The sequence below is a fragment of the Acinetobacter soli genome (assembly GCF_018139125.1).
Lineage (GTDB): Bacteria > Pseudomonadota > Gammaproteobacteria > Pseudomonadales > Moraxellaceae > Acinetobacter > Acinetobacter soli.
The window spans coordinates 692,058-922,743 of record NZ_CP073241.1; the positions used below are offsets into that span (position 1 = coordinate 692,058).

Genomic DNA, 230,686 nt, shown 5'->3' on the forward strand with positions numbered 1-230,686 from the left:
CTGAATCATCAATTCAATGACGACTGGAACCTGACCACCGCGCTAAGTCATGAGCAGGGTGAGCGCGAAGGAACTTCAACTGAAATTTCATCGATTGCAGCCGATGGACAAACTGCAAATCGCTTTCGTCGCTATCGATGGTTTAATACCGAAACCACGCAATTTCAGGCAATTTTACGTGGGAAATTGAATACAGGAACCATTAAGCACGAGCTGGTGGCTAATGTTGAAGCAGGGCATTACACCATCGACCAGCTTCAGCGCAGAAGTGCAGTGGGTGCTTTAAGTACGATCAATATTTACCAGCCTGTATATGGTGTAAATGTATTGCCACTCACGCGAGTAACCAAAAACAGTAAAGAAACTCAGGATATGCTGGGATTCAATCTGCAAGATCAGATTTTCCTGAATGATCAGTGGAATATATTGCTGGGTGGACGCTTTAACCGACTAGAGCAGCAAATTGCAGATTATCGTAGCAATACACAAAGCAAGCAGGCCTTCTCGCCGTTTACGCCGCGTGCTGGTATTAACTTCAAGCCCACCGATCATTTATCTTTTTATAGCAACTGGGGGAAATCATTTGAGCTAAATACGGGATTAAATAAAAATAATCAACTGTATGATCCTGAAAAAACCACCAGTTGGGAAGTCGGTACTAAATATGAATATCTGCCACAAAGCTGGCTGGGATTCACGTATTTTGATCTCGATAAACGCCATTTACTTACCGAAGGGATTACAGACACTTATGTGGACAGTGGCCGCGTGCAAAGCCATGGTCTTGAGTTTGAGCTACAGCATCAGGTCTCTGAGCATTTACGCCTTAATGCCAACTACACCTATACCGATGCCTCGGTGGTCGAAAGTGAAGTCGAAGCCAAAGGTGCACGCCTAAAAAATATTCCTAAGCATACGGCAAATTTAAGTGCGGATTATCAATTTAGTGCGTGGGGGAAAGATGCTGGTGTTACGGGCAATATCAATTATTATGGCAAACGAAGCGCCAATTACATCGACAATGGCACCAGTTTACCTAAATTTACGACCGTAAATGTCGGGGCATATATCAAGCTCCGTCCAGATTTACGTGCCCAGCTCAATATCGACAACCTGTTTGATAAAGACTATTACGTTTCAAGTTATACCAATTACTGGGTACAACCTGGTGAACCACTCAAAGCAACATTGTCATTGAGCTGGAATTTCTAAGAAAGATCGGTCAGCGTTGTATGCTCAGGCATGCAGCGCTGTAAAATAATCATAATGAAATCAACTATTCGCTATCGTGATCAGATATAGATATGCACCCGCCTGAAATAGACATGCTCATTTTAAAAGCATGATACGCATTTTTTGCTCATTTAGGTGCGCCGAGCAGACTCATAATATGTTGAATTCAGCTTATATTTGATTCATATATTCATTATTTGAGAATTCAAATATCAAGAATTAATACGAAAAAATGGGCTTCGAGCACACCCAAATCTGTAAAAGCTCAAGATATGTGATCAGATGCGTTGCAATGGTGCGTGTATGAATGAATGACTGCACCATGTTTGAAATCGTTGAACAGCGTTATGTTAAATAGAATGACTCGAAAAATACACACCGGCACGTTGCGCAGCACCCACAATATGTAAGCGCATGGCTTTTTCAGCGGCAGCGGCATTGCGTTGACTGAGTGCCTGTAAAATCTGTTCGTGTTCTTGAACAGTTTTATAGGCCAGATTGGGTTGTACAAACGGCAGGATCTGGCTTTGTTTCATCCAGTCAGTTTGATTTTTTAAGCTTTGAATAATGGATTGATTATTGCTCAACCCAATGATGAGCTGATGAAATAAAAAGTCATGCTCGGCAGCTTCAGTCCAGTGATGTGCTTCAATTGCAGCTTTAAGTTGCTGAAAATGCTGGTTGAGGGTTTTGATATCATGATCAGAGATATATTCACAGGCCAGAAGTGCGCTAAAGCCTTCTAAAATATAACGAAGCTGATAAAAATCTTTAAGTGAAATTTTAAACTGGATATTCCATTGCTCGACTGGCTGGCTTTCAAGCGCAGTCACATATGCACCTTTACCCGCCATAATGTTGAGCAAACCTAAGGCAGCCAAACGCGTGAGTGCTTCTCTGAGCGACGCACGGCTAATGCCAAGTTCCGACGACAATTCGCGTTGCGAGGGCAAAGCCGACCCCACTGGATAGATTCCGTTTTGAATCCGCTCATGAATAATTTCAACCGCTTGATCGGTCACTTGAGAACTAGAGCGTTTAACGAGTGCAGTCGATTTCATAGAGCTTTGAGATTCAAGAAAATAATTGAACGAAAGATTCATTGGTATTATGCCATTTTTTGAGTTTTACTCGTTTTCCTTCAAAACATCTAGCCCAAATACTCATCAAGACAGTTAGATGCATTCATATGCTGCTTTTGTGCGCAAGTTTAGGGCAGATGTTTCATGTGCTCCTATTTCGCATACAAATTTTGAGCCAGTTTTAGAGCCGATATGGTGCTCTTTTTGTTGGCATAGCTCTTGCTTAATCAGAACCTGAGTATAAGCGGTTAGTGCGATCATTCGCATGGGACATTGCTCTACAGCGCAGGCTGTTCCTCTTAGGGGGACAAGACAGATTTTTATGCTGTCTTGAGAGTATGAATGATCACACAGGTATACTCCATTCTCCCTTTGTATGAATAGCTGTTATGGCTTTCACCTATTCATCAGGGAGTTCATCATGAACAAATATCATGGTTTAGGCAAATCGCGTTTGGCTGTCGTTGCCGCATCACTTCTATTTCTTACATCTGCTCAAGCCAACGATAAACTCGTCTTACAAACCACATGGTACGCACAGGCCGAACAGGGTGGTTATTATCAGGCTTTGGCTGAAGGCATTTATAAAAAGTATGGCTTAGATGTCACCATCAAAGTAGGTGGCCCGCAAATCAATAACATGACACTGCTTTTGGCCAAGCGTGCCGATGTAATTATTAACTATGATTTACAGGTGCTCAAAGGCATTGAAAGTGGTTTCCCCATCAAAGCGATTGCTGCGCCATTTCAAGTCGATCCACAAGGACTGATTACCCATGCCGATGTAAAATCACTGTCCGATCTTAAAGGCAAAACCATTTTAGTCTCAACCAGTGGGCAAGCCAGCTGGTGGCCATGGTTACGTGGCAAATATAATCTCAACAATGCTCAAGCCCGCCCATACACTTTTAATATGCAGCCATTTTTAGCCGATAAAAATGTTGCACAACAAGCATATGCCACCTCTGAGGTGCTACAAGCCAAAAAAGCAGAACCATCGAGTAAATTTTTCTTGTTTGCCAAAGACGGCTATCCAGCTTATGGCGGTATTTTGGTCACCCGAAATGATCTGGTTCAAACCAAGCCAGAGGTTTTACAACGCTTTGTCAAAGCCTCAATGGAAGGTTGGAAAAGCTATCTGAAAAATCCTGCACCAGGCAATGCCCTCATTAAAAAAGAAAATCGGAATATGGATGATGCATTGCTGGCATTTGGTGTCGCGCAAATGAAAAGTTTGGGTTTAATTGAGGGTGGAGATGCTAAAACCATGGGGATAGGCGTCATGACCGATGTCCGCTGGAGTAAAACACGAGATTTCATGGTGCAGTCCAAGTTACTTAAGCCTCAGACTCAGTGGAAATCGGCATATACCTTACAGTTTGTACAGCCGAAATCCAATAAAAACTAAATATCTCATTGAGGTAGAAACATAAGCAAAACAATAATAGGGGGAACCTAACATGAATTCAGCCGTCTTCGCCTCTCCAAATCCAGAGCCACAAAATACTGTAGCACCAATGCTGATGGCGCGTGGTGTAGAAAAAGTTTATCCAAACGGCACACATGCGCTTCAACGCCTCGATGTCGATATTCAGCGTGGTGAAATCGTATCGCTTTTAGGACCCTCGGGCTGTGGTAAAAGTACACTTTTAAAGATGTTTGCAGATCTTGAACAACCCAGCGCAGGGCAAGTACGCTGGCATGGTAAAACTGATCTACAGTCTCAGTGCAAAATGGCCATGGTGTTCCAAGAGGCCACTCTCATGCCGTGGGCCAATATTGCAGAGAATGTTCGGCTTCCACTCGATCTACGTCATGTACCTAAAAAAATCAGTCAGCCTAAAGTACAAGCAGCTTTAACTTCGGTTGGATTAGGTAATTTTGCTGCATCTTATCCAAAAGAGCTTTCTGGAGGGATGCAGATGCGTGCTTCTTTGGCCAGAGCTTTGGTGACAGAACCTGATTTATTACTCATGGATGAACCCTTTGGTGCCTTAGATGAATTTACGCGGCACCGCCTAGATCAAGATATCCGTACATTATGGGCAGAGCGAGATCTGACGGTCGTGTTTGTCACACACAGCATTTATGAAGCTGTATTTTTATCTTCCCGAGTAATTGTGATGGGAGCTCGTCCAGGGCGTATTGTGGCGGATATTGCGATTGAAGGGCCGGCACAGCGTGATGACCACTTTAGAGCTTCAGAACGATTTATGACGCAGTGTGCAGAACTATCCAATATTTTGGAACAAGCAAGTGGAGGGCATCACCATGGTTAAGCCATTAATCGAACATCCACAAGTACGTCAGCTCTTGGCGCCGTTAACACTGGGGTTGCTGCTGCTGCTGGTGTGGCAAATTGCGCTTCAGCAAATGAACGTTCCGATTTATCTTATTCCCAAACCATCCGATATTGCTCATGCTTTGGTTGTACAAGCAGATTTACTGTTCGGTAGTTTATGGATCACCTTAAAAATTACATTGCTGGCGTTTGTCTGCGCCGTGCTAATTGGGACTTTGATTGCATTTTTGTTTGTACAAAGCCGGGTGATTGAGGCGTGCTTTATGCCGTATGCCATTTTATTTCAAGTTACGCCAATTGTAGCCATTGCACCTTTGGTAATTATTTGGATTCATAATACTACATTGGCTTTAGTCGTTTGTGCCATGCTGGTCGCGATTTTCCCGATTTTAACCAATACCACGTTGGGGCTACGTAGTGTCAATGCTGGGCTGTTACATCTGTTTCAAATCAATAAAGCTTCACGTTGGCAGGTACTGCTCAAGCTGCGTGTACCCAATGCATTACCCTATTTTTTTGGTGGGCTCCGTATCTCAAGTGGCTTGGCGCTGATCGGTGCGGTAGTTTCTGAATTTGTTGCGGGTACAGGGGGCAGCAGTGCCGGATTGGCCTATCAGATTTTACAAGCCGGATTCCAGCTCGATTTGCCATTGATGTTTGCCGCATTATTTTTAATTACCTGTACGGGACTGATTCTATTTATGCTGATGTCACTGCTCAGCCGTATCTTCTTGAACAAATGGCATGAAAGCGAGCAAGTCTAATGAATTATCTGATTAAAAATATACATGCCATCATGACCGGACAAGCCAATCAACAAGCACGATCTTCTGCAACTTCAATCCGCATTTCAAACGGCGTGATTACCGAGATAGGACATTTAAGGGCCCATTCAGATGAAACTGTTTTAGATGCGCAAGATGGTGTGGTGTATCCAGCGTGGGTGAATACTCATCACCATTTATTTCAGTCTTTGCTTAAAGGTGAACCGCAAGGATTAAATCAAAATCTGACGCCTTGGCTAGCGGCAACACCTTATCGTTTTCGTGGTGCATTTGATGAAGATACCTTTCGACTCGCAAGCCGAATTGGCTTAATTGAATTGCTCCAGTCAGGTTGTGGCACAGTGGCCGATCATCATTATCTATACTGGCCAGACATGCCCTTTGATGGCGCCGAAATTTTATTTGACGAAGCGGATCGGCTAGGCATGCGATTTGTACTTTGTCGAGGCGGTGGCACACTCACCAGAGGGCTTGAAGCTGAGTTGCCACAGGCGCTTCGACCTGAAAAATTTGAACACATGATGTACGATGTTGAGCGCTTGGTACAGCGCTATCATCAAGCCCAGCCCGATGCATATAGACAAATTGTGATGGCGCCCACCACGGCACTCCACTCAACTACACCGCAGCAACTTCGAGAAAGTGCAAAACTCGCTCGCCATTTGGGCATTCGTTTACATTCACATCTCTCTGAAACCGTTGATTATCTGGATGCGGCAAAAGCCAAATTTAATTCAACACCAGTGCAGTTTTGTGCCGAGCATGACTGGGTAGGTGAGGATGTCTGGTTTGCACATTTAGTCAAGCTCTTACCCGAAGAAATCAAGATTTTGGGGCAAAGTAAAACCGGAATAGCACATTGCCCACAAAGTAATGCCCGACTGGGTAGTGGTATCGCCGATCTGGTCACGCTTGAAGCCGCAGGGATGGCCATTTCAATCGGCGTAGATGGTGCAGCATCCAATGAGGCTGCCGATATGTTGTCTGAAACACATGCAGCATGGATGCTACAGCGTGCCCGAAAAGGAATGCTGGCACAACCTAAATATGCAAGAGGTACTTTTGAAGGCGGTGCAGACGCTGCAACCATCGAAGATGTGATCCGCTGGGGTACGCAAGGCGGCGCACAGGTACTCGGGCTTCCCAACATTGGAACACTTGAGATTGGTCAACAGGCCGATCTGGTCATTTATAATCTCAATGATCCGCGATACATGGGATTACACGATCTTGCCATTGGCCCGGTAGCAAGTGCCGGACAAGCCAATATTCGGTATATGCTGATTGGCGGTAAAATCGTAATGCAAAATAATCTGATTCCAGATCTAGATTTGCATGAGTTAGCCTTTGAGGCACGTCAAGCCGTCAAAAAATTACAGGTTCGTGCAGAGCAAATGGCGCTCGCATCCTAATAAGTGCTGTAAAAAACAACAGCTCTCTACGGAGGGCTTTTTTATTTGATGCGGATATGTAGTTGATGCTTGAATCCAGTTGGTCAGCCGAGCTAGTCTTATTGGTATAGCGATAAATATATGGAAATCTTTATGATATTAAACAGCCACATTGTTGAATCAGATCATGCCACAACCAATGCACCTCTTGTGTTGTTGCACGGTTTATTTGGTAGTTTGTCAAATTTAGGGGTGATTGCGCGGGCATTAAATACCAATCATAAAATTATCCAGCTCGATTTACGCAACCATGGGGCTTCTCCACACAGTGCCGAAATAAACTATGAAATTATGGCGCAGGACGTGATCGATACACTGGATGAACTGGGTATTGCCGAGTTTTCCGTGATTGGTCATTCAATGGGCGGAAAAGTCGCCATGAAAATTGCTGGATTATATCCAGAACGTATTGCGCATCTGATTGTACTTGATGTGAGTCCTGTGGCTTATGAAGGGCATCGTCATCAGGCTATTTTAAATGCACTGAACGCTGTTCGTGCTGAACCGCACGAGCTGAGCCGTAAACAAGCTACCGAAATCATGAAGCAATATATTCATGAAGATGGCGTGATTATGTTTTTGCTGAAATCGTTTAATCAAGGCCACTGGCTTTTTAATGTCGATGCGATCGAACAGCAATATTCTCATATTGCAGGTTGGCATCCGATTCAGCCATGGAATAAACCGATGTTGTTGATTCGTGGTGGATTATCAGAATACGTCCTGCCCGAGTATCACGATCCAATTACAGCACAGTTCCCGCAAGCAGATATCCAAAGTATTGATGATGTAGGCCACTGGCTGCATGCAGAAAAACCCGATGTTGTAATTGAGATGATTCAGGATTTTTTACATCAGCAAGGTGAGTCACGAACGCACTGAGTTGGGTGACGTCATGACTGCTGTAAACAAAAAGACTCGAGCTTCATTGCATCGAGTCTTTTTGTTTTACCCAATTTGTTAAAGTATTATTCAGGATCAGTCGCAGAATAAAATTTAACACCGAGTTTAATCCGATCACGTCCCTGACTCATTCTCCAGCGATTGGTATCGCGTAATGAATACACACAACCGCAGTATTCCTGCTGGTAAAATTCTTCGCGTTTGCTAATCTCTAACATTCGCGTTGCACCGCCATTTTTACGCCAGTTGTAATCCCAATAAGTAATTTCAGGATAATGTGAGGCAGCGCGAACACCACAGTCATTAATCTGATTCATGTCTTTCCAGCGGGAAATACCGAGCGAGCTGCTAATCACTTTAAATCCATTTTCATGCGCATACAGGGCGGTACGTTCAAAACGCATATCGAAGCACATGGTGCAGCGTATCCCTTTTTCAGGTTCATTTTCCATGCCTTTGGCACGTGCAAACCAGTTGTCGGTGTCATAGTCGCAGTCGATAAAGGGAATATTGTGTTTCTCGGCAAATCGAATATTTTCCTCTTTGCGAATCAGATATTCCTTAACAGGATGAATGTTAGGATTATAAAAAAAGATCGAATAATCGATACCCGATTCAAGTAGCGTTTCCATCACTTCGCCTGAACACGGTGCGCAGCAGGAATGCAGAAGCAATTTATCTGCATTGTTAGGAAGTTCAAGTTTAATTCTAGGTTTAGTCATCAAGTCGTAAAAAGTTATCGCTTTAAAGCCATATAATTTACTCGATTTTACCTTTAATGGCATGAATTAAGTGTGATAGCGTTTTAAATTGGATGGTTTTTATGCAAATGACAGATCATATTAAACGAACAATTAAGCTCTCGATGAAGAATAATTCATCTCTACCGACACATGAATATTGGCAATCTGATACTGATTACGACCCTTACTTTTTGCCGTGTACAGTGCATGATCTGCGCGAGATACAAATGATGAAATACTGTCATCAACTTGCGGAATCATGGTCGCGACCCCAACGCTTAAAGTCACCTGCGACGAAATATCGCTTGAGGGATGTTGAATATCGATCTTACGAATTACATTCATGAGGCGTTTAACCTGAATGAGTGCTTCAGATTCATTGGTCATTGGAAACAATAATAAAAATTCTTCACCGCCATAACGTGCAGCTAAATCGCCACTTCGTGAAGTGAGTGACGTTAAGGCCTTGGCAATTTCACGTAAACATTCGTCGCCTTTGATATGCCCCAACGAATCATTATACGATTTAAAAAAATCCAGATCGATCATCATGATGGTGATGGGCATACTGTGTCGAACCGCACGGCGCCATTCTTTTTCAAGCACTTCATCTAAATAGCGTCTGTTGGCTAAGCCAGTGAGTGAATCTTGCTGTGAAAGTGTTTCCAGTAATTCGGCCTGTTTAACCAGTTTGAGCCGATTGAGTTCAATAACGCAGTCACTTAAAAAATTTTCACGATGCTGACGATCGGTAAAGTAGGCCAGCGCCATACCTAAGAAGCTGCTAAAGGTATACGTGCGATTTAAGTAAGTCCAATCAATCGAGATGTTTGAATTAATACTAATCGTAAAACCAATTAACCCACCGACCCAACCTGCAAACAGGGCAGTATAAAAACGAAGACCAACAAAGCCGTAAATAATAATCACGGCATACATCATTGATGCATGCAGTAAGGCATTGTTTTGACCGCCTTCTAGAATATTAATGAGCGTAAATGTGATGGCAACAGCGGCAGTCGAACCGAGGCAAACATAGTAATCGAACCATTTATCAAACGATTTAAAAAAAGAGAGCAGCCAAGCACTGGTAATAATTACACCAACCCAAGCATAATTAATCAGCCAGAGTTTAATTTCAGATTGTGGAAGAACCTGAAAAATACCAAAGCTGAGTAAACTATATAAAATGAGAATAATCGGTGCACGAAAACGAAACTCATGGGCAGCCGCTTGTCGATATTGAGTGCGATAAACTTGTTCAAGTGTTTTAGGAAACCAGACAAAATTTAAGCCACGCGATAAAAGTAAGTCTATCTGCTCCTGACTTAAAATATTTGAGCCTTGTAACTTCATCGGCAGATCTCACTGTCTTAACGCAATCTCAAAATATTTTTTAAAAGTGATTTAGATTTAAATATTGTATTCAAGTCATAATTATCATACGTTGAAATTTTAAGGATGAAAAGTAATATCTATTTTTTATATAAAACTTTATAAAACAATACTTTATTAAAATAATTATTTATTTGTAAAAATGTGAAATATAAATGTGAATGATTTAAAAATGATAATTGGTCATCATTTTTAAATAATATTAATTCATTATAATTTGATAAATTGTGTATTAAATCACATTATTATAAAAATTGATCTTTATTTAAATATCGCTTAAGAATTATAAAAAATAGTCAATTAAAATGAGATTTAATTCACACAAATGATTTGAAGACGTCTAGAAAAGTGATAAAAAATACAGTATTTTTCTAAATTGTATATTGTATTATCAATGCAGCATAAATGAGTTCACTGGACGAAACAGTAACAGGATTTTAAGAATGAGTGCTTATACAAAAGGAACAGCTTTAGAAATAACGTCGCATAGTCCATGGGCTCAGCAATTTTGGGACGAACTCATTCCGTATAAAGATCGCGTAAGCCAGCATCCTTTATTTCAAAACATGGCCAGCGGACAATTGAGTCTGGACTGCTTTCGTTCGGCCTTGCTTAATTTTTATCCTTTGGTCGCGCATTTTCCTTCTTACATGGCGCTGGGGTTGTCTAAAGCGATTGATTTTTCTGCTCAGGGTGTGACTGAAACCCGCAATTGGCTGATTCAAAACATTAAAGTGGAAGAACGACACCTAAATTGGTATCAAGACTGGGCAGGAGGCTTTGGTTTGAGCATTGATCAACTCAATCAAGTTCGTCCCCCAGTCGCCATGAATGCAGTCAATCACTTTTTATGGCATACCAATACCACGGGTTCTTTAGCTGAGTGCCTTGCAGCAACCAATCTGGCGATTGAATGGGCGACAGGTGATTGGTCAGTTCAGGTCTATAAAGGTATACATGCATATATTGATCACCCAGAAGTGAATATCAATAAGCGTTCTCTGGCATGGCTACGTGCGCATGCGCATTACGATGATTTACATCCCTATGAAGCCATGGAACTCATCAAACGATTGTGTGCAGATCAACCAGAATTACAGCAAAAAGCTTTTCTTGCTGCAAAAGACGGACTTGAATACTATGCATTGGCACTTGATGAGTGCTACAAACTGTAATCTAAAACTGCGTAATTACTTGATTTGATGCTGCTGAAGGTGCAAGCGCAGAATCCGACGTAACTCAAGCAAAGCTTCTGGTGTTTCCTGAATTGAATGCCCGCCCTTAATAATTTTTTCAGATACAGCGCCGTCAAGATGGGCGCTGCTATACGGAACGATACCATCTGTAATTTGATCAGGTTCCTGACTTTTAGTGATGTTGCCCATAATTGAATGAAACACGTAGCCTTTTGGTGGCACAACATCTTTAGTTAGTGCAATAAATTTAGATTTGTGGCTTAAATCACTTGGACCATTTTGAATGAGTCCACCGTTGATGCCATTGGTTAGGTCCTTGGCCTGATCGGTCGCATCGTTGGTGAGGGTGTCGGTCAGTGCGCCTAAAAAAGAGCTGGGCAGGCGAATAATTTTACGTGCTGCTAAAGTAAACCATCGGTCTGCATAATCTGTACCCCGGTGAGGTGCAGACATAAAAATTGCGCGGTCAAAATTTTCAATGGGTTGAATTTTAAAGCGGTTCAAAACATTTTGATCTCGCTTAAACCGTTGACGTTGGTTGGTATTCAGTATCTTAAAGGCTTTATCTGATAAATCAGCCTTACTCACCAGTAATCGGCTAATAATGCCTCCCATACTATGACCAATCAGTACCGCATTGTGGTCTGCTGCATCTTGAGGGTCAAGTCCATCAAATGCCTGCTGTAACAACGCATAAATTTGATAACGACTTTCCAAAATTGGCATATTGGTTGAGTAAAAAATTTGCCAGACTTGATAATGCTCGCGTAGTACACGATCACCCATAATATCGTTGGTGAGCCCAATCCATGCCTCAGGGCTACTGGCCAATCCATGTACCAATACAATAATTTTTTTATTGGGATTATACGGTTCGAGCTTATACAGATGCGGCATGCTTAAACGTTGATCGCGATCCAATAAGCTTAAATAAGCCAAAATTCCAAGATTATTTTCCGCCAGCCATAAACCATATGGTGCCGAAAAATTTGCTGCTAAGGGGTAGCTTTTCCCCGCGACCTTAATATTTTCAGTATTGTACGGATCATAAACTTTAATCACAAATTGAGGATTATTTAAAATCTGGTCGACATTCTTGGGCTTGATCTGAGGCTCGACGACAAGTGTAACCGCTAGATAGCGCGCGTCGTGAATATTTGGATTTTGTCCACTCTTAAAGTTGTAATGTAGCGGGTCGACAATATATTTTGAAGATTCTTTACGATTTGATGGCGGGAAAACTGCAACAAACTCTGATCCAAAACCATCTCGGCGATTAATTGTGCGAAGCCCTGAAAAGTTCAGGTTATAACTCGAAATAAACTTCTCAAGAGGTTGCTTTGCAAGTTGTGGAAAATCATCAAAATTAATACGGTAAGTATTGTCACCGAGTTGAATCTGGGTTTGTACTTGTTTTTGTGGATTGCGAAGCGCATACAACGTCACTTGTTTCGCGATGGCTTGATTATAGAAATCTCGAATTTGAACTTGGCGGTTATCGAATATTCGATCTTGCGGTTTTCTTTGTGTCAAAAATAAATAGGCATAACTATAGCGAATGCTTTTATCGAGCATATTCATTTGACGATCTAAACAGTTATTTTCCTGATTCGACAAATTTAGTTTTGTATTTGATTTAGCTGTAGAAGAAGGTGTTTTACAATCCGACGAGCGTTCAAGTTGCATCGATTTTGCCAGATATATTTCGCTTGCGGCAGACAGAAATTGCTCTTCACCAATTTGTGAAATTGTTTTGAGTTCTGTAATACATGCATCGGGGTCGTTTGTACAAACATTTGCTTCTCGGCCCGACATCGACAAGACATTCAGACTGGCCTCACTCAATGCATCTTGCATCAGAATACTATTGCGCTCATTGGCAATAGTAATATTTAACGCTTGCTGCTTTACGCTCACCACTTGGCAACCACTGAGTAAGAGGGTGAGGCTTACACTCAGTAGGCTAAGTCCTTTTAGCAATGATGGATTCGGTCTCATAGCAAATAGTTCTTTTTAGATATGGTGAGTCGGCACATCATAATATGTGCAATCAATTTGGATCAAATTGAAGTACAGGGTTCTAAGAAACAACCATAAAAATAGGCTGTTGGTCAGCCTATTTTTATATACAAGAGTGAAGTGTTACTTCGGTGCAACTGCCGGGTTGGTCATGACTTGCCATACATTCCAGCGACCTTGCTTTTCGATCTCTGTAATTAAACGATCTGCAACCTCAGCTTCGTCTGGATATTTGATTTTGTAATTTTTGAGCGTTTGGACTGCATTTTTCTTTTGCTCCATTGCAATATAGTTATTTGCACTGACCAAATACGCTTCCTGTACGCCGCCTTTCATGGCTTTTTCCAAATATGGCATTGCTTCACGTTGACCACCACCTTCAGATAAACCAAAACCAAACCAGAAATTGGCTTCTGGATCATTTGGATTCATTTTGAGTAAACGTTGAGCATAAGTCAATGATTTGGTGGTATAAGCAGAACCTAAATCGAGGTTACGGCCAAGCACACTGGCTTTAAATGCACGAATCAGAACATCAAATGAAGCATCTGGATTGGCTGCTAAAGTATCAAGTTGCGCTGAAACCTGCTTTAACTTGCTTTCATAACCACGACGCTCCTGACGATCGGTAAAACGTGGTGGATAATGGCGAGCTTTACCTTCAACAAGCTGGATAAAGTCATCAATTTCAGTGACATCCAGTTCATTTTCACCAGCCAATGCTGCATATTTCATGCTACGCGTATTATTTTTAATTGTTGGAACAATCAGTTTATTGATATCGAGCACGATCGTTTGTGTCGGATCATCCGAACGTTTTACCACCATTTTTGTTACAGGTTGAGCTGCTGCTTCTTTAAGTGCAACTTCAAATGCAGGAGGTGCATCGTAGTTAAATGGATTTAATGAATAAAATGGCGGCGAAATATCCGGCTCGGTGAACACGTAAGGTTGTGTGCTTTGCTTATTTTCTTTGACAGGAAGAGGGCTACATGCGGTTAAAACTGAAGCTGCTAACATGGTGTATGCCAAAGGCTTAAACATCATAGAGTCATCCGTAAAATTGTTGTATGAATAAAAGATCGTTGTGCAGCCAGTCTAAGAAAACCTGAGCAAACATGCAATGAGTGCCGTGTTACAGTATTAAACTAAATGGTCAAGCATCGCTCATCTTATGCTGTGCTTCACATTCACGTCGGACTTCTTCAATAATTTTAAGCTCTTCATCGCTAAATGGATGCTGATCATAGTTTTGTTTTTTAAATGTCGGATCAAGTGCAGTCAATCGCTTGCATAAAGTATTCATACGCACTTCATTTTGCTGAATACGGTCAAGCAGTACTTTCATACCTTCGAGTAAAGGATCGGTCTGGTCGCGAGTGGCTGCATAAGGTTCAAATCCAATACTTTGCGCATAGCTTTCACGGCGCATTTCTTCGGCATTTTTATCCAGATCTTTTTGAATAAATCGCGCTGCACTGCCTACAGCAGTCACACCCGCAGGAACAGGCTTGGTCACAACAGCATTTGAACCAATTTTCGCACCTTTACCAATGATCAATGGCCCTAAAATTTTTGCGCCGGCACCGACCACTACACCATCTTCAAGCGTCGGGTGACGCTTGCCTTTATTCCAAGTTGTACCGCCAAGCGTTACGCCATGATAGAGCGTAACATCATCGCCAATTTCGGCAGTTTCACCAATTACGACACCCATGCCATGATCGATAAAAAAGCGACGACCAATTTTGGCGCCAGGATGAATCTCAATTCCTGTCGCAAATCGGCTCAGAGAAGACAGCGCACGTGCAGAGCCTTTCAAGTCTTTTTTCCAGAGCTCATGTGCAACCCGATGCATGATCAGTGCATGAATACCCGGATAAGTCGTCAAAACTTCCAGAGTATTTCGAGCTGCCGGATCACGCGCAAATACGGCTTGAATGTCTTCTTTAAGCTGTTTAAACATGGGGCTGATCCTCATCCTGTTGTGTTTTTTTCCATTTGCCCTGACTGAGTGCTTGCACGCGGCTAAATACACCACGTAACAAATGATACTCCATTCGGTCGAGTTGAATACGCCCAAACAAACGGCGCATACGAAGTGGAAGCAAACGCGGATTTTGTGGATCTAAAAATTCGATGTCGACCAGCATTTTTTCAAAATGAGGATAAAATTCTTCCATTTGCTGATGAGTGACCAGTGGCTCATCCCAGTCCATTGCGACACCTTCTGCAACCTGCATTTGGGCATTTGTCGTTTCAGTAGATGATGTGGTGGTTCGTTCGAGTGCAGCCATTCGCATTTCATAGCACACCACTTGAATGGCTTGCGCTACGTTTAACACGCCATAGTCGATATTGACCGGAATCGTGAGGTGATAATTGGCCAATGCCAGCTCTTCATTGGTCAGACCGCGATCTTCACGACCAAATACAATCGCAACTTGCTGTTGTTTATTCACCACGGCATCTATCGATAATTCAGTAGCCGGGCGTACATCGAGCAGTGGCCAAGGAATGGTTCTGCTACGCGCACTGGTTCCAAATACAATATGACAATCTCGAATGGCATCTTCAAGCGTATCCACAATCTGAATTTGCTCGATCAGATCTTGTGCACCTGCGGCAAGGGCATCGATATCGGGATGTGGATAGGTTTTGGGTGCAACCAATACCAGTTTTGACAGTCCCATGGTTTTCATTGCACGTAACGCACTTCCAATATTGGCTGGAAGCGTGGTATTGACCATCACAATTCGTACATGCGCCAATGATTGATTCACCAACGCATTGTCAGCATTATTCATAAAGTATCCGATTCAAATTTAAGAGTATTGAGAGACTTCTGCGTGATACAGATCCATTGCTTCATCCATCGACATATCTTGCGGTAGGGCAATATTCGCTTTTACTGGCTCTGCCGCTTTGGCTGCTTTTGACTTCACCTGATATTCAATGTAAATCGCTTCTTTACCAAAATAATCGCGCAGTTTCACCAGTAGTTCGTCTAGTGGCGCAACCTTCCAGTTTTGCCCAAGCTGCACTTCTGCACTTGCGTAAGGCTGATCGATACACATGATGACAGGAATATGCTGGCACATATCAATATTACAATAAGGCAAAAGAATCTGTTGCAGATCGCGCGCTAAAGCAGGGGTCATCAAGTCGTCTGTTGGCTGGATGCGAATATGATTGGCACGTTTTTGACGAATTTCATTCAGACTAAATGCTTTGGTCAAGCGTGCCATCGGGCGGTCGAAGCCTTCGCGTTCGTAAATTTCGCCTTCAATCACCACCACTTGCTCAATTGCGACAATATCTTTAAAGCGCTGAAAACGTTCATGGTTACAACTGACTTCAACACGCGCAGTTCCGTCATCGAGTGTAACAACAATGCGGTTCGGGAAATTGGCAACGTCGAGTACCAGTCCAGCAAAGACCGTAGTGACTCCACGGCGCGTAGGTGTCAGTTCATTTAGTTTAGCTGGAATAAACGATTTCAATTCGGTACGATAAACATCAATCGGGTGGCCGGTCAGATACAAGCCCAAAGTGTCTTTTTCACCTTTTAAGCGAACTTCGTCTGACCACGGCTTAACAGGTTTGGCAGGTTTGCGCTGAACTTCTTCAACTTCACCAAACAAATCCATAATACCAGTTTCACGGTTTTGGCGTGCTTGCTCCGCAGCCTGAACAGCCTCAGGCAACTGTGCCATGAGCGTTGATCGTTCAATTTGTAGACAGTCGAGAGCACCGGCACGAATCAGCGCTTCAAGTGTACGCTTATTAATTTTTTTCAAATCGATGCGGTGGCAAAAATCGAATAAGTCGGTATATGGACCTTGCTTAATACGTGAGTCAATCACCGATTGCATTGCTTGTTCGCCCACACCTTTAATGGCACCTAAACCATACACAATGGTACGTTCATCACTGGCATGAAAATGATACAGCGACATATTTACAGAAGGTGGCATGACTTCAAGTGCGTTATTACGACAGTCATCAATCAAAAATACGATACTGTCAGTATTTTGCATTTCCGACGACAAAACCGCCGCCATAAATTCGGCAGGATAATGCGCTTTTAACCAGGCGGTATGATAGGCCACCAAGGCATAGGCAGCAGCATGCGATTTGTTAAAGCCATAGCCTGCAAACTTTTCCATATAGTCAAAAATATGGTTGGCTGTGGCTTCATCAATATCTTTTTGTGCAGCACCTTCAATGAAGATTTTACGCTGCTTGACCATTTCTTCAGGTTTCTTTTTACCCATGGCGCGGCGGAGCAAATCTGCGCCACCGAGCGTGTATCCCGCACAAAACTGTGCAGCCTGCATTACCTGTTCCTGATATACCATAATGCCATAGGTCGGTTCGAGCACACTTTCAAGTAATGGATGCAAATACTCAAATTCACCGCCGTGCATCCGGTGAATAAAGTCGGGAATCAGATCCATCGGGCCCGGACGGTAAAGCGATACGAAGGCAATAATTTCTTCAAATTTACTCGGTCGCGCTTCCTTCAGCATTTTTTTCATGCCGACGGATTCAAACTGAAACACCGCAGTCGTATTGGCGTTGGCGAACACCAAGTAGGCATCTTTATCGTCTAAAGGCACATTGGCAATTTCAAGCGGTGTCTCAAACTGGATGCGCTTATTGATATTTTGCACCGCATCTTCAATTACGGTCAGGTTTCGCAAGCCCAAAAAGTCAAATTTGACCAGACCGGCTGCCTCAACGTCATCTTTATCGTATTGTGCAACGCGGTTTGTACCATCGGCATCGCATAGGACTGCAGAGTAATCGGTAATTTTTCCGGGTGCAATCACCACACCACCGGCGTGTTTACCTGTATTACGCGTGATACCTTCAAGCTTGAGTGCCATTTCCCAAATTTCACTGGCATCGTCATAATCCGGATTGGACGGGTTGGTGACGATGTCTTTGAGTTGTGGCTCCATGTCGATGGCCGTCGCCAGATCCACCCCGAGCGGTTTGGTAGGCACCATTTTTGAAATACGATCGGCCAAACCGTACGATTTACCCAGTACGCGCGCAACATCCCGGATCGCGCCTTTGGCCGCCATCGTACCGAATGTCGCAATTTGCGATACTGCTTCACGTCCATAGGTACGAGAGACGTAATCAATTACTCGGTCTCGCCCTGCAATGCAAAAGTCGACGTCAAAGTCGGGCATTGAAACTCGTTCTGGGTTCAAGAAACGCTCGAAGAGCAAATCGTAACGAAGTGGATCCAGATCGGTAATTTTTAAACTATACGCCACCAATGAGCCTGCACCAGAACCACGGCCCGGGCCAACCGGAACACCATTACTTTTGGCCCATTGAATAAAGTCCATCACGATAAGGAAGTAACCTGGAAATCCCATTTTAAGGATAATGCCCACTTCATACTCAATACGTTCATCGTAAGGTTTACGAATTTCAGGCCAGTCTTCATCGCGCATCTCTACGGGATACAAATGATTAAGGCGTTCTTCAAGACCTACTTTAGACAAATGCTCAAAATAGGTGTCGATGGTAAAACCATCTGGAATTGGATAATCCGGAAGGAAGTAAGTTCCAAGCTGTAGCGAAACATTACAGCGCTGCGCAATGTAATAAGTATTTTCAAGTGCACTTGGAATATCTGAAAAGAGTTCCACCATGTCGGCGGTGGTTTTAAAATATTGCTCGGGGCTGTAAATTCGGGGTCTGCGGTTATCAGCAAGTACGTAACCATCTGCAATACAGACTCGTGCTTCGTGTGCATCAAAATCATCACGCTCAATAAAGTGAATATCATTATGCGCGACGACACCAACATGATACTTGGCCGCCAATTTAACCGCTTCACCAATATAATCTTCTTCACCCGGACGATCTGTGCGAGTTAAAGCCAGATAAACACGATTGCCAAATTTTTCTTGCCAGGCTTCAAGCAGCGGCTCTGCTTTTTGTGGATTGGACGAACACAACATTTTGCCAACATCGCTGTTTTGTCCGAGCAATACAATAATGTCGTGATGTTGTTCCAAGATCCATTCTTTTTGAACACAAGGAATGCTGAGTTGCTGGCCTTCGATATGACCACGTGACACAATTTCGGTTAAGCCTTTCCAGCCTTCATTGGTCATGGCGAGCAAGGTAACTCGTTGGTCGGGCTCATTGAGCCGAACCACACTACCTAAGATCGGTTTGATGCCTTTACTTAAACACGAGGTGTAAAACTTAACGGCCGCATGTAAGTTAGATAAGTCTGTGAGCGCCAAAGCAGGCATATTGTCTTTGACAGCAGCTTTGATGAGATCAGGTATGCGAACTATCGATTCAGTAATCGAAAATTCTGAATGAATACCAAGATGAACAAACTGCATAGACCTATCCTTAACACGACCGCCAAATATTCTAACACGCTCTGTCTGAGACAGTTGTCTAATATTTTGGCATTAAAACATCTTCGTAAAGACAAATCAGATTATAAAATAAAAAAACCGATGTATAGACATCGGTTTTTTTGAGGCTAATTGCGCTTAGTATTGCCAAAACATACGCTGAATTTCTTTTGCGTCATTGGTTTTGGTCAGTGCAAGTGCAGTTAGCAGACGTGCTTTTTGTGGATTTAAGTCATGTGCAACCACCCAGCCGTATTTGTCGTCTGGTTGTTCAGCATTACGTAGTACAAAGCCTTGCGGTACACGTGATGAACGTACCACTTGAATGCCTTGCTCATCATGCAATTGCTTTAATGTTGGCACAATATAGTTACCTACAGAGCCATTACCTGTACCCGCATTTACAATTCCTTTTACACCAGCCTTGGCATAGGCAAGGTAGGCATCAGGAATCATTGAGTCAGAACCATATACGATTTGAACCAAAGGTAACTGGTCGCCTTTAATATTTTCGATATTAAATTCTGAAGCATTAGTATGGCGCTTAACAGAACTTCTAAACCAGTAAGGCTTACCTTCAACCAGTGTACCCAAAGCACCCCATTGGCTGCCAAAAGCATTGGTATGAATGTTGATTGCTTTGGTTACATCACGTGCAGCAAAGATCGAGTCATTCATCATGACCAAAACGCCTTTGTTTTTTGCTTCATCAGATGAAGCTAGAGCAACTGCGCTATAAAGATTGAGCGGACCATCAGCAGAAAGTGCTGTAGATGGACGCATTGAGCCAACCAGTACAATCGGCTTGTCTGTATGAATGACTAAATTCAAAAAGAATGCAGTTTCTTCTAGCGTGTCCGTACCATGCGTAATGACGATACCGTTTACAGATGGCTTTTTGACAAGATCATTCACTTGGCGAGCAAGGGAGAGTAGTTCTTTGTCGGTAATGCTTTCAGAAGCAATTTGTAGCGCCTGAACACCAGTGACATTTGCTAAATCTTTGATTTGTGGCACTGCATTGATGAGTGCATCGACTGGGACTTTTGCTGCTGTATATGTTGCGCTATTGGTTGAGCTTGCGCCAGCGCCTGCTATCGTTCCACCTGTTGCAACGACCACTACATTATTTTTTGCATATAGTGATACAGATGCTGCAAGAAGCGTTAATCCTAAACCGAATGATTTAATAGCCTTATTAATCATTTATGACAATCCTGTGTTTTGATCTTCCATCGAATAGCAATGTCTATGCCAGACATTTTGGCTATTATTTGAATTTTGATCAATTAAAGCATTGGCATTTTATTTTTTAAATTAAATTAAAAGAATGCATTAATTTTAACGAGAAATACATCAATCTTATCTATGCTATTTCGAGCGTACTGATAAAAATAAAGTGAAAAAACAAAGTATTTAGCCTACAAAAAGTATTTTTGCACCAAATTGGAATGTTGTTGCTTTATCTTGGTGCGTAAACGGCTTTTTTATAAACCGTATAAAAAATAAAAAAGCAATGTCGAACTTCGACATTGCTTTAAATTTTCTTAATTAACGACGATTTGCTAAAAAACGAGATAGACGGGTAATTGCTTCTCTTAACTCATTTTCTGCAGGCAAGAACACCAGACGGAAATGGTCAGGAGTCGGCCAGTTAAAACCAGTACCTTGAACCAGTAGTACTTTCTCTGCACGAAGAAAGTCTAGCATCAGTTGTTCATCGTCTTCTACGGGATACATGTTTGGATCGAGTTTTGGGAAGCAATACATGGCACCTTCCGGTTTTACACAACTCACACCCGGAATTTCATTGAGCATTTCCCACGCAATATTGCGTTGTTCGTATAAACGACCACTCGGGCGAATCAAGTCGTTAATCGATTGATAGCCCCCTAGCGCAGTTTGAATGGCATATTGTGCCTGATGGTTGGCACACAAGCGCATTGAAGCCAGCATGTCTAGCCCTTCAATATAATCTTTCGCGCGTGATTTATCGCCTGTAATAGCCATCCAGCCTGAACGATAGCCCGCAACACGATAAGATTTTGATAAGCCGTTAAATGAAATGCACAACTGGTCGCCAGCAAGTGCAGCAACAGACACATGTTCAATGCCATCGTAAACGATTTTATCGTAGATTTCGTCTGCAAATAAAATCAGGTCATATTTTTTTGCCAATGCGACAATTTGTGCCAAAACATGACGTGGATAAACTGAACCTGTCGGGTTGTTTGGGTTGATAATCACAATACCGCGTGTATTGGGTGTGATTTTACTTTCCATGTCGGCAAGATCAGGATACCAGCTATTTTCTTCATCACATTTATAGTGAATGGCGGTTCCTCCTGAAAGGTTTACCGCAGCGGTCCAAAGTGGATAGTCTGGCATAGGCACGAGCATTTCATCGCCGTCGTCGAGCAAGCCTTGCATAGCCATGACAATCAGTTCTGATACACCATTGCCGACATAGACATCGTTGACATGCATATCACGGATGCCTTTTTGCTGATAATACTGGCAAATGGCTTTGCGTGCAGGGAAGATACCTTTTGAGTCGGTGTAACCAATCGCATTAGGTAAATTTAGTGCGACATCATTAATAATTTCTTGTGGTGCTTCAAATCCAAACGGAGCAGGATTACCAATATTGAGCTTAATAATTTTATGTCCCTGTTCTTCCATTTCATTGGCCGCTCGTAACACAGGACCACGAATGTCGTAGCATACATGCTCGAGCTTAGAAGACTTTTTAATTTCTCGTGGGGTTTGGGTCGTGTTCGTCATTTTGAGGGTCTCAGAAGGAGGAGGGTTCACTTTTGCATAACGATATAAATAGCTTTTAAATGTTTCAGTTGTAACCAAATCAAGATCATGCTGGTCTTTGAGTAAAGTCACAATTTTTTCATGCGTATAACCGAGCTGTTGATATTGTTTAATCACAGGCAGTAGGGTTTTAAAAATAACGCTCTTTTTTTGAGACATTTTTTTATCCTTAGCAAGAATGGACAAAGATTAACATGTATTTTGCTTACAATGAAGCATTGGTTACATAACTACTGCTTACTTAAAAAATAATATTGCTTACTTTTTGCTTTTGATTCAATTATACGTGTTTTGTAAATTGTGCATGAAACACTAGAAATTTTAGATTGAATGACGTAAATATAAGATTATCCTATTTTAAACAGCAAAATAGCTAGGGAAACTATCATGGGAAAACTCAACAAAACAGAACGAGAATGGCAAAGAGAGTTATCACCAGAAGAGTACCGAATCACGCGACAAAAGGGCACTGAGCCTGCTTTTACAGGTCAGTACTGGAATACAAAGCAATCGGGTACTTATGTATGTCGTTGCTGCGGTGCAGAATTATTCTCTTCAATCACTAAATATGATAGTGGCTGTGGCTGGCCAAGTTTTTATAAACCGATTAACACCACCGCAATAGAGGAGCATGACGATTTATCGCATGGAATGGTTCGAACAGAGATTGTTTGTCATCACTGCGACGCTCATTTAGGGCATGTTTTTGAAGATGGACCACAGCCGACAGGATTGCGATATTGCGTAAATTCGGCGTCATTACAATTAAAAACCGACGAGAAGAATGATGAGGAAACTTATCCATGACCAACCTTTATCAATTTGAAGCAGATTTACTTGAGGGAGAGACGAAGTCACTTGCCGATTATCAGGGCAAAGTACTTTTAATCGTAAATACTGCAAGCAAATGTGGTTTTACACCACAATTTGCTGGTTTGGAAAAAATTTATGAAAAATACAAAGAACAGGGTTTTGAAGTTTTAGGTTTTCCATGCAACCAGTTTGGAGGGCAAGATCCAGGTTCAAATCAGGAAATTGGCTCATTTTGTCAACGCAATTATGGCGTAAGCTTCCCGATGTTTGCCAAGGTTGATGTTAAAGGTCCAGAAGCACATGCGATTTTTCGCTATCTTACCCGTGAAGCGAAAGGGATTTTGGGTAGCGAAAATATCAAATGGAACTTTACTAAGTTTCTTGTTAGCCGTGACGGGAAGGTGTTGAATCGTTATGCACCAACCACAAAACCAGAAAGCCTAGAAGAAGATATTGAGAAAGCTTTGGACAATGCATAAGTTTAATGCTTGGCTTTTTTAATGTTGAGTCATTCAGGTAATCTGTTCTGGTCAGATGCTCGCATGCCTTATGTGGAAACGCGTAAGGCATGTACCAGTCGAACTTGCTACAAATCGCATAGTCATGAAACTTTTTCGATTGGTGCTGTTGATGCCGGTTTTAGTTGCTTTAGTAGTGCATTTCACCAATTCGAGCGCTTAACTCCAGGTAGTCTGGTGATTGTGCCAGCATTTACAGAGCACTCGTGTAATCTATTACCCAATCAGGACTGGAGTTATCAAATGATGCACTTAGATGCATCGTGGCTTTCAGCTCTTATTGAAGAGGGTTTATCGAATAGCATCGAACAGAAAATACCTGTTTTAAAACCTGAAATTATTCGAAAATCTGAAGTGTATCAATCGTTCTGCAAAATGAATGAGACACTATTTAATCCAAATTTTACTGTTTTAGAAAAAGAGCAACAATTAATAGACACGCTCATTCAATTTATTTTCCCTTCTATGTCTTGGCGTTTTTTAAACAATAAGCAGTATTTAAGAGCGGCTTTAGATGAATTAATAAATCTTCTTAACCAGCACCAAACCTTTCTTTCGCTTGAAGAACTTGCTCAGTCGAGTGGATTGAGCCGCTTTACAATCATACGATTATTTAAACAAAATTTAGGGTTAACTCCACACGCATTTCAGTTGAATCTTCGTATTCATCAAGCTCGACAACAACTTAAAACAGGAAAGTCAATCACAGCAATTGCTTATGATTTAGGTTTTAGCGACCAGAGCCATTTTCATCGGGTTTTTAAGCAGTTCGCTGGTGCGACGCCTAGACAGTATCAACTATCTATGACGCGCAATTTTATACAAGATAATACACATCTAAATACTTAATCTCGTGTTGATGATTTATAGCGAGATACCTTGTGGAACTGTTTATTGCGATTGCGCTCACTCACTTTATTGCCTTACTTTCTCCAGGACCAGATTTTTTTCTCATTTTAACAACGCTATTGCGCCATAATCGAAATGCAGCCATTTTAGTCTGTTGCGGAGTAGCGTTGGGAAATGCGGTCATTATCGCTTTGGTATTTATTGGATTACAATTACTAATCAATATCGATAAAAGTATTCTCGTAGCCATCAAATGGATCGGTATTTTATATTTATTCTATCTCTCTTATTTATGTATCCGTTATGCCAAATCACCGTTGAATTTGAGACGTGAAAATAATTTACACATCCGTAAGGAAAAAATACATTTCATCAAAGGTGTTCAATCTAGCCTAGTTAATCCAAAAAATATACTTTTTTACAGTAGCTTGAGTATTTTAATAGCTGAGCAGTTTCATTGGTATGAAAAACTTTCAATTTCAATCTGGATGGTAGTGGTCGTTTTGGTTTGGAACCTTTTTTTGGTTCGAATGTTGACATTCGATCAGTCATTAAACTTTTTACAACGGAATTCTTGTAAATTGTATTATCTATCCGCTGGAGCATTTTGCATTTTTTCAATACTTTTGATTGGTTATGTATAGCTCTTTTTTTGAGTTTGGAGATGTGTACTCTAAGAATCACAATCATAAAGGGCATAATTAGAAAATATGAGAATGAGTTTTATTTAATAATAATTCTTTTAATTATTGTTATTCTCATTTAGTATTTGTGTAAATTTTTCTCCCTGAGTCAGCCATGCGAAAAATCAAACCTTTGGTCATGCTTATGGCCTGTGTATCTGGTACGCAAATTATTCATGCTGAAGTACAAGCTTCACTAGATGAATCTCAACAAAAATCCACAACTATAACTGCACTTGAAACCATCCGCGTGGTCGCAAGTGCAGATGCATCGGCAGATGGTCTTATGGAGGCTTATGCTGGAGGTCAGGTTGCATCGGGAGGGCGAATTGGTATTTTTGGAAATCAAAAAAATTTGGATACGCCGTTTAGTCTAAGTGCCTACACCAATCAATACATTCAAGAGCGTCAAGCAAAGAGTGTTGGTGATGTACTTAAAGCCGATCCAAGTGTGCGGGTGGGGCGTGGCTTTGGAAACTTCCAAGAAAACTATTATATTCGCGGTTTTAATCTTGGCTCAGATGATACGGCGTATAACGGCTTGTATTCTATTTTACCACGCCAATATATTCCGACTGAATTGTTCGAACGTGTGGAATTACTAAAAGGCACTTCTTCATTTTTAAATGGGGCGATGCCAAGTAGTGGTGGTATTGGGGGTGCAATAAATCTGTTGCCTAAACGTGCTGGAAATGAGCCTTTAAATCGTGTCACGTTAGGAACCGATTTTAACGGAGGGTATGTTGCTAGCGATGTAGCCCGACGTTTTGGAGAGGATCAACAGTTTGGTGTGCGAGTCAATACGGCTTATCATGGTGGTCATACCGCGGTTGATCATGAAAAAAATACGTTAGGTTTGACTGCGATAGGGCTAGACTATCGAGGTGAGCGTTTGCGTCTATCGGGCGATATGGGATATAGCAATAATAGACTAGAGGCGACTAGACCCAATGTAACATTAGGTGCTGCTGTAACGAGTGTGCCTTCTGCGGTTAAAGCATCAAGTAATTATGCGCAAAAATGGACTTATTCAAATGAAGAAAATTATTTTGGAAGTTACCGTGCAGAATATGATCTGACTGATGCTGTTACTGCCTATGCAGCCTATGGTTTTCGTCATGGTGAAGAGCGTAATAGCTTAGCTAATCTTACACTGAGTAATGCAAGTACGGGTGATAGCACATTTTATCGGTTTGACAATGCTCGGGTAGATATGGTCAATACAGGAGAAATCGGCCTACGTACCAAACTGAATACTGGCGACATATCGCATCAATTCGTACTTGCAGCATCGGCATTTCAATTGAATTCCCGTAATGCCTACATTATGGATTTTGCGAATCAATATACCAACAACTTGTATATACCAGTGCAATACGATCAGCCACTTGCAACATCGCCTGTATATTCTGGAAATGAGTTGAATTCACCCAAACTGACGACACGTACACGGTTAAGAAGTATTGCAATTGGAGACAACCTAAAGGCACTTGATGATCGACTTAATCTAATGTTTGGTGGGCGATATCAAACGATTATGCAAGATAATTATGCGTATAATAATGGGGAAAAAACCGCCTATGATGAAAGCAAATTTACACCAGTATTAGGTGTTTCATACAAGTTAACACCAGAAATTTCGGTGTATGGTAATTACATTGAGTCGTTGGCCAAGGGTTTAAGTAATACCAATAATGGCACCACAACTACATTAAAGCCATTTGTTGCAAAACAAAAAGAAATTGGAACAAAGTATGAAAATGGAACTTTCGGTGCAAGTTTGAGTCTATTTGATATCAACAAACAGCGTGCTGTTATTCAAAATCAGGTATTTAGTGATGCAGGTGAATATGTTCATCGAGGTGTTGAACTTAATACTTATGGCAAACTTACCGATGCAATTACTGTATTAGGCGGTGCAACATGGATGCATGCTAAACAAGAAAATACTGGGTCGATTGCTTATGATTCAAAGGATGAGGTGGGTGTACCTAAGTTTCAGGCTAATATTGGGGCGGACTGGAAACTACCAATTGCAGCAGATATTTCGCTTAATGCCCAACTGGTTTATAACGGATCAAGTTATGCAAGCCTAGACAACACACTTAAGGTGAAAGACTGGACTACGCTCGATTTAGGGGCAATTTACAAAACTCAATTAGGGCAAACGCCAACCACATTTAATTTCAAAATCAATAATGTCTTCGATCAAAACTATTGGGCATCGGTAGGTTTGTACGACAATATCAATAGCACTTCCAATGCCAATAATGGTTATTTGGTTGCCGGATTGCCACGTACATTTATGCTCAGTGCAAGCTTTAATTTCTAAGAAAAAAGCCTCTCAATAGAGAGGCTTTTTTTAAGCTTGATTGATTATAAAATTTTCTTTAATCGTGACACAACTTGTTCACATTGTGCCAGATCTGCGACCAATGCCATACGTACATGATTTTCACCCGGATTACCTGTTGCAGTATCACGCGAAAGATAACGACCTGGCAAAACCTTGATGTGGGCTTTTTCCATCAGCATTTTGGCAAAGGCTTCATCGTTATCGACTTGCAACCAGTAATAAAAACCCGCATCAGGCTTTTGAAGCGGTAGCAAACCGCCTAATTCTGACTGAAACATGTCGAATTTCGCGCGATATTGCTGGCGGTTTTCTTCAACATGTACTTCATCGTTCCATGCGTAAATAGAAGCCAATTGATGTTGAACCGGCATTGCCGCACCATGATAGGTACGGAACTGTAAATAAGGCTTGAGCAATGCTGCATCACCCGCCACAAAACCAGAGCGCATACCCGGTAAATTTGAACGTTTGGATAACGAATGGAAAACGATACAGTTTTTATAGTCATCGCGCCCAATTTCGGCACATACTTCCAATAAGCCGACAGGTGGCTGGTCAAACCAGAGTTCTGAGTAGCATTCATCTGATGCAATCACAAAATTATACTGATCGGACAGTTCAATCAGTTTTTTAAATTTCTCTTTTGAGAGTACTGCACCTGTTGGATTTCCAGGTGTACACACAAACAGCAAAGCTGTTTTTTCCCACACTTCGGCAGGAACGGCATCAAAGTCACCTAAATAGTCATTTTCTGCTGTACAGTTGATGAAATACGGTTTTGCGCCGGCAAGTAATGCTGCACCCTCATAAATTTGATAAAAAGGATTAGGCATAACCACATAAGGTGCTTCGTCACGATTGATCAGCGCCTGTACAAAAGAAAAAATTCCTTCGCGTGTACCTGTGACCGGTAAAATCTGTGAATCTCCATTGATCTGGTTTAGTTTAAAACGACGCTGTAGCCAATTTGCAATACTGTCACGTAGCTCTGGCAAACCTTTACTGTTTGGATAGGTTGAAAGATGATTAAAATGTTCCACGATTGCTTGTTTTACAAAAGCTGGTGCAGGATGTTTTGGCTCCCCAATCGATAATGGAATTAAAGGGAGGTCTGCGGGCGTAATATCCTTAAAAAGGGCATTCAGCTTTTCAAATGGGTAAGGGTGCAGTAAAGACAAGCTAGCGTTCATGAAACAGTTACCAGTAAAAATATTAATGTTGAATCGCGATTTGGCTCGAAGCCTCATCTAGTGCAGATTTTAGTTGCGCTGCAAACAGAGTGGCTTCATCGGTGGTCATCGGTTGGCCATCTTTTTTGGTGACAAAGAAAATATCCTCAGCGCGCTCACCCAGTGTCGCAATCTTTGCTGAATGAATATCTAGTCCTTGCATCATAAACAAGCCACCTACACGAGCCAATAAGCCCGGCTGGTCAAGCGTTGAGATTTCCACCATATTTTGTTGCAGTGCTTCATTGAGTGTGACATCTACTGTATTTTCAATGTCAAAATGGCGCAATTGACGCGGAATACGGCGCTGCATTAGTCCAGGATATTTATCAGATTGACTCAGTGCCTGCACCAAAGCCGATTTTACAGTGTGCTCCCGGTCTGGATCGGTGAGCAGGGTGCCAAAACGATCTAAGACCAAGTAAGTATCTAAACTAAATGCTTTAGTGGCAGTAATAATTCGTGCATCTTGTACATCCAGATTCATACGATCTAACACCGCCACAGTGGTGGCAAAAAGGTTAGGTTTATCTTGTGTATAAATAAAGATTTGTACCGCGTCTTGTGCAGATTGGCGGTGTGCACGAAGCAACACCAGTGGTGCGGAGTTATCGCCGTGAAGCAAAATAGCACGCGTATGCCACGCGATTTCATCTGCTGACTCTTTGAGGAAGTATTCATCACCAAGCTCTTGCCAGACCCGTTCGACTGCATCAAGTGAAAACTCATTGACTAGTATTTCACTCGCAGTAAACTTGGTGTCTTCAATCAGCATTTGATAGTCGACTGGGCGGCCCAAACCTGAACGAATCACATCACGTGAATACGTGTATAACTGACGCATTAATGAGGCGCGCCAAGTATTCCAAAGCTTTGGATTGGTGGCATTAATATCAGCGACGGTAAGTGTATATAAGTAGTCAAGATGTTCCATGTCACCGAGTTTTTCAGCAAACTCTTTGATGACATCTGGATCTGAAATATCTTTTTTCTGTGCAGTGAGCGACATTAACAAGTGGTTTTGAATCAACCATGCGACCAGTTTGCATTCACGTTCGGTGAAACCATGCGCTCGGCAAAATTCGATCGCATCTTCTGCACCCAATTCACTATGATCACCGCCGCGGCCCTTGGCGATATCGTGAAAAATAGCAGCCAGATAGACAATATCACGACGTGCCAAACGCTGGAATACGGAGCTTACCACTGGAAAGTGTTGTGCAAATTCAGTTTCTTTGAATCGATTAAGATTACGAATCAACAATAAAGTATGCGCATCGACCGTATAGATATGAAATAGGTCGTACTGCATGAGGCCCATGATTTGACCAAACGCAGGAATATAATTACCCAAAATTCCATAACGTTTCATATCGACCAGTGTGTCGTATAGGCGGTATGGCGAGCGGATAATGGCCATAAATAGGGCTTGATGCGCTGGATTGTCTCGAAATTCTTGATCAATACGCTTTGCGGCCATAATTAATAAGCGCAAGGTTCGCGCACGAATTCCTTCAATTTCTGGACGATTGGCCAGCAAATAGAAAAGCTCTAAAATAGCACTCGGATTCTCAGAAAAAACTTTATGATGCTGAACGGCAAGTTTTTTGTCTACGAGCTTAAAGTTTTCATTAATTTCTTCGATTTTACGCTCGTAATTGGGAAGTCGAGGCGTAATGACTGATTCATTAAAATAAGCCAATAGCATTTCATTGAGTGTAGAAATTTGCTGAGCAGTGCGGTAATACCGCTTCATAAATTGTTCAACCGCATAGTTGGCTGGCTGACCTTCTAGGCGGGTATACCCAAATTTGGCTGCAATTTCACGTTGATGATCAAACAGTAGCCGGTTTTCATCACGTTTGCTGAGTCGGTGCAAGTGATGACGAATTTCCCATAAAAAGCTTTCTGCTTCCTCAAGAATCTTGAGTTCGTACTCGGTAATAAAGCCCAAATGCACCAAATCATAGATCCGATTCACACGGAAATGGCGTTTTGCGATCCATCCAATTTGATTCATATCGCGAATGCCACCAGGTGCATTTTTAATATCAGGCTCAAGGTTGCTTTCGGTGTTATTGTGCTGGGCATGCCGTTTTGCTTGCTCTGCCATTTTGGCATCGAAGAAGGTTTTGTCGGTCCAAGTTTGTGAAACAATTCGGCGGGGCCATTTAGCTAAATCTGGATTGCCGGTAATAAGTCGCGCTTCAATCAGCGTGGTTGCAACGGTCAGATCATTGGTGGCCTGTTCAACGCAGTTTTGGATAGTACGAACGCTCGTGCCGGGTTTAAAATTTCCTACATCCCAAAGCGATGAAATAAATGTCGAGATCTGTTTTTCTAGCTCTGGATCAATTTCGTCTTCTGCCAAAATCATGATGTCGACATCGGAGTAGGGCAGCATTTCCTTTCGGCCATAGCCACCCACTGCAAAAAGCCCCAAACGTGATTGATCAAGCCCGGCATGTTTCCACAAAAATATCAGGGCTTCATCAATCAGATTAGATCGTGCAATGACGACATCACGAATGGAGTGTCCATTTTCATAATACTCCTGAATCTGCTGTTCGACATCTGCACGCCATTGATTAATTGCCTTGATATCGTGATGACTGGTGACATAATCCAGCAGCGGTGAAGTAATAATCATAAAAATGGACTCATATTAAATTGAATGATTATTCAGGAAGTACAACATGAACCTGATCGGCTGCTTGCTGTGCCAATGTGCGAGCTGCGTCAGTCGTTTCAGCGCGTGCAGTGGCAACACCCATACGACGACGTTTAAAGCCTTCTGGTTTACCAAAGAGGCGCAAATCCGTATCTGGATGCGACAGTGCTGTATTGAGCTGATCAAAACTTAAATTATTTGCATCTGTACCTGCATAAATCACGGCACTGGCCGCTACGCTGTGGCGCGCTGTGTTTACAGGCAGCCCTAAAATGGCACGCGCATGTAATTCAAATTCGCTTTGAAATTGTGAAGCAAGCGTAACCAGCCCAGTATCGTGTGGACGTGGTGATACTTCGCTAAACCAGACATGATCACCTTTGACAAACAGCTCAACACCGAAAATACCGCAACCGCCAAGTGCTGTGGTGACTTTATTTGCAATGCGTTTAGATTCTGCAAGCGCCGCATCTGTCATTGGTTGTGGTTGCCAGCTTTCAACATAATCACCTGCGTCTTGGCGATGCCCAATCGGGTCACAGTAATGTGTTTCGATTTGGCCTGTTTGAGGGTTTTTGGCACGTACGGTGAGAAGGGTAATTTCAAAATCAAAATCAATTTGAGATTCTACAATCACTTTGCCCTGATTTACCCGACCACCGGTTTGTGCATATTCCCATGCAGCATCGACCTCTTCAAAGCTCTTAACTCGTGATTGACCTTTACCGGAGGACGACATGACAGGTTTTACAAAGTTTGGATAACCAATGTCATCGCAGGCTGCCCTGAAGCTTTCTAAAGATTCGGCAAAGCGGTAGGCTGAGGTTGGTAAACCTAATTCTTCAGCAGCCAAGCGTCGAATGCCTTCACGGTTCATGGTCAGGTTGACTGCTTTTGCCGATGGAATAACGGTTGCAGTTTGATTACGCTCAATTTCAAGCAATACTTCAGTGGCAATTGCTTCAATTTCAGGCACGATCAAATGCGGTTTAACGTTTTCGATGAGTTTTTTAAGTTCGACCGGATCGGCCATATTGAGCGTATAAGAATAATGCGCTACTTGCATTGCTGGTGCATGATCATAACGATCTGCCGCATGAACTTCGACACCAAGACGCTGTAATGAAATCACAACCTCTTTACCAAGTTCTCCCGAACCTAACAGTAACACTTTAAATGCAGAAGATTGAAGGGGAGTACCAATTGTGACGCTCATGCGAATCATCCATGCAAGAAGTAGGGCTTTTAAGCATAACAGAACTTTTACTGGATTGACGCCTTGATTCACATAAATTAGTGACTTTTGTTGTCTAATAAATAATCTAATAGATTGAGGTATTTAAGTGCGAAACACTTAGAAAACTAACGTAAGTCTGAACAGTTGTCTGTCATCATTTAAGTCCATCTTAAATGAACGAATTTAGTGCATTGATAAAGTAAATCAATGATTGAGTATTATCGCTGAATTCACTAGCATAGAGCCGAATGTTCAGATGGATAATCGTGGATAATGATCTCAACGCTTAAAACTTCTGGTTTAATTTCATGTGTTTTATTTGGACTGGTTGTGTCTGGTTGTAGCCAAGACCATACATCAGGTTCAAAAGAAAAAGTTGAAATTAAAGCTGCACCAAAATTGACCAATGATGCAACAACCTATGCAAATGAAGCGTGGAAGCTGATCAATCAAATCGATCCTATTGTTTATGATGGCAAAAAAGATGAGATTGAAGAGCAGGTAAGAAAGCCATTGCGTAAGCTTAGTACCGACTGGCGCATTAATGTCAAAATGACTGACTCAGTTACAGAGGGCAAGTATGCTTTATGTCGCAAAGCACTGACTTCACTGGATACATGGTCACGTGAAGTGATCACGGGTAGCTCCACACTTGCGCAGCGACAAGCTGATTACGAGCGAGACAAAGCACAATGTAAAGATGCGATAGCTAATCCTGCATTGGGTAATACAGATCCGAAGCGATAAACGACATAAATAAAAAAGCGAGTTGATCTCGCTTTTTTATATTCAATATGTTGATTAAGATTTGGTTTTTGCTGGTTCAGTTTTAGCAGGCATTGCCGTTGTCATTGGTTTGCTTTTTTCAGCCATCATTTTCTTGTCGGTTTTCGCGGCCATTTTTTTACCGCTAACTGCTACACATTTTCCACCTTTATGGTGTGGGCCAGTTCCGCCTTGTAATTCAGTGCCTTTAGGACAAGCAAAAGCGGTGGCACTTAACATCGCGAAAGAAGCCGCAAGCAGTACCGTTGAAATTTTTTTCATTGTATATCTTCTATTCATGGGGCGTTAGTGCCTGTTTTTGAGCTTAATCTGTTTTATTCATAATTAAATTAAAAATTTGTTGATCAAAAGATAAGTTTTCTTGTTGTTTATTTGTCTTAATTTTGCTTTTAATATGAGGTTAAGCTTCATCACGTTTGATGTGAAGTTGGCTTTCAAATACTTTATATTTGTCTGTCAAAAAGTTCGCTTATACATAAATTAAATACGTTCATGCAGCGAACGTATTCGCTACATGAACGTATTTTACTATCAATGACCATCAGCTTGCTTTGGCAATTTCGATCACTACTTTGCCTTGTGTTTTGCTGTGCTCGGCCTGATGCAAACCATTTTCCAACTCATCCAGTGTGATCACGTTTTGAATCATTGGGTCGAGTTTGCCATTTGCCATAAGGGTAGCTAAGAATTCACCACCAGCAGCAATATCACGTAGATTTTCATCATCGCCGTGTTGATAGGCAAAACCTAAAGCCACTTCATGAATTGAAATCGCTTTGGTAAAAGAGGGAATTGGATTCTGATCAATCCGTCCTGATACCGAAATCAAATGACCGTTATGACGCAGCACTGTTGCAAGTTGTAGAGACGTTTCAGATGAAATCAAATCAATCACCGCATCCACACCGCGACCTTCAGTGAGCGCATGAATGCGTTCAACAATATTGTCTTGTTTGTAATTGATGATGTGGTCGGCACCAAGTGCTTTGATGCGTTCTGGTTCGCTAGAGGCAGTAGCATACACTTCCAGACCCATGAGCTTAGCCAGTTGCACAACAAAACCACCGACACCGCCACCCGCACCATTCACCAAAATTCGCTGACCTGCATGAAGTGGTGCCTTACGATATAACGCTTGCCAAGCGGTAATACCGGCACATGGAATAGTCGCGGCCGCATTAAAATCAAGCTGTTCCGGTATTGCACTGATACTATTTGCATCAACCACGACATATTCTGCAAAACCACCCCAGCGCCATAAATTGGTTAGACTGATGACTCGGTCGCCTTTTTTCCAAGTGGTGACGTCATGCCCTACAGCATCGACAATACCAGCAGCATCAATTCCCAAAATATGGGGTAACTGAAGAGTTGTACCGTTTTTGGCAAACTTGTAGTCGACCGGATTAATACTCGAACTCATCACTTTAATACGAACTTCACCAGCAGCGGGTTCGGGTATCTCGATATCGGTTTCGACATGCAGCGTGTAAGGCGTTCCGACTTGAGTTAAAACTAATGCTTTCATGTGATTTTCCTCGGTCTTAAGTAGTGACTATCATTCATTAAAATTCTCATGGGAGTAGATAGCACTCCATTAGAGTGCTTTTTCAAGAATTTGACGACTGATTGCCAAAGTCACATCACTGTGTTCGCCCAAAGCGGTCATACCATGATGCTCAAGTTGAGCCACAACCTTGTCGATTGCTTCATGACCTAAGTCATAATCGCCAAGTTGAGTTGGAATTCCCATTACTTTAAAAAATGCTTTGGTTTGCTCAATGGCAGCATCAATACGCGCTTGCTCTGATCCTTCACGGATCTGCCATACACGTTCTGCATATTGCAGTAACTTGGCCGCTTTACTTTCGCGTCTTACACTTAGGTTTGCTGGCAACACCACGGCAAGTGTACGTGCATGGTCAATCTCGTACAGTGCGGTGAGTTCATGACCAATCATATGTGTCGACCAGTCTTGTGGGACACCTGCACCGATTAGACCATTCAGTGCAAGGGTTGCTACCCACATTAAATTGGCACGTGCTTCATCGTCTTTTTCAGCGCTTAAAACACGTGGGCCAATTTCAATCAGGGTTTGTAACAATCCTTCGGCCATTCGATCCTGAATATAACCGCCTGCTGGATAAGTCAGATATTGTTCCATGACATGGGTAAAGGCATCGACTACTCCATTGGCCAATTGACGCTCTGGCAAAGTATAGGTTTTAAGCGGATCAAGAATTGAGAACTGCGGAAATACATAGGTACTGTTAAAAAACAGTTTGTCTTGAGTTTCACCACGGGTGATTACAGCGCCCGCATTCATTTCAGAACCAGTAGCCGGTAGCGTCAGTACACAACCAAATGCCAGTGCTTGTTCTACGTCGGCACCCTGATTTTTAAGGATGTTCCATGGTTCGCCTGTGTACAAGGCTGCCGCTGCGATAAATTTGGTGCCATCAATGACAGAACCGCCACCCACAGCAAGCAAATAATCAATATCGTTGCTTTTGATTAGCTCTACTGCGCGCATAAGTGTTTCATAGCGTGGATTTGGTTCTACACCACCAAATTCCTTTACAATACGGTGCCCTAACACATCACGAATTTCTTTGAGTGTTCCTGTTTTTTCCGCACTTTGTCCGCCATAAATCATCATGATGCGCGCGTCGGAAGCAATTAACGTCTCAAGCTGTTCGACAGAATTTTGACCAAATACAATTTTTGTTGGGTTGTAAAATGTGAAATTTTGCATGGAGATTCCTCTAGATTTTAGGTGAATATTGGGATTGAGTAGCAAGTGCTTTAAGTAACGCTTGGGCGAGCGCATGGTCTGAATATGGGTTTTGACCCGTAATCAGTTCACGGTCAATCACAACATGTGGTTGCCATGCCTTGGCAAACTGCATATTGCCGCCTGCTTTTTTCATCGCGTTGGCTGGGTAATAGCGTAATTTGTAGCCGTGAAGTGAGTTTTCAAACACGTGTTCTTCTTCATTCGAGAAAATAGTCATTTGATAACCATGATAGATCCAACCCTCAGCATTCATTTTTTGATTTTGGATCAGTGACTGTTCAAATGCCTTAGGATCTTTTTGCGCAGCTAATAGGGTAATCGGGCCATGACAAATCGCTGCAGTTGGTTTGCCCTTGCGATGAAAGTGTTGCAGGGTGGTACCCACCATCGGATTATTCGCTAGGTCAATGAGTGGTGCATGTCCACCCGGAATGAAAATAGCTGAATAGCGATCAAGCCCTTGTTGCATCACATCTTGTAATGAACGCACGTTCTGCGCTTGAGTCAATTGTTCAGTCAATTTTTTGATCCGCAGCATTTCATTGCGATTTTTCCCAAAATAGAGCGGATCAATCGAGCGTACGTCTGGCTTGGGTACTTTGCCTTTTGGGGTGACAATTGTCAGGGTGTATCCTGCTTTGATGAGGGCATCGGCTGGCACACCAAACTCATTGACATAATAACCCGACGGAAACGATTTCTTTCCTTGTAAAGGAAGCTCGGTTTCACTCGAGAGTAACACCAGGACTTCACCTTTAGATGCGGCATGCGTGAATGATGCCGCACCCATCAGCAACAAGGCAAAAATACGAAATAAACGTGACAGAAACATGTTTTCTCACTAACCAAATACGTTGCAGTTATTTCAGCCTTAAATCAGGCATCTTTTGTAACTGCAACTTTATTAGAGTGATAAATAAAGATAAATTAACCGAATGGTAATTTATTTATTACATCAGAGAATAAATGCGACATTTTGATTCGGTCCAATTGGCCAGTATAGAATTGTTCTGTAAAGCGGCAGAGCTGGGAAGTTTTACTGCTGCGGCAGAAGGTTTGGGCATTACACCGGCTTCGGTCAGCCGTTCTATCGGACGCTTGGAAGCAAGGCTCGGTGTGCGCCTTTTTGCGCGAACTACACGTAGTATTAAGCTAACGTGTGAAGGGGAGCTTTATTATCAACACTGTCAGCAGGCACTGGAGCAAATTTCAGAAGTAGAGCGCATGATTACAGGCGATCAGCACAGTCCAAGTGGTACATTAAGGATTAGTGTTGGAACACCGTATGCTCATTATCGGCTTCTGCCTCTGCTGCCTAAATTTCAGGCAAAATATCCACAAATTGAAATTGAGCTAAATATCTCCAATCGAGTCATCGATTTTGTGGAAGAAGGTTTTGATCTGGCCATTCGTTTGGGTATTCCCAAAGACTCCCGACTCATTGCGCGTACGCTTGAAGATGCAACCTTGGGCGTTTTTGCTGCCCCTGAATATTTACAACAGTATGCTGAACCCAAAACGGTTGCAGCGCTTGATCAGCATCAGTGCATTCAGTTTATTCTGCCCAGTACAGGCCGCGCCATGCCATGGATTTTTAAAGATAGCCACGGCAATGATTTCAATTACGGCTTTAAAAGTCGTCGACGGGTTTATGATGATGTTATGGGGTGTTTGACATGGGCAAAAGCAGGAGGTGGTTTGTTTCAGATTTATCACTTTATCGCACAACCAGCAGTTGAGCGCGGCGAATTGGTTGAGGTACTTACCACTTTAACGCCTAGGACTCGGCGCTTTTCTATTTTGTATCCACAAAATCGGCACATGTCTGCAAAAATCCGTATATTTGTAGATTTTTTAATGCAGGAAATTGCAGCACTCCAGCATCATGTATCATGAAAATTTGCATAGCTAAGCTATTCTATTACGCCTTCTTTTAAATTGAAGCTATAAAAGCTGGACTGCATGATGTTTTATTGCATTTTGAAGCAGCATAAACAAATCGCAATCCAGCACAGAGGATCAATCGCTCACACTAAACGAAGAATTAAAATTACCAGTCCTGTGATTAAAATCAAAATACCAAGCAGCAATCGAAACACATGAAAAAGGGGCATTTCATACAGACCTGTAGTTGTGTACAAATGAGTTAACTCCTTATTTCAATGTATCCTGATAACGACGATTGACTTCATCCCAATCAATCACTTGATAAAATGCCGCGATATATTCAGGGCGACGATTTTGATACTGTAAATAGTAAGCGTGTTCCCAAACATCTAGACCCAAAATAGGCGTGTTGCCATGCATGAGTGGTGAGTCCTGATTGGCGCTGCTTTCAACCACCAGCGTTTTTTGTGGTGTCACACTGAGCCATGCCCAACCACTGCCAAAGCGAGATAACGCGGCTTTGGTAAAAGCCTCTTTAAATGCATCAAAGCCACCTAATTGTTGTCGTATTGCATCGGACACAGGGCCATGGGGTTCACCACCACCTTGAGGGCTCATGATCGTCCAAAACAGACTGTGGTTGGCATGACCGCCAGCATTATTGATCACTGTATGTTTTAAATCGCTTGGCACCTCATGCACCTTTGCAACCAAATCTTCAACTGACAGTTTTTCCCATTCAGTGCCTTCAATCGCAGCGTTGATATTATTGATATAAGTTTGATGATGCTTGGTGTGATGAATCTGCATCGTTTTGGCATCGATATGCGGTTCAAGTGCGTCATAGGCATAATTCAGTGCAGGTAAGCTATAGGCCATGGGGTGTTGTCCTTTGAGATATTTTAAGTCGTTCTTTCCATATGAGTTTAGGCGATGGATTAGAATATGTAAATATATTGATAATGATTATCATTGTAATTATTATTTAATAAGTGTTTGTAAATTTAAAAAAGGCCAGCATGAGCTGGCCTTTTTTGAACGAATATTTTATACGTTAAAACGGAAATGCAGCACATCACCGTCTTGAACAACATAGGTTTTACCTTCAAGACGCCATTTACCCGCTTCTTTGGCACCTGCTTCTCCGTTGTAGTGCACAAAGTCGTTATAGGCAACACATTCTGCACGAATAAAACCTTTTTCGAAGTCGGTATGAATCACACCGGCTGCTTGAGGTGCAGTCGCACCTACTTTTACGGTCCATGCACGTACTTCTTGTACACCGGCAGTGAAGTAGGTTTGTAAACCAAGTAGGGCATAACCTGCACGAATTACAACGTTTAGGCCTGGTTCTTCCATTTCCATAGCTTCTAAAAATTCGGCACGGTCTTCATCTTCTAGCAATGAAATTTCGGCTTCAATCTGGTTGCATAGCGGCACGACAATCGCATTTTCTTCTGCTGCTAATTTTTTAACGGCATCAAGATGCGGGTTATTTTCAAAGCCATCTTCAGCAACGTTCGCAATATACATGGTTGGTTTTAAGGTCATTAAACCAAAGCCACGAATCAGTTTACGCTCATCATCGCTTAAGTCGGCTGCGCGTGCTGGCTTGCCTTCATCTAACAATGGCTGAATTTTTTCTAGCACGGCTTTAGTTGCAAGTGCTTCTTTATCACCACTTTTTGCAACTTTGGTCAAACGAAGCAAAGCTTTTGCTACAGTGTCTAAATCGGCAAGTGCAAGTTCGGTGTTGATAGTGGCAATATCGTCTAGTGGATCGATTTTGCCATTCACATGAATGACGTTTTCATCTTCAAAACAACGTACCACGTGCGCAATTGCATCAGTTTCACGAATATTTGCCAAAAACTGGTTACCCAAGCCTTCACCTTTCGATGCGCCCGCAACCAAACCAGCAATATCCACAAACTCCATTGTAGTTGGAATAATACGTTGTGGTTTTACAATTTCTGCAAGTTTATCTAGGCGTGCATCTGGAACAGGAACAATCCCGGTGTTTGGTTCGATGGTACAGAACGGGAAGTTTTCTGCTGCAATCGCTGCTTTGGTCAATGCATTAAAAAGCGTTGATTTACCGACGTTTGGTAGACCCACAATACCGCAATTAAAACCCATGAAATGACTCACAAAAAGTGTAATGTAAAAATTGAGGCTGATTTTACATGAAAGCCATGACAAAGTCAGGTCATGGCGAAGTGTGAATCATAAAGAAGTTTAGATTTTGCGTTTATCGAGCTGGTTGGAAAGCGCATCACCTGTGGCTTGTATCAGCATCACCAATACAATCAAAACTAAAATAACGGCAAACATAATGGTGAGATCAAAACGCTGATAGCCATAACGATAAGCGATATCGCCTAAACCACCTGCACCAATGGCACCTGCAATTGCCGAAGAATTAATCATGGTAACCACAGTAACGGTAAAACCCGCCACGATGCCAGGCATGGCTTCTGGTAGGAGTACATGCCAGATGATCTGTTTGCGATTACAGCCGATGGCCTGTGCAGCTTCAATCAGGCCCTGATCGACCTCGCGCAAACTAACCTCGGAAATGCGCGCAAAGAAGGGGATTGCAGCCAGTGTAAGTGGAACAACAGCCGCCCACACACCATAACTGGTACCGACAATCCAGCGCGTTACTGGAATGAGCGCCACCATTAAAATTAAAAAGGGAATGGAGCGTGTAATATTAATGACCCAGCCAATGGGCTGATTAATTTTAATAGAAGGATAGATCCCATGTTCAGAGGTCATCACCAGTAAAACGGCGAGCGGTAAACCAATCAAAAATGCCAGTAAAGCGGATACGCCTACCATCAGTAAGGTATCCAGTGTACCTGTAAGCAATAAATCAAGAAGTTGGTTGTGCATAGCCAATCACCTCCACATCAAAAACAAAATGAGACAGTTGTTTTAGTACCTGTGCATCAAAAGCTTGCTCTGGTATGGCTAAAATTAATGTGCCAATTAAGTGATCCTGAACAGTATCGACATGGCTCTGGTACAAAGAAGTATGCGACCCGAGTAATCCCAGTAAATCTGTTAAGTTTGGTGGATGCTTAAGATCGGTTTGATAACGAACTTTAATGATTCGATGCGTTAAGTGATCTTGTGGCGCTTCATAAAGCGTAAAAGGTAAATTGAGTTGTTCAAGATTCAGCAGTTCTTGAGTGATTTTTTGCTTTGGATTTGAAAAAACTGACCAGACCAAACCAGACTCGACAATTTCCCCTTGATCTATAACCACCACTTGATCACAAATTTCACGAATGACCTGCATTTCATGTGTGATCAGCACCACCGTAATGCCTAAATCCCGATTAATCTTTTTTAACAAGGAGAGAACAGTGGCGGTACTTTCAGGATCTAACGCCGATGTGGCTTCATCACAGAGTAAAATTTCAGGATGATGCACCAGCGCTCGGGCAATCCCGACACGCTGCTTTTGCCCACCGGAGAGCTGTGATGGATATTGCCCGGCTTTATGTGCCAGATCGACCAAGCCCAAAACTTCATCGACGCGGCGTTGAATTTCTACTTTATCTAGACCTGCAATTTTAAGCGGTAACGCCACGTTGTCCCACACCGTTTTGGCCGACATCAAATTAAAATGCTGAAAAATCATGCCAATTTTCTGACGCAGATGAATGAGCTGTGCGTGATCAAGTGTGGTTAATTCATCTTGATGAATTTTAATAGAGCCAGAACTCGGTGTTTCTAGTCCATTTAGTGTGCGTAACAAAGATGATTTTCCAGCACCACTTTTTCCAATCACGCCTAAAATTTTGCCTTGTGGAATATCCAGATCAATGGCTTTAAGCGCCTGAACAGTCTGGCCATTCGATGTATAGCTTTTATTAAGCGCACGAATTTGAATATGTGGCGGTGAGAAATCGACCTGCGATCCAAAACTAACCATGATTAACCTCCTAGACCCAACCTGGGAACCAAAGTTTTGGTCCAATGTCTTCATCGATGGCTGCTTTTACCGCCGGTGAATTTTGATAAATCTCAATAAATTTTTTCAGCTTACTGTCTTTATCTTCATAATCATCTCGGACCACAAACAAGATGGCATAACGTTTATTGGTTGTGTCGTCTAAAAGTAGGGCACTATTTGGATCGGCTGTTTTAGCCAAACGCAAATAGTGTGGATAGCCAAATGCCAAGTCGACATCATCAATTGCACGTGCAGTTTGAGGGCCTTCAACTTCAATAAATTTCAGATTTTTTGGATTAACTGTGATATCACTTAGTTTAGACAAGTAATTGTTTGGATCTTTAAGCTGAATCAGTTTGGCTTGCTGCAGTAAGAGCAAAGCACGCCCTTGATTGACTGGATCATTCGGAACCACAACACGTGCATTTTGCGGTAGTTCATCCAGTGACTTATATTTTTTGGAATATAATCCGACGTGAGATGCTGCGCCCACACCAAAAGCTTTGAGTTTATAACCACCTTCTTTAATTGCATTGCTTAGAAAAGGCTGATGTTGAAAGAAATTGGCATCAATGTCGCCATTATTTAAAGTGATGTTTGGCGTATTCCAGTCGGAAAACTCAACCAGCTTGACATGAATCCCTTGTTTTTCAGCTTCTTTGGCTGCCGCTTGCAGCGGGTGAGCAAAAGGAGGGCTAATACCGATCACTAACTCTTGATGCTGACTTTGTCTATTCTGATTCCAGATTACAAGTCCAATAATTAAAACGACAAATAATGCCCCAAGAATAATGAGTTTTTTTGATGAAGATGACTGTGCCATCGAAGACTCCAAGAATTATGCTGTAATTTTTTCGTGTTGATTTAAATTGAATGAACGTGTGGAAGGTGAACATCGATATTGCTCGACGGGATGCGTCGACGGAAGCAAATCGCCGTGTCCTGAAATTTTTTGACGTAACGAGCCTTCGTTATATGCAGTTTTAAAACGGCCTCGTTGTTGCAGCTCAGGAATCACGTATTGAATAAAGTCATGATGTGACTCTGGTGCGACGGTACGCGTTAAATTGAATCCATCTGCGCCGGTTTGATCGACCAGCTCAATCAGTCGTTTTGCCACGTCTTCACCACTGCCAACAATCAGTGGGTAACGCCCACCTAAAACGTGTTGATCTTTTAAATCCTGAATGGTGATTTGTTGGGTTTTAAATTTTTCATTTACCGAAGCGATGCTGTTACTTTTTTGATAGGCAACCACCTCATGATCGGCATATTTCGATAGGTCGATACCGACCGAACTTGCATAATGGGCAAGCCCAGCTTCGGCAGAAGCATAGCGAAGATATTCCGCCAGTTTATCTTGTGCTTCAGCCGTTGTTTCGGCAGTGACCACGGTAATGCCGACAAAAATCTTGATATCGTCTGGATGGCGCCCATGCTGTTTGGCGCGCTCACGAATTTTATCGACATTTTGTTTGATCTTGTCGGGTTGGTCGCCACCAATAAAAATGCATTCGGCATGAGCAGTTGCAAAGGCCATTCCTCTTGAAGAGGCGCCTGCTTGAAACAACACTGGCGTGCGCTGCACCGAAGGTGCAACTTGAAATACACCTTCACTTTGATAAAACCGCCCAGAGTGATGAATCGAATGTACCTTGTGTGGATCTGTAAAAACTCGATGTTGTTTGTCCTTGAGCAATGCATCGGACTCCCAAGAGCCTTCCCAGTATTTGTAGCAGAGTGCTAAAAACTCTTCTGCCTGATCGTAGCGCAGATCGTGATCTTTAAGCGCAGACTGCCCAATTAAGCGTTGCGCACTATCTAGATAGCCTGTAACAATATTCCAGCCAATACGCCCTTGCGTGAGATGGTCGAGTGAAGCAAAGCGCCGTGCAAACTGATAGGGCGTTTCGTAGCTCAAATTCACCGTAACCCCAAAGCCTAAATGTTGTGTGACGGCTGCCATTGCCGAGACCAACGTCGTTGGGTCGTGGCTGGGGAGCTGAATTGATTCTCTTAACGTGAGATCGATATTGTTTTGATAAACATCATACACCCCTGTGATGTCGGCTATAAATAAGCCATCAAATAATCCGCGTTCGAGTGTTTGTGCCAGTTCTGTCCAGTAACTCAGCTCATTAAATCGATGCGACTGATCACGCGGATGAGTCCATAAACCATGATTGATATGGCCGACACTGTTCATGTCAAAAGCATTCAGTAAAATGTGTTTGTGTGTTTTATTTGTCATTACAATGTCCCTCGTCGTGGAGGAAAAATTTGATTCAATGCATAATTGCCAATAAAAAAGTATTTCCAGCGCGCAGCATCATGTAGCGTGTGTACCCGTGCATTACGCCAAAAACGGTCGAGTCCATCTTGACGCTGACTACCACGACTCCCTGCAAGTTCGATCAGTTTCGAACTGGCTTTAAGTGCGGTTTCAGTACTATGCGCTCTGACCTTCGCAACCGCCAATGAAGCTAATGCAACATGCTCTGCTGTGGTGTCTAAACGTGCCGTATCGATTGATTGAGCTGCACGTTTGAGTAAGACTTCACTTGCTCTTACATCAATTGCAATACGTCCAACATCGTAAATGGTGAGTGGGTCCTGAGCCGCGGTATCAACATTTGAATCAATCCAAGGACGGGCTTTATGGACGCGCTTTAGCGTTTCTTCGAACGCGGCACGGGCAATTCCGACTTCAATCGCGGCATGCATGATTTGTGCAAAAGGGCCAACCAGTGTCGGGTGATCAAAGGCTACATCAAAGGGAATAACATCGTCATAAGCAACAAAAACACGATCAAATTTTACCGCACCACTGCCTGTCACACGTTGTCCAAAGCCACTCCAGTTATCAACAACGCTCAATCCCTGACTTTCACGTTTTACAAAAGCCAAGTATTCGCGACCATGCGCATCTATGACCAAAGTTGGAATACGATGTGCAAATAAACTGCCTGTGCAATAGAACTTTTCACCCTGAATCAAATAACCATTCTCGGTGGCTGTAATCGTTGTATGTTTCTGAGCCGCTGTTTTGGGTTTAAATTCTGCAAGTGCATTGCCAAAACGTGCGCCTTGCAATACTTCTTTATAGAGCTTCTGCTTTTGTTGCTCGGTACCAGTATTACGAAGTACCTCAAGGGCATAGAAGTGATTTTGAGGAATCTGTCCAATCGAGCCGTCAACGCCACTAAAAAGTGCAATGATTTTTGCCACTGTCAGGCTAGAAACATCTGCACCGCCAAAGCGTTTTGGTACGGTAATTGCCCAAAGGCCAGACTGACTAAATTGCTCAATTTCCTCAAAAGGCAAAATCCGCTCGGCATCACGTTGCACACTTTTTTCTTTAAAACGCTCACTCAATGTGGTGGCAATTGAAAGTGCCTCTGCATCGTCTCGGATAATATGTGCCTGTGTGGAGTTTGATGAATTAAAAGATGCGATTGCTTGATAAGATGTCATGAAGCTCTCCTTAAATCCATGCATGACGTGCAGGGAAGACGCCATTGAGGTAATAGTTGCCAATCGCATGGATTTTCCAGCGCACAGGATCATGCAGCGTATGTACACGGGCATTGCGCCAGTGCTGATCTAAGTTGTGCTGACTTAAACTGGCACGACTACCGCCAAGTTCGAGTAATTTTTCAGAGATCGTTAGTGCTGCATCATTGGCATAGACTTTGGCTTCTGCCACCAAAATAGAGGCGCGGGCAGCCTGTGCATCCGTCACTTCGAATTGTGAATCCAGTTCATCCAGATACTCGGCAGCATCATCAAGTAATGCTATCGCGGCATCAAGTAAGACTTGAAGCTTGCCTGTTTCCTGAATGGTGAAATGTTCTAAACTGGCTTTTTCAACATTGGCATCAATAACTGGGCGCGCTTTTTTTACCGCTGATATAAGATCAGTAAATGCAGCTTCAGCAATTCCGACATCGATTGCGACTTGCATCAGTTGCGAATAGGCACCTCTATAATTTGGAGCTTGTGTCAATAAACGCTCATCAAAAATAAGTGCAGGATCGATGTGTACTTGATTGAGTTTTATCGTGCCACTTGCGGTAGTACGCTGACCAAATCCATTCCAGTCATCTTCAATTTCGATCCCATTTGTAAAGCGATCAACCAATACCAGAACCACATGACCTTCTGGGTGAAGGGCTTTAATTGCCAGCCAATCTGCAAAAATGCTACCCGTAGAATAAAATTTTTCGCCGTTTAAGACCCAAACTTCTCCATTTTGTATGAGCGTCGTATGAACGGTTTTACTGTCTTTACTCTGGCGCTCAGGCCCGCCGTTGGCGAGGCGTTTACCTGCCAGTATTTCGCCAAATACACGTTTTTTTTGTTCTTCATTTCCCATTAAATCAATTAAATTTAACAGGCTGATTTGATTTTGTGGGATTTGGCCAACATTAGAATCGGCTTTACTTAAAATACGAAACACCTGAGCTAAAGTTTTATTTGATACAAAAGCACCACCATAACGTTTAGGAATTCGAATACCGCCAAGGCCTTTTTGACTCAAGTGTTCAATTGCCTCATACGGCAAAATACGTTGTTGATCTCGTATGTTTCGGTTTACAAGTGCTTCATCAGCAACTTGATAGGCCGCGTTTAATGCTTGTTGGTCGTTTTTAAGAATGTGAACCGAGCGTTTAGATAATGAACTTAACTCAGACATATTGATACCCTTATTTGATATCAATACTTTAGGTAAAATTCTGTGCTTTTTTAAACGATGTATTTGTCAAAACTAATCGATAAAAATGCTAAATTTTATTTCAGCTAAGAAAATCACTTTTTCATATTTAACAAGTTTTTTAAATTCAATTGCTTATATTAATTCATCTATTAAATTACATCTTAAATATCTATTTTTATCGATCCACTTCATATGCTTTGAATAAAAAATCATAGTTTTCATATCGCGGCAATAGGTGATTTAGACAGAGATTTGGCACAAAAAGTACATTGTTTTAAAGCGCGCTTAATTCTAAAGTAACAAGGCAAAACAATGTTTTTTACATTTGGTTGACTAAAAAAATAATTTGGAGTTTTTATGCGGGTTTTATACCAGTTCCCTTTGTCTCATTACTGTGAGAAAGCTCGCTGGTTACTGGATCACAAAGAGCTTGATTATGTTGCTCATAATTTGATTCCTGGTTTTCATCGTGCGTTCGCACAGTTAAAAACAGGTCAAAATAAGCTACCCATTCTAAAAGATGATGCAAGATGGATTGCTCAATCGACTCCGATTGCACTGTATCTTGACGATACTTACCCTGAACATTCCTTGCTGAGAAAAGATCCTGCACAACGACGCGCAGCCTTAGAAATTGATCAACTTGCAGACGAGCTTGGGATTCATGTTCGCCGTTGGTCATTGGCACATGCGTTGTCTTACAGTGATGAACCGATTGAAATCATGATGGGCGAGCAGGGCTACTTGCGTCAATTTGAAAAATTTTCAAAACCAATTCTTAAGACTCTGGTCAAAAAAAGTTACGAACTCGAACAAGATAAAGTTGCCCAGTCTAAGGCGCGTCTAGATGAGCTTGTACTACTACTTAATGATCGTTTAGTCGAAAACTACGGACGCTATATGGTAGGTGATCGTCTTGGATTAGCTGATATAGCGGTATGTGCCATTTTGGCGCCTTTACTGCATCCAAATGGTACACCTTGGGAAGTGGAAAATACTGAATTTCATTCGCCCGAACTCGATACCTATAAAACCTACCTGCTAAGTTTGCCTTTGGGGCAATATGTACAACGAATTTATGAAACCGAACGAAATGCCAGAGTGGATTGGCGTGGTATGTAATGCCAATCCAAGAGGGCACATCAAAAATAACGAATTTTCACTGAGTTAAAGATTTAAACGTTTGAATACAAAATCAATAATATTTTTGTATTCAATCATTTGTACGCAAATGATTTTGCTTTGTGCTGCTTAATAAGCTTAGCTTAACAATGATTGAAATTTATTTTCATTATTTTATTTTGTGATGATGGTTTTTTTGATATTTCGTTCACTTTATATGCAAAAAATGCATAGATTCAAAATGATGCATGCTGAATATAGCCGGCACTAAAAAGATGCAAATAATTTAATTTAATGTGACTTAAATCACATTTTTTTGAAAATAAAACTTTAAAAAAAAGATTTTGGCGTTAAAATAATCTAAAGCAATCAAAGCTAAGACTAAAGTCTAGCGAAAAACTCTATGAAGTGCTTTCAATTAGGATAAGAAAGCATGTAAAAATAGTGGAATCGGTCGATGATAAGCAACAATTAAAAGTTGGCTTGATAATTGCTTTAAATGAAAGGAGAGCTATTTTTTAGGTAGGTTGAATAATATACAACTGTCTTAAAATTTAGCGAAATATAATCAAGGAGTTTTTATGAAACATTCTGCAACCTCACTAATTGTATCGGCATTGATGATTTGTACAGTTGGAGGAGCAACTCAGGTTCAAGCTGCGGATACTTTGGCTAAAATTAAAAGCAGTGGAAAAATTATTATTGGACACCGTGAGTCATCGGATCCTATTTCCTATGTTGTCGCAGGTAAACCAGTGGGTTATGCGGTAGATATTTGTAATGCTTTCGCAAACGACATCAAGAAAGAGCTTAAAATGCCGAATTTGAAAGTCGAATATAAAGCAGTTACATCGTCTACACGTATTCCAGAACTTCTTGCAGGCAATATCGACATGGAATGTGGTACAACCACTAACTCCAAACAACGCCAACAGCAAGTAGGATTCTCTACAAACTACTACGCAACAGAAGTGCGTATGGCAGTGAAAGCAAATTCAGGTATTAAGAGTTTGGCTGATCTGAACGGTAAAGCTGTCGTGACTACTCAAGGCACAACGTCAGACAAATACATCAAAATGAATGAAAAAGGTCAGTCTATCAATGTGCAAAACATTTATGGTAAAGACCACGCAGACTCATTTTCAATGATGGCATCTGGTCGTGCAGCAGCATTTGTGATGGACGACAATATTTTGGCTGGTTTGATTGCAAAATCATCTAACCCGAAAGAATTTGCAATTGTTGGCCCTGTATTATCTTCTGAGCCATATGGCATCATGATTGCAAAAGATGATCCGAAATTCAAAGCGGTTGCGGATCGCACCGTAACTGGTATGTGGAAATCAGGTCAAATGGATAAACTTTATAAAAAATGGTTCCAGTCTCCAATTCCACCTAAAAATACCAATCTAAACATGGCACAAAGTGCTTCTTTCAAGAAATTGAAAGCACATCCGACTGATGAAGGCATTTAAGCCCTAAAACTCTTTTGATTTGCAGCTAACCATTTTGCATACAGTAACTTGTGTACTGTATGCATGCTGTATTTTTAATATTTTAAAAAGGGGCATTTATGTCAGTCGGCTCATTAAACTGGACTGTATTCTGTGCTGAATCGAACGAATTTAGTGTCGAAAAAGCAGCTTGGGCGGAATCGGTCTGTAAAGCGATAGGCAGCTCAAGTTATTCTCAATACGCCGATGCACCAACATGGCTTCAAATGTTAGGTTCAGGTGTTTTAACCATGATATGGACTGCAATTGCTGCATTCTTTATCGCATTCTTTTTGGGTTCTTTACTTGGAATTATACGTACCTTACCTAATAAGCCATTGGCTTTGATTGGTGATACGTACGTTGAGATTTTCCGTAATATCCCACTGATTGTTCAACTTTTCTTTTGGGCTTTCGTTTTTCCTGAACTTTTACCAGCCACACTTAGCTCCGGGAGCGGAGAAGTTGTTGCCGGCGGATGGTGGAAAAACCTGCTGAATGATCATCCTGCGGTTATTGGTGTTTTTGCACTCGGTTTATATACTGCTGCGCGTGTATCAGAGCATATTCGTGCCGGAATCAACACGGTATCACGTGGCCAAAAATTTGCAGCATCTGCAATGGGTTTTACCACAGGCCAAAGTTATCGTTATGTGATTTTACCCGTTGCTTATCGCACGGTATGGCCGACGATTACGTCTGAAGCAATGAACGTGTTTAAAAACTCAGCCGTTCTATATGCGCTAAGTGTACTCAATTTTTTCGCTTATACCAAAACCATGCGCGAAGAAACATCTCAAGATATTATTATTTTGATTCTTTCAACGCCTGTATACCTGATCATCACTTACACCATCAAATTTATTATGGCGTGGATTGAAAAACGTATGGCAGTTCCTGGCCTAGGTTCGGGAGGGAAATAACCATGGATTTCAGTCTTTTACAATCTCCTGATGTTATCAATGCACTTAAAGAAGGTTTTGTTTTTACCTTAACCGTTACAGTGCTTGCAATGCTAGGCGGTATCATCATCGGTACACCTTTGGCCATGATGCGTCTGTCGAATAACGTTGTCGCAAGTAACTTTGCTAAATTCTACGTGGATCTATTTCGTGGTATTCCACTGATTCAGGTTATTTTTATCTTTTACTTTTTACTTCCAAAAGTATTTGAATTCCAGTCTGATACGTATTGGGGGCCACTGTTTTCGAGTGTCATTACGTTTGCAATTTTTGAAGCTGCGTTTTTCTCGGAAATTGTGCGTTCAGGTATTCAATCCGTTTCGCGCGGACAGGTCAATGCAGGTTATGCACTCGGTTTTACTTATGGTCAATCGATGAAATATGTGGTGTTACCACAAGCATTTCGTAATATGTTACCTGTACTGTTGACCCAAACCATTATTCTTTTTCAGGATGTGTCATTGGTCTATGTAATTAGTGCACCAGACTTCTTAGGTCGTGCCGACACGCTTGCCAATACTTATGGTCCTGAAACAAAAGCAACCTTTTATTTAATTGTAGCAGTGGTTTATTTCTGTAGTTCGTTCTTGCTTTCAAGACTTGTAAAACGATTACAGCAAAAAATTGCCATTATTCGCTAATTGGAGATTTTAAATGCCAATGATAGACATCCAACATATCTCTAAATGGTATGGTGATTTCCAAGTACTCACTGACTGTACAACCAGTATTGAAAAAGGCGATGTGGTAGTAGTATGCGGACCATCTGGTTCAGGTAAGTCAACATTAATTAAAACCGTAAATGCATTAGAGCCAATTCAAAAAGGCGACATTTTTGTTGATGGTACTTCTTTACGTGATCCGAAAACCAATCTTGCAAAATTCCGTTCGCGTGTGGGAATGGTGTTTCAGCATTTCGAGTTATTTCCGCATATGACTGTGCTTGAAAATTTGACTGTGGCACAAGTTAAAGTTTTAAAGCGCTCGAAAGAAGAAGCTCGCAAAAAGGGATTGGGATATTTAGACCGAGTAGGGCTTTTGGCACACAAGGACAAATTTCCAGGTCAGCTTTCTGGTGGTCAGCAGCAACGTGTTGCAATTGCACGCGGTCTTTCAATGGACCCAATTTGTATGTTGTTTGATGAGCCAACTTCCGCACTCGATCCAGAGATGGTGGGTGAGGTGTTAGATGTAATGGTTCAACTCGCTAACGAAGGAATGACCATGATGTGTGTGACACACGAAATGGGCTTCGCGAAAAGAGTTTCAAACCGATTAATTTTCATGGATCAAGGCATGATTCTTGAAGATTGCCCAACATCTGAGTTCTTTGGTAATCTTGATGCACGTCATGAACGTGCCAAATTATTCTTAGACAAGATTCAAGCCATGCATTAATCTGCTTAAAGCACAAGCATTAAAAAAGCCCAGTCAAGTGACTGGGTTTTTTATCTATAAAGTAATTGTGCCAACCTTAAAACAGAATTTTGTTCGCAACTTTAATTTGATTGCAGCTTTTGATCGCTTAGCCAAAACATAAATAAAAATATAAGCGTAGTTAAGAGATTTGATTTGAGTATTAAAGCGCCCATAACGTATACATGAGATAGATGGATCAAAAGACAGTTTAGTTGCAATGATACGTCTTATTTTATAAGTAACTTGATTATCTTTATAGTTTCGTTTTAAAGCGTATTAAAAAACCCTGCATATGCAGGGTTTTTTAGATGCTTGTTTAGCTTAAATTAGAAGCTATACTTCGCCATCAAGTTAAGACGCGAGTAATCGCCTTCTTGATCTTGGAAAGTTTTACGTTGGCCATAAGTATATTCAACACCTAAATCCACGTTTTTCGTAGGAGTGTAGAAACTGTTTACAATAACGTTATAAAGCTGTTTGTTTAATGTCGGAGCTCTTTCTGCAAAAGAGTTATCATCTTTGTACCAGATTGCGCCAGCAGCTAATGTTGAACGTACTTTCGGTGACCATTTGTGAGAATAACCAATTAAGCCCGAGTTAAATTCGCTTTCATAAATTGAAAGATCTGTAGCGTTTGCAGCTGCAGTTGCATTATTTTGGTATGCAACATAAGCAGAGTTGCCATATAGCAAGTAACGATTATCGCCTTTTACGTGGTAATAGTTCGCAAATACTGTATCAGCAGGTGTTAAGCTATATTTACCACCAACTCCGATACCCCAACCAAGCTTGGTTTCATCAACATCATCATTCACAGAAATACGGTTTTCATGGACTAAACCATGAACTTGTACTAACCCTTTCTTATCGGCGGTAGTGTAGTCATATCTTGCTGTCAAAGCTGGTAATCTATTACCTCCAGAACTAGTAGTTTGTTGTACTACTGCACCACCACTATTTTTGAAAACTGTAGTAGCCGAAGCGCTATTGATATTATCAACATCACCACCTTCAACTGCTAATAATACTTTTTGGTTGGCATCGATTGGCTGAGTGTAACGTACTTGTACAGTACGTGTAGAGCCATAACCCATAGGGCCGTTAAAGTCGACTGTTTCTGGTGCTGTGTCAGTGTTAACAAAAGGGGATGTGGTTTGACCAACTAACCATTTTCCAAGAGAGAAGTAAGCATGACGAACACGTAGCGAACCATTACCGTTGGTTGTTCTTGAACTACTGTCTGCTGCAATACCGCCTGCAAAGTCAGCTTCAATTTTACCTGTTAACTCACCTAGATCTGTCGGGCGAGAAAAGTCGAAACCAAAACGAGTTGTCGCTGCAGAAACGTTAAGACTGTTTTTGGTAGCATTTGCTGAATTTAACGGAACAGAGTTAGTATTGTTGTTAATGTTTGGTGATGGGTTACCTTCGAAGTCATAAGTTGCATCTCCACGAATGCTACCGTAAAGTTTAACTTGTGTTTGACCATCAGGTAATGTGAACCAGCCTGGTTTTGCATTACTTGGTGCTTTCGGTGCTGGTGCTGCGGCAACCATTGGCGCTGGAGCTGGTGGTGGAGCCATCACGACAGGTGCAGCTTTTTGCTGTGTAGATAATTGTTGAACCAACTGTTTAAGTTCATTGACTTCTTTACGTAAAGCATCCACTTCAGTGTTGCTCGCTGCGTAAGCAGGAATGGCGAGAGAGGATAGCCCGATAGTACCCATGCTAAGGGCTAAAGTTTTAAGTTTATTCACGATAACTCCGTTAATTATTAAAAAAAGTAAAACTTACTTTTGGGATTTACATAACAAAAAGAATGCCAATTCCTTAAAAATTGTTAATAAACGTTCCCTTTTGTCTAAAAAAACTACTTCAATGTAGCTTCGCTTAATAATCCTGTATTTTATTGTTACAAGTCAATATTACTAAGGTCTAAAAAGAAGCAATATTTTGAAATATTTTACTTAAAGCACAAAAAAGATACTTAACTTTACACTTTCAGGTCAAGGATTGTCTTAGATGAACTTTTTACAAGCTCGTTCGATTTTTTTATATGTAGTTTTCACTGTAAAGTGAATGTATTTTTTGAGAATGCTCAAAACTACAATACAATGGCCAGAAGTCATTAAAATCATGAAAGATAAGTGGGGAGCAGTTATGGAGCTTGATCGTTACGACAAACAGATTCTTGAGATATTGACCCATGAAGACCTCAACCTGAATGAGTTGTCAGAACGGATTAACCTCTCGGTCAGTTCAGTGCATCGACGGATCAAGCATTTAATTGAATCCAAAATTATGAGTAATCTCAAGCGTGATATTAATTTTGTTAAGCTTGGATTTTCTTTACATATTTTGCTTCAAGTTTCTTTAAGCAAACACGATACCGAAACTTTTGATAAGTTTTTAACTGAACTTGAGGATATCCCGGAAGTCACCAATGCGTTTTTGGTCACAGGGCAGAGCGCAGATTTTATTTTAGAACTTGTTGCGCGTGATATGGATAATTACAGTGATATTTTGCTACGCCGGATTGGTAAAATTGATAATGTCGTAGCCTTACATTCAAGCTTTGTGATTAAAGAATACAACGTCTTTAATTGTTATAAGCTACTCAATAAAGTTTAAAAAAACGCACCTGTGCGGTGCGTTTCATATTGTTTAGGCATCGAGTTGAGCCAAAACTTCGTCTGAAAATTCAACGTTTGTATAAACGTTTTGAACGTCGTCCAGATCTTCGAGCATATCGATCATTTTTAAGATTTGTTTCGCTTGGTCGATATCGGTAATTTCAGCTTTGGTCGATGGACTCATCACTACTTCTGCATTGTCCGATTTCAAGCCTGCTGCTGCAAGTGCATCCTGAACATCACCAAAGCTCTCTGGTGTTGTGATGACCAAAATGCCATCTTCTTCCACTTCGATATCTTCAGCGCCCGCTTCGAGTGCGATTTCCATGATTTTGTCTTCTAAACTGACATCTTCAAAGCTGATTTCACCACGCTTGGTAAACAGATACGAAACCGAACCGTTAGTCCCCAAATTACCGTTGGTTTTACTGAAGCAGTGACGAACATCTGGTACTGTACGGTTAAGATTGTCTGTCATGGTTTCGACCAGAACTGCAACACCACCGACACCGTACCCCTCGTAGGTTACTTCGTTCAGATCATCATTGTCTTCACCGCCAGCACCACGCTGAATCGCACGGTTGATCGCGTCACGTGTCATATTTACAGATAAAGCTTTTTCAACGACCGCACGTAAACGAGGGTTGCTGGCTGCATCACCACCGCCTAGTTTTGCTGCAGTTACAATTTCACGAATATATTTTGTGAAAACTTTAGCACGGCTTGCATCTTGTTTTGCTTTACGATGCTTGGTGTTTGCCCACTTGGAATGACCTGCCATGTTGAAATATGCTCCTTACAGATTGGTACCATTACCAGATCAAATTTTTGCAATTCTACCATAAGCATATTTTTTGAAGAAAGTGCCTGATGATAGAGAAAATAATCGATTGGTCAGATAAAAACGTAATAAATACAGCTTTGATCGTTAATTTGATTGTTCTGGAATACAGATATCTAAGCCGACTTTTTCTTTATAAAGTGCCTGAATAAGCTTAAGGTCTGCTTCAAGATTTTCTGGATAAATTTTGCCTAAAATGCCGCCTTCTTTAGTAATAGGATTGGCATACATCAACACAATTGGAACATTTGCCGCACGCGCGATGTGCCAGAAACCAGTACGAATCGGTTTGCGTGTAGAGCCATCTTTTGCTCGCGTTGCTTGAGGCGCAATCACCAGATTAAAACGGTCATTTTGCTCAAATAGCTTGACCATTTGCGAGACGATATCTGATTTTGAATGGCGATCAACCGCAATACCGCCGAGTTTTTCTAAAAGTGGTTTGAGTGGTCCCTGAAAGAGCTCTTTTTTAATCAGGGTATGAATTTTAATTTCTAAAATTTCAAACAAAGCAACTGAGAGTACAGCATCAAGATTAGATGTATGTTCAAATCCAATAATGACCTGCTTATTTTCAAGAATCTCTGGCTCAATGTGATAGCTCCAGCCAGACAATTTAAAAATCATTTTTGCAATTTGCTTTTTCATAAAACTCACGCCCAAATCAGTGCGCATAGTTTAATGTCGTTAAGGTGAAAGACAAGAGATTTTATCTTAAAGTTTGAACACCGAGTGTAAACACACCTCAATTATGAATAAGACATGAATAGACTCGGTATTTAATGTTTGTTTATCCAAAATCACTTTGGAGTGATCTACTGACTGAATAATTAATATTTAAATTTGACCGTAAAGTTAATTTGACGTGGATCACCCAAGGTCACCATATTGGCATTGAGTAATCCTGCATAATAGTCTTTATCAAACAAATTTTTAATCGACAATTGCGCGCCCCAGCGTGTTGCTTCGTAACCTGCTTCGGCATCGTAGAGTAAGTAAGATGGTGTGTGTACATCGAGTCCTTTATACGATTTTGAGCTTTCACCTCGAATGCCAGCACCGACGAACCATCCCGATGTTAAATCAGTCAGATAATAACGTGATGAGAGACTATAGCTATTTTGAGGGACATTATCGAGTGCTGCACCTACATTGCTCGCAACCGAATCTTTGGTAATTTTTGAGTCAAACATATGGCTAAAACTGGCTGTTAATCGCATGCGCTCAATGACGGTGGCACTGAGCTCTGCTTCAATACCACGGGTTAATTGCTCGCCATTAAGCACGTAAGCAGAGGTATTATTCGGGTCGCTGACTGCAACGTTTTGACGACGTAAATCGTATAAGGCCAGACTCCCTTGAATCAACTGGTTCGGGCTTTGTAGTTTTACACCAATCTCAGCCTGCTGACCTGTTTCGGGTGCCAGAATGCTGCCATTGACATCGGTACGCGTATTCGGAAGAAAAGACGTTGCATAACTGGCGTAAGGAGCCACGATATCATTAATGCTGTAGAGCAGCCCCACATTTCCGGTAAACTTGTTATATGAGTTTCGGTCGGTCAGTCCTTTGGCTGCAATTCCCGACTTTGAAACATTTTGCGTTGATACCTCGGCCCAGTCTTGACGTCCTGCAAGGCTGAGTACCAGTTGATCTGTTAGGTTAATACGATCACGCACATATAAACCGCTATAGCGTAAACGGTTAATATCTTCGGTACTATTTGTTGCTACATATTTAACTGCTTGCCCATACACAGGGTTGTAAACGTTTAAACTTCCTGTGGTATATCGATCATTGATATAATCGTCTTTTGACTGCATTGCATCGATACCAATGCTGAGATCATGCTGCATACCCAGTAAATTAAACGCGCGCTGGAAGCTGTTATCTAATGAGTAAGTCAGCGTATCATGACTTTGATAACGCCCGTTATTGGTTCGATTGAGTGTGGTATAAGCAGGTGTGGTATTGACCCAGAAGTTTGTACCGGTTTGTGTAAACACAACCCGACCAGTCGATTTCAGTTGCTGAACCGCTGCATTTTGATTAAATGTCCAGCCGTTATCAAACTTGTATTTATAATTCCAGCCAGTGCGGTAAACATCTGCTTCATACCCACCAAAAGTTGGCTCACCTAAATATAAGCTTCGGTCAATCGCGCCATTCGGATTGGATTTTAAGGTGCCAATCACTGGTAAACCTTGTTGACGTAAATATTCTCGATGTTGATAGCTGGCAATTACCGATAGTTCGGCTTTATCGCCCAAATCGAAATTATAAGAAGGCGAGATATAAAAGTTTTTAAAGTACACATAGTCGGTTGGATCGTCTTGATCGGAAACACGACCTGTCAGTCTGAATGCACCTTTTTCAGTTTGCTTTGGCGCATAGTTCAAATCAAATGTGGCTTGTTTGAAGTTGTAGCTTCCGTAGCTCAGATCAGCAGTTGCAAAATTTTCGGCTTGTGGACGTTTCGTCACTAAATTGACCATGCCACCTGGTTGCACCAATCCAAAGTTCACAGACGCTGGCCCTTTAATGACCTGAACTTGATCCATACCAGATAAATCGACTGCAACACCATCTAAGGGTGACTGGCTTTGTCGAAGTCCATCGATATACACTTGATCAGACGAATTTTGACCACGAATAATAAAATCGTCCCATCCTCTACGCCCTAAATAGCCAGCACTGACCCCAGCAACACCATTGATGGCTTGTGAAAGTGTAGTTGCTTGCTTTTGATCGAGTTGTTCTCGCGTAATGACACTAACAGATTGCGGGGTTTTAAATAACGGTGCATCAGATTTCAGTGCTGAACTTGCTTGGGTTGCAGCATATTTTTTCTGATTCGAATCTGCCTGTAATGAAATAGTGGGTAAAATATTTGAAGATGTAGCAACATCTGATTGCGTTATTTCTTCTGCCCAAGCACTTGTAGATAAACCCGTAAAAAGAACGATATAGATTGCATGCGATAAACAATTCAATTTGTGCATGATGATGCTCAGGCAGTCGCTGTTAAAAATGATTCTTATTATCTTTATTTCGATTTGATTAGCAAGCAGAATTTAAGAGTGATCTTATATTTTTAATTTGAAATTAAAATCTTAGAATGAGATAGATTGCTCTACATGAACCACCATCCTAAAAGACCCCCTAAAAAAACTACCAACCATACCGGAAGCCGCCAAACCATCAGTGCAAGGAGCGCAAGAAGTGCCAGACTAAAGTCTTTTGAGGTATAAATACTATTGGTCCAGATCGGTTGATACAAAGCTGCCAACAGCAGGCCTACCACGGCTGCATTAATTCCTTTGAGCGCAGCAATCATCCATGCAAGATCACGAATACTTTGCCAAAAAGGTAAAATGCCGATAAGAAGAAAAAAAGATGGACTAAAAATTGCCACAATACACAAAATACCTCCTAGCCAAGGCGTGATCATGTGAGGCATCGAGGCGCCTAAGAAGCCAGCAAAAGTAAATAATGGGCCGGGCACCGCTTGAGCCAGTGAATAACCGGCTAAAAAGGTATTTTGCTCAATCCATCCAGTTGCGACGACTTGGGTGTTTAATAAAGGTAAAACAACGTGCCCACCACCAAAAACCAATGCCCCAGTACGATAAAAGGCATCAAAAATCGCAAGGGCTGGGTTTGAAAACGTAAAACTCAGCACAGGTAGCGCAATCAGTAATCCAAAAAATAGGATCAATCCAGTGAAACCAATATGACGAGAATTTACTGTCGATACTTGTTGTTTTTCTGTGCTTTGCGATGATCTGAAAATCAATGTACCTAATATTCCCGCCACAATAATCACCACGAGCTGAGTCCAGAGCGAGGGAAGCATTAACATCATGAATGTGCTTAAACTCATGAGGGTGATTCGAGTTGCATCTGGGCATAAAGTTTTTGTCATTCCCCAAAGTGCTTGTATCACCACCGCTACAGCGATAATTTTCAAGCCATGCAAAATACCAGTAAGTTGCATGCTTTGCAGATGATCAAAACCCAGTGCAAATGAAATTAATATCATGGCTGAAGGGAAGGTAAACCCTAGCCAGGCAACTAAAGCACCTTTATAGCCACCGCAATAGTAGCCAATTGCCATACCCACCTGACTACTGGCTGGCCCAGGTAAAAACTGGCACAGTGCAACGGTATCTGCATACTGAGCATCGTTTAACCATTTACGGCGGATGACGAACTCATCACGAAAATAGCCAAGATGCGCAGTTGGACCACCAAAGGAGGTGAGTCCTAAGCGCAAAAATACAAGAAAAATTGTCCAAAGTGACTGGGTGGAGGTCATCATAGGCATCTGTGATACTGATTATTTTGAATCTAAAGTATCAGAAAGCGTATGAAAGCATCATGAATATGCATGATGATTTGTTTTATTTCAAACGAAACCAGTAATCCAGACTGACATAACGCCCACCGCCCAATTTGATTAGTGCAAGTAGCATGATCAGATAAGTGACTGCAAACTCGATTCCATTATTTAAAATCACAAAATTTCCACTTGAGGTCAACCAGTCATAATTGCCATGTTCGGTCAGAATTTGTCGTGCTCGCTCTAACTTTTCAGCAGAAGCAAGTACCTGAGCATTTGCAAAAGGCGCCGAAGGATCGGCAATTGCTTGCCAACCGTTTGGCAAATGAACAGTCAAGATTGCAACCAGCATGGTGATGATCAAGGGAATGCTGATCCAGCGAGTGAATATACCTAAGCTTAGACAAACTGCGCCAGCCAATTCAGTTGAGGTTGCAAGTGCAGTCATGACATAGGGGAAGGGCAAGCTCAATCCCCAGTCAGTATTGCCAAACCACTCTACAATATTGCTAAAGTGCATTAATTTATTTGTCCCTGCCATCCAAAAGATCGGAACTAAATACAATCGCAGTGCCAATGCGGGTAAGCCATCAAACGGTGTGCTCGCTTTTTTTACAATTAAATAGAGCTGATTGATTTTTTTTGTATAAATATTCATCATTTTTTCACATCCGATGCGATTTAATTCACATTAGTCGAAAGGATCTCGATTTTCTTACATAAAAAAAATTTTTTTTAATGTGTAATAAATTCAGATGAACTGCGTCTAACACCAAGTACACCCCGTACACACAATCAAAAAATGTAAAAAGGAATCGATCATGAACAAATTAAACTCTATGACCACCGTGACTGCGCTATTGGCTTTGTCTGTCCTTGGCCCAACTCAGATTGCAACAGCTGCAACCTCATCTTCTACGGAAACCCATGCCAGTAAGGCAGCAGATGGTAAGTGCGGCAGTGCTAAATGTGGTGCGGATCATGCCAAGAAAGGGCATAAGTCGGCAGATGCAAAATGTGGTGCAGATAAAAAAATGGCAGATGCAAAATGTGGTTCTAAATAAACCGATCAGATATGTACAAGATCGGCTCATTCAATGGATGGGCCGATCTTGATTTGGATAAGGAGCTTGCTCATGATTGAAACTTCACACGTTGGGCTCGGTTTAAGACGAGAGTTTATCGATGATTTTTTAAGTGCAGCTTATCCGCCTGATTTTATCGAAATTGCACCTGAAAACTGGATGAACTTTGGCGGTCGACACGCAAAACTTCTTGCGACCTGTATTGAAAAGTCTCCTCTTGTTTGTCATGGTCTTTCTCTTTCAATTGGCGGGCCACATCCGCTCAACCTTGAGTTTATTCATAAAATCAAAGCATTTTTAAATACTTATAATGTCAGTATTTACTCTGAGCATTTAAGTTATTCTCATGATGGCGGATACTTATATGACTTGTTACCCATTCCAATGACTCAAGACGCTGTTCGTTATGTTGCGGAGCGTATTTTACGTGTACAGGATATTTTGGGGCAAAAACTGGTCATTGAAAATGTATCGACTTATTTAATGCCCGGTGCTGAGATGACCGAAGCAGAATTTATTGTAGAAGTAGTCAAGCAGGCGGATTGCGAATTACTTTTAGATGTAAACAACGTATACGTGAACAGCATAAATCACGGCACTGATGCTCAATCGTTTATTTGTGCGATGCCTCAAGACAAAATACGCTATTTGCATATTGCAGGTCATGCGCAAGTAGAAGATCATCTGATCATTGATACACATGGTGATGCGATTACGGATTCTGTATGGCAACTTCTGGCGTTTACTTATCAACAATGTGGAATCAAGCCAACATTACTAGAACGGGATTTCAATATTCCGAGTTGGGAAGAACTCAATAAAGAATTAAAAAAAATTAAGACCATTCAAGCCATGGAGAGTGGATATGAACCAAATTCAGAAATCATTTCAGCACACGCAGCAGCAATTCTGTAATTGGATTCGCCATCCACATTCTGATTTGGCTAGCGTTTACGATCATGAGCGCATGCAAGTGTATCGTGATTTGGTATTTAATAATATTAGCTCGTTTATCAATCTGGTTTATCCGATTACGCGCAGATTATTGCTCGAATGTCAGTGGCAAGCACTATTACAGGATTTTGTCGCAAATTCGAAATGTCAATCTCCGTACTCAAACGAGATAGCGCTAGAGTTTCGTGAGTATTATTCTCATCAAGCTCATCCCATGTTTAGTCAATATCCTTGGCTAGCCGAGCTTCTACAATTTGAGTGGCTTGAATTGTATTTAGACACTTTGGTTATCGATCAACCGGTATGTGTAGAACCTTATCAATGGCAGCTAAAGCAGGCCGTATGGGTTTTGGTTTATCAATATCCTGTATATGAATGGACACTCAATACACAACCGAATGACATTCAGCTTGCACCTGGTGTGATTATGGTGTGGCGTGATGAAATTGATCAAATCAGTTTAGAGCGATTATCGCCGTTATTTGGATTGCTCATCGAACATCTGGTCGAACACGGTGGCGCTATGCAAGATACGCTTCATGATTTAATCGTTTCGATTTTGGGAGATCAACCTAATGACGTGGTTGATAACCAATTAAATGAACTGAAATCGTTACTGCTTAAGTTTGATTTGGTCTCTATTTTTACGTCTAAGTGAGAATTCTTCATGACCATAGCTGCGTCGACTCAAGCGGATCACATTACTGATCAGTTGAATGATCCTATTTTTATTGCCGATCTTAGACATCAAATGATTAAGTTTGCCGTGTTACAGATGTCTTCTATCCAAAGCGCCGAAGATGTCGTGCAGGAAGCGCTCATCAGCGCACTAGAACATGCCGCTTCGTTTTCAGGTCGGTGTGCGTTTAAAACGTGGGTATTTGCAATTTTAAAAAATAAAATCATCGACTTTATCCGTAAGCAATCACGCTTGATCAGCATGACAGATTTATTCGATGATGATTCTGAAAAAAGCATCGATACATTGTTTAATGACAAGAATCACTGGCATGCACATGAAGCACCACAGGCATGGCCAAGTCCAGACCAGATGCTTGAACAAGAAGACTTCTGGGTAATTTTTGATGCCTGCCTCAATCATTTGCCTGCACAGCAGGCACAAGTGTTTATGCTGCGTGAAATGATTGAGCTAAGCTCACAGGAAATTTGCAATAAGCTAGGGTTAACTATTTCAAATTTTAATGTATTGATGTACCGCAGTCGAACACGCCTAAGAGAATGTCTCGAAAATAAATGGCTTTTAAAGGAGGAATGTTCATGCTGACCTGTCGAAAAGCGACTCAACTACTCTCGGAAAAACAAGATCGTTCACTTGCATTAAATGAACTTACACATCTTCAATTACATTTATTGATGTGTATATCCTGTCGCCGCTATGCAAAACAAATTAAAGTAATTTCAATATTATCAAGTAAATTTAAACAATTAAAAGATGATGAATTAAATAATGATTAATTTTAAAAATCGTGAAGATCATTCATGTTTTATGACGCTTTTTTTGTGGCTTTGGTTTAAAGTTTAAAAAATATAAAAATTGAATTAAATTAATGTCATGATAAATATGGGTAAAAAAGAATAGTTTGATTTTTTGTTTTGTAAGTTATTGGTTTTAATATGATTAAATTTAATAATTTAAATTTTTAGAATTTATCTTTATTTATAATATGCAAATGATTTTCATTTAATTAAATATTTTGTATATGAATAATCCAAATTTTACAATAAAAATTATGTGAAATCAGATTGCATAGCAAATAGTTGACTTCATAAAAATATTGATTTCATCCGTTATTTTCAAAATGATCACATAATATTCACATTCTCTCCCATATGTTAGTATGGTCCCTCATAATGATTTAAAACAATGTAGGGATAAAAAATAAAGTAATAACGATGAAATTAAATATTGGTCAAGGAGATAGCCAATGAACAATCGTATCGCACTAGCGATGGCATTAATGGGGTTAAGTGCTTGTGCACTTGCATCCAGTCACCGTGAAGCTCCATCCATTACCAAAACACCTAAAGTAGATGCCACCGATTTTTATATGTTTAAAAGCTATGAAAGTAATCGGGGCGACTATGTCACCATTTTAGCCAATTACCAGCCACTTCAAGATGCTTATGGTGGCCCGAACTACTTTGCTTTAGACCCTAAAGCGCTTTATGAGATTCATATCGATAACAATGGTGATGCGCAAGAAGATATTACTTTTCAATTTAAATTTGATCAGGAGTTAAAAGATCTACAAGTACCTGTAGGTGGCAAAAATATCTCTGTACCATTGTCAAATATTGGAAAAATTACCAATGATGGCAGTTCTGCTCAAAACACGGCTGAAACATATACCGTAACTATGGTCAAAGGTGATCGACGTAAAGGCGATCGTAACGTGTTGGGCTCCTTTAAAAAACCTTTTGATAATGTGGGCGCAAAATCAATTCCCAATTATCAGTCTTATGCCAATAGTTTTGTGCAAAATATCAACTTTGGCAGCTGCGGATCAGGCAAAGTATTTGTCGGCCAGCGCCAAGATCCATTTGCAGTCAATCTTGGCGAAGTCTTTGACCTTGTGAATATCAAGATTCCTGCTACGCAGCTTGCACCATCGGGTGTGAATGCTGAAGATCAGGGACTTAATACAATTGGCAATAAAAACGTGACGACCATTGCACTTGAAGTACCACAATCATGTTTGGTGTCTTCGGGTGAAACAGTAATTGGTGGTTGGACCACAGCCAGTTTGCCTCAAGCGACCTTACTTAACCCGACTCCAGAGAGTAATTTGACCAGTGCATCTAAAGTGGGTGGGGCATGGACACAAGTTTCCCGTTTGGGTATGCCTTTGGTCAATGAGGTGGTGATTGGTTTAAAAGACAAAGACAAATTCAATGCCAGCAAACCAGTCAATGATGGTCAGTTTGCCGATTACGTTACCAATCCAACATTACCAACATTGATTGAAGTGTTATTTAAAGACGCTACAGGCGGTGCCGTGGTTGCGCCAACCAATTTCCCACGTACCGATCTGGTCAATGCATTTTTACTTGGAGTGCCGGGTCTGAATCAGCCTAAAAACGTGAAAGCCTCTGAAATGTTGCGCTTAAATACTGCAATTGCAGCGCAAGCCAAAGACAAGCAAAATCGTTTAGGTGTGATCGGTGGAGACACCAGCGGATTCCCAAATGGTCGCCGTCCGGGAGATGATGTAGTCGATATCGAGCTACGTGTTGCGATGGGTTTACTATGTACCATTGATGGTGTGAACACCGCAGTGGGCTGTAAAGCGTCGGATGCGAAAGCAGGTACGATTGGATTTACCGACGGTGCATTGCAGTCACCTCAGCAGTTTGGTACCACTTTCCCGTATCTTAACACTCCAGTTGCGGGTTCACCGTTCAATACTGCCAGTAAGTAATGAGGAGTCATTACCATGAAAAAAATAACCTTGATGTTCATGGTTGTTTGGGGATTGAGCGGTTGTGGTGGCAGTGGAGATGATCATGCTTCTAATAACACCCAAACGCAAAGCGATCCTGTGTTACGAGAAACTTTGACGTTAACCAACCAATCACAAAGTAGCTTTAGTCAGTCTGAACCCAAATCTCTGAAAGATATTTCAGAAGCTTCGATTGATAACAAAGCAGAGCCGCTTGCAGTTAAATTTTAAGGATTTGCGCCCTAGGTGTTGAGCCTCGGGCGTATTTAAGAGGGATACCCAATGTTGATGCGTAAACTGTCGTTCGCCATAATTTTAATGATTCCTGTAAGTTCGATTTATGCTCATCCAAAGCACCATCATAGCTATAGCGGTAATACTGAAAAAAACCAACATGCCAAAGCCACTTATAGTGACGCAACGCGTAATCAAATTGTGAATGTATTACTTGAAAATGCCTACGCCAAAGGTGACGGTGATTCACTCGAAAAAGCTGAACAATTGATGCAAAAAAGCAATGATCCATCAGATCTTGAAAATCAGTTGCTAAATACCCGCATTGAGCAAGCGAATCATAATTTTTCGGCTGCAGAACAGCGTTTAAAACAGCTTTTAAAAACTCAACCCAACAACAGCGATGCTATTTTACAGCTGGCCAATATTTACCGTTTGCAAGGAAAATACAGTGCGTCTACCCAATTATGCCAAAAGCTGACGCAGCCTGAAGTCATGCTTTATCGTGCAGGATGCGAGTTGCAGGTTGATGCAATGACAAAGTCTTATTCACAGCTTAAACCTCAAATTGATCAGCTTCTTTCGCAAACACCACGTATGAGCCGCGCAGATCAACAATGGTTGGGAAATATCTTTATTGAACTTGCCACACGGTTTAACGATCCGGCACTTGCAGATAAATCTATGTTATTGCTGCAAACCAATAACTTACCCAATACATTAGCAAAAGCGAATTGGTACATCGCACAACATCAGTATCAAACCGCACTGAAGCTTTTAACACCTTACCGCTATCATGACGGTGCGATGTACCGCATTATTTTGTGCAAACAAAAACTGAATGATCCAACTGCCCAGACTGATCTCAATGAGCTAACCCAGCGCGTACAAGATTTACTCGACCATCATGACCATATTCATTTACGTGAGCAGGCACAGTTTCTCTGGATTTCTAAAAAATACAATGAAGGACTCAAAATCGCGGCTAAAAACTGGGATATGCAACGAGAAAATGATGATTTTGAAGTGTATGCAGCACTTGCTATCGCAGCTAAAGATACTGATATTTCTAAAAAATTACTAACTTGGAGTGAAAAAACTGGTTATCAACATCCAGAATATATTCCTCAATTACAACAGATCGTGAATCAGTCATGATGTGAAAATTTAAACTGAACCAGCCTATAAAAACTTAAAAATAACTGACTTTATAAATGAGATAAACATCATGAACAAAACAATGTTAAGCGTATTACTGCTGAGTAGTTCGGGGTTTTATACCAGTCAAACGGTCTGGGCAGGGGGAGAATACATTGCCAATTTAGCTACCATTACCATGCAGGCATCAGGCGATAACACAGATCCTTTAAACGGTGCATTTACTGCATCTCAAGGAACAATTACACAAGAGCAGATCGAAACGCGTCCTTTGTCTCGTCCGGCTGAAGTGCTTGAAACGATTCCTGGCGTCATTGTGACTCAGCACAGTGGTTCCGGAAAAGCGAACCAGTATTTTCTACGCGGTTTTAATCTGGATCATGGTACAGACTTCGCCACATCACTAGACGGTCAACCGCTTAATATGGTGACACATGCGCATGGGCAAGGTTATACCGATCTAAATTTTTTAATCCCAGAACTGATTCACAATATCGATTATCACAAAGGTGCAACTTCTTTAGATGATGGTGATTTTGCCTCTGCTGGAACAGCAAAAATTTATACCCTTCATTCGCTGGAGCGTCCATTTGCACAGGTAACATTGGGTAATAATGATCTACTACGGTTTTTAGGTGTTGGGCATGTAAAAATAAATGACGGTGAGCTAATTGGTGCCTTTGAAAATCAAAGCAGTGACGGGCCTTGGACAAATCCTGAAAATCTGTCTAAACAAAATCTCTTCTTAAAATATTTTAAAGGCGATGAAGATCAAAACACATCATTTGGTCTTCAGCATTATCAAGCAAAATGGGACGCCACAGATCAGATTCCTGAACATCTGGTTCAAAATGGGCAGCTTGATCGTTTCGATAGTCTAGACCCTTCCGATGGTGGAAAATCTAAACGCACAGCATTGTGGTTCAATCGCAATCAGCGTGCAGATCGTGAGTTTTCACAGTTTTCTGCCTACGCGGTCCGTAGTGAACTGAATCTTTTTTCAAATTTTACTTACTTTTTAGATGATCCGCTGCGTGGCGATCAGTTTGAACAAGCTGAAAAGCGCACCTTACTGGGTTTGAAGTTTCAAAAGGGATGGAGTGATCGATGGTACGATAAAGAAATGCTCAATATTGTCGGGTCATCTCTTCGTTATGATGACATTGATGGTCTGGGTTTACATCAAACTCAAAATCGTCAACGATTTAATACAATACGTGAAGATGATGTCAAACAAACCACGCTCGGCGTTTGGGGGCAAAATCAGATTGCATGGCAACCTTGGCTACGCTCAATTATAGGTTTACGTGGTGATCTTTATCATTTTAATGTGAATTCGGATCGAAATGAAAATAGTGGCCGAAAAACAGATCACATTCTGAGTCCGAAATTCAGTTTGATTTTAGGGCCATGGAAAAATGTCGAATATTACATCAATTATGCCTACGGATTTCATAGTAACGATGCAAGGGGCGTTACGACAAAGCTCAATGTAGATCCGCGTGACGCAAATTACTTACAACCACTTGATTCGGTTTCACCACTAGTACGTACAGTGAATAAAGAGCTGGGTTTAAGAGCACATTTGATTGATAACCTCACCACAACACTGGCATTATGGCGCCTGGATTCTGACTCTGAACTACTGTTTATTGGTGATGCGGGCACCACTGAGCCTAGCCGGCCCAGTAAACGCCAAGGGATTGAGCTGAGTAATTTTTATCAACTCAATGATTGGGTGATGATTGATATTGATGCGGCATGGTCAAAAGCGCGCTTTAAAGATAGTAGTGAAGAGGGCGATTTTATTCCTGGAGCCATCGAAAAAACACTTAGTGCGGGTATAAGTTATAAATTAAATGACCAATGGAGTTTTGGCGGTCGTTTACGGTATTTCGGCCCTCGAGCATTGATTGAAGACAACAGTGTTCGCTCGGACTCATCGACAATCGTTAACTTACTAGCCAGCTATCAACTGAATAAAAATATCTTCACACAAATAGAACTACTCAATGTATTGGATAAAAAGGTGAATGATATCGAATACTACTATGCATCGTGTGCTGCACAAGATTTCAATACTGCGGCATGTGCGCCTGGTTCTGCTGAAAGAGAAGGAATTTCAGATAAACATATCCATCCGAGTGAAGGGCGTAACCTAAGATTCACCTTAAGGTATTTATTTTAAATCGCTGGGGAGTCAGCTATGAGACTTCATGACCAATTCAAGATTTCACCTGTTGCTTTATTTTTCACTGCAATATTGCATATTGGATTGGTCGTGTTTGTTATTTCTCGTCCAGTTGAGCAAACGCCAGAAATCAAAAAAGGTATGAGTGTTGTCTTCATGCCAACAAGCGCTGTTGAACAAAATGATTCGTTGAGTTTTAAACCCGCCGTGAAAATGTCACCCATGCCAGAAACATTGATTGAAACGCCTTTTGGTCAGTATGATGCGCAGAGTTTGGAGCAAACAGCCCAGTTAAATCTGCTGGAGTTTAGCCATGAGGCAACAAAGGGAAATCAAGCAATTGATCCTTTACTGGCAGCCCAGCTTAGAGCCAAACAAGCCATTCGTCGTGCTAAAGTCACTTCAGATCAATATCAGTTGAATCCTGAAAAAATCGATCCCGCTTTGCTATCACAATTAAATTTAGAGCCCAAGCATCCCGATACATCACATGTTAAGAATGTTCAAGCGCCTCAAAATAGTGAGCTTGTCCAGATCATCGAAATATATCCCTTTATAAGCGATCAAATAGAAATTGAGCAACTTACTCAAGCATTAATGAATCAGCCCTATACTCAAGAACAGATTTTTCAAGAGAATCAGTTGAAACAGCAAATTTTGAGTAAAACAGAGAAACAAATACTTCAAAGCTTTGCTCAACATATCGATGAACTCGTTTTCCTGATTTTACCTTCACAGTCTCGCGTTATATTGGTTCAATATACTGCCGATTTAATTCCCTCCGACGATGTTCAATCATTTTTAAAAACGCTCGATATTGAGCCACTCATTCAGAATAAAAAAGCTAAACCCTATCTAGTGAAAGTGAATATCAACGAGTTGATGAACATCACAACACAAAACGGTGTTTAGCTTTTTTGTTTATTGCATGACCTGTTGAGAGTACGGCTGCACCTATTTTCCACTCTTTTGAATGATAGGTAACCAAGCCTATTCAAATCATACGATTGAAAAGATCAAATCACCATGCCATTTCATGACCTTGAAAATCAATAAATTTGTGTTGGTTGCTGCCGATAGAAGCCTGTATTATCTTTACCAGTCCTGCAGTACTTTCCTTGACCGTAACAGGCGCTTGGCTTCCGCCCATCTCTGTTTGAACCCAGCCCGGATGTAAATTCAACACACCGATATTCAGCGGAATCGCCTCATTTTGTGCAAAACCACGGCTGATACTGTTTAAAGCGGCCTTGCTGGCACGATACAACTCCATACTGCCATCGTCATTGAGCGCAACACTGCCCATTCTTGAACTCATAAATGCAATAAGGCTGTTTGCTTTCATGAGTGGAAGGAATTTTCTGGCAATGGTCACAGGTGCAATGCTGTTAACCCAAAACAGGTCTACAATTTCATTTGGCTGTGATTGTTCGACGCGCTGATGTTCTGGCCCCGCTATACCAGCAGACACTAAAAGCAGATCTATTGAACCTTCTGAATATTTGCTGGTGATCATATTGGCAGTATCTAAATGACTCAGATCTAGCTCAGCCAATTCCAGTTGGTCTGGATATTCTGCAAGTAATTGTTTGAGGTCATCGGGTACACGAGTTATATCTCGAAGTGTCGCAATAACGCTCCACTGCTGAAGAAGTAATTCCCGAACCATTCCTAAACCAATTCCTCGTGAAGCACCCACGACAATAGCACGCTGATTTTCTTTCATTATGACTTTTCCTGTTCGATTTTGACCGCGGCTTGCCAGCTTGGCAGTAAACTCAAGCCCTCAACATAGCGTTGAATATTTGGATACTTTTTACCTTGTTGCATTTGATGAACTAAAGCATGTAATCCAAAGCCCATCATAAAGTCAGCACCAGTTAAACGCTGATCAACAAAGTACTTTTTATCTGCCAAATAGTCATCTAAGAAACCAAATACTTTTTCAAACTCAACTTGCGTATAGCGTTCTAAAAATACCAATTCTGTACCTCGCTTTGTTTCCATTGCATTAAATGTTTTTAACAAAAATGGCAACATGGCAGAGCTTTCAGAAAAATGAATCCATTGCAGGTAATCTGCATAGAGATCTTCACTTGAATCGGGTGCTAAATGTGGTGCAAGTTTGGCAATTAAAAGCTCAACAATCGCACCAGATTCTGTAATCACTTTACCATCCCATTCTATGACAGGCGATTTCCCTAAAGCATGGATTGATTTTAACGAATCTGGAGCTAAATGCGTATTCAGATCACGATAGTAGCGTTGTAACTGATACGGCTGTTGGATCTCTTCAAGTAACCATAAAATACGAAAAGAACGTGATTGATCTAAATGATGCAGTGTAATCATAAGGCTTCCTTATTAGAGTTTGACAACGACTTTGCCAAAGTTTTCACCCTTTAACATGCCATTGAAAGCGTCAATCACGTTATCTAAACCTTGCACCATATGTTCTTTGTATTTGATTTTACCTTCTTTTAGCCACTCAGACATTTGCTGATTAAATTCAGGGTACTGGCTACCATAATCATCAAAAATAATGAAACCTTGCATGCGAATTCGTTTTTTTAATAGGGTAGAGATAAAACCAGGCAGGCGATCTGGCCCTTGTGCTTGTTCGGTCGCGTTATATTGAGCAACTACGCCACACAAAGGTACACGTGCAGCCGAGTTAAGTAATGGCCATACAGCCTCAAAGACTTTTCCGCCTACATTTTCGTAATAGATATCAATGCCATCAGGAACAGCCTGTTTTAATTTCTCTGCGAAATTTTCATCACGATGATCAATACATGCATCAAAACCGAGTTCTTCGACAGCATAACGGCATTTTTCCGCTCCGCCAGCGACACCGACCACACGACAACCTTTAAGTTTACCAATCTGTCCGACTGTTGCACCTACGGGGCCAGTTGCAGCGGCAACCACTAAGGTTTCACCTGCTTTAGGTTGACCAATGTCTAAAAGCCCCATATAAGCGGTAAAGCCAGGCATTCCTAAAATACCTAATGCCCAAGCGGGATGTTCGGGCTGCATACCCAAACTTTGACACGCCGTGCCATCTGAGATCGCGTAAGCCTGCCAACCATTTCCAGAAAGAATCCATTCACCTTCTTTAAACTTTGAGTTTTTAGTGGCAACAACTTGACTCACTGTTCCACCAACCATTACGCCACCAATTTCGACAGGTGCCGCGTAAGAGGGAGCATCACTCATACGACCACGCATATACGGATCGAGTGATAGATAAACGGTTTTTAACAAGATTTCGCCTTGTTTCAGCTCAGGAACCGGAACTTCCTCAATTTTGAAATCACTATGTTTTGGTTCACCGACTGGTCTTGCAGCTAAAACAATACGCTGATTGGTAATATTATTCATTGATTTAACTCCATATTCTGCATAAGAAACACTTCTATACAGAAATTAGAAATATTGATTGATGACCTTAAAATTGATTGTAGGTAAGTTATGATTAAAATCAAGACGACTGGTCTATTTTTTAACAATAGAGAACATAATTGATATGAATCTGTGAATTTTGATTACGTATGAGACAGACTCTGACATTTCAAAAAGAATTTCTCTAACGAACAACTAATTCATCGTATTTGGTTTTTTCTCACAGTAGTTGATTTATTAGAATTGAAAAATGGAAGTGAAACACTTCCATTATAGTTTTACACAAAAATATTTATGTGAAATTCAAAAAGTCTTTTGTGGCGCATTCAGATTTGTTTTGATGAGCTCAAATCATTTAAATGCCTATTGAAAGAGAAATCGCCATTTCACTATCTTTTAAAAAAATAAACCCACAATTTTTTAAACTTTAACTCACTGACTAACACGCCCAATAAAACTAAAATACCTCCAAAAATCGATAATATTGATAGTCGCTCCCCAGCCAAACGGCCAAAAATTGCAGCCCATACAGGTTCTCCAGAATAGATAATTGCAGCTTTTGATGGATCTACCGTACGTTGTGCCCAATTCATTGCGAATTGAATTAACGCGCTCGCACATCCTAATGCACCGACAATCAGGATAAACTGCCACGAAAGATTAGGAATGTATTCCGATTGGCTAAAAGGAATTGCTACGAAACAGGCAATGGAGGCTACAACAAGCTGAATAAACGTTACCTTGCCTAAATTCACTTTACCCGCAAAGAATCCAATTAAAATAATCTCCATGGCAATTCCGATCGCACTGCATATGGTCATGACCTGTCCGTAACTTAAATCTATTTGAGACATACTATTCCCGGTAAGCAAAAGCAGACCAAAAAATGCCAGTACAACTCCGATCCAGATATTAAACGCAGGTACTTTTTTAAAGAAAAGAAAAAGCAATATCGGCACAAAAGGGACATAAAGCGCCGTGAGGAATGCCGACTCACTACTTGTGATCGTTTGCAGGCCTACCGTTTGAAATACATAAGAAAAGGCGATAACGATACCAATGAAAAAACCGGCAATCACTTCTTGACGGCTGAAATTTTTGAGCTGCTGATAAGACACCAGAAATAGAACAGCTGCCGCGATACCGAAGCGTGTACCTACAAAAAAAATTGGTGAAGTAAAGTTCAGAGCATAATGTACGGCTAAAAAAGTACCACCCCAGAGAATTGTAATGAGGATCAATACAATTTCAGGAAATTTTGAAGACGAAGTGATTGACATAGTGAAAGACCAACAGAATGTGCAATATATTACCCATTATTGCATTAAATTATTTTTTTGTGCAATATACTGCTCAAAACATTCAATAGATAGCATATGACCAACAAGGTATTAGAGTTTGTAGGGCAGAATATTAGGCATTTCAGAGAAAAAGCCAGCTTGAGTCAGATTGAATTGGCAAATTTAGCCGGATTAAGTAGGCGCACAGTGATAGCTCTGGAAAGTAATCAGATGAATATTAGCTTGGCTAAACTCGATGCAATTGCATCTGCTCTTAAAATAGACTTTGTAACGCTTGTAAGTGATCACGCTCATGATCTTCCAAAATTAACGAATGTCTTGGCTTGGAAAGGCAGTCAACCAGAGAGCTATGCAACTTTAGTGGGTGCAATGCCATCAAAACATCAGACAGAAATGTGGGTATGGTGTTTGGGTACAGGGGAAAAGTATGAAGCAGAACCCGATGCCGATGGATGGCATGAAATGATATGGGTGTTGGAAGGCGAGCTTACTCTTCAAATTAACGATACAGCGCATATTTTAAAAGCAAATGAAAGTTTGGTATTTCCAAGCTCTACTCATTACACCTACATCAATTCAGGATTAAATACGGTTAAATTTATCAGGAATGTAGCGCATTAATTTTGTGAATTTTTTGACTGGCAGTATTTGTTTGGCTTTTACGAACAATGCTGATGCATTTATTGTTTATATCTTAAATATCTCTGCCATTTGAGCCTAAAATAGTCAAGATTATCCGAAAATTCAAAATTAAATAAAGATTATAAAAATTATTTAAATGCTTAAATGAGAAGCGTTAGACAGCATCAAAAATAGCGTTGTAGCGTCTAAATTTTTAATGTTTAGTTTCTAAAATTAAAAACGCCCTGTAGTGATGAGCTTAATTTAGGAGTATCTCAGCATCTATTTGATACATTGTGGACCGGCAAGCACAAGCAGTGATTCCACCAAGATAAAATGCGAAGTTATCGAAAGATAAAAAGATGAGCTCGCTAAAACGCAATAAGTCGCTTCAAACAGTTAAGCGTTTAGAAAGAACTATTTGGAAGAAATGGTCAGGCTATCACTGGTGGAGTCTAGTTGAAACCAACATATATTGCATGAAATTGCTAAGGGATAAACTCAGTGCGAGAAATTTTCAAAGCCAAGTCAATAAGATTCATGCACGAGTAGCAGTATTAAATAAATTTACAGACTTAAGTAGACCACATACCCGAGTTGTAACTTAAATTTGAGTAAATATGAGAAATCTTTACTTTTAAATCTGTGTACAGGAAGGCCTTTAAAGAATTTTCATCTGAGTAGAAACTTTACGTATCTCTCCACACAATCTCAACACAATATTGGCAGAAATTTGAAACTAAGTTTTAACAATACCAACTGTCACTAATTTCGTTGTAGTTAAAATGAACAAACACTTTCATCTTAAGCTTTGTGTATTGGGGATGAGTGCAGCCATGCTTATGGGTTGCAAAAAAAATGCTGAAGAAATTCAAACTGAACAGCCACCAGCGGTTGTCAGCGTTTTTACTGCACAGCAGCAACCAATTCACCTTATTGAAAATCTACCTGCACGCGTAGCAGCGTATCGGATTGCCGAAATTCGTCCACAAGTCGGAGGAATTGTGGAAAAGGTATTATTTACACAAGGTTCTGATGTCAAAATAGGTCAGTCTTTATTCAAAATTAATTCCGATATCTTGCAAGCAGATGTAGAGAGTAATCAAGCTACATTACAACGTGCTCAGGCTGAAGTGATACGTTTAAAATCGCTTCTTGGCCGTTATGAACAATTATTGTCAAGCCATGCCATTAGTCAGCAAGAATATAACAATACTGAGACAGCTTATGATCAAGCGAAAGCCGATGTTGCTCAACTAAAAGCAGCATTAACCAGACAGAAATTAAACTTAAAATATTCTACGGTTACAGCACCTATTTCTGGTCGTATCGGTCAGATTTTAGTGACGGAAGGTGCATTGGTTGGTCAAGCAGATACTAAAGCGATGGCTGTCATTCAACAGATCAGTCAAGTTTATGTCGATGTGAAACAATCTATTAATGAATATGAGAAATTACAAGAAGCGTTACAGCAAGGAACAGTATCCGATGTGCAACCTCAAGTCGTTATTTTAAACAGTCAGGGCAAGCCTTATCAGGCAAAGGGAAAATTACTGTTTTCAGATACTAATGTTGATCCTGATACCGGTGATGTCACAATCCGTATTCTCGTCAACAACAGCCAGCAAGAACTTCTACCGGGTATGTATGTGCGGGTCAATATCAATCGTGCTGTAATTGACAACGCGATTTTGATACCGGAACGAGCAATTCAACATGATATCAGTGGAAAGACCAATGTTACGGTTATTAATTCACAGGGACAGGCTGTTATTAAACCTGTTCAGTTAGGGCAGCGTTATCAAAGTAATTATGTAGTAACCAGTGGCTTGAGTGCTGGTGAAAAGGTCGTGGTTGAAGGTGAGGAACGTATACAGCCGGATCAGAAATTAAAAATTAAAATCTGGCAACCATCTGTAGCTACCTCTGAAAAAGGAGCACACTAAGATGTCTCAGTTTTTCATTCGTAGACCAATTTTTGCTTGGGTGATTGCACTATTTATTATTTTATTTGGGGTATTGAGTATTCCTAAATTACCCATTGCCCGTTTTCCAAGTGTAGCACCGCCGCAAATCAGTATTACCGCAACCTATCCTGGGGCGACGCCTAAAACACTCAATGACAGTGTAGTCACATTGATTGAGCGCGAGATGTCAGGGGTTAAAAACTTACTATATTACAGTTCAACATCGGATAATTCAGGAAGTGCAACCATCACGGCCACCTTTAAGCCTGGTACAGATGTTGAACTTGCTCAAGTCGATGTACAAAACAAAATCAAAGCAATTGAATCAAGGCTGCCACAGTCGGTAAGGCAGCAAGGTTTGATGGTTGATGCTGCATCATCTGGTTTTTTGATGATTGTGGGACTTAATTCTTCTGATAATCGTTACTCTGAAGTTGATCTGAGTGATTACATGGCTCGCTTTGTGATTGAGGAGCTTAAACGGGTCAATGGCGTAGGTAAGGTTCAAAATTTTGGTGCAGAAAAGGCGATGCGTATCTGGGTCGACCCTGATCGCTTGGTTGCATATGGACTTAGTATTAAAGATGTCAATACAGCCATTCAAAATCAGAACATTCCGATTTCTCCCGGTCGAATCGGAGATTTGCCTGCATCAAAAGATCAGCAAATTACCATTCCATTAACCGCTTTAGGTCAGCTGGAAAATATCGAACAATTCGAAAATATTAGCCTTAAATCAAATAAAAATGGGGCGAATGTAAAATTATCGGATGTTGCTCGAATTGAAATTGGTGCGCAGTCTTATAATTTTGCCATTCTGGAAAATGGTAAACCTTCTACAGCTATTGCCATTCAAATGAGCCCTGGTGCCAATGCAGTGAAAACCGCTCAAGGGGTTCAAGAAAAACTCGATCAGCTCAGTGCTTCTTTGCCACAAGGTATGAAATTTTCTATTCCATACGATACAGCTCCGTTTGTAAAAGTATCGATTGAAAAAGTAATTACCACTTTGCTAGAAGCAATGGTTCTTGTCTTTATCGTAATGTTTTTATTCCTTCACAATATTCGCTATACCCTCATTCCTGCGATTGTTGCACCAATTGCCTTACTGGGAACCTTTTCAGTTATGCTGATCGCAGGGTTTTCAATTAACGTGTTGACTATGTTTGGCATGGTGCTCGCCATCGGAATTATTGTGGATGACGCGATAGTGGTGATTGAGAATGTTGAACGGATTATGGCAACAGAACACTTGTCTCCTGTAGAAGCGACCTCAAAAGCCATGACCGAAATTACCAATCCCATAATCGGGATTACCTTAGTCTTGGCTGCGGTATTTTTACCGATGGCATTTGCTGCAGGCTCTGTGGGAATTATTTATCGTCAATTTACCATGACTATGTCGGTTTCTATTCTATTTTCAGCATTCCTGGCGCTGACATTAACGCCTGCCTTATGTGCAACGCTATTAAAACCTATTCGTGCACATCAAGAGAAAAAAGGATTTTTTGGCTGGTTTGATCGAAATTTCGAAAAACTGAATAATCAATACGAAAAAGTACTGTTTCGAGTCACCCGGCATGTTTTACCTGCGATGTTCATTTTTGTTGGCATTGTGGCTGTACTGATCTTCAGTTTTAAAATGGTGCCAACGGCATTTATGCCAGAGGAAGATCAAGGCTGGTTTATGACTTCCATTCAGTTGCCGGCAGATGCCACTCAGCAGCGCACTCTTAAAGTGGTTAATGAATTTCAGCAATTTCTCAATCATGAAAAAGGCATTAAAGATAATATGGCGATTTTAGGATTTGGATTTAGCGGTTCAGGTCAAAATACTGCTATGTTTTTTACCAATCTGACTGATTTTAAAGAGCGAACGATCACTGCACAGAAAGTTGTGAATAATGCCAATATGGCCATGACCGATAGCTCAGAAGGGCAAACAATGTCTGTTTTACCCCCTGCGATCGATGAGTTAGGAACATCGTCTGGTTTTACTTTGCGTTTACTAGATAAAGGCAACATTGGTATGGATGCTTTGATCAAAGCACAAAATCAGCTCATTACACTTGCTACGCAAAATAAAAAACTTACTGGCGTATATGCTGAAGGTCTACCGGAGGGGAGTACGGTACAGCTAAAAATTGATCGTGAAAAATTACAGGCATTAGGTGTTAACTTTAGCGATGTCACGGATATTATTTCGACTTCTATGGGGTCTATGTATATCAATGACTTCCCGAATCAGGATCGTATGCAGCAAGTGATTGTACAGCTAGATGCCAAATCTAGAATGAGTATTGAAGATATTGGTAAAATTAAAGTGAATAGCCAGAGTGGTAAACTGGTATCGATGGCTGAAGTGATTACACCAGTTTGGCAGCATGCCCCTCAGCAGTTCAACCGTTACAATGGTCGACCGTCTTTAAGTATTACGGGGAGTCCCGCAACAGGATTTTCTTCTGGGCAAGCGATGCTTGAAATGGAACGTCTCATTACGCAACTGCCTAAAGGTGTCGGTTATGAGTGGACGGGAATTTCTCTCGAAGAAAGACAGTCTGAAGCACAGACCATATTCTTGCTGATCTTATCGATGCTGGTGGTGTTTTTGGTCTTGGCTGCACTGTACGAAAGCTGGTCAATTCCTCTGTCGGTCATGTTGGTGGTTCCTCTTGGCATGGTCGGGGCGTTTATCGCGGTGATGATACGAGGTATGCCCAATGACATTTTCTTCAAAGTGGGTTTGATAACCATTATTGGTCTATCTGCAAAAAATGCGATTTTGATTGTTGAGTTTGCCAAAACATTAAGACAAGAGGGTATGGGCTTGGTTGAGGCAACCGTCGCCGCAGCAAAACTAAGATTACGTCCTATTTTAATGACATCTCTTGCATTTACCTGTGGTGTAATTCCCTTGGTGATCGCAACAGGTGCTAGTTCGGAAACGCAAAAAGCCATTGGTACAGGCGTGTTTGGCGGTATGATCAGCGCCACCATTCTGGCAGTCTTTTTTGTTCCCGTGTTCTTTATTTTCGTGATGAACATTGTAGAAAAATTCTCTCAACGAAAACATTCTCACAAGTAGTTCATGTCCAATATAGTCATGAGATAAGGTGTGTCCGCTTTATCTCATTGGATAATGTTGTTGAGTATTCAAACGAGGTTGATGTAATGCAAGTAAGAATTGAAACATCACGATTGATTTTGTGAGCATTTGAAATTGAAGACGCAAGTGATTTGCTGGCTTATCTTTCTCAGCCGAAAGTCAATTGTTTTATTGATGAACAAATTTTAAAGATTGAACAAGCGATTGAAAAAATAAAAACAAGACGGCAGAGTAAAGATTATCTTGCAGTTCAGTTAAAACAAACCAATCAGGTCATTGGGGAGCTATTTTTTATTCATGAAGAACCAGATACCTACTCTGTAGGATGGAACTTCAATACAGCTTTTCATGGTCAAGGCTTTGCCTATGAGAGTGCTGATGCATTCTTAGATCATCTTTTCAAGCAGCTCAATGCACGAAGAATCTACGCTTATGTCGAGGAAGATAATCATGCTTCACAAAAACTGTGTGAACGGTTAGGTATGCGTAAAGAAGGATGTTTTGTCGAATATATATCTTTTGTTCAGCATGAAGATGGAACGCCAAAATACGAAAATACTCTCCAATACGCCATATTGAAAAAAGAGTGGTTAGATAAAACTAGGATTTGAGAACTTTTTTGGCGCTATGACTTTTTCAAGAGAATGGTAAAACAGCTACCACCCAAATCTGTTGATGTCGTATAGGTGATTTGTCCTTGATGTGCCTCAATAATGGCGTAAATCACTGCAAGCCCCAGACCAGTGCCACCTTCCGAGCGTGATCGAGATTCTTCTAAACGATAGAAGGGTTTGAATAAGTGTTCGAGGTGCTGCTCATCGATACCTGGGCCTTGATCTTCAAGCATCAAAATCCAATGGTCTTGGGTTGTTTTGGTTGTAATGGAAAGTTTGCCAGCGTCCGCATAACGTGAAGCATTAGAAAATAAGGCAATCAACACCTGTTCCATACGTGTTACATCACATCGCGCTGTTTCATGGGTCAAATTAAAAACTACATGCAATCCTTTGTGTTCAAAGCGATCTTGAAACATTTGAAAGCACTTAAAAATACTGTTCTGAAGGTTTGTTTCTTGGATATCTAAACGAAATTGTTGGTTTTCAACCAAAGTCAGCGTACGTAAATCTTCAACCAAGTAAGATAATCCTTCTACTTGACTGAGCAAGCTTTGATGTAACTGCGGATCTGCTTCAAAAACACCATCGACTATTCCTTGTAATCGACCCTGTAAAATAGTGATCGGGGTGCGAAGTTCATGTGCAATTGCCGCATTCCAAAGAGTAGAGTTTTTGACTGAGATCTCGAGCTGATTGGCCATGGCATTAAAATTCTGGATTAATGACATAAGTTCATGTGGAATGTGTGCTTGTTGCTGTTCAATTCTTAATGAAAGATTTCCTTGCTGGATTTGTTTTACGACATTGGCCAGTGCATTGATGGGCTGAGTGTAACGTTTAGCGTATCTGAAAGCTAAAAAAGTGGACAGCAAAAAGCCAGTCAACACGACCAAAAAAGTCCACAGATAGTCTACTGAAGTAAAAGAAAAATTATCAGGGCAAGCGTTCTTGAGATCGAGTAAACCTTTTTCTGTAGCCCAGCCATAAACCAAATAACCTAAACCAAAAGAGAAAATAGTTATTCCCAGATTCAGTACGCTCATCATAATCAGTAGTTGAGCGCTAATACCAATCGAATTTTTATTCAGTTTAGTTCTCATGATTTTGATCTAATCGGTAGCCTACACCACGTAAATTGATGAAATATCCCAAAGCGCGTTTTTGTTCAAGCTTTTTCCGTAAGTTACTGATATGGCTGTCTACGGTACGATCAAGTGTCGTTTTTTCGGGCATGCACTTCTCAATTAATTCAGTCCGGGTAAATACCTTATTCGGACTTTGCAGCATCAACTTTAGAATATTAAATTCAGTCAGCGTGAGATTCAGCATCTGCTTTTGATCATGTTGAAGCACATACGCCAAATGTTGTTCAAGATCAATTTCAATGGATTTATAGTTCAGATATTTCTTTTGTTGCTGCTGTAAGGTACTGCGCCGTAATACGGCTTCTACACGAGCAATCACTTCATTCGGATTAAAGGGTTTCACCACAAAGTCATCGGCACCCATTTTTAATGCCATGATTTTATTATCGAAATCGTCCATAGCGGTGAGCATAATCACAGGAATATTGCTGTACTGTCTTAAAACGGTTAATACTTCCCAACCATTTTTTTTTGGCAGTTTAATATCTAAGATCACGAGATCAATAGCATGGACTTTTAATAATTCTAGTGCCTGTTGACCTTGTATAGCACGGATTACATGCATATTTTCTTTTTTTAAATATCTTTCAAGAATATCACCAATGTCAAAGTCATCTTCGACTACAAGAATGGTTTTATTGGATAAATCACAGGAATGATAGGATGTGTTCAAGGGAATACCGAAGCGTACTAAAATTAAGGTCATGAATGTTTTTTAAAGTATAGTGATTTTATAAAAATGTCTAATCGGATAGCGGATATTTTTATTAGTTTTAATGACCATCTAACAATTTTTAAGCGTTCTTGATGAACGTTAATGAAATAGAAATAAAAGCACTGAATTTGAGATTTAATTGAATCGCTAAGACCCATAACTTGGATATAAGTAAAGAATGATCTATGAAAAACGTCTAATGTATAAGATAGAATTAGATAACTTAGATCAAAAACTTGATCAGATATGCTCTGATCAAGTTCACTTTAACCAATGAACTTCAAGATTAACTGAATGACTGTTGCATTGATAAGGTCCACAAAAAATGCACCGCAGAGTGGAACAATCAAAAAGGCTTTATGTGACGGACCATACATATTGGTAATTGCTTGCATATTAGCAACAGCAGTTGGTGTTGCACCCATCGCAAAACCACAATGACCTGCTGACAGCACCGCAGCATCGTAATTTTTCCCCAAATTCTGACCTTAAAAACGCCTTCTAGTACATTTCTAAGAATCACGCCACCTGCCAATGTCCAGACAAATGTGGGAAGTTCAAACCAAGAACTTTTACTGCCAATCGACTATATGAACGTTCTCGATTTGAGCCATAAAGCAAAAGTATACGTGGTGGATGATCCAATGCTTTGGCTTGTACTTTTTCTAAAGTTGGTTGGTCGAGAAGATTTATATCTATATTTGGGAGAGACATCGAAATTAAACCTCAGTTTTGAAAAACTTCTTTCTAAGCCATAAAGATACGCTGACCAATGCGATCAATACGGGAACTTCAACCAAAGGTCCGATTACTGTCGTGAATGCCACAGGAGAAGCTAAACCAAAAGTTGCGATTGCCACAGCTAGCGCTAATTCAAAATTATTTCCCGCAGCGGTAAATGAAATTGCAGTAGTTTTAGGATAGTCATTTCCCATCCATTTACTCATAAAGAAGCTAATGAAGAACATCACAATAAAATAAATCGTCAATGGAATTGCGATGCGTAATACATCCAGAGGTAAGCTCACCACATCGTTTCCTTTAAGGCTAAACATCGCCACAATCGTAAACAATAAAGCAAGCAAACTGAGCGGGCTGATCTTGGGCAAGAAGACTTGTTGATACCAAACTAAACCTTTGGCTCGAACCAATAAGAATCGGGTGATAAAACCGAGTAAGAACGGAATTCCTAAATAAACCAATACCGCATGAGTAATCGTCCAGAAATTAACATCAATAACTTGACCTGCAACACCAAAATACGGAGGTAAAAAAGTGAGAAACAGCCAAGCATACGTACTAAAAAATAGAATCTGAAAGATACTGTTGAAAGCCACCAATGCGGCAACATATTGATTATCGCCACAGGCCAGACCATTCCAAACCAGAACCATCGCAATACATCTTGCTAAACCAATCAGGATCAAACCCGTCATGTATTCAGGGTAGCTCTGCAAAAAGATAATCGCCAAAGCAAACATCAAAACAGGCGCAATAATCCAATTTTGCACCAACGACAGTGTTAAGGTTTTTTTATCTTTAAATACTTGCGGTAAAGCAGCATAGTCCACTTTGGCAAGCGGTGGATACATCATCAAAATCAGACCCAACGCAATTGGAATATTGACTGAGTTAATGCTCATTTTATCTAAAGAAACAGATACCTGCGGGAAGAAAACGCCAATACCGATTCCTACAGCCATGGCAATAAAAATCCATAGTGTAAGATTACGATCTAGAAAAGACAGTCTTTGTCGAGCCATGATGTTCTCATTCAATATTTGAGATCTGATTAATCGCTGCGATCAATTCAGTACGCGTCATATTTGCGCTATCTAGTGCAAACAAAGCATCCAAACGACGATGAATATGTTTAACCGTCACTTGGAATGCTTGTAGTTTTTCTTCTTTAGGCAAATCTAAATGTGAAGGATCAGCCAAGCCCCAATGTGCTTTAATTGCTGTACCTAAATACAGTGGACAAGGTTCTTGCGCTGCTGAATCACAGACTGTGATCACAACATCTGGCTGGTATTGCTCGCAGTCATCAATGGTTTTACTCCATAATCCATCAGTTGAAAGACCCATATTTTCTAGGGTTTCGATAGTGAGAGGATGGACCTGTCCTGATGGTTGGCTGCCTGCACTATAGGCTGTCCAGCCTGCTGGAGCCCGATGATTGAACAGCACTTCAGAAAGGATACTGCGGCAACTGTTTCCGGTGCATAAAAACAAGAATTTCATTCGTGCTTACTCGCAATGAGTTGGGATGGATGATTGTGCATTGGCTAGATTGATAGAGTGATCAGACAGATTTGACAGGATATTCAGAATATCCTTGGCCCATTCTGGAAGGTTCGGATTTAAGCGGTAATACACCCATTGTCCTTGTCTTTGATCCAGTAAAATGGAAAGGTTGCGAAGCAGGGCTAAATGTCTGGAAATTTTGGGTTGACTGAGTTGTAAATGTTCTGTCAGTTCACACACGCAGACATTGTGCCGAGCCAAAATCAACTTAAGAATATCGAGTCGAGTCGGATCGGAAAGACACTTGAAGAAATCAGATTGATTCATACATTATCGCTTATATATTTGATATTTCGAATATACGCATATTCATATATGGATGCAATATTTTTTAGCATTCTATTGAGTAAAAATTGAATAAACTTGACTATGAATAGTCAATGTGAATAAAACTTAAATAAAGCTAATTTTAAAAAGACTGAACTAATTGCAAAAATATTTTGACTTCAAACTTCGTCAATTTCAGGGAGGATCCGCTAATAGTTTAAACAAGCAAAATTATAATCTCCATATTTATTTCCGAGCAGACTGATACGGCAATCAATGAGTAAGATGGTGAGTACATGTAGCATTCAGATTGTTGCTTTAACGTTATCAAACCGTATCATATGCAAAAAAGTACTTAATTCTCAGATACTATCTTGAAGTCTATAAATATCATTTACAGTTTTTGCATTTTTTAAAAATACGAACTAGGAAAAATACAATGAGCAGAAAATCCAATAAGGACAATGCCAAAATCACACAATTCGAAAATGAAAGTTATGTCGATCCTAAAGGGAAGACACTCACGAGTTCACTGGGTGTTCCTGTATCCGATAATCAAAATAGTTTAAAAATTGGCGATCGTGGACCAACGTTACTGGAAGATTTTCTGCTACGAGATAAATTAATTCATTTTGATCGTGAACGTATACCAGAGCGAGTTGTTCATGCTCGTGGTTTTGGTGCACATGGTTATTTTGAAGCGTATGAGGGAAATGAGAAATGGACGAAGGCTCAATTTCTTACAGATACAACTCACCCGACACCAATCTTTACCCGTATTTCAACGGTACAAGGTGGACGTGGATCAGCAGATGTCGTCCGAGATGTACGTGGATTCTCAATTAAATTTTACACGCAAGAAGGCAATTATGATTTAGTTGGGAATAATATTCCGGTATTTTTCATTCAAGATGCGATCAAATTTCCTGATTTTGTTCATGCTGTTAAACCTGAAGATCCAAACGAAGTTCCTACAGGGCAATCTGCACACGACACATTTTGGGATTTTGTTTCTTTAAATACTGAAACCGCGCATATGACGACTTGGGTCATGTCTGACCGAGCTATTCCTCGTAACTTACGTTCTATCCAAGGCTTTGGTGTACATACATTCAGATTGATTAATGCGCAAGGCAAAGCGCATTTGGTTAAATTTCATTGGACACCAAAACAAGGCGTCGCTCAGGTTGTTTGGGATGAAGCATTGAAGCTAAATGGTAAAGATCCGGATTTTCATCGCCGTGATTTGTGGGATGCAATTGAAAATGGAAATTATCCAGAATGGGAACTAGGAGCCCAAATTTTCACTGAGGAAGAGGCTGCTCAATGGGATTTTGATGTATTAGATCCGACAAAACTTGTGCCTGAAGAGCTAGTACCGGTAACGCCATTAGGTAAATTCGTACTTAACCGTAATACAGATGATTTCTTTGCTGAAACAGAGCAAGTTGCATTTAGTCCTGCAAACATTGTTTCAGGAATCGATTTCAGTAATGATCCTTTACTTCAAGGGCGTTTATTTAGCTATACAGACACGCATCTCCACCGATTAGGCACAGCCAATTTTAATCAGATTCCAATCAATAAACCTGTATGTCCATTTCATACTAACCGACGTGGAGGTTTTGCCAACCATGAAGTTTACAAAGGAAAGGCAAATTATGAGCCAAATTCAGTAGATGAAAATTGGCCACGTGAAGCTGATCAAGACAAAGGTGCGTTTAGCTCTTATCCAGAACCTGTAGAAGCAAGTAAATTGCGTGTGCGTCCTGAAAGCTTTGCTGATCATTTCTCTCAAGCTACGCTTCATTACAGCAGTTTAAAAAAACATGAACAACAGCATATAAAAGATGCTTATGCATTTGAATTATCAAAAGTACAAGATGAAGCGATTCGTCAGCGAGTTATCGATCGAGTTCTAGTGAATATTGATAAAGATCTTGCCACATATGTTGCAAATGAACTCGGCTTAAAGCCATTAATGCAACCTGAAACAGATCAGCTAAGTCAGGTGAAAATTTCTGAAAAACTGAGTATCGATGCTTTTAAAGCACCGGATATTAAACAACGAAAAATCGCAATCTTGGTACATAATGGCGCAAATGCTAGTTCGGTAGATGCAGTCAAAGCATGGGCTGAAGGTGAAAATGCTGTTGCGGAAGTTCTTGCTCCAAGTGCAGCTCCAGTTAAATCTAAAGATGGCAAAGAGATTGCAGTTGATGGTCGCCAAAATGGAGAACCATCTGTCACTTATGATGCTATTGTCGTGATTGATGGAGATAATTTAGATACTTTTAAAGCCGATGGCGTAGCAAAATATTATGTTTTAGAGACTTATAAGCATCTGAAACCCATCTATTTACTTGACGATAAAAAGTCACTTCTCGATTATTTTGGTATCCATCAAGATGATGCTATTTTCACTAGCGAGTCTTTTAAAGATCAACAGGATAAATTTAAATTAGCCATACAGAATCACAGACTTTGGTCTCGAGAAGATGTAATAGCAAGCGTTCCAGTATAAATTTAGGAAAAAGTCTAGAATCAATATTGAGTTCTAGACTTTTTGGTTCTCATCACATTGTAGGTCGTAATGATCTCAATTAACTCAATCTGCTTAAACAAATTTTGAAAAACGATCGTGATAGATACTATCTTTGGGGATCAGTTCAAGCAAACGTTGCACGGCATCGACTCGCTCTGGTAAATAACCGATAATTTTTAGTAGTTGATCTACATCCTGTAGTTGATAAATTAAATAGCTTAAACGAGCATCAAAACTTTCTCTCCATGCACAAAGATAAGGACTTTCAGTTTTAGACAGAAAACTTCCTTTATATAAAGAAAAAGTGCTCGCTAAAAATCCGGCACTTAAAGAATGTTCAGCTTTTAAAAAATCACATTCAACTTCACAAGTTAATTTATATACTCGGGAATCAATGCAGTTAGGCAACAGATTACGTAATTGAGATAATTCTGATTTAAGCGTTTTGACACTAACGTCTCGATCGCCATACAAAGCATAATGTAGCTCATCCAAACTGATACCTTTTGGACGTAGAACCAGAATACATAAAATTTCAATTTGGCGATGAGTTAACACTAGGGGTGTTTGATTAAATATAATTCTTGGTGTTCCTAATGCATGAATATATAAAATATTTTTTTGTTGAGTTAACAGCGATTGACGTACTAAGTCGGCACAACGCTCAACAGCTAAAACCCCCAAAGGCGTGTGTTTTTTATACTTGGTCGATAAATTAATAACACCATGAAAATGATTAGATACTGGATCAATAATAGGGGCTGCATAGCACACCCAGTCTCGTACACTATTCATCTGATTTTCATGAGAATGTACACAACTCGAACGATGGCTATTGAGCGCCATACCGATGGCATTTTTACCCACAGCTTGAGTAGACCAGTGACCACCTTCAATAAAATTGACTTGTTCTGCAGACGATAACATTGTTCGACTACTCCAGGTCCATAGTAATGTACCTTGATGGTCAGTTAAGCCTATTGCCATTTCGGAGTCATAGGCGATTTTTGACAGTTCATCACAGGTTTGGTGTATAGATCGATCAAATATAGAATTATGTTCTTCATCACGCAAAAGAAGAATCGGGGCTGCATTTACATCAATCTGATTAACTAAATGTGTTGTTTGTAAAGCTGAATTTATTTTTTCCAAATGATTCATTCCATATTCCTTTATGGTTGAGCAACGTATTCGCTTGAGTAAAGCTATTTAGTATTCCGACACCGCCTATATCAACACTCTATTGGGTTAATTGATTTGCAGACATTTAATTCCATATGAAAAAACTGTAATAGGAAAGAATTCTTTTTTCTATCGAATTTTAGTAAGTTTTGACCATATAGTTTTTTACTCAAGCTGAATCCAATTTCATCAGTCATTTCGATTAAGTTGGTCAGATAGTTGCTGTCCGTAGTACTGCTTTTCAGCAAAGTAACTCGATCTGACCAATGGCCCACTCCAAATATTTTTAAATTTTAGGCGCTCTCCATGTTTCTGATAATGTTTAAATTCTTCTAAGGTAACAAAGCGGTGAATGGGGGCATGAGATTTCGAAGGCTGTAAGTATTGACCAATAGTGATATAGTCTACTTGGTAATCTTTTAAGTCATTTAACAATACAATTACCTCTGCCTCCACTTCTCCTAAACCCACCATCAATCCGCATTTGGTGGGAATGTCTGGACAATAATGTTTGAATTTATTCAGTAGATCCAATGAATGCTGATAGTCAGCGCCTGGTCGCATAGCTTTATACAGACGCGGAACGGTTTCAATATTGTGGTTAAAAACGTCAGGTGGATTTTGACTCAAGATTTTAAGCGCAATATCAGCACGGCCACGAAAATCAGGAACTAAAATTTCAATCAAAGTATCTGGGCTGGTTTCACGAATTTCTTGAATGCAATCAGAGAAGTGTTGTGCACCGCCATCTTTTAAATCATCTCGATCAACCGAGGTGATCACCACATACTTTAATCCTAAATTCTTAACCGTTTCAGCCAAATTCTTTGGCTCATGAATATCTAAAACTTGAGGACGACCATGAGCCACATCGCAAAATGGACAACGTCGAGTACATATATCTCCCATAATCATAAATGTTGCCGTGCCACTGCCAAAACATTGCGGCAAATTAGGACAAGCTGCTTCTTCACACACCGTGTGAAGCTTTTGTTGTCTTAGTAAATTCTTGATCATTCGAACTTCTTCAGGCTGACTCATTTTAGTTCGAATCCACTCAGGTTTCTTTGGCGTAATTTCTGTTGCAACAATTTTAATTGGAATACGTGCTATTTTTTCAGCGCCTCTTAACTTATTTCCAGTTAATATTGTGTTATTTAAATCCATTTTAAATGCTCCATTATTTAAAAATAATTAATATAAATCCCGATCTTCATTCGCTATTTTTATTGCACCAATAATATAAAACTGGGCAAAAAACATATCATATAAAATAAAGGTTGGTTAAAGGTTTGTTTTAGCATGTATATGAATAATATAAAAAAATTACAAATTTTTTTGATTTTTTAACCTTTTGTTTTTTATGTTGATCTTACTGATTTAAAAATTAATTTTTTTTAGTCTAATATAAAATTAGAGAAAAATATTCTTATATAAATATACGGTTTAAAAATCTGATTATTCAATTTTGGATTTCTTTTTTAGCGTAATCAATAAGGAATAAATATATGCAGTTAACGGAAGAGCAATTGCTAGCAGCATACAAAAGAATGCGTGATATTCGTGAATTTGAGGATCGGCTTCACGATGAAAACAATACAGGTGATATCCCAGGATTCATTCATTTATATAGCGGTGAGGAAGCAGTTGCTGTAGGTATTTGTGAAAACCTAACAGACAAGGACTTTATCACATCAACACATCGTGGTCATGGACACTGTATTGCGAAGGGGTGTGATATCCACGCCATGATGTTAGAGATCTTTGGCAAAGATGAAGGACTGTGCCGTGGTAAAGGCGGCTCAATGCATATTGCAGACTTAGATAAAGGTATGCTTGGTGCAAATGGTATTGTGGGCGGCGGCCCACCTTTAGCAATTGGGGCTGCTTTAAGTGCCAAAACACTTAAAACGGGTGGTATTGGTTTGTCGTTTACAGGCGATGGTGGTTCAAATCAGGGTTTAACTTTCGAAGCTATTAATATGGCGGTGGTGTTAAAGCTTCCTGTCATTTTTGTTTTTGAAAATAACGGGTTTGGTGAAGGCACGGCACATGATTATGCTGTAGGCAGTAAAGATATCGCAGGCCGAGCAGGAGGCTTTGGCTTACCTGCTGAAAAAGTAGATGGAACAGACTTTTTTGCTGTGTATGAAGTTGCACAAAAAGCCATTGAACGTGCCCGCCGTGGTGAAGGCCCGAGTGTGATTGAAACGGTAACCAACCGGTTTTATGGACATTTTGAAGGTGATCCGGGGCTTATCCGTTCTAAAGAAGAGCTGGATTATGTGAAAGAACATAAAGATCCATTGAAAATATTCCGTGAAAAAGTCAAAGACAAAATTGACGAAGCCAAACTCGATGCGATAGATGCTCAGTCTAAAGCCAATGTAGACGATGCCGTTGCAAAGGCACGTGCAGCTAAGTACCCAGAAGTTTCTCAGTTACTTACCGATGTATACGTCTCTTACTAAAGGAATAGTAGAAAAATGCCAAATAAAAGTTATCGAAACGCAATTAAAGAAGCAATCGAATTAGAAATGCGCCGAGATCCAAGTGTTATTGTGGTTGGTGAAGATGTTCGTGGTGGACATGGCGGTAAAAATACCGATGACAATAAGCTGGAAGGTTTTGGCGGAGTACTTGGCGTAACCAAAGGCCTATGGACTGAATTTGGCTCTGAACGAGTCATTGATACGCCAATTACAGAATCTGCGATTATCGGTATGGCGGCAGGTGCTGCTGCTACAGGTTTAAGACCGGTAGCAGATTTAATGTTTATGGATTTTTATGGCGTGTGTTATGACATGCTTTATAACCAAGCGGCGAAATTCCGCTATATGTTTGGAGGGAAAGCCAAAGCACCACTCGTTGTACGCGGCATGATTGGTGCGGGTTTTTCCGCTGCAGCACAGCATTCTCAATCACCATATAACGTGTTTGCGTCGGTACCTGGTTTAAAAGTGGTGGTGCCTTCTAGTGCTTACGATGTCAAAGGATTATTGATTCAAGCCATTCGAGATGATGACCCAGTGGTCTTTTGTGAACACAAAATGTTATACGACATTAAAGGCGAGGTACCCGATGAAGCCTACACCATTCCTTTTGGTGTCGCAAATTACACCCGTGAAGGCACAGATATCACGATTATTGCCTTAGGCCTGATGGTACATCGTGCCAATGACGTTGCCGACAAGCTAGCAAAAGAAGGCATTTCGGTTGAAGTGGTTGATCCTCGTACCATTTCTCCACTAGACGAAGATGGCATTTTAGAGTCCGTAGCTTCAACAGGTCGGGTGGTGATTGTAGATGAATCTGCCGCGCGTTGCGGTTTCGGACACGATGTGGCTGCACTTATTGCCCAGAAAGGCTTTCATTATCTTAAAGCACCAATCGAGTTAGTCACTCCACCACATTCACCCGTACCATTTTCACCTGTATTAGAAAAAGAATGGCTACCAAGTGTAGAACGCATCGAGCAGGCTGTACGCAAGACGTTGGAGGCTTAGGATGAGCGAAATTAAAACCTTAGAAATCCCAAAATGGGGTTTGTCCATGGAAGAGGGCACAATTGCCCAATGGCTGATTCAGGAAGGTACGCAATTTAATAAAGGACAGGAAATTTGTGAAATTGAAACCACAAAAATCGTCAATGTTCTGGAAGCACCTTTCGATGGCTTGCTACGAAAAATTATTGCTAAAGATGGTGACACACTAATTGTAGGTGGAGTCATTGCAATTTGTGCAGACGCTCAAGTTTCCGACGCAGAAGTTGAAGCATTTGCACAGTCATTAGGCGGCACACCTGCGGTAACTGAAAATAAAGCGGTAACAGCAGTTCCTGAAAAAGTAGCTGTAACTCAAGTTGAAACCAAAGTACAAGCTGCTCCTAAACAGAACAGTGTTGGTAATGGATCAAAAGCGGTGACTCAGGGCGGATATTCTATTCCTGCTGCGTTACAAGGCTACCAGCAAAACAATGATATTTTTGCAACGCCGCATGCCTTGAAATTGGCTCAAAAGCACAATGTAGACTTGTCTCAGATTAGGGGTTCTGGGCGTGAAGGTCGTATTAGTGTTCAAGATATTCAGACCGCAGTTCAAGCCGCTGGTGGTTCATGGCCAGATGTACGTCATCAAGCCTGTACGAAAGCTGCGAAATCTAAAGCAGATGATAGTCATGTTTTGGCAACACCTGTTGCCCGCCGTTTGGCCAAACAATGGGACATCAATTTGCATGATTGCCGTGCATCGGGTTCACGTGGACGAGTCTGCAAGGAAGATGTTGAAGCTGTCTATCAACGTGAAAACCCTATAAATGCTCAACATGATCATACGCAACCGACAGAGTCCGCACAATTTACCACTGTAGTGATGAATGGTATGCGTAAAGCAATCGCTTCAAGGTTACAAGCGGCAAAACGCAATGCACCACATTTTCGCTTAACGATAGACCTAAATGTTGAATCGGTTCAGGCTTTGCGTCAGCAAATTAACAATTCGGTGCCGCAAGTCAAGCTGTCTATTAACGATATGCTGATTAAAGCTGCTGCTGCCGCACTGATCAAAGTTCCACAGGTTAACGTTCAGTTTGATGAAGAAAATCAGCAGATTCTACAGTTTGAACAAGCTGATATTTCGGTTGCTGTGGCCATCGAAAATGGACTGATCACACCAATTATTAAAGCAGCGAACCGTAAATCTTTGGCGCAGATTTCCAATGATATGCGTGATCTAGCGACACGTGCCAAAACTGGAAAATTAGCACCTGACGAGTTTCAAGGCGGTAGTTTCAGTATTTCCAATTTGGGGATGCTGGGTATTCAACAGTTTGATGCCATTATTAACCCACCTCAAGGTGCGATTCTGGCCTTAGGTACAGCAGAAAAACGTGCTGTCGTCGAAAACGATGAGATTGTTATTCGTGAAATGGTGACAGCGACTTTATCTTGTGATCATCGTGTCATTGATGGTGCGTTGGGTGCTCAATTCTTATCGGCATTGAAGCAGTTTGTCGAAAATCCTGCATTAATTTTGGTGTAGGAGGAATAGCCATGTCAGATACACAATTTGATCTTGTAGTTATTGGTGCTGGTCCTGGAGGCTATGTCGCTGCGATTCGTGCAGCACAACTGGGATTAAAAACGGCAATCGTTGAAAAACAACACTTAGGCGGAGTCTGTCTGAATTGGGGATGTATTCCAACCAAGGCATTATTGAGCGGGGCTGCGCTTGCGCAGCAGTTCAAACATGCAGGACAGTTTGGTTTTACGCTTAACGCGATTGATTTTGACATTCAAAAACTGGTCCATCATAGCAGACAGGTTTCTGAGCAACTGGTGCAAGGTATCGGTCAATTATTGAAAAAAAATCAAATCACTGTTTTAAATGCAACAGCTCAATTTGTTGCCAAAGAACGATTAGAGCTTACAGATGCGAATGGTCAAAAACAGCAGATTTCTGCACCGCATATTATTGTCGCAACAGGTGCACGTGCAGCCAATTTGCCTCATATTGCTGTAGATGGCCATCAGGTCTGGAGCTATAAAGAGGCTTTGGTTCCAGAACAATTACCAAAGTCTTTACTGGTCATTGGTTCGGGTGCTATAGGCAGTGAGTTTGCAAGCCTATACCAAGACTTAGGCTGCCAAGTCACCTTGGTTGATATTGCCAAGCAGATTCTCCCTAGCGAAGACATTGAAGTTGCGAAGTATGTACAAAAGCAATTTGAACAGCAGGGTATGCAGGTTTTAACCGAAGCAACTGTAAAAAAAATAGAAACTGATCAGGCTCAATTACATTGTCATATTCAAACTGCCACAGGTGTGCAAGTCATTAGCGTTGAAAAGGTACTTTCAGCTATTGGTGTGAAACCAAATACTGAAAATCTGGGACTAGAAGCTTTAGGTGTCGAATTTGAGAATGGTTTTATTAAAGTCGACTCATGGTGCAAAACTAATATTGTGGGCGTATATGCAATTGGCGATGTTGCAGGCGTACCGTGTTTGGCACACAAGGCTAGTCATGAGGCTATTCTTTGTGTAGAGAAAATTGCAGGCCTAGATCATGTACATGCTTTAGATCGTACACAAATTCCGGGCTGTATCTTTACCCATCCGCAAGTGGCCAGTATTGGTCTGACAGAACAGAAAGCGAAAGCTGCGGGCTTGAATATCAATGTGGGTAAGTTTCCTTTGCAAGCCAATGGTAAGGCATTGGCTTTAGGTGATAGCACAGGATTCATTAAAACTATTTTTAGTCAGGAAACAGGTGAATTGTTAGGTGCTCACATGGTTGGGCATGAAGTTACCGAACATATTCAGGGTTTTGCCATCGCAAAATATCTAGAAGCGACGGATGAAAGCTTAGCGCAGGTCATTTTCCCTCATCCTACTTTGTCTGAAGCGATGCATGAGTCGGTTTTATCTGCAATGCAAAGTGCAATTCATATTTAAGGAGTCCGCAATGTGCCTAGAGGTTTAGACAATAAAGTTGCATTAATTACGTTATAGGTCAGTTTATTTTGACAAATGGCGGAATGGTTTAGCGTTAGTATCAACATAAGGAATACATGATGAAAGCAGCTCGTTTTTATGACCGAGGGGATATTCGAATTGAAGATATCCCTGAGCCGAAAGTACTTCCAGGCACCGTTGGAATTCAGGTTGCATGGTGTGGTATTTGCGGTACAGATTTACATGAATTCATGGAAGGCCCAATTTTTATTCCACCATGTGGTCATCCACATCCAATTTCAGGAGAGTCGGCACCTGTAACAATGGGACATGAATTTTCAGGTGTGGTTTATGCAGTTGGTGAAGGCGTAGATGATATCGAAATTGGACAACATGTCGTAGTTGAACCCTATATTATTGCTGACGATGTACCAACTGGCCCACATGATAAGTATCATTTATCAAAAAATATGAATTTTATTGGTTTAGGCGGGCGTGGTGGCGGTCTTTCTGAAAAAATTGCAGTTCAGCGCCGTTGGGTACATCCTATTTCAAATGATATTCCTTTAGACCAAGCAGCGTTGATAGAACCTTTATCTGTTGGTCATCACGCCTATGTCAGAAGTGGTGCAAAAGCAGGTGATGTAGCATTGGTTGGTGGAGCTGGCCCAATAGGCTTACTTTTATCCGCAATTTTAAAGGCCAAAGGTCTTACGGTTATCATCACTGAGCTAAGTGCAAAGCGTAAAGAAAAAGCGATAGAGGCTGGTGTTGCCGATTATGTACTGGATCCATCTCAGGTTGATGTGGTAAATGAAGTAATGAAAATTACCCAAGACCGCGGTGTAGATGTTGCTTTCGAGTGTAGTAGTGTGAATAAAGTTATGGATACACTCGTCGCAGCGATGAAACCAACGGGTGTCGTTGTAATTGTTTCTATTTGGAGCCATCCTGCCACGATTAATGTACATAGCGTAGTAATGAAAGAACTAGATATACGTGGCACGATAGCTTACGTCAATGACCATCAGGAAACTATTCGTTTAGTTGAGCAAGGCAAGATTAATCTAGAACCTTTTATTACCCAACGGATTGCTTTAGATGATCTTGTTTCTAAAGGCTTTGAAACATTGATTCATAATAATGAGTCTGCTGTAAAAATTATTGTTCATCCTTAAATGAATATTGCATATGAAATAAAATTATTTTTTGCTACTACGTTTTATCAATTCATATAGTTTATTGATCTAAATTGATTTTGATTATTCACCCTGCTTAGGCAGGGTATACAAATAAGATCAAGAGTGAATATTAAAATATGAATGTTAGAAGCAGGAATAACCAAGAGAACTAACAGCAGAATTAATTCTTATTATGAATACTAATTGATCTAAAATGAAAAATTAATACGAGAAGTAATTTTTAAAAAATGTAAACTGATCAACCTTATTTTCATACAGATGTTGCATAAGCAACTTATTATTCGTCTTTCCAGCACTCTTTTATTTTTAGCTCATTCAAGAAAAGGATAGTACGAATTTCCTATGCGATATTGCCAAAACTCTTAACATGCATGAAGTCAGACCGTAAAGAATAAAATATGGTGCGATGATCACATGATTTCACTTCAAAACACATCATGACATAGGTAATTATCAGGATTCGCGTATACTTCTCCTATCCAAAACTTGTAAGCATAAGAAAAGCTTATGGCTCTATTCATTTCCCCTTATTTTGCAAGACAATTTCTTATCCACGATTCGAGGTTATATATAAAAATTTCATAAAAGCCATTGATTGAAATTTATACAATTTGAATCAAGTTACTAAGAATTTGGAAAAAATGAACTGATCTGTACTCAATAAAATTGTACAAATATGTCGTATTTTGCAATGGAAATGTATATTGAGTCTCGTTAATTTTTTGTGATTGGTAAAAATTCGCAATTAAAATTATTTATCACTACTAATTTTTTTGATTAATAAATTGATTTTTATAAATTTTTTTAATTTATGGCAATACTTTTTAGAAAAATATCACGAATCTTTTATTTGTTAAAATTTACTTAAAAATACGTTTTTTTTCGAGAAGTCATTACTTGTCAAATCTACTTAGAGTAATCTTTTCGTAATTAAAAGCACAAATCTCCCAAGCAAGCATTTGTATTATTTAATTTCTTTAAAATTATGTTAGATCGAGATAAGTATGAATGATGCAAGAATGCTGTATGTAAGTAAGTTGAAAGAGTGTGATAATCCAATGAATGAATTATTCAACATTTTGACTGAATCAATGAACTATAATGCCCCAAATGCAATTTGTGGTGCACTTTACTACGGAAATGGTTATTTCGTTCAATGTATTGAAGGTGATAAAACCAGAATTAATGAGCTTTTTCATAACAAAATCTTAAATGATCGACGTCATGAAAATTGCGAATTGATGTATTGTGAAGATATTAAAGAAAGACTATTTTCTCAATGGCATATGAAATATGCGATTTTCCACAAAGATATCGTGAATTTTTTCTCTCAAAACAATGTTGATCAGTTTAATCCATATACGCTATCGGTTGATACCATTCCTGAATTTATTAATTTACTTTCTAAACAGAAGGATAGCTACTATATGCTTAAGCCCAACAATACGTAGATCTGATCTTTATAGTATGATGCTGAAAGCCTTGATTGGAGGCTTGTTTATATAAAGCTTACCAAAATTTTATGCTGACTCAAAATGATCTAGCATATGTTTGAGAATCCATCATTGAGCTACTTCCATGAGTAGCTCAGCGTAGTCATTTCGACTCTTAAAGAAATCATAAAGCGAAATATCCATTTTTTCATCTTCTCATGCTAATTTTTTAAGTAAATTATTATCTGAAGTGTGGGTTAATAAAGGTTTTCTAAAAATTTTCAAATCGGAATAAATACACTTATCATACTTCATCGAATAATTTTGTCTGATAATATCCTTTTTCCTAAACTGGTTTATGATCTTATGAAAAAAACCCTAATTGGAACACTAGCCTCATCACTTTTGTTCACTGCATGCACATCTAGTAGTATTAGTAATACTAATAATATTAAATCAATTGGTATGCCCAATCCTGCCAGTGTTCATTGTGAAAAAATAGGTGGAAAATCTTCCACCCAAAAAAATTTAGCTGGTGATGAGTTTGCATTTTGTAAGCTTTCAGATGGTTCAGAAGTAGATGCATGGGAGTTATTTAGATCTGCTCATCAACAAGATCATACTAACTTCATAGTTCATTATGATGCTACCAAGAAGCAAAAAGTTTTGAGTAAAATACAGAATCAAAAATTAGAAACAGTATATGTATTAGATAATTTAAGTATCATTGTAGTCTCTGTTCCTCAATCTAAGGTAAAAGAAATTGTTAATGAAATAGAAAAGACAGATGGTGTATTCGGCGTTCAAGAAGACTCAGTGAATCAACTCTATTAATAAAATTTGATATTATTTCCAGCCAATGGATTTAAATTAATTAGAATTTAAAATTAGCGAGTATAGAAATTTCATGCAATGACTGAGTAAAACTATCTCGCTAATTTTATTTTGATTTAACAAAAGTCTAAAAATAATATTTTAGTCATCTGGCTGACTTGTCATACTATCAATATACAACTAGATGTACGACGTTTTCTTTCATGAACCTAACTTCAATAGCTACTAATTCTTGACTCAAAAATTAGTACTCATTAATAAATAAGTGGCTACGAAAATAAGCGTCTATGATTAATTTTAGTAGGAGACATTGCTCATTGCCTATTGCTCTGTAGCGAGGTAAAAGAAGAGAGCATCATAATCTTTGATGAGCCAGAAAAGATGAACTGGTTACATAGTGCTTGCATGAATTTCAAGCATTAAAAAACCACTTAGGATTAATGCACCTAAGTGGTTGTTTTATATGGTGGGCCCAGACTCCACAAAACTTAATTTTAAGTATATGAATTAAATATGAATTTTTTCAAAATAAAAAGATTGGTACATATTTGGATACAGGATAATTTTATGTATCATTTTGTAATTATAGAGACTACTTCATGAATATGGAAAAATTGAAGAAGTTGATATAAGTATCTGATTTTAAATAAGTTCAACTTATTCATGATAGGTTAAGTTAACCCATCATGATCAAGTTAAAAATCAATAAAAACAATAAATTAAATTCAATTTGTTCAACTTATTCACTTTTCAACTTCCACCCCCAATAGTTTGATAATTTTATCGACTCTATTTTTCCTTCTTTCTTTAATCCATTTCTTGCTCTATTCAGCGTGCTCATAGAAATATTTTTTTCAAAACAATACTGATCAAGTGTTTTAGAAGTAACATTCTCTCCACTTTTCAATCTATCTAAAATAAGTTTTTTAGCCTTATCTAATTCAAATAGACTATAATCCGCAACTTCTTTTTCTTTCTTATTCATAACTGTAGAAAGATCTTTATCCTCATAAGCAAGCCATTCTACAGTGGTCGTTTCTATCTGTTGATTATCAATTAAAACTTTTTTAATGTTATAAGAACATACACCATTAAGGCTTGATATATTACTTTTTGCCTTTGATAGGAAATTGATATCACCTTGATTGATTACAACCCAAAGCATACGTGCAAAAGCAACAAAGGCTTGTGAACCAATAACTTTATCTACAAAGTTATTATTCACACCACCTTTAGAAAAGTGGGTAATACCTAAGATTGAACAATTATACTCTTCTGCCAATTTAACTAATGGAGTTAAAGATTTCCTCACCTCATTAGCCTTATGCATATCTCCATCAATTACACATACTATAGGATCTATGATAATTAATTTAATATCGGAGTTTTCTTTTAATCTTGCTTCAAGAAGCATAAAATCTTTTGTCGGATCAAATAAATCTTTCTTTCCTGAACTTAGCATTGTGTCATCTATATAAAAGATTTTATCAGTATCAGCACCATTAGCCGTCAATCTTGGATTCAATGTTGTACAAACTTCATCTTCTGTTGAGTAAATTAAGACACTGCCTGTACTTTCACATTTTTGTCCATCAGGAAATATACCACCACGAGTAAAAATAGCTGCAATATCCAAACAAGCTGTTGTCTTACCTACACCAGCTTCTCCAGCTATCATTGTCAACTTTTGTAATGCTAACCAGTCTTTCCAAATCCATTCAATCTTTTTATTAACCACATTTTTCATGGACAATAAGTTAACAGTTTTTTTTGCAACCATTATTATTCCTGCCCAGCAAACTTAGAATGGTTTTGTTTATTAAGCCACATCATGATTTCTTCTTTTCTAAAATAGACAGGAGCTTGTCTAGTTTCACCAACTTTCAAAAACTTAGGGAAAGTAGGGTCATTTTTAATTAGGTTATCTAGCCCATTTTTTGATAGGCCCACCATTCTACATACCTCTTTTGTACGAATTAACACTTATACCACCTCTCTTAAACTATCTTGGATCAACTTAGTTAGAGGCAGTATCAAAAAAAAGAGTTCTATCAGCACTGGGAGATTTTGAAAAAAAAATCAAAATCCCCTATTGATGGCTGTTATGACAAAAGAGACTTAACAGTTTTATAATCAACATTAATGTCATCAAATAAAATTTGAGTAATAATTACTATCAGAGGTATATCAAAAGGCATAATCTCTTTCGAGAAACTAAAGTTTTTCTTGTGTTTTAATAAATTAATAGCATCAATTTCCTCTACATTATTCAATTCAAATAATTTTTTAACAAAAAAGCCTCTCATTTTATTTTGATCACGTGGCTTTTTAAGAACTTGCTTTTCATTCACGCTTGAAGCAAGGTGATGATGATAATTATTTATCACAGACTTAAAATTTAAATTTTGTTTGTCGTAATTTATTTTATTAATAATATTAATGATAGCTTCATCTTTACTATGATTGTTCAAAGTGATGATATTGGATTGGACTAAGTATTCGAGTAAATTATGTAATTGTGTAAAACTTAATGCATCTTCAAATGCCTCAATTGGTAAAGGCCCTTTATCTGCATGAGACTCGAACTTTTGATAATTTTTTTCGTATTGTAAACACCAATTTTCCTTTTCCTTTATGGTCATTAAAGCCCACTCAGAAGAATCACTCTCTTGAAAATCTAAAGCTTCGCAATAAATTAAATTAATGATAAATATATCAATAAGATGTAATCTTTCAATAAACTTTACCCGAAAGTTATCTGAATCAAGCAATTCAATTATTTTATTATTACTATTAAAATTTATATCTAATGTTTGAGCTATTTCAGCTAGAAACTCTACTTTACTTTTTTTATCCGTATCATATTGGTTAAGGAATTCGATTATCTCGTTTTTTCGGAAAACTTCAAAATTTCTCATTCGTATAGCTTTGTAACCTGTGACTAAAAAAATTATAGACTAATCTTAAATCATAATTAAAATTCTTTATCATATTCATCTAATTGATAAAACCACTACTAGTATACAAATTTAATAGGGAGTTCTATGTCACAATCATCCGAATTAGCTGGGGGCGATGGCTTCACTTTCGAAGGGCATGTTGCAGCATACTATTTAGCAGCTTTGTTAGCAAAAAGGAAAACAGGTGGTTGTGATGGCGATGTAGTGGAGGTTGCAACACAACAAAGAAATTTTGATAAGCCCTTGGATGATATAATTATTACTTGGAAAGATTATTCAGATCGATCTGGTACTACTAGCCTACAGGTCAAAAGAGAAGTAATTATAAGTAGTGCTAAAAATAACAAGGATTTTAGGGAAGTTATCAGAGATAGTTGGTACACATTTCAAAAAAAAGAATTTAAAAAGGGGGGTGATAAGTATGGGATGGCTATTGGTTATATTGCTCCAAAAAATTTAAGAGCATTGCGGAATCTTTGTGAAGCTGCGAGAGAAAGTAATGATGCTATACATTTCGAAAAAAGATTCTCGGTTGGTAGTATTAATAAAATTCAATTAACAATAAAAAATGATATTGAAAAAATTTTAAGAGAAGAATGTGGTGTAGCTCTAACTATTGAAAATTTAAGATTATTTCTTTCACACTTTATTATTACTCAATTTGACTTTCTTCATGAAGGAGCACTTAGTCCAGCTGAAGCTGAAACATATCTACGTGAGTTCCTTGCACCAGATCAAACACATTTAGCTTCTTTGGTATGGTCACATTTTCATACCATTATTCGCATATCTGGAGCGAAATCGGGTAAATATGATTATGAAAGGTTAGTTAATGATTTAGCTAAAGTAATTCCTGTCGGAGCCAAAAAGCTTCTAGGCACTAAGACTAAATTCCTAGAAGATTCTTCAAATTATATACAAAATAAATTTAGCAAAATTCCTGTTTTAGGAGTTCAAACTCCGATTTCTTTGCAGTCTTGCTGGATACCATTAAAAGCTACAATTGTTGAAAGTAGTGCTTATAATTCAAATAATCTTGAGATTGCTTTAAAAGATTATCATGATTTTCATGAGCTAAAAATAAGGGATCAAATCAAGATAGATGCATCTTCATTTGGTAGATTTGTAAGACAGGCTGTAATTATTGGTGGTCCAGGTATAGGAAAATCAACCTTATTGAAAAAATTAGCTTTGGATTACTCATTAGAAAGAAAATTAGTAATTTTTGTTAAGCTGCCAACTTTATTAACATATTTAGAGGACAAAACATTATCGTTTGAAGAGTGCCTTTTACATTGCGGTTTTGAAAATAGCTTAGACCTCATTACTGATTATTCTATATTTAAGGATTCTATTATTCTTGGTGATGGATTAGACGAATGTGGAAATCGTCAGTCAATAATTACGAATGCCTTTCATCTATTTTCTCAAAAATACAAAACTTCTAGAATCCTACTTAGTTCAAGACCTATAGGGTATGTCTCAGGCCTTCTAGGGGATTGGCGACACTATCAATTGCAGCCTATAGAAGAAAATAATATTTCTGATGCTGTGACTAAAATAATTAAAGCTTTGGAGGCGAAAGATACCAGATCCATAGACAAAAAAGTTGATCTTATACAGCATCAAATAAAATCAAAATTTGTTAAAGGATTGGCATCAAGAAGTCCTTTAATCTTATCTCTCATGTCTGTTTTAGCATTAAAATCGGATGAAATAGCTACAAATCGTGCTTCCTTGTATAGACAGTTTTTCAGCTTAATTCAAAAAAATGCTACCGAAAGACAAATAGATATAACTCCTAATTCAAGTATAAGATTAGAATTTTTATATGCATTAGGTTATGTTCTTTACAGTAAAGATCTTCCACTGTTAGATGAAATTTATGATGAACTAACAAAAATTTTGATAAAGCAATTAGGGGGGAATATATTTGAAATAAAAAGATTTATTGGTGAGTGCATTAGCTATTGGGAGGAAATGGGCATTATTGAACAAGTTCAGACCCTTACAGAATCAACAATAACATTTATCCATAAAACATTTTGTGAATTTACATTCGCTAAGTACATAGAAAACTGTAATTATGAGATGCAGAAAGAAGTTTTCAACCACTTCTATAATGATTCAAACTTCATAGAGGTTATATCTTTTCTTAGTCATTTAGGTTTAAGCAATACCATATTAGAGTTTTTACGAGATTTAAGCATTGAAGATAAGAAATTAAATCTATCAAAATATCTAGAAGTAATAATTGAATCTTCTGTAGACTGGAACAGTAAAAATGTCGAAGAGTTTTTAGAATTATGTTGGCGAGAAACTAATAATATTTTTTCTACTCATAGATACCATGCTGGAGAAGCTCTTTACATTGCATCTTCTCACTGCTGGCAGATGATGATAGGTAAAATCGAAGTATATAAAAACAGCGACGATGAATGGGTTAAAGCGATAGTGAACGCCTGCCTTTTATCAAATGAAGAGTATCCTGTTTCAAATGAATATTTATTGGAATGTTTGGAGTTTTTTAAATCGGGATTTCCGTCAAGAAGCGAGTTGAGTAGTAGTGTTGTAATTAGATTTAATGATCCTTTAGATAAGATGAGAGATGCTTATATTCTTCATCTTACTAAAAGAATAGTATCACAGCATTTACTGCACCCAGAAAGTAAAAATATTTTAGAATCTTATTTATTAAGTATTTTTGGACGGTTAAGTATTAACTTGGGCTATAAGCTGAAAGATATTTTTAAAAAATTTAATTTAGATTTAAAAGTACAGAGAGATTCACTTTTAGCTAATAATCACGAAATTTTTAATAATTTTCAAGCATACAAAGACTGTGATAGAAATTTCTTCTCTATATTTATTTATAACTATGATGAAAAGGACATTGTTTTAAACAGAAACGAAGAAAAGTACTTCGAAATGGGTGCTTTTTATAATTTATTAAATTTGCATCAGACAACATTAGATTGTTTTTCTATATTTTTTCAACCTGTCACTTCAGTGGATGACATTAGAATAATAATATTTGAAAACCTTGCAAAACTTGCAGGACTGAATTATAGCGTACTACAAAGGCAAGCTAAGATAAGATTGCAGATGCTAGATAATGAAGAAATGCTCTATTCTATATTTGGAGATTTGCCAGAAGTTGATATAGCTATCGACTATAAAAATACCAATTTGAGTATAGAGATTTTACCGTATATCAAACATGCAATTCTTTTAGATAACGGCATTTTATCTTATGCTGCTACTCGAATAGCTTTAGCTTTTGTAAATAGCTTGGAATTCGAGAATATGGTATGTGATTTGATTTTCGAAGGGCAAGGTGATGATTTACACTATTCTGCTTATTTAGGGACTTTTATTCCTAATGAAAGATTTCAACAAGTATTATTTGAAAAATTAACTACAAAGAATCTTACGCAAGGATGTCAAAATTTATTTAAATTTCTTGATCCTAACTTTAATCAAAACCTATTTTGGGATGCGATATACAAAGCTCTTTCATCATCTAATCCGTACATAGCATTATCTGCAGTTAAGTCAATACCAAACGATTTACTTGAACCAAAAATCATCGAAAAATTAGCTCAATACTATGAAGATTGGAAGTTAAAAGAGAAGCCTTATCCTGAGAATGGAGGTGCTGTTCCAACAACACCTAGAGAAGAATTAGTCAAGACTCTTTTACCTTTCTATGTGAAAGATGTAAGTTTCTTACAAAAAATGACTTCCGATTGTAGGCCAGAAATTAGGAAGCTTTCAGTTAAACCATTAGTAGATTTAGCAAAGAAAAATCTGACAGTAAAACAATGGATTGTTTCAAAAGTATCTAATGAGAATTTACTCATCGACTGCTTCAAACTAGCTATACAAAATAAAGTTTATCTTGATGATTATGAAATGATCTTACCTTTTTTATCTCATATAAAGCCAAGAGTTCGTTATATTGCTACAACTGTTTTGTATTATGAAACAATTCCACCTGAAATTGTTAATAAGCACGCAGAATTATTGTTAAAAGATCCTGTAATCGAGATTAGAGAAATTGCACATAATATTTTAAAATCTTAACTTACTAAAATTATCTTTAGATCAATTAATTTACAATTGATCTAAAGATACTAGTTTGTATTTAAAAAACTATCAATTTCATTCCAATCACAATTTTGAGCTAGTCTTCTTGGTAGCTCAATATCGTAATTTATGTAGATCTCCCTTCTTAAGCAATACTCTTCATAACTTTCAGCATAAAGCTCTAATCTCGGTAAAAAATATAACTTCAAAGTCGGTAGATTTTGATGATCCCATCTTTGCTTAGATCGACTATATATAAACAATTTTCCCAATGTATACAGTCTTCCTACTTGTTGTCTCATCCCTCTAAAAACAGCATAGGTTTGAAAATATGACTGCCATTTAACAAGATCTTCAATTGGTTTAGCTTTATTAGTCTGTGAGACATAGCGGTTAATAATATTAACTAAATCCATCTTCTTTTTAGCTACAACTTCTTTCTTCCATCTCCAAGTCCAACTAAAGGGTTTACTTGGCGTTTTATAAAATTTATCGGAATTGGATTTATATTTTTTGTGAGTCATCCGAACAAGTTCTGCTGAATATCCTGCAAAATCCATCTCTAAATAAGGTTTAGACATGATGAAATTTAAAACTTCATCATCTTTAAAGTAGTCATGGATTAAGTCAGTTTCAGCAATAATAAGCTCTCTAGAAAAAGATAACTCTTCTATTTCAAAAATTTTATCTTTGCCGATTTGCTTTTGCTGTTCAGTAGAACGAATTGACTGTTTACTGTGTTTATGGCTGTTAGGCGTGGTGATTAATAAAATAAATTGCCATCTATTTTCATACATCACATTTTGAACAATCAGATCTGCAATTGGCTTTCCTGTTTTCAGTCGATAATTTCTTTGCCGACTTGTTAAATTCAGATCATATCTGATCGTGAGTTTCTCAATTAATTTCTTGATATTGGTGGTTGAGCTAATGCCATCATCAATGATGAATGATGAATGATGAATGATGAATGATGAATAAAAGTAAGCTCCACGAGTCACTTTATCCTGAATTTTTTGTGCTGTGTACTTGGTATGAGGGCTGTAATCAATCATCTTTTGTCATCCAACAATACATTTCTGCTGTAAAGCAACAATCCACTTTTTCCCTGTGGAATCCCATCTCTGCGTTTGTGTCAGTCAACAATAGAAATCACCTAAATTAAGGCATTTTTTACTTTTGAGCTTTGTTCAAAACAGCTATGGCAAAGCCATAGCTTTATAAATGATCACCTCACTTTGTAAGGTGGCAATTAAGTAGTTCCTAATGACGACACAAACCTCATCAGTTAAATTTATATTATTTTAAATTTATTATCAATATTATTGATATTTAAAATTAGATGTACTAATATGAAATTATCAATCGAATAGTGGACTGACCATCCATCCTTAATTTTCTTCATTGAAGTTTTGGATGGGTTTAAGACCACCATTCAAAACTTTGATACATATTGCCGTGAGTACCTGAACTAACCATTCTTGTACTGCCGATGTAGCGGACTGCTGGGGAAACCTCGCTCGGTACGTTGCAACGGGGGCTGGAGAGCTGCAATGCTCTTCTTCTATCCGTTCATTCAACTTGGATTTAAGAGTTCCTATATGCTTTGCATATAAAGTTGTTGGGCGACAAGGACACGGGAACTTATAAGGAATTTATTCCGAAATGGTCATCTGGTTAGGAATAGCCAGATTAGATTTAAAACTTTGTTTTGAATTGAAGCCCTGTTCAAAGTGATACAGTCAGGAGCAGCACAGGATGTGCGATAGTCTCCGTTAATAGCTGAGTGTGTATGCTTGATCGAGGCAAGTGAACAACTTGCGAAAAGTATGCTCATTTCCAATCACGATGGCTGCTGAGAGTACCGTAAGGTACTAGGACTTCGAGTCTAACGGTGGAGAAGTTGGCAACATTTAGCGCAAGCTGAATGGGTCGCTGGATAGCTTAAACGTGTAACGGCATTAATCGATAGATGCTGATTGGAGTGTAAGAGTTTTACCCTTTATAAAGTTGTGTATACATCATATCCCGATAAAACTAAGGAACTACGGTTGGGGGAAACAGGAAGTATGTATGCAAGCGAGAGGATAAACGGTCTGCACATTAAGACACTTTGAAATAACTTGGGAAGCACTGTATGAAGGACTTGAATTGGTTAAAAGTCTATCAATTTATACAGTGTGGGAGCGATGGCAAGTAGCGCATATAAAGCAAGTTTTTACTTGTGGAAATTGTGGTACAGATCTTCATACTAAGATTTGTACTAAGTGAGATAGCTAGCTTAAAGCGAATCCTAAAACAGTCTGATTGATCAGATTGCTCACTGCGAAAGCTTGAGTCGGCACATATGAAAGTATGTTCGGCAATATGTAAGAAGAAGGTTAAGGGAATACTTGGTCGTATTCCTGTGTTTGGGCTTGGTCGCTCAAACTAGACCATGATTGATAAAGTATAAGTATTCTGAAGTTTGGTCACTGAAGAAATACTACTTATGCGGAGTTGCTAGGTTCTTTCCAATCTAGTTAATGTTCACACGGACATTAAAAATATAAGTGTCTCGCTCTTCCATCTTAGGCGAGAAAAAGCTAAATCCTAGATTTAGAAATTTGAAGTGGAATATGGCTTAAGCCAGCATGAAAAAACAGAGCAGCCAATAAAGGCGTTAAAATTGAACAAGGAAATGTTCTTAAAACCTTTTTAAGGCTACACCCGTTTAGGATGTAGTCTTTTCTATTAAATTCTATTAAAATCAAAAGATTAATCATTAACACATTTTTTATTATGATAGATATTAGTCAAATTATTAGTTCAGCAAAAAAATACGATTTTAATTCACTAGAAAATCTTCTGAATGATATAGAAACACATAATTTAGAATCCACTCTAGAAAGCATCAATTATCATGTAAATTTGGTAAATCAACGTTCAACACCCAAAAGTGAAAGAGTTATTAGTTTTAGAAATTTATTAGAAAAATATTATCTAGAAAGAAATATTCAAACAAATATTTTTCAGAATATTAAAACTATTGAATTCTTATATAATGAAATTTTAAATAAAAGAAATAAGATTCTTGGAAAATTTAAGAGCCATGAAATATTAAAAACACAATTTTCCCTTGCTCACAGCTTATACAATCGAATCTTAATGCACTCAGACGTTATACATAAATCCATTTCAGAGGGAAAGTATAAGTTTTTTGAAAACTCTATAAATGCAAAGTCTGAATATTTTAGTGGTAAGGATTTATCGAGTCATATTGAAGAGTTATCTAAAGTATTTTATATGAATTTAATTATATCTTCATATGAAAATAATTGGTTTAATAAGAAGTCACTCGAATCTATCGTTCCTTTTGAGCTATTAACTATAGAAGAAAATAAAGCAGAAATTATCGAAAAAGCTGAGATATCACAACATCTTTTTTTAAATTCTGGATTATGGGATATAACTGAAGATTTAGATTTTAGATTACGTTTTTTTAAAAATGAAATAGTAATAGATGAAAAAAATATTATTCATACAAGTCAAATATGGGAAGATCTAGGCAATTATGCATTAATTGCTAAAACTAGACTTGAAAGATTGATTGTTCAACAAACATTTGAAGCTTCTATCGCACTCTATAAAATCGACTTATTAAATGAGGATGATCTAAATTATTTATCTATTGCTGCACTTTTTGAAAACCTCTATTACATTGATATTACAAAAGACAATGAATTATATAAAAACCTCACTATAAATGAATGGGTTAAATCCTTACAAGCACTTAGAGAAATTTCGAAAACAGAAGGGTTTACACTTATCAACTATGATATTTTCTTTAAAGTATTAGAAAAATATGGTATTCCAAAATCTAAAAACAGAATAGTTTTAGAGAATTTCACATTTAGATCCACTAGCAAAGATTTATATAACACACCTATTTTGAGATTTTCAAATAATCACATACTTGTATTTCCTTTAACAATGTTTGCCCCTAATATTTTCACAATAATTAGCTCAATATTTGCTGACAATAAGTTAGCAATAGAAGATAAAGGTTATGATTTTGAGGATTATGTTTTTTCCTTTCTAAAAGAACAAGAAAGTAAAACAGAAAATTTTAATGTTACACAGCCCACATTCAAAAATAATGATGGTGAATTTCAGTATGATGCAATTATTGAATGGGAGAACTACATTTTTATAATTGAATGTAAAAATAGATCTACCCCTGATACAACCGCCATGTCTTTAAAAGATTTTAAAGAAAAATCTGAAAAATATATTAATCAACTTCTACGTTTAAGAAGAGGATTATTAAGTTACCCAAAAGAACATAATATTAATATTAAAGATAAAATTATTGTGCCAATTTTACTAAACTCACTTCCTTTTTCTTTAGATTACACATTATCTGATATCTATTTCTTAGATTTCTCAAGTTTTTCTAAGTTTTTTCAATCCAAAGACCTATATATGAAATCAGCCTTTAAAGGTGAGGTTAAAAATGAAAAAATTATCCATAGCAATTGGTCTTCTGACAAACCATGTATTGAAGATTTTATAAGATTCATAGAAAATCCATTTCATGTAAGTCAATTAAAATCAAATATTAAAGAATTCACTACAACTCATACTATTGGTGACTATGAGATATCTTTAGATAGAAAATATATTGATCTTCAATCTGAAGAATATGAACAACTTCTACAAGTTTAATATAAATAAAATGACAAAATTGACAGAATTTTTATTCTGTCAATTTTAGGCTAGTCCCTTTTAAAATAATAAATAAGCTTATTCTCTAGATTACAAAATTAGCAATAAAAGACAATCTTAAATCAATCTACCACTGCTGCACCACTTACACTATTAGTAAGATAATCAGCCCACCACTGCATTATCATGATTCGGTCTTCCAAGTGTATAGACTTATCATATGTAGCTTTTACACCAGTTTTTTTATGTGCCAAACATTCCTCAACAACTTGTCCGAGGCCTGCAAATTGAGTATTCAATGCTGTAGAAGCAATATGGCGAAATCCATGCGGACTTTGCTTTCCTCTATATCCAATATTTTTTAATGCATTATTTAATGTTGCTTCACTCATTGGTTCAGATAAACTATCTCTACTTGTAAATAAATACTTTGAAACTGGACATAATTCCTTTTGCAATTTTATTAATTTGACCGCTTGCATTGGAAGAGGAACAACGTGTCTAATCCCACACTTCATTGTTTCTGCGGGTTTTATCCAGAGTTTTCTTTGTAAGTCAAAATCTTCCCATTTTGCCAATCTCAATTCTTGAGGTCTAGGGAATAACAATACTAACAACTCTAATGCGATTGAGGTCGATCTATTACTATATCCCTGAATCAATTTTAGTAATTTGGGTAACTCCTCAATTGTTACATGCTTCATATTCCCATTACTGGTTTTATCTAAATATTTATTAATTCCATCTAAAGGGTTTAAAATAACTTGACCTTTAAATTTAGCTAAGTCGTATGCACTTCTTGTATGAGTGACAAGTTTTTTAACACGATTATAAATTTTCTCTTCTCTTTGTAGTTTCAGAAAAAATTCTAACCATTCTTCTGAACTTATCTTTCTAAAATCCCGATTCTCAAATGTAGGGAAAAGCCATTTTTCTATTGAATGTTTTTCCTTTTTAAAAGTTTTAGGAGTCCAATTGGCATATTTATGATCTAGCCACGTATAAAGTAAATCTTTAAAAGTAAGTTTATGATCAATTAAATTTTTCTGTAGTTCAGCTGTTGTACTCAGAATATCCTCATTATTATTTAACTTTACAGATACTTCAGAACACTTAAGTCTTGCTTCTACTAATGAAATTTTTGGATAAGAACCAATACTAAGACACTTCCATTTTCCTTGTGGGTCTTTATATCTAACTTGCCATGTAATTTTTCTAGTTGGAGAAACACGAAAATACAATCCTAAGCCACAAGGAATTCTGAACTCCTTGTCTTCTGCCTCAATATTTTGAATATGTGTATCTTTAATTTCTCTTACTTTCTCTAATGCTTGGCGTTTCATAATAAGCTCGTGTATCCGATTTATTTTGAAGGTTAATAGATACAGAGTTGGATACACAATAGAGCAGGTTAAGTGGGTTTAAGTAAGTTTAAGTAAGTTCAAATAGGCATAAAAAAAACTCATAAACCTTTTAAATTTATGAGTTTTTGGTGTTATTTCTTAAAATATATACTTTATATATTGAAAAAATGGTGGGCCCACCGTGACTCGAACACGGGACCAACGGATTATGAGTCCGCTGCTCTAACCGACTGAGCTATAGGCCCTATATCGCAAGTTATTGTATTTCAAACAATTTGCGTTGAGCGCAATCTTAGCGAATTTCAAAATATATTACAAGTTTTTTATTAAGTAGATACAGCGTAAACTCTCAAAAAAATTGCAAAAAAACGCTATGTTGCAAAACATTCGGATTCTAGCTCATGTCATCTTGTTGAGTAAAGCAATCAAAGACAATTATTGACCAACTCGAATTGTTTTTGACGATTTATTAATAAATTAAACGGGTAAGCTCTATTTTAAGCTTTAATGACTCCGAAAGATGCTTGTTGTAAAGGAAAGATAATACACAGTATGGCACATATACTTTGATTATTTATTCATCAATCACTCTAATAAAGCCCATTGGTGAATGTAAGAGATTTGAAGTAGATAAAGAACATCCATCCAGATCAGAACATCAAAGCATGAGTTAGCAATAAGCGTGGGTACGGTATCAAATTTGCTTAAATGATATCGAGATATGCGTAAATGGAAATTTAGGAAAAGTGATATGAAAAACTTTTTTTGTATGAAATTCAAGCATTTATAGTGGGTATAAATTCAACAGATCTGCTAAGGATAAAATAAAAATATGTATCAATTTGCAATATAATTGTTAAATTTGTCACACTTTTAAGGTGTGGAATAATATTAATTAATCTATGCAAGTTATCAATAAATTTACATTATTAGAATAAGTGTTTGTTTTTAAATGTATTTTTAATATAAAGGCAGATTCTATCAATATTTGTTAAAAGTTGATCAAAAAAGAATATTTTTCATTTTAGTCATTACTTATACAAGAAGTTTAGAGTATTCTTTAAGTGATTAAAAGCACAAATCCCTTCAGCAAGTATTTGTATTATTTTAATTTTTTTAAATTATTATATATCGAGACAAGTATGAGCGATGCAAGAATGCTGTATGTGAGTAAGTTAAAAGAATGTGATAATCCAATGAATGAATTATTTAATATTTTAACTGAAGCATTAAATTTTAATACCCCAAATGCAATTTGTGGTGCACTTTATTATGGAAATGGCTATTTCGTTCAGTGTCTTGAAGGTAACAAAATCAAAATTAATGATCTTTTTCATAACAAAATCTTAAACGATCCTCGTCATGAAAATTGTGAATTAATGTATTGTGAGGATGTAACAGACAGATTATTTTCTAAATGGCATATGAAATATGCTATTTTTCACAAGGAAATTGTTAATTTTTTCTCTGAATATAATATTGATGAATTTAATCCATATACTTTGTCAATTGGTAATATTCCTGAATTTATTAATTTACTTTCTAAGCAGAAAGATAGCTTTTATACACTCAAACCAAACAGTGTTTGATTTTAATTTTTATAAGATAAACTAGATATAGAAATATATTTAGTTGAAAGGTGGGAAACTCGTTTTCCATCTTTGATTTTTACATATAAATTTTAATAAGAGACAAATTAAAGAATACGTATTTATCCAATTAGCATTAAATGCTACACTTTATTTTATGTGGATTAACAATTATGATTATTCTTGAATATTTTTGGATTTGTTAAAGAAACGAAATGTCAAAAGTCGACCATGTAGTAACGCAAGATTTGAGTGAAACCATTATCTGGTTATTTCATCATCCTGATATTTTTGATTCACTACATTATGATACAGCAACAAACCAATTACGGGTATGTCACGCACTAGGTGAAGATCTGATTCGAGAAGGAATGTACTTAACTGCAAAATATGGAAATTTAGTGACATCAATATAAAAAACCCTCAAATGACTTGAGGGTTTCTTTACCAACTGAACTTAAGCTGACATTGCATCGACAGCCATGGCACGTACAGATACTTTTGGTTTTTCTGCAACAAGGCCTAATTTTGCAAACAAGACCTGATCTTTACCTTCACCAGCGTTTGGTGTAGTGAGAAGTTTGTCACCGGAAAATAGGGAGTTTGCACCTGCCATAAATGCCAATGCTTGATCTGAATCACTCAAAGATTCACGGCCTGCCGAGAGACGAATATAACTCTGTGGCATGATAATACGTGCTACAGCAATGGTACGAATCCATTCAGTCACATCTAATTTTTCAACTTCTGCCAATGGTGTACCTTCAATTGGTACCAACATATTAATTGGCACAGATTCAGGATGAATTGGAAGCGTTGCAAGCTCATGTAACAAGCCGATCCGGTCTTGTTTCTGTTCGCCCAAGCCCACAATACCACCACTACACACTTTCATGCCTGCACCACGAACGTGATCAAGCGTATTCAAACGATCATCAAAGGTACGGGTACTGATAATATTGTTATAGTACTCGCGTGATGTATCGAGGTTGTGGTTGTAATAATCTAATCCAGCATCTTTTAAACGCTCAGCTTGCGACTGATTCAGCATACCGAGTGTCATACATGTTTCAAGGCCCAGTGATTTTACTTCGCGAACCATTTCAAGCACATAAGGCATATCGCGTTCATGCGGGTTACGCCATGCAGCACCCATACAAAAACGTGAAGAGCCAGATTCTTTAGCAGCTTTCGCTTCTAAAATAACTTTATCGACGGCAATACGCTTTTCTGCTTCTAATTTAGAATCATAATGTGCAGATTGAGAGCAATATTTACAATCTTCCGGGCATTTACCTGTTTTGATTGAAAGTAACGTACTTACTTGAATCGTGTTGGCAGAAAAATGCTCACGATGCACTTGTTGTGCCTGAAATACCAAATCTAAAAAAGGTTGATCGTAGAGTGCTTGGATTTCGTCACGAGTCCAATCATTACGTAATGTCATTGTCATAGTCCATGATGATTGCATTTACTAGTTCCTAATCATACAGAATTCGTGCCAAAGCCGAAGGGCAAAAAACATCATTTTTTAATGGATCTGGTATTGTTTTTTCAATTGTTGTTCAATTGCCCAATCAATATGAATTTGTACAATTTCATCATGCTGCTCGCGCGCCATTTTTAAGGCCTCGATGACTTCATCTGAGTAGGGTGCATTTCCCAAACCAATCGCAATATTGCGTTTAAATGATTGAAAGCCAGTTCGCCGAATTGGGCTACCTTCAGTATTTGCCAAAAATGTGGCCTCATCCCATGTCCATATTTCAAGTAGTGAAATATTATCTAATCCATGTCGCGGGTTGAAGTCCGGAATTGAAGCTATTTTTGCAAAACTGTTCCACGGGCAAATGAGCTGGCAATCGTCACATCCAAAAATACGATTACCAATACCAGCTCTTAATTCTTCAGCAATGATGCCTTTATATTCAATGGTTAAATAGGCAATACATTTGCGTGCATCCAGCATATACGGTTCGACAATCGCTTGGGTTGGACAAATATCGATACAGGCGGTACATGAGCCACAATGTGCTGTGGCAGGCTGATCAAAGGGCAATTCCAAAGAGGTAAATAGTTCACCTAGCACAAAAAAAGAGCCAGATTTTTTATGAATGAGTAGGGTATGCTTGCCCGTCCAGCCCATTCCGGCACTCTCCGCCAGTGATTTTTCAAAAATTGGCGCAGAATCGGCAAATGGACGTGATTCAAACTCACCAACGCGCGCTTTAATGATTCCAGCCAATGTTTTGAGGCGCCCACGCATGACCTTATGATAATCGCGCCCGCGTGCATAACGCGCAATAATGGCCGAATTGGGTTGATCTGGTACATATCGAGGCTTAGGGCTTTCTACCAGATAATTCATGCGCACACAAATAATGCTTTTGGTACCAGGCAACAGTAGGGTTGGGTCGGCACGCTTATCGAGATTTTCTGCCAGATAATGCATATCGGCATGATAACCACGTTTTAAATACTCTTTAAAACGTGGCATTTGGTCTTGAGCATCTGGTTTAGCGATGACACAATCAGAAAAACCCAGCGCTAAGGCCTGCGATTTAATCCAGCTTTTGAGTTCTTCTGGATCATCTTGCGTGAGGGGAATGCTGCCATGCGGCTGATCAAGTGGCATAAATTAAAAAATAACGGAGAATTCAAAATGCATGCAGCAGTTTATCACAGCCAAGAGATCCGAGCATGGGAACAACGGTGGTTCCAAAAGCAAAATTCATCGCTCGGGCTTATGCAACAGGTTGCATGGTCAATTTGCAATAAATTGGATCATTTCATTCAAAAAAATAGCCTAAGTGTTCGTAAAATCGCGGTTTGGTGTGGAATGGGGAATAACGCAGGTGATGGTTATTTTCTGGCGGCTTATCTTCAGCAAGCGGGTTATCAGGTTACTATTTTTGCTGCCCCGGCAGGTGAATCTCCAGATCTTGCGCAGGCCGTACAAACTGCGCGTAGGCATCAGCTTAATATTCATTCATCTTTCGATGTACCCGATGTATATGATTGTCATGTCGATGCGCTATTTGGTCATGGTTTAAATCGTAACCTCGACTCAGACTGGCAGACGGTGATTAAGCACTTTAATCAGCTTTCGGGGTTTAAAGTGGCGATTGATTTACCTAGTGGCTTAAATGCAAATACGGGGCAGTGCTTACCTATAGCAATTAAAGCCGATATCACCTATACCGTGCTTGCCCACAAAATAGGACTGCATACAGGGCAAGGTTCTGAGTTCTCTGGACAAGTTGAACTGATTGACTTGCTTCCACCTGACATTTCGTTGCGAGCGACCGCACTTTTAAAGCCTGCCAAGATTATATTGCCTAAACGCCAAGCCTTTGGACATAAGGGAACATATGGCCATGTACTGGTTGTTGGTGGCCATCGTGATATGGGCGGCGCGGTGATTATGGCTGCAGAAGCAGCCTTTCATGCTGGCGCCGGAAAAGTGACTGTGGTTTGTGATGCGACTCATCATGCTGCTATTTTGGCACGAGCGCCCAACATCATGATTAAAGACATTCAAGCTTTAACTTCAGATGAAATTCTGACTTTACTTCAGCAAATCGATTCGGTTTGTTTTGGTATGGGGCTTGGCCGTGATGAATGGTCAGAAAAACAGTTTATGAAATGGTGTCCTGTATTACTGAAACGCGCTGAATTACATCTAGTCATCGATGCCGACGCACTCTGGTTTTTAGCCGAACACAGTTTCACATTTTCACAAAACGTATATCTCACCCCTCATGCTGGCGAGGCGGCGAGATTACTAAATACTTCTGCTAAAGAGATCGAACAAGATCGAGTAACTGCCATTGAGCAGCTTTATCAGCGATTTTCCGGACAATGGGTACTTAAAGGTGCTGGTAGTCTTATTTTGGAGCCAGATCAGCTCTGGATCTGTACAACTGGCAATGCCGGCATGGGCACGGCGGGTATGGGGGATGTACTGGCAGGTATGATTGCCAGCCTGAAAGCACAACTCGATACGCATATTTCGTTATCGGATATTGTGACTTTACACGGACAGGCAGGTGATCGACTGGCGCAATCGGGCCAACGAGGGATTCAGGCGCACCAAATGCTTGATGCGATCTATCAGGTCGTTAATCCTTAGATTTCATTTTAACGACGCCGGCTACTGTATCTGCTGCGGCCTCTGGCCATACCGCCAAGTGCATTGAGCACTGCAAATTTACTCATATTGCCCGATGCATGGGCATGGCAAATTGCAGCAGCCAAGGCATCCGCAGCATCTGCCTGTGGTTTGATGGTTAAGCTCAAAATACGCATGACCATCATTTGCACTTGCTCTTTGTCGGCTGCGCCATATCCAACCACCGATTGTTTGATCTGACGTGCGGTATATTCAGCCACGTCTAAATCTAAATTGACCAATGCAGCAATCGCAGCGCCGCGTGCTTGACCGAGTTTTAAAGCAGAATCAGGGTTTTGTGCCATAAATACTTGCTCAACCGCAGCTTCGGTTGGGCCATGAAACTTTACAATGCGTTCAACGCCAGCAAAAATTCGTTTTAATCGCTCTGGCATTCCTTGGGTTTCGGTGCGAATCGTACCGGCATCGATAAAACGTAGGTCATTTCCATTTTTTTCAATGATTCCATAACCGGTTAAACGCGAACCTGGATCAATTCCGATGATTAATGGCATAAAAGACTTTAAAAATAAAATAATGCCCATATTTTTACATAAGCGCATGAAAAAAGCTTGATTCTCTTTGAGTCGGTCTTGATACTGCATAAAACCTTTAATTTTTTGAGATAGACATAGTTTTAAATGAATTTACTTCTTATTGTTGTTCTTGGCGCGATTCTGGAAATTGCTGTATGGATTGGCATTGCTCAATTCATAAGCGGCTGGTACGTGTTTTTCTGGTTTATTATCGCTTTTTTCATTGGTTTGAACATGTTACGTTCAAGTGCATCCACCATCATGCCACAACTACAACAAATGCAGATGTCAGGTCAGCTTGGTAACGATCCAGCGGTCAGCAAGAAACTTGCAACGGCGATGGCTGGCTTTTTACTAATGATACCAGGTGTGATTTCCGATATTTTAGCATTATTGATTTTAATTCCAGGGGTACAAACATTCTTCCGTAATGCCTTAATGAAAACGCTCGCTAAGCGTCAAGAAGCCATGATGAACAAAATGATGGGTGGCATGATGGGAGGTGCTGGCGGAGCAAATGGCCAAAACCCATTTGAAGATCTCATGCGTCAAATGCAAAATATGCAGAATCAGCAGGGTGGTGGATCTCCATTTCAAGATTCAAATGTAATTGATGGTGAAGCGCGCGAAGTGAAGCCAGATCAGAAACAAATCGAGCACAAAGATCAGAAATAAACGATTTTCTGAGTTGAAAAAAAGCTGAATGATATTTTCATTCAGCTTTTTTATTGTCATCAGTTTTATCAGAAGTCTCTTGATCTAATGTGAGACCAGAAGCTTCAGTACCGTGATTGGGTTGATATTTGTTGGGAAGGAGCGCAGTTTGGCGATTTTCAGACTGCTGATATCCACGGCTGCGGTTCGCGCGCTCACGGAAACCACCTTTGTTAATAAGTTGAGCCATATGATGAGGTTAATTGCTGCATGACATTTCACATTTTAACAGTTGAAACTTTTTTTCACTAGCCGTGCCAAAAATGTAACAATTTTGGCACTATTAAGTCATTTGATTGAAATGGTTTGCTGTTGAAATATCGTACACATTGTCATAGTATGCAATTAAAGATCCATATTTGGTTCTTAATTATGCAAACGAAACTAGAAAAATAAATCAGCACTAAGACAGGGGGAAGCCCATGCTGTATCAATATCGTTGTGCGTGTTGTGACAAGGTCGTTGCATCAACAGACAAAGAATGTCCTCACTGTGGTTCGCATCATATCCGTAGTCCTTACGGGTGGTGGGTATTTTGCTTAGTGGGTTGTCTAGCCGTAGTGATGGTGGTTAAAACCTTTCATTTCTATGTCGAGGCGCAAGATGACACACCTAATCAGCATACTTTGCTGGACATTTTTAATCATGATAAACCGACTAAATCGAATCAATAACGCGTAATTAAAACCAAAAAAATGTCCGACTTGTGTCGGACATTTTTTTAATCAATTGCTTAGCAATTAAAGGCCAGATGCATCTTTGAGCACTTGTACTTTATCTGTTTTTTCCCAAGTAAAGGCAGTATCTGATCCTTCGCGACCAAAATGGCCGTATGCAGCAGTTTGCTTATACATCGGTTGAAGCAGGTTAAGCATACGGGTAATACCAAATGGACGAAGGTCGAAGTGTTCGCGGACCAAGGCCACGATCAATTCGTCATCTACTTTTCCAGTATTAAACGTATTGATTGAAATCGAAGTTGGCTCAGCCACACCAATCGCGTAGCTCACCTGAATTTCACATTTGTCTGCCAAGCCAGCTGCAACAATATTTTTTGCCACATAGCGCCCTGCATAAGCAGCAGAACGGTCAACTTTCGATGGATCTTTACCAGAGAATGCACCACCACCGTGACGTGCCATACCGCCGTAAGTATCTACAATGATTTTACGACCTGTTAAGCCACAGTCACCCACTGGGCCACCAATCACAAACAATCCCGTTGGATTAATGTGGAATTTAGTTGCGGCATGGAACATGTCTGCTGGAATAACTGGCTTGATAATTTCTTCAATAATGGCTTCTTTTAGCTGTGCTTGAGAAATTTCAGGATCGTGTTGAGTCGATAAAACGACCGCATCCAAGCGAACAGGTTTGCCATTTTCATAAGCGAATGTGACTTGGCTTTTTGCATCTGGTCGTAACCATGGCAAAACACCAGAGCGACGAAGCTCGGCTTGACGTTCCATTAAGCGGTGCGCATAAGAGATTGGTGCAGGCATAAGCACGTCAGTTTCACGGCTTGCATAACCAAACATCAAACCTTGGTCGCCAGCGCCTTGGTCTTCAGGTTTCTGACGATCTACACCTTGTGCAATTTCAGGTGATTGCTTGCCGATCATGTTAATGACCGCACAGGTTGAACCATCAAATCCGAGATCAGAGTGATGGTAGCCAATACCGTTTACGGTTTGACGAACGATCGCTTCAAAATCAACATTCGCTGTTGTGGTAATTTCACCAGCCAGAACCACAGCACCTGTTTTTACGAGTGTTTCACAAGCAACCCGTGCGTATGGGTCTTCTTTTAAGATCGCATCCAAAATAGCATCACTGATCTGATCTGCCATTTTATCGGGATGACCTTCGCTTACAGATTCCGAAGTAAAAACAGCGTACTCGCGCATGAAAGTCCTATCACAGTTAATTCAAAAGACGGGATATGTTACATCGACTTAGACTTCAGGACTAGCTTAAGCTGACTAAAATCAATGAATTTATTTCAATTCATATAAATTTTAATTTATATCAATAGAACTTATAAAGCATAGTGTTTTGTCTAAGTTTCAGTTATACAATAATCAATCTCAGATGAAATTTATGTGAAATCATCCGATTCTTTTCACCGAAGTGTATTAAATCGAAAACTCTATAACTGATTGAAGCTAACAAAGACGTATATAAAGATGAATCAAATTCACTTTCAACAAGATTGAGTGTTTAAATTTATTGCCTTTAGATTTGTTCATCAGATTTGAGCAATTTAAAAATCATCGAGAATCAGTTAATTTTTAAACATTTTGTGCCTGAATTCAAAAAAACAAACATGAAACGTCACTCTAGGCTTTACCCATTCAGTTTTTTTTAAGACAATACTCACAGTTTGAATTCTGATTCATTTCTTCTTCCTTATCAGCTTTAATTTGGATACTGACCTATGACGACCCCTTTAAACGAACGTCGTATTGCAAACGCAATTCGTGTATTGGCTATGGATGCTGTGCAACAAGCAAACTCAGGGCATCCTGGTGCACCAATGGGGATGGCAGATATTGCTGATGTGGTGTGGCGTGAATTTTTAAACCATAATCCAGCAAACCCGCAATGGGCCAACCGTGACCGTTTTGTACTTTCTAATGGTCATGGATCAATGCTGCATTATGCGTTGTTGCATTTAACTGGTTATGATCTTTCAATTGACGATTTAAAACAGTTCCGTCAGCTTCATTCAAAAACACCGGGTCACCCAGAATATGGTTATGCACCAGGTATCGAAACAACAACAGGTCCTTTAGGTCAGGGCATTGCAAATGCTGTTGGTTTCGCACTGGCTGAAAAAACACTAGCCGCTCAGTTCAATAAAGACGACTTAACAGTCGTTGATCATTTCACTTATTGCTTCTTGGGCGATGGCTGTTTGATGGAAGGCATTTCACATGAAGTGTGTTCATTGGCGGGTACATTAGGTCTGGGCAAACTCATTGCTTACTATGATGATAATGGCATCTCGATTGATGGTGAGGTTGAAGGTTGGTTCAGTGATGATACTGAGCAACGTTTTAAGGCTTACGGTTGGCAAGTTCTTCGTGTAGATGGTCATGATGCCGCTGCAATCCGTCAGGCAACGATTGAAGCAAAAGCAGAAACTACTAAACCAACTTTAATTATCTGTAAGACAATTATTGGTTTAGGTTCTCCAAACAAGCAAGGTAAAGAAGACTGTCACGGTGCGCCATTGGGTGCAGAAGAAATCAAACTTACCCGTGAAGCACTGGGTTGGAGCGATGAAGCATTTGTTATTCCGCAAGATATTTATGCCGCTTGGAATGCCAATGAAAAAGGTCAAACTTCTGAAGCTGCATGGAATGATGTATTTGCCGCGTATCAAGCAAAATATCCAACTGAAGCAGCAGAATTATTGCGCCGTGTAAATGGTGACTTGCCTGCAGATTTTACTGCACAAGCCGATGCATTTATTGCGCAGGTGAATGAGAAAGCAGAAACAATTGCAACCCGTAAAGCGAGCCAGAACACCTTGCAAGCGTTCGGTCCGTTATTGCCAGAAATGCTAGGCGGTTCAGCAGACTTGGCTGGTTCTAACCTGACACTTTGGAAAGGGTGTGAAGGTGTGCAGGACAACCCGGCAGGAAACTACGTGTACTATGGCGTACGTGAATTCGGTATGACAGCCATTGCTAACGGTGTTGCGCTGCACGGTGGTTTTGTTCCTTATGTTGCAACGTTCCTGATGTTTATGGAATACGCGCGTAATGCCGTACGTATGTCTGCATTAATGAAGCAACGCGTGATTCATGTATATACCCACGATTCAATTGGTTTGGGTGAAGATGGTCCAACACATCAGCCAATCGAGCAAATCGCGTCACTTCGTGGTACGCCAAACCTCAATACATGGCGTCCTGCTGATACAGTTGAAACAGCAATTGCATGGAAATCTGCGCTTGAGCGTAAAGATGGTCCAACCGCATTGATCTTGTCTCGTCAAAACTTGCCATTCCAGTCACGTTCTGAAGCACAAATTCAAGATGCCGCGAAAGGTGGTTATGTATTGGCACAAGAAAAAGGCGAATTGAAAGCGATTATTATTGCAACAGGTTCTGAAGTATCTATCGCGATGGATGCCTACGCACAGCTTGAAGGCGTTCGTGTGGTATCTATGCCTTGTGCAGAGTTGTTCATGACTCAAGATGCAGCATATCGTGAAGCGGTATTGCCTGCGAGCATTCGTGCTCGTGTTGCGATTGAAGCGGCGCATGTCGATTACTGGTGGAAGTTCGTAGGTCTAGACGGTAAAGTGATCGGAATGACCACTTATGGTGAATCTGCACCTGCAAAAGATTTGTTCCAGCACTTTGGTATTACTAGCCAAGCTGTAATTGAAGCAGTACAAAGCTACTAAGTTTTAGCGCTTTAAAAGAAAGGCCCTTGTTTGCAAGGGCTTTTTTTTGCCTGTAATTGTGATCGATTGAATCAATAATGTAGCTTTTTGTCTTTTAAAATAAGATAAATTCTTTAGAGCAACTTTTATTGCATCCTCTAAATGTATAATTTAAATAAATAAAATTCAAAATTATTAAGAAAAATTAAATTTAAAGTGTGGTGTTTCATCCATGCAACATATCGTTTTATAAATCAGAATGATTTAAATTGTTGAATGTATAGACTAAATAACATGATTTAAAAGGAAAACATCGAATGAAACTTCAATCATTATCTTTAGGTTTGGCGGTTGCGATCAGCAGTACATTGGCACTTGCAGCGCCAGTAGATTATAAAATTGATCCAACGCATACAGCAACCGTATTTAGCTGGAACCATTTTGGTTTTTCAACACCAAGCGCGAACTTCAGTGACATCCAAGGTGTCATTAAAGTCGATAACGCTAAACCTGCAAACTCATCGGTAGACGTGACGATTCCAGTCAGTAGCGTAAATACCAATGTGCCAGCTCTAGATAAAGAATTCCAGCAAGAAGGCTGGTTTAATGCAGCCAAGTATCCAAACATTACCTTCAAAAGTACTAAAGTTGAAACCAAAGACAAAAAACACTTCAAAATTACAGGCAATTTAACCGTTAAAGGCATTACCAAACCTGTGGTGCTTGATGCTGTACTTAATAAACAAGGTGAGCACCCAATGGCAAAAGTTCCAGCGATTGGCTTTAATGCAACTACTTCGTTTAACCGCTCAGAATTCGGTATCGGTAATTATGTGCCGAATGTGGGAGATAAGATCACAGTCAACATCACCACTGAAGCAACTGCTGCTAAAAAATAAGTAATGACACAATAAATCATTCAAAAAGAGATGCTGCGGCATCTCTTTTTTTATTGTGATTAAATTTGAATTTGTAAAGATCTGATTTTGTTATCAATCTCTATTCTGTAGCAGGCATTAGGTTTTCTGTCCGTGTGCAATTGAAAGTAAGCGAAGATTTGGAAGTTCCGATGAGCAAAGCGCAGAAACTGTGAAAGAATTTTATAAAATGGCAATCCCTGCCTACAGTGTTGCACGTGCAATTGACTATGCAATTGAACAACCTAAAGATGTCGATATCAATGAAATTGTGCTACGTCCAATACAACAAGATTTTTAATGCTATTTAGTTTTACAAAAAATAAAAGCCTACTCATGATGAATGGGCTTTTGAATCTCTAACACAGAATGATTTGAATGACATGATCGCACCTCGTGATCACAGTTCCTTTAAATGCATACCATCTTGATCTTATAAAGCTTGGCAAAACAAGGTATGATAACGCGTTTTGCATAACAACCTTTTGGAGATCCCTGAGTGGAGCGACCGACAATCAGCCCTGAACATTTACAGGAAGCAGCAGAAAGTTTAAGCACAATTCGTGATTTTATTCGTTTTGGTGTGACTGCATTACGTCAATATGATGCTCATTTAGGACAAGGGACAGAAGATTATTTTGCTGAAAGCTCAGCACTGGTATTGCAAACGTTGTCACTTGAATGGGCGGCAGACTCAGAAATTCTAGATGCCAAATTGCTGCCAAGTGAAAAAGCCGAATTTTTGAGTTTACTCGAACGCCGTATCAATGAGCGTACGCCAACGTCATATTTGCTCAATCTTGCTTATTTTGCCAACAAACCGTTTTATGTCGATGAGCGTGTTTTAATTCCTCGCTCACCAGTAGCAGAGCTGATCGAACAACGTTTTGCGCCGTATTGCCTCGATGAAAATGGTCAAATGCGAGAGGCACAAAACAATCTGCCAGAAAATGCTGCGCCAAAAACACCGCACCGAATTCTAGATATGTGTACAGGTTCAGGATGTATCGCAGTTGCATTGGGTTATGCGTATCCAGATGCAGAAGTAGATGCAACAGATATTTCAAAAGAAGCACTTGAAGTGGCTGCGCTGAACGTTGAGCATCACAATAAGCAATATCAAATTGCACTCATGGAGTCAGATCTTTTCGCAAAAATTCCTGCCGAAAATCAGTACGATTTGATTGTCAGCAACCCGCCTTATGTTGACGCTGAAGATATGGCTGACTTGCCAGAAGAGTTTTTACATGAGCCTGAACTGGCTTTGGCAGCAGGTCAGGATGGACTAGATTTGGTGCGTAAAATGCTCGCTCAAGCGGCTGATTACTTAAGCGAAAATGGTCTGATTGTGATTGAGGTGGGTAATTCTGAGTGGGCGATGCGTCAAAACTTTAATACGGTCGATTTTCACTGGTTGACATTCCAAAAAGGTGGTTCGGGAATCTTTGCATTGACTGCTGAACAGTGCCGTCGTCATCAGAAATTATTTCAAGCATCATTAGAGGGATAAGGAAGAAACGTTATGGCAGGGAATAGTATTGGACAGCTGTTTCGAGTCACCACCTGTGGGGAATCGCATGGCGTCGGCTTGATGGCAATTGTAGATGGTGTTCCGCCGGGTCTTGAACTTTCTGAAGCGGATTTACAACAGGATCTTGATCGACGTAAACCGGGTACCTCAAAGTTTGCAACACAGCGCAAAGAGCCCGATCAGGTTAAAATTATTTCGGGTGTGTTTGAAGGTAAAACTACGGGCACATCGATTGGTCTGTACATTGAAAATACGGATCAAAAGTCGAAAGATTACGGCAATATTGCGCAAACTTTCCGTCCTGGACATGCCGATTATACCTATACGCAAAAGTATGGTTTTCGCGATTATCGCGGTGGCGGACGCTCAAGTGCACGTGAAACGGCCATGCGTGTCGCTGCTGGCGCGATTGCGAAAAAGTTTCTTGCAGAGAAGTTTGGTATTGTCATTCGCGGGCACGTAACACAAATCGGAACTGAAGTAACAGAAAAACTCGACTGGAATGAAGTTTCTCAAAATCCATTTTTTTGTGGTGATGTTGATGCCGTTCCACGTTTTGAAGCTTTAGTTACGTCTTTACGTGAACAAGGTACAAGTTGTGGCGCCAAACTCGAAATCGTAGCAGAAAATGTTCCAGTTGGTTGGGGTGAACCTGTATTTGATCGACTTGATGCCGATATTGCACATGCGATGATGAGTATTAATGCAGTAAAAGGCGTCGAAATTGGCGACGGTTTTGCTGTTGCTGGCCAGTTTGGGCATGAAACCCGTGATGAGTTGAGCGCTAATGGATTCTTGGCGAATCATGCAGGGGGTATTTTAGGCGGAATTTCAAGCGGTCAGGATATTCGCGTTGCGATTGCTTTGAAGCCAACTGCGAGTATCACTACGCCGGGTAAAACCATTAATATCGATCGTGAAAATATCGATGTTTTAACCAAAGGTCGCCATGATCCGTGTGTTGGGGTTCGGGCAACGCCAATTGCAGAAGCAATGCTTGCGATTGTGTTGATGGATCATTTTATGCGCCATCGTGCACAAAATGCAGATGTGATTCCGCCTTTTGAGCCAATCGCGCCTTAAGACGCTACTTTAAAAAAACACCTCACACCATCGATGGTGTGAGGTGTTTTTTTATGACTTGTTATACACTTCGATAAAGTTTTTATAGGCGCTTGATTGTTGTCCATCTTTATACATGGCACGTTTGATTGGGCCATGATCGGTATTGATTTGTACTTCAATTGATTTTGCGTTTTTAAATTCAGATAAAAAGCTACTTGGTACCACAATATAGTTACTCGAACGTCTAGGCTCTAAACGATTCACATAACGTAAGACGGTAGGCTGTTTGGGTTTGTAAGATAAATGTTTACCATCAACAATAAAAGTCACCTTTTTGATGTCGTAATACAAATACGAGCTATTGAGGCGAACATCGATTCTTAATTGGCTCTTGTTTTCCGGATTCCAGCGTGCACTCATAATCGGGCACTGTTCGGTCGGTTGACACAAAAGCAGTCCCGCCGTTGCCACATCATCCGGTGGAGCCGTATCTTGAGGAACAGTTGCACAACCATGCAATAAAAAGAGTGCTGTACACCACCCAAAAATTCTTTTCATGTTTTTCCTCGTTCATCCAATTTTGAGAAACTTTCGACTTAATCGTCTTTACCTAAAAAATGAAATGGGGTTGATGCTTTAAACTGACTGGTTGCATCTCCCGCATAGACATTTTCCTGATTTTTTCCTAAATCCAGTTTCTTTGTTATACCATCTTTAAAGTTAATCTTTTTTAAATCTATCCAAAAAATATTGGGTGAAAGAGCCGATTCAAAAAAGTACATTTTATGTTTATGGTCAACCACTGTTCGCCATCGGGTCGATGAAATATTAGGTTCTTCTTCAGTATTTAAGCCATAAGGAACAGATACGTTTCGAATCACGCCAAATACAGAAGCAAGACTGGCTTTTGGATCTTCAGTTTTGGGAATGGCATTGATATAAAACGATGCCCGAGCAAATCGGTCAGCTGCGCGATTGGTTCCCGGTAAAAATGTTGTACCCCCTATTTTTTTCCAATATTCATTTAAGGCAAGCTGCTCTTCAAAAATAGGGGAATTGGTCATCACCTGATAAGTCTTACTGTGATGAATCACTTGCTTGCCATTGATATATTCAACAATAGCGCTGTCGCCCGTGGCATCGGAAAGTGACAAATGTAAGGTAGTTAGTCTTTGTTCTCCGGGAACTGCATCACTGACAATAATAAACGGTTCTTTTTCTAAAGCTGTAACCGCTTCATTTACGGTTGCAAAATTATCGAGCGCATATTGTGCCCACGCGGCAATGGTTAATTTAGGCTTGTTCGAGGTTTTTTCGTCTGGATATTGTGATTCCACCAGCCACAATAGATTGGCGTTGAGTCCTGCTTCGTTGACACCGTCTGTGGTTGCAACATCATAACCAGTAGCAACAACGCTTCCGTATTTAGACGTCCACTGGATGGAGTTTTTACCTGAATTGCCACTGCGTTTGATACCGCTAGGTAGAATCCACAGATTGGTACCTACATCACTTTTCCAATCCATGGATCGGGCAGTGAGAATATTCTGATTGTTACCTTGATATACCACACGAGTACACGCCTGAGCAGTGTAAGATAAAAGAAAGGTCGAAGATGCAATAACAGAACTCAAAAGTATGTGCTTGAACATAATTTTGTCCTTTAATTCAAACTATAATTTTTAGAATGCGTTAATTTTCAATTAAAATTTAATGTACGATCTGCGTTTAATTACGCAGTCTGTTGTCCTGAATGTACTCGATTTAGGCAATAAAAACGAGTTTAATTACAAAAAGTAAGTTTTTAATTCACTTGGGCTGCATGAGTTCAACTTATTGGCTATCGACTATGATATTTGTCACTAAAATTTAGCCTGTATTGGCATGTCGGATAAGCTACACATCTTGCGCATCCTCATTGATTCGATATGATAAGAATTTCGATATGATGAGAATATTGAATAAACCGACATGGAAAAACATACGCTCAAGTCAGCGTTTTAACTAAAATCAAATCAGGCCATTAAATACACCAGAAGATAAAAACTGCTCAGGCTTATACAGATTGTGGCTAGTGTATGTCGAATAACATAGGCAACCAATATGGTAATCAGTGTGGCAATAAAGTAGGGGTTTATAATGTGCTCTCGAAAGACATGATTATCCATCAGAATAATCGGAACGCAAATCGATGAAAGAATGCAAGGTGCAGAATAGCGCAAGGCACGATTAAGCCAGTCGGGAATTTTGATCGGAAAACGAGGTTCTAAAAAAATATAACGATTTAAAAAGACAATTCCCGCCAGTAAAAGCATAAATGTCCATGTCATTCTTTTTTCTCCTTAGATTCAGACCATGCCGCCACGCTCATCCCAATCAGTGCAGCAATTAATCCACCCATCAAGATATTTAAATATAAGCTTAGTGCTGTCAGAACAAGCGTGGTGATCACCCCGATCAGAGCATGTCGGTTTTGAATGAGAGGCACAATAATGGCTATAAACGTTGCAACAATAGAAAAATCCAGATGCATGTGTTCAAGTTGTGAAAATGATGAGGTCAGTAGCACACCAAAAAAACTAAACACAAGCCAGCAGAGATAAAACCAGATTCCTGCACCGAGTAGTACACGATAGTTGTAATGTGGTTGAGTGCTACTGATTGCAAAGAGCTCATCGGTTAAAACAAATCCCAATAATACACGTTTGCCGAAAGATTCATTTTTCACAGATGAACGTAAGTTGAGCGCGTATAGGTAATGTTGTGAGGTGATCAGAAATACAGACAAAACAATACTAATGAGTGGAGCGCCCGCCATGATCATACCAAGTGAAACCAACTGAGCTGCACCAGCAAATACAAAAGCAGACATCCCGATGGCTTGAGCAGGGGAAAGTCCAGCCTGAATCGCCATCGAACCGGCCAGTAATCCCCATGGCAAAACAGCAATGCACAAGGGAGTAATTTTTAAGGCGCCCGTAACTAAATCACGTATATGGGCCAAGTTAAAATAATTCGATATTACATTATTCATCATGATTGGATTTTACATCTCAAAATAACAGTACGATTTTAGCCACCTAAAATTGATCTTAATTGCATAAACTTGCTTATTTTAAACTTCGAATATAACCACCGGGTGTGATGCCGAGTGCATTTTTAAAATGTCGCGTGAAATGACTTTGATCTGAAAAACCGCAACGTTGCGAGACATCTGAAATCGTCAAATCTTCACGTAATAATTTTTGTGCTTTCATAATACGACATTGAACAAGCCACGCATGCGGAGAAAAACCTACATGTTTTTTAAATTGTCTTAAAAAATGCCACTGGCTTAAATGTGCAAAGCCTGCGAGTTCACCCAGTGAAAAATCATGTTCGGGATGTGTTGCGATCATTTCTTTGATTGTAAGTATTTTGCTTTTGGCATCACTTAAGCTCAATAATGACGGCTTTGTTTGACTATAGCGTGTAGTCAACCAAGCCATGGTAGATAGAAAAAGTGTTTCTTTAAGTAAAATATTCTGTGGCTGCTCAAGAAGATCAAATAATAATCTGAGCTGCTGGGCAAGACCTTCATCATGAACCACAGCATGCGTAAACCAAGGAATGAAACGCTGGGTAGAAAACAAATCCTGAGTAAGACGACTCAATAGTTCAGGGGTTGGATAAATTGCTCGATAGCGCCAACCAGTTTCAACAGCCGAAGAACCTGTATGAATTTCATCTGGATTGACTAAAATAATATCGCCTTTGGGCGCAACATGATGAGCACCAGTACGGAAAAAACGCTGCGCACCATCTTCAATTACACCAATACAAAAGCCTTCATGAACATGACGAGAAAATGTTTGCTGATAGTATTGCGCGCTCAGCATTTCTAATCCACCTAACTCCTTAAGATGCAGATAATGAACCTGTTCACGCGGTCTTCGGGACATAATAAACTTACCTGTATCGCATGCTGTAGAGAATGCTAAAACGTGATGGTGGTTTATAGAACAAAATTGCTGCTTTTCAGTTTAAATTTCCAGTAAAAAATGATCATGTAGTCGTTAATTTTTTAAAATTAATCAAAGTGTAAAGAAATCTAAGTACTTTAAATAAGTATCAAGGCTGAAAGAATAGATCTGATGAAAAAAGCAAATGTTGCATATCTTGATCAATTAATTGAAGATTTTAAACATAATGGGGAAAAGCCATCCAAGATTGTGATTGGATATAAAATCTATTCGGAGTTGATGAATGATACAACTTTTTCTAATGAGGTTTTGCACTCAGCACTCGATGCCAGTAAGCGTAAATACAAAAAGCTCAAGATTAAAATTAGCCAAGATGAATTTCAGCTCAAAATTGAATAGCGACGCTGGCTACAATTAAGTTAAGTGTTGAAAGCGCATAAGTGTTTACAAAATCTAAAGCATCACAGTGCAATATTTAGCCATGTGATGTTTTTTTTCGATAGTATAAAAGCCGACTCAAACAAATAAGGAAAATAAGAAATGTTAGGCGCTTGTTTGTGTGGTGCAGTGCAGATTGACGTTGAGGTCAATTCTGAGGAAATTACAGTGTGTCATTGCAGCATGTGTAGAACATGGGGAGGAGGCCCAGCTTTGACAGTTGAATCGACTCAAAAAATCAAGCTTACTGGGCAGCAATTTGTTCGAAAATATGACTCATCGGAATGGGCAGCGCGATATTTTTGCCAGCAGTGCGGCACCAAGTTGTTTTACAAGCTGAACGAACGAGAGTATTACAGCATTAATGCCGAATTATTCGACTTAGCTCCCAATTCCAAAATCCATCTTGAGATTTATGCCGATCACAAGCCAGATTATTATCAGTTTCTAACGAAGTCACCTCAAATGACCGAGCAGCAAGTGATCGATCAATTTTCCAATGACGAATAAAAGATCAGAAATAAAGCTGACTTATACCAAATTGAGCTGCTTGAGATAATCTAAGAGAATTGAACGTGCCACGTGAGATAAACCTTGAGCATAGCGTGCGGTATCGGCGCGAAGCGCTTGAACTGAAAAATTTCCTTGTCGAAGCTCAGCTGTATGCCCGATGAGCCAGCGTTCAAAGTTATCACCACACACTTCCAAATGAAACTGTAAAGCAAGTACATGCGTTCCACATGAAAAGGCTTGATGCGGATAATGTTCTGAACTTGCCAGCAGCGTTGCTGACGTAGGTAAATCAAAGGTATCACCGTGCCAGTGTAAAACCGGTTGATCGATTAGCCCTTGTAATGGATTCTCTGATGTGGCCTTGATGTGTAACGTACTCCATCCAATTTCTTTGTGCTCTCCAGCATAAACTTTGGCACCGAGTGCTTTGGCAATAAGCTGAGCACCTAAGCAAATTCCAATCGTCGGCTTATTCGCCGCTAAGCGCGCTTTAAGAAGTGCCGTTTCTTGTTTTAAAAATGGATAGTCGGCTTCTTCATACACACCGATTGGCCCACCTAAAATGACGGTAAGGCCATCATGCTCAAAGGCAGGCTTGAGGTCATCTACACCTGCTTCAAAATAGCGCACTCTAAAACCGAGCTCATAAAAAAGATCTTCAAGCGAGCCGAGATCTTCAAAGGCCAAATGTTGAACTGCATAAATAGTTTTCATGGCGTAAGTTACACAATATTAAAAAGATCTCATGCGATCATACCTGAAGTATGCATAGAACAAAATGCAAAGCCATACCTCGATATTGCTAAAAAGAAAGGCCCATCGTGGGCCTTTTTTGGAGTAGGTTACAACGTGATTAGAAGAAGCCCATTGGTTTAGTTGAGTAGCTCACCAACAAGTTTTTGGTTTGCTGATAATGATCGAGCATCATTCTGTGGTTTTCCCGTCCAATACCAGACTGCTTATATCCTCCAAATGCGGCATGAGCAGGGTATAAATGGTAACAGTTGGTCCAGACTCGACCAGCCTGAATTGCACGGCCCGCACGATATGAGGTGTGTGCAGAGCGAGACCATACACCAGCACCTAAGCCATACATGGTGTCGTTGGCAATCTTAATGGCCTCGTCAAAATCTTTAAATGTGGTGACCGATAGTACTGGCCCAAAAATTTCCTCTTGGAAAATTTTCATGCTGTTGTCACCTTTAAAAATAGTCGGTTCAATATAAAAACCACCATCAACATCGTGACGTGGATCGCCACCCGTCATCAATTGCGCGCCTTCGTTTCGACCAGTATCGATGCAGCCAATAATCTTATCAAACTGTTGTTTAGATGCTTGAGCACCAATCATAGTGTCGGTATCAAGTGGATGACCGGTTTTGATTTTTTTAACCCGTTCGACTGCCAATTCCAGAAACTGATCGGCAATACTTTCCTGTACCAGCGCGCGTGATGGACATGTACATACTTCACCTTGGTTCAGTGCAAACATAGCAAAGCCTTCAAGTGCTTTTTCAAGATAGTCATCTTGCTGTGCCAGCACATCTTCAAAGAAAATATTAGGCGATTTACCGCCCAGTTCGAGCGTAACCGGAATAATATTTTCAGTTGCGTATTGCATAATCATCTGGCCAACTTTTGTTGAGCCGGTAAATGCAATTTTTGCAATTCTTGGGTTGGTCGCCAGTGGACGACCAACCTCGGCACCATAGCCATTTACAATATTGAGTACACCAGGTGGAACTAGATCTTGAATCAATTCCATTAATACTAAGATACTTGAAGGCGTTTGCTCGGCAGGCTTTAATACAATGCAGTTACCCGCTGCAAGTGCTGGTGCAAGTTTCCATGCTGCCATTAAGATTGGAAAGTTCCACGGAATGATCTGTCCAACCACACCGAGCGGTTCATGAAAATGATAGGCAATGGTATCTTCATCAATTTCAGAAATTCCACCTTCTTGAGCGCGAATACATCCTGCAAAATAGCGGAAATGGTCAATCGCCAGTGGAATATCTGCTGCCAGTGTCTCGCGAATCGGTTTGCCGTTTTCCCATGTTTCTGCTACGGCAAGTAACTCAAGATTTTCTTCTAGACGGTCTGCAATTTTAAGCAGTAAATTTGAACGAACAGTCGGTGATGAGCTGTTCCAGTCGGCTTTCGCTTTATGCGCTGCATCAAGAGCAAGCTCGATATCTTCAATACTAGAGCGTGGAATTTGAGTGAATACCTTGCCATCTACGGGAGAACTATTGCCAAAATACTCGCCTTTAACAGGAGGTACCCACTGACCCCCAATAAAATTTTCATATTGTGCTTTAAATTGAACTTTTGAACCGGGTTGGTTTGGGTCGATGTATCGCATATCAGTATTCCTTTGCTTATTATTCATCTATGATTGAAGCATCTACAGCTTTGGTATAAGGTACTTTTGTACATTATTTAATTAGCATAGAAGAAATAAGGTTGGAGAAAGGTTGGAAATAATGAGAATTTGCAAGGGAACGACAAATGTTTACAAAACAGGATTTACTTCACCAGCGGCATACCATTGATAAACTGAGAAATCAAAGTGTATTGACGCCGCAACATGCTGAAAAAATTGAACAAAGTATTGCGAGCTCTTGGCAGCGATCTGCATCTGCCGATATTCCTAAAGAGCGCTTAGCTGCACCTTTGCTCAAACCTGCCTCAAACAAAAATCCCAGTGTTTTAGATGTGGCAATTCAGGCGTGTCAACATGATCTTAAACACGTCGCGGAGCAATCATCGATGGTGATTGCGGTTGCAGATATAGGCAGCACGATTTTATGGGCAGCGCCAAGTGCGCAAATGCGAAGCGCTGCTGAGAAGGTCCATTTTGTTGCTGGTGGTCAGTGGAAAGAAGAGCTTGTAGGGACGAATGCTTTGGCTTTGTCACTTAAAACCCGGCAGTCGAGTTGTGTTTTTTCCAATGAACATTACATGTCTTCTGTGCATGATTGGGTGTGTTACGCTGCGCCAATTTTAGATCCTTATACACAACAACCCGTGGGTGTTGTCGATTTATCTGCCACTTGGAAAAATCACAATGCTTTAGGCATGTTGGCGGCAGAACGTTGTGCTGCCATTATTCAAAATGCGCTTATCGAGCATCAGCGACAGCACTTATTTATTCGTGCTTTTTCTACGCCGCAGATATTATTTAACGGCAAAGCGCTCGTCTTAACGCCACGACAAGTTGAAATTTTAACTATTTTAACTTTATGTCCACAAGGGCTGAATCTGGAAAAACTGCATCATGCACTTTATGGTGAGCGCAAGGTCAGTGTAGGAACGCTCAAAGCTGAAATGTCTCAGTTGCGTGATATTTTGGGTGGCTTACTCGGATCGAGACCTTATCGCTTACTGGCACATGTAGAGGCAGATTTTTTACAGGCAGAAGATGCGCTCAATGCAGGTTATGTCGCTATGGCCTTACAACTGTATACAGGTGTGCTGTTATCCCGCTCGGAGAGTCCATTTATTTGTACATGGCGTGACTGTCTTGAATCACGTCTGAGTGATGCAATTTACAAAGCAAAAGAGCCTGATATGTTGCTCAAGCATCTAGCACGCTTTCCAGAAGCCATAGATGCTGTACAACGATTAACCGAGCTGCTTCCACTGGATCATCCTGCACACCAATTATTGGTCAAATATTATGAAGGATAAGGTCAGTATGAACTGATTTTGCTATTAAGCCATTGAAATAACTTTTGATAGACAGCTTCGCGTACAGCGGGCGCTGATAAGACCAGATCATGTACACCATTGTGGATGCTCTGGATTGTCACATCGCCCTTGATTTTTTTGGCGTATTTGCGAATGTCTTTTACATTTAAAATCACATCACTTTGTGTGACGCTTTTATGCCAGCGTTTCGGATTTTTAGTTTGATGTGAATGCATCACCAGTACAGGAATATCAATATACACACCTTTGTGAATTTCTTTTTGGGCACTATGTATAGCATGTACAAAACTAAGTAAAACGGTCGGTGCAGATACTGGCTTCCAGTTCAGATCAAAATCCCATTCGCCTTTTAGGCTTTGATGCAAACTGGTAACGTACCATCGGTTGAGTTTGCTCGGAAAAGGTTGACGCGGCAATACTCGACCAACCTGACTCAACAGCGGAATTCCCAGTTTCTTTTCGGCAAGACTCAAATTGAACTCATAAAATGGACTGTTTACCCAGAGTGCTTTGATCAGTGAATTCTGACGATAATGTGCAGCATACAAAGTGGCAATTAGCCCGCCAGTAGAGTGACCTGCAAGCAACACTTGATGATGAGATTCTTGCTCGATTAGCTCAAGTGCCCGACTAATTTCGGCATCGTATTCGCGTAAATCGTGCACATTAAAAAATGTTTGATTGGGGAGTTTAGAGCGGCCATATTTGCGTAAATCAAGGGCGTAAAAATCATAACCATGTAGATTAAATTGCTCGGCCATTTCTTTTTGAAAAAAATAGTCAATATAGCCATGAATATATAGCACAGCCTTATCAGTAGTATGATTGGCTTTTTTTCTTACCAGTGTGGCGATCACTCGACCTTCATAATCGTCAGGAAAATTCAGGATTTGCTGTTCATAGCCTTCACCTAAGAGATCGGCGCTGTAATCTGACATTCTTGTTTTTTCTATTGAATCATGATGTGTTCATCGTTATCTGAAATTTAAACTTTGTCAATTACGACATGTGAATAAAAAAAGGGAATATCCATGATGGAGATATTCCCAAAATCCGAGTAAGTTGGTTGGAGAGAACCTACTCAGAAGAGGATTTTTACTGTTTAAGCCAGTTACAATGCTGCTTTAAACATCTCGACCACTTGTGCATGCGTTGCTTTACGTGGATTTGTAAGCATACAGGCATCATTTTGTGCATTTTCTGCCATAACTGCCAAATCTTCTGGTTTAACGCCCAATTCTGTTAAACCAGATGGTATACCAATTGAAGAAGACAACTCACGTATCGCATTAATCGCTGTATATGCCGCGGCAGTGGTACTCAAGCCTTGAGTACTTACACCCATCAGTTCTGCAATTCGGGCATAACGTTCAGGGCACGCAATTAGGTTGAATTCACAAACATGGGGCAATAAGATGGCGTTACATACGCCGTGCGGCAGATTATAAAAACCACCTAATTGATGTGCCATGGCATGTACATAACCCAATGAGGCGTTGTTAAATGCCATTCCTGCCAGATACTGAGCATAGCTCATGGCATCGCGCGCTTCGATATCTTCACCGTTGGCTACTGCGGGTCTGAGCCATTGACTGATCATGCTAATAGCTTTTTCTGCACAGGCATCGGTAATGGGGTTGGCTGCTGTCGATACATAAGCCTCAACCGCATGTGTCAAGGCATCCATCCCTGTGGCAGCGGTCAAGCCTGTCGGTTTTGCAATCATAAGTTTAGGGTCGTCTATGGCAATCAATGGTGTGCAGCGCCAATCGACAATTGCCATTTTTACGTGCGTATCTGTATTGGTGATGATACAAAAGCGTGTCATTTCAGAAGCGGTACCTGCTGTAGTATTGACTGAAATCAGCGGCGTCATTGGGACTTTGCTTTTATCAATTCCTTCATAGTCACGGATGTGACCACCGCCGGCAGTCACCAGTCCAATGCCTTTGGCACAGTCATGTGATGAGCCGCCTCCTAAAGACACAATAAAATCACAGTCATTGTGAGTATAGGCCTCTACACCACGATGTACATTGATGTCGGTCGGATTAGGTTCTGCACCTGAAAAAATATGACTTTTTACACCGGCGCTATGTAGATATTCTGCAATTGTGTCGGCTACACCAAATTTAAAGAGGCCTTCATCGGTCACAATTAGAGCTTTTTTTGCTCCTAAATCAATTGCTTTATTTCCAATTTCTTTGGCACATCCTGGACCAAAAAGTGAAACGCTCGGGATGAAAAAACCGTTGGTTTGATCTGCAATTTGTTTAAACGCCATTGAGATATTCCTTATTCAATCTGTTTATGTCTTGTTATCTAGGTGTCCTTCACCATGTCACTAGTATTATCTGAGCGTAAAATAATGTGTACCTACCAAACACCTACCAAGAATTTTTGAATTAAGGTTTTGTATTTTAAGTGATATTTTAATCGATTGAGCTTTAGCATTTTACTTTTATGTCAAAGTCGTTAAGCTATGTGCTCGTTGTTAGAAGTCGTTGGATTATGAAGCAAGAAACTGCACTGAAGTTATTAAAAGCCGGAGAAAATGTATTCCTAACGGGCTCGGCCGGTGCAGGTAAAACCTATACACTTAATCAGTACATTCAGTATTTAAAGGCGCGTAAGGTGCCCGTTGCCATTACAGCCTCAACAGGTATCGCGGCGACACATATGAATGGTATGACCATCCATACATGGGCAGGTATTGGTATTAAGGATCATCTATCCGATGATGATCTGAAACGTATGAAAGAGCGCAAGTATTTAAAAGAACACCTTGAAAACGCTCAAGTGCTGATTATTGATGAAATTTCAATGTTACATGCCAAACAGCTTAATCTGGTGAATCAGGTTCTGAAATACTTCAAAGAAAGCGACGAAGCATTTGGCGGTATACAAGTCATTGTGGCCGGTGATTTTTTTCAGTTGCCGCCTGTTGGTAAAAATGATGAACGCAACCGCGATAAATTTTGCTTTATGTCGGATGCGTGGGTTGAGGCAAAATTTCGAGTCTGTTATTTGACAGAACAACACCGTCAGGACGATGAAATTTTAAATCAGATTTTAAATGCCATTCGAGCGCAAAATATACAGCCAAATCATAAGCAAGCCTTATTGGCATCGCGTCAGCATGATATTGGGGATACGTTTACACGGCTTTACACCCACAATATGGATGTAGACGCGATCAATTTTCAGCATTTGAATGAAATTGAAAATGATGGCCATCAGTTCAATGCTACATTAGATGGCAATGAAAAATTACTTGAAACATTAAAATCGTCGGTACGCGCGCCCGAAGAGCTTACGCTTAAAAAACATGCCAAAGTGATGTTTGTAAAAAACAACTTCGATATGGGATATATCAATGGCAGTTTAGGCGAAGTGATCGGATTTGAAGAAGACGACGAATTTGGCTTACTGCCTAAAGTCAAAATGACAGATGGAACCACTTTGCTGGTAGAGCCTGAAACATGGTCGATCGAAAACGAAGCCGGGAAGGTGATTGCAAGTTTCCAGCAAATTCCATTGCGTTTGGCTTGGGCGATTACCATTCATAAAAGCCAAGGTATGACTTTGGAAGCCGCAGAAATTAATCTAACCCATACGTTTGAAAAAGGTCAGGGTTATGTGGCTTTATCTCGACTGAAGTCATTAACGGGTTTGCGTTTACTTGGTTTTAACGAGCAAGCTTTGGAGCTTGATACCCTTGCGCTTAAAGCAGACAAGCGTTTTCAGGAGTTGTCTCAAGAGGCAGAAGATCATTTTGCAGAAATTGATTTAACCGATAAGCACAAAGCGTTTATTCGACATTGTGGTGGTACGCTCAATGAAACCGAAATTGCCCGTAACGAGAAAAAACTCGCCAAAGGTGAAAAGCAAAATTATGGCTCCGCGACCTTAGATGAAACTCGTGAGCTATTTGAGGGCGGGTACGACATTCAAGATATCGCCCAAGAGCGAGGGCTCACACCGGCCACCATTATTAATCATCTGGCGCGTTTACACCGTGAGCAAGGACTGGATATTTCGGTGGCCCACCCAGGTGATGAAGTAGTCGAGCAAGTACGTAAATTGTTTAAACGTGTGCAAAAAAGCAAACGGCCAGAAAATTTTAATGACGATGGTTCAATCAAACTCAAACCGATTGTGGATCTCACTAGCCCGAGAATGGGCTATGATCAGGTACGTCTTGCACTGTTATTTATAGAATAGGAAGTCAAACCGTATGCCCCATATTATTGTGGATTATTCGGCCAATATTGAATATTTCGATCCGAAGCAACTGTTGTCTCAAATCAATATCAGCATCATCGAGACAGGCTATTGCGATGCGATAGATATTAAATCCCGTGCCCGAAAAGATGATATCTTTTTGATTGGAGAGGGAGATCATAATCAGGCCTATGTGCATGTCAAAGTTTATTTGCTCTCTGGGCGTACCGAACAACAAAAGACCGAGATTGGTGAAAAGGTATTACAGGCAGTAACTAGCAATCAGAGTTTGATGAATCAGAAAAAACCGATCCAAAGCTGTGTTGAAATTGTCGAAATGCCTCGTCAGCAGTATTTTAAGACAGTGATCACGAATCAATAAAATAAAGAATTTTTGATATTTGTGATGAGCTATTTATGATTTTATAGAAATAAATAGCTTATTTTTAATAAAATAATCGTACGGATTTAAATTTAGAATAATCATGATACCAATAGGCCCAATCTCACTTTTATTTATCATTTTATTTGTTTTTATACCATTGATTGGTGGTGTATTGACACTAATATTATTTGCAAAAGCAGTGATTTTTTGGCTTAAGCATAAAAAACTTTCTGTTCAATTTTTCTCTAAGAAAATTATCTATCTCTCAGTTATTACACTTATATGTGATATATGTGCAGTCTGCGTATTTTATTTTTTTACATCGATTGAGTATGAATTTGAACTTAAAAGTTATTATAAGGAGCAGCGTAGTCATTTTATTTTATCGCAAGATTATCAATATGGTGAACTTTTAGTACCCAAAGGCAGCTTAATTAGTCGAAATGATGCTTTTGACAACGGTGAGCCGCAATTGCCTGTCAGTTTAAGAGGGCTAAAAGCTATTCGTTTTCCACATCCTGTTAAAGTTGCTGGAGTATGGATCATTGCAATGGAGCCCCCTCGACTTGAATTGGCTCAAGATCAATATGTGATTCCAGTTGGACGCTCTAACACTGGTACAACAATCAATCAACATCATTCAAAGCATCATAAGCAGCAATCATTAGTAACGTGTTCACGTGGTGATTTGGTTGTAGTCGATATTCCATCGATTGAATATGACATTATAAAGGAATTTGGTAAACCTGAGCCTGATGGTCCGAGTGCGCGTTTTCGACCTAGCGAATGGATAATAACAGATTGTGAAAAAGGTCAGGGACCAATTGAAGTAAGCCCTGAATTTAAAGAAAGTATGCCTAAAAAACCTTGGTATTTATTTTAAAAATTTAATCGTTTAGATATCTTAATTGTTAAAGATGGAATTATTTATTTTGTTTTAATTATATCAGCTTAATATAAAGTGTCATGGAGTATTTAAGCGGAAGATCTTGATCGCCGCTTATTTTAATCCTATTGATAACTAGAAAATTATTACAAAGCATGATTCCAGATCATAACGAATGCTTTAAGTAAAAGGTATGAAAACATCAATCATCAGAAATTAATTCAATACGCGCATACTGTTCAATCAAGTTTGCATCGAGCATATGGATATAATCCATAAACATAATATTAAAACTCCCCACCGTTTGTGCTTGATCAAAAGCAAGTTTTCCGGCAATTGCAAAATGCACATGCGCAGTAATTGCCGCCAAATGAACAGGTGCAACAGCACAGTATGCTGCGACTAAAGCACCAAGTGCACAACCTGTTGCAGTGATGCGTGGCTGTAAATGGCTACCACCTTGAATTTTGACAATGCAGGTCATTGCATTTGACAAGATATAATCGGTTTCACCTGAAATCGCCACACAACTGGTTTTAGTTAAAAGGTGCTGGGCGTGATGAAACATCTCATCGCTTTTGAGGGTACTGTCTACACCTTTAGATTGGGTCAGGCGCCCTGCAAGGGCACTAATTTCAGAGGCATTACCGCGAATAACCGAGGGGTGATACTGTAATAGCGCATCGACAGCGTCACTTCGCCATTTGAGAATTGGCCCGTATCCTACAGGATCGAGCACCCAAGGAATGTGATGTTTGTGCGCCGTTTGAGCCGAAATCATCATGGCCTGCATCTGCTCTGTGGTCGGGGTACCAGTATTGATGCTAAGTGCGCCACTAATTTGGGTAAAACTCTCAGCCTCAAATGGATTGTCAATCATTGCAGGTGAGGCACCCGCTGCCAGCAAAACATTTGCCGCATAGTTGGCTGCCACGCTATTGGTAATACATTGTACCAGCGGTGCTTGTGCCTGTAATTTTTCCCAAGTATCAATAACATGTTCAATAATGTTGCATGAGTTATACATGGCTGACCCCTAAAAAGAAAAAGCTTACTTGGTAAAATAATGATCTTGATGTTTGCAGTTTCGGCAAATTAACGACACATAATCTGTCGCATCATAATCGACCTCAAGGTCGTTTGAACCACAATTCATACACCGTTTTAAAGAAAAAAAGTTAAGGCGCGGCTCAATCTTGCGCCATGCTTTCCATATCGGTTGTATAAAGATGCGTTCATCATAAGATAAAAACCGATACAAAAATATCTGACTCATTTTACTTAAGGGTAAATTCATGGGTCGAGGTAAAGTTGAGGTTTCCCATCGTTCTGTAATGGCACGCTCTCGATATTGTTCTAGCGTTTTTTTTAGTAAATTGGTATTGATGAAGCTTTCATTACGTGGCTGAAGCGCTTTTTGGGTATACAGATACTCTAATGCAGTCTGGATCAGATAGTAAATCTGGCCCACTGCCAAACCATCAAGAAGTTTATAACAAAATTGCTGGAAATGACGGTTGCCTGCAATTTGTATATTCCATGTTCGACAGTACATTTGCATAAATTGCACAATTTCTTGATACAACAATTCAAACAACACGTTTTTGACGTCTTTTGTCGTTTTATAAGGAATTCCCATACTTAGATTTTCATAAAACCAATGTCTGAGCTGTTGTACGATACTAAACAAGCTAGGGTCGGAGTAGCCATCGAGTCGAACCCTCAAATAAGCAATCTGTTGTTGTTCATCAAGATGTTCAGGAATAACCAAAATACCTAAATGCAGCAGCTCTTTATACAATGCATTGTTGAAAAGATAATGTGGGCTGATGCTGTGGTACTTAATGGCATGCCAATGTACAAATTCATCGTGCGGAATATTTTCCTGCACATGATCATCTAGTAAAGCCAACAAAAACAGTTTGTGCATCAAGCTCAAGTCTTCAAGATTGAACACTTTGTCATCTTTAATCTGGTTTTTTTTCTGCTCTTGCTGACGAGCTCGTTTAATCATTTTTTTGCGTTGTTCGGTACAGCTTATGCAATGGCACACACGCTTATGATCTTGAAATACACGATGCTGACAATGGCTGCATTCTTGAAATTGAACATCCTGCTCATACTCTTCTGCCTCAACCCAAAACATAGCGGCTTGGCACAGTGGGCACTGACTACTTTCATCAAGTTGTTTTTGCAGAATATTCAAAATAACACTCAGGTAAAGAACGAGAGTTGAATTATATCGTGTCTGTTCAAATTGTGACATCTAGATTTACAGATCAAATGATCAGATCAAAGCTCTCTATAAATAGAACACACAAAAAAGGCTCAAAGTTAAATCTTTGAGCCTTCTACTTTACATAAATTTAAACAGGGCAAGGCAAAGATTCATCGTGTTGGCCACGTTTTTTGGCTGCAATAAGGGCTTTGACCTTGCGCGAAGGTGCTTTTTCTTTGCCCAAAGCATCGTAAGTGTTCACAATGGCTGTGACATCCTGCGCGGTAATTTCAATTCCTTCTGCGGTCATGAACACCGCAATAACATTGGGACAAACGCCAGCACTGTGCAAATCATGAATGGCTTTGATATTTTCAACGCGATGTAAGTGTTGTGTGAGTTCCATATCGATCATCTCTTCGACATTATGTATTTTATATTGGCCAACTTGGTCTTGCTAATACAAGCAAAAAACGTGCACAAAATGTAATCGAAACTTAAAAATGTAAGTCGGCGTTACAATGAAATAGATTGTCTTACTTTCAGCCAAAATTAAACAAAGCAAAAGAAAGAGCTAAAAAACTCAAGCCAAACAAAACGTTTTTTGAGCATTTGTACGTACTTACAATTGAAAAATAATTCGATAAGACGCATCTTAATTTTAAATTGAAACTTCGCAGACACATTGATTAAGTTGGCGTATGATCAAATGCATACACAATAATGACTGATGCCATGCATAAGGGCAAAATAGGAAAATATATGAATATTGCGGCAAACCCTCATATTTCGGCAGATCAAACGGTTTATCTTAAAGATTATCAACAGCCATCTTTCTTGGTCGATTCGATCAACCTTGATATTCAGGTACACGATGATCATACGCACGTGTTTTCTACACTGGTGATGAAAAGAAATAGTGCAGGTGATTTAGTGCTGTTGGGGCGTGATCTTGAACTGGTATCGATTAAATTAAATGGCGAGCTGCTTAACAGTGAAGATTACACGCTTGATGATGAGCAATTGGTGATTACCAATGCACCAGATCAACTCACGGTTGAAACCCAAGTGGTAATTCATCCAGAAAGTAATACCCAGCTAGAAGGTCTGTACAAAGCCGGCGATTTGTTTGTCACGCAAAATGAACCAGAAGGTTTCCGCAAAATTACCTTTTATCCTGACCGTCCAGATGTATTGTCAGTATTCACTACACGTGTTGAAGCCGATAAAAAGTATCCTGTATTACTGGCTAACGGTAACTTGCTTGAAACGGGTACCGTGGGTGAAGACCGTCACTTTGCCATCTGGCAAGATCCAACTAAAAAACCAAGTTATTTATTTGCCTGTGTGATTGGTGATTTGGCTGTACTGAAGGATCGATATACGACTTCCGAAGGCCGCGATGTTGCACTTGAAATATATGCTATCGAAAAGGATATTCCAAAATGCAAAATTGCCATGGAAGCACTTAAGCATTCTATGCGTTGGGATGAAGAGCACTATGGCCGTCCATACGACTTAGACAATTATATGATTGTAGCGGTCAGCCAGTTCAACATGGGGGCTATGGAAAACAAAGGCTTAAATATTTTTAATACCTCTTGTGTGCTGGCCGATGAAGAATACACCACCGATGCCGCGATTATGCGTGTACAGTCCGTGATTGCACACGAATACTTTCATAACTGGACTGGGAACCGTATTACTTGTCGCGACTGGTTCCAGTTGTGCCTTAAAGAAGGTTTAACCGTTTTTAGAGATCAGTCATTTTCTGAAGACCTTCAATCTGCTGCGGTACAACGCATTGACGATGTCGCGGTAATCAAAGCGCATCAATTTCCAGAAGATGCTGGTCCGCTTTCGCATCCACCACGTCCAGATCATTTTGTGGAAATTAATAACTTTTACACCGCTACAGTGTATGAAAAAGGTGCCGAAATTAACCGAATGATGGCGACACTTCTTGGCAAAGAAAAGTTCCGCCAAGGCACCGATGAGTATTTTAAGCGCTTCGATGGTCAAGCAGTTACGGTTGAAGACTGGATTGATGCACTTTCAGCTGGATCGGGTGTCGATTTATCCGCCTTTTTGATCTGGTACAACCAGCCGGGAACACCAAAGCTCGAAGTTGAGAGCGAATATCTCCCTGATCAGCGCATCTATCGTTTGAACTTTAAGCAAAGTCTTAAAGCGCATCCTAAATATCCAAATTTAAAGGCCGTGCCTATTCCTGTTGCTTTGGCGCTGTTTAACCCGCAAACAGGTGAACAATACACCTTAAATAGTCCAGATTTGTTTGAAAATCAGGTGAAAGACGGTGTGTATTTATTTGATCAAGATCACGCAAGTATTGAGTTTTCAGGTGTCGATCAGCCGCCTGTCGTTTCGTTACTACGTAACTTTTCTGCACCGGTGAATCTGGTCTTTAATTATACCGATGAAGAGCTGGCATTTTTAATTCAGCACGAAACCAATGGATTTAATCAGTGGCAGGCGAGTCAAACCTTACTTGAGCGCATTTTATTGCAAGAACACTCGGTTGAGCCTTATATCGACGCCATTCAAAAAACGTTACCTACGCTAGTACGTCAGGATCCATTATTGGCGTCACGACTTTTTGATGTTCCAACAGAGGGTTATTTGGGAAGTCGTATCGATCACAATTATCAGCCTGAGCAAGTGCAGGAAAAGCGTAATTCTGTTTTAGAAACCCTAGCGCGTGCATTAAATGGGTTCTGGAAAGAAACCTATTTAGCGTTGAATCCAGCACTACAACACGATTTCTCTCAAGCAATGGGAGAGCGTGCGCTTAAAAATATCATGCTCAGCATGATGGCGCGCCAAGGTGATGATGAGGTGTTCGAGCTGGCTTATACCCAGTATCAAACAACTGGTAACATGTCAGAGCGTTTAGGTGCGTTACGCGTACTGGTCTGGAATGATGCGCCTCAGGCACAGCAGGCACTTGATGACTTCTACAACCGTTATAAGGATGAGGCGCTATCGCTTGATCAGTGGTTTATGATTCAGGCGGCGAATCCTAATGCTACAGCAGAGACTATTCGTACACTTACTCAGCATCCTGATTATGATTTGGGAACACCAAACCGTGTACGCTCGGTGAGTGGTGGTTTGAGTAATAATCCTGTCAATGCATGGAGTTATGGGGTAGAGCACTATATCGATTTGGCTCAGTATTTTGACGAAAAAAATCCGATTTTAGGCTCACGCCTCTTACAAGTATTATCTCGCTGGTACACCTTGGCCGAGCCGCATAAAACGCGTGTAAAAGAAGCACTTCAAGCACTACAACCTAAAGTTAAATCCAAGAACGTAAAGGAGACACTCAATAGTATTTTGAGTGTCTAATCGTATCAGTTGTCAGTGAAATGATAAACGGGACTTCCATTCTTGTGAGGTCCCGTTGTAATTTGAAAGCTGGATTTTCATAAACAACAACGACTTTTATTCAAAAGGATATTATTCAATGAAAAAGAATATTTTATGGGCTGCTTTACTGCTGCCATTAGCAGCATGTTCGTCTTATCCGCATTCAGGTGAAAAAATGCCAAAAATCGGTATGCCTAATCCGGCCAGCCAGTATTGTGTTGAGCAAAAAGGAAAGCTGGAAATTCGCAATGGACCAGAAGGGCAAACGGGTTATTGCCACTTGCCAAATGGACAAGTCGTTGAGGAGTGGGCATTATTTCGTTCTCAACAAAAAAATTGTATGCCAGATGAAGCCCAAAAGCTTGTTGGACAGTCGGGTTTGACTGATGAACAGATTAAACAGGTATCACGTGCACAAATTGTACGCAATATAGCACCCGGGCAGCCAGTGACCATGGATTATCGTGAAAATCGTGTCACTGTGGTTACCGATCCTTCAACCAAAAAAATTGTAAAGGTAAGTTGTGGTTGATTTGACCTATTTTTAATGTTTTAAAAATAATTAAATAGTCATGCAATCTTTGAAATATAAGATTGCGTGGCCTTTATAATCTATCGACCTGAATTATTCACTCGAATAGTGGATAGAAAGAGATAGATATATTTTACGAAGCTATACTTGGTTTCAGAATAAATGTTTCATTATATTTAATAATTTGACAGTCATTATACAGAGTTGTTTATATTGAATAACCAATTGACTCAACTACTTTCTTGTTTAACTTATAAGCATATGCCATTTTGAAATGAATTTTTCGCCATTAGGCATAGCAACATTGTCAAAGGAATATTCAATTTTAGTGTGACAGATTACATAAGCTAGGACGCAGCGCTGTTATCGATAGGATGCACTTTCAACAATTATCTTAGTGATTAATTTTTTGGAGGTCAGATGAATCATCTACAGTTTTTGCTGTTAAAACTTTCTGAGGAATGTCATCAAATTGGAAAGATTGCATCAGATAGCGCACAATTGGGTTTACTCAACGCCAATCCTGAACAAGGAGAGCGTAATAAAGCATGCTTACACAGCAGGTTGAATCACTTAAATGCCATCCTTTTACTGTTGAATGAATCATACAATCTGGATTATCGCCCAGATGTAATGCAAATGAATAAATCTCAGGTCAAAATCAATAAAGATTTAAATCATGCGATTGGTTCAGGTATGGTCACTTTACACGTGCCATTTCAACAATGGCACGATGCCGAATTAAAACAACAAAAATGAAAAAGCCCTGAATTGATCAGCGCTTTTATAAGTTTGAAAAAAAATTATTTTTTTACGATCATCACAGGGACCACACTTTCACTGGCGACTTTTTGTGCGACACTACCTAAAACAAATTTTTTCAGCCCTGATCGGCCGTGAGAACCCATAATAATCAGATCGGCATTTACTTCATCGGCAATATTCAAAATGCCAGTCGCAGTTGGTTCTTCGCGAATGATTTTAACGTCCGTGTCGATTTGATGTGCGAGAAACTGTTGCTGAATCTGCTCAAGATGCTTTTGAGCATGTGCTTCGGCATCCATAAAGTGATTGGTAATCGCGGGGGCTACCTTATAAAAATCGACACCAACAAATGGATCGACTGCCACAACACTCATGACTGTAACTCGACTGCCAAAAGCTTGAGCAATAAAAAGTGCATGCCGGGTAGCAATTTCTGAAAGTTCCGAATCATCAACGGGAACAAGAATGTGTTGGTAGCTCATGTTATTCTCCTTTATTACTCTTTTTAAAACTTAAATTACATTTTTAGCTTAACATACTGTCTAAAAGATAAAGCCTATTTAGAAGTTTTTTAGAGATAAAATTTCATATAATCAACAAATTAAACACGAATTACCAACACTAAGTTTTGTTATATACATCCAAAAAAAAGCCCGCAAGTAATCCTTAACGGGCATCTTTTACTGCGCAAAACGCAATTAGTTTTTAAGGGCAGGGGTTGCTGCTGCAATCGCATCCGCCACGGCATCATCTTCACTACGGTTTTGTTTGGTGGTTGAACGAGCTGGCTGTTCTTCCGTATTCGCCGTTGAAACTTCCGTTTTCGGTTCGGCTTTTGGTTCTTCTTTCACTGGCGTTTCAACAGGTTTTGCGGCATGGTGCTGCTCACGACGAATCTCTGTTGTGGTATTTGGTGTTTCCATACGCTCAATTACGACCGTCTGTTCTGTGGTCGACTGTTGGTTTTGTGCCTCTTGAAGCGGTTTAAGCTCAGTTGGTTGCTGCTCCTGAGTGCTTGTTTCCATTTGAGACTGATTTTCATCTTTTGGTTGTTCTTTTTTTGAACAAGCCGTTAAAAATAAGCCAGCAGCAATCAATCCACAAATTAAGAATTTTTTATTCATGTGTGTACAAATTAAATCTAGAAATAGGTGCGCCTATTATAACAATAAAAATCGCTATGAAAATCCTCGTTACAAAGTCTAATTTTCCGATAAAAATGCTGCTAGAATAGCCAATTGTTTATTGTTCTAACATTTGATGCTGAATGACTTTGCTTTATAGGTGCAGAGTAAAGTAAAATTGCCCAGCATTGCATGCCGATTTAGGCTCGATTGTACGAGAAACCCAATGACCCATTTTATTTTCGTAACTGGTGGTGTTGTTTCATCACTAGGTAAAGGTATTTCAGCTGCTTCAGTTGCTGCACTTTTAGAAGCCCGTGGTTTAAAAGTAACCATGGTAAAAATGGATCCATATATTAATGTTGATCCGGGGACAATGAGTCCATTCCAACACGGTGAAGTTTTTGTTACTGAAGATGGTGCCGAAACAGATTTAGATTTGGGCTATTACGAACGTTTCTTACGTCGTGCGAAAATGACCAAATTGAACAACTTCACCAGTGGTCGTGTTTATCAAGACGTTTTAAATAAAGAACGTCGTGGCGATTACTTAGGTGGTACGGTTCAAGTTATTCCACATATTACCGATAACATCAAAGAACGTGTTCTTGCAGCCGGTGAAGGCTATGATGTCGCGATTGTCGAAATCGGTGGTACGGTTGGTGATATCGAATCTTTACCATTTATGGAATCTGTACGTCAGTTAATGGTCGAACTTGGCCATAAGCGTACGATGTTGATGCATTTGACACTCCTCCCATATATTCGTTCAGCAGCAGAGTTGAAAACCAAACCAACTCAACATTCTGTGAAAGAATTATTGTCAATTGGTATTCAACCGGATATTTTGATCTGCCGTACAGAGCATGACGTAGATGCCGACACCAAACGTAAAATCGCATTGTTTACCAATGTTGAAGCACGTGCGGTTGTGGTATGTAAAGATGCGAAAACCATCTATCAAATTCCGCGTAACTTCTACGAGCAAAAAGTAGACGACCTCATCTGTGAGCGTTTCGGCTACAACGATTTGCCACAAGCTGATCTTTCAGATTGGGATCAGGTATGTGAAGCGTTATTTAACCCTGAATACATTGTTCGTGTCGCAATGGTGGGTAAATACGTTGAACTTCCAGATGCTTATAAGTCTGTCAATGAAGCTTTACTTCATGCGGGTATTCAAAATCGCGTAAAAGTTCAGATCGACTATGTCGATGCAGAAACGCTTGAAACCCAAGATATCTCTATTTTGTCTACGGCTGACGCTATCCTTGTACCGGGTGGTTTTGGTGAGCGTGGAACAGAAGGCAAGATGTTGGCGATTAAGTATGCGCGTGAGCAAGGTATTCCATTTTTAGGAATCTGCTTGGGCATGCAGCTTGCGGTAATTGAATACGCACGTAATGTTGCAGGTTTGGCAGAAGCTACATCGACTGAATTTAACCGTTCGACCAAGTTCCCAATCATTGGTCTGATCACAGAGTGGTTAGACGAGCGTGGTGAACTTCAACAGCGCAGCGTTGAGTCAGATCTTGGTGGAACCATGCGTTTGGGTGCACAAAAATCTGAACTGGTCGAAGGCACCAAAACACGTCAGGTGTATGGTAAGGCTGAGATTGTAGAGCGTCATCGTCACCGCTATGAAATGAACGACCGCTTTATTGAGCCAATTGAAAAAGCGGGTATGAAAATTTCGGGCTATTCAACTGCGCAACATTTGGTTGAAACAGTCGAAATTCCTGAACATCCTTGGTTTATTGCTGTACAATTCCATCCTGAATTTACAAGTTCGCCACGTGATGGACATCCATTATTTGCTAGCTTTATCGATGCTGCGAAAAAACAGCACCTTAAAACGAAATAATACGACGCATAAACTAGGACTGTTTAAATGTCACAATTAAAACCCCAAGAGATTGTACGTTTAGGCGATATACAAATGGCAAATCATTTGCCATTTGTATTATTTGGCGGAATGAATGTACTTGAGTCGAAAGATCTTGCATTTGAAATTGCAGAAACCTATGTAGATATCTGCAAACGCCTTGAAATCCCTTACGTTTTTAAAGCAAGTTTTGATAAAGCAAACCGTTCAAGCCTACATTCGTTTCGTGGTCCTGGCCTCGAAAAAGGTATTGAATGGCTCGGTGAAATTAAAAAACATTTTAATGTTCCAATTATTACCGATGTGCATGAACCGTATCAGGCTGCTCCTGTTGCAGAGGTTGCCGATATTATTCAATTGCCTGCATTCTTGAGCCGTCAAACGGATCTGGTTGAGGCAATGGCAAAAACCCAAGCCATTATTAATATTAAAAAAGCACAATTCTTGTCGCCGCGTGAAATGAATCATATCTTGAACAAGTGCCTTGAAGCGGGCAATGACAAGCTGATTTTATGTGAGCGTGGAACCTCTTTTGGCTACAATAATCTTGTGGTCGACATGCTTGGTTTCGACACCATGAAAGAGATGAATGTGCCGGTATTCTTTGATGTCACGCATGCACTTCAAACACCTGGTGGTCGAGCTGACTCGGCAGGTGGACGCCGTGCACAAATTACGACATTAGCTCGCGCAGGGATGGCGACTGGATTGGCTGGATTGTTCTTAGAAGCACATCCAGATCCTGAAAAAGCCAAATGTGATGGTCCTTGTGCGTTACGCCTATCACAGCTTGAGCCTTTCTTGGCACAATTAAAAGAATTGGATACTTTAGTTAAAGGATTCAAAAAGTTAAATACTGATTGATGCAAATGATTGCATCTTATTTTTCATTCAATTGAGGAATTGTTCATGAGCCAAATCGTTGACATTCGTGCACGTGAAATTTTGGACTCTCGTGGTAACCCGACCATCGAAGCAGACGTAATCTTAGCATCTGGCGTAGTTGGTCGTGCATGTGCACCATCTGGTGCTTCAACTGGTTCTCGTGAAGCGTTAGAACTTCGTGATGGCGATAAAGCACGCTATTTGGGTAAGGGCGTTAAAACTGCGGTGAATAACGTCAACACCGTTATCCGTGACGCTTTAGTGGGCAAATCAGTATTTGAACAAAAAGACATCGATAACACGATGATCGAGCTTGATGGTACTGAAAATAAAGAAAAATTAGGTGCGAATGCAACTTTGGCGGTATCACTAGCTGCTGCACGCGCTGCTGCCGATGAAAAGAAAATCCCTCTTTTCCAATACATCGCAGACTTACGTGGTCAAACTATCTTAACGATGCCTGTACCTATGATGAACATCATCAATGGTGGTTCGCATGCAGACAACAACGTTGATATACAAGAGTTTATGATTGAGCCTGTTGGCTTCACTTCATTCTCTGAAGCATTGCGTGCAGGTGCTGAAATCTTCCATTCTCTAAAATCAGTTTTAAACAAAAAAGGTTTAAACACTGCTGTGGGTGATGAAGGTGGTTTTGCGCCAAACTTGCGTTCTAATGAAGAGGCAATCACTGTTATTCTTGAAGCGATTGGTCAAACTGGCTACAAAGCGGGTTCTGACATCATGCTTGCACTTGACTGTGCATCTTCAGAATTTTATAAAAATGGTCAGTACATCTTGGCTGGTGAAGGCAATAAAGCATTCACAAGCAACCAGTTCTCTGACTATTTAGCAGGTCTTGTAAACCAGTATCCAATTATCTCAATTGAAGATGGTTTAGATGAGTCTGATTGGGAAGGTTGGTCTTACTTGACATCGATTCTGGGTGACAAAATCCAGTTGGTGGGTGATGACCTGTTTGTAACCAATCCAAAAATCCTTCAACGTGGTATCAATGAGAAAGTAGGTAACTCTATCTTAATCAAGTACAACCAAATTGGTACGTTGACTGAAACGCTAGATGCAATCTATTTAGCGAAAGACAATGGTTATTCTACAGTGATTTCACACCGTTCAGGTGAAACTGAAGATTCAACTATTGCAGATCTTGCAGTAGGTACTGCTGCGGGTCAAATCAAAACAGGTTCATTGTGCCGTTCTGATCGTGTATCAAAATACAACCAGTTGCTTCGTATTGAAGAGTTAACTAAAGCGGCTTACCGTGGTAAGGCGGAATTCAAAGGTTTAAATTAATCTTTGAATGTAATTGCAAATCATCGTCAGTCTTGAATTGAAGAGATTTGCAGGCAATAAAAGGTGCTATGTTTAATAGCACCTTTTTTATTTTAGAGTGATATTTTCACATTTAGTGATTCATACTACACTGCACAACAGTTTTTGAAATGAGTTGCTAATTTAAAGAGTGCGGAAACTGACTATATTTCTCTATTGAGCAATGAAAAGTGGCTGAATTACATTTAAAGCATCCAGAAGAATTGTAAAAAATAGCATAAAATTAATAGCAGAAAGTTGCCTTAGTTTTGAGTAGATTACTCAAATCATACCCGATAGACCCTTTTCAATTGAGATGAACTTTGACAAAATGAGACGCGTCAAAAAGGTCAATAACGTTATGATTGGCTTTTAATTTTTTATTTAGATTTGGCCGCAATTGTGCATGCCAAGTTTCAAATTGTTATATCATACAAAACATTAAAGGATGTTTTAATTGAAGTGCTCAAGACTATGTTAGAAGTTTTTAAGTCTACTTCGAGCAAACTTATATTGGGGCTTGTCATCATTTTGGTTGCAGGTCTTCAGTACAGTTTCTGGTGGGGTGAGGGTGGTTATTTTCCGCATCAAGCCTTAACACAGCAAATTGCTCAACAAGCTGAAATCAATCAAGAATTAAAAGAGCGAAATCGAATTCTTGCTGCTGAAGTCTATGATCTGAAAAATGGCACAGAGGCGATTGAAGAACATGCACGTCTCGATTTGGGTTTAATTAAGCCTCATGAAACCTTTGTTCAAATGAGTACGATTAGTACCCAGTACAAGCCGATTTATATCGATCCAAATGCTAAAGTAGATATGCAAACCAATGAAACCCCACCAACACCCGACATTCCAGACTAAGTTATGGGCAATTATTCCTGCTGCTGGAAGCGGGTCGCGTTTTTCTAAAACCGAGTTAAAACAATACCAGTTGATTGATGATAAAACTGTTTTAGAACACACAGTTGATCGATTAAATGGCTTACCCCTCGATGGTTATGTTTTGGCCATTGGTCAAGATGATAATATTGCCCAGACACTTCCTTTAAAGAATCGCCATAAAGCACATTTTTGTTTGGGCGGGAAAGAACGAGCCGACTCAGTATTAAATGCGCTGAATCATCTTTTGCGCTTTGCTTCAGAAGATGACTATGTTTTGGTGCATGATGCTGCTCGTCCATGTGTGAGCTTGCCCAACCTAGAGGCATTGATGACACATTGTACAGCGCATGGTGTACATGCCATTTTGGCAACACCTGTCAGAGATACGCTTAAACGAGTACAACAACAGCCTAAAATTGAGAAAACTGTTGATCGGAGTTTCCTCTGGCAGGCACAAACACCACAAATGGCAAAGCTGGGTATTTTAAAGCGTTGTATTGAGTATGCTTTAACGAATCAAATTCCGATCACAGATGAAGCAAGCGCATTAGAATATATGGGTGAAACTGTAGATGTGGTTCAAGGGCGTTCTGATAACATTAAAATTACTTATTCAGAGGATTTACAACTTGCTCGCCTGATTCTAAATGCACAGCGGCAGAGTTGATTTGAGTCTATATTTTTTAAAGCGCTTGTATTTGAAAAGATACAGGCGCTTTTTTTTATACACTACAATTCATTAACGATAATAAGTTGATTTTATACTGAATTGGCATATACATTGCTTTTATAAACATAACGATTATTGCAGGAGAGATGTCCTTTTAGGATACGCCGAAGGAGCAACGACCCCGGAAACTCTCAGGCAAAAGGACTGTAGTGATCGATAAGTAATCTGGAGAGAAGTATCTTAGTATACTCACCGAAGGGGATGGTCGACAGATTTATGGTAAATCTCGTCGCATCGAAGCTCTCAGGTACCATGACAGATGGGGCAACTTCTGAAATGTTGTAACATTTCAAAGGAGCAATTATGTCTCATATTATTGTGATTGGTGCGGGTATTACAGGTGTTACATCGGCCTATGAGCTGGCGAAATTGGGGTATCAGGTCACGGTGATTGACCGACATTTGTTTCCAGCCATGGAAACATCATTTGCCAATGGTGGACAACTTTCAGCCTGTAATGCAGAAGTCTGGAATCAAAAATCTACAGTGGCCAAGGGCATCAAATGGATGTCTCACAAAGATGCACCGTTATTGTTAAATCCTTCATTTAATTTGCATAAATATAGTTGGCTATTTGAGTTTTTATCACAAATCAAAAATTATGAAAAAAATACCATCGATACGGTACGATTGGCACTTTTAGCCCGCCAACGCCTGTTTGAAATTGCTAAAGATGAAAATATTGATTTTAATCTGGAAAAGCGCGGTATTTTGCACATTTATCACAATGAATCGGACTATATCGTTGCCAAAAATGTGAATGATCTGTTGGTTAAAGGTCAGCTTGAGCGCTTTGGTGTCACGCCTGAACAAATGAAGCAGATTGAGCCGACTTTGGCAGGTGAATATTTTGGTGGATATTACACGCCTGGAGATGCAACAGGCGACATTCATAAATTTAGTGTGGGGTTGGCCGAGCGCTCAAAAACGTATGGCGTGAATTACCAGTTTGGTTGGGATGTCAAAGATGTTCAGTTAAATGAGCATATGGTTCGTGTAACATGTTTGCCAAGTGATGAAAACATGTCGCAATTATCAAAAGAAGAGCTTTGTATTGAGGCCGACGGTATTATTGTCTGTGGTGGTGTGGGAAGTTATCAGCTTGCACATATGCTGGGCGATCGAGTAAATGTATATCCGGTCAAAGGATATTCGATTACGGTGCATTTGAAAGATACGAAAAGCATTGCCAACGCGCCTTGGGTGAGTTTACTCGATGAGCGTGCCAAGATCGTGACATCACGCTTAGGAGAAGATCGCTTACGTGTAGCCGGGACTGCCGAATTTAATGGCTATAACCGAGATATTCGGGCAGATCGTATTCAACCTTTAATTAACTGGGTGAATGAAAACTTTGATCTTTCCACCGAACATGTAGTGCCTTGGGCAGGCTTAAGACCTATGATGCCCAACATGATGCCGGTTGTAAAACAGGGCAGACATCCACGTGTATTTTACAACACTGGACATGGCCATTTAGGATGGACACTTTCGGCCGCAACTGCTTCCATGATTAGTCAAGAAATTGCGATGAAAGTTCCTGCCTAAACATATACACACGGCATGCATTCAGGTGTATGCCGATTTAATCGTAAAGCCGATAAATACCTGTAAAACGCTCACAGCCTTTTTGCTCGGTTTTAACAACTAAAAGGCTTTTTTGAAAATTAAATGTATACGCACAGTCGTGCTCGTTATCGACAATCTGATTTTTCTTCTCAGGTGAGGTATAAGCTAAAAATGGCACAGTTTGGGTTTCAGATCGATTGTTCGGATTTCGATATGCAATTCCTTCAATCTTGATTTTATCTTTGCTTAATTGATGAACTTGTAAATGAACTGGCGATGTGGCTAATGTTCCATTGTCATATTTGAGAAAATGCTGTGTAAGCGTTTGATTTAAAGATGTATAAGTATTGAGTTCATCGGAGCGAACGTCAAATTGTTGCTTGATACATTGAGAGGTTTTGCAAAGTTTAGTTTGATTCAGCCACAAGGTGTGAGTGTCTTTGAGCAACTGAACTGGTGCATCTGAAACCAGATAAGCGGTTAAAAATTTACTGTCGAGTGCTTGGCGTGAGCTTTTAAACGTACCTGAGCAGATCTTTCCCTCAAGCGGTGTATCAGATTTTGCATCACAATTGCTCAATGGAAAAGCTTGGGCAAATGTACACCATCCACCAATCATTAGAACATAAGCTACGTTTTTTAAAGGAAATCTATCTGTATTAAACGGCATGATCGCTTATACTTTCATTTGACTTTGCTTCACGTACTATAGCGAAACCGCAAGCCAGAATACAAGATGAGTTGTTTATTTATAGAAGGAATGAATAGTGGTTGTACAAGTTCGAATTGGCCAGGGATTAGATGTGCATGCCTTTGAAGAGGGCGATCATGTCACACTGGCTGGAGTCAAGATTCCGCATTCACATGGCTTAAAAGCGCATTCAGATGGTGATGTCGTGTTACATGCATTGTCCGATGCACTTTTAGGAGCATTGGCATTAGGCGATATTGGTCAGCACTTTCCAGATACAGATCCAGCATTTAAAGGTGTGGATAGCCGAGTATTGCTTAAACATATTTATCAGCTTATTTTGGATCGTGGCTATGTACTCAATAATGCGGATATCACGGTTGCCTGTGAGCGACCTAAGCTAGCCAAGCATAATCTTGACATGCGTCAGAGTATTGCTGATGTTTTGGAGGTTGATGTGACGCAGATCAGTATCAAGGCCACTACAACCGAACAGCTAGGTTTTACGGGGCGTCAGGAAGGTATTCTGGCTACAGCAACCGTATTGATCTCGCATCAGGTAAAATGATCGGATTGATTCATGGTATTTTGAATATCGCGTGTTGCTTTACGGCCTTGAAGCTGTAAAGCAATACTATGAATAATACCCGTCCAAGTTTCGTTGGGTTGCCACACTTCTTCAAGTTGTGTTTGGGCCTCTGAAATATCAATATCCATATAATATTGACGATATAGGTACATCAAACAACTGACCCGATAATTTTTAGCACAATGAATCCAGACCATTTCATTACCGACAAGATGATCAATCAGGTCTAAAATTAACAAACCTTGTTCAGCATTTGGCATGTCCCATAACATAGGCAAATGGATATAATTGAGCCCAAGTTCGAGACAGATTCGATCTTCATGATCTAAGTGTGGATCAGCATCATTTAAGGCCAGATTAATGACGGTACTAAAGCCATATTCTTTAATACACTTAAGCTGTTCTGCGCTTGGTTGACCAGAACTAAAAAGATGTGCATGGATAGGTGCGAAGGCTGGAATTTCAGCAAGAGATTGTTCTAAAGATGTCATAAGCGTTTTGCTGAGTATTCATATTAAAGCTTAAAAATCACTTATAACCAATTCTTTATGACAAATCCAGACAATTTCGCTTATTCGTGACGAATCAAAAAATCAGGACATAAAAAAAGAGAGGATAACCTCTCTTTTTTTATAACACCTATAACTTAAGCTTTCTGTGCAACCAAAGGTGCTGTTTCACGGCGCTTGATTAAAGCGTAGCTCAGACCTGTTACTAAGCTGCCCGCAGCAATCGCAATGAGATACAGCCACGCGTGGTTGATTGCATTTGGAATCAGCAATACAAATACGCCACCATGCGGTGTAACCAGCTCGCAATGAAATAGTGCAACAAGCGCACCTGTGACTGCACCACCAGCGATACAGGTTGGAATTACTCGCATTGGATCTTTTGCTGCAAATGGAATTGCACCTTCAGAAATAAAACACAAGCCCAAAACAAATGCAGCCTTACCTGCATCGCGTTCGCCCGTATTAAATTTATTTTTCGCAAAGAATGTAGCCAGCGCCATTCCGAGTGCAGGTACCATACCGCCCGCCATTGTGGCAGCCATTGGCATATACGTATTGGTGGTTAAAAGGCCTACAGTAAAAGCATAAGCTGCTTTGTTGATTGGCCCACCCAAATCGATACACATCATCGATGCCAAAACAATTCCCATCAACACAGCGTTGGTTGTACCCATGTTGTTCAGGAAGTCTTTCATCATTTCAAAGATTTGAGCAACCGGACTACCCACAACATAGTACATGATCAAACCAACCGACAATGTTCCCAATAATGGAACAATGAGGATTGGTTTTAATGACTCAAGGCTGGTTGGCAACTTGATTTTTTTGGCCAAAAACAACGCGATATAACCAGCAAGGAAACCTGAAACAATCCCGCCCAAAAAGCCTGCTTGTAACTGGGTCGCCAATAAGCCACCAATCAGTCCTGGTGTTAAGCCTGGGCGGTCGGCAATTGAATAGGCAATATAGCCAGACAACATCGGCACCATGAGTGTAAAAGCTGTTACACCAATTTGCTTCAAAACATAAGCTAAACTTCCGCTTTGTTCAGCAGCATTTAAACCAAAACATAGCGATAGTGCGATAAGCAAGCCACCCGCAACCACCATAGGTAGCATGAAAGAAACACCTGTCAGTAGGTGTTTGTACACGCCAGTCTTTTCTTTTGTCGCTGAGCCAGACGCTGCGGTTGCAGCTTGCTTGGACGATTCAAGAACCTTCGCTTCGCTAATCGCTTGTTGAAACGCCTTGTCAGTTTGTTTTAAGGCAAAGCCTGTGCTGCAACGATAAACGCGTTTACCCACAAAGCGGTCGGTATTCACTTCAATATCTGTTGCCAAAATGACAATGTCGGCCGCTTCAATCGCTTCTGCTGTCAGAATATTTTTTGCGCCAACAGAGCCTTGGGTTTCAACATCAATGATATAGTCGTGCTTGGTCGCACCTTGTTGTAAAGCCTCAGCAGCCATAAAGGTGTGCGCTACACCCGTTGGGCAAGCTGTGATTGCAACAAAGCGTTTTGCCTGATTGCCAGTTGAAGCTGTGAGTGAGGCAGACTCACTTGCAGCTTGAGCATTGTTTAAGGCATGACTGAGTAATTCATCTGTATTCTTTGTGGCATCATCCAAACGAATTTGTGCGACCAAGTTTGCAGGGTACGCAGCAACATTACTCGGTAGATCACCCAGAAACACTACAACATCGACATTATGCTGTGGAATGTCATCTTTTGATACAATAGTCGTGCTGGTATAGCCCAATTTGTTTGCAGATTGAGTCAACTTTTTTGCCAAAATCGAAGCATTGACGTACTGCTGCGTACTATTGATCACAAATAAGAGGGATTGAACTGTCTGCATCAGATTAACTCAATGATTTGATAGTGGTTTGTTGTTTAAGATTCAACAGCTTTTCTTCTGTTGGTACGCGAAAGCCAATTTGGCTCACAGCATTACTTGCAATTGCAGTTGCCGTTTGAAGTGTTTCTTCGGCAGAGAGCTTGCTGACCAAACCATGTATCATTCCTGCCAACAATGAATCACCTGCACCTACTGTACTTTTCACTTCTACTTTAGGCGGCAACGATTTTAATGCTTGAGCAGGGTTGAGCCAGTGCACGCCGTCTTCACCCATCGAAATCACAACATGCTCAATACGGCTATCGAGCGCTTTAAACAATTCGATTTGTTCAGACAGTTCGGTGAGCTTCTTACCATAACTTTCTTCAAGTTCATCGGTATTGGGTTTGATCATCCAAGGATGCATTGAAATTGCGGCGACAAGTGCTTCACCACTGGTATCAATTGCGACCAGTTTATTGGCTTTTTGCAACATATCCATCAATGCTTTTAAATCGTCTACTGAAAATCCTTGTGGCAAACTTCCACCAATGACAACGCATTCGACTTCTTTAGCAGCCTGATGAATCTGAAGCATCAAGCGTTGCTTGTCACTTTCGGAAACCAGAAAACCTTTACCGTTAATATCTGTCATGCGGCCAGAGTGTTCTGCAATTTTGACATTCTGGCGTGTTTCGCCTGGAATATAGATAAACTGATTTTCAAAGTGCATTTCTTCAAAGTGGCGATCAAAAATCTCTCGATTTCTTACCCCTAAGAAGCCCGAAACAATGACATCATGCCCCAAATCATGTAAGACCTGTGCAACATTTAATCCTTTACCTGCAGCATGTAGTTGTACATGCTGCTGACGATTGACTGCACCGACATGAAGTGTTTCAAGTTCGATAGTGATATCAATAGCTGGATTTAGAGTAATCGTTAAAATTTTTGCCATGGGTTATTATTCCGCCAATTCACGAACTGCAGTCGCACTATCGCAAAGCAATGCTTTTTGCGCGAGTTTTTGACACTCAGCATAATTTAAGTGGCGCACTTGAGCCTTAACCAGTGGAATGCTAGAAATTGACATACTGAGCTCATCAACGCCAAGTCCCATTAAAATGGGTACAGCTTTAGGATCTGCGGCAAGTTCACCACAAATACCCACCCATTTGTTATTGGCATGTGCAGCACGTACCGTTTGATCAATTAAAAGCAGGATACTTGGGTGAAGTCCGTCTGCTTCAGCCGATAAAATCGGATGACCACGGTCAATTGCCATGGTGTATTGCGTTAAGTCATTTGTACCGATACTAAAGAAGTCGACCTCTTTAGCTAAAATAGGGGTCAAGAGCGCTGCGGAAGGAACCTCAATCATGATGCCGACTTCAAGGTTTTCACACGGATACTGCTCTAGTACTTCGTCTAAGATGCCTTTAGCAGCGCGCCATTCTTCAACTCGACCAACCATTGGGAACATAATGCGCAGCGGGCGATTATCTGCCGATTTAAGCAATGCAATTAATTGCTGACGCAGTAATGTTGGTTTGCGTAAAGTCAAACGAATACCGCGTAATCCCAAAAACGGATTTTCTTCGGCTGCAATCGGTAAGTATGGAAGTGGCTTGTCTCCACCTACATCAAGTGTACGAACGACAAGTGGACGGCCTTCGAGTGCATCAAGTACATGACGGTAATCTTTTTCTTGAGCTAATTCATCTGGTGCGCTGTTATGCGACATAAACACCAGTTCAGTACGCAATAAGCCAATGGCTTCTGCGCCGTTTTGAACAGCTTTAGCCGTATCGACAATTTTTCCAACATTGGCAGCAATTTCGATTTGATGCTGGTCTGTGGTAATCGCTGGCTCGTGTGCAGATTTTTCAGCTTCTTCACGGCGTAGACGCTGTACTTCGCGTTCACGAATTGCATGTTCAATCTGTTCAGGTGAAGGATTCACTTCGAATTCACCTGTGTCACCGTTAATGAGTACAACTGCATGCGAATCAATGTTCAGTACGGCATCACCTGCACCCACAACAGCCGGAATACCTAATGCACGAGCGACAATGGCACTATGCGCACTTGCACCACCAATCGACGTCAAAATACCTGCGACACGGTCTTTGTTTAGGCGGGCAACATCGCTCGGACCTACATCATGCATAATCAGGATATAAGGTTGCTCTGGCTCTTCCACTTCAGGCTCATTACACAAAATGGCCAAAACCTTATCGCCGATATCACGCAAATCAGCAGCACGTTCTGCAAGCAGTTTATCCTTCAAGCCTTCTTGTGCCTTGGCTGCTTTTTCAATATGTTCATGCCATGCAGCGGCCGCACTTAAATTGTGATTTAACGCCAAATGAACTTGTTGAATCAAATCTGGGTCATCAAGCATTTCAAGGTGAGCAAGAAAAATTTGCTTGATGTCTTTCGATGCAGATTTTGAAATGTATTGGTGAATGGTGTTTTTAACCGTACGAATTGCAATTTCAAGCTTTTCTTTTTCTTCTTTTAAACTGCCTGCATAACGATCGTAATTAAATTTTTTCGGCTTAATGACATGCGCAGGGCCAAATGCTAAACCAGAAGAGGCTGCAATACCGCAATGGGTAATTTCATACTGTTCGGTTTCAGCCGAGCTGTCCTGATCAAGTACTGAATTTAAAAACAGATTTTCTTCAATTGGCTCAACTTCTTCACCTAAACCATCACGTACAGCCTCGACAATCTGATCGAGTGCCAAAATTGCATCTGTATCAGGTTCTGCAATAAAGGTTAGGCGTTGACCACGTTGACAACCCAAAGACAGGAGTTTAGTCAGGCTTTTTGCAGAAACAAAACTACCACCATCAACTGATACCTGAAGATCACCACTAAAGGTTTTGGTGAGGTTTACCAGTTGTGTTGCCGGGCGTGCATGTAAACCATGGGCATTGGCAAGTAAAATATTGCGTGAAGGCCAGTCTGGAATCGTTTCTGCACCAACAAGTTTGGCAATTTGATTGCTAGATTGCTCATCGTCTAGCTGTTGTTGTACTTGTGGTAGAAACAGCACATCCATCAAGCGGTTAAATTGTTGTGTATCGAGCTGTTCATTTTCAGCAATACAAATCAGGGTTTTGATGGTACTGCCTTGAAAAGCCAATGGTTGATTCGCTTTCACAATACTCACGGCAGGTTGTTTTACATAACCTGAACCTGAAATTGACCAAAGATCATCTTGAATTTGAATCGTATTTTTAGGATTAAGTTGACTAATAAAACCAGGTTCAACCAATTTTTGTTGTTTGAGAAGCTTACTTGCATTCCAGAAGAAGTCTTCGATATCGTCAACCTGTGTATCGGTTTGAATTAAATTTTCATGCAAGACCAATGATTGGGGCTGTGCTTGTAAAATTTCGATAATCTGTTCTGCTGTTGTAGCAGACTTAACCAACTCATGTACATCTTTACTCAACGCACGCGTCAGAATTTGTAAAACCTGCAAATGTTCATCTGATTTTGCTGCAATAACCACAGCCAAGTAAATAACATTTTCACCGTCCCAGACAACGCCGTCTGGAAAATGTGCTAAACGAACACCTGTGTTTAAAATAAATTCTCGTGATTGTGGTGTTCCATGTGGAATCGCAATCCCTTGACCCAAATATGTCGCGCTTTGCTTTTCACGTGCCTCTAGTCCAGAAAGATATTCAGCAGTTACGAGTTGGTCTTCAACCAGAATATTTATTAAACATTGTAGCGCTTCTGCTTTATCACCAGCATGTTGATGCATGTGAACATGTTGGGGCTCAAGTACTAACATAAAGCTTCCTTTGATAATTTTAATGAAGACCTTGAAATGCTCAGGATATAAAAAAGAAGCCAATTCATCGTCATTTTAAATCAAGTTAAACTTAAAAATAGGACTTAGCTTCCGGTGAAACTTTAACAGAACTTCATAAAATTATCGATATGATAAAGTACCAACTCACTTATTTTTTAGTCAAAAGCTCAAACAAAAATAGAAACTTTTCTGCAAGTTACATATAATTCGTCAAATTGATTTAGTAAGTGGATGCGGCTATAAAAGCGGGTGACTTTAAACGCAAGTATTAAGCGGGAGTAATGATGCGAGTAATTGAACGTATTTTAAAGCGATAAGTCATGATATTTTGAAGAGAACATATAAGATTAAATAAGACAGAAGGGCAATTGGCAAAAATGGTCAAAAAATAAAAATAATAAAAGTGAGTAAGTAATTTAAGCTCAAACAGATGAAAAAAATGGATGATTACTCATCCATTTTCTCTAATTTAGATTTGGCTCTTTCGGCACCCAGTTTTCGAAACTTATGGTCGACGAAAGCCCAGACACAGAAGGCGAAAGATACGATCAAGGCATAGCCAAAGTATTCGGGCTTTAAGTTACCCTTAATCATGCCTTGAAACATGATCGTAAGCATCAGAGCAAACGTGGTTACTCCATATACGACCATATTTGAGGTCTTCAGAGTGTTAATGAAGACTTGCTTATTGAAATGTATTGATGACATCTCCACCCCTCCCATGTTTATTTACGTTTAAATCACAGTAGCGAATTGCTATATCATTTGTTGTACTGCGATTTAGATTCTATTTCAAGAGTTGATACTATTATTTTTTCACTTGATATACAAAAATGATAATACACTGCATCATTATTCAAGAAAAATAATAATATTTAGCTCGAAAATATTAAAGCATCTTAAAGTGTAGCTTCAGTATACGATAGGAATAACGCGATCAATATTCGACAAAAGTGTCACGTAGATGCTTCATTGTTGTTAAGCAAAAAATGAGCCAGAAAAGACAGTTTTAGAATTTTTATGAGTATCAAATAAAAAATGCCTGTTTTGGGTAAAAACGACGGCATTTTTATTGATTGCAAGATGCGGCTTGGATAAAGCACGCGCTTACATTAACGATGGGTGAAAACGATTAATTTTTCACTTTATCGATCACAATAGAAATGACGAGTACCACTAGAGATGGGATCAACCATGCTAAATTTTGCTCATTGAGTGGCAAATGCTGCACAAACGATGGAAGTGCATCTGTGAAACCGGCTGTTTTTAAGCCTTCTATAATACCAAACAAGAATGAGCATGCAGTCACAGGGCCTACAACGTTGGATGGTTTTTTCCAGAATTTCCAGAAGAAACTCAGCATAATCACCACAATTGCAGGTGGATAAATTGCAGTCAGTACCGGTACCGACACCGCAATCAGTTTAGTCAAACCAAGATTTGAGATAATGAGCGAGAAACCGACCAGCACAAATACAAATAATTTGTAAGGAAGTTTAGTTAATTGCGCAAAATACTCAGCACATGCACAGGTGAGGCCAATCGCGGTCACCATACAGGCAAGGAAAATAAGACCAGATAAAAACCAAGTACCTAGGTTTCCAAAGGCATGCTGCACATAAGCGTGCAAAATCACAGCACCGTTGCTCGCATTTGGTGCAACTTCATGACTACCTAAGCCGAGTTTAAACAAGCTTAAATAAACCAGTGTTAAACCAATACCAGAAATAATGCTGGCAATGACAGCATAACGTGTAACCAGTTTCGGATCACTTACACCACGCGAGTAAATCGCCTGAATAATGACGATACCAAAAACCAGTGCACCCAAAGTATCCATAGTCAAATAGCCATTTACAAAACCTTCCGACACCGGGTTGGTGACGTAGTTGTTGATGGCTGGTGGGATATAACCTGATGGAATTGCAACCGCAGCAATACCTAAAATCGCCAACGCGAAAATCTTAAGAGGTGCCAATACATGGCCAACGGTATCGAGAAGTTTGTTTGGATACAATGAAACCAAAGTTACTACAGCAAAATACACGATACTGTAGATCAGCAAACTGCTTGCAGATGTGCCAAAAAACGATGAAAAGCCAATTTCATACGAAACAGTGGCAGTTCGTGGAGTAGCAAAAAGTGGACCGACAGACAGATAACACACAACGGTCAAAATTAAGCTGAAAACACGTCCAAGCGGTGAGCTGATCATCGCGATGGAACCTTCCATACGAGACAAGGCCATAATCGTGATGACTGGTAGACCCACTGCGGTGATCAAGAATCCTGCAGCAGCAAGCCAGACGTGTTCACCTGCTTGTTGTGCAACAATCGGTGGGAAGATAATATTGCCAGCCCCAATAAATAGAGCAAAGGTCATAAACCCCAATGCAATAATATCTGAAGTACGAAGACTAGTCATAAAAAAAGGTGAGACGCAGTAAAGAAGCGCGAATTTTAGAGCAAAAGGAGCCATTTTTGTGCAATTCGCATGGCTTAAAAATTAATAAAAACACCTATTTGCTGCCTGATTGTTTAGTAAAAAAGCACACTGTTTAATTTATATACTTGATATCTTTGCCAACATTTTTAATTTCAAACTTTTATTGCGAATAAAATTTTTATTCATTTATTCATCAAATTTACATTAAATGTGCAAATATTAATCTATTTTGAGTTTTTATTGTGTTGTGCCGAATTGGAAATTGAGCCATTCCATGATAGTTATGTTAATGATTCTCAAAACTAGTATAATAAGTCGGATACGACCGAGGGTAATTACATGCGTGCATCAACTGTAACGATTAAAGACCAGCAAGACTTAGAACATCTACGTGTATCTGGGCGTTTGGCTGCTCAAGTGCTTGAAATGATCGGTCAATTTGTAAAGCCTGGCGTGAGTACAGATGAGCTTGATCAACGTTGTAATGATTTTATTGTAAATACGCTGAACGTAATTCCAGCAAATGTCGGCTATCACGGCTTTACCAAGACCATTTGTACCTCAGTCAATGAGGTAGTTTGTCATGGTATTCCATCGCCAAGTAAAATTTTACAAGATGGCGATATTATCAATATCGATGTTGCGATTATTAAAGATGGATATTTTGGCGATACCAGCCGCATGTATCTGGTGGGAGATGTACAGCCAGAAGCAAAAAAACTGGTGATGACTACTTATAATGCGATGCGTGCCGGAATACTCAGTGTCAAACCTGGCGCTACTTTGGGCGACATTGGTCATGCCATTCAAAGAGTTGCCGAAACTGAAGGTTATTCCATTGTGCGTGAATATTGCGGTCATGGAATTGGAAAGGTCTATCATGAACAGCCGAATATTCTGCACTATGGTCAACCGAATCAGGGCATGGTATTGCAAAAGGGGATGGTATTTACTATTGAGCCGATGGTAAATGCGGGCAAACAGCATGTGAAAGAATTGAGTGATGGCTGGACTGTGGTAACTACGGATAAATCTTTATCTGCACAATGGGAACATATGGTGGCGGTGACTGATACAGGTTTTGAGTTACTCACGCCGTGGCCAGAAGGAACCGGAATTTATCCTGAAATTGAACAATCAATATAAGTTGTAAACAGACCTCAACATGTGTCTAAAGCTTTTGAGGTCTGCACAAATAAGAAATCATGATCATTTTTAGTTTAAAAAATCTAAAACACAATAATGAGACATCATCATGACCTATAAATATGAATATGCGGGATTTTGGCTGCGTGTAGGTGCAACAATTATTGATACCTTGATTATTATGCTTGCAGTGATTCCTGCGGCTTGGATTTTTTACCATGGCGATATGGATTTGATCTTTTCGACTGGATTAAGTGATCGACAATCTTCGCCTTGGTTTGATGCAATGATCAACTACGTTTTTCCATTTATTTATTCCATTTTGTTTTGGATTTTTTTAAAAGGAACGCCAGGAAAACGTCTGATGCGCTTAAAAGTACTCGATGAACAAACGGGACATCCCTTAACATGGGGGCAAGCTATTTTGCGCTATATTGGTTATTTTCCATCTACTTTGGTTTTATTTTTTGGCTTTTTCTGGATCGCTTTTGATAGCAAGAAGCAAGGCTGGCATGACAAAATGGCCAAAACCGTAGTGGTTCGCGAGCTGTAGAATGCTAAAATTTTTAAATACACGTCTTGTAAATTAATTTTAGAGAAATATAATACGTGCAAATTTAATACGAGGAGACCCTAAGTGGGAAGTTGTTCGAGGTTGTGCTGTCAAACGGTTAAGCGCGTTATTCTCTGAGCAAGTTAGTACACATTTAGGGTGGCTATCTTGCAATGAGATAGCCTGTTTATCATTTTTCATCATGTTCTTCTTATCCGTCTGCTTTTTTTGCTGGGCAGAATGTCGTCTTCTTGCTTAGGCCTCCTGTGATCTGGGAGAAGCCTATGTGGTTACATGCTTCGTTACTAAAACTCTTGAGCATGCAATGCTTATGTGCGTGGCTGTGTATTTTGTTTGTGCAATATGTACACGCAAGCCCGCTTTTAAATACTGATGATCCTGAGATCACAGCGTATGCCCATTGCCAGCTTGAGACTTCTGTTGTGGCGTCTAAGCCATCAGCAACTGTTTCACAGTTCAATACAGCCTGCCAAGTAGTGAAAGGTGTAGAAACATCACTTGGATATGCGAACACCTCTGCCATAGCCAACTCGACAGCATGGTCTGCGCAAATTAAATCGGTATTGGTGCCCATGCAACGCTGGGGGCTTGCCGCAAGCCTTAGCACAACAAAAAATGATTCACCGGTAGGGGACCAACGAGCTTGGTTTCTCAATTTTCCTTCTGCTGTTTCACTCAATGATGGACACATCCATTTGTATAGCAATATTGGCTATCAAAAGGTGCAATCGCATGACGATTTGATGCGTTGGAGCACAGCAATGGATATTGGGCTCACCCAAAATACAGGAATCAGTTTAGAGTTTTTTAATCAAGACCGTCAGGCGCCATTTACTCAAGCTGTTATACATCATGTTTTTTCAGATGTTTTGAGTTTAGAGTTTTCATTTGGCCAGCGCTTACAAGATTTTCGACAGCGATGGTTTGGCTTTGGCCTGAGCTTTACGCCTTAATTTTTATTTTCTTTACATTGTAAACACATCTCTAAACAAACGGCTTTTTTACATAAAAAAAGTCACGACTTCGTATGCCTGAAAAAAGGAGATCTTTTATGAAATATGATCTATGGCAACGTCTATTTACTCGATTTTTGCAAACATTTCATCTCAAGCGTTTTTTTGAGCGACATCGTTCTTTTAAAGAAATGCATCAATCAAGTTATGCCAAAGAAATTGGACAGGCTTTATCGCAACAGCTGAAGGCCAATGCTCAAATGGAAATGAGTCAGCTTTTAGAAAAATTACATACAGCGCAAGATGGTTTAACAGAAGCGCACGCGTATCAACAGCAACAGACACATGGTTTGAATGAAGTTGCTCAGGAAAAGCCACTCACTTGGTGGCAGCATGTATGGTATTGCTATCGTAATCCATTTAATGTGCTACTTAGTCTTTTAGCGCTTGTTGCTTTTTTAACTGATGATTTCACTGGTGGATTAATCATCACTATTATGGTGTCACTATCGACCTTATTACGTTACTGGCAGGAATCTAAATCCAACAAGGCTGCTGAGTCGCTTAAAGCAATGGTGACCAATACGGCTATGGTGCTGCGCCATAACGTCAATACTCAAGATCAGATTTTGATCAAGCAACGTTATGGCGTTGAGGTGAAGCAATTAAAAAGTATTCAATTTGAAATACCGATTCAGTATTTGGTGCCTGGCGATATTATTTTACTTTCAGCTGGCGATATGATTCCAGCCGATTGTCGAATTTTGACGGCAAAAGATTTATTTGTTTCGCAAGCAGCCATGACAGGTGAATCGATGCCTGTGGAGAAATATGCAACTGCACATACATCAGACATAAATTCTCCTTTAGAACTCGACAATTTACTGTTTATGGGCACCAATGTTGTCTCTGGAACAGCGCGTGCAGTGGTGATGAGTACAGGCATTCAAACTTATTTTGGTGCGCTGGCGCACCGCGTGACGGCAACTGATTATGCAGTGACTTCTTTTCAGCTAGGGGTAAATAAAGTCAGTTGGTTACTGATCCGTTTCATGTTGGTAATGGCACCGATTGTTTTGTTTATCAATGGCTTCACCAAAGGGGATTGGGGTGAGGCTGTGCTGTTTGCTTTATCTGTTGCGGTGGGTTTAACGCCTGAAATGCTTCCCATGATTGTGACGTCAACCCTTGCAAAAGGAGCAGTGTTTTTATCGCGTAAAAAAGTGATTGTAAAACGACTAGATGCTATACAAAATTTTGGTGCCATGGATGTGCTGTGTACAGACAAAACAGGCACATTAACGCAAGATAAAATCTTTCTTTCGCATCATGTTGATGTGCTTGGTAAAAAATCGCATTCCGTATTAATGCAGGCATTCTTAAACAGTTATTACCAAACGGGGCTTAAGAACCTGTTGGATGTGGCCGTATTAGAAGCGGTTGATCAGGACATGAAGTTTGAAAAACTACGCTTTAAAAAGCTAGATGAAGTACCTTTCGATTTTGAACGCCGTAGAATGTCTGTTGTTGTGCGTACGCCACAGGCCCAAGTGCGTATGGTCAGCAAGGGAGCCGTTGAGGAAATTTTAAAAGTATGTTCGCATGTTGAGCTACAAGGCGAGATTAAACAGTTTAGCCCAGCGTTACGCCATGAGATACAGACCATAACGCAAAACTACAACCGCGAAGGATTGCGTGTTGTAGCAGTTGCATACCGTAATATTGATACGCATCAAGAAAGTTTTTCTGTGGCAGATGAATGTGATCTGATTCTGATGGGCTATCTTACCTTTTTAGATCCACCGAAAGAGTCAGCTCGACCTGCCATCCAGCAACTACATGCACATGGTGTAGCTGTGAAGGTATTAACGGGCGATAACGAGTTCGTCACACAAAAAATATGCCGTGAAATCGGGATTGCCCATGACAAGGTACTCCTCGGTGGCGAAATCGAAATGCTATCCGACGCGCAGCTTAAAGTTGCGGTTGAGCAGCATACTATTTTTGCAAAACTAAGTCCTATTCATAAAGAACGTATTGTCGATCAGCTAAAAGCGAATGGGCATGTGGTCGGATTTTTGGGGGATGGAATCAATGATGCTGCCGCAATACGTGCTGCAGATATTGGCATTTCAGTCGATTCAGCAGTGGATATTGCCAAGGAATCTGCCGATCTGATTTTACTAGAAAAGAGTTTGATGGTGCTTGAAAATGGTGTGCTTGAAGGGCGTCGAACATTTGCCAATATGCTCAAATATATCAAAATGACGGCCAGTTCAAATTTTGGTAATGTTTTTTCGGTATTGGTGGCGAGTGCTTTTATTCCATTTTTACCTATGCTGCCGATTCATCTACTGGTACAAAACTTACTCTACGATGTATCTCAGATTGCTATTCCGTTCGATCATGTGGACGAAGAACAACTAAAAAAACCGCAGCGCTGGCAGCCTTCTGAAGTTGGGCGCTTTATGGTGGTATTTGGTCCGATTAGCTCCATCTTTGATATTCTGACCTTTTGCATGATGTGGTTTATTTTTCATGCCAATACGCCAGCGCAGCAAACCATGTTTCAATCTGGCTGGTTTGTCGTGGGACTACTCACGCAAACCATGGTTGTGCATATGATTCGAACCAAAAAAATACCGTTTATTCAAAGTTGCGCAGCTCCGCCACTGTTGATAATGACGGTAATTATTTGTGCAATTGGCATTTTTTTACCAATGGGACCTCTGGCAAGCTACTTAAAGCTTGAAGCATTGCCTTGGATTTACTTTGTATATTTGCCTTTTATTTTGTTTGCTTATATGTGTTTGACTCAATTCATCAAACAAATTTATATCCGTCGATATGGCTGGCAATAAGAGAAACAGCATGACTTTACAATTTTTACAAAATACCAGTCTGTCCAATATGGCCGATACCTTAATTAGTCTGGCAGCCGCATTTATTTTGGGTGGATTGATTGGATTCGAGCGACAATACCGACAACGTACAGCCGGGCTGCGAACCAACGTATTAGTTGCGCTTGGCGCTGCAATTTTTGTCGATATTGCAAATAACCTGTCGGCGTCGGATGGCGCTGTGAGGGTCATTGCTTACGTGGTGTCAGGGATCGGTTTTTTAGGTGCAGGTGTAATTATGCGCCAAGAAGGTAATATTCATGGTCTAAATACAGCGGCTACACTTTGGTGCTCAGCCGCTGTGGGCGCAGCCGCAGGAGCTGATCTGATTGTGGAGGCATTGGTTGCGACAGCATTTATTCTGGCCGCCAACACATTACTGCGACCCTTGGTGAATATGATTGATCGCCAGCCGCTAGATGCAGAATCTGAAGTGACGCATATCATTTACCTAACGTCTAATAAAAGTCATCGTAAATTGGTGATGTATAAATTGACCGAAATCCTGCATCATTTTAATTATCCATTAAAAGACCTAGATGTCGAACCCTTTGGCGAAAATGATATTGAAATTGAAGCGACACTGATTGCGACCTCGATTGATCCAGTTGAAATGAATGAAATCATTAAACAGATCAATCAGGTGCCGCAAGTACAACAGGCCTATTGGGATAAAAATACCATGGCATAAGCAGCATACATATGATGAGGTTTAAGATGGACTTTTCTTAAGTTTTAACTTAAAGACGATCATCACGATGATGCCTACAATCAAACCCCAAAAGGCAGAGCCGATACCAAAAAACTGAATTCCCGAGGCGCTGCATAAAAAAGTGAGCAGTGCCGCCTCGCGGTCATTCACATCGTGAAATGCCAGGGCAATGTTGTGACTGATCGTCCCAAACAGTGCAATACCCGCCAATGCAATAATGAATAACGAAGGGAATGACATCAGTAAGCTGGTTAAGGTTGCGGCGAACACGCCCATCAATATATAGAAAAATCCACAGCTAATGCCTGCAATATAGCGCTTGCTTGGATCTGGATGAACTTGATCATCTAGACTTACCGCCGCACTGATGGCGGCAATATTTACAGTGTAGCAACCAAAAGGTGCAAGAATGGCTTGGGTGGCACCGGTCCATCCAATCAGTTGATTAACGTGAGGTGTATAGCCATAGCTTTTGATCATGGCGATACCCGGCAAATATTGCGATGCCACATTAATCACAAAAAGTGGTAAGGCCAAACCCAAAATGGCAGAACCTGTAAAATGTGGTGTGATCCATTCAGGTTTTGCCAAATCCCAATGCAAAACAGGTGGATGGAAAGTCATAAACAAAGGACACAGGAATACACCAACGACCACGGTTATGACGATACAGTAGCGTGGCCAGATACGTTTACTCATAACATAGATTGCGAGCAGACTGATAATAAACTGCCAATCGTTTTGCATATTGGCAAAGAGTGCAATCCCAAATTTAAGCAACACACCGGCCAGCATGGCGCTGGTGAGGCTTTGTGGAATATGCGCCAGTACTTTCTCAAAGATACCTAAAAAGCCTAATAGTGCAGTTAACACACCACATAGCAAAAATGCGCCAATCGCTTCATGTAAGGAGTAACCGCTGCCAGTCGCTATGATCAGTGCCAAGCCTGCGGTCGACCATGATGTCGCGACCGGATATTTAAACTTCCAAGATAAAAACAGACCAGAAGCGCCGATTCCAATGCCCAATGCCCAAAACCAAGAGGTAATCTGGCTCGTGGTGGCCCCTAAAATCTGTGCGGCCTGTATCACTAATACCGAGGATACGCTAATCCCGATGAGAAAAGTGACAAATCCTGCAAAAGCAGCCGGAAGAGTAAAATCACGAAGAAATGTACGCATGATTCAATATTTATCATCTGTTTGTGAGTGAAGTGTCTTTCATAGAGACACATTAAGTTTAAAACTCAGTGTAACTATCTCATTAAATAGAAAATAGGTTCAAAGATTACAATGTTGATGTGGCAAGCCTCAGCCCAAAACCAAAAAACAGCACACCTACCAGAGCAATGCAGATAGCGGATGTTTTATGTTTTGATTTAAAAAAATCAGAAAGTCGAACACCTGAAAAAATTAGCGCCGTTAAATAGCCTAAGCTAATGCATTGTAAAATAATTGCAAGAGCAATAAAGCTAATCGCCGGATAGGGATAATCCGGATCTACAAACTGGATAAAAAAAGACAAAAAGAACAAGATCGCTTTGGGATTGAGCAGGCTGATACTCAGCGCAGTTCGATAAGGGTGAATCTGATCGAGTTTTGGTAGGTCAGTCATTTCAGGCACTGAAATATGACGATTTTTATAACGTAGATAGCTGGCTTGAAGCAGCTTAAAGCCTAAGTAAGACAGATATGCTGCCCCTATCACTTTAAGCGTTGTAAAAATCCAGGGAAAAGCATGCATCAACGACGCTGCGCCTAGAACTGTACACAAAATTAAAATTGCATCGCCTGTGACAATACCCATTGCGCCTCGATATCCAGTTTGAATACCGTAACGTGATGCAATGGACATCACATATAGGGAATTTGGCCCCGGCAAAAGAACTATAAAAAGCGTCCCTATGATATAGGTTGTTAAATCCGTGATCCCCAACACAACACGAAGTCCATAAAAAACCAGTTTTTGTACTATAACAAAAACTGGTCAAATTATGTGAATATTCACCTATTAGGCTTGAATTTCAGCATCGATTCCAAATGATTGACGCAATAGGTGAGTCAACTGTTCACGTGCTTTGATAAAGCCATCGATACCGCCTTGAAGTAATTGAAATGCCATTAAGTCATGTTCAAGCTCTTCTCTAAAGCTTTGTTCGGTTTGTGCAGAGCGTTCGACTGGATCTGCTGCCTGCGCGGCTTCAATTGTGAGTGCTGGCTTAATTTCACGGGTATACGATTCAAGCTGAGCCAAAAGTGCAGGGGCAATGGTCAGTAAATCACTACCAGCAAGGCCAAGTACCTGATCGGTACTACGGAAACTCGCGCCCATGACTTGAGTTTTGATACCTTGTTGCTTGTAGTAGTTATAAATTTTCTTAACTGAAAGCACACCCGGATCTTGTTCGATTGGGTAGTGATCGACATTTTCAGCTTTTTTGTACCAGTCTAAAATGCGTCCAACAAAAGGCGAAATGAGCGTTACATTGGCATCTGCACAGGCTTGTGCCTGATGTAAACCAAACAGTAAGGTAAGATTACACGCAATGCCTTCAGCTTCTAAAACTTTGGCTGCCTGAATGCCTTGCCAAGTAGATGCAATCTTGATCAGTACGCGAGACTGATCGATACCATACTGATGGTACAAGGCAGAAAGTTCACGCGCTTTTGCAATTGTTGCTTCGGTATCGTAAGACAACGAAGCATCGACCTCGGTAGAGACACGACCTTCGATAAGTTTTAAAATTTCAACACCAAACTTAACAGTCAAAATATCAATGGTACGTTCAATAAGTTCATCATTTTGATAGCCTTCTTGCTTGGCTTGATCAAACGCGGCTTCAATCAACGCTTTATTGTCAGGAATGCTGGCGGCAGCCGTAATCAGGGAGGGATTTGTGGTTGCATCCAAAGGACGAAATTTTTGAATTGCATCAAGATCACTACTATCAGCAACCACTGTAGTCCATTTTTTTAATTGATCGAGGGCAGATTGTGTCATTGTTTCAAGCGTCTTTATATAAGAATTCGGATGCATTTAGTTATAGCATAATCTTGCGTGAACCCAATGACTATTTAATCTTTTGCTCGTTTTCTCTGCAATTGCAAGTGATCAATCAGATAATGTGCAGCCACGCCAAGACTACTTTCGCGGCTCCAAACCAAATCGATATAATATTCAAATTTAGGCGTGAAATCTAAAATATTTAATATTTTTAATTGATTAGATAGCTTTGGATTTTCAATAAACATTTCACTAGGTAATACACCCCAGCCCAGCTCACCTAAAATCATCATACAGGCCGAGTGATGGTTATCTGTACGCCAATACTGCTTGGAAAATAACAGTTCGGGTTTGATTTTACTATCACGACTTGCCACCACAATTTGCCGCTGCTGCACCAGATCTTTGAAACTGACCTGATCAAGTTGCGCCAAACAGTGTTCATTTGCAGCGACAGCAACCAGTGCTTCTTTTTTAATTTCTACAAATTGTTCACGATGGTCTAAGTGTTCACGTTCAAACATAAAAGCCAGTTGCGCGCTTTGATCGAGTAGCATGGCCAGAGCATCTTCTTGAGGCGCTGAGATAATATTAATTTGTAAAGTCGGAAATTTTTGTTCAATCAGCCGTATATAGTCGACCCAATGCGTGTGTAATAGTTCAGACACAATCACAATATTCAGTGCCGATTCCAAACCGGTACTTAAGGCAAACGCATGTTGCTTCCATTGATTCATCTCAATTAAGAGCTGTGCTGATTTTTCATATAAAACATGTGCCTGAGGTGTAGGAACTGGTTCGCGTCCTTTACGTTCAAACAAATTTAAGTTGAGGTCAATTTCCATATTGGCAATCGACATACTTACCGCGGATGGAACCTTGCCCAATTTTCTGGCTGCTGCTGAAAATGAACCGGTTTCCATGACGCTTTGAAAAATGATGAGTTGTTCTTGATTAATATTCATCTGTCAGAAAAGTTGAAAGAACCTAATTAGATTTATCAGAATTATAAAAATAAAATGCAATCTATCCAAATAAAAGAGTGTTTAGAAATGTTGATTTCCAAAAGAAGACTTGTTCATGCATTTAGCTATGAAGGGATCTTGTTGGTCATCATTGCGATTGCATTAAGCTTTATTTTTGATATGCCGATGGAAGTAACCGGAATGCTCGGTATTTTTATGGCGGTGACGTCGGTCATCTGGAATATGATTTTCAACCATTATTTTGAGAAAGTTGAACATCGGTTACAATGGAAGCGGACAGTTGGTGTGCGTATATTGCATGCGATCGGGTTTGAGGGTGGACTTCTCATTGCTACGATTCCAATGATTGCTTATATGATGCAGTTAAGCCTGCTCGATGCATTTATTTTAGATTTAGGTCTGACCTTGTGTATTTTGGTGTATACCTTTATTTTTCAGTGGTGCTATGACGCGATTGAGAAACGCTTAGGTTATGCACCGCAGCATTCATCGTAAAAAAAAGCGCCTGTTGTAGGCGCTTTTTTTATGCTTATTTTTCAACGATCGCGACAACGCCTTGACCGCCTGCGGCACAAATCGACACTAGAATTTTGCCAGAACCTTTCTGATTCAAGATTTTCGCTGCAGTCGCCAAGATGCGTCCACCCGTTGCGGCAAATGGATGTCCAGCAGCCAATGAAGAACCATGAATGTTCAGTTTGCTACGGTCAATCGAGCCTAAAGGAGCATCAAGACCTAAACGTTCTTTACAGAATTTTGGATCTTCCCATGCTTTAAGGGTCGAAAGCACTTGAGATGCAAAGGCTTCATGAATCTCGTAGTAATCAAAATCTTGTAATTTCAGACCAGCGCGTTCAAGCATACGAGGAACAGCATAAGCCGGTGCCATGAGTAAGCCTTCTTTTTTACCCACAAAATCAACGGCCGCAGTTTCTGAAAAGCTTAAATAAGCCAGTACTTCATGACCGTTGGCTTTTGCCCATTCTTCGGATGCCAGCAAAACTACAGATGCACCGTCTGTGAGTGGCGTCGAGTTACCCGCAGTCATGGTGGCGGTTTCGCCCTTGCCAAATACAGGTTTAAGTTTGGCCAGTTTTTCTACTGATGAATCTGGGCGTAAGTTATTGTCACGCGTTAAACCCATAAACGGTGTGATCAGATCGTCAAAGAAACCGGCATCGTAGGCTTTGGCCATTTTATGATGTGAAGAGGCGGCAAGTTCATCTTGAGCCTGGCGTTCGATGCCCCATTCAAGTGCGGTAATGGCCGCATGATCTCCCATGGACAGCCCAGTGCGAGGCTCACCGTTTTTAGGAGCATCCATCAAGTCTTTAATGTTGATTTTAGCCAATGCCTTTAAACGATCTTTCGCTGTTTTGGCAATGTTGAGCTCAAGTAAAGCCTTACGTAAGCCATCACCAAATGCAATCGGGGCATCGGATGTGGTATCTACACCGCCCGCAATACCGACCTCAATCTGACCCAACGCGATTTTATTTGCCACAGCAAAAGCTGCCTGCAAGCCAGTGCCACAAGCCTGTTGTAAATCGTAAGCTGGTGTTTCAGGAGCCAATTGAGTATTAAGTACGCATTCACGGGTCATATTAAAGTCACGGCTATGCTTTAAAACAGCGCCTGCAACCACTTCGCCCACACGTGTGCCTTGAAGCTTATAGCGTTCAACTAAACCATTGAGTGCAGCAGTCAGCATGTCAATGTTGGACGCTTTAAAATACGCACCGTTAGAACGTGCAAATGGAATACGATTACCACCAATAATGGCGACGCGACGGATAGAAGTTTGGCTCATGATGCGATCCTGTTGAGCAGACGTTTTTTTAGATGTTGAAGTATTTGCAGAAGATTTGGCTTGTGTACCTGCCGAAGCGGTTTTAGCACGTGAACTGGCACGCTTTGGCTTTGCTGTCGCTTCAGTACTTTTTTTAGCTGTCGACGAGTCAGCCGCAGATGAGGTTCGACTGGTACGACGTGTTTGCGAGGTGCTTCGCGCTTTCGGTTTTGATGTATTTGACACATCATCCTGAGTAGAGTTTTCGACTGCCGATTTTTCTGGAGTTGTTTTACTCATAAGGCTTTTCCAAGCATGATTATGATGTTATTGACGGTACATTAACATAATTAAAATAGACCTGTATTGACTAGAATGACATTGTAGATTGTATTCGGGTCAACACATATCAAGATTAACTCAAGTATTATTTTATTCAAATCCACAATGCGATCGAGCTAACACCTTTACAACACAATGATGTGGAACGCGTAGCTTGTGAACATGTTTAAAAATTAATTTGCATGAGAGATTATTAAGATGATTGATCAATACCAAGCATTTACTCAATCGCCAATCGGTAAATTCGTTGTGAAGAATCTCGGCTTGCCATCGCCCGTGGTATTGGATCGTTTCGAGCAAGGTCAGCCAGTGATTCGTGGTGCTGTATTGATTGGTGCAGCACCTGAAGGTGTTTTATCTTCTGCTATCGCCAATGTGCTCAGTACCATTCATGCAGACAGTTATGCAGGCAACAATACCGATATTCAGCAGGCTGCTGCACAAGTGGGCTTAAACTTACGTGCTTTTAATTCTGGAGATAAAGAATCTCGATTTAAAGCCGTTATTTTTGATGCATCAGGAATTCAAAACTCAGAACAATTAAACGAGTTACATAAATTTTTTAATCCGATTGCCCGTCAAATCGAAGGTTCAGGTCGTGTGATTGTCGTGGCGACCACACCGGAGTCTGCCAAAACGGTGAAACAGGCGATTGCGCAGCGAGCTCTTGAAGGCTTTGTAAAATCTGTAGGAAAAGAGTTTAAAAAAGGAATCACTGCGCAACTGGTTTATGTTGATGACGGTGCAGCCAACAATCTTGAGTCTACATTGCGTTTCTTACTTTCGCCGCGATCTGCTTATGTATCTGGTCAGGTGATTCGTATTTCTAAAGCAGAAGTGGTAAAAGTTGACTGGAACAAGCCACTTGCAGGTAAAACTGCTTTGGTGACGGGAGCAAGCCGTGGGATTGGTGAAGCGATTGCCCATATTTTGGCACGTGATGGTGCGCATGTCATTTGCCTTGATGTGCCACAGCAACAGGCTGATTTAGACCGGGTTGCTGCCGATATCTCTGGTTCTGCTCTCGGGCTTGATATTACGGCAGCCGATGCAGGCGAAAAAATAAAAGCGGCTGCACAAAAAAATGGCGGCCTTGATATTATTGTGCACAATGCAGGTATTACTCGCGACAAAACGCTGGCCAACATGAAACCAGAACTTTGGGACTTGGTAATCAATATTAATCTGAGCGCAGCAGAGCGAATCAACGACTATTTACTCGAAAATGATGGCTTGAATGCAAATGGTCGAATTGTCTGTGTTTCTTCAATCAGCGGGATTGCGGGTAACTTGGGTCAGACCAATTACGCAGCGTCTAAGGCTGGCGTGATTGGTTTGGTTAAATTTACTGCACCAATTTTGAAAAATGGAATCACCATCAATGCAGTGGCGCCAGGATTTATCGAAACACAAATGACAGCCGCTATTCCGTTTGCTATCCGTGAGGCTGGGCGCCGTATGAACTCGATGAATCAGGGGGGCTTACCTGTTGATGTTGCCGAGACAATCGCATGGTTTGCATCAAGTGCATCCACTGGTCTGAATGGAAATGTCGTTCGGGTTTGTGGTCAGAGTCTGCTCGGTGCATAATGAGGGTTAAAGAGGGATGTAAGAACATCCCTTTTTCATAAACACAGACTTAAAAACAAATACATTTTAATGAAAAGGTTCGTTATGAATACGCGTCATTTTAGTCAACTGCCGAAAGCCTATTTGGCTTATCCGAAAGTCATACAAGGTTTGGTATTTAAAAAACCCAAAGGCGAGCGTGTATTGCCTAAAGTGGAATATGTTGTCGACTCCTTTCGAATCGATCAAGATCATTTAAATGATTACAATCAAGTCTGTGGATTTAAAAGCGACGATACAATTCCGGCAATCTATTTGGCTGTGTTGTCACAAAGTTTGCAAATGCACATGATGACGACAGAAAACTTTCCTTTTGCGATTCTGGGTTTGGTGCATATTCGTAATCAGATCAAGCAAACTCGTCCAATTGGCGTTAATGAAGCACTGAGTCTTTCATGTCGATTTGGCGATATTCAGCCACACGATAAAGGCCTGGAATTTGAATTTATTACCACTGTAAAGGTGGGAGCAGAGACGGTGATGGAAGGAATCACGACTTATCTTTCTCGTCAAAAAACATCAAGTAGTACAGCCGAAAAAACCAAAGAAGCTCAATTACCTGATTATGAAGTTCAAGATGTCTGGACGGTTGCTGAAAACACAGGGCGCCGCTATGCCAAAATCTCGGGTGATTATAATCTGATCCATATTCATGCGATGACAGCAAAGGCATTTGGCTTTAAGCAAGCAATTGCTCACGGCATGTGGAGCAAAGCACGTGCTTTGGCCAGTATTGATTTACCTTCGGCCTATGAAGCAGATGTTTGGTTTAAGTTGCCGCTATTTTTGCCATCGACCGTTGAGTTTTTAACGGCATCAAATCCTTCTGAAACCGATTTCTTGATTCGGAATCAGCGTTCTCAAAAGCCACATGTTTCAGGCCAAGTGAAAAGCCTTTAAACAATTCTTCCCGGTACATATCGTGATGTGCCGGGAATGTAACAATAATAAAAATAGGGACATACAGTGAATACACTAACTCAATATTTCTCAGCCGATACTCAAAATTATCACGGTATTCTAGATGAGCGATTCCACGATCTGGCAGTGCATTTTAGTCGTTTACAAGATGCCCGAACTAATCAAGGGGGAGCGGCACTCGCCGTGTATTTCGGAACACAAAAAGTTGTCGATATTTTTACGGGTAAAAAATCTCGTGATGAGTTGTGGGATGCCAATACGCTTTCTGTCAGTTACTCAACTGGTAAAGGCGTACTTTCAACTTTGGCACATATTCTCGTGAGTGAGGGTTATTTAGAATATGACCGACCAATTGCCTATTACTGGCCTGAATTTGCTCAGCAGAACAAGCAAAAGATTAGCTTAAGGGATGTTCTGAGTCATCAAAGCGGTTTATACGATATTCGAAATATAATCCAAGATGCCAGTGAAATGCTGGACTGGCCGCATATGCTAGAAGTCTTTGAAAGCACAGCACCTCGATTTACAGCGACCCATGCTCAAGCTTATCAGGCATTAACATTTGGTTGGCTGGTAGGCGGGGTGCTAGAAAAGGCAACAGGGGCGACACTTCCAGACTTGATGCAAAAATATCTAGTCGAGCCGTTGAAATTAGATGGTGCTTATTTTGGCGTACCAGTTTCTGAACTTTCGCGTGTGGCACGACTCATTGCGCCAGTAAAGTCTGTAGAAAAAGTCGGAACGCCAATACACAAAACATCTCACCAGCAAAAGAAAACGAGTGTAATGGATAAATTGGTGACATGGACAGGCCAAAACCCGCAAGATTTTCAGGACGCCATGATGCCTAAAGGAATGCGTCATTTCAGTTTTTTTAGTGATGAAGGTTTACAAGCCGTCATTCCGGCAGCTAATGGTGCTTTTACTGCAAATAGCCTAAGTAAGATGTATGCAATGCTGGCTAATCAAGGCCGTTTTGAAGATAAAACACTGATCAAACCTGCGGTTTTTAAACAGCTCAGCACAATTCAAAGTTTTTCTAGAGACAAGGTCATGCCAATACCAATGCATTGGCGATTAGGTTATCACCGCGTAATTACACTGGGGAAGCGAGCCAAACATGGATTTGGACACATTGGCTATAACGGTTCTGGTGCATGGTGTGATCCAGAACGCAATCTCAGTTTCGCATATGTTCATAATTTCAAAATCGGATCAATTACAGGGGATTATCGCTTGTGGAGTTTGACTCAAGAAACCTTACGCTGTGCGGATTTATTTTTAAAGGGTAAAAAAGGCTGGTTTTAATGTTTTGAAGCCAGTAACTCATAGTCCAGCATAATCTGTACATGATGTTTAAAGGAGCTTTCTTCAAAACCTTGCAAGCCAATTTTAAATATACCGTCTAGCCCACAAACAAATGCAATCAGACGCCATGCCACTTCATGAATTTGGGGCATGGTTAAATCTTTGAATTGTTTAAGCATAACACCTGTTTGGATTTCTTTTATCAGTGCTGCATGCCAGTGCTGCATGGTCAGTTGATAGGCCAAGCGGATCTGTTCATCTTGTTGCATCAATACTTCAGCTTCGTTCCACAATCTGAGATATGCCTGAGTCTGTTCACTATCTTCATAACCTAAGATCAAGCGAATTCGTGCCATTTGATTACTGGTTTCGATGCCATCTTCAATTTCATTAAGCTGATCCATCAGTTCGACAAAAACCTCGGCTTTTAAGTGAGAGCTAGACTGAAAATGATGATGAACTTGACCTGTAGAAACCTGCGCCTCAGCAGCCACGCGTCGAACCGTTAATCCACTTAGTCCATCTTGTAGGGCAACCTGTTTTGCGGCACTTAAAATCATGGCGCGTCTTTCTTCTCGATTTAAATAATTCATGACATCCATAGTGGTGAAACATACAAGTCTTATCATAAATAAAGTTGGACATATGTTCAAGTTTGAATATAATAAGATCAACTTGAACAAGTGTCCAACTTTAATTTGGGTGAGTTATGTACCGCAAATGGATGATCTTGGCGATCATCGTCCTTATTTATTTACCAGTATCGATTGATGCAACAGTATTGCATGTCGCTATTCCAACGCTTAGTGCAGATTTGGCGCTCACGAGCACGCAAATGCTGTGGGTGATTGATATTTATTCACTCATTATGGCAGGTTTAATTTTACCAATGGGGGCGTTAGGCGATCGAATTGGATTTAAGCGCCTCATGCTGGTCGGGGCTTCCATTTTTGGTCTTGCATCTTTACTGGCTGCTTTTGCAAATTCTGCAGCATTGCTAATAGTAGCACGGGCGCTTTTGGGCTTAGGTGCAGCTATGATTTTACCTGCCACGCTCTCAGGATTAAGAACCACATTTCTAGATGAAAAACAGCGTAATTATGCGCTAGGTATCTGGGGAACAGTCGGAGGAGGAGGTGCTGCATTTGGACCATTGCTCGGCGGCTTTATACTGGAGCATTTCTCTTGGGGCGCAGTATTTTTAATCAACGTTCCAATTATTATTACAGTGATTCTACTCACGGCTTTTTGGGTGCCTAAACAGCACATACAACACAAACAAGCCCTGAATCTATTTCAGGCGTTGATCTTGGTGGTGGCTATTTTGACATTAATTTATGCCGCCAAAACTGCGATGCATGCACCAAGCATGACAATTTTTATGGTCATGCTTGCAGGTTTTGTACTCATTACTGGCTTTATTCGTCATCAACTAAAAACGCCAGCGCCGATGATTGATGTACACTTATTTAAGCATCCGGTGATTTCAACCAGTGTCATCATGGCGATGGTGGCCATGATTGCGTTAGTCGGATTTGAACTACTGCTTTCGCAAGAGTTGCAATTTGTGTATGGCTATTCACCCCTTGAGGCCGGTTTGTTTATTGTACCGTTTATGGTGGCAATTAGTGTGGGTGGGCCTTTTGCCAGTGTTTTGATGAACCGTTATGGTTTAAGGCCAGTGGCAACACTCGGAATGCTGTCATGTGGGTTTAGTTTTTTTGGTCTAGCGTCAATCAACTTTGATACACAACATATGCAAGCTTGGGCTTGGATGGTGATAATGGGAATTAGCGTTGAAATTGCACTACTTTCTTCTACGGCAGCAATTATGTCTTCTGTCCCACCTCATAAAGCCACTGCGGCGGGTGCAATTGAGGGTATGGCCTACGAGTTAGGAGCCGGATTAGGCATTGCAATTTTTGGCCTTATGCTGTCATTTTTCTACACGCGTGCAATCGTTTTACCAGAAAATCTGCCTATACAGTGGGTAGAAACAGCGTCAGCTTCGGTTGGAGAGGCAGTTCAAGCAGTAAAGATGCTCGAACCTACTTTGGCACATGATGTAATGGCTGCGGCTGCAAATGCATTTACTGCATCGCATAGTATTGTGCTGAGTATTGCAGGCGTGATGTTCGTGATTTTATCTGTTTTTGTATGGATAACCTTGCCCAAAACAGCAACTGTAGTACCACACAAAATATCAGAGTAAATTCTCTGCTGCCCATAAGCGTCTTTAAATACGCCGAGCAACTGCTGCACTTTAAAGCAACTCTGAACGGATATTGTGCTTATTCATTCACTAACGTTCAAAAAAACAGTATGCTTATGGGCAAACCAAGGAGCATCCATGTATCAAGTACTGGCCAGAAAATATCGTCCACGAAACTTTATCGAACTCGTGGGTCAAAATCATGTGTCTCGTGCGCTTACGAGTGCGCTTGAACGTGGCCGCTTGCATCATGCCTACTTATTTACCGGAACACGTGGCGTAGGTAAAACTACAATTGCCCGTATTCTGGCGAAGTGTTTAAACTGTGAAACTGGCATTACCTCTACACCATGTGAAGTTTGTACGACCTGTAAGGCTGTAAATGAAGGCCGGTTTATTGATTTGATCGAGATCGATGCTGCTTCTCGAACCAAAGTAGAAGACACTCGAGAGCTGCTGGATAATGTTCCGTACGCACCGACTCAAGGGCGCTTTAAGGTGTACTTGATTGATGAAGTGCATATGTTATCGACGCATTCATTTAATGCCTTGCTCAAAACACTTGAAGAGCCACCTGAACACGTCAAATTCTTATTTGCCACCACCGATCCGCAAAAGCTTCCGATCACGGTGATTTCAAGATGCTTACAATTTACTTTGCGCCCGCTGGCAGTCGATGAGATTACATCGCATTTGACCGAAATTTTAACCAAAGAAGATATTTCAGCGGAAAAAGACGCTATTTGGCAAATTGCTGAATCGGCGCAAGGTTCTTTACGTGATGCTTTGTCACTGACCGATCAGGCGATTGCCTACGGTCAGGGTGAAATTCAGCATCGAGATGTTAAAGAAATGCTAGGGTTGATTGATCGTACTATTATTTATGATCTGATTCTGGCAATCCATCAAAATGCCCCGCAGCGTGTCAGTCAATTATTAATGCAATTTCGACAACAAGCGCTCGATGTATCGTTAGTGCTAGATCAATTGATTTCGACATTACACGAGCTGGCATTGCTTCAGTATTTGCCTGAGCTAAGCTTAAAATATAGCGACGAAATTAATCAAAAAATACTTGCACTGTCGAAAACTGTATCTGCACAAGATTTGCAGCTGTATTACCAAATCGCCTGTAAAGGACGTGCCGAACTTCAGCTCGCGGTGACTCAGGAGCAGGGTTTCGAGATGTGTGTACTACGCCTGTTGGCGTTTCGCCCATTGGCCCTCGATGAAATTGTGGTGCACGAATCTGCACCTACCACTCTGGAGCATTCTACACACAGTACGACCACTGTTTCAGCCGAAACGGATGAACCAAATGTTCATACACATACCGCCTTAGAATCTAAGCAATATATACAAGAATTAGAAGCAGTTGATGAAAGTCATGAACAGCACTTAACTGAAACGCCGTCAGCTCAAGCAGAGCCAACACCAATACCAGAGCATTTCGAAGAACCAGCGCTCGACGTTGAGTCGGATGACGTGGTGCTCAATCATACAGTTTCTGAGCAAACTCTAATAACTGAACCTGAAAATTCAGATGTTTTGGTTTTTGATATTGAAACAGATGGATTAATCGGTCTAGAACCTAGCACAGTTGAGCCCGCACTGAGCGTACAAGATATGTCGCTTTTTCCAGTGGAAACTGAGCTTCAGCCAGAGGTAAATCTCGAACAACCAAATTCACAAACCTTAACTGATGTAGCGTCCGATGTATCTACTGATTTATTTGGTCAGCCTATTGAAGACACTTCTGCGCTTGCCGTTGAAGAGTCAAACCTAAGCAACATTGAGCCAGTGCTAGAAAATGAACCTCTTCAAGCCCATGGAATTAACGCGGATGTGAGTAGTGAAGCGCTTGAGCCTAATAACCTAATGCCTCAAGACATTTTGAAACTTCAAGAACAGGTACTTGAAGGTGAGTGGACACTTGAAAAATGGGAGTTTTGGTTTAGAGGCAGTCAACTTTCACCTGCAGTGCAAGAGCTCGCTCAATATGGATTGATGACTGGGCAAATTGATGGCACCAGTATCTTTATTATTCCTCAGCAATATGAAGGGATGTTGTCTCAGTTACAACATGCGCTTGAATCTGAGTTGATCACTCGTTGGCCAAACACACAGTTTAAAGTGCAATATGGTGAAGTGGCCTCAATTACGCCGTTTATCAAACAGTCAGAGCGTAAAGAAAAAGCTTTCCAACGTGCGGTATCCTTGATGAGTGAAAACAAGGTGGTGAAATCACTACTAGATACTTTCGATGGTCAATTACAGAGTATTCAATTGAAGTAAATACTATTATTTTAGAATAGGCTTGCGGGCCTATTTTTTTAAAAAAATTTAATTAAAATCTCTATTTAATATATATGAGTATTCCAATAAATTAACAGTGATAATGTGTTGGTAAAAATTAGGATACCGTGTCGACCAAGCATGAAAAATCATCAGCGAAACTTATCATAAGCAAGATTTATATTTATACAGGAGTTTAAAATGAGTATTGGTCATCGTGAAAATTTTCTTAAGATAAGTTGAAGTGTATGTGATTGATTGGAAAAGTTTTTAAAAATTTATGTATCTGTTTAGAATACCTATAGGTCTGCATGTTCCTCGCTCCCAAAAAATAGATATAGATTAATTAGTATTTGGATTTATTAAATTTTTTTAAATTAAATTGGAACTTGATGTCAAAAAAATATACAGTTCAGTCTATTTAATATGGTTCAGTAAAGAAAAATATGGTAAGAATGATACTACTATTAATAATATAAATTACGGAAAAAAATAATGCGTCGTTTACCAGTTTATTTATTACTTGATACCTCAGGTTCTATGCATGGTGAGCCTATAGAAGCTGTCAAAAATGGGGTGCAAATTTTACTTTCGACGTTACGTCAAGATCCTTATGCATTGGAAACGGCTTATTTGTCTTTAATTAGTTTCGACAGCCAAGCCAAACAGTTAGTTCCTTTAACTGAGTTGGCTATTTTCCAAGCGCCAGATTTCCAAGTTACAGGTACTACAGCATTGGGTGGTGCTTTAGCGTTGTTAGCCGATAAAATTGAACAGGAAGTAGCGAAAACCACAGTTGATGTTAAAGGCGATTGGAAACCTTTGATTTTCATTATGACTGATGGGGTGCCTACAGATGATTGGCCAAAAGGTTTGCAGCGTTTACAACAAGTGAGAACAGGAGTAATTGTGGCCTGTGCAGCAGGACATGGCGCCGATACTTCAATTTTAAAACAAATCACTGAAGTTGTTGTTGAGTTAGCAACGGCAGATTCAAATACAATTAAAGCTTTTTTTAAATGGGTTTCTGCCAGTATTTCAACTGGTAGCCAGAAAGTGGATGCAGGACAAAAAGAAGTCTCGGGTTTGGGCGATTTGCCACCCCCACCACCTGAAGTCAACATCGTACTATAAAAGCAAAACACAAATTAAATAAGAGGGTAAAATCATGGCTGTGAGTTTAAATAAAGGTCAAGGCATAAGTTTAAGTAAAACTGAAAATAATTTGTCTCAAGTAACGATTGGTTTAGGTTGGGATATTCAGGAACAGAAAAAAGGCTTTCTTGGTGGATTATTTGGTGGTAATAGCGCTGAATATGATCTGGATGTAATTGCATTCCTTGTGGGGAGCAATGGCAAGGTGAATAATCTAGGGCGAGATACGCACGGTAATGCCACCTTAGAAAATAGTGATGTTATCTTTTTCAATAATCAAAGGCATTCTTCTGGACATATTTGGTTAACCGGTGATAACCGTACAGGTGCGGGCGATGGCGATGATGAACAGATTATCGTGAAGCTCAATGACCTGAATCAACAATACCAAAAAGTGGTTTTTGTGGTGCAAATTTATAAAGCCGCAGAAAATAACCAACATTTTGGGCAAGTTAAAAATGCATTTATCCGTGCCGTTGATACCACAGGCAAGGAAATGGTCCGTTTCGATTTGTCGGGCACGGGGCAATATGATCATCAGCGTTCATTATTGTTTGCTGAACTTGTCCGTGAATCAGTTGGATGGAAATTTAATGCAGTAGGACAGGCATCCCAATCTGATTCATTCGTAGAATGGTTAAAACAATATGCTTAAAAATTTGATTTTCGGCTAAAGAAAGGTTTAGAACAACATGCGCCGTTTACCCGTTTATATTTTATTAGATACCTCAGGATCGATGCGAGGTGAGCCAATTCATTCGGTGAACGTCGGCTTACAGTCCATGTTGAGTGCATTGCGCCAAGACCCTTATGCGTTGGAGAGCGTGCATTTAAGTATTATCACCTTTGATTTGGAGGTGAAGGTTTATTTGCCTTTAACGCCTTTGGATCAAGTACAGCTTACTGATATCGATGTGCCGAGTGCAGGTGCAACTTTTATGGGCGCTGCACTTGAGTTGTTGGCTGAGCAAGTTACTCAGCAATTGCAGAAAAGTACCGATGAGGTCAAAGGGGATTGGCGTCCACTATTGTTTATGATGACTGACGGCTCGCCGTCTGATGTCTATGCTTACCAACAAGCGATTCCTGTCATACAACAGTTAAATTTTGCCAGTATTGTTGCCTGTGCCGCTGGGCCAAAAGCCAAGCAGGACCATCTTCTACAACTGACCGATAAAGTCGTGGTATTGGATACCATGGATGCGGCCTCTTTTGCAGGATTCTTCAAGTGGGTGTCTGCCAGTGTTGTGGTGGGAAGCAGTAGTGCAGGGATTTCAGGATCTGTTTCATTGCCGCCACCGCCGCCGGAAGTGCAATTGGTGTTGTAAATAAAATAAAGAATACATTAAGGATAATCAGAAGATGCGCCGTTTACCTGTTTTTTTCGTATTGGATTGTTCTGAGTCGATGGCGGGGCAAAATATTCAACAGATGCAACAAGGCATCCAGTTGATTATGCAACAATTACGTCAAGATCCATATGCCTTGGAAACCGTCTATGTTTCCGTTATTGCCTTTGCAGGGATTGTTCGAACCTTAGTTCCGTTAGTTGAAGTGTTTGCTTATTACCCCGCGAAATTACCTTTGGGTGGCGGAACACATTTAGGTAAAGCCTTGGAACATTTGATGAATGAATTTGATCGTCATTTGATTAAAACAACGGAACAAACTAAAGGGGATTGGAAGCCAATCGTCTATTTGTTTACAGATGGTCGTCCGACTGATGAATGTAAAGATGCGATTTACCGTTGGCAAAAGAAATATGCAAGACGCTGTACGCTGATTGCCTTAGGAATGGGTAAAAACGTTGATTATGCAACGCTCAAGCAACTAACAGAGCACTGTATTGCTTTTGATGAGTTGAATGAACAAGACTTTAAAAAATTTTTCCAATGGATTAGTGCTTCTGTGGTTGCACAAAGTAAAAGTATTGGGGATGGACAGCAACAAGATCATTTACCGCCAATTGATGAGCGTTATATGCGTCTGGTCAAGGATTTGCCCGCCAAGAAAATCTTGATGGATGAAAATTGTGTTACTTTTGTGGGGCGCTGTGGCAAGCTGAATCGACCTTATCTAATGAAATTTGAGCGTGAAATTCAATATCAAGCGCCTCAAGATTTAAATATCAACCTGAATTTATATTATTTTCAATTAACCGAATGCTGCAAGATTGATGAGGATTATTTTACTTGGTCTGATCAAACCCAACATCAGCAGCAGGTCAATACCACGCTATTACAAGGTACTCCAGAATGCCCACATTGTTTGGCTGAAACAGCTTTTGCCATGTGTGGTTGTGGCCAATTGATGTGCTATGACGGTTTTAGCGAGGATGTGACTTGCCCATGGTGTCGCCGCCAAGTCAGTTTTGGTTATGGTGGAATGGATGGCTTCGATGTGCAACGAGGACGTGGTTAACAATTGGATCTAGGAAAAGCCATGTCGAAAACTTTGACTTCGGACGTTCAGACCGCTTTTTTAAATACATTAAAGCAGCTGTTACAAGATCAAACTCAACAGAACCCTCTATTACTGGATGGTGATTCTCTTGATCAATTGCTGAACAGTAAAAAAATTTATAATGCCTATCATGATTTGGCTGAACAGATTTATGAGCAAATAGGCTTTCAATTAGAACAGTCAGAAGTGTTTCAGCATTCTTTACTACAGCGCATCTTGCAGCAGGGGCGCTTGCCGGTTTACATCTCTAAAGCTGAAAGCATCAATAGTGCTGAATCAACCCAACCGCTATTCGATCATACCCAAATGGCATTGACTCCAATCACCGAGGCTGATGCATTGGAATCAGTGGATCAGCTTGATTTTTTAGATGAACTTTATTTGTCTGCACCTGTTGATGCAGAAACTGAGCCTTCTTTGATCAATGATGGTTTCGTTGCTAGGTCATTCTCGACAACGTCGTTGGTGTTAATGAGTTCGACCGCAAATATCGACTCAAATCATACAGATCACAATCAGAATAATCCCTCAGGAAAGCAAAATCATGAGGTGAAAACGGTGAAAAAAATGCCTCATTTTCAGATACCCAATGCGCGTGTTGGGCAAGACTATCAAGCACGTATTCAAATGCAATATCCAGTCAAAGAGGACGTGCTGATTTGTTCTGAATCAATCAAAATTCCAGAAGACTTAGGTATAGTATTTGATGATCAAACCCAACAGTTACAGGGCATACCGTTGCAAGCAGGCGAATTTAAACTGGCATTTCAGTATAAAAACAGTGAAGCCGCACAAGCATGGTCTTCGGGTGAAGTGACCTTTATTATTACTGCAGATCCACGTAGTCTATGGCAGGTCAATGAACCCGATATCAATGCGCCTTATCAGAAAGCACATAGTGACCATCAAGTGATTCAGACTGAGTATTTTAACCTTGCTGCCTGTAGCCAGCGCGGACGTTCACATGAACACGCAGGCACTTTCCGTGATGATGATTTTCTGATTGCTCGCGTTGCAGAGACCGATTGGTCAATATTGATTGTCGCAGACGGCGCTGGTAGTGCCAGTTATTCTCGACAAGGTTCTTTACTTGCGGTGCAAAGCGCAGCCAAAACGCTGACAGATTACCTCGAACATCATCATCCCTATCTGGATCGCTTATTGCAGCAATGGCAGGTTGGCAGTGATGATGAAATCACCAAGTCTGTTGCGCAGCAAATTTACAAGGATTTTCATGATACTTTCTATAAAACAGCCCAAGTTACCATTGAGGCTATTGAGCAGGAAGCCGAGTTAAAGCAAGTTGCAGCCAAGGCGTATGCCACGACTTTATTGGTGGCTGTAGTGAAACAATGCGAGAAAAAAACCTTTATTAGTACCTTCTGGATGGGCGATGGTGCGATTGCTGTATATGCCAAAGATAAAGTACGTTTAATGGGAAAACCAGATGGTGGTGAATTTGCTGGGCAAACCCGTTTCTTAGATCGCAGTTTTGTACAGCAGTTTGCTAGTCGCGTCAATATTGGCTATTACGATGATTGTGAAGCTGTGATTCTGATGACAGATGGTATTTCCGATCCGCGCTTTGAAACAGATGCTGGACTTGCGAACCACGAAAAATGGCAGGCCTTATGGCAAGAAATTGAACCACAGTTACAGCAGCTACACCCAGATCAGGCTTTATTGGAATGGTCAAAGTTCTTTAGTGCAGGGCATCATGATGATCGTACTTTGGCGATTTTATGGAATAAGCCTGTGAGTGTGGATGTGGATGTGGAGGGTCTTGCTCATGACTAAGATTATCCAGTGTCAAACTTTAGATGGTCGGCCAGTTGCATTCGTTGATGAAGTCATTGGCTCAGGAGCAATGAAAGATGTCTATTTTTCTCCTGATAAATCTTATGTGGTGTGTTTTTTTAGCAAAGAAAAAAACCATTTCTATCAGTCTCATGCTGAGCTGGAAAGACAGAAGGACCGCTTAAAGGAAATTGTTGGCAATAAATGGCAAGGTATTTTCAACAGTGCAGGCGGGGATTACTGGAAAAATGTCTTTTGCTGGCCCGATGGTTTGATTGAATATAATGGTTTGTTGGGGATTACAGCACCGACCTACCAAAAACAGTTTTTCTTTGAACATGGGTCTAAAAATAATGATTTTTTAGGCATTAAAGGTAAGGAAAAAGAAGGAAAATGGTTTGCCAGTGCCAATAACCAAAATCGGTTTTTGGACGAAAAAGAAAAAGGCAATTGGTCGAATTATCTGCGTATTTGTATTTTAATTGCCCGTGCTGTACGCCGTATGCACGCAGCAGGTTTGGCACATTCAGATTTATCCTATAAGAATATTCTGATTGATCCTGTAACTGGCCGTGCCTGTGTAATTGATGTGGATGGTTTGGTCGTGCCTGGAAAATATCCACCTGATGTAGTTGGAACGCCTGATTTCATTGCACCTGAAGTGGTGAAAACCAATCATTTAAAAAAAGATGACCCACAGCGGAATCTCCCAAACATCATGACCGATCGTCATGCTTTGGCGGTTTTAATTTACATGTATTTGCTGTATCGGCATCCGTTGCGTGGTGGCAAAGTTTATGATGTGAATGATCCGCAGCGCGATGAAAATCTGGCAATGGGTGATAATGCCTTATTTATTGAACATCCAACCGATCCAAGCAATCGGGTGAAAGTGAGTCAGGTACGTCCAAGTGCTTTACCATGGGCCGATCCTGAAAAAATCCCATTCACCGTGACAGGTCCCTATTTAAAGGAACTATTTTTACAAAGCTTTGTGGCAGGTTTGCACCAACCGCAGCAGCGGCCTTCAGCCAATGATTGGGAAACCGCTTTGGTTAAAACGGTGGATTTGATTCAGCCATGCTTAAATAGTGATTGCGGTCAAAAATGGTATGTATTTGATAATACAATAAAACCCGTATGTCCATTTTGTGGCACAGCCTTTAAAGGCAAGCTACCTGTACTGAACCTCTATTCGGCACGCCGAGAAGGCAGTTTTAGACCCGATAATCACCGTTTAATGGTGTGGACAGGGCAGTCACTTTACCCGTGGCATGTCAATAATCTGATTGCACCGAACGAGCGTCTAACAGCAGAACAAACCAAACGTGTTGGCTATTTTGTTTTTCACCAAAATCAGTGGTGGCTGGTGAACGAAAATCTGCCTGATCTCATGGATGTGGCAACTAAAACAACCATTCCAATTGGCGAAAAAATCGAATTGCTGGATGAAAAACAAATTTTACTTTCACGTCAGGATGGAGGCCGATTAGTGGTGGTGCAAATGGTGGAATGTATATGACGCAAATAGTGAATGATCTTGCTCAGATGGACATCGCAGAAAACTCGATCGGGATTTGGTTTACCCAAGCGCATTCTTGTCAACGTGATTTAATTTTGGCAGCAAAAAATGCGCCTTTTAATCTCCCAATTCATGTGGTGGCATCACATGCAGACGATCGTCCTGAAATTACCTCTGTTGCCGATATTGCTTTACAAGAACCGCCTTTCTCAGAGCGAGTGGAATGGGTTTTACACCAGGCGCAACGCTTAAATGTCAAATTGATTATTGCTGGACATCATGCTGCAATTTATCTAGCCGAAAAACATCGCTTTGAACAATTGGGCATTCGCCTCATGGCGGGTTGTGATACGCTTGATCAAATCGAGCAACTAAATGATAAATCCCTGTTTACTCAAATCTGTTTGAATCACAGCTTAGCGGTTGCACCAGCAACCATTGTTGAAAATGCCGAGCAATTACAAGATGCATATCATGACTGGCGACAAAAAGGTGAGGTGTGTGTCAAGCCTGCCAAAGGAGTTTTTGCTTCAGGGTTTTGGCATTTAGATCCTAGCGCAAACTCATTTGATGTATTTGCAAATAGCATGAGATTCAAGGCACATCCTGAAAGTTTTATTGAGAGTTATCGACAGTTAGAAAAGCCGCCTGTGTATTTGGTCATGCCATTTCTATCTGGATTGGAGTGCTCAGTCGATATGTTGTGCATACATGGCCAGGTACATGGTGCGATTGCACGCTATAAGCAAAAAAATGGTTGTCAAAACTTAACTTTTGAAGATCCTGCGATTGAACTGGCGTATCAGGTCGCTGCATTATTTGGTTGTGACGGGCTAGTGAATATGCAGGCTCGATATAATGATCAACAGCAATTGTATATCTTGGAGGTAAACTCTCGACCATCGGGGGGCATTGCACATACTTTCATGAGTGGTGTGAATTTAGTTCATTTGGCAATTGCGCACACACTACAGCTTCATTATCAGCCCAAAAAGACCGAAGGTTCACTCATTGTCCGCAGCATAAGTCAGAGTATTTGTGTAATATAAACACCATTATGTATATTATTTTAAATTAGATTTAAGAATTATATGATTGAAATTGAATTACAACGAGGCAAACTGGATTTACAGCCTGATGAAAATAGCCATTGGAAATGGCAAGATTTACTCGGTTTTGCCGAACGGATAAATCCCAAAAGAGCTTTTTTATTTGTCTCAAAAGTTTTGGGGAGACATATTCCTGTAAGTCCTAAAGTGATGCGTCATGCATTTACAGATTTGGCCCAACTGATTCCAAGTAATTTACCTGAGCCCATCTTGGTGATTGGAATGGCTGAAACGGCTGTGGGGCTAGGTGCAGGTGTACATCAAGTCTTGCAGGAACGCTATCCAGATGCATTGTATGTGACCACAACTCGTCATCCTGTTGAGGGCGCACCATTATTGGCTCGTTTTTTAGAGGAACACAGCCATGCGCAAGATCAATTGCTGTATGGATCGCCTGATGCTGATATTCAAAAGAAAATTTTAGCCAGCAAAAGTATTGTATTGGTCGATGATGAAGCGTCTACAGGAAAAACTTTCATCAATCTAGTTTCAGCACTACAAGCGGCTGGTCTTGATCAAATGTCTCATGTCGTAACTGCAACTTTGGCGGATTGGTCATCAGGTATTCATATGGCTGGATTAGATTGTCAGTCCGTCGCATTGATGACAGGCAAATGGCAGTGGCAAGATGCCAAAGAACCGTTACAGATTAATATGCCCAAAGTAGATACCGTGGCTTTTGGTGCGTATGCGACCTTATCTGAGCCGACATGGGGGCGATTACCCATTCAAGATACTTCCGCCTATATTCGTTTGAAGGTTAAACCTCAACAACGGATTTTAGTGTTGGGAAGTGGTGAATATGTCTGGTCGTCTTTTTTATTGGCAGAAGATTTACAGCGACAGGGTGCAGAGGTGAAATTTAGTGCGATTACCCGCTCACCTATAGCTATAGGGCATGCCATTCAGTCTGCTTTGGCTTTTTCAGATAACTACGGCTTGGGTATTCAGAACTTTGTCTACAATATTAATCCATCAGAATATGACCGAATTTTTATTACAGTGGAAACCTGTGCTGAGTCCGTTGCTAGTAGCTTATTAGACGCGATTCCAAATGCTGAAGTGATCAGTGCCGTAGAATTTCCACATCAAAATCTTAATCTATGTGGTGTAAATGAATAATTTCTTATTTGATGCGCAAAATATTGCAACGCCGCTGATGTTGGTTGATCTGGATGATACTTTATTCCAGACCCATCGCCGTATTGTTCCTCAGACAGACTTTAAAATGGTCACTACGGATAAACAAGGACAAGCATTGGCGTATATGAACCCAATTCAGCAGCACTTCGTGCAGTGGTTATTACATAGTACACATTTGATTCCTGTCACGGCAAGAAGTGCAGAAGCATTGTCTCGGGTGCATTTACCTTTTCAGTATGGGGCAGTTTGCTCTCATGGCGGTACGGTACTAAATCCAGATTTCAGTGTAAATGTGGATTGGCATGTGCAGATGCAACAAGCGTTGACTTCTTATCAAGAACGTCAACAAATATTGATTGATGCTTTACAACAACAGGCGATCAATTTTGGCTCTATTCGTACTTGGGTGGTCGAAGAGCAAGGTTTAGGGCTGTATGTAGTTGCCAAACAAAATACTGAAAATGACAATCCTTATGCACCAAATTTCTTACCAGAATTATTAAATAGCTTGAGCTCAGAAGTTTTGGAAGGGTTCTATTTTCATTTAAATGGCAATAACTTGGCCCTGATTCCACAACCTGTGAGTAAAGCCAATGCTGCCCGCTTTGTATTGCAACAGTTTGCATCTCAACAACGCCCAATTCTTGGTTTTGGTGATAGTCTATCTGATGTAGAGTTTTTGAATTTATGTCACTGGTGGGGGATGCCAAACCATAGTCAATTAAATCGTTGGGTAAAACATAATTTGACCCAGCAATACAAACAAGAAGGATTTTATGGCGATTATCAATAAAGATAAAGCAACTGAATTAATTTTAAAACAAGGGTTTAGTGGTAGTTATCAATCAAAACAAGTCACTTTTTTGCTTAAGCGCACCCATATTGAACCTACGGATACCGCAGAAAAAGAACGCCTGATTCAATCAGGAGAAAAGCATTATTCACAAATGATCAGTTTAGAAAATGTGCCAACAGCACGTCACTTAGAGTTATTTGAACAGGCCATGCAGCAAGGCCAACAACGTTTAGCTCAAGAAGTTCAGCAATTGGCACAAACTTTGGTTGTAGAATTTAACGAGCCGATTGTATTGGTGAGCTTTGTACGTGCGGGCGTACCCTTAGGTGTATTGCTTTATCATGCAATACAAGATTTAGGCCGTGACTGTGTACATTATGGCATCAGCATTATCCGAGATCGTGGCATTGATTTTGCTGCATTGGAAACCATTATCGCTAGACATGGGCATGCATCGATTGTATTCGTGGATGGTTGGACGGGTAAAGGCGCGATTCGTCAAGAATTACAGCGTAGCTTAGGCAATGATACTCGTTTTACAGGCAAACCTTTACCTTTGGTGGTCTTGTCTGATATTGCAGGCTGTGCATGGTTGGCGGCCAGTGGTGATGACTGGTTGATTCCATCCGGTATTTTGGGGTCGACCATTTCTGGTCTTATCTCTCGCAGTATTTGTGAAGGCGAAACCCTGAGTGCCGATGAAATCACTGCCGAGAATATTGATCAATGGCATCGCTGTATTGAATATCACCATTTAAACGAATTTGATATTTCGCAGCAGTTTATCCAGCGAATAAATCAGATCCGTTTAAAGCTCAATCCACAGTCCAATGCAGTTTGGGCAGAAACACAACAACAGGCACAACAAGATCAAAGCCGACAGGTTGTACATAAACTGGCTCAAGAATACGACATTCAAAATATTAATCGGATAAAACCCAGTATCGCAGAGGCAACCCGAGCAATTTTAAGACGTGTTCCTGATTTAGTTTTACTTCGGGATGCAGATGATGAGGATACTCGTTTATTACGCCATTTAACCCAAATCACAAAAACACCTGTACAAGTGGTTGGTGATCAGATTGCGCCCTATAGAGCGATTACATTAATTCAAAAATTGGGGAAAGGATAATTTTATGTTATCTGCATTATCTTTAGGGGCAACTTTATATATCCCTGCGACTCGATCCGATTTATGGCCAATAGTAACGGGTGAAAAATATCCAGAGTTACGCTCTTTGGTGATCTGTCTTGAAGATGCGATTACTGAACAAGACGTTGAGCTTGCCAAACAGAATCTCAAACAGTTATTACAGAAACTTCAACAGCAACAGCGGCATGAGCAATACCCTAAAATCTTTATTCGTCCTCGTCATATTGCGATGGCCGCTGATTTAGCGGAATGGCGGGAAATCACGGCTTTGGATGGCATGGTGTTGCCTAAATTTGGTTTGGCTAATTTTAAGCAATGGTTAGATGTTCTTCCTGCAACACTACACTATATGCCGACACTTGAAACAGCCGATAGTTTTGATATGGAGCAAATGAAAGAGCTGAGACAGGCTTTATCAGAGTTTCATAAAGTATTGGTGCTTCGGATTGGAGGCAACGACTTGCTCAATTGTTTAGCCTTGCGCCGTCCTAGCGATGTCACTTTATATCAAACGCCAATTGGCACATTAATTGCCAATCTGGCAGGCCAGTTTTTACCTTATGGTTTTGCGCTGAGTGCACCTGTCTGTGAGCATTTTAGTCAAGTAAAACTATTGCAAGATGAATTGTATCTGGATTTACAGTATGGATTATCAGGCAAAACCGTGATTCATCCTGCGCAGATCTCGATTGTACATCAGGCTTATCAGGTCAATGAAATTGAGTTGAAACAAGCGCAGGATATTTTGCAAGATGGTTGTAAGGCAGTATTTGCCTGTCACGGCAGTATGCTTGAACCCGCAACCCATCGCCGCTGGGCAGAACGAATTTTAGAACGGGCAAAAGTGTTTGGGCTAAAAATATAAAATCAAAAAATATAGGAATAATCAATGCAACAACTTATAACAGGAGCCAATTTGGCATTGAGCCAGTCACATTGCCAAGTGAAAATTAAAACCACATTGGCGGCTCATATCGGTTTAGATCTGACCGCTTATGTCTTGAATGCGCAGGCGAAGGTTCGTGGTGATGCGGACATGATCTTTTATGGGCAAAAGCAGACACCAAACCGCAGTGTAGAATTAGTCGAGGCAACAACAAAAGCACCGTATATTGCGCAATTTAATTTGAACACTCAATTATTCGATGCGGATATCAGCAAGCTTGCGATGTGTGCAACCCTTGATGGGCAAGGTGCAATCAACGCGATTCAAGATATTCAGATTGAATTATGGGAAAACGGACAGCTCACGGCAACAGCAACGGTAAAAAGTGCCGAAAAGACTGAAAAAGCCCTGATTTTGGCAGAAATTTATCGTTATAAAGATCAGTGGAAATTCCGTTTCGTCAATCAGGGTTTTAATGGTGGTTTACAACCGCTAGCTGAACATTTTGGTGTGGAAATTAGCGATCAAACTGCAACACCCGAGCCTTTGCCTCAACCTGTACCTGCACCAGTACCTCAACCTAAAATTAATTTAAGCAAAATTACCTTAGATAAGCGCAATAACCAGATTAATTTACAGAAACAGGCTCATGGTTTTGGTGAAATTAAAATTAATCTGAATTGGAATCAACGGAGTCAGCGGGCGCAATCAGGAGGCTTCTTTAAAAAGCTGCTTAACCAAAATCACGGCATTGATCTGGATTTGGGCTGTCTGTTCGAGATGCAAGATGGTAGCAAATCGGTGATTCAGGCTTTAGGTAATCGATTTGGTGATTTTAACGCTTTCCCATTTATTCAACTTTCTGCGGATGACCGTACTGGTGCATTAACAGAGGGTGAGTGGCTTAGGATTAATGGACGGCACTGGTCGCAGATTCGCCGTGTGGTGTTGTTTGCATTTATTTATGAAGGTGTGCCGAACTGGGCCGAAACAGATGCTGTGGTCATGATTTATGTGCCAGATCAACCACCAATTGAAATCCGTTTAACCGAAGGACAGCCTTTAGGAATGTGTGGAATTGTTGAATTAGTGAATCAAGGTGGTAGCATTCAAGTACAACGTCATGTGCGCTATGTACCTGGACATCGCGAGTTGGACCAAGCCTTTGGTTTTGGTCTACGTTGGGTTGCAGGTAGCAAATGAAATTGATATTTAATCATGTATCAGATAACAATACTTTCGATATCTATACAAACATCATTAAAACCATTGAATTTTAAGTGTTCAAACGAGGAGAAAAAACAAAATGGCGATTAGTTTAAATAAAGGTGGAAATTTATCCTTGAGTAAAACAGATCCCAATTTAGTTCGAATTTTAATTGGATTAGGTTGGGATGAGCGTGCGACGGATGGTGCGGCATTTGACTTGGATGCCAGTGCATTTTTATTAACCGCGACAGGTAAAGTACGTGGCGATCATGATTTTATTTTTTATAACCAACTTAAATCTCAAGACAACTCAGTAGAGCATACGGGTGACAACCGTTCAGGTCAAGGTGATGGCGATGATGAAACATTGTTGGTTGATCTATCAAAAGTTTCGCCTGAAATTGAAAAAGTTGCGATTACTGTGACCATTCACGACGCGCAAGCACGCGGTCAAAATTTTGGTCAAATTGCAAATGCCTTTATTCGTGTTGTAAACCAAGATACCAATGTAGAAGTGGTTCGTTTCGATTTGGCAGAAGACTACTCAACTGAAACAGCAATGGTCTTTGGTGAGGTTTATCGTCATAACGGCGAGTGGAAGTTTAAAGCCGTAGGTCAAGGTTATTCGGGTGGGCTTGCTGCCATGTGCCAACAATACGGTATTCAGATTGGCTAAGATATTAATTTAAAGAATATAAATAATGAATATCTTAAGGTTGTTTAGTAAAGGAAAAAAATGAAACATTTTCGTTTCTCAATTATTTTTACCATAATTTGTCTTGCATTATCAGCATGGTGGGGCTTCACGCATGGCCCCAATGCTGGTTTGTCCATGATGCTGAAAGTTTTGCTCATTACGACTGTACTGGCTGTTATGGAAGTATCGCTATCTTTTGATAATGCCGTTGTCAATGCTTCGGTATTAAGAAACTGGGATGAATTCTGGAAAAAACTATTTCTTACCGTTGGTATTTTAGTTGCCGTATTTGGTATGCGCTTAATCTTTCCACTTTTGATTGTTGGCGTTACTGCTGACATGGGAATGATTGAGGTTGCGAAACTGGCACTGAATGATCCAAAAACCTATTCAGAGAAGTTACTTGCACACCATGCTGAAATTGCAGCCTTTGGTGGGATGTTCCTAATGTTGGTGTTTTTAAACTTCTTGTTTGATGATGGTAAGGATACGCACTGGTTCCATTGGTTGGAAACACATTTATCAAATCTAGCAAACATTCCTGCGATGTCAGTATTTGTGGCACTCGTTGCCTTATTGACTATGGCTGCATTTGTTCCAGAGCAACAAAAGCTCATTGTGATTATCGCTGGAATTTGGGGTATCGTGGTTTATATCGGTGTACAAGTACTGGGTCATTTGCTTGAAGGCAGTAGTGAAGATGATGAAGCCAATGAAAAACCACTTACAGGTACTTCAAGTAATATCGTCAAAGCTGGTATCGGTGGTTTTCTTTATCTTGAAGTGTTAGATGCCTCTTTTAGTTTCGATGGTGTGATTGGTGCATTTGCGATCACAAGTGATGTGGTTGTAATTATGCTCGGTTTGGCAATTGGTGCCATGTTTGTCCGTTCAATGACCATTTATTTAGTTGAGAAAGGGACCTTGGAAGCCTTCATCTACCTGGAGCATGGTGCACATTATGCCATTGGTGCATTAGCTGCAATCATGCTTTATACGGGAACGGGTGGTCATGTACCTGAAGTTATTACGGGCTTAATTGGTGTTGCATTCATTATTTGGGCTGTACTATCTTCTATTGCTTACAGTAAAAAACAAACACAAGCTTGATAAAAAGCGATAGATACATCATTTATATGGTGTAAAAGATCTAAATGAAATTAAACAAAGAATTGAAATTTAATCAGGAGAAATCCAAATGGCAATTAGTTTAACCAAAGGCGGCAACGTTAGCTTAACCAAAGAAGCACCTGGCATTACGAAAACAACAGTAGGCTTGGGTTGGAACCCTCGCGTGACCGATGGTGCAGCTTTTGACCTTGATGCAATTGCATTTTTGGTGAATGAAAGTGGTAAGGTACGTGCTGACAATGACTTTATTTTCTTTAATAACTTAAAGTCATCTGATGGTTCAGTGGTTCACAATGGCGATAACCGTACAGGTGAAGGCGATGGGGATGATGAGACGTTAAGCATTGACCTTAGCAAAGTACCTGCCGATGTTGCTAAAGTCATTTTTGCGGTCACTATTTATGACGGTCAAACCCGTAATCAAAACTTTGGTCAAGTGGCGAATGCCTATATTCGTGTTATTAATGATGCGGGTGGTAGTGAAATCGCACGTTATGATTTGTCTGAAGACAGTAGTACTGAAACGGCAATGATCTTTGGAGAGCTTTACAAGCACGGCAGTGAGTGGAAATTCCGAGCAATTGGTCAAGGTTTTGCTGGTGGCTTAGGGCCTTTAGCAGCTTCTTATGGTGTTTCTGTTTAAAATACATGTGGAAGATAGTGTTTAGGCACTATCTTCTTTTTTTATATTTATAAATGATAAAAATAGGTTGTTTCTTGATATGTTGAATTTAATTCGTGGACAAAAAATAAAATTAAATGATGTTTTACAGGGGCAATCTTCTTTTTATATCCATATTCACTATCAAGCAGCTTTTGATTTGGATATTGCAAGTTTCGGACTTGATTCACAGTATCGTTTAAGTGATGAACGATATATGACCTTTTACAATCAACCTGAAACACCATGCCAAGCGGTTCGTCTCATTGAAAACCAAAGTAAGTGCAGTCGCTTTTTAGTTGATTTAGCAAAGCTGCCAGCAGTTATCCAACATCTGGTTTTGACTGCTGCAATTGATGGACAAAATGTCATGTCGCAATTACAGCAGGTTACAGTTCAATTTCTTAACTTGCAGTTACAGCCGATTGCTGAACTGAAGCTAGATGGCAGCATTTTTGATCAAGAACGTGCCACCATGCTGATCGAGATTTATCTAAAAGACGGTATTTGGCGTTTGGCTGCAATTGGACAAGGCTTTAATGCAGGTCTTGCTGCCTTAATTCAACATTTTGGTGGAGAAGTTGCTGAAGAGCCGACAGCACAACAGACGACACCTGTCGCACCACAATCGAATATCGATTTAAAGAAAAAATTATCTTTGCAAAAGGCTGAAAAAACGGGCAATGCATCCATTATCGATCTGACCAAGAAATCTTTGGTTCAGTTAGAAAAGAAAAAATTATTGGGTGTTACTGCACGGGTTGCTTTGGTTCTAGATGCATCTGGATCAATGGATGGACAATATCGCCGTGGGGATGTGCAAAAAGTGGTGAATCGTTTGATGCCACTTGCAATCCATTTTGATGATGATGGTAGCTTTGAATGCTGGGCTTTTGCCGCTGAAACTACGCAGCTGGATGATGTGACTCTAAATAATGTTAATGATTTTATTAATAGTACTCAGCGAGGCTGGAAGAACTGGCAAGTGGGAGCGCGTTACAACGAAGAAATTCCAGCCATTGAAGCGGTGATTAACTATTTCCAAAAATTTCAGGATCAAATCCCGACGTATGTTTTATTCATTTCGGATGGTGGTGTAGGCAGCCGCCAACAAATGCAGAAAATATTATCTCAAGCAGCCAAATTACCTATTTTCTGGCAATTTGTCGGGATTGGTGGGCGAAATTATGGTGCATTAGAAAAGTTAGATGAAATGTCTGGTCGAATTGTCGATAACTGTAACTTTTTTAGTTTAGACCGCATTGATAGCGTTTCAGATGAGCGCCTCTATGAGTTGTTGTTACAAGAATTTCCTGATTGGTTAATTGCTGCGCGGCAACATCAGATTGTTCGAAATGAGAAGGGATAAACAATGGCACAGTTCAGTTTAGTCGGTTCGCCAGAACCTTTTCTGCATGTATCTATGCGCCGTGGTGACAAAATCTATTGCGAAAGTAATGCCATGGTGATGATGGAGTCACCCTTGGAATTAAAAGGGCGTTTGCAAGGTGGCTTGATGCAATCCCTTTTACGTCGTTTCGCCAATGATGAATCGTTGTTTCAACAACATATTGAAGCAGTTAGTGGTGATGGCGACTGTTTGTTATCTGCTGCTTTGGATGGCGATATGCAGATTCTGGATGTTGGGGCAACTCAGTATCTACTGAGCGATGGTGCTTTCGTGGCAGCGCATGATTCGGTTCAGGTCAAAGCACGTTTAAATAACAGCCTTGGTGGTGCATTTTTTGGTAATACAGGTGGTTTTCTGGTGATGGAGACCAGCGGGCAAGGCCAAGTTGTGGTGTCAGGTTGTGGGACTTTATTTGAACTTGAGGTCGAACCTAACAAAGACGTGACTATTGATAATGGGCATGTAGTCTGCTGGGATTCACGCTTAAACTATAATTTATCTATATCTACTTCACAAAATAGCGGTTTTCTTGGCAATTTGGTCAATAGCGTAACCAGTGGAGAAGGCATGGTGTTACGTTTTTCGGGTCAAGGTAAGGTGGTAATTTGTTCTCGAAACCGCAACAATTTTCTGCAGTGGTTGACCTCGAAATTAAATCTAAACCGTAATCAATCAAATTAAAACAATCATTTTTATCCAGAGGAGAAAAACACATGGCAATTAATTTAGAAAAAGGCCAGAAAATTAGTTTGCAAAAAGCAGATGGCAGCAGCTTAAAACAGATCTTTTTGGGTGTGGGCTGGGATGTTGCAAAAAGTAAAGGCTTTTTTGGCTTTGGTGGTGGCGGGAATATCGATCTAGATGCTTCTGTAATTTTATTTGATGATAATAAACAAGTATTAGATGTTGTTTATTTTGGTCAGCTTCGAAGCAAAGACGGCAGTATTCAACATTCGGGTGATAACTTAACAGGTGCGGGCGATGGTGATGATGAAATCATTCGTGTGAATTTGGATCAAATTCCTGCTCAGGTGAAATCTTTAGTTTTTACTGTAAGTAGCTTCCGTGGACAAACGTTTGAGAAAGTTGAAAATGCATTTTGTCGTTTGGTTGATCAATCCAATAATCAAGAAATTGCAAGTTATAAACTGTCATCACAAGGCGCACACACTGGTTTGATTATTGCAAAAATTTATCGCCATAATGATGCCTGGAAAATGCACGCGATTGGTGAAAATGTACATGGCCGTACTTTTCAGGATATCGTGCCTTACGTTTTGCCTCACATCTAATGCTTTAAATTAATCCTTCATGCTGTTGCACGATTAGAAGTTGCTTCAGCATGATTGCTTATTTTTAAAATCTAAAGCTTAAAACTATGTAATGCCTCACGCATCGCATTGGGAATTGTGGTACTTTTTCGTGTCTCTCGATCAACAAAAACATGGACAAAGTGTCCCTGTGCACAAGGTTCAAGCTGGTGTTGCTTAAATATTGCGAGTTCATAGCGTAAGGAGCTTTGCCCAATTTTTGAAATCGCAACACCCACCTCAATGGTATCTGGAAAGGTGAGTTCCTTAAAAAAACTGCATGCCGAGTCGACGACTAGTCCGATGATCGGTGACTGACGAATATCAAAGCCTGCATGTTGAATCAAAAGTGAGTTAGCGGCCGTATCAAAATAACTATAATAAGTCACGTTGTTTACATGACCATAAATATCATTATCTGCCCAGCGTGTCTGGATATTTAAAAAATAATGAAACTGGTCACGGCGTTTGGGTATTGGTTTCATGCGTAAATTGCCTCATAAATCTGATACGCAGCCTGATGTGTCATTTCGCGTGGGTTATTTTGTAATAGACGGGTTTGCAATAATGCATCTTGCGCCAGTGTTTCAAGGCTAGAGTGCGGTACATTGAGTTGGCTCAGTTTTAAAGTCAGCCCACTATGATCAAGATGATTTTGCATATGGTCGATAAACAAATCGCACAAGCCGTCTGCACAGCCATTACTTTTAGGGTCGAGCCATTGCATTAATTCTGCATATAACTGTTTAGCATGTGGCGCGTTGTATTTTAAAACTTCGACCAATACCAACGCATTGGTATGTCCGTGAGACAAATGAAAATGACCACCCAATGGATAAGCCAGCGCATGTACAGCCCCTACAGGTGCATTTGCAAATGCTTGACCTGCAAGCATTGAGCCAAGCAACATGTTTTGACGTGCATCCATGTCATGTCCATTACTCAGAACTTTAGGCAGATTATCATTAAGTAAACGCAGTGCATGTTTTGCCAGCATATCGGCATAAACATTTTTTTTCAGTTTACTGGTATAAGCTTCAATCGCATGCACCATGGCATCAATTCCAGTGGCCGCGGTGATATGTGCTGGTAAATCACGGGTAAAGTTCGCATCTAATATCGCAACATCGGCATACAAAACTGGTGATACAATTCCGGTTTTAGTTGTTTCACCTGTCGTGATGATCGAAATCGGTGTGACTTCGGAGCCGGTTCCAGCCGTAGTCGGAATCAAGATCAGCGGTAATCGGGGGCCTTTGGCATTATTTACGCCATACATGTCGCATAACTGTTGTGTTTGATCAGGATGGGCAAGTAACGCAATCACTTTTGCGACATCCATTGAGCTACCACCGCCAAAACCTAAAACGGCATCAACTTTCTCTTGTTTCGCATAGGCAGCCGCATTTAAAACAATCTGCTCGGGTGGGTCGGCTTGAATATCTGAATAAATAACATAATCAATCTGAGCTGCGTCTAAATACTCAATGACAGGTAAGTGATACTGATGGGCAATCATTCCTTGATCCGTCACCAGCAAAACTTTTTGATAGTTGCGATCAATCAAAATAGTTTTAAGCTCAGCAATTGATCCCAATCCTGAAATGATGCTTGATGCGCTCTGAAACTGAAAATATCCCATCGTTCCGTCCTTATTTAATTTGCTTGTCAATTACAAATCATTGTTTTATTGAGTTAATCCATCAATTTATTGTGAAGCCGCATCAAAAGAATGCTTTTTGATCGACAAATCATTTGATCACGAAACTCTTAAGAGATTCTATAGGATTCGTGAATTAAATCACTTAACATAACAGTTATTCATCGTGATCTGTTGCTGAGGTTTGATATGTCATCTCAAACGCCTTATAAGGTGTTATGTGTCTGTTTAGGTAATATTTGCCGCTCGCCAACGGCTGAAATCGTATTAAGACACGCGTGTGATGCAAATAATCTCAATATAACTGTCGATTCGGCCGGCACCAGCAATTATCATCCCAATAAAGCGCCAGACGCGCGTTCTCAAGCACATGCTTTAAAGCGTGGCTATGATCTATCATCACTGCGTGCTCGCCAGATTCAGCTTGAAGACTTCATTGAGTTTGATCTGATTTTGGCGATGGATCATCAAAATCTTGAAGACATTCAAACCTTAGAGCGTCAGGCGATTAAACGTTTTGGAAAATCACGTGTACGCTCTAAAGTGGCTTTGATGAGTGAACATGATCCTAAATACAAACACAAAGCCATCCCAGACCCTTATTATGGCGGCGCAGATGGATTCGAACGTGTATTGGATCAATGCGAATCCAGTGCTGCAGCATGGGTAGCCGAGTTTAAACGTGAACACCACGGATAGTGGATCAAAACAGGATTTAACGTGATACACATTCAACAACAGATTCAACTCAAACCATTTAATACGTTACAGCTTGATGTGATTGCATCGCACTATGTCAAGATCAATTCTTTGCACGTACTAATCGATGCACTCGAATATGCCCATACTCATGATCTCAATGTACTCGTGTTATCTGGCGGGAGCAATATGTTGCTGCCACAATATGTGGATGCGTTGGTGATTCATATGGATATTCAAGGATATGAAATAATCAATGAAAGCGCCGAGCATGTACTGGTAAATGTGGGTGCAGGCGAAAACTGGCATGAATTTGTTTTAAAAACTACCGAAAATGGATGGTATGGACTTCAAAATCTGGCGTTAATCCCGGGGTTGGTGGGTGCATCTCCAGTTCAGAATATTGGAGCATACGGTGTTGAGGTTGGTGAGTTTATTGAACAGGTTCATGTGTATGATCGTAAGCTTCAGGCTGTAAAGTCCATTGATGCTCAAGACTGTAAATTTGCTTATCGGCACAGTATTTTTAAAGATGATCCTGAGCGATATGTCATTACACATGTCAGTTTTAAATTACTCAAAACGCCGAAAGTGAAGCTAAATTACGGTGATTTGCTCAAAGCGGTTGGTGATGACAAAACCCCCGAAAATTTACAAAAACAAGTGATTGCGATTCGTCAAAGCAAATTGCCAGATCCTAAAGAATATCCTAATGTAGGTAGTTTCTTTAAAAACCCAGTGATTTCATCGCAGGAATTTGAGCAAATCCATACAAAATTTCCTACGATTCCTCATTACCCGCAGCCAGACGGACGTACCAAAATTGCAGCAGGATGGCTGATCGATCAGACTGGCTGGAAAGGTAAAAAGCTCGGCTGTGTAGGAATGTTTGAAAAACAAGCACTTGTTCTGGTGAATTATGCCAATGCAACCTTGACCGATGTGCAGCACACTTACCGAGCAGTACAATCAGATGTCGCACAAAAATTTAATGTTCGACTTGAGCCTGAACCCGTGCTGTTCAATTCAAACGGTTTGATTACTTCACATTAGGAACAAAACTGTATGACACAAATACATTGGATGATCCGACTTGTTCGAGCAGTGGCTATACTGTTCGTACTTGCCGCATGTCTAATGGTTTTTATCTACACGCCGTTTTATTCAAAAATGATCGTAAAGGGACTGAATTACTTTGTACCTGTCGAAGTGAATCAAGTGGCTGCAAAGAGTCAGCAAAATGCATCGCTTAGCGAGCATGAAAATCTAGAGCCTGGTTCAAATCTCTGGATTGCACGTCAAGCCTATTTGCGGTTAGTCGAAGAGGCCATGAGTCAACAGAAGTTTGAAGAACTTGGCCTGTTACAAGCGCGTTATCGCGCACTACAACAGCGCATTGAAGATGAGCAACTTAAAGAGCAGCAAGAAGACGAAAAAAATGCAACCAGTGTGCCTTTACTGGCCAAGAAAGATGAGACGACTCACGTAAAAGATGCTGCCAAGCATGAAAAAGAGAATCCAGAGAATCCAGAGAATCCAGAGAATCCAGAGAATCCAGAGAATCCAGAGAATCCAGCATCAGCCTCAAGTGTAATTGTGAGCCAGTTGTTTGATTTAAATCACTCTGAAAATAAGGCACTACGTGACAAATATATTGTTTTTTTAAAAACACATCCTGTTACAACACCAGAAGACGAAGCCAGTAAAAATGAAATTACCGAGGATATCGAGTTTATCAGACAAAATCAAAGTGATCTCAGAGCTTCGTCTTATCATGCCAAACCATATGCCATTGTGGTTTTAGGTGGCGGTTTGACACTCGCAGACAATCGTAAAGATATTGTAGTGAATGCTTACACCAAACTTCGCCTAGAAAAAACTTTGGAAATTGAAAAAAAATACAAATTACCGATTGTATTGAGTGGTGTTGAGGCCCCTTATATGCAAGCATGGTTAAAAGAACGAGGCGTAGAAGCAAAATTGCTTGAAAACCGCAGTATGAATACCTGTGAAAATTCGCGATTTAGCTCTTTATTGCTTCAGAAAAAAGGTGGAGCACCGACTGTGATGCTTGTAACAGATGTATATCATATGCCGCGAACACGGCGTCTTTTTGCATTGAATGGAATTGAAACCATTCCAGTTGAAGCTCCAATGCCTACTCAATTAAGCGCTTGGCAGCCGAGCCAGCAAAATTATGATCATAGTCGCCGTGCCAATTACGAACTTTTGGCCACAGTACGGGATATGCTTTTTGGCTCAAGTGGTTGTCGTGAGGTGCCCTAAATGTCAGATATTCCATTTCTAAATCCTACAGTATTACAGCAACTTGACCTGCCAGTCCCGAACCGTGAGCAGACTCCACAGATTTTGCCACAACTGAATCTGAATCACGAAATGCAACCATCTCGGGATTTACTGGCCTATAAGAAACTGTACGGACTCGATCAATTGTCTGCGAAGCACTGGCAGGGCTACATTCAAATGCCATTGTTTAAATTGCATGTTCAGGTGTTTCAACCTGAACGTGATGTTCCATTGGGTACTGTCTTTTTACTGCATGGTTATTTAGAGCATAGCGGTATTTATCAGCCGATTATCCGAGAAATTCTGGATCAAGGTTTTAGTGTACTCACTTACGATTTACCCGGTCATGGTTTGAGTGATGGCTCACCGGCGAGTATTCAAAATTTTGATCATTATCAACACGTGTTGCTAGCAGTTTATCAGTACGTGAAGCATGCAAACCAGCTGCCAAAGCCTTGGGTTGGTATTGGACAAAGTACGGGTGGTGCAATCTGGATGCATCATTTACTCGAATATGCACAGAAACGCCAAGATCCTATTGTAGATCGGGTGTTATTGCTTTCACCTTTAATTCGTCCTGCCAAAACCGCATGGTGGCATAATCCGGTCGGGCTTGGCATTATTCGCAGAATACGCCGTCAAGTACCAAGACACTTTAGACGCAACAATCATAATCCTGAATTTTTACGTTTTGTGCGTCTTAAAGATCCGTTACAACCACGTATGATGGGGATGGACTGGATTCTGGCAATGTCTAAATGGATGTTTGAAATGGAAGAGCGACCACCTTGTAGGATCCCGGTGTGGTTAGCACAAGGCGCACTCGATCAAACTGTCGATTGGCGCTATAACATTGAGTTCATTCGGCGTAAGTTTCGTTTGCAAACCTTACTCATGCTTGAAGAAGGCTCGCATCAGTTAATTAATGAGCGAGCGGATATTCGCGCTGCACTCACGGGGTTAATTCCTGCATTTTTGCATGCGCGTCCTAAACATCATTACTACTAAGTCTTAGTATTTATTTTAATTAAAGCTAGCCTCAAACGCTGGCTTTTTACTGTAGCAAGTAATGGAATTTGAATATCTTTTGTAATTACAATGTATATTCAATGTTGGTGTAATGGCTATTTAAAATGATTAAATTTAATAGTTTATCTGTTTCATCAATCTATGATGCTTTGATAGTTTGAATGATGGGTACAATATCATTTAAATTGGTGCTTCATGAGATATCAAACATTAAATCTCGCTGATATGAACTTTCATTTTAAATAGAATGATTAAGTCAATAGCGAAAGATTTTAAGTTAAATAAGATGTTGCAGCGTAATTTTTATTGTTTTGAACGAGCAGATCAATTGTGATAAGACGTACTGTGTTATTTAAGTCGTCATACCTTGATGTCTGTACCTCTAAAAAAGTAAGGCGCAATCAAATCAAGTGATTAGATGCGCCTGATGGATGGTGTGCTTTTTAAAAATGATCGGCCATCGCCATATTCCACATTCTGTAATAAAAGTTTTCGTCATCTTTTTCATGGCAGTCGAGAAGTTCTCCACCTTTGAAAAAGAAGTGTAACTGAGCATAGTTTTTGATCTCGCGATCATTCACTCGCTGTGCTAAATGATGTGCCTTAATTTCTGACGGATGTTGTAAACCAGAAGCTGCGATAATTTCGGCCAGTGCATGCAAGGTATTTTTTTGAAAGTTAAATACACGTTCAGCTTTAGTCGGTACATGGATGGCTTTTTGACGATCTTTGTCTTGGGTTGCGACGCCTACGGGGCATTGATTCGTATGGCAACTTTGGGCCTGAATACAGCCAACGGCAAACATAAAGCCACGCGCAGAGTTGACCCAGTCTGCTCCTAATGCAAGCGTACTGGCGATATCGAAACCACTGATAATTTTTCCACTGGCGCCAATTTTAATTTGATCTCTTAATCCTGCACCGACCAAGGTATTGTGCACAAATAAAAGGCCTTCTCTGAGCGGTGTACCAATATAATCACTAAATTCGATCGGTGCCGCACCTGTACCGCCTTCAGAGCCATCCACCACAATAAAGTCTGGCACAATTTTGGTTTCCAGCATTGCTTTAACAATGCCCATAAATTGCCAAGGCTGACCAATACATAGTTTGAATCCGACCGGTTTGCCGCCAGAGAGTTCACGTAACTGCTGTATGAAGTGCATCATTTCAATAGGTGTATTAAACGCAGAGTGTTTTGGTGGGGAAATACAATCTTGGTCGCGAGACACACCACGAATTTGTGCAATTTCTTCAGTAATTTTATGCTTAGGTAAAATGCCGCCATGCCCGGGCTTTGCGCCTTGAGAGAGTTTGATTTCAATCATTTTAATTTGTGGAAGTTCGGCCTGTTGTTTGAATTTTTCAGGATCAAACTTTCCATCAGGCGTACGGCAACCAAAGTAGCCGCTGGCAATTTCCCATACAATGTCACCCCCATATTCAAGATGATACGGGCTTAAACTACCTTCACCGGTGTCATGATAAAAGTGACCCATTTGAGCGCCTTTATTGAGCGCACGAATTGCATTGGCGCTCAAGCTGCCAAAGCTCATCGCAGAAATATTCATGATCGATGCGCTGTAGGGTTTGGTGCATTGAGCATTACCAATGTTAATACGAAAACTTTTGATATCCGCAGGTGGGCATGGAACCAGTGAATGCACCATAAAGCGGTAATCTTTTTGATAGACATCGATAATCGATCCAAACGGTTTATCTGCATTTTGGTTTTTGGCGCGCTGGTAAACTAAACTGCGCTGCATGCGTGAAAAAGGCAAGGCATCTTGATCTGATTCAATAAAATACTGACGAATTTCAGGGCGAAAATCTTCAAATAAAAAACGAAAATGACCCATGATGGGATAATTTCTTAAAATAGAGTGTTTGCTTTGAAGCACATCGTATAATCCAACCACACTTAAAATGCTGGTGATGACCCAGATTACATTTAAAACAGTATCGGAAATAAAATAATACAGATAATGGGGTGTGTGGGTGAAATGGAACCATGAAATACTGATTGCAACCAGCATACATAGAAACCAGACAGAGTGCCGCGAGAAGAAAGTATTGAGTAATTTATGACGAATGATTTGCGCCGGGCTAGCCATTTCAAGCAATTTCCTTGATTTTTGTTCTATGTTTAACTTGCCAAGAACAATCAGGAAGCTCAAGTAACGAATTGTTAGTGCGAAGAATTATGTCAATTCTTCGCACTTTTAATTTTATTCTTCTTCAGGTGGTAGCAGCATTAAGACCGAATCATTTAACAACTGTGCTAGATCTTCAAGAAATTCATCATGATCAAATTGCGCATCAAACGGTAACACCTGACCATCTGCAAGTGCTTTCAGCAGTGGGGCAAACCTATCATCGATACAACACGCTTCACCATTGGCCCAAAACAGTAGCTGATCATCCTGTTGGGTATAAAGCAATCGTGATGCAGGCTCCAGACATAGCTCATAACCCGTTGACAAAATTTCGCGTAAGTCATCGGCTTCAATTTCGTCAGGTTCTGGAATGTTATCTGGATACTTAGGTTCAGACATCAGCGCAACTAAGGCGTGTTCAAAGTCGCTTGAATGCTGAAGCTGATCGAGTACTTTAGCCTTTAAGTAAGCCAGCTCGTTACTGGTCATTTCTCCAATCTGGCCCACCTGATCTCGCATGATATCAATCACGGGATTTTTGAGTAAGGCGTTGTCTGCAAATCGATCGCTTACTCGATCCATCATGGTCGCAACGTTTGGCATACGAAAGCCAAACGAAAAAGTGAGGCAGTCATCTTCTGCAACGCCATAATGCGACAGCCCAGGTGGTACGTACAGTAAATCGCCTGGCGCTAAAACTTCATCAAAGTGTACATTCATTTCTGGTAATAACTTGAGGGGCTGACCTATGACAAACGCTGTGTTTTCATCACACATTTGCCCAAGTTGCCAACGGCGATGACCGTATCCCTGAACCAGAAAAACATCATAAAAGTCGAAATGCTGGCCTACTGAGCCACCTTTAGGTGCGTAAGACACCATAATGTCATCTCGTCGCCACTGTGGAATGAATGGAAATTTTTTCCAAAGTTCTGCCAGATCAAAAGAATAATGGTCTACAGCCTGAACCAACAGTGTCCAGAGCTTTGGTAATTTCTGAAAATCACCCTTAATCAGTGGAGACGATTTGACACTCCATTGGTTTGGATCTTTGTCTTTTTGCTTAATGAGACGAGCACTGACTGTTTCCTCTAGGGCCAGTTCTTTCACATCATCAGGTTCAAGAATATTGATAATTTCAGGCATGGCATTGCGAACCAGCAATGGTTTTTTTTGCCAATATTCATTTAAAAATTGTTCTGCGGTAATTCCGCCAAGTACATCAAGAGCAAGAGACATAGATTGCCTATATTAAATTAAGGTAAAGCAAGACCGAAAGAGCGGAGAATACGACACACTTGAATTAAGGGAAGGCCCATCAGCGTGGTCTGATCTGATCCTTGCATCGATTCAAATAAGCTGATACCTAGTTCTTCACATCGAAAACTCCCTGCACACTGTAAAGGTTGCTCGATGGCGACATAGCGCTCGATTTCAGCATCGGTCAATACTCTAAATTTTACCTGATAATGCTCGATAAGCGTGTGCTCAAAACCTGAAGCTCTATGATGTATGCTCAAACCTGTGCTAAAACACACCGTTTGCCCCGAATTTTGCTTGAGCTGTGCAATAGCATTTTCAGCGCTCAGCGGCTTTCCAATAAATTGATCGGGCTGATGAATACGCCATGCAACCTGATCCGAACCAATCACTACAGCATTTGGATAGTCTTTTGCAATATGCTGCGCCTTTTCGTAGGCCAAACGAGATGCGAGTTGATCGGCATGTGTTTCGCCACGTGGTGTTTCGTCAATATCTGGAGATAGGGCAGTATAGGTGATGCCCAAACGATCCATTAATGCTTTACGGGTCTGACTGCTCGACGCCAAAATAATTTGCTGCATGGTGCTTAAACCGCGTAGTCGAGCAAGATATCTAAGGGAACATAACTCAGCACCGATTGATGACACGCATGTAATTTCACATTGGGCGCTTTGCCTGCCTGATAGGCTTCCACCCAGCGAGACACACAGATACACCAGAAATCACCAGGTTTTAAGCCCGGAAAACCAACTTCTGGTAGCGGCGTAATCAAATCATTGCCGACTTTTTGTGAAAAGCTCAAAAACTCCGAGGTCATTTCTGCACAAACAGTATGTTGACCGAGGTCTGTGGTGGCTGTATGGCAAAATCCATTTCGGAAATACCCTGTAATTGGATCGAAACAACAGCTTGCCAACGGTTCGCCAAGTACGTTTAACTTATTAATTTTTGGATCTGGATGAATAGACATAAGGCTTTGCATCGTAATTTCGTAGTACAACTCCATCTATCATAATGAAAATGAAGACGTTCGACAGCTTTTCTATAAAAAAACTCACTTTTTTTATCATAATCATTTAAAATGTCGCCATTTATAATTTTCATAAGAGTAAAAGAGAGCACTCAATGAACTTTAAGCGTATGACGGACCTCGACTTAAATACAAAACGAGTATTAATTCGTGAAGATTTAAATGTACCCGTAAAAAATGGTCAAATTACCAGTGATGCCCGTTTACGTGCTGCATTGCCTACCATTCAAGCTGCATTGGCTCAAGGTGCTGCAGTCATGGTGTGTTCTCATTTGGGGCGTCCTGTTGAAGGTGAACCTAAAGCCGAGCAATCGTTGGCTCCAGTCGCTGAGTATCTTTCTAAGGCGCTTGGGCAAGACGTTAAACTTTTGACAGATTACCTCGAAGGTGTTGAGGTTGCGTCAGGTCAAGTGGTTTTGCTTGAAAACGTGCGCTTTAATCATGGTGAAAAGAAAAATAATCCTGAACTTGCTCAAAAATATGCAGCACTTTGCGATGTATTTGTAATGGATGCCTTCGGTACAGCGCACCGTGCAGAAGCGTCGACAGAAGGCGTTGCACGTTTTGCACCGGTTGCAGCGGCAGGGCCATTGTTGGCAGCTGAACTTGACGCTTTGGGCCGTGCTATGGAAACTCCTGAAAAACCAATGGTCGCAATTGTAGCGGGCTCGAAAGTTTCAACGAAGCTTGATGTGCTCAATTCACTCTCTACTATCTGCGATCAGTTAATTGTAGGTGGTGGTATTGCCAACACTTTCCTCGCTGCAGCGGGCTACAATGTAGGCAAGTCACTTTATGAAGCCGATCTGATTGAAACGGCAAAAAGTATTACCGCTAAGGTGAGTGTGCCATTACCAACTGATGTGGTCGTAGCAGACGCTTCACAAATTCATTTTGACGATTTCCTAGGCTCACTTGCCTCAGCACAAGCGACGATCAAGCCAGTAAGTGATGTTGCTGACAACGACATGATTTTAGATGTTGGCCCAGACACAGCAAAAGCATTTGCTAAAATTTTAGAAGCGTCTAAAACCATTTTATGGAATGGCCCTGTGGGTGTATTTGAAGTCGATCAATTCGGCGAAGGCACCAAGGCTTTATCTATAGCGATTGCTGAATCTGCAGGTTTCTCGATTGCAGGTGGTGGTGATACATTGGCAGCAATTGACAAATACAACGTTGCAGACAAGATTAGCTATATTTCAACAGGTGGCGGTGCCTTCCTTGAGTTCGTTGAAGGTAAAACTCTACCAGCAGTAGCTGTATTGCTCGAACGCGCTTAATCGCTCACTTGCTTAAAAAAACCGGCCTGAAGGCTGGTTTTTTTCATATGAGATTCATCGAACTGTCATATATCTGCAATAAAATCTGTCCAACGAATCACCCGTGATGAGACAATCTGATGAAGTTAAACATTCTACTCGCTGCGTTAATTATTGCACCATTAACATTGACTGCATGTTCTAAAAAGAACGATGCACCGGCAGCACAGCAAGGACAGTCGGCACCAGCAGATGAAAAAGTGACACCAGAGCAGCAAGCTGCAATTGATGCTTTGGATAAGCCCGTTATGGATGAAAAAAATACAGATATTCCAGAGTCTGTTTCGAATGCGCCGGCAGATGCAGCGACACCTGCTGCTGAAAATGCTGGAGCAACTGAGCAGAATCAAGAAAAAGCCAAGTAATACGCTTTGGTTTTATAAAAGTCCCTGCAAATACAGGGATTTTTTTTTGAAATTGTGTGATTTGTTGCTGAATTGAAATACATGACACTGTAGAATAGGTGCCACTACCTGGGAGGATATTATGGCACTTATCTCATTGCGCCAGCTCTTGGATCACGCTGCAGAACATAACTACGGCGTACCAGCGTTTAATGTAAACAATCTTGAGCAAATGCGCGCGATCATGTTGGCAGCGGATGAAACCAACTCACCTGTAATTGTTCAAGCTTCGGCAGGTGCACGCAAATATGCAGGCGCTCCATTTTTACGTCACTTGATTTTGGCAGCAATCGAAGAATGGCCACATATTCCGGTGGTAATGCATCAAGACCATGGAACCAGCCCTGATGTATGTCAGCGTTCGATTCAGTTGGGCTTTAGCTCGGTCATGATGGATGGATCACTTGGTGCAGATGGTAAAACGCCAACGTCTTATGATTACAACGTCGATGTAACACGTCGTGTTGTTGAACTCGCGCATGCGTGTGGCGTATCTGTAGAAGGCGAAATCGGATGCTTGGGCAGTCTTGAAACTGGTCTTGCTGGTGAAGAAGATGGTGTCGGTGCAGAAGGTGTATTAGACCATTCACAGCTTTTGACTTCTGTTGAAGAAGCAACTCAGTTTGTTTCAGATACCAATGTCGATGCTCTTGCAATTGCAGTAGGTACATCACATGGTGCTTACAAGTTTACCCGTCCACCTACAGGCGATATCTTGGCGATTGACCGCATTAAAGAAATTCATGCTGCGTTGCCAAATACACACCTTGTGATGCACGGTTCAAGTTCTGTACCACAAGACTGGTTGAAAATTATCAACGATAACGGTGGTCAAATTGGCGAAACTTACGGTGTGCCAGTAGAGCAACTTGTTGAAGCAATCAAGCACGGTGTACGTAAAATCAACATCGATACCGATTTACGTTTGGCTTCAACCGGTGCAATTCGTCGTTTCATGGCGGAAAATCCTGCCGAATTTGACCCGCGTAAATATTTTGCAAAAACTGTTGATGCAATGAAACAAGTATGTATCGAGCGTTATCAATCATTTGGTACAGCGGGCAATGCAGACAAGATTCGTCCTATTTCTTTAGAAGCGATGGTAAGTCGTTATAAATAATTAGCTCGACGTTTTGAAAAGCCCACTTGTTGGGCTTTTCTTTTTTTATGAGGTAATACCATGGGATTAATTGTGTTGGCAGCATGTTGTAGCGTGCTGGTGTCTGTTTTACTCAAAGTGCTCAAATCGAAAGGCTTTGAACCGCTTCAACTGATTGTCTGGAATTATGTAAGTGCCAGCCTGCTGTGCTTTTTATGGTTTCAGCCAGATATTGCGCATCTGTCTCTTCAACACACGCCGTGGTGGTTAATTATCGTGTTAGCAATGGCATTGCCGAGCGTATTTTTATTACTTGCCAAGTCGTTACAGCACGCCGGTATCGTAAAAACTGAACTTGCACAGCGTCTTTCAGTGGTGTTGTCGTTGCTGGCCGCTTTTTTTATTTTTCATGAGGCCATGAGTACCTTTAAAGTACTCGGTATGGGATTAGGACTCATCGCGGTTGCCTTGATTGTGATGAGCAAAACCGAGCATATTTCAGTCAATCATCGAAAAGCATGGAGCGGGTTGGTTGGTGTTTGGGCCGGATATGCGCTAATTGATATTTTACTTAAATATACCAGCAGTTTAGGCCTGAAATTACCAATGACGTTGAATCTGGTATTCATCATGGCATTTGTATTTTCCTTTGTTTATGTCTATGTATTTGCAAAACAAAACATGCAAATTAAAAATGTTTTGGGTGGTTTGCTACTTGGAGGTTTCAATTTTGCCAATATTGCGTTGTATGTTCAGGCACATGTGTTGCTCAAAGACAGTCCTGCGATTGTATTTGCAGGCATGAATCTGCTCGTTGTGGTATTTGGTGTGTTAAGTGGAATGATCATATTTAAAGAGCGTACCGATTGGAAAGCTGTGCTTGGTCTGATCTTGGGAGTTCTTGGAATTCTGTGCTTAGCGAAAGCCATGTAAATTGCTACATCGGACAGAGTGTTTTGCCCGATGAGCACTAGGTATCATCATTAAAGTGTGGTAAAAATAACTGCGTCATCGAGACGAGATTTAGGTAATTGGGCATTGAAATCGCTTTCACTACGATAGCCTAGTGACACAATGACAGATGGGCGCAATCCTTTTTCAGCAAGTGCAAATTCCTGACTGATGATTTCTTCGTCGAATCCACCCATCGGCGTGGCATCGACGCCTTCTAAACCTGCCGCTAGTAAAAGCTGACCCAGCGCAATAAAGGTTTGATTTTCCATCCAGCCATAAAGATTTTGCTGCTCGTTTCGATAATATTCGACATAGCCTGCACGAGTTTGACCTTGAGCTTCTTTGGCTTTTTCGTCTTTAAAACGTCCGTTCAAATCATCTTGTTTGAGTAGCTGCTCTAGATGTTCCTGTGTGACATCGGTACGCGTACAAAAAATAATGCTATGTGAAGCATCTAGTACCTTAGGTGCATTATAGGCATAACGACCTGTCAGTCCTTTGGCGATTCGTGTTTTGGCTTCTATGTTGTCTGCAATTAAAAAATGCCAAGGCTGAATATTAACCGATGACGGTGTTAAACGAAGAATTTCGAGTAAGCGTTGAAATTGGTGGTCTGGAATTTTTTTTGAAGCGTCGTACGCTTTTGTGGTGTAGCGCATTTGTGTGGCGTTTAATACATCCATCATTAAAACCTTTTAGTTACACTCAATAAATATGAAGCGAATCAAGGTTTTTAGCATAGCCTAAGCAGTTTTTTGTTTAAACCACTAAAATAAAATTTAGTGTATTGTCCACTCAATAAACTCATATTGTCCGTTTTCATGGACTTCTAAAATCATGGCGCATCCTTCTTTTTCACGCCAGTCACCCAGCACAATGCGAGTTTTGTCATAGGTATGGTGGATTTGAGGACGGTGTGTATGTCCATGAATGAGAATATCGGGATATTGGAGTGCCTGATGAACGGCGGCATCGTTGACATCCATAATGTCATAGCTTTTTTGTTGTTTTTGGTCGTGGCTTTTTTGCCGAAATCCATTCGCGAGTCTTTGTCTAAAGCTTAAAGGTGTACGTTTTAAAATCGCGATCAGTAAAGGATTACGGATAATCTTTTTAAAGCGTTGATAGGCAATATCATCGGTACAGAGTGCATCGCCGTGCTCAATTCGATAGTGAACGCCTGCAATGTTTAATTCATAGACATCGGGGAGTAAAGTACCAGCAAATTGTTTTAAAAATTCAGCACCCACTGCAAAGTCTCGATTTCCAGCCTGAAAATAAACCTGATTTCCAGCTTGGTGAAATATAATCAGTGCAGCGACAATTTCATCTAGCCAAGGTGCGCTGTAGTCATCGCCAATCCAGGCATTAAACCAGTCGCCCATAATATAAAGCTGGGTGTTACGGTCTTGATAGTGTATCAATAAATCTAAAAACCCTCGAACGAGTCGAGGGTGTTCAGGTGACAGATGCAAATCTGAGATAAACAGATAGGTCACGAATAGATCCGTCTAAAATTATTCAGCGATAATTTTAGCAGATTCAATCACAACATTTTCAAGAGGAACGTCGGCGTGGTAACCACGATTACCAGTACGAACGCCTTTGATTGTGTTTACAACGTCTAAGCCTTCAACAACTTTACCAAACACCGCATAACCCCAACCTTGCGCAGTTTTACCTGTGTGGTTGAGGAATGAGTTGTTTTTAACGTTGATAAAGAATTGTGCAGATGCAGAGTGAGGCGCTTGGGTGCGTGCCATAGCAATCGTGCCTTCGTCATTGCTCAAACCGTTATCTGCTTCGTTTTCGATAGAATCGCGAGTGGCTTTTTCTTTAAAGTTTTCGTCCATGCCGCCGCCTTGGATCATAAAACCATCAATGACGCGGTGAAAAATCACGCCGTCATAGAAACCATCACGAACATATTCCAAGAAGTTAGCAACTGTTTTAGGCGCTTTTTCAGGGTTAAGCTCAAGAACAATACGACCTTTATTGGTGTTTAATTCGACTTGAGGAAAACTCATTACATAATCTCCTAATCATGGACACGAAAGCCATGGGTTTTTTGGTTGAGAGAAGCATAAGCAAACTGTAAACTACATGGCAAGTAAAAACGTAAAAATCTTTGTTAAAAAACAAAGATTGCTTTACATTCATTCAAAATTTAACGTGTAAGAAGTGAAATATCTATATGAAGCCAAATGATGTTGTTTCAACTGTGCCTAACTCTCCGACATCTACGCATGCACCTGTCGATTCTGCGCAGCAAGAACAACAGGCAGGCTTAGACTTTGTAAGACAAGTAATTACAGAGGATTTAAATGCTGGTCGTACCGAAACGGTGGTGACTCGTTTTCCGCCTGAGCCAAATGGCTACTTGCATATCGGACACGTCAAAGCCATCTGCTTGAACTTTGGTGTAGCAGAAGAGTTTGGAGGCTATTGTAACCTTAGATTTGACGACACCAACCCAGATGCTGAAGAACAAGAATACGTAGATGGGATTGCCAACGACGTAAAATGGTTAGGTTTCGACTGGCAAGGTGAGCCACGCTATGCATCTAGCTATTTTGATCAGCTTTACACGTGGGCCGTGCAACTGATTGAGCAAGGTGATGCTTATGTCGACTTGCAAACCCCTGAAGAAATCAAGCTAAACCGCGGTAACTTTGTTGAACCTGGTAAAAACTCACCTTATCGTGATGCAAGCGTTGCAGAAAATCTCGAACGTTTTGAAAAAATGCGTGATGGAACATATCCAGAAGGTCATGCAGTGTTACGCGCCAAGATTGATATGACTAGCCCAAATGTACATATGCGTGATCCGATCTTGTACCGAATTTTGCATTCAGAGCATCACCAAACAGGCAATACATGGAAAATTTATCCAATGTATGACTATGCGCATCCGTTGTCAGATGCCATTGAGGGTGTAACGCATTCACTGTGTACGCTTGAGTTTCAAGATCACCGCCCATTTTATGACTGGATCATTGAAAAAGTTCACTCAAACGCGGTTCCACGTCAGTATGAATCTTCGCGTTTAAATGTGGATTATACCATTACATCTAAGCGTAAGCTTCGCCGTCTGGTTGAAGGTGGCTTTGTAAATGGCTGGGATGACCCACGTATGCCAACGGTTGTGGGGATGCGTCGTCGCGGGTTTACACCAGAAGGCTTACGTGATTTCTGTAAACGTGTGGGTGTGTCTAAAACAGACGGTATTGTTGATGTGGCCATGCTCGAGTTTTGTATTCGTCAGTCACTTGAAAATACTGCTGGCCGCGGTATGGCAGTGCTCAATCCATTAAAGGTGACCTTAACCAATTTGCCTGAAGCATTGGATCTTGTGCATGCCCGTCATCCAAATGTGGATATGGGGGACCGCGTAATTCCATTAACTTCTGAGCTTTACATTGACCGTAAAGATTTTGAAGAAGTGCCACCAAAAGGCTTTAAACGTTTGGTACCTGAGGGCGAAGTGCGTTTACGCCATGCTTATGTCATTAAATGCGATGAAGTTATCAAAGATGCAAGCGGCGAAGTGATTGAGTTGAAATGCTCGATTGATCCAGATACTTTAGGTAAAAACCCTGAAGGGCGTAAGGTAAAAGGTGTGATTCACTGGGTATCTGCAACCAAAGGACTTCCTGCCGAAGTGCGTATTTATGACCGTCTGTTTACCGAAGCAGATCCTGAAACCGGTGATGATTTCTTGGAAAACCTGAATCCAGAATCACTAAAAGTAATGCAAGCTTATATTGAGCCCGCACTGGCAGAGGCTGCACCGGAGCAACGTTTCCAGTTTGAACGTGAGGGTTACTTTGTTGCAGATCGTTATGATCATACGCCTGAAAAACCAGTCTTTAACCGCATTTTAGACTTAAAAGACAGCTTTAAACCTGAGAAAAAATAAGGCGATAACCTTATTTTTTCGCAAGGCCCCGCAGGGTAAAGTGATACAGCCTTATTTTTTCGCAAGGCCCCGCAGGGTAAAGTACGACAGTTTTAGATTAAAAATAAGCTACTTTAGGGTAGCTTATTTTTTTGCTCATCTTTTAAAAGCAAATGATAGGGCGCTTTCATTTTTGCACGTTCACGCAATTTCTTTTTAATATACAGCACGATTGCAAAGCAGGTGGTCGCAATGGTCAAGAAAAAACTGTTCATATAACTCATAATTGAGCTGATATAGCCAATGGTGGTGAGTCGATTCATCATTTTCACAACTTGCGGACTGTCTTCAATACCGGTAATGGCCCAAGAGCATAAATGCTCGCAATTATTGAGTATGAGGTGATAGTGATTCTCATGCATGCGTGAGCGCATCCGCCTCACTACAATACGGCCTTTATATCGGGCGTGTTCGTAGTGACGGACATGAATTTTTTTACCATGAGAAAAATGACTTAAAGTGGTGATCTCGATCGGCTTTTTTTTAAATAGGTGAGCAAAGCCTGAATAATGGATCACGCGTCCACGTCCGGCATAAATACCATGGTGACTGTATCCAAAATGATAAACCACAAGATGCGAACCAATTGGATAGCGTTTGTTTGTGCGCTGCATGTGCTCCTAAACCAACAAAATCTGTAAATAGACTTAGGTGTGCCCAATTATAACCAAAAAAATATGTCACTATTGTAAAAGCTGCAATACTTTGACGCTATATTCAAATCATTTGAGTCACTACATAGCAGTTGTAATCGGGAGCTAATTTAGATGCGATTTAAAAAGAAACAAATGATTTATATTTTTTCATTTGTATTCATGTGTCTGAGTGTTCCCGCCTTTGCAAAGCTTGCACCTACTTATCGAGAAATACACAGTCAGCTCGGTGTTGATGCAATCGTCATACAGGTGAGCGATCTATCAAAGCTATCATTGGCATTAAATGATCCAGATACGCTCAAAAAATACGGCTCATTTTCTGCATTACAAAACAGTTTGCCAGCTTGCCAACATTTAGTTTTTGCAATGAATGCTGGTATGTATCATCGCGATCGTGAACCTGTAGGGCTTTATATTGAGGCAAATCAACAAAGAACTGCTTTAAATACTCAAGATGGATATGGCAATTTTTTTCTTCAACCCAATGGTGTGTTGGCTTGGAATGATCGCGAAGCAATTATTAAAACAACATCCGAGTTTACGAAGCGTGCATTTCATACAAAATATGCGACTCAGTCGGGGCCTATGCTTGTCATCAATGGAGACATTCATTCTAAATTCTTAGCAGATTCAGATTCTTTGAAGATTCGAAATACAGCGGGTGTGAAAGACAATCAACTTTATTTTGTGATCACGCGTAATCGCGTCAATTTTTATGCGCTAGCTCAGCTTTTTAAAGATGAACTACAAATCGATAATGCGTTGTATTTAGATGGTTCAATTTCTAGTTTGTACTGGGCCGCACAGCAACGAAATGATCGCATTACAGAGCTTGGGCCTCTACTGGCCTGGATTGATCCGGCGCAATGTGATTTTAAGAATCTGCATTAAATACGATATGAAAAAAGAAAGCCCGAACTCGCTCAAGTCGGGCTTTCTGTTTACTCATTAATTAGGGATCAATAAGTTTGATGAATTATACGCATGAAATGTTAAATGTAAAGTAAATCACGTTTTTTGTGTTTTATGTTAATTGTATTTCTCCCCTTGTGATCTGATGAAGTGAAAGTATCACTGCATTAATCGGCATGTTAAGATAGTGTAAAGAGGCTCTTATGGATTAAAAACATCAGCAAGAATAAACATATAACAAGAAACTAAAAATGAATGGCATGTAGCGCATTAAAACCGTTTAAGGAGTGAACAGTGATGCAACAGGTTAAAATTTTTGAAACCAAAGTGTTTAGTAAACTTGAAACTGATATCAATCACTGGATTGAATACGAATACAATAAAAACAGGCGTGTCGAAATTAAATCGATTAGCCATGCTTATGTTGCATCCCAAGATGATTTTTATCATTACACCGCAATAGTGGCATATGATCTAAAACATGAGGGCGAATAGCCGCATCAAATTTAGGTGTAAACTGAAAAGCGCTCATTACGACAAAAGCTTGCCAAAGTCAGACCTGAGCGCTTAGCTGTTTCTATGGCCAGTGTACTGGGTGCAGAAATAGTGGCCAGTAATGAGATATCAAGCTGGATGCATTTCTTAACCAGTTCATAACTTGCACGGCTGGTCATGACGACAAAGCCTTGGTTTAATGGAATCTTATGCTTGACCAAATAGCCAATCAGTTTATCTAGTGCATTATGCCGGCCAGCATCTTCAAACACCATAAGTACATCACCTTCACACACCCATGCTGCTGCGTGTGCACCACCAGTCACGGCACTAATGGGCTGTCGTTTTTGTAGCGAAATCATGGCTGCGGGAATCAATGACAGCCACTCTGTGGGAGCAGATATGGTAATTTTTGCTAAAGACGCATCTACTTGTTGCAGACTTTCAATACCGCAAAGTCCACAACCGGTTTGACCAATCAAAGAACGTCTATGTGCTTTTAATTGTGCAAAAGCTTCAGAAGCAATGGTGATGTGTATTTGATAACCCAGCGGACTTTTCTCAATGTCTAGATCATAAATATGACGTACATGCTGAATAATACCTTCGCTCAGACTAAAGCCAATTGCAAACAGATCCAGATTGACGGGAGTCACCATCATCACGGCATGTGATATACCGTTATAAATTAAAGCAACGGGATATTCTTCAACCACTTCGTCTAAACCCGTACTAATTTCATGATGACGATAGCGTGTCACCGAAACCGATTGATGGCCTTGAGAAAAAATGGATTCTCTCAAGGCGTCGATTTGATTAGATTCATCCATTGGCATGTTCGGGATCGACTTCTGCCGCCAGATTAAAGTTTTCAGGTGGTTGACCCGCATGTAAAATCACTGGAATGCTTTTCGATGCAGGAATCCGGGCGTGTTTATCGTGGCTACTTAAGGCAACTAAAGGGTTAGTTTCAGGATAATACGCAGCCAAACTACCGACAGGTACGTTATATGGCACAATACGGAAGCTTTTCACAATACGTTTTTGACCATCGGAAAACACACTTTCGATATCGACCCACTGATCTGCTTTGAAACCAGATGCTTGAATATCCTGTTCATTCATAAACAAAACACGGCGCTGACCAAAAACACCTCGATAACGATCATCAAGACCGTACAATGTCGTGTTGTACTGATCGTGAGAACGGGTAGTCATCAGGGTATACACTTTTGCATCTGGATAGCCATCGGCATACTGGTGTTCTTTATCGGCATAAATTTCACTGAGTGGTGAAATGATAAACTGTGCCTTACCGCTGGCAGTATTCCATGTGTAGCTATTTGCTGGATGTTCGAGATGAAAACCACCCGGCTGATAAACGCGTTTATTGAAATCATGAAATTCATCAAACACTTCTGAAATCGCATCGCGGATACGATCGTAGTTTTCAATGTACCAGCGCCATTGAACAGGCGTTTCTTTGAGTGTCGCTTCTGCAATGCGTGCCACAATATCTGGTTCAGACAATAGATCAGATGAAATAGGCTGATTTGGCCCCGAAGATAAATGCACATTACTCATCGAATCTTCAACACTGATCGCTTGAGGTCCGTGTTTTTGCATGTCAACTTCAGTACGTCCCAAACAAGGCAGCATCAAGGCATCTTCACCGCACACCAAATGGCTTCGATTCATCTTGGTGGTAATATGTACGGTGAGTTTACACTTGCGTAGTGCATCTTGAGTAAAATGACTGTCGGGTGTCGCAACTGCAAAATTGCCACCGAGGGCAATAAAGACTTTTACGCGGCCATCGGCCATCGCTTTGATGGTTTCGACGACGCCCAATCCGTTTTCACGTGGGCTTTTTATTCCAAACACGCGATCTAAGCTATCGAGTAGTTTAGGTGCCGGACGCTCATTAATGCCTACCGTACGGTCACCCTGTACATTACTATGCCCGCGAATGGGTGCGAGTCCTGCTCCCGGCTTACCTAATAGGCCACGGCATAATACCAAGTTGGCAAGTAAATGAACGTTGGCTGTACCATGTCGATGTTGGGTAATGCCCATTCCCCAGCAAAAGATTGGGCGCTCAGATTGAATATAGAGCTTGGCGAGCGCTTCAAGGTGGTCTGGGCTCAAGCCAGTATAACGATGAATCTCTGCCCATTCGGTACGATCCAGCTCGGCAAGCATGTCTGAAAAACCAATCGTTTGCTCCTCAATAAATGCTTGATCGAATAAACTTGGCTTTCCTTGTGCGACGGCTTGTTTGTTCCATTCATGGGTATGTTTTAACAAACCAAACATAATCGCGTAATCCCCCCCAATACTCGGCTGGAAATAATAGCGACTGATCGGCGTGCTGCCGTTGGTCATCATTTCAAGTGGAGCTTGAGGGTCTTGAAAACGTTCTAGTCCGCGTTCTTTAAGCGGATTGAGTGCAACAATGGTGCCTCCACGTTTAGATACTTCTCGTAATGTTGCGAGCATACGCGGGTGATTGGTCCCCGGATTATGTCCAAAACTAAAGATCGTATCAGCCAGATCAAAGTCGTCTAGCGTTACAGTGCCTTTACCCAAACCAATGGCATCTTTTAAGCCCACACTAGTCGGCTCATGACACATATTGGAGCAATCTGGAAAATTGTTGGTACCGAAGCTACGTACAAAAAGTTGGTATAAAAAGGCGGCTTCGTTACTGGCGCGTCCAGAAGTATAAAAGGCAGCCTCGTTAGGGTTGTCGAGCGCTTGCAAATGTTTGGCGATCAGTTGAAACGCATCATCCCAAGAGATTGGCACATATTTGTCTGTTGCGGCATCGTATCGCATTGGGTCGGTAATACGCCCAACGTCTTCCAAAAAGAAATCACTTTGTTCAGATAGCCAGCTTACAGTATGCGTTGCAAAAAACTCAGGCGTTACGCGCTTACTGGTGGCTTCAAATGCCACAGCTTTGGCGCCGTTTTCACAAAAGTTAAAAGTTTGCGTATCTTTTTTTTCTGGCCATGCACAGCCCGGACAGTCGAATCCGGTCGGCTGGTTAATATTGAGCAGAGAAATCGAACCTTTTTTAAACGTTTCTTGCCGCTTCAGATTACGTGCAACACTGAGTAATGCGCCCCAACCACCAGCAGGCTGATCGTATGGTTCAATACGGGCATAGTTTGGATTATTTTCATCTGCCAATTTTTCTCTGCTGTCCATATCCTCGTCCTGATGCTTTTGCTAAGTTTTCATACTAAATCCATTTTTAACATATCGTTGCTAAAATTTGTAACGACTGCACACACATTTAACAAACTAACCTTTTGATCTGTTGTTAATTAATTTGTTTATGTCGAATAAAATGTACGTTAGTCTTCAAGTAATTGTCTTGCTGCCATGTGACTTTTTAAATCGATACATTGCATGCTCAAGCGCTGTAGTGCTGTCTGCTCTAGATTCAAACCTTGCCAAGTTTGCATTTGTTCAAATAACCATTGCATATCGCTTTGTTTTGGCGCTGTATGGTCTAGAACCAAATGTCGAATAATTTTTTCCAGAGCATGGTATTTCTGTACATGAATCTCTTCGTTACATTGAAAGCGAATTACATTAAAGTCGATGAGCATTTGCCAGACCGGTTTGAAGTCCTCCAGTATTTCAAGCTCACGCTGAGCCTTGAGAATAGCAGCAGTAAGTGCACATAAGGTATTTGGATGATGTGATGCCCATTCATGCGTGACTGCCAATACTTTATCTGCAATTTCGGGAACAATATCGCGGCTGTGCGCTACAATTTGGCTCACACCTTCGACTTCACCTTGGGTATTCCATGGTTCACCTACACAAAAACCGTCTATAGCATGAGAAGAAATTGCCTCGACCATATACGGTGGCGGTAGCGTTTTTAATACAATGTCTAGTGCCACACTTGGATCTGCAAGTGCAATCCATTCTCTTAAGCAATAGTGATGAATCGAATGATTAAACACATGCGCCAGATGAACCGGATGTCCTGCATGAAGATGCTGTACCAGTTTGTATGCCGATTGAAACGGCGTATCTGCAGGTTGAATACGTAAATCATGGCTGAGCTTCTGGCTTAAGCTGATATAGGCACGATTAATACTTAAAACTAGAGGTGTTTTGAGCTGAATACCGATTTGGTCTTCGCCTACTGCCGCAGCAGGGAGCATGGCAGATAAACAATGTGCGGCATCTAAAATGCCAAAAGCTAGACGATCTCGCAAACTTGCCCATGAGGCTTCCTTAACCAAAGTAACATCAAGTCCGAAGTCATCAAAAAAACCGCGCTGTTTTGCCCAAAGTAATGCAATACAATCCAGTAAAGGAATATAGCCAATATGCAGTTGTGTTTTTTCCAAGTGGCTCATGTTAGTCCTCTTTTAACTGGCTATTGAGTAATTGCTGGGCATCGATCAGCCGCCGTGCCATTTCACCGATCGTGATACGGTGACTCATGGCATTTTTGCGTAGTAACTGAAATGCGGTGTCTTCGGTCAGGCTATGAAGCTGCATCAGAAGCACTTTGGCTTTTTCGATATCTTTTCGGTCTGCTAGCTTGAGCTTGGTTTCTTTTAAATCGCTTTCGAGCTGCTTATGCTTTTTGAACTGTTCAATCGAAATTTCAAGAATGATTTCCAAGCGTGCAGGGTCAATACCATCCACAATATAGGCAGTTACACCGGCATCGATGGCCTGTTTAATGGTTTCTTTGTTGCTGTTTTTGGTAAAGAGTACTGTAGGCAAATCAAAGTGACTGACGCAGCTTTCAATAATGTCACGATGTGGATGATCCATATCCAGCAAAATGACATCGGCTTGAAGATTTTCAAGCTTAAATGTATTCATGTGGTCTAGCGGTAGACATGCCACCACATCAAAATCATGCGCACGCAAGTTTTGTTGAACAAATTCAGCGCGTTCAAGATCGTCATCAATCAATGCAATTTTTAATTTTGGCATAGGTCGTAGGGCATAATTTTTCGCATTTGCGAAACAGTGTAAGCGAAAATAATTGAAAAATTGCATAGCAAGATAAGTGCCACCTTAAAAAGAGTAAAATTTGATGGTTATTTGTACTTCGATCTTATGAAGTGATCTGTTGTGGTGCATTGGCGTCTCGTCATGACGCATGTGCCGACTATTATTCGTTAAATAAGAAGCAAAAATCGACTGTTGTTCATGTTTAAAAAGGTGAGCCATCAAAAAGCGAGCTTAAAGAAACGATTTTTTAAATAAAAAAAGCATAAAACGAAAAACTGGCACATGCTTTGCATAGATATTACTGAGTCAAAGACGACTCTGTTTTAAAAAATTTGTAAGACGGCCAACGACGTCCGTTCTGATCGATTGCCAATACAGCGCAAGCTGTTTAGCCCATATTACGTTCAGTTCAGGAGAAGGCCATGTCTTCAAATTTAGATTTAACAGCAAAAAAAGCGACGAAAATAAATCTATTTAGTTTTAAAGTTCCAGCGATGCGAGCCTTCCATATGAGTTGGCTCGCTTTTTTTGTCTGTTTTTTTGCTTGGTTTGCATGTGCACCACTTATGCCAGTGATTGCAGGTGAATTTCACCTCACTAAAGATCAGATTGCCAATATCAATATCGCCGCCGTTGCGATTACCATTTTGGTTCGCCTTATTGTCGGGCCGCTATGTGACAAATACGGCCCACGTAAAACCTATACTGCTTTATTGCTGATTGGCAGTATTCCTGTTTTTGGTGTCGCTGCCGCAAACAGTTATGAATCCTTCTTATTCTTTAGATTACTCATTGGTGCCATCGGGGCAAGCTTTGTCATTACCCAATATCATACCAGTATCATGTTTGCTCCAAATGTAGTGGGTACGGCCAATGCCACCACTGCGGGCTGGGGAAATGCGGGTGGTGGTGCTACACAAGCGTTAATGCCGCTTTTGCTTGCTGCACTGGTGATGTTTGGCGTAGAGCAAAGCATGGGCTGGCGTGTGGCCTTACTGGTTCCGGGTATGATGATGGTGATTGTAGGCCTGCTGTACTGGAAACTGACCCAAGACTGCCCACAAGGTAATTTTAAAGAACTTCGCGCACAAGGAGTTGCAGTCGGGAGCGATAAAAAAGGCGGTATGGCGATTTTGATGCATGCTGCACGTAACTATCGCGTCTGGATTTTATTTGGTGCCTATGCGGCGTGTTTTGGTATTGAAATCTTTATTCATAACATCGTAGCCATGTACTACGTCAATAACTTTAACTTTGGCCTTAAGGAAGCTGGATTTGCAGCGGGTATCTTTGGTTTGCTGGC

At 40.4% G+C, this 230,686-nt stretch carries 204 protein-coding genes, 1 tRNA gene, 4 pseudogenes and 1 riboswitch (2 of these 210 only partly in view); of the genes and pseudogenes, 112 read left to right on the plus strand and 97 right to left on the minus strand.

Annotated elements, in window-relative coordinates; all coding sequences use genetic code 11:
* On the plus strand, positions 1-1,212 hold the 3' portion of the coding sequence (locus KCV09_RS03135) for a TonB-dependent receptor (protein WP_212515508.1). The gene continues 894 nt to the left of window position 1, outside the view; only the last 1,212 of its 2,106 coding nucleotides appear in the window; the start codon falls outside the window, past its left edge; it ends in the stop codon at positions 1,210-1,212.
* Positions 1,213-1,583: 371 nt separating this feature from the next.
* On the opposite strand, the gene KCV09_RS03140 is transcribed toward KCV09_RS03135, so the two are convergent.
* Positions 1,584-2,294 carry a FadR/GntR family transcriptional regulator gene (locus tag KCV09_RS03140; RefSeq protein ID WP_171250634.1) on the minus strand — a complete coding sequence of 237 codons (711 nt, stop codon included), beginning with the start codon at positions 2,292-2,294 and terminating at the stop codon, positions 1,584-1,586.
* 442 nt (positions 2,295-2,736) lie between these two features.
* On the opposite strand from KCV09_RS03140, the gene KCV09_RS03145 reads away from it, so the two are divergent.
* The 5 genes from KCV09_RS03145 (at position 2,737) to KCV09_RS03165 (ending at position 7,735) form a co-directional block, all read left to right on the plus strand.
* Positions 2,737-3,723 (plus strand): ABC transporter substrate-binding protein, encoded by a 987-nt coding sequence (locus KCV09_RS03145; RefSeq protein WP_151746400.1) that lies wholly within the window; start codon positions 2,737-2,739, stop codon positions 3,721-3,723.
* A gap of 52 nt (positions 3,724-3,775) precedes the next feature.
* Positions 3,776-4,594, plus strand: coding sequence for an ABC transporter ATP-binding protein (locus tag KCV09_RS03150; RefSeq protein ID WP_088458688.1), 819 nt, complete (start codon positions 3,776-3,778; stop codon positions 4,592-4,594).
* On the plus strand, positions 4,587-5,381 hold the full coding sequence (locus tag KCV09_RS03155; protein ID WP_151815373.1) for an ABC transporter permease: 795 nt from the start codon (positions 4,587-4,589) through the stop codon (positions 5,379-5,381). Before KCV09_RS03150 ends, KCV09_RS03155 begins: the two co-directional genes overlap by 8 nt.
* The gene (locus tag KCV09_RS03160) at positions 5,381-6,814 is read left to right on the plus strand and encodes an amidohydrolase family protein (protein ID WP_212515509.1); all 1,434 of its coding nucleotides are present in this window, start codon (positions 5,381-5,383) and stop codon (positions 6,812-6,814) included. Before KCV09_RS03155 ends, KCV09_RS03160 begins: the two co-directional genes overlap by 1 nt.
* A gap of 132 nt (positions 6,815-6,946) precedes the next feature.
* Complete coding sequence (locus KCV09_RS03165; protein WP_212515510.1) at positions 6,947-7,735, plus strand: alpha/beta fold hydrolase; 789 nt, start codon at positions 6,947-6,949, stop codon at positions 7,733-7,735.
* An 86-nt stretch (positions 7,736-7,821) separates the two neighbouring features.
* Here KCV09_RS03165 and KCV09_RS03170 read toward each other — a convergent pair whose 3' ends face one another.
* Together KCV09_RS03170 and KCV09_RS03175 are read right to left on the minus strand one after the other, a co-directional pair.
* The gene (locus KCV09_RS03170) at positions 7,822-8,478 is read right to left on the minus strand and encodes an epoxyqueuosine reductase QueH (protein ID WP_025095936.1); all 657 of its coding nucleotides are present in this window, start codon (positions 8,476-8,478) and stop codon (positions 7,822-7,824) included.
* A 132-nt stretch (positions 8,479-8,610) separates the two neighbouring features.
* Positions 8,611-9,855, minus strand: coding sequence for a GGDEF domain-containing protein (locus tag KCV09_RS03175; RefSeq protein ID WP_004946783.1), 1,245 nt, complete (start codon positions 9,853-9,855; stop codon positions 8,611-8,613).
* Between the two features lie 482 nt (positions 9,856-10,337).
* Here KCV09_RS03175 and KCV09_RS03180 point away from each other — a divergent pair, with 482 nt between their 5' ends.
* Positions 10,338-11,069, plus strand: coding sequence for a TenA family transcriptional regulator (locus tag KCV09_RS03180; RefSeq protein ID WP_151815377.1), 732 nt, complete (start codon positions 10,338-10,340; stop codon positions 11,067-11,069).
* Between the two features lie 15 nt (positions 11,070-11,084).
* Here the strand turns inward: KCV09_RS03180 and KCV09_RS03185 are convergent, their stop codons facing one another.
* The 7 genes from KCV09_RS03185 to KCV09_RS03215 form a co-directional block, all read right to left on the minus strand.
* Positions 11,085-13,088 (minus strand): esterase/lipase family protein, encoded by a 2,004-nt coding sequence (locus KCV09_RS03185; protein WP_212515511.1) that lies wholly within the window; start codon positions 13,086-13,088, stop codon positions 11,085-11,087.
* Between the two features lie 144 nt (positions 13,089-13,232).
* Entirely contained in the window at positions 13,233-14,156 is a 924-nt protein-coding gene (locus KCV09_RS03190) for an ABUW_2363 family tetratricopeptide repeat lipoprotein (RefSeq protein WP_212515512.1), read from the minus strand.
* Positions 14,157-14,265: 109 nt separating this feature from the next.
* Positions 14,266-15,075, minus strand: coding sequence for a serine O-acetyltransferase (gene cysE, locus KCV09_RS03195; RefSeq protein WP_004937050.1), 810 nt, complete (start codon positions 15,073-15,075; stop codon positions 14,266-14,268).
* A complete protein-coding gene (locus KCV09_RS03200; protein ID WP_212515513.1) occupies positions 15,068-15,916 on the minus strand; it encodes an RNA methyltransferase in 849 nt (282 codons plus the stop codon). Before KCV09_RS03200 ends, cysE begins: the two co-directional genes overlap by 8 nt.
* Before the next feature lie 18 nt (positions 15,917-15,934).
* On the minus strand, positions 15,935-19,492 hold the full coding sequence (gene dnaE / locus KCV09_RS03205; protein WP_004937054.1) for a DNA polymerase III subunit alpha: 3,558 nt from the start codon (positions 19,490-19,492) through the stop codon (positions 15,935-15,937).
* A gap of 156 nt (positions 19,493-19,648) precedes the next feature.
* On the minus strand, positions 19,649-20,716 hold the full coding sequence (locus tag KCV09_RS03210; RefSeq protein ID WP_004937056.1) for an asparaginase: 1,068 nt from the start codon (positions 20,714-20,716) through the stop codon (positions 19,649-19,651).
* Between the two features lie 345 nt (positions 20,717-21,061).
* The gene (locus KCV09_RS03215; protein ID WP_151815380.1) at positions 21,062-22,492 is read right to left on the minus strand and encodes a pyridoxal phosphate-dependent aminotransferase; all 1,431 of its coding nucleotides are present in this window, start codon (positions 22,490-22,492) and stop codon (positions 21,062-21,064) included.
* A gap of 228 nt (positions 22,493-22,720) precedes the next feature.
* On the opposite strand from KCV09_RS03215, the gene msrB reads away from it, so the two are divergent.
* From msrB to KCV09_RS03240, 5 genes are all read left to right on the plus strand, one after another.
* A complete protein-coding gene (gene msrB, locus KCV09_RS03220; RefSeq protein ID WP_004937058.1) occupies positions 22,721-23,140 on the plus strand; it encodes a peptide-methionine (R)-S-oxide reductase MsrB in 420 nt (139 codons plus the stop codon).
* Complete coding sequence (locus tag KCV09_RS03225) at positions 23,137-23,625, plus strand: glutathione peroxidase (protein ID WP_004937060.1); 489 nt, start codon at positions 23,137-23,139, stop codon at positions 23,623-23,625. Before msrB ends, KCV09_RS03225 begins: the two co-directional genes overlap by 4 nt.
* A gap of 21 nt (positions 23,626-23,646) precedes the next feature.
* Entirely contained in the window at positions 23,647-24,513 is an 867-nt protein-coding gene (locus tag KCV09_RS03230; protein WP_212515514.1) for an AraC family transcriptional regulator, read from the plus strand.
* A 32-nt stretch (positions 24,514-24,545) separates the two neighbouring features.
* Positions 24,546-25,157: a LysE family translocator gene (locus tag KCV09_RS03235; RefSeq protein ID WP_076032643.1), complete on the plus strand. Its 612-nt coding sequence runs from the start codon at positions 24,546-24,548 to the stop codon at positions 25,155-25,157.
* A gap of 154 nt (positions 25,158-25,311) precedes the next feature.
* Positions 25,312-27,528 carry a TonB-dependent receptor gene (locus tag KCV09_RS03240; protein ID WP_151815930.1) on the plus strand — a complete coding sequence of 739 codons (2,217 nt, stop codon included), beginning with the start codon at positions 25,312-25,314 and terminating at the stop codon, positions 27,526-27,528.
* A 44-nt stretch (positions 27,529-27,572) separates the two neighbouring features.
* Here KCV09_RS03240 and dapC read toward each other — a convergent pair whose 3' ends face one another.
* Genes dapC through purT form a run of 3 tightly spaced genes read right to left on the minus strand, consistent with a single transcriptional unit; the run spans position 27,573 to position 32,677 of the window.
* Positions 27,573-28,742 carry a succinyldiaminopimelate transaminase gene (gene dapC / locus KCV09_RS03245; protein ID WP_151815929.1) on the minus strand — a complete coding sequence of 390 codons (1,170 nt, stop codon included), beginning with the start codon at positions 28,740-28,742 and terminating at the stop codon, positions 27,573-27,575.
* 22 nt (positions 28,743-28,764) lie between these two features.
* Positions 28,765-31,431, minus strand: a complete 2,667-nt coding sequence (gene glnD, locus KCV09_RS03250; RefSeq protein WP_004937071.1) for a [protein-PII] uridylyltransferase — start codon at positions 31,429-31,431, stop codon at positions 28,765-28,767.
* Between the two features lie 28 nt (positions 31,432-31,459).
* Positions 31,460-32,677: a formate-dependent phosphoribosylglycinamide formyltransferase gene (purT, locus tag KCV09_RS03255; protein WP_151815932.1), complete on the minus strand. Its 1,218-nt coding sequence runs from the start codon at positions 32,675-32,677 to the stop codon at positions 31,460-31,462.
* 285 nt (positions 32,678-32,962) lie between these two features.
* Between purT and KCV09_RS03260 the strand changes: the two genes are divergently transcribed.
* Positions 32,963-33,436 (plus strand): hypothetical protein, encoded by a 474-nt coding sequence (locus tag KCV09_RS03260; RefSeq protein WP_004937076.1) that lies wholly within the window; start codon positions 32,963-32,965, stop codon positions 33,434-33,436.
* A 54-nt stretch (positions 33,437-33,490) separates the two neighbouring features.
* On the opposite strand, the gene KCV09_RS16430 is transcribed toward KCV09_RS03260, so the two are convergent.
* The 4 genes from KCV09_RS16430 to KCV09_RS03280 all read right to left on the minus strand — a co-directional run bounded on the left by KCV09_RS16430 (position 33,491) and on the right by KCV09_RS03280 (position 37,104).
* Positions 33,491-33,736 carry a hypothetical protein gene (locus tag KCV09_RS16430; protein ID WP_171063730.1) on the minus strand — a complete coding sequence of 82 codons (246 nt, stop codon included), beginning with the start codon at positions 33,734-33,736 and terminating at the stop codon, positions 33,491-33,493.
* A 280-nt stretch (positions 33,737-34,016) separates the two neighbouring features.
* The gene (locus tag KCV09_RS03270; RefSeq protein ID WP_212515515.1) at positions 34,017-35,003 is read right to left on the minus strand and encodes a zinc-binding dehydrogenase; all 987 of its coding nucleotides are present in this window, start codon (positions 35,001-35,003) and stop codon (positions 34,017-34,019) included.
* A gap of 69 nt (positions 35,004-35,072) precedes the next feature.
* Positions 35,073-36,230 (minus strand): iron-containing alcohol dehydrogenase, encoded by a 1,158-nt coding sequence (locus KCV09_RS03275; RefSeq protein WP_212515516.1) that lies wholly within the window; start codon positions 36,228-36,230, stop codon positions 35,073-35,075.
* Between the two features lie 10 nt (positions 36,231-36,240).
* On the minus strand, positions 36,241-37,104 hold the full coding sequence (locus tag KCV09_RS03280; RefSeq protein ID WP_212515517.1) for a type 1 glutamine amidotransferase domain-containing protein: 864 nt from the start codon (positions 37,102-37,104) through the stop codon (positions 36,241-36,243).
* Positions 37,105-37,238: 134 nt separating this feature from the next.
* Between KCV09_RS03280 and KCV09_RS03285 the strand changes: the two genes are divergently transcribed.
* Positions 37,239-38,168, plus strand: a complete 930-nt coding sequence (locus tag KCV09_RS03285) for a LysR family transcriptional regulator (protein ID WP_212515518.1) — start codon at positions 37,239-37,241, stop codon at positions 38,166-38,168.
* A 258-nt stretch (positions 38,169-38,426) separates the two neighbouring features.
* Here KCV09_RS03285 and KCV09_RS03290 read toward each other — a convergent pair whose 3' ends face one another.
* The 8 genes from KCV09_RS03290 to KCV09_RS03325 form a co-directional block, all read right to left on the minus strand.
* Complete coding sequence (locus tag KCV09_RS03290) at positions 38,427-39,038, minus strand: superoxide dismutase (protein WP_212515519.1); 612 nt, start codon at positions 39,036-39,038, stop codon at positions 38,427-38,429.
* Positions 39,039-39,206: 168 nt separating this feature from the next.
* Positions 39,207-40,298, minus strand: coding sequence for a redox-regulated ATPase YchF (gene ychF, locus KCV09_RS03295; protein ID WP_212515520.1), 1,092 nt, complete (start codon positions 40,296-40,298; stop codon positions 39,207-39,209).
* 99 nt (positions 40,299-40,397) lie between these two features.
* A complete protein-coding gene (locus KCV09_RS03300; RefSeq protein ID WP_004937092.1) occupies positions 40,398-41,057 on the minus strand; it encodes a methionine ABC transporter permease in 660 nt (219 codons plus the stop codon).
* Positions 41,038-42,105 (minus strand): methionine ABC transporter ATP-binding protein, encoded by a 1,068-nt coding sequence (locus KCV09_RS03305; protein WP_212515521.1) that lies wholly within the window; start codon positions 42,103-42,105, stop codon positions 41,038-41,040. The genes KCV09_RS03300 and KCV09_RS03305 overlap by 20 nt, the downstream gene beginning before the upstream one ends.
* Positions 42,106-42,115: 10 nt before the next feature.
* Positions 42,116-42,949, minus strand: a complete 834-nt coding sequence (locus KCV09_RS03310; RefSeq protein ID WP_212515522.1) for a MetQ/NlpA family ABC transporter substrate-binding protein — start codon at positions 42,947-42,949, stop codon at positions 42,116-42,118.
* Between the two features lie 15 nt (positions 42,950-42,964).
* A complete protein-coding gene (locus tag KCV09_RS03315) occupies positions 42,965-44,377 on the minus strand; it encodes an LLM class flavin-dependent oxidoreductase (RefSeq protein ID WP_048766591.1) in 1,413 nt (470 codons plus the stop codon).
* The gene (locus tag KCV09_RS03320; RefSeq protein WP_151815941.1) at positions 44,377-45,600 is read right to left on the minus strand and encodes an SfnB family sulfur acquisition oxidoreductase; all 1,224 of its coding nucleotides are present in this window, start codon (positions 45,598-45,600) and stop codon (positions 44,377-44,379) included. The genes KCV09_RS03315 and KCV09_RS03320 overlap by 1 nt, the downstream gene beginning before the upstream one ends.
* 10 nt (positions 45,601-45,610) lie before the next feature.
* The gene (locus KCV09_RS03325; RefSeq protein WP_104124363.1) at positions 45,611-46,822 is read right to left on the minus strand and encodes an SfnB family sulfur acquisition oxidoreductase; all 1,212 of its coding nucleotides are present in this window, start codon (positions 46,820-46,822) and stop codon (positions 45,611-45,613) included.
* A gap of 378 nt (positions 46,823-47,200) precedes the next feature.
* Here KCV09_RS03325 and KCV09_RS03330 point away from each other — a divergent pair, with 378 nt between their 5' ends.
* The 5 genes from KCV09_RS03330 to KCV09_RS03350 all read left to right on the plus strand — a co-directional run bounded on the left by KCV09_RS03330 (position 47,201) and on the right by KCV09_RS03350 (position 51,818).
* Positions 47,201-47,965, plus strand: coding sequence for a glutathione S-transferase family protein (locus KCV09_RS03330; protein ID WP_048766597.1), 765 nt, complete (start codon positions 47,201-47,203; stop codon positions 47,963-47,965).
* A 581-nt stretch (positions 47,966-48,546) separates the two neighbouring features.
* Positions 48,547-49,440: a transporter substrate-binding domain-containing protein gene (locus KCV09_RS03335; RefSeq protein ID WP_004937109.1), complete on the plus strand. Its 894-nt coding sequence runs from the start codon at positions 48,547-48,549 to the stop codon at positions 49,438-49,440.
* Positions 49,441-49,538: 98 nt separating this feature from the next.
* Complete coding sequence (locus KCV09_RS03340) at positions 49,539-50,381, plus strand: amino acid ABC transporter permease (protein WP_004937110.1); 843 nt, start codon at positions 49,539-49,541, stop codon at positions 50,379-50,381.
* Between the two features lie 2 nt (positions 50,382-50,383).
* Entirely contained in the window at positions 50,384-51,061 is a 678-nt protein-coding gene (locus tag KCV09_RS03345; RefSeq protein ID WP_004937112.1) for an amino acid ABC transporter permease, read from the plus strand.
* A gap of 13 nt (positions 51,062-51,074) precedes the next feature.
* Complete coding sequence (locus KCV09_RS03350; RefSeq protein ID WP_004937114.1) at positions 51,075-51,818, plus strand: amino acid ABC transporter ATP-binding protein; 744 nt, start codon at positions 51,075-51,077, stop codon at positions 51,816-51,818.
* 347 nt (positions 51,819-52,165) lie between these two features.
* Here KCV09_RS03350 and KCV09_RS03355 read toward each other — a convergent pair whose 3' ends face one another.
* Positions 52,166-53,596 carry a DcaP family trimeric outer membrane transporter gene (locus tag KCV09_RS03355; RefSeq protein ID WP_171497730.1) on the minus strand — a complete coding sequence of 477 codons (1,431 nt, stop codon included), beginning with the start codon at positions 53,594-53,596 and terminating at the stop codon, positions 52,166-52,168.
* A gap of 403 nt (positions 53,597-53,999) precedes the next feature.
* Between KCV09_RS03355 and KCV09_RS03360 the strand changes: the two genes are divergently transcribed.
* Positions 54,000-54,470, plus strand: coding sequence for an Lrp/AsnC family transcriptional regulator (locus KCV09_RS03360; RefSeq protein ID WP_004937117.1), 471 nt, complete (start codon positions 54,000-54,002; stop codon positions 54,468-54,470).
* Positions 54,471-54,503: 33 nt separating this feature from the next.
* On the opposite strand, the gene KCV09_RS03365 is transcribed toward KCV09_RS03360, so the two are convergent.
* From KCV09_RS03365 to KCV09_RS03385, 5 genes are all read right to left on the minus strand, one after another.
* Entirely contained in the window at positions 54,504-55,253 is a 750-nt protein-coding gene (locus tag KCV09_RS03365; RefSeq protein WP_004937118.1) for a YebC/PmpR family DNA-binding transcriptional regulator, read from the minus strand.
* Positions 55,254-55,400: 147 nt separating this feature from the next.
* Positions 55,401-55,961 carry a 1-acyl-sn-glycerol-3-phosphate acyltransferase gene (locus tag KCV09_RS03370; RefSeq protein ID WP_039910046.1) on the minus strand — a complete coding sequence of 187 codons (561 nt, stop codon included), beginning with the start codon at positions 55,959-55,961 and terminating at the stop codon, positions 55,401-55,403.
* A 182-nt stretch (positions 55,962-56,143) separates the two neighbouring features.
* Positions 56,144-58,315, minus strand: a complete 2,172-nt coding sequence (locus KCV09_RS03375) for a TonB-dependent siderophore receptor (RefSeq protein WP_025095961.1) — start codon at positions 58,313-58,315, stop codon at positions 56,144-56,146.
* A 131-nt stretch (positions 58,316-58,446) separates the two neighbouring features.
* The gene (gene chrA, locus KCV09_RS03380; RefSeq protein ID WP_212515523.1) at positions 58,447-59,634 is read right to left on the minus strand and encodes a chromate efflux transporter; all 1,188 of its coding nucleotides are present in this window, start codon (positions 59,632-59,634) and stop codon (positions 58,447-58,449) included.
* Positions 59,635-59,716: 82 nt separating this feature from the next.
* Positions 59,717-60,313 carry an HvfX family Cu-binding RiPP maturation protein gene (locus KCV09_RS03385; protein WP_407651955.1) on the minus strand — a complete coding sequence of 199 codons (597 nt, stop codon included), beginning with the start codon at positions 60,311-60,313 and terminating at the stop codon, positions 59,717-59,719.
* A gap of 163 nt (positions 60,314-60,476) precedes the next feature.
* Here KCV09_RS03385 and KCV09_RS03390 point away from each other — a divergent pair, with 163 nt between their 5' ends.
* From KCV09_RS03390 to KCV09_RS03435, 10 genes are all read left to right on the plus strand, one after another.
* Positions 60,477-60,719 (plus strand): HvfA family oxazolone/thioamide-modified RiPP metallophore, encoded by a 243-nt coding sequence (locus tag KCV09_RS03390; protein WP_004937127.1) that lies wholly within the window; start codon positions 60,477-60,479, stop codon positions 60,717-60,719.
* A 72-nt stretch (positions 60,720-60,791) separates the two neighbouring features.
* Positions 60,792-61,655: an HvfB family MNIO-type RiPP peptide maturase gene (locus KCV09_RS03395; RefSeq protein ID WP_212515525.1), complete on the plus strand. Its 864-nt coding sequence runs from the start codon at positions 60,792-60,794 to the stop codon at positions 61,653-61,655.
* Complete coding sequence (locus KCV09_RS03400) at positions 61,606-62,352, plus strand: HvfC family RiPP maturation protein (RefSeq protein ID WP_212515526.1); 747 nt, start codon at positions 61,606-61,608, stop codon at positions 62,350-62,352. The genes KCV09_RS03395 and KCV09_RS03400 overlap by 50 nt, the downstream gene beginning before the upstream one ends.
* A gap of 9 nt (positions 62,353-62,361) precedes the next feature.
* The gene (locus KCV09_RS03405) at positions 62,362-62,979 is read left to right on the plus strand and encodes an RNA polymerase factor sigma-70 (RefSeq protein WP_004937133.1); all 618 of its coding nucleotides are present in this window, start codon (positions 62,362-62,364) and stop codon (positions 62,977-62,979) included.
* Positions 62,973-63,170: an anti-sigma factor family protein gene (locus KCV09_RS03410; protein WP_004937134.1), complete on the plus strand. Its 198-nt coding sequence runs from the start codon at positions 62,973-62,975 to the stop codon at positions 63,168-63,170. Before KCV09_RS03405 ends, KCV09_RS03410 begins: the two co-directional genes overlap by 7 nt.
* A 470-nt stretch (positions 63,171-63,640) precedes the next feature.
* A complete protein-coding gene (locus tag KCV09_RS03415; protein WP_055414704.1) occupies positions 63,641-65,134 on the plus strand; it encodes a DUF4331 domain-containing protein in 1,494 nt (497 codons plus the stop codon).
* A 15-nt stretch (positions 65,135-65,149) separates the two neighbouring features.
* Positions 65,150-65,386, plus strand: a complete 237-nt coding sequence (locus tag KCV09_RS03420; RefSeq protein ID WP_004937138.1) for a hypothetical protein — start codon at positions 65,150-65,152, stop codon at positions 65,384-65,386.
* A gap of 51 nt (positions 65,387-65,437) precedes the next feature.
* Positions 65,438-66,547: a tetratricopeptide repeat protein gene (locus KCV09_RS03425; RefSeq protein ID WP_212515527.1), complete on the plus strand. Its 1,110-nt coding sequence runs from the start codon at positions 65,438-65,440 to the stop codon at positions 66,545-66,547.
* A gap of 70 nt (positions 66,548-66,617) precedes the next feature.
* On the plus strand, positions 66,618-68,735 hold the full coding sequence (locus KCV09_RS03430) for a TonB-dependent receptor (RefSeq protein WP_212515528.1): 2,118 nt from the start codon (positions 66,618-66,620) through the stop codon (positions 68,733-68,735).
* Positions 68,736-68,753: 18 nt separating this feature from the next.
* Positions 68,754-69,650 carry a hypothetical protein gene (locus KCV09_RS03435; protein ID WP_212515529.1) on the plus strand — a complete coding sequence of 299 codons (897 nt, stop codon included), beginning with the start codon at positions 68,754-68,756 and terminating at the stop codon, positions 69,648-69,650.
* 109 nt (positions 69,651-69,759) lie between these two features.
* Here the strand turns inward: KCV09_RS03435 and KCV09_RS03440 are convergent, their stop codons facing one another.
* The 4 genes from KCV09_RS03440 to KCV09_RS03455 all read right to left on the minus strand — a co-directional run bounded on the left by KCV09_RS03440 (position 69,760) and on the right by KCV09_RS03455 (position 73,423).
* Entirely contained in the window at positions 69,760-70,464 is a 705-nt protein-coding gene (locus KCV09_RS03440; RefSeq protein WP_212515530.1) for an SDR family NAD(P)-dependent oxidoreductase, read from the minus strand.
* On the minus strand, positions 70,464-71,090 hold the full coding sequence (locus tag KCV09_RS03445; protein ID WP_004946872.1) for a glutathione S-transferase family protein: 627 nt from the start codon (positions 71,088-71,090) through the stop codon (positions 70,464-70,466). Before KCV09_RS03445 ends, KCV09_RS03440 begins: the two co-directional genes overlap by 1 nt.
* A 12-nt stretch (positions 71,091-71,102) precedes the next feature.
* Positions 71,103-72,122 (minus strand): NADP-dependent oxidoreductase, encoded by a 1,020-nt coding sequence (locus KCV09_RS03450; protein ID WP_151795889.1) that lies wholly within the window; start codon positions 72,120-72,122, stop codon positions 71,103-71,105.
* A gap of 410 nt (positions 72,123-72,532) precedes the next feature.
* Positions 72,533-73,423: a DMT family transporter gene (locus tag KCV09_RS03455; protein WP_119026323.1), complete on the minus strand. Its 891-nt coding sequence runs from the start codon at positions 73,421-73,423 to the stop codon at positions 72,533-72,535.
* 96 nt (positions 73,424-73,519) lie between these two features.
* Between KCV09_RS03455 and KCV09_RS03460 the strand changes: the two genes are divergently transcribed.
* From KCV09_RS03460 to KCV09_RS03480, 5 genes and pseudogenes are all read left to right on the plus strand, one after another.
* The gene (locus KCV09_RS03460) at positions 73,520-74,065 is read left to right on the plus strand and encodes a helix-turn-helix domain-containing protein (protein ID WP_212515531.1); all 546 of its coding nucleotides are present in this window, start codon (positions 73,520-73,522) and stop codon (positions 74,063-74,065) included.
* 293 nt (positions 74,066-74,358) lie between these two features.
* A pseudogene (locus tag KCV09_RS03465) lies at positions 74,359-74,673 on the plus strand (IS5/IS1182 family transposase); the annotation flags it as partial.
* 177 nt (positions 74,674-74,850) lie between these two features.
* Positions 74,851-76,011, plus strand: coding sequence for an efflux RND transporter periplasmic adaptor subunit (locus KCV09_RS03470; RefSeq protein ID WP_212515532.1), 1,161 nt, complete (start codon positions 74,851-74,853; stop codon positions 76,009-76,011).
* Position 76,012: 1 nt separating this feature from the next.
* A complete protein-coding gene (locus tag KCV09_RS03475) occupies positions 76,013-79,117 on the plus strand; it encodes an efflux RND transporter permease subunit (RefSeq protein WP_212515533.1) in 3,105 nt (1,034 codons plus the stop codon).
* A 152-nt stretch (positions 79,118-79,269) separates the two neighbouring features.
* Positions 79,270-79,749, plus strand: coding sequence for a GNAT family N-acetyltransferase (locus KCV09_RS03480; RefSeq protein ID WP_266098474.1), 480 nt, complete (start codon positions 79,270-79,272; stop codon positions 79,747-79,749).
* A gap of 14 nt (positions 79,750-79,763) precedes the next feature.
* Here the strand turns inward: KCV09_RS03480 and adeS are convergent, their stop codons facing one another.
* The 7 genes and pseudogenes from adeS to KCV09_RS03515 form a co-directional block, all read right to left on the minus strand.
* Positions 79,764-80,855: a two-component sensor histidine kinase AdeS gene (gene adeS / locus KCV09_RS03485; protein ID WP_111812914.1), complete on the minus strand. Its 1,092-nt coding sequence runs from the start codon at positions 80,853-80,855 to the stop codon at positions 79,764-79,766.
* A complete protein-coding gene (gene adeR, locus KCV09_RS03490; protein ID WP_104124350.1) occupies positions 80,845-81,606 on the minus strand; it encodes an efflux system response regulator transcription factor AdeR in 762 nt (253 codons plus the stop codon). Before adeR ends, adeS begins: the two co-directional genes overlap by 11 nt.
* Positions 81,607-81,881: 275 nt before the next feature.
* Positions 81,882-82,192, minus strand: a pseudogene (locus tag KCV09_RS03495) (sodium/glutamate symporter); the annotation flags it as partial.
* Positions 82,177-82,329 (minus strand): annotated as a pseudogene (locus KCV09_RS03500) (arsenical resistance protein ArsH); the annotation flags it as partial. The pseudogenes KCV09_RS03500 and KCV09_RS03495, both read right to left, overlap by 16 nt.
* Before the next feature lie 5 nt (positions 82,330-82,334).
* Positions 82,335-83,378, minus strand: a complete 1,044-nt coding sequence (arsB, locus tag KCV09_RS03505; RefSeq protein ID WP_151815913.1) for an ACR3 family arsenite efflux transporter — start codon at positions 83,376-83,378, stop codon at positions 82,335-82,337.
* Positions 83,379-83,385: 7 nt separating this feature from the next.
* Positions 83,386-83,859, minus strand: coding sequence for an arsenate reductase ArsC (locus KCV09_RS03510; RefSeq protein WP_004937178.1), 474 nt, complete (start codon positions 83,857-83,859; stop codon positions 83,386-83,388).
* Between the two features lie 6 nt (positions 83,860-83,865).
* A complete protein-coding gene (locus KCV09_RS03515; protein ID WP_004937180.1) occupies positions 83,866-84,189 on the minus strand; it encodes an ArsR/SmtB family transcription factor in 324 nt (107 codons plus the stop codon).
* 439 nt (positions 84,190-84,628) lie between these two features.
* Here KCV09_RS03515 and KCV09_RS03520 point away from each other — a divergent pair, with 439 nt between their 5' ends.
* Positions 84,629-86,713: a catalase gene (locus KCV09_RS03520; protein WP_151816149.1), complete on the plus strand. Its 2,085-nt coding sequence runs from the start codon at positions 84,629-84,631 to the stop codon at positions 86,711-86,713.
* Positions 86,714-86,806: 93 nt separating this feature from the next.
* Here the strand turns inward: KCV09_RS03520 and KCV09_RS03525 are convergent, their stop codons facing one another.
* Together KCV09_RS03525 and lipA are read right to left on the minus strand one after the other, a co-directional pair.
* Positions 86,807-87,895: a transcriptional regulator gene (locus tag KCV09_RS03525; RefSeq protein WP_104124344.1), complete on the minus strand. Its 1,089-nt coding sequence runs from the start codon at positions 87,893-87,895 to the stop codon at positions 86,807-86,809.
* Positions 87,896-88,105: 210 nt separating this feature from the next.
* A complete protein-coding gene (gene lipA, locus KCV09_RS03530; RefSeq protein ID WP_212515534.1) occupies positions 88,106-89,083 on the minus strand; it encodes a lipoyl synthase in 978 nt (325 codons plus the stop codon).
* A 341-nt stretch (positions 89,084-89,424) separates the two neighbouring features.
* Between lipA and KCV09_RS03535 the strand changes: the two genes are divergently transcribed.
* From KCV09_RS03535 to KCV09_RS03560, 6 genes are all read left to right on the plus strand, one after another.
* On the plus strand, positions 89,425-90,387 hold the full coding sequence (locus tag KCV09_RS03535) for a thiamine pyrophosphate-dependent dehydrogenase E1 component subunit alpha (protein WP_048763454.1): 963 nt from the start codon (positions 89,425-89,427) through the stop codon (positions 90,385-90,387).
* Between the two features lie 15 nt (positions 90,388-90,402).
* Positions 90,403-91,422: an alpha-ketoacid dehydrogenase subunit beta gene (locus tag KCV09_RS03540; protein WP_004946928.1), complete on the plus strand. Its 1,020-nt coding sequence runs from the start codon at positions 90,403-90,405 to the stop codon at positions 91,420-91,422.
* 1 nt (position 91,423) lies between these two features.
* Positions 91,424-92,956 (plus strand): 2-oxo acid dehydrogenase subunit E2, encoded by a 1,533-nt coding sequence (locus KCV09_RS03545; RefSeq protein ID WP_212515535.1) that lies wholly within the window; start codon positions 91,424-91,426, stop codon positions 92,954-92,956.
* Positions 92,957-92,967: 11 nt separating this feature from the next.
* Complete coding sequence (lpdA, locus tag KCV09_RS03550; protein WP_212515536.1) at positions 92,968-94,368, plus strand: dihydrolipoyl dehydrogenase; 1,401 nt, start codon at positions 92,968-92,970, stop codon at positions 94,366-94,368.
* 119 nt (positions 94,369-94,487) lie between these two features.
* A complete protein-coding gene (locus tag KCV09_RS03555; protein ID WP_048763460.1) occupies positions 94,488-95,546 on the plus strand; it encodes a 2,3-butanediol dehydrogenase in 1,059 nt (352 codons plus the stop codon).
* A 1,028-nt stretch (positions 95,547-96,574) separates the two neighbouring features.
* A complete protein-coding gene (locus KCV09_RS03560; RefSeq protein WP_212515537.1) occupies positions 96,575-97,021 on the plus strand; it encodes a BLUF domain-containing protein in 447 nt (148 codons plus the stop codon).
* A gap of 111 nt (positions 97,022-97,132) precedes the next feature.
* On the opposite strand, the gene KCV09_RS16460 is transcribed toward KCV09_RS03560, so the two are convergent.
* Entirely contained in the window at positions 97,133-97,207 is a 75-nt protein-coding gene (locus KCV09_RS16460) for a DUF6500 family protein (protein WP_373868950.1), read from the minus strand.
* A 162-nt stretch (positions 97,208-97,369) separates the two neighbouring features.
* On the opposite strand from KCV09_RS16460, the gene KCV09_RS03565 reads away from it, so the two are divergent.
* Positions 97,370-97,837: a putative hemolysin gene (locus KCV09_RS03565; protein WP_212515538.1), complete on the plus strand. Its 468-nt coding sequence runs from the start codon at positions 97,370-97,372 to the stop codon at positions 97,835-97,837.
* A gap of 739 nt (positions 97,838-98,576) precedes the next feature.
* Here KCV09_RS03565 and KCV09_RS03570 read toward each other — a convergent pair.
* The 3 genes from KCV09_RS03570 to KCV09_RS03580 form a co-directional block, all read right to left on the minus strand.
* Positions 98,577-99,617 (minus strand): AAA family ATPase, encoded by a 1,041-nt coding sequence (locus tag KCV09_RS03570; protein WP_212515539.1) that lies wholly within the window; start codon positions 99,615-99,617, stop codon positions 98,577-98,579.
* Between the two features lie 2 nt (positions 99,618-99,619).
* Complete coding sequence (locus tag KCV09_RS03575; protein WP_228301571.1) at positions 99,620-99,820, minus strand: helix-turn-helix transcriptional regulator; 201 nt, start codon at positions 99,818-99,820, stop codon at positions 99,620-99,622.
* 119 nt (positions 99,821-99,939) lie between these two features.
* Complete coding sequence (locus tag KCV09_RS03580) at positions 99,940-100,755, minus strand: hypothetical protein (protein WP_212515540.1); 816 nt, start codon at positions 100,753-100,755, stop codon at positions 99,940-99,942.
* A 126-nt stretch (positions 100,756-100,881) separates the two neighbouring features.
* On the opposite strand from KCV09_RS03580, the gene KCV09_RS03585 reads away from it, so the two are divergent.
* Positions 100,882-104,883 (plus strand): NACHT domain-containing protein, encoded by a 4,002-nt coding sequence (locus tag KCV09_RS03585; RefSeq protein WP_212515541.1) that lies wholly within the window; start codon positions 100,882-100,884, stop codon positions 104,881-104,883.
* 50 nt (positions 104,884-104,933) lie between these two features.
* On the opposite strand, the gene KCV09_RS03590 is transcribed toward KCV09_RS03585, so the two are convergent.
* Positions 104,934-105,941, minus strand: coding sequence for a hypothetical protein (locus KCV09_RS03590; protein WP_212515542.1), 1,008 nt, complete (start codon positions 105,939-105,941; stop codon positions 104,934-104,936).
* 1,726 nt (positions 105,942-107,667) lie between these two features.
* Here KCV09_RS03590 and KCV09_RS03595 point away from each other — a divergent pair.
* The gene (locus KCV09_RS03595) at positions 107,668-109,593 is read left to right on the plus strand and encodes a nuclease-related domain-containing protein (protein ID WP_212515543.1); all 1,926 of its coding nucleotides are present in this window, start codon (positions 107,668-107,670) and stop codon (positions 109,591-109,593) included.
* Between the two features lie 122 nt (positions 109,594-109,715).
* On the opposite strand, the gene KCV09_RS03600 is transcribed toward KCV09_RS03595, so the two are convergent.
* Both KCV09_RS03600 and KCV09_RS03605 read right to left on the minus strand, forming a co-directional pair.
* Complete coding sequence (locus KCV09_RS03600) at positions 109,716-110,936, minus strand: tyrosine-type recombinase/integrase (protein ID WP_212515544.1); 1,221 nt, start codon at positions 110,934-110,936, stop codon at positions 109,716-109,718.
* Between the two features lie 189 nt (positions 110,937-111,125).
* A tRNA-Ile gene (locus KCV09_RS03605) sits at positions 111,126-111,202 on the minus strand.
* Between the two features lie 897 nt (positions 111,203-112,099).
* On the opposite strand from KCV09_RS03605, the gene KCV09_RS03610 reads away from it, so the two are divergent.
* Positions 112,100-112,546 carry a BLUF domain-containing protein gene (locus KCV09_RS03610; protein WP_004937200.1) on the plus strand — a complete coding sequence of 149 codons (447 nt, stop codon included), beginning with the start codon at positions 112,100-112,102 and terminating at the stop codon, positions 112,544-112,546.
* 215 nt (positions 112,547-112,761) lie between these two features.
* A complete protein-coding gene (locus KCV09_RS03615; protein ID WP_025095190.1) occupies positions 112,762-112,962 on the plus strand; it encodes a hypothetical protein in 201 nt (66 codons plus the stop codon).
* A gap of 41 nt (positions 112,963-113,003) precedes the next feature.
* On the opposite strand, the gene bioB is transcribed toward KCV09_RS03615, so the two are convergent.
* On the minus strand, positions 113,004-113,993 hold the full coding sequence (gene bioB / locus KCV09_RS03620; RefSeq protein ID WP_025095189.1) for a biotin synthase BioB: 990 nt from the start codon (positions 113,991-113,993) through the stop codon (positions 113,004-113,006).
* 84 nt (positions 113,994-114,077) lie between these two features.
* Positions 114,078-115,181, minus strand: coding sequence for a tRNA epoxyqueuosine(34) reductase QueG (queG, locus tag KCV09_RS03625; protein ID WP_119025783.1), 1,104 nt, complete (start codon positions 115,179-115,181; stop codon positions 114,078-114,080).
* 27 nt (positions 115,182-115,208) lie between these two features.
* Between queG and KCV09_RS03630 the strand changes: the two genes are divergently transcribed.
* Entirely contained in the window at positions 115,209-116,678 is a 1,470-nt protein-coding gene (locus KCV09_RS03630; protein WP_212515545.1) for an NAD(P)H-hydrate dehydratase, read from the plus strand.
* Positions 116,679-116,686: 8 nt separating this feature from the next.
* On the opposite strand, the gene ruvC is transcribed toward KCV09_RS03630, so the two are convergent.
* Positions 116,687-117,232 carry a crossover junction endodeoxyribonuclease RuvC gene (gene ruvC / locus KCV09_RS03635; protein ID WP_025095186.1) on the minus strand — a complete coding sequence of 182 codons (546 nt, stop codon included), beginning with the start codon at positions 117,230-117,232 and terminating at the stop codon, positions 116,687-116,689.
* Positions 117,233-117,358: 126 nt separating this feature from the next.
* On the opposite strand from ruvC, the gene KCV09_RS03640 reads away from it, so the two are divergent.
* Positions 117,359-117,928 (plus strand): FxsA family protein, encoded by a 570-nt coding sequence (locus KCV09_RS03640; protein ID WP_025095185.1) that lies wholly within the window; start codon positions 117,359-117,361, stop codon positions 117,926-117,928.
* 37 nt (positions 117,929-117,965) lie between these two features.
* On the opposite strand, the gene KCV09_RS03645 is transcribed toward KCV09_RS03640, so the two are convergent.
* A complete protein-coding gene (locus KCV09_RS03645; RefSeq protein WP_048763061.1) occupies positions 117,966-118,157 on the minus strand; it encodes a hypothetical protein in 192 nt (63 codons plus the stop codon).
* 232 nt (positions 118,158-118,389) lie between these two features.
* On the opposite strand from KCV09_RS03645, the gene KCV09_RS03650 reads away from it, so the two are divergent.
* The gene (locus KCV09_RS03650; protein WP_004937217.1) at positions 118,390-118,641 is read left to right on the plus strand and encodes a hypothetical protein; all 252 of its coding nucleotides are present in this window, start codon (positions 118,390-118,392) and stop codon (positions 118,639-118,641) included.
* 66 nt (positions 118,642-118,707) lie between these two features.
* On the opposite strand, the gene metK is transcribed toward KCV09_RS03650, so the two are convergent.
* Positions 118,708-119,874, minus strand: coding sequence for a methionine adenosyltransferase (metK, locus tag KCV09_RS03655; RefSeq protein ID WP_004937219.1), 1,167 nt, complete (start codon positions 119,872-119,874; stop codon positions 118,708-118,710).
* 530 nt (positions 119,875-120,404) lie between these two features.
* Here metK and tkt point away from each other — a divergent pair.
* The 5 genes and pseudogenes from tkt (at position 120,405) to aroC (ending at position 125,897) form a co-directional block, all read left to right on the plus strand.
* Complete coding sequence (gene tkt, locus KCV09_RS03660; protein ID WP_104124330.1) at positions 120,405-122,387, plus strand: transketolase; 1,983 nt, start codon at positions 120,405-120,407, stop codon at positions 122,385-122,387.
* 296 nt (positions 122,388-122,683) lie between these two features.
* Entirely contained in the window at positions 122,684-123,265 is a 582-nt protein-coding gene (locus KCV09_RS03665) for a YceI family protein (RefSeq protein WP_004937223.1), read from the plus strand.
* Positions 123,266-123,395: 130 nt separating this feature from the next.
* Positions 123,396-123,584: pseudogene (locus KCV09_RS16325) on the plus strand (oxidoreductase); the annotation flags it as partial.
* A gap of 198 nt (positions 123,585-123,782) precedes the next feature.
* Positions 123,783-124,793 carry a 50S ribosomal protein L3 N(5)-glutamine methyltransferase gene (gene prmB, locus KCV09_RS03670; protein WP_004937225.1) on the plus strand — a complete coding sequence of 337 codons (1,011 nt, stop codon included), beginning with the start codon at positions 123,783-123,785 and terminating at the stop codon, positions 124,791-124,793.
* A gap of 12 nt (positions 124,794-124,805) precedes the next feature.
* The gene (aroC, locus tag KCV09_RS03675) at positions 124,806-125,897 is read left to right on the plus strand and encodes a chorismate synthase (protein ID WP_212515546.1); all 1,092 of its coding nucleotides are present in this window, start codon (positions 124,806-124,808) and stop codon (positions 125,895-125,897) included.
* 51 nt (positions 125,898-125,948) lie between these two features.
* On the opposite strand, the gene KCV09_RS03680 is transcribed toward aroC, so the two are convergent.
* From KCV09_RS03680 to KCV09_RS03700, 5 genes are all read right to left on the minus strand, one after another.
* A complete protein-coding gene (locus KCV09_RS03680; RefSeq protein WP_025095180.1) occupies positions 125,949-126,437 on the minus strand; it encodes a hypothetical protein in 489 nt (162 codons plus the stop codon).
* 38 nt (positions 126,438-126,475) lie between these two features.
* Positions 126,476-127,531, minus strand: a complete 1,056-nt coding sequence (locus KCV09_RS03685; RefSeq protein WP_004937231.1) for a linear amide C-N hydrolase — start codon at positions 127,529-127,531, stop codon at positions 126,476-126,478.
* Positions 127,532-127,894: 363 nt separating this feature from the next.
* Positions 127,895-128,209, minus strand: a complete 315-nt coding sequence (locus KCV09_RS03690; protein WP_004937233.1) for an AzlD domain-containing protein — start codon at positions 128,207-128,209, stop codon at positions 127,895-127,897.
* The gene (locus KCV09_RS03695; protein WP_212515547.1) at positions 128,206-128,916 is read right to left on the minus strand and encodes an AzlC family ABC transporter permease; all 711 of its coding nucleotides are present in this window, start codon (positions 128,914-128,916) and stop codon (positions 128,206-128,208) included. The genes KCV09_RS03690 and KCV09_RS03695 overlap by 4 nt, the downstream gene beginning before the upstream one ends.
* Positions 128,917-128,989: 73 nt before the next feature.
* Positions 128,990-129,820: an AraC family transcriptional regulator gene (locus KCV09_RS03700; RefSeq protein ID WP_212515548.1), complete on the minus strand. Its 831-nt coding sequence runs from the start codon at positions 129,818-129,820 to the stop codon at positions 128,990-128,992.
* Positions 129,821-130,012: 192 nt separating this feature from the next.
* Between KCV09_RS03700 and KCV09_RS03705 the strand changes: the two genes are divergently transcribed.
* Entirely contained in the window at positions 130,013-130,240 is a 228-nt protein-coding gene (locus KCV09_RS03705) for a hypothetical protein (protein ID WP_004937238.1), read from the plus strand.
* Positions 130,241-130,381: 141 nt separating this feature from the next.
* Positions 130,382-130,789 carry a GFA family protein gene (locus KCV09_RS03710; protein ID WP_212515549.1) on the plus strand — a complete coding sequence of 136 codons (408 nt, stop codon included), beginning with the start codon at positions 130,382-130,384 and terminating at the stop codon, positions 130,787-130,789.
* Between the two features lie 21 nt (positions 130,790-130,810).
* On the opposite strand, the gene KCV09_RS03715 is transcribed toward KCV09_RS03710, so the two are convergent.
* Together KCV09_RS03715 and exaC are read right to left on the minus strand one after the other, a co-directional pair.
* Complete coding sequence (locus tag KCV09_RS03715; protein WP_212515550.1) at positions 130,811-131,506, minus strand: glutamine amidotransferase; 696 nt, start codon at positions 131,504-131,506, stop codon at positions 130,811-130,813.
* 139 nt (positions 131,507-131,645) lie between these two features.
* The gene (gene exaC, locus KCV09_RS03720) at positions 131,646-133,157 is read right to left on the minus strand and encodes an acetaldehyde dehydrogenase ExaC (RefSeq protein ID WP_004937243.1); all 1,512 of its coding nucleotides are present in this window, start codon (positions 133,155-133,157) and stop codon (positions 131,646-131,648) included.
* A gap of 146 nt (positions 133,158-133,303) precedes the next feature.
* Between exaC and KCV09_RS03725 the strand changes: the two genes are divergently transcribed.
* Entirely contained in the window at positions 133,304-134,485 is a 1,182-nt protein-coding gene (locus KCV09_RS03725) for a hypothetical protein (RefSeq protein WP_004947029.1), read from the plus strand.
* 2 nt (positions 134,486-134,487) lie between these two features.
* Here the strand turns inward: KCV09_RS03725 and KCV09_RS03730 are convergent, their stop codons facing one another.
* Together KCV09_RS03730 and mdh are read right to left on the minus strand one after the other, a co-directional pair.
* Positions 134,488-135,444: an alpha/beta hydrolase gene (locus KCV09_RS03730; RefSeq protein ID WP_149929915.1), complete on the minus strand. Its 957-nt coding sequence runs from the start codon at positions 135,442-135,444 to the stop codon at positions 134,488-134,490.
* Positions 135,445-135,617: 173 nt separating this feature from the next.
* Positions 135,618-136,790 carry an iron-dependent methanol dehydrogenase gene (gene mdh, locus KCV09_RS03735; protein WP_212515551.1) on the minus strand — a complete coding sequence of 391 codons (1,173 nt, stop codon included), beginning with the start codon at positions 136,788-136,790 and terminating at the stop codon, positions 135,618-135,620.
* A 227-nt stretch (positions 136,791-137,017) separates the two neighbouring features.
* Between mdh and KCV09_RS03740 the strand changes: the two genes are divergently transcribed.
* From KCV09_RS03740 to KCV09_RS03750, 3 genes are all read left to right on the plus strand, one after another.
* On the plus strand, positions 137,018-138,730 hold the full coding sequence (locus tag KCV09_RS03740; RefSeq protein WP_004947036.1) for an AAA family ATPase: 1,713 nt from the start codon (positions 137,018-137,020) through the stop codon (positions 138,728-138,730).
* Between the two features lie 13 nt (positions 138,731-138,743).
* Entirely contained in the window at positions 138,744-139,112 is a 369-nt protein-coding gene (locus KCV09_RS03745) for a 5-carboxymethyl-2-hydroxymuconate Delta-isomerase (protein WP_208477634.1), read from the plus strand.
* Between the two features lie 103 nt (positions 139,113-139,215).
* Positions 139,216-139,998: a hypothetical protein gene (locus tag KCV09_RS03750; protein ID WP_151868553.1), complete on the plus strand. Its 783-nt coding sequence runs from the start codon at positions 139,216-139,218 to the stop codon at positions 139,996-139,998.
* 205 nt (positions 139,999-140,203) lie between these two features.
* Here KCV09_RS03750 and thiM read toward each other — a convergent pair whose 3' ends face one another.
* The 3 genes from thiM to KCV09_RS03765 all read right to left on the minus strand — a co-directional run bounded on the left by thiM (position 140,204) and on the right by KCV09_RS03765 (position 142,625).
* Positions 140,204-141,028, minus strand: a complete 825-nt coding sequence (gene thiM / locus KCV09_RS03755; protein WP_004937253.1) for a hydroxyethylthiazole kinase — start codon at positions 141,026-141,028, stop codon at positions 140,204-140,206.
* A 24-nt stretch (positions 141,029-141,052) separates the two neighbouring features.
* Complete coding sequence (locus tag KCV09_RS03760; RefSeq protein ID WP_212515552.1) at positions 141,053-142,267, minus strand: TFIIB-type zinc ribbon-containing protein; 1,215 nt, start codon at positions 142,265-142,267, stop codon at positions 141,053-141,055.
* 100 nt (positions 142,268-142,367) lie between these two features.
* Positions 142,368-142,625: a hypothetical protein gene (locus tag KCV09_RS03765; RefSeq protein ID WP_111812565.1), complete on the minus strand. Its 258-nt coding sequence runs from the start codon at positions 142,623-142,625 to the stop codon at positions 142,368-142,370.
* 356 nt (positions 142,626-142,981) lie between these two features.
* On the opposite strand from KCV09_RS03765, the gene pepN reads away from it, so the two are divergent.
* The 3 genes from pepN to KCV09_RS03780 all read left to right on the plus strand — a co-directional run bounded on the left by pepN (position 142,982) and on the right by KCV09_RS03780 (position 146,900).
* Positions 142,982-145,588, plus strand: coding sequence for an aminopeptidase N (pepN, locus tag KCV09_RS03770; RefSeq protein ID WP_212515553.1), 2,607 nt, complete (start codon positions 142,982-142,984; stop codon positions 145,586-145,588).
* Between the two features lie 118 nt (positions 145,589-145,706).
* Positions 145,707-146,141 carry an I78 family peptidase inhibitor gene (locus tag KCV09_RS03775; RefSeq protein ID WP_025095165.1) on the plus strand — a complete coding sequence of 145 codons (435 nt, stop codon included), beginning with the start codon at positions 145,707-145,709 and terminating at the stop codon, positions 146,139-146,141.
* A 420-nt stretch (positions 146,142-146,561) separates the two neighbouring features.
* On the plus strand, positions 146,562-146,900 hold the full coding sequence (locus KCV09_RS03780) for a hypothetical protein (RefSeq protein ID WP_025095164.1): 339 nt from the start codon (positions 146,562-146,564) through the stop codon (positions 146,898-146,900).
* Between the two features lie 44 nt (positions 146,901-146,944).
* Here the strand turns inward: KCV09_RS03780 and KCV09_RS03785 are convergent, their stop codons facing one another.
* On the minus strand, positions 146,945-147,388 hold the full coding sequence (locus KCV09_RS03785; RefSeq protein WP_004937265.1) for a universal stress protein: 444 nt from the start codon (positions 147,386-147,388) through the stop codon (positions 146,945-146,947).
* 216 nt (positions 147,389-147,604) lie between these two features.
* Positions 147,605-148,030 carry a hypothetical protein gene (locus KCV09_RS03790; protein ID WP_004947060.1) on the minus strand — a complete coding sequence of 142 codons (426 nt, stop codon included), beginning with the start codon at positions 148,028-148,030 and terminating at the stop codon, positions 147,605-147,607.
* A gap of 226 nt (positions 148,031-148,256) precedes the next feature.
* On the opposite strand from KCV09_RS03790, the gene KCV09_RS03795 reads away from it, so the two are divergent.
* The 6 genes from KCV09_RS03795 (at position 148,257) to KCV09_RS03820 (ending at position 155,295) form a co-directional block, all read left to right on the plus strand.
* The gene (locus KCV09_RS03795; protein WP_004927357.1) at positions 148,257-149,894 is read left to right on the plus strand and encodes a CTP synthase; all 1,638 of its coding nucleotides are present in this window, start codon (positions 148,257-148,259) and stop codon (positions 149,892-149,894) included.
* A 27-nt stretch (positions 149,895-149,921) separates the two neighbouring features.
* Positions 149,922-150,779: a 3-deoxy-8-phosphooctulonate synthase gene (gene kdsA / locus KCV09_RS03800; protein WP_004937268.1), complete on the plus strand. Its 858-nt coding sequence runs from the start codon at positions 149,922-149,924 to the stop codon at positions 150,777-150,779.
* A gap of 45 nt (positions 150,780-150,824) precedes the next feature.
* Positions 150,825-152,114 (plus strand): phosphopyruvate hydratase, encoded by a 1,290-nt coding sequence (gene eno, locus KCV09_RS03805; protein ID WP_004937269.1) that lies wholly within the window; start codon positions 150,825-150,827, stop codon positions 152,112-152,114.
* Positions 152,115-152,606: 492 nt separating this feature from the next.
* Positions 152,607-152,996, plus strand: a complete 390-nt coding sequence (gene ftsB, locus KCV09_RS03810) for a cell division protein FtsB (RefSeq protein WP_004937272.1) — start codon at positions 152,607-152,609, stop codon at positions 152,994-152,996.
* Positions 152,962-153,684, plus strand: a complete 723-nt coding sequence (gene ispD / locus KCV09_RS03815; protein WP_212515554.1) for a 2-C-methyl-D-erythritol 4-phosphate cytidylyltransferase — start codon at positions 152,962-152,964, stop codon at positions 153,682-153,684. The genes ftsB and ispD overlap by 35 nt, the downstream gene beginning before the upstream one ends.
* Before the next feature lie 131 nt (positions 153,685-153,815).
* A riboswitch (glycine riboswitch) is annotated at positions 153,816-153,904 on the plus strand.
* Between the two features lie 146 nt (positions 153,905-154,050).
* Positions 154,051-155,295 (plus strand): D-amino acid dehydrogenase, encoded by a 1,245-nt coding sequence (locus tag KCV09_RS03820; RefSeq protein ID WP_025095161.1) that lies wholly within the window; start codon positions 154,051-154,053, stop codon positions 155,293-155,295.
* Positions 155,296-155,332: 37 nt separating this feature from the next.
* Here KCV09_RS03820 and KCV09_RS03825 read toward each other — a convergent pair whose 3' ends face one another.
* Positions 155,333-155,986, minus strand: a complete 654-nt coding sequence (locus tag KCV09_RS03825; RefSeq protein WP_004937277.1) for an A1S_1983 family putative colistin resistance protein — start codon at positions 155,984-155,986, stop codon at positions 155,333-155,335.
* Between the two features lie 97 nt (positions 155,987-156,083).
* Between KCV09_RS03825 and ispF the strand changes: the two genes are divergently transcribed.
* Complete coding sequence (ispF, locus tag KCV09_RS03830; RefSeq protein WP_048763080.1) at positions 156,084-156,575, plus strand: 2-C-methyl-D-erythritol 2,4-cyclodiphosphate synthase; 492 nt, start codon at positions 156,084-156,086, stop codon at positions 156,573-156,575.
* On the opposite strand, the gene KCV09_RS03835 is transcribed toward ispF, so the two are convergent.
* The 6 genes from KCV09_RS03835 to brnQ all read right to left on the minus strand — a co-directional run bounded on the left by KCV09_RS03835 (position 156,563) and on the right by brnQ (position 165,206).
* Positions 156,563-157,087: a protein tyrosine phosphatase family protein gene (locus tag KCV09_RS03835; RefSeq protein WP_025095160.1), complete on the minus strand. Its 525-nt coding sequence runs from the start codon at positions 157,085-157,087 to the stop codon at positions 156,563-156,565. The two genes, ispF and KCV09_RS03835, sit on opposite strands and share 13 nt — an antisense overlap.
* A gap of 155 nt (positions 157,088-157,242) precedes the next feature.
* Complete coding sequence (locus tag KCV09_RS03840) at positions 157,243-158,967, minus strand: fructose-specific PTS transporter subunit EIIC (RefSeq protein ID WP_212515555.1); 1,725 nt, start codon at positions 158,965-158,967, stop codon at positions 157,243-157,245.
* Positions 158,968-158,971: 4 nt separating this feature from the next.
* Complete coding sequence (pfkB, locus tag KCV09_RS03845; protein WP_212515556.1) at positions 158,972-159,904, minus strand: 1-phosphofructokinase; 933 nt, start codon at positions 159,902-159,904, stop codon at positions 158,972-158,974.
* Between the two features lie 6 nt (positions 159,905-159,910).
* Entirely contained in the window at positions 159,911-162,760 is a 2,850-nt protein-coding gene (gene ptsP, locus KCV09_RS03850) for a phosphoenolpyruvate--protein phosphotransferase (protein ID WP_212515557.1), read from the minus strand.
* Between the two features lie 468 nt (positions 162,761-163,228).
* Complete coding sequence (locus KCV09_RS16330; protein WP_004937288.1) at positions 163,229-163,489, minus strand: hypothetical protein; 261 nt, start codon at positions 163,487-163,489, stop codon at positions 163,229-163,231.
* A 424-nt stretch (positions 163,490-163,913) separates the two neighbouring features.
* Positions 163,914-165,206, minus strand: coding sequence for a branched-chain amino acid transport system II carrier protein (gene brnQ / locus KCV09_RS03855; RefSeq protein WP_040053985.1), 1,293 nt, complete (start codon positions 165,204-165,206; stop codon positions 163,914-163,916).
* 360 nt (positions 165,207-165,566) lie between these two features.
* On the opposite strand from brnQ, the gene map reads away from it, so the two are divergent.
* The 5 genes from map (at position 165,567) to KCV09_RS03880 (ending at position 171,491) form a co-directional block, all read left to right on the plus strand.
* Positions 165,567-166,373: a type I methionyl aminopeptidase gene (gene map, locus KCV09_RS03860; protein WP_212515558.1), complete on the plus strand. Its 807-nt coding sequence runs from the start codon at positions 165,567-165,569 to the stop codon at positions 166,371-166,373.
* A gap of 109 nt (positions 166,374-166,482) precedes the next feature.
* Positions 166,483-166,926, plus strand: a complete 444-nt coding sequence (locus KCV09_RS03865; protein ID WP_212515559.1) for an RDD family protein — start codon at positions 166,483-166,485, stop codon at positions 166,924-166,926.
* A gap of 284 nt (positions 166,927-167,210) precedes the next feature.
* Positions 167,211-167,900: a hypothetical protein gene (locus tag KCV09_RS03870; RefSeq protein WP_151808729.1), complete on the plus strand. Its 690-nt coding sequence runs from the start codon at positions 167,211-167,213 to the stop codon at positions 167,898-167,900.
* A gap of 98 nt (positions 167,901-167,998) precedes the next feature.
* A complete protein-coding gene (gene mgtA / locus KCV09_RS03875) occupies positions 167,999-170,761 on the plus strand; it encodes a magnesium-translocating P-type ATPase (RefSeq protein WP_212515560.1) in 2,763 nt (920 codons plus the stop codon).
* 10 nt (positions 170,762-170,771) lie between these two features.
* Positions 170,772-171,491 carry an MgtC/SapB family protein gene (locus KCV09_RS03880; RefSeq protein WP_151839883.1) on the plus strand — a complete coding sequence of 240 codons (720 nt, stop codon included), beginning with the start codon at positions 170,772-170,774 and terminating at the stop codon, positions 171,489-171,491.
* A gap of 21 nt (positions 171,492-171,512) precedes the next feature.
* Here KCV09_RS03880 and KCV09_RS03885 read toward each other — a convergent pair whose 3' ends face one another.
* The 4 genes from KCV09_RS03885 to aceR form a co-directional block, all read right to left on the minus strand.
* Positions 171,513-172,694: a benzoate/H(+) symporter BenE family transporter gene (locus KCV09_RS03885; protein ID WP_212515561.1), complete on the minus strand. Its 1,182-nt coding sequence runs from the start codon at positions 172,692-172,694 to the stop codon at positions 171,513-171,515.
* 106 nt (positions 172,695-172,800) lie between these two features.
* Entirely contained in the window at positions 172,801-173,451 is a 651-nt protein-coding gene (gene leuE / locus KCV09_RS03890; protein WP_088458489.1) for a leucine efflux protein LeuE, read from the minus strand.
* Positions 173,452-173,523: 72 nt separating this feature from the next.
* Positions 173,524-174,513, minus strand: a complete 990-nt coding sequence (tal, locus tag KCV09_RS03895; protein ID WP_151808726.1) for a transaldolase — start codon at positions 174,511-174,513, stop codon at positions 173,524-173,526.
* Positions 174,514-174,587: 74 nt separating this feature from the next.
* Positions 174,588-175,481, minus strand: coding sequence for an HTH-type transcriptional regulator AceR (aceR, locus tag KCV09_RS03900; protein WP_048763090.1), 894 nt, complete (start codon positions 175,479-175,481; stop codon positions 174,588-174,590).
* Between the two features lie 87 nt (positions 175,482-175,568).
* On the opposite strand from aceR, the gene aceI reads away from it, so the two are divergent.
* Positions 175,569-175,997: a chlorhexidine efflux PACE transporter AceI gene (aceI, locus tag KCV09_RS03905; RefSeq protein ID WP_004937309.1), complete on the plus strand. Its 429-nt coding sequence runs from the start codon at positions 175,569-175,571 to the stop codon at positions 175,995-175,997.
* Between the two features lie 34 nt (positions 175,998-176,031).
* Here the strand turns inward: aceI and KCV09_RS03910 are convergent, their stop codons facing one another.
* Complete coding sequence (locus KCV09_RS03910) at positions 176,032-177,591, minus strand: acetyl-CoA C-acetyltransferase (protein ID WP_004937311.1); 1,560 nt, start codon at positions 177,589-177,591, stop codon at positions 176,032-176,034.
* Positions 177,592-177,831: 240 nt separating this feature from the next.
* Here KCV09_RS03910 and KCV09_RS03915 point away from each other — a divergent pair, with 240 nt between their 5' ends.
* The 3 genes from KCV09_RS03915 (at position 177,832) to KCV09_RS03925 (ending at position 181,491) form a co-directional block, all read left to right on the plus strand.
* Entirely contained in the window at positions 177,832-179,223 is a 1,392-nt protein-coding gene (locus KCV09_RS03915; RefSeq protein WP_212515562.1) for a 3-oxoacyl-ACP reductase, read from the plus strand.
* An 84-nt stretch (positions 179,224-179,307) separates the two neighbouring features.
* The gene (locus KCV09_RS03920; protein WP_212515563.1) at positions 179,308-180,162 is read left to right on the plus strand and encodes a MaoC family dehydratase; all 855 of its coding nucleotides are present in this window, start codon (positions 179,308-179,310) and stop codon (positions 180,160-180,162) included.
* Between the two features lie 66 nt (positions 180,163-180,228).
* Complete coding sequence (locus KCV09_RS03925; protein WP_212515564.1) at positions 180,229-181,491, plus strand: serine hydrolase domain-containing protein; 1,263 nt, start codon at positions 180,229-180,231, stop codon at positions 181,489-181,491.
* Here the strand turns inward: KCV09_RS03925 and KCV09_RS03930 are convergent.
* Positions 181,488-182,084, minus strand: a complete 597-nt coding sequence (locus tag KCV09_RS03930; protein WP_171499305.1) for a TetR family transcriptional regulator — start codon at positions 182,082-182,084, stop codon at positions 181,488-181,490. The two genes, KCV09_RS03925 and KCV09_RS03930, sit on opposite strands and share 4 nt — an antisense overlap.
* Positions 182,085-182,200: 116 nt before the next feature.
* On the opposite strand from KCV09_RS03930, the gene KCV09_RS03935 reads away from it, so the two are divergent.
* From KCV09_RS03935 to KCV09_RS04030, 20 genes are all read left to right on the plus strand, one after another.
* Positions 182,201-183,703 (plus strand): SmvA family efflux MFS transporter, encoded by a 1,503-nt coding sequence (locus tag KCV09_RS03935; protein WP_212515565.1) that lies wholly within the window; start codon positions 182,201-182,203, stop codon positions 183,701-183,703.
* Positions 183,704-183,841: 138 nt separating this feature from the next.
* Positions 183,842-185,998, plus strand: a complete 2,157-nt coding sequence (dnaX, locus tag KCV09_RS03940) for a DNA polymerase III subunit gamma/tau (RefSeq protein WP_212515566.1) — start codon at positions 183,842-183,844, stop codon at positions 185,996-185,998.
* 495 nt (positions 185,999-186,493) lie between these two features.
* Positions 186,494-187,132 carry a vWA domain-containing protein gene (locus tag KCV09_RS03945; protein WP_212515567.1) on the plus strand — a complete coding sequence of 213 codons (639 nt, stop codon included), beginning with the start codon at positions 186,494-186,496 and terminating at the stop codon, positions 187,130-187,132.
* Positions 187,133-187,166: 34 nt separating this feature from the next.
* A complete protein-coding gene (locus KCV09_RS03950) occupies positions 187,167-187,808 on the plus strand; it encodes a TerD family protein (protein ID WP_212515568.1) in 642 nt (213 codons plus the stop codon).
* 37 nt (positions 187,809-187,845) lie between these two features.
* A complete protein-coding gene (locus tag KCV09_RS03955) occupies positions 187,846-188,481 on the plus strand; it encodes a vWA domain-containing protein (protein ID WP_212515569.1) in 636 nt (211 codons plus the stop codon).
* A 34-nt stretch (positions 188,482-188,515) separates the two neighbouring features.
* Entirely contained in the window at positions 188,516-189,574 is a 1,059-nt protein-coding gene (locus tag KCV09_RS03960; protein WP_212515570.1) for a TerY-C metal binding domain-containing protein, read from the plus strand.
* A 21-nt stretch (positions 189,575-189,595) separates the two neighbouring features.
* Positions 189,596-191,413, plus strand: a complete 1,818-nt coding sequence (locus tag KCV09_RS03965) for a PP2C family serine/threonine-protein phosphatase (RefSeq protein ID WP_212515571.1) — start codon at positions 189,596-189,598, stop codon at positions 191,411-191,413.
* A complete protein-coding gene (locus KCV09_RS03970; protein WP_212515572.1) occupies positions 191,406-192,935 on the plus strand; it encodes a helix-hairpin-helix domain-containing protein in 1,530 nt (509 codons plus the stop codon). The genes KCV09_RS03965 and KCV09_RS03970 overlap by 8 nt, the downstream gene beginning before the upstream one ends.
* Positions 192,932-193,984, plus strand: a complete 1,053-nt coding sequence (locus tag KCV09_RS03975) for an ATP-grasp domain-containing protein (RefSeq protein ID WP_212515573.1) — start codon at positions 192,932-192,934, stop codon at positions 193,982-193,984. Before KCV09_RS03970 ends, KCV09_RS03975 begins: the two co-directional genes overlap by 4 nt.
* Positions 193,985-194,026: 42 nt before the next feature.
* Positions 194,027-195,166 carry a phosphoribosyltransferase domain-containing protein gene (locus tag KCV09_RS03980; protein WP_119025744.1) on the plus strand — a complete coding sequence of 380 codons (1,140 nt, stop codon included), beginning with the start codon at positions 194,027-194,029 and terminating at the stop codon, positions 195,164-195,166.
* Positions 195,159-195,980: an HAD family hydrolase gene (locus tag KCV09_RS03985; RefSeq protein WP_212515574.1), complete on the plus strand. Its 822-nt coding sequence runs from the start codon at positions 195,159-195,161 to the stop codon at positions 195,978-195,980. The genes KCV09_RS03980 and KCV09_RS03985 overlap by 8 nt, the downstream gene beginning before the upstream one ends.
* Positions 195,964-197,115 (plus strand): cysteine protease StiP, encoded by a 1,152-nt coding sequence (gene stiP / locus KCV09_RS03990; protein ID WP_212515575.1) that lies wholly within the window; start codon positions 195,964-195,966, stop codon positions 197,113-197,115. Before KCV09_RS03985 ends, stiP begins: the two co-directional genes overlap by 17 nt.
* Before the next feature lie 4 nt (positions 197,116-197,119).
* A complete protein-coding gene (locus KCV09_RS03995; protein ID WP_119025741.1) occupies positions 197,120-198,001 on the plus strand; it encodes an HpcH/HpaI aldolase/citrate lyase family protein in 882 nt (293 codons plus the stop codon).
* Between the two features lie 24 nt (positions 198,002-198,025).
* On the plus strand, positions 198,026-199,225 hold the full coding sequence (locus tag KCV09_RS04000) for a TerD family protein (RefSeq protein ID WP_119025740.1): 1,200 nt from the start codon (positions 198,026-198,028) through the stop codon (positions 199,223-199,225).
* A gap of 103 nt (positions 199,226-199,328) precedes the next feature.
* Positions 199,329-199,907 (plus strand): TerD family protein, encoded by a 579-nt coding sequence (locus KCV09_RS04005; RefSeq protein ID WP_004927241.1) that lies wholly within the window; start codon positions 199,329-199,331, stop codon positions 199,905-199,907.
* Between the two features lie 60 nt (positions 199,908-199,967).
* Positions 199,968-201,038, plus strand: a complete 1,071-nt coding sequence (locus KCV09_RS04010) for a DUF475 domain-containing protein (protein ID WP_119025738.1) — start codon at positions 199,968-199,970, stop codon at positions 201,036-201,038.
* Between the two features lie 88 nt (positions 201,039-201,126).
* Positions 201,127-201,702: a TerD family protein gene (locus KCV09_RS04015; RefSeq protein WP_119025737.1), complete on the plus strand. Its 576-nt coding sequence runs from the start codon at positions 201,127-201,129 to the stop codon at positions 201,700-201,702.
* Between the two features lie 79 nt (positions 201,703-201,781).
* Entirely contained in the window at positions 201,782-203,089 is a 1,308-nt protein-coding gene (locus tag KCV09_RS04020; protein WP_212515576.1) for a VWA domain-containing protein, read from the plus strand.
* Between the two features lie 3 nt (positions 203,090-203,092).
* Complete coding sequence (locus tag KCV09_RS04025) at positions 203,093-203,812, plus strand: TIGR00266 family protein (RefSeq protein ID WP_119025735.1); 720 nt, start codon at positions 203,093-203,095, stop codon at positions 203,810-203,812.
* 32 nt (positions 203,813-203,844) lie between these two features.
* Positions 203,845-204,423 carry a TerD family protein gene (locus KCV09_RS04030; protein WP_119025734.1) on the plus strand — a complete coding sequence of 193 codons (579 nt, stop codon included), beginning with the start codon at positions 203,845-203,847 and terminating at the stop codon, positions 204,421-204,423.
* 71 nt (positions 204,424-204,494) lie between these two features.
* On the opposite strand, the gene KCV09_RS04035 is transcribed toward KCV09_RS04030, so the two are convergent.
* Positions 204,495-204,926 carry an acyl-CoA thioesterase gene (locus KCV09_RS04035; RefSeq protein WP_212515577.1) on the minus strand — a complete coding sequence of 144 codons (432 nt, stop codon included), beginning with the start codon at positions 204,924-204,926 and terminating at the stop codon, positions 204,495-204,497.
* On the minus strand, positions 204,923-206,083 hold the full coding sequence (locus tag KCV09_RS04040; protein WP_212515578.1) for an iron-containing alcohol dehydrogenase: 1,161 nt from the start codon (positions 206,081-206,083) through the stop codon (positions 204,923-204,925). The genes KCV09_RS04035 and KCV09_RS04040 overlap by 4 nt, the downstream gene beginning before the upstream one ends.
* A 207-nt stretch (positions 206,084-206,290) precedes the next feature.
* On the opposite strand from KCV09_RS04040, the gene KCV09_RS04045 reads away from it, so the two are divergent.
* The 4 genes from KCV09_RS04045 to KCV09_RS04060 are packed head-to-tail and all read left to right on the plus strand — an operon-like array spanning position 206,291 to position 210,115.
* Complete coding sequence (locus KCV09_RS04045) at positions 206,291-206,800, plus strand: low molecular weight protein-tyrosine-phosphatase (protein ID WP_004937328.1); 510 nt, start codon at positions 206,291-206,293, stop codon at positions 206,798-206,800.
* 24 nt (positions 206,801-206,824) lie between these two features.
* A complete protein-coding gene (gene murB / locus KCV09_RS04050; RefSeq protein WP_228301585.1) occupies positions 206,825-207,853 on the plus strand; it encodes a UDP-N-acetylmuramate dehydrogenase in 1,029 nt (342 codons plus the stop codon).
* Positions 207,854-207,865: 12 nt separating this feature from the next.
* On the plus strand, positions 207,866-209,086 hold the full coding sequence (locus KCV09_RS04055) for a YdcF family protein (protein WP_212515580.1): 1,221 nt from the start codon (positions 207,866-207,868) through the stop codon (positions 209,084-209,086).
* The gene (locus KCV09_RS04060) at positions 209,087-210,115 is read left to right on the plus strand and encodes an alpha/beta hydrolase (protein WP_025095135.1); all 1,029 of its coding nucleotides are present in this window, start codon (positions 209,087-209,089) and stop codon (positions 210,113-210,115) included.
* 464 nt (positions 210,116-210,579) lie between these two features.
* Here the strand turns inward: KCV09_RS04060 and KCV09_RS04065 are convergent, their stop codons facing one another.
* The 4 genes from KCV09_RS04065 to KCV09_RS04080 all read right to left on the minus strand — a co-directional run bounded on the left by KCV09_RS04065 (position 210,580) and on the right by KCV09_RS04080 (position 214,525).
* A complete protein-coding gene (locus tag KCV09_RS04065; protein WP_151815123.1) occupies positions 210,580-212,250 on the minus strand; it encodes an FMN-binding glutamate synthase family protein in 1,671 nt (556 codons plus the stop codon).
* A 114-nt stretch (positions 212,251-212,364) separates the two neighbouring features.
* Positions 212,365-213,531 carry a ribosomal protein uL16 3-hydroxylase gene (locus KCV09_RS04070; RefSeq protein WP_151815122.1) on the minus strand — a complete coding sequence of 389 codons (1,167 nt, stop codon included), beginning with the start codon at positions 213,529-213,531 and terminating at the stop codon, positions 212,365-212,367.
* Positions 213,532-213,548: 17 nt separating this feature from the next.
* Positions 213,549-214,136, minus strand: coding sequence for a Maf family protein (locus KCV09_RS04075; protein WP_104124294.1), 588 nt, complete (start codon positions 214,134-214,136; stop codon positions 213,549-213,551).
* A 5-nt stretch (positions 214,137-214,141) separates the two neighbouring features.
* Positions 214,142-214,525, minus strand: coding sequence for a DUF2237 family protein (locus KCV09_RS04080; RefSeq protein WP_039909918.1), 384 nt, complete (start codon positions 214,523-214,525; stop codon positions 214,142-214,144).
* A gap of 155 nt (positions 214,526-214,680) precedes the next feature.
* On the opposite strand from KCV09_RS04080, the gene KCV09_RS04085 reads away from it, so the two are divergent.
* The 4 genes from KCV09_RS04085 (at position 214,681) to KCV09_RS04100 (ending at position 218,343) form a co-directional block, all read left to right on the plus strand.
* Entirely contained in the window at positions 214,681-215,868 is a 1,188-nt protein-coding gene (locus tag KCV09_RS04085; RefSeq protein ID WP_151815121.1) for a phosphoglycerate kinase, read from the plus strand.
* A 119-nt stretch (positions 215,869-215,987) separates the two neighbouring features.
* Positions 215,988-216,272 carry a hypothetical protein gene (locus KCV09_RS04090; protein ID WP_004937345.1) on the plus strand — a complete coding sequence of 95 codons (285 nt, stop codon included), beginning with the start codon at positions 215,988-215,990 and terminating at the stop codon, positions 216,270-216,272.
* 121 nt (positions 216,273-216,393) lie between these two features.
* Positions 216,394-217,431, plus strand: coding sequence for a class II fructose-bisphosphate aldolase (fba, locus tag KCV09_RS04095; RefSeq protein ID WP_055415384.1), 1,038 nt, complete (start codon positions 216,394-216,396; stop codon positions 217,429-217,431).
* Between the two features lie 60 nt (positions 217,432-217,491).
* Entirely contained in the window at positions 217,492-218,343 is an 852-nt protein-coding gene (locus tag KCV09_RS04100) for a DMT family transporter (protein WP_151819991.1), read from the plus strand.
* A 50-nt stretch (positions 218,344-218,393) separates the two neighbouring features.
* Here KCV09_RS04100 and nfsB read toward each other — a convergent pair whose 3' ends face one another.
* The 3 genes from nfsB to KCV09_RS04115 all read right to left on the minus strand — a co-directional run bounded on the left by nfsB (position 218,394) and on the right by KCV09_RS04115 (position 220,391).
* On the minus strand, positions 218,394-219,047 hold the full coding sequence (gene nfsB / locus KCV09_RS04105; protein ID WP_039909919.1) for an oxygen-insensitive NAD(P)H nitroreductase: 654 nt from the start codon (positions 219,045-219,047) through the stop codon (positions 218,394-218,396).
* Positions 219,048-219,143: 96 nt separating this feature from the next.
* A complete protein-coding gene (locus tag KCV09_RS04110) occupies positions 219,144-219,863 on the minus strand; it encodes a UDP-2,3-diacylglucosamine diphosphatase (protein ID WP_004947169.1) in 720 nt (239 codons plus the stop codon).
* A gap of 18 nt (positions 219,864-219,881) precedes the next feature.
* Positions 219,882-220,391, minus strand: coding sequence for a peptidylprolyl isomerase (locus KCV09_RS04115; protein WP_004937354.1), 510 nt, complete (start codon positions 220,389-220,391; stop codon positions 219,882-219,884).
* 167 nt (positions 220,392-220,558) lie between these two features.
* Here KCV09_RS04115 and KCV09_RS04120 point away from each other — a divergent pair, with 167 nt between their 5' ends.
* Complete coding sequence (locus KCV09_RS04120; protein WP_025095127.1) at positions 220,559-222,283, plus strand: glutamine--tRNA ligase/YqeY domain fusion protein; 1,725 nt, start codon at positions 220,559-220,561, stop codon at positions 222,281-222,283.
* A 113-nt stretch (positions 222,284-222,396) separates the two neighbouring features.
* On the opposite strand, the gene KCV09_RS04125 is transcribed toward KCV09_RS04120, so the two are convergent.
* Positions 222,397-222,936 (minus strand): lecithin retinol acyltransferase family protein, encoded by a 540-nt coding sequence (locus KCV09_RS04125; RefSeq protein ID WP_004947175.1) that lies wholly within the window; start codon positions 222,934-222,936, stop codon positions 222,397-222,399.
* A 201-nt stretch (positions 222,937-223,137) separates the two neighbouring features.
* Here KCV09_RS04125 and KCV09_RS04130 point away from each other — a divergent pair, with 201 nt between their 5' ends.
* Positions 223,138-223,869 carry a phosphodiester glycosidase family protein gene (locus tag KCV09_RS04130; RefSeq protein ID WP_407651956.1) on the plus strand — a complete coding sequence of 244 codons (732 nt, stop codon included), beginning with the start codon at positions 223,138-223,140 and terminating at the stop codon, positions 223,867-223,869.
* Between the two features lie 318 nt (positions 223,870-224,187).
* A complete protein-coding gene (locus tag KCV09_RS04135) occupies positions 224,188-224,385 on the plus strand; it encodes a DUF2536 family protein (protein WP_151815119.1) in 198 nt (65 codons plus the stop codon).
* Positions 224,386-224,396: 11 nt separating this feature from the next.
* On the opposite strand, the gene fdhD is transcribed toward KCV09_RS04135, so the two are convergent.
* The 4 genes from fdhD to KCV09_RS04155 all read right to left on the minus strand — a co-directional run bounded on the left by fdhD (position 224,397) and on the right by KCV09_RS04155 (position 229,362).
* Positions 224,397-225,221 carry a formate dehydrogenase accessory sulfurtransferase FdhD gene (fdhD, locus tag KCV09_RS04140; protein ID WP_151815118.1) on the minus strand — a complete coding sequence of 275 codons (825 nt, stop codon included), beginning with the start codon at positions 225,219-225,221 and terminating at the stop codon, positions 224,397-224,399.
* Positions 225,208-227,598, minus strand: coding sequence for an FdhF/YdeP family oxidoreductase (locus KCV09_RS04145; protein ID WP_212515582.1), 2,391 nt, complete (start codon positions 227,596-227,598; stop codon positions 225,208-225,210). Before KCV09_RS04145 ends, fdhD begins: the two co-directional genes overlap by 14 nt.
* Positions 227,599-227,747: 149 nt before the next feature.
* Positions 227,748-228,770, minus strand: coding sequence for an ABC transporter substrate-binding protein (locus KCV09_RS04150; RefSeq protein WP_212515583.1), 1,023 nt, complete (start codon positions 228,768-228,770; stop codon positions 227,748-227,750).
* Position 228,771: 1 nt separating this feature from the next.
* On the minus strand, positions 228,772-229,362 hold the full coding sequence (locus KCV09_RS04155) for an ANTAR domain-containing response regulator (protein ID WP_111812662.1): 591 nt from the start codon (positions 229,360-229,362) through the stop codon (positions 228,772-228,774).
* Between the two features lie 443 nt (positions 229,363-229,805).
* Between KCV09_RS04155 and KCV09_RS04160 the strand changes: the two genes are divergently transcribed.
* Positions 229,806-230,686, plus strand: partial view of an MFS transporter gene (locus KCV09_RS04160; RefSeq protein ID WP_212515584.1) — the 5' portion only. 466 nt of this gene lie beyond the right edge of the window; the window shows 881 of its 1,347 coding nt (coding positions 1-881); the start codon lies at positions 229,806-229,808; its stop codon lies off the right edge, out of view.

Bases quoted from the DNA above. Each gene is read 5' to 3' on its own strand.
- KCV09_RS03140 (WP_171250634.1), bottom strand. From the start codon at position 2,294: ATGAAATCGACTGCACTCGTTAAACGCTCTAGTTCTCAAGTGACCGAT.
- KCV09_RS03145 (WP_151746400.1), top strand. From the start codon at position 2,737: ATGAACAAATATCATGGTTTAGGCAAATCGCGTTTGGCTGTCGTTGCC.
- KCV09_RS03150 (WP_088458688.1), top strand. From the start codon at position 3,776: ATGAATTCAGCCGTCTTCGCCTCTCCAAATCCAGAGCCACAAAATACT.
- KCV09_RS03155 (WP_151815373.1), top strand. From the start codon at position 4,587: ATGGTTAAGCCATTAATCGAACATCCACAAGTACGTCAGCTCTTGGCG.
- KCV09_RS03160 (WP_212515509.1), top strand. From the start codon at position 5,381: ATGAATTATCTGATTAAAAATATACATGCCATCATGACCGGACAAGCC.
- KCV09_RS03165 (WP_212515510.1), top strand. From the start codon at position 6,947: ATGATATTAAACAGCCACATTGTTGAATCAGATCATGCCACAACCAAT.
- KCV09_RS03170 (WP_025095936.1), bottom strand. From the start codon at position 8,478: ATGACTAAACCTAGAATTAAACTTGAACTTCCTAACAATGCAGATAAA.
- KCV09_RS03175 (WP_004946783.1), bottom strand. From the start codon at position 9,855: ATGAAGTTACAAGGCTCAAATATTTTAAGTCAGGAGCAGATAGACTTA.
- KCV09_RS03180 (WP_151815377.1), top strand. From the start codon at position 10,338: ATGAGTGCTTATACAAAAGGAACAGCTTTAGAAATAACGTCGCATAGT.
- KCV09_RS03185 (WP_212515511.1), bottom strand. From the start codon at position 13,088: ATGAGACCGAATCCATCATTGCTAAAAGGACTTAGCCTACTGAGTGTA.
- KCV09_RS03190 (WP_212515512.1), bottom strand. From the start codon at position 14,156: ATGATGTTTAAGCCTTTGGCATACACCATGTTAGCAGCTTCAGTTTTA.
- cysE (WP_004937050.1), bottom strand. From the start codon at position 15,075: ATGTTTAAACAGCTTAAAGAAGACATTCAAGCCGTATTTGCGCGTGAT.
- KCV09_RS03200 (WP_212515513.1), bottom strand. From the start codon at position 15,916: ATGAATAATGCTGACAATGCGTTGGTGAATCAATCATTGGCGCATGTA.
- dnaE (WP_004937054.1), bottom strand. From the start codon at position 19,492: ATGCAGTTTGTTCATCTTGGTATTCATTCAGAATTTTCGATTACTGAA.
- KCV09_RS03210 (WP_004937056.1), bottom strand. From the start codon at position 20,716: ATGATTAATAAGGCTATTAAATCATTCGGTTTAGGATTAACGCTTCTT.
- KCV09_RS03215 (WP_151815380.1), bottom strand. From the start codon at position 22,492: ATGTCTCAAAAAAAGAGCGTTATTTTTAAAACCCTACTGCCTGTGATT.
- msrB (WP_004937058.1), top strand. From the start codon at position 22,721: ATGGGAAAACTCAACAAAACAGAACGAGAATGGCAAAGAGAGTTATCA.
- KCV09_RS03225 (WP_004937060.1), top strand. From the start codon at position 23,137: ATGACCAACCTTTATCAATTTGAAGCAGATTTACTTGAGGGAGAGACG.
- KCV09_RS03230 (WP_212515514.1), top strand. From the start codon at position 23,647: ATGTTGAGTCATTCAGGTAATCTGTTCTGGTCAGATGCTCGCATGCCT.
- KCV09_RS03240 (WP_151815930.1), top strand. From the start codon at position 25,312: ATGCGAAAAATCAAACCTTTGGTCATGCTTATGGCCTGTGTATCTGGT.
- dapC (WP_151815929.1), bottom strand. From the start codon at position 28,742: ATGAACGCTAGCTTGTCTTTACTGCACCCTTACCCATTTGAAAAGCTG.
- glnD (WP_004937071.1), bottom strand. From the start codon at position 31,431: ATGATTATTACTTCACCGCTGCTGGATTATGTCACCAGTCATCACGAT.
- purT (WP_151815932.1), bottom strand. From the start codon at position 32,677: ATGATTCGCATGAGCGTCACAATTGGTACTCCCCTTCAATCTTCTGCA.
- KCV09_RS03260 (WP_004937076.1), top strand. From the start codon at position 32,963: ATGATCTCAACGCTTAAAACTTCTGGTTTAATTTCATGTGTTTTATTT.
- KCV09_RS16430 (WP_171063730.1), bottom strand. From the start codon at position 33,736: ATGAAAAAAATTTCAACGGTACTGCTTGCGGCTTCTTTCGCGATGTTA.
- KCV09_RS03270 (WP_212515515.1), bottom strand. From the start codon at position 35,003: ATGAAAGCATTAGTTTTAACTCAAGTCGGAACGCCTTACACGCTGCAT.
- KCV09_RS03275 (WP_212515516.1), bottom strand. From the start codon at position 36,230: ATGCAAAATTTCACATTTTACAACCCAACAAAAATTGTATTTGGTCAA.
- KCV09_RS03280 (WP_212515517.1), bottom strand. From the start codon at position 37,104: ATGTTTCTGTCACGTTTATTTCGTATTTTTGCCTTGTTGCTGATGGGT.
- KCV09_RS03285 (WP_212515518.1), top strand. From the start codon at position 37,239: ATGCGACATTTTGATTCGGTCCAATTGGCCAGTATAGAATTGTTCTGT.
- KCV09_RS03290 (WP_212515519.1), bottom strand. From the start codon at position 39,038: ATGGCCTATAGCTTACCTGCACTGAATTATGCCTATGACGCACTTGAA.
- ychF (WP_212515520.1), bottom strand. From the start codon at position 40,298: ATGGGTTTTAATTGCGGTATTGTGGGTCTACCAAACGTCGGTAAATCA.
- KCV09_RS03300 (WP_004937092.1), bottom strand. From the start codon at position 41,057: ATGCACAACCAACTTCTTGATTTATTGCTTACAGGTACACTGGATACC.
- KCV09_RS03305 (WP_212515521.1), bottom strand. From the start codon at position 42,105: ATGGTTAGTTTTGGATCGCAGGTCGATTTCTCACCGCCACATATTCAA.
- KCV09_RS03310 (WP_212515522.1), bottom strand. From the start codon at position 42,949: ATGGCACAGTCATCTTCATCAAAAAAACTCATTATTCTTGGGGCATTA.
- KCV09_RS03315 (WP_048766591.1), bottom strand. From the start codon at position 44,377: ATGACAAATAAAACACACAAACACATTTTACTGAATGCTTTTGACATG.
- KCV09_RS03320 (WP_151815941.1), bottom strand. From the start codon at position 45,600: ATGACATCTTATCAAGCAATCGCATCTTTTAATTCATCAAACTCCACA.
- KCV09_RS03325 (WP_104124363.1), bottom strand. From the start codon at position 46,822: ATGTCTGAGTTAAGTTCATTATCTAAACGCTCGGTTCACATTCTTAAA.
- KCV09_RS03330 (WP_048766597.1), top strand. From the start codon at position 47,201: ATGCGGGTTTTATACCAGTTCCCTTTGTCTCATTACTGTGAGAAAGCT.
- KCV09_RS03335 (WP_004937109.1), top strand. From the start codon at position 48,547: ATGAAACATTCTGCAACCTCACTAATTGTATCGGCATTGATGATTTGT.
- KCV09_RS03340 (WP_004937110.1), top strand. From the start codon at position 49,539: ATGTCAGTCGGCTCATTAAACTGGACTGTATTCTGTGCTGAATCGAAC.
- KCV09_RS03345 (WP_004937112.1), top strand. From the start codon at position 50,384: ATGGATTTCAGTCTTTTACAATCTCCTGATGTTATCAATGCACTTAAA.
- KCV09_RS03350 (WP_004937114.1), top strand. From the start codon at position 51,075: ATGCCAATGATAGACATCCAACATATCTCTAAATGGTATGGTGATTTC.
- KCV09_RS03360 (WP_004937117.1), top strand. From the start codon at position 54,000: ATGGAGCTTGATCGTTACGACAAACAGATTCTTGAGATATTGACCCAT.
- KCV09_RS03365 (WP_004937118.1), bottom strand. From the start codon at position 55,253: ATGGCAGGTCATTCCAAGTGGGCAAACACCAAGCATCGTAAAGCAAAA.
- KCV09_RS03370 (WP_039910046.1), bottom strand. From the start codon at position 55,961: ATGAAAAAGCAAATTGCAAAAATGATTTTTAAATTGTCTGGCTGGAGC.
- KCV09_RS03375 (WP_025095961.1), bottom strand. From the start codon at position 58,315: ATGCACAAATTGAATTGTTTATCGCATGCAATCTATATCGTTCTTTTT.
- chrA (WP_212515523.1), bottom strand. From the start codon at position 59,634: ATGATGACCTCCACCCAGTCACTTTGGACAATTTTTCTTGTATTTTTG.
- KCV09_RS03385 (WP_407651955.1), bottom strand. From the start codon at position 60,313: ATGAATATTTATACAAAAAAAATCAATCAGCTCTATTTAATTGTAAAA.
- KCV09_RS03390 (WP_004937127.1), top strand. From the start codon at position 60,477: ATGAACAAATTAAACTCTATGACCACCGTGACTGCGCTATTGGCTTTG.
- KCV09_RS03395 (WP_212515525.1), top strand. From the start codon at position 60,792: ATGATTGAAACTTCACACGTTGGGCTCGGTTTAAGACGAGAGTTTATC.
- KCV09_RS03400 (WP_212515526.1), top strand. From the start codon at position 61,606: ATGAACCAAATTCAGAAATCATTTCAGCACACGCAGCAGCAATTCTGT.
- KCV09_RS03405 (WP_004937133.1), top strand. From the start codon at position 62,362: ATGACCATAGCTGCGTCGACTCAAGCGGATCACATTACTGATCAGTTG.
- KCV09_RS03410 (WP_004937134.1), top strand. From the start codon at position 62,973: ATGCTGACCTGTCGAAAAGCGACTCAACTACTCTCGGAAAAACAAGAT.
- KCV09_RS03415 (WP_055414704.1), top strand. From the start codon at position 63,641: ATGAACAATCGTATCGCACTAGCGATGGCATTAATGGGGTTAAGTGCT.
- KCV09_RS03420 (WP_004937138.1), top strand. From the start codon at position 65,150: ATGAAAAAAATAACCTTGATGTTCATGGTTGTTTGGGGATTGAGCGGT.
- KCV09_RS03425 (WP_212515527.1), top strand. From the start codon at position 65,438: ATGTTGATGCGTAAACTGTCGTTCGCCATAATTTTAATGATTCCTGTA.
- KCV09_RS03430 (WP_212515528.1), top strand. From the start codon at position 66,618: ATGAACAAAACAATGTTAAGCGTATTACTGCTGAGTAGTTCGGGGTTT.
- KCV09_RS03435 (WP_212515529.1), top strand. From the start codon at position 68,754: ATGAGACTTCATGACCAATTCAAGATTTCACCTGTTGCTTTATTTTTC.
- KCV09_RS03440 (WP_212515530.1), bottom strand. From the start codon at position 70,464: ATGAAAGAAAATCAGCGTGCTATTGTCGTGGGTGCTTCACGAGGAATT.
- KCV09_RS03445 (WP_004946872.1), bottom strand. From the start codon at position 71,090: ATGATTACACTGCATCATTTAGATCAATCACGTTCTTTTCGTATTTTA.
- KCV09_RS03450 (WP_151795889.1), bottom strand. From the start codon at position 72,122: ATGAATAATATTACCAATCAGCGTATTGTTTTAGCTGCAAGACCAGTC.
- KCV09_RS03455 (WP_119026323.1), bottom strand. From the start codon at position 73,423: ATGTCAATCACTTCGTCTTCAAAATTTCCTGAAATTGTATTGATCCTC.
- KCV09_RS03460 (WP_212515531.1), top strand. From the start codon at position 73,520: ATGACCAACAAGGTATTAGAGTTTGTAGGGCAGAATATTAGGCATTTC.
- KCV09_RS03470 (WP_212515532.1), top strand. From the start codon at position 74,851: ATGAACAAACACTTTCATCTTAAGCTTTGTGTATTGGGGATGAGTGCA.
- KCV09_RS03475 (WP_212515533.1), top strand. From the start codon at position 76,013: ATGTCTCAGTTTTTCATTCGTAGACCAATTTTTGCTTGGGTGATTGCA.
- adeS (WP_111812914.1), bottom strand. From the start codon at position 80,855: ATGAGAACTAAACTGAATAAAAATTCGATTGGTATTAGCGCTCAACTA.
- adeR (WP_104124350.1), bottom strand. From the start codon at position 81,606: ATGACCTTAATTTTAGTACGCTTCGGTATTCCCTTGAACACATCCTAT.
- arsB (WP_151815913.1), bottom strand. From the start codon at position 83,378: ATGGCTCGACAAAGACTGTCTTTTCTAGATCGTAATCTTACACTATGG.
- KCV09_RS03510 (WP_004937178.1), bottom strand. From the start codon at position 83,859: ATGAAATTCTTGTTTTTATGCACCGGAAACAGTTGCCGCAGTATCCTT.
- KCV09_RS03515 (WP_004937180.1), bottom strand. From the start codon at position 84,189: ATGAATCAATCTGATTTCTTCAAGTGTCTTTCCGATCCGACTCGACTC.
- KCV09_RS03520 (WP_151816149.1), top strand. From the start codon at position 84,629: ATGAGCAGAAAATCCAATAAGGACAATGCCAAAATCACACAATTCGAA.
- KCV09_RS03525 (WP_104124344.1), bottom strand. From the start codon at position 87,895: ATGAATCATTTGGAAAAAATAAATTCAGCTTTACAAACAACACATTTA.
- lipA (WP_212515534.1), bottom strand. From the start codon at position 89,083: ATGGATTTAAATAACACAATATTAACTGGAAATAAGTTAAGAGGCGCT.
- KCV09_RS03535 (WP_048763454.1), top strand. From the start codon at position 89,425: ATGCAGTTAACGGAAGAGCAATTGCTAGCAGCATACAAAAGAATGCGT.
- KCV09_RS03540 (WP_004946928.1), top strand. From the start codon at position 90,403: ATGCCAAATAAAAGTTATCGAAACGCAATTAAAGAAGCAATCGAATTA.
- KCV09_RS03545 (WP_212515535.1), top strand. From the start codon at position 91,424: ATGAGCGAAATTAAAACCTTAGAAATCCCAAAATGGGGTTTGTCCATG.
- lpdA (WP_212515536.1), top strand. From the start codon at position 92,968: ATGTCAGATACACAATTTGATCTTGTAGTTATTGGTGCTGGTCCTGGA.
- KCV09_RS03555 (WP_048763460.1), top strand. From the start codon at position 94,488: ATGAAAGCAGCTCGTTTTTATGACCGAGGGGATATTCGAATTGAAGAT.
- KCV09_RS03560 (WP_212515537.1), top strand. From the start codon at position 96,575: ATGAATGATGCAAGAATGCTGTATGTAAGTAAGTTGAAAGAGTGTGAT.
- KCV09_RS03565 (WP_212515538.1), top strand. From the start codon at position 97,370: ATGAAAAAAACCCTAATTGGAACACTAGCCTCATCACTTTTGTTCACT.
- KCV09_RS03570 (WP_212515539.1), bottom strand. From the start codon at position 99,617: ATGGTTGCAAAAAAAACTGTTAACTTATTGTCCATGAAAAATGTGGTT.
- KCV09_RS03580 (WP_212515540.1), bottom strand. From the start codon at position 100,755: ATGAGAAATTTTGAAGTTTTCCGAAAAAACGAGATAATCGAATTCCTT.
- KCV09_RS03585 (WP_212515541.1), top strand. From the start codon at position 100,882: ATGTCACAATCATCCGAATTAGCTGGGGGCGATGGCTTCACTTTCGAA.
- KCV09_RS03590 (WP_212515542.1), bottom strand. From the start codon at position 105,941: ATGATTGATTACAGCCCTCATACCAAGTACACAGCACAAAAAATTCAG.
- KCV09_RS03595 (WP_212515543.1), top strand. From the start codon at position 107,668: ATGATAGATATTAGTCAAATTATTAGTTCAGCAAAAAAATACGATTTT.
- KCV09_RS03600 (WP_212515544.1), bottom strand. From the start codon at position 110,936: ATGAAACGCCAAGCATTAGAGAAAGTAAGAGAAATTAAAGATACACAT.
- KCV09_RS03610 (WP_004937200.1), top strand. From the start codon at position 112,100: ATGAGCGATGCAAGAATGCTGTATGTGAGTAAGTTAAAAGAATGTGAT.
- KCV09_RS03615 (WP_025095190.1), top strand. From the start codon at position 112,762: ATGTCAAAAGTCGACCATGTAGTAACGCAAGATTTGAGTGAAACCATT.
- bioB (WP_025095189.1), bottom strand. From the start codon at position 113,993: ATGACATTACGTAATGATTGGACTCGTGACGAAATCCAAGCACTCTAC.
- queG (WP_119025783.1), bottom strand. From the start codon at position 115,181: ATGCCACTTGATCAGCCGCATGGCAGCATTCCCCTCACGCAAGATGAT.
- KCV09_RS03630 (WP_212515545.1), top strand. From the start codon at position 115,209: ATGCATGCAGCAGTTTATCACAGCCAAGAGATCCGAGCATGGGAACAA.
- ruvC (WP_025095186.1), bottom strand. From the start codon at position 117,232: ATGCCATTAATCATCGGAATTGATCCAGGTTCGCGTTTAACCGGTTAT.
- KCV09_RS03640 (WP_025095185.1), top strand. From the start codon at position 117,359: ATGAATTTACTTCTTATTGTTGTTCTTGGCGCGATTCTGGAAATTGCT.
- KCV09_RS03645 (WP_048763061.1), bottom strand. From the start codon at position 118,157: ATGGCTCAACTTATTAACAAAGGTGGTTTCCGTGAGCGCGCGAACCGC.
- KCV09_RS03650 (WP_004937217.1), top strand. From the start codon at position 118,390: ATGCTGTATCAATATCGTTGTGCGTGTTGTGACAAGGTCGTTGCATCA.
- metK (WP_004937219.1), bottom strand. From the start codon at position 119,874: ATGCGCGAGTACGCTGTTTTTACTTCGGAATCTGTAAGCGAAGGTCAT.
- tkt (WP_104124330.1), top strand. From the start codon at position 120,405: ATGACGACCCCTTTAAACGAACGTCGTATTGCAAACGCAATTCGTGTA.
- KCV09_RS03665 (WP_004937223.1), top strand. From the start codon at position 122,684: ATGAAACTTCAATCATTATCTTTAGGTTTGGCGGTTGCGATCAGCAGT.
- aroC (WP_212515546.1), top strand. From the start codon at position 124,806: ATGGCAGGGAATAGTATTGGACAGCTGTTTCGAGTCACCACCTGTGGG.
- KCV09_RS03680 (WP_025095180.1), bottom strand. From the start codon at position 126,437: ATGAAAAGAATTTTTGGGTGGTGTACAGCACTCTTTTTATTGCATGGT.
- KCV09_RS03685 (WP_004937231.1), bottom strand. From the start codon at position 127,531: ATGTTCAAGCACATACTTTTGAGTTCTGTTATTGCATCTTCGACCTTT.
- KCV09_RS03690 (WP_004937233.1), bottom strand. From the start codon at position 128,209: ATGACATGGACATTTATGCTTTTACTGGCGGGAATTGTCTTTTTAAAT.
- KCV09_RS03695 (WP_212515547.1), bottom strand. From the start codon at position 128,916: ATGATGAATAATGTAATATCGAATTATTTTAACTTGGCCCATATACGT.
- KCV09_RS03700 (WP_212515548.1), bottom strand. From the start codon at position 129,820: ATGTCCCGAAGACCGCGTGAACAGGTTCATTATCTGCATCTTAAGGAG.
- KCV09_RS03705 (WP_004937238.1), top strand. From the start codon at position 130,013: ATGAAAAAAGCAAATGTTGCATATCTTGATCAATTAATTGAAGATTTT.
- KCV09_RS03710 (WP_212515549.1), top strand. From the start codon at position 130,382: ATGTTAGGCGCTTGTTTGTGTGGTGCAGTGCAGATTGACGTTGAGGTC.
- KCV09_RS03715 (WP_212515550.1), bottom strand. From the start codon at position 131,506: ATGAAAACTATTTATGCAGTTCAACATTTGGCCTTTGAAGATCTCGGC.
- exaC (WP_004937243.1), bottom strand. From the start codon at position 133,157: ATGCGATACATCGACCCAAACCAACCCGGTTCAAAAGTTCAATTTAAA.
- KCV09_RS03725 (WP_004947029.1), top strand. From the start codon at position 133,304: ATGTTTACAAAACAGGATTTACTTCACCAGCGGCATACCATTGATAAA.
- KCV09_RS03730 (WP_149929915.1), bottom strand. From the start codon at position 135,444: ATGTCAGATTACAGCGCCGATCTCTTAGGTGAAGGCTATGAACAGCAA.
- mdh (WP_212515551.1), bottom strand. From the start codon at position 136,790: ATGGCGTTTAAACAAATTGCAGATCAAACCAACGGTTTTTTCATCCCG.
- KCV09_RS03740 (WP_004947036.1), top strand. From the start codon at position 137,018: ATGAAGCAAGAAACTGCACTGAAGTTATTAAAAGCCGGAGAAAATGTA.
- KCV09_RS03745 (WP_208477634.1), top strand. From the start codon at position 138,744: ATGCCCCATATTATTGTGGATTATTCGGCCAATATTGAATATTTCGAT.
- KCV09_RS03750 (WP_151868553.1), top strand. From the start codon at position 139,216: ATGATACCAATAGGCCCAATCTCACTTTTATTTATCATTTTATTTGTT.
- thiM (WP_004937253.1), bottom strand. From the start codon at position 141,028: ATGTATAACTCATGCAACATTATTGAACATGTTATTGATACTTGGGAA.
- KCV09_RS03760 (WP_212515552.1), bottom strand. From the start codon at position 142,267: ATGTCACAATTTGAACAGACACGATATAATTCAACTCTCGTTCTTTAC.
- KCV09_RS03765 (WP_111812565.1), bottom strand. From the start codon at position 142,625: ATGGAACTCACACAACACTTACATCGCGTTGAAAATATCAAAGCCATT.
- pepN (WP_212515553.1), top strand. From the start codon at position 142,982: ATGAATATTGCGGCAAACCCTCATATTTCGGCAGATCAAACGGTTTAT.
- KCV09_RS03775 (WP_025095165.1), top strand. From the start codon at position 145,707: ATGAAAAAGAATATTTTATGGGCTGCTTTACTGCTGCCATTAGCAGCA.
- KCV09_RS03780 (WP_025095164.1), top strand. From the start codon at position 146,562: ATGAATCATCTACAGTTTTTGCTGTTAAAACTTTCTGAGGAATGTCAT.
- KCV09_RS03785 (WP_004937265.1), bottom strand. From the start codon at position 147,388: ATGAGCTACCAACACATTCTTGTTCCCGTTGATGATTCGGAACTTTCA.
- KCV09_RS03790 (WP_004947060.1), bottom strand. From the start codon at position 148,030: ATGAATAAAAAATTCTTAATTTGTGGATTGATTGCTGCTGGCTTATTT.
- KCV09_RS03795 (WP_004927357.1), top strand. From the start codon at position 148,257: ATGACCCATTTTATTTTCGTAACTGGTGGTGTTGTTTCATCACTAGGT.
- kdsA (WP_004937268.1), top strand. From the start codon at position 149,922: ATGTCACAATTAAAACCCCAAGAGATTGTACGTTTAGGCGATATACAA.
- eno (WP_004937269.1), top strand. From the start codon at position 150,825: ATGAGCCAAATCGTTGACATTCGTGCACGTGAAATTTTGGACTCTCGT.
- ftsB (WP_004937272.1), top strand. From the start codon at position 152,607: ATGTTAGAAGTTTTTAAGTCTACTTCGAGCAAACTTATATTGGGGCTT.
- ispD (WP_212515554.1), top strand. From the start codon at position 152,962: ATGAAACCCCACCAACACCCGACATTCCAGACTAAGTTATGGGCAATT.
- KCV09_RS03820 (WP_025095161.1), top strand. From the start codon at position 154,051: ATGTCTCATATTATTGTGATTGGTGCGGGTATTACAGGTGTTACATCG.
- KCV09_RS03825 (WP_004937277.1), bottom strand. From the start codon at position 155,986: ATGCCGTTTAATACAGATAGATTTCCTTTAAAAAACGTAGCTTATGTT.
- KCV09_RS03835 (WP_025095160.1), bottom strand. From the start codon at position 157,087: ATGACATCTTTAGAACAATCTCTTGCTGAAATTCCAGCCTTCGCACCT.
- KCV09_RS03840 (WP_212515555.1), bottom strand. From the start codon at position 158,967: ATGCAGACAGTTCAATCCCTCTTATTTGTGATCAATAGTACGCAGCAG.
- pfkB (WP_212515556.1), bottom strand. From the start codon at position 159,904: ATGGCAAAAATTTTAACGATTACTCTAAATCCAGCTATTGATATCACT.
- ptsP (WP_212515557.1), bottom strand. From the start codon at position 162,760: ATGTTAGTACTTGAGCCCCAACATGTTCACATGCATCAACATGCTGGT.
- KCV09_RS16330 (WP_004937288.1), bottom strand. From the start codon at position 163,489: ATGTCATCAATACATTTCAATAAGCAAGTCTTCATTAACACTCTGAAG.
- brnQ (WP_040053985.1), bottom strand. From the start codon at position 165,206: ATGACTAGTCTTCGTACTTCAGATATTATTGCATTGGGGTTTATGACC.
- map (WP_212515558.1), top strand. From the start codon at position 165,567: ATGCGTGCATCAACTGTAACGATTAAAGACCAGCAAGACTTAGAACAT.
- KCV09_RS03865 (WP_212515559.1), top strand. From the start codon at position 166,483: ATGACCTATAAATATGAATATGCGGGATTTTGGCTGCGTGTAGGTGCA.
- KCV09_RS03870 (WP_151808729.1), top strand. From the start codon at position 167,211: ATGTGGTTACATGCTTCGTTACTAAAACTCTTGAGCATGCAATGCTTA.
- mgtA (WP_212515560.1), top strand. From the start codon at position 167,999: ATGAAATATGATCTATGGCAACGTCTATTTACTCGATTTTTGCAAACA.
- KCV09_RS03880 (WP_151839883.1), top strand. From the start codon at position 170,772: ATGACTTTACAATTTTTACAAAATACCAGTCTGTCCAATATGGCCGAT.
- KCV09_RS03885 (WP_212515561.1), bottom strand. From the start codon at position 172,694: ATGCGTACATTTCTTCGTGATTTTACTCTTCCGGCTGCTTTTGCAGGA.
- tal (WP_151808726.1), bottom strand. From the start codon at position 174,513: ATGACACAATCTGCCCTCGATCAATTAAAAAAATGGACTACAGTGGTT.
- aceR (WP_048763090.1), bottom strand. From the start codon at position 175,481: ATGAATATTAATCAAGAACAACTCATCATTTTTCAAAGCGTCATGGAA.
- aceI (WP_004937309.1), top strand. From the start codon at position 175,569: ATGTTGATTTCCAAAAGAAGACTTGTTCATGCATTTAGCTATGAAGGG.
- KCV09_RS03910 (WP_004937311.1), bottom strand. From the start codon at position 177,591: ATGAGTAAAACAACTCCAGAAAAATCGGCAGTCGAAAACTCTACTCAG.
- KCV09_RS03915 (WP_212515562.1), top strand. From the start codon at position 177,832: ATGATTGATCAATACCAAGCATTTACTCAATCGCCAATCGGTAAATTC.
- KCV09_RS03920 (WP_212515563.1), top strand. From the start codon at position 179,308: ATGAATACGCGTCATTTTAGTCAACTGCCGAAAGCCTATTTGGCTTAT.
- KCV09_RS03930 (WP_171499305.1), bottom strand. From the start codon at position 182,084: ATGAATTATTTAAATCGAGAAGAAAGACGCGCCATGATTTTAAGTGCC.
- KCV09_RS03935 (WP_212515565.1), top strand. From the start codon at position 182,201: ATGTACCGCAAATGGATGATCTTGGCGATCATCGTCCTTATTTATTTA.
- dnaX (WP_212515566.1), top strand. From the start codon at position 183,842: ATGTATCAAGTACTGGCCAGAAAATATCGTCCACGAAACTTTATCGAA.
- KCV09_RS03945 (WP_212515567.1), top strand. From the start codon at position 186,494: ATGCGTCGTTTACCAGTTTATTTATTACTTGATACCTCAGGTTCTATG.
- KCV09_RS03950 (WP_212515568.1), top strand. From the start codon at position 187,167: ATGGCTGTGAGTTTAAATAAAGGTCAAGGCATAAGTTTAAGTAAAACT.
- KCV09_RS03955 (WP_212515569.1), top strand. From the start codon at position 187,846: ATGCGCCGTTTACCCGTTTATATTTTATTAGATACCTCAGGATCGATG.
- KCV09_RS03960 (WP_212515570.1), top strand. From the start codon at position 188,516: ATGCGCCGTTTACCTGTTTTTTTCGTATTGGATTGTTCTGAGTCGATG.
- KCV09_RS03965 (WP_212515571.1), top strand. From the start codon at position 189,596: ATGTCGAAAACTTTGACTTCGGACGTTCAGACCGCTTTTTTAAATACA.
- KCV09_RS03970 (WP_212515572.1), top strand. From the start codon at position 191,406: ATGACTAAGATTATCCAGTGTCAAACTTTAGATGGTCGGCCAGTTGCA.
- KCV09_RS03975 (WP_212515573.1), top strand. From the start codon at position 192,932: ATGACGCAAATAGTGAATGATCTTGCTCAGATGGACATCGCAGAAAAC.
- KCV09_RS03980 (WP_119025744.1), top strand. From the start codon at position 194,027: ATGATTGAAATTGAATTACAACGAGGCAAACTGGATTTACAGCCTGAT.
- KCV09_RS03985 (WP_212515574.1), top strand. From the start codon at position 195,159: ATGAATAATTTCTTATTTGATGCGCAAAATATTGCAACGCCGCTGATG.
- stiP (WP_212515575.1), top strand. From the start codon at position 195,964: ATGGCGATTATCAATAAAGATAAAGCAACTGAATTAATTTTAAAACAA.
- KCV09_RS03995 (WP_119025741.1), top strand. From the start codon at position 197,120: ATGTTATCTGCATTATCTTTAGGGGCAACTTTATATATCCCTGCGACT.
- KCV09_RS04000 (WP_119025740.1), top strand. From the start codon at position 198,026: ATGCAACAACTTATAACAGGAGCCAATTTGGCATTGAGCCAGTCACAT.
- KCV09_RS04005 (WP_004927241.1), top strand. From the start codon at position 199,329: ATGGCGATTAGTTTAAATAAAGGTGGAAATTTATCCTTGAGTAAAACA.
- KCV09_RS04010 (WP_119025738.1), top strand. From the start codon at position 199,968: ATGAAACATTTTCGTTTCTCAATTATTTTTACCATAATTTGTCTTGCA.
- KCV09_RS04015 (WP_119025737.1), top strand. From the start codon at position 201,127: ATGGCAATTAGTTTAACCAAAGGCGGCAACGTTAGCTTAACCAAAGAA.
- KCV09_RS04020 (WP_212515576.1), top strand. From the start codon at position 201,782: ATGTTGAATTTAATTCGTGGACAAAAAATAAAATTAAATGATGTTTTA.
- KCV09_RS04025 (WP_119025735.1), top strand. From the start codon at position 203,093: ATGGCACAGTTCAGTTTAGTCGGTTCGCCAGAACCTTTTCTGCATGTA.
- KCV09_RS04030 (WP_119025734.1), top strand. From the start codon at position 203,845: ATGGCAATTAATTTAGAAAAAGGCCAGAAAATTAGTTTGCAAAAAGCA.
- KCV09_RS04035 (WP_212515577.1), bottom strand. From the start codon at position 204,926: ATGAAACCAATACCCAAACGCCGTGACCAGTTTCATTATTTTTTAAAT.
- KCV09_RS04040 (WP_212515578.1), bottom strand. From the start codon at position 206,083: ATGGGATATTTTCAGTTTCAGAGCGCATCAAGCATCATTTCAGGATTG.
- KCV09_RS04045 (WP_004937328.1), top strand. From the start codon at position 206,291: ATGTCATCTCAAACGCCTTATAAGGTGTTATGTGTCTGTTTAGGTAAT.
- KCV09_RS04055 (WP_212515580.1), top strand. From the start codon at position 207,866: ATGACACAAATACATTGGATGATCCGACTTGTTCGAGCAGTGGCTATA.
- KCV09_RS04060 (WP_025095135.1), top strand. From the start codon at position 209,087: ATGTCAGATATTCCATTTCTAAATCCTACAGTATTACAGCAACTTGAC.
- KCV09_RS04065 (WP_151815123.1), bottom strand. From the start codon at position 212,250: ATGGCTAGCCCGGCGCAAATCATTCGTCATAAATTACTCAATACTTTC.
- KCV09_RS04070 (WP_151815122.1), bottom strand. From the start codon at position 213,531: ATGTCTCTTGCTCTTGATGTACTTGGCGGAATTACCGCAGAACAATTT.
- KCV09_RS04075 (WP_104124294.1), bottom strand. From the start codon at position 214,136: ATGCAGCAAATTATTTTGGCGTCGAGCAGTCAGACCCGTAAAGCATTA.
- KCV09_RS04080 (WP_039909918.1), bottom strand. From the start codon at position 214,525: ATGTCTATTCATCCAGATCCAAAAATTAATAAGTTAAACGTACTTGGC.
- KCV09_RS04085 (WP_151815121.1), top strand. From the start codon at position 214,681: ATGAACTTTAAGCGTATGACGGACCTCGACTTAAATACAAAACGAGTA.
- KCV09_RS04090 (WP_004937345.1), top strand. From the start codon at position 215,988: ATGAAGTTAAACATTCTACTCGCTGCGTTAATTATTGCACCATTAACA.
- fba (WP_055415384.1), top strand. From the start codon at position 216,394: ATGGCACTTATCTCATTGCGCCAGCTCTTGGATCACGCTGCAGAACAT.
- KCV09_RS04100 (WP_151819991.1), top strand. From the start codon at position 217,492: ATGGGATTAATTGTGTTGGCAGCATGTTGTAGCGTGCTGGTGTCTGTT.
- nfsB (WP_039909919.1), bottom strand. From the start codon at position 219,047: ATGGATGTATTAAACGCCACACAAATGCGCTACACCACAAAAGCGTAC.
- KCV09_RS04115 (WP_004937354.1), bottom strand. From the start codon at position 220,391: ATGAGTTTTCCTCAAGTCGAATTAAACACCAATAAAGGTCGTATTGTT.
- KCV09_RS04120 (WP_025095127.1), top strand. From the start codon at position 220,559: ATGAAGCCAAATGATGTTGTTTCAACTGTGCCTAACTCTCCGACATCT.
- KCV09_RS04125 (WP_004947175.1), bottom strand. From the start codon at position 222,936: ATGCAGCGCACAAACAAACGCTATCCAATTGGTTCGCATCTTGTGGTT.
- KCV09_RS04130 (WP_407651956.1), top strand. From the start codon at position 223,138: ATGTGTCTGAGTGTTCCCGCCTTTGCAAAGCTTGCACCTACTTATCGA.
- KCV09_RS04135 (WP_151815119.1), top strand. From the start codon at position 224,188: ATGCAACAGGTTAAAATTTTTGAAACCAAAGTGTTTAGTAAACTTGAA.
- fdhD (WP_151815118.1), bottom strand. From the start codon at position 225,221: ATGCCAATGGATGAATCTAATCAAATCGACGCCTTGAGAGAATCCATT.
- KCV09_RS04145 (WP_212515582.1), bottom strand. From the start codon at position 227,598: ATGGACAGCAGAGAAAAATTGGCAGATGAAAATAATCCAAACTATGCC.
- KCV09_RS04150 (WP_212515583.1), bottom strand. From the start codon at position 228,770: ATGAGCCACTTGGAAAAAACACAACTGCATATTGGCTATATTCCTTTA.
- KCV09_RS04155 (WP_111812662.1), bottom strand. From the start codon at position 229,362: ATGCCAAAATTAAAAATTGCATTGATTGATGACGATCTTGAACGCGCT.